221 protein-coding genes and 3 pseudogenes (1 of these 224 cut by a window edge) are annotated in these 223,591 nt (G+C 70.6%); 117 read left to right on the forward strand and 107 right to left on the reverse strand.

What is annotated here, in order from left to right; translation table 11 throughout:
* Window positions 1-536 (forward strand): annotated as a pseudogene (locus ACIG5F_RS24790) (transposase); the annotation flags it as partial.
* Between the two features lie 241 nt (window positions 537-777).
* On the opposite strand, the gene ACIG5F_RS24795 reads toward ACIG5F_RS24790, so the two are convergent.
* Entirely contained in the window at window positions 778-1,923 is a 1,146-nt protein-coding gene (locus tag ACIG5F_RS24795; protein ID WP_396521229.1) for a DUF222 domain-containing protein, read from the reverse strand.
* An 805-nt stretch (window positions 1,924-2,728) separates the two neighbouring features.
* Here ACIG5F_RS24795 and ACIG5F_RS24800 point away from each other — a divergent pair.
* Window positions 2,729-3,766, forward strand: a complete 1,038-nt coding sequence (locus tag ACIG5F_RS24800) for a HesA/MoeB/ThiF family protein (RefSeq protein WP_396521672.1) — start codon at window positions 2,729-2,731, stop codon at window positions 3,764-3,766.
* Window positions 3,763-4,911, forward strand: coding sequence for a hypothetical protein (locus ACIG5F_RS24805; protein ID WP_396521231.1), 1,149 nt, complete (start codon window positions 3,763-3,765; stop codon window positions 4,909-4,911). Before ACIG5F_RS24800 ends, ACIG5F_RS24805 begins: the two co-directional genes overlap by 4 nt.
* A 61-nt stretch (window positions 4,912-4,972) precedes the next feature.
* Here the strand turns inward: ACIG5F_RS24805 and ACIG5F_RS24810 are convergent, their stop codons facing one another.
* Window positions 4,973-6,562, reverse strand: coding sequence for a PucR family transcriptional regulator (locus ACIG5F_RS24810; protein WP_396521674.1), 1,590 nt, complete (start codon window positions 6,560-6,562; stop codon window positions 4,973-4,975).
* Between the two features lie 122 nt (window positions 6,563-6,684).
* On the opposite strand from ACIG5F_RS24810, the gene ACIG5F_RS24815 reads away from it, so the two are divergent.
* The 5 genes from ACIG5F_RS24815 to ACIG5F_RS24835 all read left to right on the forward strand — a co-directional run bounded on the left by ACIG5F_RS24815 (window position 6,685) and on the right by ACIG5F_RS24835 (window position 12,518).
* The gene (locus ACIG5F_RS24815) at window positions 6,685-7,992 is read left to right on the forward strand and encodes an aspartate aminotransferase family protein (RefSeq protein WP_396521233.1); all 1,308 of its coding nucleotides are present in this window, start codon (window positions 6,685-6,687) and stop codon (window positions 7,990-7,992) included.
* The gene (locus ACIG5F_RS24820) at window positions 7,989-9,476 is read left to right on the forward strand and encodes a CoA-acylating methylmalonate-semialdehyde dehydrogenase (RefSeq protein ID WP_396521235.1); all 1,488 of its coding nucleotides are present in this window, start codon (window positions 7,989-7,991) and stop codon (window positions 9,474-9,476) included. The genes ACIG5F_RS24815 and ACIG5F_RS24820 overlap by 4 nt, the downstream gene beginning before the upstream one ends.
* A 125-nt stretch (window positions 9,477-9,601) precedes the next feature.
* Complete coding sequence (locus ACIG5F_RS24825; RefSeq protein WP_396521237.1) at window positions 9,602-9,916, forward strand: ArsR/SmtB family transcription factor; 315 nt, start codon at window positions 9,602-9,604, stop codon at window positions 9,914-9,916.
* Window positions 9,913-10,371: an SRPBCC family protein gene (locus ACIG5F_RS24830; RefSeq protein ID WP_396521238.1), complete on the forward strand. Its 459-nt coding sequence runs from the start codon at window positions 9,913-9,915 to the stop codon at window positions 10,369-10,371. Before ACIG5F_RS24825 ends, ACIG5F_RS24830 begins: the two co-directional genes overlap by 4 nt.
* Window positions 10,372-10,445: 74 nt before the next feature.
* On the forward strand, window positions 10,446-12,518 hold the full coding sequence (locus ACIG5F_RS24835; RefSeq protein WP_396521240.1) for a prolyl oligopeptidase family serine peptidase: 2,073 nt from the start codon (window positions 10,446-10,448) through the stop codon (window positions 12,516-12,518).
* A 136-nt stretch (window positions 12,519-12,654) separates the two neighbouring features.
* On the opposite strand, the gene ACIG5F_RS24840 is transcribed toward ACIG5F_RS24835, so the two are convergent.
* Complete coding sequence (locus ACIG5F_RS24840) at window positions 12,655-13,470, reverse strand: SDR family oxidoreductase (protein WP_396521242.1); 816 nt, start codon at window positions 13,468-13,470, stop codon at window positions 12,655-12,657.
* Between the two features lie 84 nt (window positions 13,471-13,554).
* Between ACIG5F_RS24840 and ACIG5F_RS24845 the strand changes: the two genes are divergently transcribed.
* The 4 genes from ACIG5F_RS24845 to ACIG5F_RS24860 all read left to right on the forward strand — a co-directional run bounded on the left by ACIG5F_RS24845 (window position 13,555) and on the right by ACIG5F_RS24860 (window position 16,668).
* Window positions 13,555-14,319, forward strand: coding sequence for an SDR family oxidoreductase (locus ACIG5F_RS24845; protein WP_396521244.1), 765 nt, complete (start codon window positions 13,555-13,557; stop codon window positions 14,317-14,319).
* Window positions 14,320-14,398: 79 nt separating this feature from the next.
* The gene (locus tag ACIG5F_RS24850; RefSeq protein ID WP_396521246.1) at window positions 14,399-15,349 is read left to right on the forward strand and encodes an LLM class F420-dependent oxidoreductase; all 951 of its coding nucleotides are present in this window, start codon (window positions 14,399-14,401) and stop codon (window positions 15,347-15,349) included.
* Window positions 15,350-15,368: 19 nt separating this feature from the next.
* Window positions 15,369-15,968 carry a TetR/AcrR family transcriptional regulator gene (locus ACIG5F_RS24855; protein ID WP_396521248.1) on the forward strand — a complete coding sequence of 200 codons (600 nt, stop codon included), beginning with the start codon at window positions 15,369-15,371 and terminating at the stop codon, window positions 15,966-15,968.
* A 64-nt stretch (window positions 15,969-16,032) separates the two neighbouring features.
* Window positions 16,033-16,668, forward strand: a complete 636-nt coding sequence (locus ACIG5F_RS24860; protein ID WP_396521250.1) for a LuxR C-terminal-related transcriptional regulator — start codon at window positions 16,033-16,035, stop codon at window positions 16,666-16,668.
* 178 nt (window positions 16,669-16,846) lie between these two features.
* Here the strand turns inward: ACIG5F_RS24860 and ACIG5F_RS24865 are convergent, their stop codons facing one another.
* The gene (locus tag ACIG5F_RS24865; RefSeq protein WP_396521252.1) at window positions 16,847-19,297 is read right to left on the reverse strand and encodes an FAD-dependent oxidoreductase; all 2,451 of its coding nucleotides are present in this window, start codon (window positions 19,295-19,297) and stop codon (window positions 16,847-16,849) included.
* A 51-nt stretch (window positions 19,298-19,348) separates the two neighbouring features.
* Between ACIG5F_RS24865 and ACIG5F_RS24870 the strand changes: the two genes are divergently transcribed.
* From ACIG5F_RS24870 to ACIG5F_RS24880, 3 genes are all read left to right on the forward strand, one after another.
* Window positions 19,349-20,290: a phosphotransferase gene (locus tag ACIG5F_RS24870; RefSeq protein WP_396521254.1), complete on the forward strand. Its 942-nt coding sequence runs from the start codon at window positions 19,349-19,351 to the stop codon at window positions 20,288-20,290.
* Window positions 20,287-21,804, forward strand: coding sequence for an amino acid permease (locus tag ACIG5F_RS24875; RefSeq protein ID WP_396521256.1), 1,518 nt, complete (start codon window positions 20,287-20,289; stop codon window positions 21,802-21,804). The genes ACIG5F_RS24870 and ACIG5F_RS24875 overlap by 4 nt, the downstream gene beginning before the upstream one ends.
* A 194-nt stretch (window positions 21,805-21,998) precedes the next feature.
* Window positions 21,999-22,415, forward strand: coding sequence for an RDD family protein (locus ACIG5F_RS24880; RefSeq protein WP_396521258.1), 417 nt, complete (start codon window positions 21,999-22,001; stop codon window positions 22,413-22,415).
* Here the strand turns inward: ACIG5F_RS24880 and ACIG5F_RS24885 are convergent.
* Both ACIG5F_RS24885 and ACIG5F_RS24890 read right to left on the reverse strand, forming a co-directional pair.
* Window positions 22,405-22,911: an OsmC family protein gene (locus tag ACIG5F_RS24885; RefSeq protein WP_396521260.1), complete on the reverse strand. Its 507-nt coding sequence runs from the start codon at window positions 22,909-22,911 to the stop codon at window positions 22,405-22,407. The two genes, ACIG5F_RS24880 and ACIG5F_RS24885, sit on opposite strands and share 11 nt — an antisense overlap.
* Window positions 22,912-23,002: 91 nt before the next feature.
* Window positions 23,003-23,587 (reverse strand): TetR/AcrR family transcriptional regulator, encoded by a 585-nt coding sequence (locus tag ACIG5F_RS24890; RefSeq protein WP_396521262.1) that lies wholly within the window; start codon window positions 23,585-23,587, stop codon window positions 23,003-23,005.
* Window positions 23,588-23,646: 59 nt separating this feature from the next.
* Between ACIG5F_RS24890 and ACIG5F_RS24895 the strand changes: the two genes are divergently transcribed.
* Window positions 23,647-24,657, forward strand: coding sequence for a hypothetical protein (locus ACIG5F_RS24895; RefSeq protein WP_396521264.1), 1,011 nt, complete (start codon window positions 23,647-23,649; stop codon window positions 24,655-24,657).
* 3 nt (window positions 24,658-24,660) lie between these two features.
* Here ACIG5F_RS24895 and ACIG5F_RS24900 read toward each other — a convergent pair whose 3' ends face one another.
* Window positions 24,661-24,879 carry a cold-shock protein gene (locus ACIG5F_RS24900; protein ID WP_396521266.1) on the reverse strand — a complete coding sequence of 73 codons (219 nt, stop codon included), beginning with the start codon at window positions 24,877-24,879 and terminating at the stop codon, window positions 24,661-24,663.
* A gap of 179 nt (window positions 24,880-25,058) precedes the next feature.
* Between ACIG5F_RS24900 and ACIG5F_RS24905 the strand changes: the two genes are divergently transcribed.
* Window positions 25,059-26,384: a glycoside hydrolase family 27 protein gene (locus ACIG5F_RS24905; RefSeq protein ID WP_396521268.1), complete on the forward strand. Its 1,326-nt coding sequence runs from the start codon at window positions 25,059-25,061 to the stop codon at window positions 26,382-26,384.
* Window positions 26,385-26,518: 134 nt separating this feature from the next.
* Here the strand turns inward: ACIG5F_RS24905 and ACIG5F_RS24910 are convergent, their stop codons facing one another.
* Together ACIG5F_RS24910 and ACIG5F_RS24915 are read right to left on the reverse strand one after the other, a co-directional pair.
* Window positions 26,519-27,865, reverse strand: a complete 1,347-nt coding sequence (locus ACIG5F_RS24910) for a ricin-type beta-trefoil lectin domain protein (protein ID WP_396521270.1) — start codon at window positions 27,863-27,865, stop codon at window positions 26,519-26,521.
* Between the two features lie 277 nt (window positions 27,866-28,142).
* Window positions 28,143-29,972: an RICIN domain-containing protein gene (locus ACIG5F_RS24915; RefSeq protein WP_396521676.1), complete on the reverse strand. Its 1,830-nt coding sequence runs from the start codon at window positions 29,970-29,972 to the stop codon at window positions 28,143-28,145.
* A gap of 361 nt (window positions 29,973-30,333) precedes the next feature.
* Here ACIG5F_RS24915 and ACIG5F_RS24920 point away from each other — a divergent pair, with 361 nt between their 5' ends.
* Window positions 30,334-30,537, forward strand: coding sequence for a cold-shock protein (locus ACIG5F_RS24920; protein WP_396521272.1), 204 nt, complete (start codon window positions 30,334-30,336; stop codon window positions 30,535-30,537).
* Window positions 30,538-30,756: 219 nt separating this feature from the next.
* Here ACIG5F_RS24920 and ACIG5F_RS24925 read toward each other — a convergent pair whose 3' ends face one another.
* The 8 genes and pseudogenes from ACIG5F_RS24925 to ACIG5F_RS24960 form a co-directional block, all read right to left on the reverse strand.
* Window positions 30,757-31,587 (reverse strand): IclR family transcriptional regulator C-terminal domain-containing protein, encoded by an 831-nt coding sequence (locus tag ACIG5F_RS24925; RefSeq protein WP_396521274.1) that lies wholly within the window; start codon window positions 31,585-31,587, stop codon window positions 30,757-30,759.
* A complete protein-coding gene (gene pcaC, locus ACIG5F_RS24930) occupies window positions 31,584-31,964 on the reverse strand; it encodes a 4-carboxymuconolactone decarboxylase (protein ID WP_396521678.1) in 381 nt (126 codons plus the stop codon). Before pcaC ends, ACIG5F_RS24925 begins: the two co-directional genes overlap by 4 nt.
* Window positions 31,950-32,666, reverse strand: a pseudogene (pcaD, locus tag ACIG5F_RS24935) (3-oxoadipate enol-lactonase); the annotation flags it as partial. The pseudogene pcaD and the gene pcaC, both read right to left, overlap by 15 nt.
* Window positions 32,667-32,673: 7 nt before the next feature.
* A complete protein-coding gene (pcaG, locus tag ACIG5F_RS24940; protein ID WP_396521276.1) occupies window positions 32,674-33,228 on the reverse strand; it encodes a protocatechuate 3,4-dioxygenase subunit alpha in 555 nt (184 codons plus the stop codon).
* The gene (pcaH, locus tag ACIG5F_RS24945; protein ID WP_396521278.1) at window positions 33,225-33,938 is read right to left on the reverse strand and encodes a protocatechuate 3,4-dioxygenase subunit beta; all 714 of its coding nucleotides are present in this window, start codon (window positions 33,936-33,938) and stop codon (window positions 33,225-33,227) included. Before pcaH ends, pcaG begins: the two co-directional genes overlap by 4 nt.
* Window positions 33,939-33,948: 10 nt before the next feature.
* The gene (locus ACIG5F_RS24950) at window positions 33,949-35,130 is read right to left on the reverse strand and encodes a thiolase family protein (protein ID WP_396521280.1); all 1,182 of its coding nucleotides are present in this window, start codon (window positions 35,128-35,130) and stop codon (window positions 33,949-33,951) included.
* The gene (locus tag ACIG5F_RS24955) at window positions 35,127-35,855 is read right to left on the reverse strand and encodes a CoA-transferase subunit beta (RefSeq protein WP_396521680.1); all 729 of its coding nucleotides are present in this window, start codon (window positions 35,853-35,855) and stop codon (window positions 35,127-35,129) included. The genes ACIG5F_RS24950 and ACIG5F_RS24955 overlap by 4 nt, the downstream gene beginning before the upstream one ends.
* 77 nt (window positions 35,856-35,932) lie before the next feature.
* A complete protein-coding gene (locus tag ACIG5F_RS24960) occupies window positions 35,933-36,730 on the reverse strand; it encodes a CoA transferase subunit A (protein WP_396521282.1) in 798 nt (265 codons plus the stop codon).
* A 132-nt stretch (window positions 36,731-36,862) separates the two neighbouring features.
* Between ACIG5F_RS24960 and ACIG5F_RS24965 the strand changes: the two genes are divergently transcribed.
* The 3 genes from ACIG5F_RS24965 to ACIG5F_RS24975 all read left to right on the forward strand — a co-directional run bounded on the left by ACIG5F_RS24965 (window position 36,863) and on the right by ACIG5F_RS24975 (window position 40,666).
* A complete protein-coding gene (locus ACIG5F_RS24965) occupies window positions 36,863-37,648 on the forward strand; it encodes an ESX secretion-associated protein EspG (RefSeq protein ID WP_396521284.1) in 786 nt (261 codons plus the stop codon).
* A gap of 17 nt (window positions 37,649-37,665) precedes the next feature.
* Window positions 37,666-38,106 carry a GNAT family N-acetyltransferase gene (locus ACIG5F_RS24970; protein WP_396521286.1) on the forward strand — a complete coding sequence of 147 codons (441 nt, stop codon included), beginning with the start codon at window positions 37,666-37,668 and terminating at the stop codon, window positions 38,104-38,106.
* Between the two features lie 310 nt (window positions 38,107-38,416).
* Window positions 38,417-40,666, forward strand: a complete 2,250-nt coding sequence (locus ACIG5F_RS24975; RefSeq protein WP_396521288.1) for a hypothetical protein — start codon at window positions 38,417-38,419, stop codon at window positions 40,664-40,666.
* A 160-nt stretch (window positions 40,667-40,826) separates the two neighbouring features.
* Here ACIG5F_RS24975 and ACIG5F_RS24980 read toward each other — a convergent pair whose 3' ends face one another.
* From ACIG5F_RS24980 to ACIG5F_RS25010, 7 genes are all read right to left on the reverse strand, one after another.
* Entirely contained in the window at window positions 40,827-41,345 is a 519-nt protein-coding gene (locus ACIG5F_RS24980; protein WP_396521290.1) for a PadR family transcriptional regulator, read from the reverse strand.
* A 412-nt stretch (window positions 41,346-41,757) separates the two neighbouring features.
* Window positions 41,758-42,555, reverse strand: a complete 798-nt coding sequence (locus ACIG5F_RS24985) for an enoyl-CoA hydratase (protein ID WP_396521292.1) — start codon at window positions 42,553-42,555, stop codon at window positions 41,758-41,760.
* 81 nt (window positions 42,556-42,636) lie between these two features.
* The gene (locus ACIG5F_RS24990; RefSeq protein WP_396521294.1) at window positions 42,637-43,089 is read right to left on the reverse strand and encodes a MaoC family dehydratase; all 453 of its coding nucleotides are present in this window, start codon (window positions 43,087-43,089) and stop codon (window positions 42,637-42,639) included.
* A gap of 13 nt (window positions 43,090-43,102) precedes the next feature.
* Window positions 43,103-44,194 (reverse strand): acyl-CoA dehydrogenase family protein, encoded by a 1,092-nt coding sequence (locus ACIG5F_RS24995; protein WP_396521296.1) that lies wholly within the window; start codon window positions 44,192-44,194, stop codon window positions 43,103-43,105.
* On the reverse strand, window positions 44,191-45,363 hold the full coding sequence (locus tag ACIG5F_RS25000; protein WP_396521298.1) for an acyl-CoA dehydrogenase family protein: 1,173 nt from the start codon (window positions 45,361-45,363) through the stop codon (window positions 44,191-44,193). Before ACIG5F_RS25000 ends, ACIG5F_RS24995 begins: the two co-directional genes overlap by 4 nt.
* Entirely contained in the window at window positions 45,356-46,117 is a 762-nt protein-coding gene (gene fabG / locus ACIG5F_RS25005) for a 3-oxoacyl-ACP reductase FabG (RefSeq protein WP_396521300.1), read from the reverse strand. Before fabG ends, ACIG5F_RS25000 begins: the two co-directional genes overlap by 8 nt.
* A 75-nt stretch (window positions 46,118-46,192) precedes the next feature.
* Window positions 46,193-46,405, reverse strand: coding sequence for a hypothetical protein (locus tag ACIG5F_RS25010; RefSeq protein WP_396521302.1), 213 nt, complete (start codon window positions 46,403-46,405; stop codon window positions 46,193-46,195).
* 81 nt (window positions 46,406-46,486) lie between these two features.
* Between ACIG5F_RS25010 and ACIG5F_RS25015 the strand changes: the two genes are divergently transcribed.
* Window positions 46,487-47,092: a TetR/AcrR family transcriptional regulator gene (locus tag ACIG5F_RS25015; protein WP_396521304.1), complete on the forward strand. Its 606-nt coding sequence runs from the start codon at window positions 46,487-46,489 to the stop codon at window positions 47,090-47,092.
* Window positions 47,093-47,149: 57 nt separating this feature from the next.
* Here the strand turns inward: ACIG5F_RS25015 and ACIG5F_RS25020 are convergent, their stop codons facing one another.
* Window positions 47,150-48,946: an FAD/NAD(P)-binding protein gene (locus ACIG5F_RS25020; protein WP_396521306.1), complete on the reverse strand. Its 1,797-nt coding sequence runs from the start codon at window positions 48,944-48,946 to the stop codon at window positions 47,150-47,152.
* A gap of 121 nt (window positions 48,947-49,067) precedes the next feature.
* On the opposite strand from ACIG5F_RS25020, the gene ACIG5F_RS25025 reads away from it, so the two are divergent.
* Together ACIG5F_RS25025 and ACIG5F_RS25030 are read left to right on the forward strand one after the other, a co-directional pair.
* Entirely contained in the window at window positions 49,068-50,162 is a 1,095-nt protein-coding gene (locus tag ACIG5F_RS25025) for an LLM class flavin-dependent oxidoreductase (RefSeq protein ID WP_396521308.1), read from the forward strand.
* Complete coding sequence (locus ACIG5F_RS25030; protein WP_396521310.1) at window positions 50,159-50,635, forward strand: GNAT family N-acetyltransferase; 477 nt, start codon at window positions 50,159-50,161, stop codon at window positions 50,633-50,635. Before ACIG5F_RS25025 ends, ACIG5F_RS25030 begins: the two co-directional genes overlap by 4 nt.
* Here the strand turns inward: ACIG5F_RS25030 and ACIG5F_RS25035 are convergent.
* Genes ACIG5F_RS25035 through ACIG5F_RS25045 form a run of 3 tightly spaced genes read right to left on the reverse strand, consistent with a single transcriptional unit; the run spans window position 50,623 to window position 52,742 of the window.
* On the reverse strand, window positions 50,623-50,976 hold the full coding sequence (locus ACIG5F_RS25035; protein ID WP_396521312.1) for a hypothetical protein: 354 nt from the start codon (window positions 50,974-50,976) through the stop codon (window positions 50,623-50,625). The genes ACIG5F_RS25030 and ACIG5F_RS25035 overlap by 13 nt on opposite strands.
* A 23-nt stretch (window positions 50,977-50,999) precedes the next feature.
* Entirely contained in the window at window positions 51,000-51,788 is a 789-nt protein-coding gene (locus ACIG5F_RS25040; RefSeq protein ID WP_396521313.1) for a slipin family protein, read from the reverse strand.
* A gap of 30 nt (window positions 51,789-51,818) precedes the next feature.
* On the reverse strand, window positions 51,819-52,742 hold the full coding sequence (locus tag ACIG5F_RS25045) for an alpha/beta fold hydrolase (protein WP_396521315.1): 924 nt from the start codon (window positions 52,740-52,742) through the stop codon (window positions 51,819-51,821).
* 104 nt (window positions 52,743-52,846) lie between these two features.
* Between ACIG5F_RS25045 and ACIG5F_RS25050 the strand changes: the two genes are divergently transcribed.
* Window positions 52,847-53,617 (forward strand): crotonase/enoyl-CoA hydratase family protein, encoded by a 771-nt coding sequence (locus ACIG5F_RS25050; protein ID WP_396521317.1) that lies wholly within the window; start codon window positions 52,847-52,849, stop codon window positions 53,615-53,617.
* A gap of 3 nt (window positions 53,618-53,620) precedes the next feature.
* Here the strand turns inward: ACIG5F_RS25050 and ACIG5F_RS25055 are convergent, their stop codons facing one another.
* Both ACIG5F_RS25055 and ACIG5F_RS25060 read right to left on the reverse strand, forming a co-directional pair.
* Window positions 53,621-54,142: a hypothetical protein gene (locus ACIG5F_RS25055; RefSeq protein ID WP_396521319.1), complete on the reverse strand. Its 522-nt coding sequence runs from the start codon at window positions 54,140-54,142 to the stop codon at window positions 53,621-53,623.
* Window positions 54,143-54,358: 216 nt separating this feature from the next.
* Window positions 54,359-55,834, reverse strand: coding sequence for a glycoside hydrolase family 3 protein (locus ACIG5F_RS25060; RefSeq protein WP_396521321.1), 1,476 nt, complete (start codon window positions 55,832-55,834; stop codon window positions 54,359-54,361).
* 112 nt (window positions 55,835-55,946) lie between these two features.
* Here ACIG5F_RS25060 and ACIG5F_RS25065 point away from each other — a divergent pair, with 112 nt between their 5' ends.
* Together ACIG5F_RS25065 and ACIG5F_RS25070 are read left to right on the forward strand one after the other, a co-directional pair.
* Window positions 55,947-56,888 (forward strand): tat pathway signal sequence, encoded by a 942-nt coding sequence (locus tag ACIG5F_RS25065; protein WP_396521322.1) that lies wholly within the window; start codon window positions 55,947-55,949, stop codon window positions 56,886-56,888.
* Window positions 56,889-56,982: 94 nt separating this feature from the next.
* Window positions 56,983-58,590: a GMC oxidoreductase gene (locus tag ACIG5F_RS25070; protein WP_396521324.1), complete on the forward strand. Its 1,608-nt coding sequence runs from the start codon at window positions 56,983-56,985 to the stop codon at window positions 58,588-58,590.
* A 201-nt stretch (window positions 58,591-58,791) separates the two neighbouring features.
* Here the strand turns inward: ACIG5F_RS25070 and ACIG5F_RS25075 are convergent, their stop codons facing one another.
* Genes ACIG5F_RS25075 through ACIG5F_RS25085 form a run of 3 tightly spaced genes read right to left on the reverse strand, consistent with a single transcriptional unit; the run spans window position 58,792 to window position 61,875 of the window.
* The gene (locus tag ACIG5F_RS25075; RefSeq protein ID WP_396521326.1) at window positions 58,792-59,745 is read right to left on the reverse strand and encodes a LysR family transcriptional regulator; all 954 of its coding nucleotides are present in this window, start codon (window positions 59,743-59,745) and stop codon (window positions 58,792-58,794) included.
* Between the two features lie 13 nt (window positions 59,746-59,758).
* Window positions 59,759-61,276: an MFS transporter gene (locus ACIG5F_RS25080; RefSeq protein WP_396521328.1), complete on the reverse strand. Its 1,518-nt coding sequence runs from the start codon at window positions 61,274-61,276 to the stop codon at window positions 59,759-59,761.
* Entirely contained in the window at window positions 61,273-61,875 is a 603-nt protein-coding gene (locus tag ACIG5F_RS25085) for a flavodoxin family protein (protein ID WP_396521330.1), read from the reverse strand. The genes ACIG5F_RS25080 and ACIG5F_RS25085 overlap by 4 nt, the downstream gene beginning before the upstream one ends.
* A 323-nt stretch (window positions 61,876-62,198) precedes the next feature.
* Between ACIG5F_RS25085 and ACIG5F_RS25090 the strand changes: the two genes are divergently transcribed.
* Genes ACIG5F_RS25090 through ACIG5F_RS25145 form a run of 12 tightly spaced genes read left to right on the forward strand, consistent with a single transcriptional unit; the run spans window position 62,199 to window position 73,899 of the window.
* Window positions 62,199-63,002, forward strand: coding sequence for a 2-amino-3,7-dideoxy-D-threo-hept-6-ulosonate synthase (locus ACIG5F_RS25090; RefSeq protein WP_396521332.1), 804 nt, complete (start codon window positions 62,199-62,201; stop codon window positions 63,000-63,002).
* Window positions 62,999-64,081 carry a 3-dehydroquinate synthase II family protein gene (locus ACIG5F_RS25095; protein WP_396521334.1) on the forward strand — a complete coding sequence of 361 codons (1,083 nt, stop codon included), beginning with the start codon at window positions 62,999-63,001 and terminating at the stop codon, window positions 64,079-64,081. Before ACIG5F_RS25090 ends, ACIG5F_RS25095 begins: the two co-directional genes overlap by 4 nt.
* Before the next feature lies 1 nt (window position 64,082).
* A complete protein-coding gene (locus ACIG5F_RS25100) occupies window positions 64,083-65,447 on the forward strand; it encodes a class I adenylate-forming enzyme family protein (protein ID WP_396521336.1) in 1,365 nt (454 codons plus the stop codon).
* Between the two features lie 29 nt (window positions 65,448-65,476).
* On the forward strand, window positions 65,477-65,752 hold the full coding sequence (locus ACIG5F_RS25105; protein WP_396521338.1) for an acyl carrier protein: 276 nt from the start codon (window positions 65,477-65,479) through the stop codon (window positions 65,750-65,752).
* Complete coding sequence (locus tag ACIG5F_RS25110; protein WP_396521339.1) at window positions 65,749-65,979, forward strand: hypothetical protein; 231 nt, start codon at window positions 65,749-65,751, stop codon at window positions 65,977-65,979. The genes ACIG5F_RS25105 and ACIG5F_RS25110 overlap by 4 nt, the downstream gene beginning before the upstream one ends.
* Window positions 65,976-67,094, forward strand: coding sequence for a beta-ketoacyl-[acyl-carrier-protein] synthase family protein (locus ACIG5F_RS25115; RefSeq protein WP_396521341.1), 1,119 nt, complete (start codon window positions 65,976-65,978; stop codon window positions 67,092-67,094). The genes ACIG5F_RS25110 and ACIG5F_RS25115 overlap by 4 nt, the downstream gene beginning before the upstream one ends.
* Complete coding sequence (locus ACIG5F_RS25120; RefSeq protein WP_396521343.1) at window positions 67,091-67,591, forward strand: hypothetical protein; 501 nt, start codon at window positions 67,091-67,093, stop codon at window positions 67,589-67,591. Before ACIG5F_RS25115 ends, ACIG5F_RS25120 begins: the two co-directional genes overlap by 4 nt.
* Before the next feature lie 13 nt (window positions 67,592-67,604).
* Window positions 67,605-69,272 carry a class I adenylate-forming enzyme family protein gene (locus tag ACIG5F_RS25125; RefSeq protein ID WP_396521345.1) on the forward strand — a complete coding sequence of 556 codons (1,668 nt, stop codon included), beginning with the start codon at window positions 67,605-67,607 and terminating at the stop codon, window positions 69,270-69,272.
* Between the two features lies 1 nt (window position 69,273).
* Window positions 69,274-69,771: a hypothetical protein gene (locus ACIG5F_RS25130; RefSeq protein WP_396521347.1), complete on the forward strand. Its 498-nt coding sequence runs from the start codon at window positions 69,274-69,276 to the stop codon at window positions 69,769-69,771.
* Between the two features lie 2 nt (window positions 69,772-69,773).
* A complete protein-coding gene (locus ACIG5F_RS25135) occupies window positions 69,774-70,694 on the forward strand; it encodes an NAD-dependent epimerase/dehydratase family protein (RefSeq protein ID WP_396521349.1) in 921 nt (306 codons plus the stop codon).
* Complete coding sequence (locus ACIG5F_RS25140) at window positions 70,691-72,565, forward strand: FAD/NAD(P)-binding protein (protein WP_396521351.1); 1,875 nt, start codon at window positions 70,691-70,693, stop codon at window positions 72,563-72,565. The genes ACIG5F_RS25135 and ACIG5F_RS25140 overlap by 4 nt, the downstream gene beginning before the upstream one ends.
* A complete protein-coding gene (locus tag ACIG5F_RS25145) occupies window positions 72,562-73,899 on the forward strand; it encodes an adenylosuccinate lyase family protein (protein ID WP_396521353.1) in 1,338 nt (445 codons plus the stop codon). The genes ACIG5F_RS25140 and ACIG5F_RS25145 overlap by 4 nt, the downstream gene beginning before the upstream one ends.
* A gap of 85 nt (window positions 73,900-73,984) precedes the next feature.
* Here ACIG5F_RS25145 and ACIG5F_RS25150 read toward each other — a convergent pair whose 3' ends face one another.
* Window positions 73,985-74,782: a lysozyme gene (locus tag ACIG5F_RS25150; protein ID WP_396521355.1), complete on the reverse strand. Its 798-nt coding sequence runs from the start codon at window positions 74,780-74,782 to the stop codon at window positions 73,985-73,987.
* 170 nt (window positions 74,783-74,952) lie between these two features.
* Here ACIG5F_RS25150 and ACIG5F_RS25155 point away from each other — a divergent pair, with 170 nt between their 5' ends.
* The gene (locus ACIG5F_RS25155; RefSeq protein ID WP_396521357.1) at window positions 74,953-75,165 is read left to right on the forward strand and encodes a hypothetical protein; all 213 of its coding nucleotides are present in this window, start codon (window positions 74,953-74,955) and stop codon (window positions 75,163-75,165) included.
* A gap of 13 nt (window positions 75,166-75,178) precedes the next feature.
* On the opposite strand, the gene tpx is transcribed toward ACIG5F_RS25155, so the two are convergent.
* The 3 genes from tpx to ACIG5F_RS25170 all read right to left on the reverse strand — a co-directional run bounded on the left by tpx (window position 75,179) and on the right by ACIG5F_RS25170 (window position 80,196).
* Window positions 75,179-75,694: a thiol peroxidase gene (tpx, locus tag ACIG5F_RS25160; RefSeq protein WP_396521359.1), complete on the reverse strand. Its 516-nt coding sequence runs from the start codon at window positions 75,692-75,694 to the stop codon at window positions 75,179-75,181.
* A gap of 75 nt (window positions 75,695-75,769) precedes the next feature.
* On the reverse strand, window positions 75,770-76,090 hold the full coding sequence (locus tag ACIG5F_RS25165; protein WP_396521361.1) for a hypothetical protein: 321 nt from the start codon (window positions 76,088-76,090) through the stop codon (window positions 75,770-75,772).
* 101 nt (window positions 76,091-76,191) lie between these two features.
* On the reverse strand, window positions 76,192-80,196 hold the full coding sequence (locus tag ACIG5F_RS25170) for a discoidin domain-containing protein (protein ID WP_396521363.1): 4,005 nt from the start codon (window positions 80,194-80,196) through the stop codon (window positions 76,192-76,194).
* A gap of 188 nt (window positions 80,197-80,384) precedes the next feature.
* Between ACIG5F_RS25170 and ACIG5F_RS25175 the strand changes: the two genes are divergently transcribed.
* Window positions 80,385-81,257 carry a patatin-like phospholipase family protein gene (locus tag ACIG5F_RS25175; protein ID WP_396521365.1) on the forward strand — a complete coding sequence of 291 codons (873 nt, stop codon included), beginning with the start codon at window positions 80,385-80,387 and terminating at the stop codon, window positions 81,255-81,257.
* A 35-nt stretch (window positions 81,258-81,292) separates the two neighbouring features.
* Window positions 81,293-82,072 carry an alpha/beta fold hydrolase gene (locus ACIG5F_RS25180; RefSeq protein ID WP_396521367.1) on the forward strand — a complete coding sequence of 260 codons (780 nt, stop codon included), beginning with the start codon at window positions 81,293-81,295 and terminating at the stop codon, window positions 82,070-82,072.
* 3 nt (window positions 82,073-82,075) lie between these two features.
* Here the strand turns inward: ACIG5F_RS25180 and ACIG5F_RS25185 are convergent, their stop codons facing one another.
* Genes ACIG5F_RS25185 through ACIG5F_RS25195 form a run of 3 tightly spaced genes read right to left on the reverse strand, consistent with a single transcriptional unit; the run spans window position 82,076 to window position 86,088 of the window.
* Window positions 82,076-82,678, reverse strand: coding sequence for a DUF6000 family protein (locus tag ACIG5F_RS25185; protein WP_396521368.1), 603 nt, complete (start codon window positions 82,676-82,678; stop codon window positions 82,076-82,078).
* Window positions 82,679-82,688: 10 nt separating this feature from the next.
* Entirely contained in the window at window positions 82,689-83,291 is a 603-nt protein-coding gene (locus ACIG5F_RS25190) for an AAA family ATPase (RefSeq protein ID WP_396521370.1), read from the reverse strand.
* Window positions 83,281-86,088 carry a BTAD domain-containing putative transcriptional regulator gene (locus ACIG5F_RS25195; protein WP_396521372.1) on the reverse strand — a complete coding sequence of 936 codons (2,808 nt, stop codon included), beginning with the start codon at window positions 86,086-86,088 and terminating at the stop codon, window positions 83,281-83,283. The genes ACIG5F_RS25190 and ACIG5F_RS25195 overlap by 11 nt, the downstream gene beginning before the upstream one ends.
* Before the next feature lie 155 nt (window positions 86,089-86,243).
* Between ACIG5F_RS25195 and ACIG5F_RS25200 the strand changes: the two genes are divergently transcribed.
* Entirely contained in the window at window positions 86,244-86,816 is a 573-nt protein-coding gene (locus ACIG5F_RS25200; RefSeq protein WP_396521374.1) for a hypothetical protein, read from the forward strand.
* A gap of 47 nt (window positions 86,817-86,863) precedes the next feature.
* On the opposite strand, the gene ACIG5F_RS25205 is transcribed toward ACIG5F_RS25200, so the two are convergent.
* The 4 genes from ACIG5F_RS25205 to ACIG5F_RS25220 all read right to left on the reverse strand — a co-directional run bounded on the left by ACIG5F_RS25205 (window position 86,864) and on the right by ACIG5F_RS25220 (window position 91,880).
* The gene (locus ACIG5F_RS25205) at window positions 86,864-87,703 is read right to left on the reverse strand and encodes an alkaline phosphatase family protein (protein WP_396521376.1); all 840 of its coding nucleotides are present in this window, start codon (window positions 87,701-87,703) and stop codon (window positions 86,864-86,866) included.
* Between the two features lie 121 nt (window positions 87,704-87,824).
* Complete coding sequence (locus ACIG5F_RS25210) at window positions 87,825-89,678, reverse strand: ArnT family glycosyltransferase (protein WP_396521378.1); 1,854 nt, start codon at window positions 89,676-89,678, stop codon at window positions 87,825-87,827.
* A 41-nt stretch (window positions 89,679-89,719) separates the two neighbouring features.
* Window positions 89,720-91,186, reverse strand: a complete 1,467-nt coding sequence (locus ACIG5F_RS25215) for a sensor histidine kinase (protein WP_396521379.1) — start codon at window positions 91,184-91,186, stop codon at window positions 89,720-89,722.
* Entirely contained in the window at window positions 91,164-91,880 is a 717-nt protein-coding gene (locus tag ACIG5F_RS25220) for a response regulator transcription factor (RefSeq protein ID WP_396521381.1), read from the reverse strand. The genes ACIG5F_RS25215 and ACIG5F_RS25220 overlap by 23 nt, the downstream gene beginning before the upstream one ends.
* Window positions 91,881-92,035: 155 nt before the next feature.
* Between ACIG5F_RS25220 and ACIG5F_RS25225 the strand changes: the two genes are divergently transcribed.
* Window positions 92,036-92,653, forward strand: a complete 618-nt coding sequence (locus ACIG5F_RS25225) for a hypothetical protein (protein WP_396521382.1) — start codon at window positions 92,036-92,038, stop codon at window positions 92,651-92,653.
* 181 nt (window positions 92,654-92,834) lie between these two features.
* Here ACIG5F_RS25225 and ACIG5F_RS25230 read toward each other — a convergent pair whose 3' ends face one another.
* Window positions 92,835-94,325, reverse strand: a complete 1,491-nt coding sequence (locus ACIG5F_RS25230; protein ID WP_396521384.1) for a hypothetical protein — start codon at window positions 94,323-94,325, stop codon at window positions 92,835-92,837.
* Window positions 94,326-94,592: 267 nt separating this feature from the next.
* On the opposite strand from ACIG5F_RS25230, the gene ACIG5F_RS25235 reads away from it, so the two are divergent.
* The 8 genes from ACIG5F_RS25235 (at window position 94,593) to ACIG5F_RS25270 (ending at window position 104,851) form a co-directional block, all read left to right on the forward strand.
* Window positions 94,593-95,177, forward strand: a complete 585-nt coding sequence (locus tag ACIG5F_RS25235) for a hypothetical protein (protein ID WP_396521386.1) — start codon at window positions 94,593-94,595, stop codon at window positions 95,175-95,177.
* Between the two features lie 96 nt (window positions 95,178-95,273).
* Entirely contained in the window at window positions 95,274-96,485 is a 1,212-nt protein-coding gene (locus ACIG5F_RS25240) for an FGGY family carbohydrate kinase (protein WP_396521388.1), read from the forward strand.
* 53 nt (window positions 96,486-96,538) lie between these two features.
* On the forward strand, window positions 96,539-97,021 hold the full coding sequence (locus tag ACIG5F_RS25245) for a GtrA family protein (protein ID WP_396521390.1): 483 nt from the start codon (window positions 96,539-96,541) through the stop codon (window positions 97,019-97,021).
* Window positions 97,022-97,099: 78 nt separating this feature from the next.
* Window positions 97,100-98,284 (forward strand): alginate lyase family protein, encoded by a 1,185-nt coding sequence (locus ACIG5F_RS25250; protein ID WP_396521392.1) that lies wholly within the window; start codon window positions 97,100-97,102, stop codon window positions 98,282-98,284.
* A 147-nt stretch (window positions 98,285-98,431) separates the two neighbouring features.
* On the forward strand, window positions 98,432-102,217 hold the full coding sequence (locus tag ACIG5F_RS25255; RefSeq protein ID WP_396521394.1) for a carboxypeptidase regulatory-like domain-containing protein: 3,786 nt from the start codon (window positions 98,432-98,434) through the stop codon (window positions 102,215-102,217).
* A 235-nt stretch (window positions 102,218-102,452) separates the two neighbouring features.
* Entirely contained in the window at window positions 102,453-103,202 is a 750-nt protein-coding gene (locus tag ACIG5F_RS25260; protein WP_396521395.1) for a class I SAM-dependent methyltransferase, read from the forward strand.
* Window positions 103,199-104,104: a DUF4037 domain-containing protein gene (locus tag ACIG5F_RS25265; RefSeq protein WP_396521397.1), complete on the forward strand. Its 906-nt coding sequence runs from the start codon at window positions 103,199-103,201 to the stop codon at window positions 104,102-104,104. The genes ACIG5F_RS25260 and ACIG5F_RS25265 overlap by 4 nt, the downstream gene beginning before the upstream one ends.
* A gap of 3 nt (window positions 104,105-104,107) precedes the next feature.
* A complete protein-coding gene (locus ACIG5F_RS25270) occupies window positions 104,108-104,851 on the forward strand; it encodes an SDR family NAD(P)-dependent oxidoreductase (RefSeq protein WP_396521399.1) in 744 nt (247 codons plus the stop codon).
* Window positions 104,852-104,854: 3 nt separating this feature from the next.
* Here ACIG5F_RS25270 and ACIG5F_RS25275 read toward each other — a convergent pair whose 3' ends face one another.
* The 5 genes from ACIG5F_RS25275 to ACIG5F_RS25295 form a co-directional block, all read right to left on the reverse strand.
* On the reverse strand, window positions 104,855-105,739 hold the full coding sequence (locus tag ACIG5F_RS25275; protein ID WP_396521400.1) for a hypothetical protein: 885 nt from the start codon (window positions 105,737-105,739) through the stop codon (window positions 104,855-104,857).
* Window positions 105,736-106,638, reverse strand: coding sequence for an anti-sigma factor RsbA family regulatory protein (locus ACIG5F_RS25280; RefSeq protein ID WP_396521402.1), 903 nt, complete (start codon window positions 106,636-106,638; stop codon window positions 105,736-105,738). Before ACIG5F_RS25280 ends, ACIG5F_RS25275 begins: the two co-directional genes overlap by 4 nt.
* Window positions 106,639-106,653: 15 nt before the next feature.
* Window positions 106,654-107,115, reverse strand: a complete 462-nt coding sequence (locus ACIG5F_RS25285; protein ID WP_396521404.1) for a DUF6328 family protein — start codon at window positions 107,113-107,115, stop codon at window positions 106,654-106,656.
* Window positions 107,116-107,133: 18 nt separating this feature from the next.
* Window positions 107,134-107,535 carry a DUF6292 family protein gene (locus ACIG5F_RS25290; RefSeq protein ID WP_396521406.1) on the reverse strand — a complete coding sequence of 134 codons (402 nt, stop codon included), beginning with the start codon at window positions 107,533-107,535 and terminating at the stop codon, window positions 107,134-107,136.
* Window positions 107,536-107,613: 78 nt separating this feature from the next.
* Entirely contained in the window at window positions 107,614-108,018 is a 405-nt protein-coding gene (locus ACIG5F_RS25295; RefSeq protein WP_396521408.1) for an ATP-binding protein, read from the reverse strand.
* A 135-nt stretch (window positions 108,019-108,153) separates the two neighbouring features.
* Here ACIG5F_RS25295 and ACIG5F_RS25300 point away from each other — a divergent pair, with 135 nt between their 5' ends.
* Entirely contained in the window at window positions 108,154-108,420 is a 267-nt protein-coding gene (locus tag ACIG5F_RS25300) for a DUF3040 domain-containing protein (RefSeq protein ID WP_396521410.1), read from the forward strand.
* Between the two features lie 112 nt (window positions 108,421-108,532).
* On the opposite strand, the gene ACIG5F_RS25305 is transcribed toward ACIG5F_RS25300, so the two are convergent.
* Entirely contained in the window at window positions 108,533-108,976 is a 444-nt protein-coding gene (locus ACIG5F_RS25305) for a YdeI/OmpD-associated family protein (protein WP_396521412.1), read from the reverse strand.
* 18 nt (window positions 108,977-108,994) lie between these two features.
* On the opposite strand from ACIG5F_RS25305, the gene ACIG5F_RS25310 reads away from it, so the two are divergent.
* The gene (locus ACIG5F_RS25310) at window positions 108,995-109,735 is read left to right on the forward strand and encodes a nucleotidyltransferase domain-containing protein (RefSeq protein WP_396521414.1); all 741 of its coding nucleotides are present in this window, start codon (window positions 108,995-108,997) and stop codon (window positions 109,733-109,735) included.
* Window positions 109,736-109,759: 24 nt separating this feature from the next.
* On the opposite strand, the gene ACIG5F_RS25315 is transcribed toward ACIG5F_RS25310, so the two are convergent.
* Window positions 109,760-110,716, reverse strand: coding sequence for a helix-turn-helix domain-containing protein (locus tag ACIG5F_RS25315; protein WP_396521416.1), 957 nt, complete (start codon window positions 110,714-110,716; stop codon window positions 109,760-109,762).
* Window positions 110,717-110,870: 154 nt separating this feature from the next.
* On the opposite strand from ACIG5F_RS25315, the gene ACIG5F_RS25320 reads away from it, so the two are divergent.
* From ACIG5F_RS25320 to ACIG5F_RS25370, 11 genes are all read left to right on the forward strand, one after another.
* Window positions 110,871-111,959 (forward strand): mandelate racemase/muconate lactonizing enzyme family protein, encoded by a 1,089-nt coding sequence (locus tag ACIG5F_RS25320; protein WP_396521418.1) that lies wholly within the window; start codon window positions 110,871-110,873, stop codon window positions 111,957-111,959.
* Window positions 111,960-112,014: 55 nt separating this feature from the next.
* Entirely contained in the window at window positions 112,015-114,075 is a 2,061-nt protein-coding gene (locus ACIG5F_RS25325) for a fibronectin type III domain-containing protein (RefSeq protein WP_396521420.1), read from the forward strand.
* A 21-nt stretch (window positions 114,076-114,096) separates the two neighbouring features.
* Window positions 114,097-115,038: a carbohydrate ABC transporter permease gene (locus ACIG5F_RS25330; protein ID WP_396521422.1), complete on the forward strand. Its 942-nt coding sequence runs from the start codon at window positions 114,097-114,099 to the stop codon at window positions 115,036-115,038.
* A gap of 14 nt (window positions 115,039-115,052) precedes the next feature.
* Window positions 115,053-115,949, forward strand: coding sequence for a carbohydrate ABC transporter permease (locus ACIG5F_RS25335; protein WP_396521424.1), 897 nt, complete (start codon window positions 115,053-115,055; stop codon window positions 115,947-115,949).
* Window positions 115,949-118,309, forward strand: a complete 2,361-nt coding sequence (locus tag ACIG5F_RS25340) for a glycosyl hydrolase family 95 catalytic domain-containing protein (RefSeq protein ID WP_396521426.1) — start codon at window positions 115,949-115,951, stop codon at window positions 118,307-118,309. Before ACIG5F_RS25335 ends, ACIG5F_RS25340 begins: the two co-directional genes overlap by 1 nt.
* Window positions 118,303-119,274 (forward strand): acetylxylan esterase, encoded by a 972-nt coding sequence (locus tag ACIG5F_RS25345; RefSeq protein WP_396521428.1) that lies wholly within the window; start codon window positions 118,303-118,305, stop codon window positions 119,272-119,274. The genes ACIG5F_RS25340 and ACIG5F_RS25345 overlap by 7 nt, the downstream gene beginning before the upstream one ends.
* Before the next feature lie 3 nt (window positions 119,275-119,277).
* Window positions 119,278-120,639 carry an ABC transporter substrate-binding protein gene (locus ACIG5F_RS25350; protein ID WP_396521430.1) on the forward strand — a complete coding sequence of 454 codons (1,362 nt, stop codon included), beginning with the start codon at window positions 119,278-119,280 and terminating at the stop codon, window positions 120,637-120,639.
* 236 nt (window positions 120,640-120,875) lie between these two features.
* Window positions 120,876-122,999, forward strand: a complete 2,124-nt coding sequence (locus tag ACIG5F_RS25355; protein ID WP_396521432.1) for an alpha-galactosidase — start codon at window positions 120,876-120,878, stop codon at window positions 122,997-122,999.
* A gap of 37 nt (window positions 123,000-123,036) precedes the next feature.
* Window positions 123,037-123,720, forward strand: coding sequence for a GntR family transcriptional regulator (locus tag ACIG5F_RS25360; protein ID WP_396521434.1), 684 nt, complete (start codon window positions 123,037-123,039; stop codon window positions 123,718-123,720).
* A gap of 40 nt (window positions 123,721-123,760) precedes the next feature.
* On the forward strand, window positions 123,761-123,922 hold the full coding sequence (locus ACIG5F_RS25365; protein WP_396521436.1) for a hypothetical protein: 162 nt from the start codon (window positions 123,761-123,763) through the stop codon (window positions 123,920-123,922).
* Between the two features lie 157 nt (window positions 123,923-124,079).
* Entirely contained in the window at window positions 124,080-125,141 is a 1,062-nt protein-coding gene (locus ACIG5F_RS25370; protein ID WP_396521438.1) for an MFS transporter, read from the forward strand.
* Here ACIG5F_RS25370 and trpC read toward each other — a convergent pair.
* Window positions 125,119-125,898: an indole-3-glycerol phosphate synthase TrpC gene (gene trpC, locus ACIG5F_RS25375; RefSeq protein WP_396521440.1), complete on the reverse strand. Its 780-nt coding sequence runs from the start codon at window positions 125,896-125,898 to the stop codon at window positions 125,119-125,121. The two genes, ACIG5F_RS25370 and trpC, sit on opposite strands and share 23 nt — an antisense overlap.
* Before the next feature lie 75 nt (window positions 125,899-125,973).
* Here trpC and ACIG5F_RS25380 point away from each other — a divergent pair, with 75 nt between their 5' ends.
* From ACIG5F_RS25380 to ACIG5F_RS25390, 3 genes are read left to right on the forward strand one after another with little or no spacing between them, the layout of a single operon-like run.
* Complete coding sequence (locus ACIG5F_RS25380; protein ID WP_396521441.1) at window positions 125,974-126,807, forward strand: oxidoreductase; 834 nt, start codon at window positions 125,974-125,976, stop codon at window positions 126,805-126,807.
* Entirely contained in the window at window positions 126,804-127,631 is an 828-nt protein-coding gene (locus tag ACIG5F_RS25385) for an aldo/keto reductase (protein ID WP_396521443.1), read from the forward strand. The genes ACIG5F_RS25380 and ACIG5F_RS25385 overlap by 4 nt, the downstream gene beginning before the upstream one ends.
* Window positions 127,628-128,197 (forward strand): TetR/AcrR family transcriptional regulator, encoded by a 570-nt coding sequence (locus ACIG5F_RS25390; RefSeq protein ID WP_396521444.1) that lies wholly within the window; start codon window positions 127,628-127,630, stop codon window positions 128,195-128,197. Before ACIG5F_RS25385 ends, ACIG5F_RS25390 begins: the two co-directional genes overlap by 4 nt.
* Before the next feature lie 43 nt (window positions 128,198-128,240).
* Here the strand turns inward: ACIG5F_RS25390 and ACIG5F_RS25395 are convergent, their stop codons facing one another.
* The 3 genes from ACIG5F_RS25395 to ACIG5F_RS25405 all read right to left on the reverse strand — a co-directional run bounded on the left by ACIG5F_RS25395 (window position 128,241) and on the right by ACIG5F_RS25405 (window position 130,934).
* Window positions 128,241-128,714 (reverse strand): hypothetical protein, encoded by a 474-nt coding sequence (locus tag ACIG5F_RS25395; protein WP_396521446.1) that lies wholly within the window; start codon window positions 128,712-128,714, stop codon window positions 128,241-128,243.
* A 94-nt stretch (window positions 128,715-128,808) separates the two neighbouring features.
* On the reverse strand, window positions 128,809-129,912 hold the full coding sequence (locus ACIG5F_RS25400; protein ID WP_396521448.1) for a M20/M25/M40 family metallo-hydrolase: 1,104 nt from the start codon (window positions 129,910-129,912) through the stop codon (window positions 128,809-128,811).
* Window positions 129,909-130,934, reverse strand: a complete 1,026-nt coding sequence (locus tag ACIG5F_RS25405; RefSeq protein WP_396521450.1) for a pyridoxal-phosphate dependent enzyme — start codon at window positions 130,932-130,934, stop codon at window positions 129,909-129,911. Before ACIG5F_RS25405 ends, ACIG5F_RS25400 begins: the two co-directional genes overlap by 4 nt.
* An 84-nt stretch (window positions 130,935-131,018) precedes the next feature.
* Here ACIG5F_RS25405 and ACIG5F_RS25410 point away from each other — a divergent pair, with 84 nt between their 5' ends.
* Window positions 131,019-131,906 carry a LysR family transcriptional regulator gene (locus ACIG5F_RS25410; protein ID WP_396521452.1) on the forward strand — a complete coding sequence of 296 codons (888 nt, stop codon included), beginning with the start codon at window positions 131,019-131,021 and terminating at the stop codon, window positions 131,904-131,906.
* Here ACIG5F_RS25410 and ACIG5F_RS25415 read toward each other — a convergent pair.
* Genes ACIG5F_RS25415 through ACIG5F_RS25425 form a run of 3 tightly spaced genes read right to left on the reverse strand, consistent with a single transcriptional unit; the run spans window position 131,873 to window position 134,214 of the window.
* Window positions 131,873-132,493, reverse strand: coding sequence for an L-threonylcarbamoyladenylate synthase (locus ACIG5F_RS25415; protein ID WP_396521454.1), 621 nt, complete (start codon window positions 132,491-132,493; stop codon window positions 131,873-131,875). The two genes, ACIG5F_RS25410 and ACIG5F_RS25415, sit on opposite strands and share 34 nt — an antisense overlap.
* 10 nt (window positions 132,494-132,503) lie before the next feature.
* On the reverse strand, window positions 132,504-133,553 hold the full coding sequence (locus tag ACIG5F_RS25420) for a cytochrome P450 (RefSeq protein ID WP_396521456.1): 1,050 nt from the start codon (window positions 133,551-133,553) through the stop codon (window positions 132,504-132,506).
* Window positions 133,554-133,572: 19 nt separating this feature from the next.
* The gene (locus ACIG5F_RS25425) at window positions 133,573-134,214 is read right to left on the reverse strand and encodes a helix-turn-helix transcriptional regulator (RefSeq protein WP_396521458.1); all 642 of its coding nucleotides are present in this window, start codon (window positions 134,212-134,214) and stop codon (window positions 133,573-133,575) included.
* A gap of 114 nt (window positions 134,215-134,328) precedes the next feature.
* On the opposite strand from ACIG5F_RS25425, the gene ACIG5F_RS25430 reads away from it, so the two are divergent.
* The 12 genes from ACIG5F_RS25430 (at window position 134,329) to kstD (ending at window position 146,081) form a co-directional block, all read left to right on the forward strand.
* Window positions 134,329-135,306, forward strand: coding sequence for a DUF5937 family protein (locus tag ACIG5F_RS25430; RefSeq protein WP_396521460.1), 978 nt, complete (start codon window positions 134,329-134,331; stop codon window positions 135,304-135,306).
* Between the two features lie 90 nt (window positions 135,307-135,396).
* Window positions 135,397-135,906: a hypothetical protein gene (locus ACIG5F_RS25435; protein WP_396521462.1), complete on the forward strand. Its 510-nt coding sequence runs from the start codon at window positions 135,397-135,399 to the stop codon at window positions 135,904-135,906.
* A 52-nt stretch (window positions 135,907-135,958) separates the two neighbouring features.
* Window positions 135,959-136,468 carry a winged helix-turn-helix transcriptional regulator gene (locus ACIG5F_RS25440; protein WP_396521464.1) on the forward strand — a complete coding sequence of 170 codons (510 nt, stop codon included), beginning with the start codon at window positions 135,959-135,961 and terminating at the stop codon, window positions 136,466-136,468.
* 32 nt (window positions 136,469-136,500) lie between these two features.
* The gene (locus ACIG5F_RS25445) at window positions 136,501-137,010 is read left to right on the forward strand and encodes an SRPBCC family protein (protein ID WP_396521466.1); all 510 of its coding nucleotides are present in this window, start codon (window positions 136,501-136,503) and stop codon (window positions 137,008-137,010) included.
* A complete protein-coding gene (locus ACIG5F_RS25450) occupies window positions 137,010-138,050 on the forward strand; it encodes an LLM class flavin-dependent oxidoreductase (RefSeq protein WP_396521467.1) in 1,041 nt (346 codons plus the stop codon). The genes ACIG5F_RS25445 and ACIG5F_RS25450 overlap by 1 nt, the downstream gene beginning before the upstream one ends.
* A gap of 159 nt (window positions 138,051-138,209) precedes the next feature.
* Window positions 138,210-139,313, forward strand: coding sequence for an ROK family protein (locus ACIG5F_RS25455; protein WP_396521469.1), 1,104 nt, complete (start codon window positions 138,210-138,212; stop codon window positions 139,311-139,313).
* Between the two features lie 58 nt (window positions 139,314-139,371).
* Window positions 139,372-140,688 (forward strand): LLM class flavin-dependent oxidoreductase, encoded by a 1,317-nt coding sequence (locus ACIG5F_RS25460; protein WP_396521471.1) that lies wholly within the window; start codon window positions 139,372-139,374, stop codon window positions 140,686-140,688.
* Window positions 140,685-141,662, forward strand: a complete 978-nt coding sequence (locus ACIG5F_RS25465; RefSeq protein ID WP_396521473.1) for an ABC transporter substrate-binding protein — start codon at window positions 140,685-140,687, stop codon at window positions 141,660-141,662. Before ACIG5F_RS25460 ends, ACIG5F_RS25465 begins: the two co-directional genes overlap by 4 nt.
* On the forward strand, window positions 141,659-142,432 hold the full coding sequence (locus tag ACIG5F_RS25470) for an ABC transporter ATP-binding protein (RefSeq protein WP_396521475.1): 774 nt from the start codon (window positions 141,659-141,661) through the stop codon (window positions 142,430-142,432). Before ACIG5F_RS25465 ends, ACIG5F_RS25470 begins: the two co-directional genes overlap by 4 nt.
* Entirely contained in the window at window positions 142,429-143,271 is an 843-nt protein-coding gene (locus tag ACIG5F_RS25475) for an ABC transporter permease (RefSeq protein WP_396521477.1), read from the forward strand. Before ACIG5F_RS25470 ends, ACIG5F_RS25475 begins: the two co-directional genes overlap by 4 nt.
* Window positions 143,268-144,164 (forward strand): TauD/TfdA dioxygenase family protein, encoded by an 897-nt coding sequence (locus ACIG5F_RS25480; RefSeq protein ID WP_396521479.1) that lies wholly within the window; start codon window positions 143,268-143,270, stop codon window positions 144,162-144,164. Before ACIG5F_RS25475 ends, ACIG5F_RS25480 begins: the two co-directional genes overlap by 4 nt.
* Window positions 144,165-144,332: 168 nt before the next feature.
* Window positions 144,333-146,081, forward strand: coding sequence for a 3-oxosteroid 1-dehydrogenase (kstD, locus tag ACIG5F_RS25485; protein WP_396521480.1), 1,749 nt, complete (start codon window positions 144,333-144,335; stop codon window positions 146,079-146,081).
* A gap of 222 nt (window positions 146,082-146,303) precedes the next feature.
* Here the strand turns inward: kstD and ACIG5F_RS25490 are convergent, their stop codons facing one another.
* A complete protein-coding gene (locus tag ACIG5F_RS25490) occupies window positions 146,304-146,690 on the reverse strand; it encodes a hypothetical protein (RefSeq protein WP_396521482.1) in 387 nt (128 codons plus the stop codon).
* A gap of 35 nt (window positions 146,691-146,725) precedes the next feature.
* Here ACIG5F_RS25490 and ACIG5F_RS25495 point away from each other — a divergent pair, with 35 nt between their 5' ends.
* The 3 genes from ACIG5F_RS25495 to ACIG5F_RS25505 all read left to right on the forward strand — a co-directional run bounded on the left by ACIG5F_RS25495 (window position 146,726) and on the right by ACIG5F_RS25505 (window position 150,298).
* A complete protein-coding gene (locus ACIG5F_RS25495) occupies window positions 146,726-148,084 on the forward strand; it encodes a phenylacetate--CoA ligase family protein (protein WP_396521484.1) in 1,359 nt (452 codons plus the stop codon).
* A gap of 88 nt (window positions 148,085-148,172) precedes the next feature.
* On the forward strand, window positions 148,173-149,081 hold the full coding sequence (locus ACIG5F_RS25500; RefSeq protein WP_396521486.1) for a prolyl oligopeptidase family serine peptidase: 909 nt from the start codon (window positions 148,173-148,175) through the stop codon (window positions 149,079-149,081).
* A complete protein-coding gene (locus tag ACIG5F_RS25505) occupies window positions 149,078-150,298 on the forward strand; it encodes a Bcr/CflA family efflux MFS transporter (RefSeq protein ID WP_396521488.1) in 1,221 nt (406 codons plus the stop codon). Before ACIG5F_RS25500 ends, ACIG5F_RS25505 begins: the two co-directional genes overlap by 4 nt.
* On the opposite strand, the gene ACIG5F_RS25510 is transcribed toward ACIG5F_RS25505, so the two are convergent.
* The 7 genes from ACIG5F_RS25510 to ACIG5F_RS25540 form a co-directional block, all read right to left on the reverse strand.
* The gene (locus tag ACIG5F_RS25510; RefSeq protein WP_396521489.1) at window positions 150,254-151,507 is read right to left on the reverse strand and encodes a TetR family transcriptional regulator; all 1,254 of its coding nucleotides are present in this window, start codon (window positions 151,505-151,507) and stop codon (window positions 150,254-150,256) included. The two genes, ACIG5F_RS25505 and ACIG5F_RS25510, sit on opposite strands and share 45 nt — an antisense overlap.
* 24 nt (window positions 151,508-151,531) lie before the next feature.
* Complete coding sequence (locus ACIG5F_RS25515; protein WP_396521491.1) at window positions 151,532-151,891, reverse strand: catalase; 360 nt, start codon at window positions 151,889-151,891, stop codon at window positions 151,532-151,534.
* On the reverse strand, window positions 151,879-152,025 hold the full coding sequence (locus ACIG5F_RS25520; RefSeq protein ID WP_396521493.1) for a hypothetical protein: 147 nt from the start codon (window positions 152,023-152,025) through the stop codon (window positions 151,879-151,881). Before ACIG5F_RS25520 ends, ACIG5F_RS25515 begins: the two co-directional genes overlap by 13 nt.
* Window positions 152,026-152,063: 38 nt before the next feature.
* Entirely contained in the window at window positions 152,064-152,855 is a 792-nt protein-coding gene (locus ACIG5F_RS25525; RefSeq protein WP_396521495.1) for an alpha/beta fold hydrolase, read from the reverse strand.
* Between the two features lie 24 nt (window positions 152,856-152,879).
* Complete coding sequence (locus tag ACIG5F_RS25530) at window positions 152,880-153,545, reverse strand: DUF899 domain-containing protein (RefSeq protein WP_396521497.1); 666 nt, start codon at window positions 153,543-153,545, stop codon at window positions 152,880-152,882.
* A gap of 292 nt (window positions 153,546-153,837) precedes the next feature.
* Window positions 153,838-154,692: a transglutaminase-like domain-containing protein gene (locus ACIG5F_RS25535; protein ID WP_396521499.1), complete on the reverse strand. Its 855-nt coding sequence runs from the start codon at window positions 154,690-154,692 to the stop codon at window positions 153,838-153,840.
* Window positions 154,693-154,811: 119 nt separating this feature from the next.
* Complete coding sequence (locus ACIG5F_RS25540; protein ID WP_396521501.1) at window positions 154,812-155,795, reverse strand: aldo/keto reductase; 984 nt, start codon at window positions 155,793-155,795, stop codon at window positions 154,812-154,814.
* Between the two features lie 335 nt (window positions 155,796-156,130).
* On the opposite strand from ACIG5F_RS25540, the gene ACIG5F_RS25545 reads away from it, so the two are divergent.
* A complete protein-coding gene (locus ACIG5F_RS25545) occupies window positions 156,131-157,942 on the forward strand; it encodes a GTP-binding protein (protein ID WP_396521503.1) in 1,812 nt (603 codons plus the stop codon).
* A 79-nt stretch (window positions 157,943-158,021) separates the two neighbouring features.
* Here the strand turns inward: ACIG5F_RS25545 and ACIG5F_RS25550 are convergent, their stop codons facing one another.
* Entirely contained in the window at window positions 158,022-158,882 is an 861-nt protein-coding gene (locus tag ACIG5F_RS25550; protein WP_396521505.1) for a GNAT family N-acetyltransferase, read from the reverse strand.
* A 176-nt stretch (window positions 158,883-159,058) separates the two neighbouring features.
* Between ACIG5F_RS25550 and ACIG5F_RS25555 the strand changes: the two genes are divergently transcribed.
* From ACIG5F_RS25555 to ACIG5F_RS25570, 4 genes are read left to right on the forward strand one after another with little or no spacing between them, the layout of a single operon-like run.
* Entirely contained in the window at window positions 159,059-160,609 is a 1,551-nt protein-coding gene (locus ACIG5F_RS25555) for an NAD(P)-binding domain-containing protein (protein ID WP_396521507.1), read from the forward strand.
* Window positions 160,606-161,634, forward strand: a complete 1,029-nt coding sequence (locus ACIG5F_RS25560) for an alpha-hydroxy acid oxidase (RefSeq protein ID WP_396521509.1) — start codon at window positions 160,606-160,608, stop codon at window positions 161,632-161,634. Before ACIG5F_RS25555 ends, ACIG5F_RS25560 begins: the two co-directional genes overlap by 4 nt.
* Window positions 161,631-162,908, forward strand: a complete 1,278-nt coding sequence (locus tag ACIG5F_RS25565) for a cytochrome P450 (protein ID WP_396521511.1) — start codon at window positions 161,631-161,633, stop codon at window positions 162,906-162,908. The genes ACIG5F_RS25560 and ACIG5F_RS25565 overlap by 4 nt, the downstream gene beginning before the upstream one ends.
* Window positions 162,905-164,164 carry a cation:proton antiporter gene (locus ACIG5F_RS25570; protein ID WP_396521513.1) on the forward strand — a complete coding sequence of 420 codons (1,260 nt, stop codon included), beginning with the start codon at window positions 162,905-162,907 and terminating at the stop codon, window positions 164,162-164,164. The genes ACIG5F_RS25565 and ACIG5F_RS25570 overlap by 4 nt, the downstream gene beginning before the upstream one ends.
* A gap of 7 nt (window positions 164,165-164,171) precedes the next feature.
* Here the strand turns inward: ACIG5F_RS25570 and ACIG5F_RS25575 are convergent, their stop codons facing one another.
* Entirely contained in the window at window positions 164,172-165,320 is a 1,149-nt protein-coding gene (locus ACIG5F_RS25575; RefSeq protein WP_396521515.1) for a serine hydrolase domain-containing protein, read from the reverse strand.
* A gap of 157 nt (window positions 165,321-165,477) precedes the next feature.
* Between ACIG5F_RS25575 and ACIG5F_RS25580 the strand changes: the two genes are divergently transcribed.
* A complete protein-coding gene (locus ACIG5F_RS25580; protein WP_396521517.1) occupies window positions 165,478-166,584 on the forward strand; it encodes a sensor histidine kinase in 1,107 nt (368 codons plus the stop codon).
* Window positions 166,581-167,249, forward strand: coding sequence for a response regulator (locus ACIG5F_RS25585; RefSeq protein WP_396521519.1), 669 nt, complete (start codon window positions 166,581-166,583; stop codon window positions 167,247-167,249). The genes ACIG5F_RS25580 and ACIG5F_RS25585 overlap by 4 nt, the downstream gene beginning before the upstream one ends.
* 201 nt (window positions 167,250-167,450) lie before the next feature.
* Here the strand turns inward: ACIG5F_RS25585 and ACIG5F_RS25590 are convergent, their stop codons facing one another.
* From ACIG5F_RS25590 to ACIG5F_RS25630, 9 genes are all read right to left on the reverse strand, one after another.
* Entirely contained in the window at window positions 167,451-167,807 is a 357-nt protein-coding gene (locus ACIG5F_RS25590; protein ID WP_396521521.1) for a hypothetical protein, read from the reverse strand.
* A 91-nt stretch (window positions 167,808-167,898) separates the two neighbouring features.
* Window positions 167,899-168,390, reverse strand: coding sequence for an SRPBCC family protein (locus tag ACIG5F_RS25595; RefSeq protein ID WP_396521523.1), 492 nt, complete (start codon window positions 168,388-168,390; stop codon window positions 167,899-167,901).
* Window positions 168,387-168,740, reverse strand: coding sequence for an ArsR/SmtB family transcription factor (locus ACIG5F_RS25600; protein WP_396521525.1), 354 nt, complete (start codon window positions 168,738-168,740; stop codon window positions 168,387-168,389). The genes ACIG5F_RS25595 and ACIG5F_RS25600 overlap by 4 nt, the downstream gene beginning before the upstream one ends.
* Before the next feature lie 21 nt (window positions 168,741-168,761).
* A complete protein-coding gene (locus ACIG5F_RS25605) occupies window positions 168,762-169,343 on the reverse strand; it encodes a DinB family protein (protein WP_396521527.1) in 582 nt (193 codons plus the stop codon).
* A complete protein-coding gene (locus ACIG5F_RS25610) occupies window positions 169,340-169,525 on the reverse strand; it encodes a hypothetical protein (RefSeq protein WP_396521529.1) in 186 nt (61 codons plus the stop codon). The genes ACIG5F_RS25605 and ACIG5F_RS25610 overlap by 4 nt, the downstream gene beginning before the upstream one ends.
* A complete protein-coding gene (locus ACIG5F_RS25615) occupies window positions 169,509-170,132 on the reverse strand; it encodes a transcriptional regulator (RefSeq protein ID WP_396521682.1) in 624 nt (207 codons plus the stop codon). The genes ACIG5F_RS25610 and ACIG5F_RS25615 overlap by 17 nt, the downstream gene beginning before the upstream one ends.
* A gap of 67 nt (window positions 170,133-170,199) precedes the next feature.
* Window positions 170,200-170,634, reverse strand: coding sequence for an Hsp20/alpha crystallin family protein (locus ACIG5F_RS25620; protein ID WP_396521531.1), 435 nt, complete (start codon window positions 170,632-170,634; stop codon window positions 170,200-170,202).
* A gap of 191 nt (window positions 170,635-170,825) precedes the next feature.
* Window positions 170,826-171,341 (reverse strand): pyridoxamine 5'-phosphate oxidase family protein, encoded by a 516-nt coding sequence (locus ACIG5F_RS25625; RefSeq protein ID WP_396521532.1) that lies wholly within the window; start codon window positions 171,339-171,341, stop codon window positions 170,826-170,828.
* Between the two features lie 54 nt (window positions 171,342-171,395).
* Window positions 171,396-172,691, reverse strand: coding sequence for an amidohydrolase family protein (locus ACIG5F_RS25630; RefSeq protein ID WP_396521534.1), 1,296 nt, complete (start codon window positions 172,689-172,691; stop codon window positions 171,396-171,398).
* A 94-nt stretch (window positions 172,692-172,785) separates the two neighbouring features.
* Here ACIG5F_RS25630 and ACIG5F_RS25635 point away from each other — a divergent pair, with 94 nt between their 5' ends.
* The 3 genes from ACIG5F_RS25635 to ACIG5F_RS25645 are packed head-to-tail and all read left to right on the forward strand — an operon-like array spanning window position 172,786 to window position 175,410.
* On the forward strand, window positions 172,786-173,457 hold the full coding sequence (locus ACIG5F_RS25635; RefSeq protein WP_396521536.1) for a VC0807 family protein: 672 nt from the start codon (window positions 172,786-172,788) through the stop codon (window positions 173,455-173,457).
* Entirely contained in the window at window positions 173,457-174,206 is a 750-nt protein-coding gene (locus ACIG5F_RS25640; protein WP_396521538.1) for an SDR family NAD(P)-dependent oxidoreductase, read from the forward strand. Before ACIG5F_RS25635 ends, ACIG5F_RS25640 begins: the two co-directional genes overlap by 1 nt.
* Before the next feature lie 10 nt (window positions 174,207-174,216).
* Window positions 174,217-175,410 carry an MFS transporter gene (locus tag ACIG5F_RS25645; protein WP_396521540.1) on the forward strand — a complete coding sequence of 398 codons (1,194 nt, stop codon included), beginning with the start codon at window positions 174,217-174,219 and terminating at the stop codon, window positions 175,408-175,410.
* On the opposite strand, the gene ACIG5F_RS25650 is transcribed toward ACIG5F_RS25645, so the two are convergent.
* Window positions 175,386-176,171, reverse strand: coding sequence for an SDR family NAD(P)-dependent oxidoreductase (locus ACIG5F_RS25650; RefSeq protein WP_396521542.1), 786 nt, complete (start codon window positions 176,169-176,171; stop codon window positions 175,386-175,388). The genes ACIG5F_RS25645 and ACIG5F_RS25650 overlap by 25 nt on opposite strands.
* A 64-nt stretch (window positions 176,172-176,235) precedes the next feature.
* Window positions 176,236-176,658 (reverse strand): heme-binding protein, encoded by a 423-nt coding sequence (locus ACIG5F_RS25655; RefSeq protein ID WP_396521544.1) that lies wholly within the window; start codon window positions 176,656-176,658, stop codon window positions 176,236-176,238.
* Between the two features lie 117 nt (window positions 176,659-176,775).
* Between ACIG5F_RS25655 and ACIG5F_RS25660 the strand changes: the two genes are divergently transcribed.
* The gene (locus ACIG5F_RS25660; protein ID WP_396521546.1) at window positions 176,776-177,456 is read left to right on the forward strand and encodes a DUF6193 family natural product biosynthesis protein; all 681 of its coding nucleotides are present in this window, start codon (window positions 176,776-176,778) and stop codon (window positions 177,454-177,456) included.
* On the opposite strand, the gene ACIG5F_RS25665 is transcribed toward ACIG5F_RS25660, so the two are convergent.
* The 3 genes from ACIG5F_RS25665 to ACIG5F_RS25675 form a co-directional block, all read right to left on the reverse strand.
* A complete protein-coding gene (locus tag ACIG5F_RS25665; RefSeq protein ID WP_396521548.1) occupies window positions 177,453-179,048 on the reverse strand; it encodes an ABC-F family ATP-binding cassette domain-containing protein in 1,596 nt (531 codons plus the stop codon). The two genes, ACIG5F_RS25660 and ACIG5F_RS25665, sit on opposite strands and share 4 nt — an antisense overlap.
* A gap of 178 nt (window positions 179,049-179,226) precedes the next feature.
* Window positions 179,227-180,222 (reverse strand): LLM class flavin-dependent oxidoreductase, encoded by a 996-nt coding sequence (locus ACIG5F_RS25670; protein WP_396521550.1) that lies wholly within the window; start codon window positions 180,220-180,222, stop codon window positions 179,227-179,229.
* 50 nt (window positions 180,223-180,272) lie between these two features.
* Window positions 180,273-180,848 (reverse strand): GNAT family N-acetyltransferase, encoded by a 576-nt coding sequence (locus ACIG5F_RS25675; protein ID WP_396521552.1) that lies wholly within the window; start codon window positions 180,846-180,848, stop codon window positions 180,273-180,275.
* A gap of 64 nt (window positions 180,849-180,912) precedes the next feature.
* On the opposite strand from ACIG5F_RS25675, the gene ACIG5F_RS25680 reads away from it, so the two are divergent.
* Window positions 180,913-181,731: an ATP-grasp domain-containing protein gene (locus ACIG5F_RS25680; protein ID WP_396521554.1), complete on the forward strand. Its 819-nt coding sequence runs from the start codon at window positions 180,913-180,915 to the stop codon at window positions 181,729-181,731.
* Here the strand turns inward: ACIG5F_RS25680 and ACIG5F_RS25685 are convergent.
* Both ACIG5F_RS25685 and ACIG5F_RS25690 read right to left on the reverse strand, forming a co-directional pair.
* Entirely contained in the window at window positions 181,720-182,298 is a 579-nt protein-coding gene (locus tag ACIG5F_RS25685) for a hypothetical protein (protein WP_396521556.1), read from the reverse strand. The genes ACIG5F_RS25680 and ACIG5F_RS25685 overlap by 12 nt on opposite strands.
* Before the next feature lie 40 nt (window positions 182,299-182,338).
* Entirely contained in the window at window positions 182,339-183,133 is a 795-nt protein-coding gene (locus ACIG5F_RS25690) for a hypothetical protein (protein WP_396521558.1), read from the reverse strand.
* Between the two features lie 97 nt (window positions 183,134-183,230).
* Between ACIG5F_RS25690 and ACIG5F_RS25695 the strand changes: the two genes are divergently transcribed.
* Window positions 183,231-184,046, forward strand: a complete 816-nt coding sequence (locus ACIG5F_RS25695; RefSeq protein ID WP_396521560.1) for a MerR family transcriptional regulator — start codon at window positions 183,231-183,233, stop codon at window positions 184,044-184,046.
* A 47-nt stretch (window positions 184,047-184,093) separates the two neighbouring features.
* Here ACIG5F_RS25695 and ACIG5F_RS25700 read toward each other — a convergent pair whose 3' ends face one another.
* Entirely contained in the window at window positions 184,094-185,239 is a 1,146-nt protein-coding gene (locus tag ACIG5F_RS25700) for a trans-sulfuration enzyme family protein (protein WP_396521562.1), read from the reverse strand.
* 83 nt (window positions 185,240-185,322) lie between these two features.
* On the opposite strand from ACIG5F_RS25700, the gene ACIG5F_RS25705 reads away from it, so the two are divergent.
* Together ACIG5F_RS25705 and ACIG5F_RS25710 are read left to right on the forward strand one after the other, a co-directional pair.
* Window positions 185,323-185,787 (forward strand): Lrp/AsnC family transcriptional regulator, encoded by a 465-nt coding sequence (locus ACIG5F_RS25705; protein WP_396521564.1) that lies wholly within the window; start codon window positions 185,323-185,325, stop codon window positions 185,785-185,787.
* Window positions 185,788-185,830: 43 nt separating this feature from the next.
* Window positions 185,831-186,631, forward strand: a complete 801-nt coding sequence (locus ACIG5F_RS25710; protein WP_396521566.1) for an alpha/beta hydrolase — start codon at window positions 185,831-185,833, stop codon at window positions 186,629-186,631.
* Window positions 186,632-186,635: 4 nt separating this feature from the next.
* On the opposite strand, the gene argG is transcribed toward ACIG5F_RS25710, so the two are convergent.
* The gene (gene argG / locus ACIG5F_RS25715) at window positions 186,636-188,102 is read right to left on the reverse strand and encodes an argininosuccinate synthase (RefSeq protein WP_396521568.1); all 1,467 of its coding nucleotides are present in this window, start codon (window positions 188,100-188,102) and stop codon (window positions 186,636-186,638) included.
* A gap of 71 nt (window positions 188,103-188,173) precedes the next feature.
* On the opposite strand from argG, the gene ACIG5F_RS25720 reads away from it, so the two are divergent.
* Both ACIG5F_RS25720 and ACIG5F_RS25725 read left to right on the forward strand, forming a co-directional pair.
* Complete coding sequence (locus tag ACIG5F_RS25720; RefSeq protein WP_396521570.1) at window positions 188,174-190,180, forward strand: ATP-binding protein; 2,007 nt, start codon at window positions 188,174-188,176, stop codon at window positions 190,178-190,180.
* Window positions 190,177-191,073 (forward strand): hypothetical protein, encoded by an 897-nt coding sequence (locus tag ACIG5F_RS25725; protein ID WP_396521572.1) that lies wholly within the window; start codon window positions 190,177-190,179, stop codon window positions 191,071-191,073. Before ACIG5F_RS25720 ends, ACIG5F_RS25725 begins: the two co-directional genes overlap by 4 nt.
* Here the strand turns inward: ACIG5F_RS25725 and ACIG5F_RS25730 are convergent.
* On the reverse strand, window positions 191,048-191,575 hold the full coding sequence (locus tag ACIG5F_RS25730) for a GNAT family N-acetyltransferase (protein WP_396521574.1): 528 nt from the start codon (window positions 191,573-191,575) through the stop codon (window positions 191,048-191,050). The genes ACIG5F_RS25725 and ACIG5F_RS25730 overlap by 26 nt on opposite strands.
* Window positions 191,576-191,670: 95 nt before the next feature.
* Here ACIG5F_RS25730 and ACIG5F_RS25735 point away from each other — a divergent pair, with 95 nt between their 5' ends.
* Window positions 191,671-192,219: a TetR/AcrR family transcriptional regulator gene (locus ACIG5F_RS25735; protein WP_396521576.1), complete on the forward strand. Its 549-nt coding sequence runs from the start codon at window positions 191,671-191,673 to the stop codon at window positions 192,217-192,219.
* Here ACIG5F_RS25735 and ACIG5F_RS25740 read toward each other — a convergent pair.
* The 5 genes and pseudogenes from ACIG5F_RS25740 to ACIG5F_RS25760 all read right to left on the reverse strand — a co-directional run bounded on the left by ACIG5F_RS25740 (window position 192,216) and on the right by ACIG5F_RS25760 (window position 196,265).
* Complete coding sequence (locus ACIG5F_RS25740) at window positions 192,216-193,229, reverse strand: NAD-dependent epimerase/dehydratase family protein (RefSeq protein ID WP_396521578.1); 1,014 nt, start codon at window positions 193,227-193,229, stop codon at window positions 192,216-192,218. The genes ACIG5F_RS25735 and ACIG5F_RS25740 overlap by 4 nt on opposite strands.
* A gap of 281 nt (window positions 193,230-193,510) precedes the next feature.
* Window positions 193,511-193,768: pseudogene (locus ACIG5F_RS25745) on the reverse strand (hypothetical protein); the annotation flags it as partial.
* Between the two features lie 75 nt (window positions 193,769-193,843).
* Window positions 193,844-194,050, reverse strand: coding sequence for a hypothetical protein (locus ACIG5F_RS25750; protein ID WP_396521580.1), 207 nt, complete (start codon window positions 194,048-194,050; stop codon window positions 193,844-193,846).
* A 355-nt stretch (window positions 194,051-194,405) separates the two neighbouring features.
* Window positions 194,406-195,176: a hypothetical protein gene (locus ACIG5F_RS25755; RefSeq protein ID WP_396521589.1), complete on the reverse strand. Its 771-nt coding sequence runs from the start codon at window positions 195,174-195,176 to the stop codon at window positions 194,406-194,408.
* Between the two features lie 99 nt (window positions 195,177-195,275).
* Window positions 195,276-196,265 (reverse strand): LacI family DNA-binding transcriptional regulator, encoded by a 990-nt coding sequence (locus ACIG5F_RS25760; protein WP_396521591.1) that lies wholly within the window; start codon window positions 196,263-196,265, stop codon window positions 195,276-195,278.
* Between the two features lie 203 nt (window positions 196,266-196,468).
* Between ACIG5F_RS25760 and ACIG5F_RS25765 the strand changes: the two genes are divergently transcribed.
* Window positions 196,469-198,727, forward strand: a complete 2,259-nt coding sequence (locus tag ACIG5F_RS25765; protein WP_396521593.1) for a glycoside hydrolase family 3 C-terminal domain-containing protein — start codon at window positions 196,469-196,471, stop codon at window positions 198,725-198,727.
* 115 nt (window positions 198,728-198,842) lie between these two features.
* Here the strand turns inward: ACIG5F_RS25765 and ACIG5F_RS25770 are convergent, their stop codons facing one another.
* The 3 genes from ACIG5F_RS25770 to ACIG5F_RS25780 form a co-directional block, all read right to left on the reverse strand.
* Window positions 198,843-199,151 carry a hypothetical protein gene (locus ACIG5F_RS25770; protein ID WP_396521595.1) on the reverse strand — a complete coding sequence of 103 codons (309 nt, stop codon included), beginning with the start codon at window positions 199,149-199,151 and terminating at the stop codon, window positions 198,843-198,845.
* A 118-nt stretch (window positions 199,152-199,269) separates the two neighbouring features.
* Window positions 199,270-200,496 (reverse strand): alpha/beta hydrolase fold domain-containing protein, encoded by a 1,227-nt coding sequence (locus ACIG5F_RS25775; RefSeq protein WP_396521597.1) that lies wholly within the window; start codon window positions 200,494-200,496, stop codon window positions 199,270-199,272.
* Window positions 200,497-200,554: 58 nt separating this feature from the next.
* Window positions 200,555-201,373: a LuxR C-terminal-related transcriptional regulator gene (locus ACIG5F_RS25780; RefSeq protein ID WP_396521599.1), complete on the reverse strand. Its 819-nt coding sequence runs from the start codon at window positions 201,371-201,373 to the stop codon at window positions 200,555-200,557.
* 56 nt (window positions 201,374-201,429) lie between these two features.
* On the opposite strand from ACIG5F_RS25780, the gene ACIG5F_RS25785 reads away from it, so the two are divergent.
* Window positions 201,430-202,311, forward strand: a complete 882-nt coding sequence (locus tag ACIG5F_RS25785) for a hypothetical protein (RefSeq protein ID WP_396521601.1) — start codon at window positions 201,430-201,432, stop codon at window positions 202,309-202,311.
* 46 nt (window positions 202,312-202,357) lie between these two features.
* Window positions 202,358-202,813 (forward strand): nuclear transport factor 2 family protein, encoded by a 456-nt coding sequence (locus ACIG5F_RS25790; protein WP_396521603.1) that lies wholly within the window; start codon window positions 202,358-202,360, stop codon window positions 202,811-202,813.
* On the opposite strand, the gene ACIG5F_RS25795 is transcribed toward ACIG5F_RS25790, so the two are convergent.
* On the reverse strand, window positions 202,808-204,451 hold the full coding sequence (locus ACIG5F_RS25795) for an MOSC domain-containing protein (RefSeq protein WP_396521605.1): 1,644 nt from the start codon (window positions 204,449-204,451) through the stop codon (window positions 202,808-202,810). The two genes, ACIG5F_RS25790 and ACIG5F_RS25795, sit on opposite strands and share 6 nt — an antisense overlap.
* A 14-nt stretch (window positions 204,452-204,465) precedes the next feature.
* Window positions 204,466-204,951: a CGNR zinc finger domain-containing protein gene (locus ACIG5F_RS25800; protein ID WP_396521607.1), complete on the reverse strand. Its 486-nt coding sequence runs from the start codon at window positions 204,949-204,951 to the stop codon at window positions 204,466-204,468.
* A 94-nt stretch (window positions 204,952-205,045) separates the two neighbouring features.
* Between ACIG5F_RS25800 and ACIG5F_RS25805 the strand changes: the two genes are divergently transcribed.
* The 3 genes from ACIG5F_RS25805 to ACIG5F_RS25815 are packed head-to-tail and all read left to right on the forward strand — an operon-like array spanning window position 205,046 to window position 207,082.
* Window positions 205,046-205,900 carry a DUF427 domain-containing protein gene (locus tag ACIG5F_RS25805; RefSeq protein WP_396521609.1) on the forward strand — a complete coding sequence of 285 codons (855 nt, stop codon included), beginning with the start codon at window positions 205,046-205,048 and terminating at the stop codon, window positions 205,898-205,900.
* 1 nt (window position 205,901) lies between these two features.
* On the forward strand, window positions 205,902-206,612 hold the full coding sequence (locus tag ACIG5F_RS25810; protein WP_396521611.1) for an SDR family oxidoreductase: 711 nt from the start codon (window positions 205,902-205,904) through the stop codon (window positions 206,610-206,612).
* A 53-nt stretch (window positions 206,613-206,665) separates the two neighbouring features.
* The gene (locus ACIG5F_RS25815; protein WP_396521613.1) at window positions 206,666-207,082 is read left to right on the forward strand and encodes a VOC family protein; all 417 of its coding nucleotides are present in this window, start codon (window positions 206,666-206,668) and stop codon (window positions 207,080-207,082) included.
* A gap of 125 nt (window positions 207,083-207,207) precedes the next feature.
* Here ACIG5F_RS25815 and ACIG5F_RS25820 read toward each other — a convergent pair whose 3' ends face one another.
* Together ACIG5F_RS25820 and ACIG5F_RS25825 are read right to left on the reverse strand one after the other, a co-directional pair.
* Complete coding sequence (locus ACIG5F_RS25820) at window positions 207,208-207,696, reverse strand: SRPBCC family protein (RefSeq protein ID WP_396521615.1); 489 nt, start codon at window positions 207,694-207,696, stop codon at window positions 207,208-207,210.
* Between the two features lie 59 nt (window positions 207,697-207,755).
* Window positions 207,756-209,762 carry an RICIN domain-containing protein gene (locus ACIG5F_RS25825; protein WP_396521617.1) on the reverse strand — a complete coding sequence of 669 codons (2,007 nt, stop codon included), beginning with the start codon at window positions 209,760-209,762 and terminating at the stop codon, window positions 207,756-207,758.
* A 368-nt stretch (window positions 209,763-210,130) separates the two neighbouring features.
* Between ACIG5F_RS25825 and ACIG5F_RS25830 the strand changes: the two genes are divergently transcribed.
* From ACIG5F_RS25830 to ACIG5F_RS25850, 5 genes are all read left to right on the forward strand, one after another.
* Window positions 210,131-211,063, forward strand: a complete 933-nt coding sequence (locus ACIG5F_RS25830; RefSeq protein ID WP_396521619.1) for a hypothetical protein — start codon at window positions 210,131-210,133, stop codon at window positions 211,061-211,063.
* Window positions 211,064-211,067: 4 nt separating this feature from the next.
* On the forward strand, window positions 211,068-215,255 hold the full coding sequence (locus ACIG5F_RS25835; RefSeq protein WP_396521620.1) for a hypothetical protein: 4,188 nt from the start codon (window positions 211,068-211,070) through the stop codon (window positions 215,253-215,255).
* Window positions 215,256-215,333: 78 nt separating this feature from the next.
* Window positions 215,334-215,843: a hypothetical protein gene (locus ACIG5F_RS25840; RefSeq protein WP_396521622.1), complete on the forward strand. Its 510-nt coding sequence runs from the start codon at window positions 215,334-215,336 to the stop codon at window positions 215,841-215,843.
* 87 nt (window positions 215,844-215,930) lie between these two features.
* Window positions 215,931-216,401 (forward strand): hypothetical protein, encoded by a 471-nt coding sequence (locus tag ACIG5F_RS25845; RefSeq protein WP_396521624.1) that lies wholly within the window; start codon window positions 215,931-215,933, stop codon window positions 216,399-216,401.
* 147 nt (window positions 216,402-216,548) lie between these two features.
* A complete protein-coding gene (locus ACIG5F_RS25850) occupies window positions 216,549-217,943 on the forward strand; it encodes a transposase family protein (RefSeq protein WP_396521626.1) in 1,395 nt (464 codons plus the stop codon).
* 153 nt (window positions 217,944-218,096) lie between these two features.
* On the opposite strand, the gene ACIG5F_RS25855 is transcribed toward ACIG5F_RS25850, so the two are convergent.
* The 3 genes from ACIG5F_RS25855 to ACIG5F_RS25865 form a co-directional block, all read right to left on the reverse strand.
* Complete coding sequence (locus ACIG5F_RS25855; protein WP_396521628.1) at window positions 218,097-218,366, reverse strand: Atu4866 domain-containing protein; 270 nt, start codon at window positions 218,364-218,366, stop codon at window positions 218,097-218,099.
* Window positions 218,367-218,545: 179 nt separating this feature from the next.
* Window positions 218,546-219,160, reverse strand: a complete 615-nt coding sequence (locus ACIG5F_RS25860; RefSeq protein WP_396521630.1) for a TetR/AcrR family transcriptional regulator — start codon at window positions 219,158-219,160, stop codon at window positions 218,546-218,548.
* Window positions 219,160-220,008: an oxidoreductase gene (locus tag ACIG5F_RS25865; protein ID WP_396521632.1), complete on the reverse strand. Its 849-nt coding sequence runs from the start codon at window positions 220,006-220,008 to the stop codon at window positions 219,160-219,162. The genes ACIG5F_RS25860 and ACIG5F_RS25865 overlap by 1 nt, the downstream gene beginning before the upstream one ends.
* 244 nt (window positions 220,009-220,252) lie before the next feature.
* On the opposite strand from ACIG5F_RS25865, the gene ACIG5F_RS25870 reads away from it, so the two are divergent.
* Entirely contained in the window at window positions 220,253-220,744 is a 492-nt protein-coding gene (locus ACIG5F_RS25870) for a recombinase family protein (protein WP_396521634.1), read from the forward strand.
* Window positions 220,745-220,819: 75 nt separating this feature from the next.
* A complete protein-coding gene (locus tag ACIG5F_RS25875) occupies window positions 220,820-221,020 on the forward strand; it encodes an antitoxin (RefSeq protein ID WP_396521636.1) in 201 nt (66 codons plus the stop codon).
* A 166-nt stretch (window positions 221,021-221,186) separates the two neighbouring features.
* Here the strand turns inward: ACIG5F_RS25875 and ACIG5F_RS25880 are convergent, their stop codons facing one another.
* The 3 genes from ACIG5F_RS25880 to ACIG5F_RS25890 are packed head-to-tail and all read right to left on the reverse strand — an operon-like array spanning window position 221,187 to window position 222,724.
* The gene (locus ACIG5F_RS25880; protein ID WP_396521638.1) at window positions 221,187-222,164 is read right to left on the reverse strand and encodes a proline iminopeptidase-family hydrolase; all 978 of its coding nucleotides are present in this window, start codon (window positions 222,162-222,164) and stop codon (window positions 221,187-221,189) included.
* A complete protein-coding gene (locus ACIG5F_RS25885; protein ID WP_396521640.1) occupies window positions 222,164-222,538 on the reverse strand; it encodes a limonene-1,2-epoxide hydrolase family protein in 375 nt (124 codons plus the stop codon). Before ACIG5F_RS25885 ends, ACIG5F_RS25880 begins: the two co-directional genes overlap by 1 nt.
* 54 nt (window positions 222,539-222,592) lie before the next feature.
* Window positions 222,593-222,724, reverse strand: a complete 132-nt coding sequence (locus ACIG5F_RS25890; RefSeq protein WP_396521642.1) for a hypothetical protein — start codon at window positions 222,722-222,724, stop codon at window positions 222,593-222,595.
* A 35-nt stretch (window positions 222,725-222,759) separates the two neighbouring features.
* On the opposite strand from ACIG5F_RS25890, the gene ACIG5F_RS25895 reads away from it, so the two are divergent.
* On the forward strand, window positions 222,760-222,906 hold the full coding sequence (locus ACIG5F_RS25895; protein WP_396521644.1) for a helix-turn-helix domain-containing protein: 147 nt from the start codon (window positions 222,760-222,762) through the stop codon (window positions 222,904-222,906).
* Here the strand turns inward: ACIG5F_RS25895 and ACIG5F_RS25900 are convergent.
* The gene (locus ACIG5F_RS25900) at window positions 222,888-223,499 is read right to left on the reverse strand and encodes a TetR/AcrR family transcriptional regulator (RefSeq protein ID WP_396521646.1); all 612 of its coding nucleotides are present in this window, start codon (window positions 223,497-223,499) and stop codon (window positions 222,888-222,890) included. The two genes, ACIG5F_RS25895 and ACIG5F_RS25900, sit on opposite strands and share 19 nt — an antisense overlap.
* Before the next feature lie 76 nt (window positions 223,500-223,575).
* Between ACIG5F_RS25900 and ACIG5F_RS25905 the strand changes: the two genes are divergently transcribed.
* Window positions 223,576-223,591: the 5' end (the start) of a patatin family protein gene (locus tag ACIG5F_RS25905; protein WP_396521648.1), read on the forward strand. 917 nt of this gene lie beyond the right edge of the window; 16 of the gene's 933 nt are visible here — the first part of the coding sequence; the start codon lies at window positions 223,576-223,578; its stop codon lies off the right edge, out of view.

Genomic DNA, 223,591 nt, shown 5'->3' on the forward strand with positions numbered 1-223,591 from the left:
CGGTGGTGGAGGGCACGGTGATCCGGGTGCGGGTGGACCGGCTGCCCGGGCGGACCGGGCCACAACCGATGTGGCTGTGGTGCTCGGACCCCGAGCTCGACGCGGCCACGATGGACCGGGCCTGGCAGCTGTTTTTGCGTCGGTTCGACCTGGAGCACACTTTCCGGTTCCTTAAGCAGACCCTGGGGTGGACCCGGCCGCGGCTGCGTGATCCGGCGGCGGCGGACCGGTGGACCTGGCTGGTGCTGGCCGCCTACGCCCAGCTCCGGTTGGCCCGGCCGGTGGTGGCCGATCAACGGCGGCCTTGGGAGACCACAGCGCCGGCCGATCCGGCGCGGTTGAGTCCGGTCCGGGTCCGGCGGGGGTTTCGGTGCGTCCGGTCGACGATCACGGTTCCAGCGGGCGCGCCGAAACCCTCCCGGCCAGGCCCGGGACGACCGGCGGGGACGCCGAACACGCGTCGGGCCAGGCGTTACACCCCGGGGAAGAGGACCACCGCAGCCTCCAGGAAGGGCAAGAAACGAAAGAAGGGTTAAAACACAAGCTCTGGGCGATGGCGTATCGAGGCGCTATCGGGCAGGCTCCGCCTGCCTCGATACGCAAGAAGCTTATGCCATCGCCCCCCTCCACACAAAATCCACCCTCCGATTGTCGAAGCGGAAAGTCTGTGTTGCCAGTTGCTTTCGCAGGTTGCCGGCTTTGTGTTGTTGGAGGGGTGTTTCGGTTCGCTGTGGAATTGTCAAAGAACAGGTGCGGTGGGGCGGGGATGCGTGGTGGTCAGTACTGGTGGGGCTGGGTGGTGTAGTGGCGGCCCTGGGGAGTGACCCAGTGGAGGGTGCCGTCGTCGTCGAGGGTGACGGTGTGGTTGCCGTGCTTGATGTGGTGGTGGTGTTGGCAGTAGCCCTTGAGCTGGTCCGGGTTCGTCTTGCCTTTCGGCCAGGGGATGGTGTGGTCGATTTCCTGGATGGGGTTGATGCAGCCGGGGGCGCAGCAGGTGCCGCCGTCACGGAGTTTGGTGAACTCCCGGCAGCGGGCTGGGGGCTTGTAGAGGTGGGTGGCCATCGCGGCGGCCCGCTGATACTCGTCCAGCAAGACACCGCGCCACGGGCCGAGCATGGCGAGTTCGCGGGCGGAGTCGGCGCTGATGGGGCCGTAGCCGTCGAGCAGGCCCGGGTCCTCGGTCAACCCCATGAGGGTCTCCATCGACAGGGTGACGTGGACCTGGACCTTGCGGTCGATGCCGTAGCCCAGGAACCGGTCCAGGAAGGCGTCCACCCGCTTCTGGTCGGTGGTGCGGCAGTCCTTGCACAACGCCCGGGCATCAGCGGTGGCGATGTCGTAGCACTGCCGGGCGTCGATCGCCGACATCCGGATCCGCAGCTCGGCCATGCCGTTGGGCAGCGGGTAGAACTCGATCCGCCGCTCCTTGTCACGGGCCTTCTGCCGGCGCTGCTCGTAGCCCAGCGGGTCGGCCTCGGCGACCAGCTTGGTGGTCCGGCGCGCGAGTTGGGTGCGGGTCAGCTCGGCGGCGACCTCGACCAGCTGGTCTTCGATCTGGGGGATCGTGGCGGGGTCGAGGTGGACCACCCGCTCGTCCACGGTCTCCAACCGGCGTAGGTCGATCTCCCCACGTCGCAGCTGCTCACACAGCCGAGGCAGCCGGTCCAGCACTTCGGCGCGCTCTTGCTGCCGGAACAGGGACTGCTCCGACTCGTGGGTGGCCATGGACATCTCGGCCAGGTCGTCGAAATTCCGGAGAATGCACAACCGAGCATGGTCGGCAACCGCCGTGATCTTGCGGGCCGCGATGAACGCGGTGACCTGTTGCTCAGGTGTGAGAGTGGAAAGATCAGCACTCAGGAGCAGGTCCAGCATCGCTCCCGAAGGCTCAGCGGACTCCAGCTCTCGGGTGATTTCTTCCATACCCCAAGAATACTCCCTATCAAGATCCAAATCGAACCACTAACGGGTGAAATCCCGTTTCATGCATAATCGAGACGACCCCACTCAAAGCACCATGGCGACAATCATCTTCACCTCCAGGCTCCGGAGGGTGGATTTTGCGCGGAGGGGGGCGATGGCATAAGCTTCTTGCGTATCGAGGCAGGCGGAGCCTGCCCGATAGCGCCTTGATACGCCATCGCCCAGAGGTCTCCGCGCAAAATCCACCCGGAGTCAGCTGGATAACGGCCCCTCACCCCTCAATCAGACTCCACCCCGCCGCCACCAACCCCAAACGATCCACCCCACCCCTCAAACAGACAACAACCCCCACTTCTCACCGCAATCCCCACCCCCCGGCAACCGCGCGGCGCGGGCACCCGAAGCACACCCGCACCCACACCCGCATCCACCCTCCACACCCACACCCAACCTCCACGCAGGACGCGCCCCTGGCCGCGTTCCTCCAACGGCCGCCCGGCTGCCAGGGAAACGGGACGAAGCCGACAACTGACGCCCTCGGCGGCGGGCGCCCGGGAGAGGTTCCCGGATACCCGGGAATCCGCTCCCTGTCCGCCGGGAACGGCCGCATCGCAGGATCGTGCCCTCAACAGAGGGGGTGACACACATGAAGATCAAGGTGAAGAAGGTGGAGCGCATCGAGGCGACGCAGATCCACCAGACGGAGGGTGAGGCGGCCTGAGCCGTCCGTGCAGAGGCCGTCCCCGGGCAGACCGGGGGCGGCCGCCCGGAATCGGGGGACATCATGGTGCCACGCTTGAAATCCGTGCTGGTGATGGCCGACGCGGGCAGCGTCGTGATCCACCGGCGCGCGCTGGAACGCATTCACCTCGACGACGAGGACGGCAGCGTGGCGCTGCTGCTGCGGCTGCTGCGCGAGGGCCGCCGCACCGGTTCGGAGCTGGCGGATGCCTTGGCGGCCAAGGGGTTCGCGGCGTCCGAAGAGGATATCGATGCGGCGCTGGCCCAGTTCGACGACTGGCGCCTGCTGGAGCGGGCCGGCGACGACGACACGCTGCGGCCGGAGGTCCGGCGGCGGCACGAGAGCAACCTGCGTTTCTACGATGTCACATCGAGCCTCGAGGTGAGCAGCGCCGACCAGCATCGGCGGGTGGCGGCGGCCCGGGTGCTGCTGCTGGGCGCGGGCGGTGTGGGTTCGGGCGTGTTGCAGTCGATGGTGGGCCTGGGCGTCGGGCACGTGACGCTGGTCGACTTCGACGTGGTGGAGACGAAGAACCTCGCCCGGCAGTTCGCCTACGGGCTGGCGACGATCGGCGAGCGCAAGGTGGACGCGGCCAAGGCCTGGGCCGACTCCTACTCCGGCGGCACGGCGGTGGAACCGGTGCACGGCCGGGTGGCCAGCGCGGCCGACGTCCGGGAACTGGCCGAGGGGCACGACCTGGTGGTGTGCGCGATCGACAGCCCGGACGACATCCAGCTCATGGTCAACGAGGCCTGTTTCGAGCTGGGAATTCCTTACGTGGTGGGAGGTCTGGCCTACTCGACGCTGTGCTACTGGTCGGTGGAGCCGGGCGTGTCCCCCTGCCGGCGCTGCCTGCAGTTGCACCGCAACGACGAGGGCCCGTTGCCGGACACGCTGTTCGAGCGGGCCACGGTCAACCGGGCCACCGGCCCGATCGTGCAGCTGCTGGCCGGTTTCGTGTCGATGGAGGCGATGCGCTACCTCCGCCGCACCGAGCCGCCGGTCGCCGCCGCCTGCTACCACGTGGTCGAGCTGGCCGATGGCATGGCCACGGAACGCCATGCCTGGCAACGGCATCCGGAGTGCGAGCTGTGCGAATGATCAAGGCGGTCACGGTCGTCCCGGACGGCGACGGATACCTGCTCGGCCGCCGCGGCAGCCCCGATTTCGTCGAGGTGCCGGAGATCGGCGGCCGGATCGTGCTGTGGTTGCAGGACGGCCTGTCGGTCGAGGAGTGCGAGGCCAGGGCGAGCGACGCCGTCGGCGAGGCGGTGGACGTCCGCGACTTCCTCAACGACCTGGCCGAGGCCGGGATCCTGGTCGACGAGGAGCCGACGGTCGGCGACGGCCCGCCGTTCGGCCACCGGGTGGGCCGGATCTTGTTCGGCCCGGTCGGCCTGGCCGTGCAGGTGGCGCTGGTCCTCACCGGACTGGTGCTGTTGGTCGTCGATCCCGCGCTGCGGCCCGACTATCGCGACGGCGTCCCGTTCCCGATCCCGTTGGCCAGCCTGCTGACGATCACCGTGGTGTCCGGGGTGCGCACCGTCATCCACGAGATGGCGCACAAGCTGGCGGCCGCGCAGTTCGGCGTGTACGGGCGGATCTCCTTCGGCCGCAGGCTGTTCTTCATCGTGGCCCAGACGGACGTGACCGGCCTGTGGACGCTGCCGCGCTGGAAGCGGGCGGTCCCGTTGGCCGCCGGCATCCTCATCGACGCCGCGATCGCCGCGATCCTGGTGACACTCCAGCTTTTTGTCGGTCATGACCCGCTGCTGCGGGTGGCGGTGTTCCTCAACGTCGGCGGCATCGTCGCGCAGACCGCGGTGTACATGCGCACCGACCTGTACGCACTGTTCCTGGCGTTGACCAACAGCAAGAACCTGTGGGAGCTCAAGGGCGCGGTGTTCCGCACGCTGATCCGCCGGGCCAATCCGCACGACCGCGAGCTCATCGCCGAGGCGACGCCCCGGGAGTTGTTCTGGGCCCGCGCCTATCTGGTGCTGTACATCCCCGGCGTGACCATCGCGTTCTCCTACTATTTCGGTTTCACGCTGCGGGCCACGCTCCGGGTGATCGAGCTGGCCCTGTCGGCGATCCCCACCGGCGGCCTGGCGGCGATCGGCGGTGTGCTCGCGTTGCTGGTGATCCTCGTGCCGATGGGCTTCGGCCTGACCGGCGCGGCCCGCTCGGCGATCACCGCTCTGCGCCGGACCCTCCGACCCGTGCCGCAAGCCCGGACGGCCTGACCGCAGACCAGCGACACCGCGGACGTCACGGCGACAATTCCGAGTAACGCACCTCGTACGCTCAACCGGAAAGATCCATCGCCAGCAGGGCCACGTAAAGCGACAACATCGACTCCGGATCCTCAAGGGAGACACCGAGAACGCTCTCGATCCGAGCCAGCTGCTGGTAGTAGGCCGTCCGCGACATGTGCGCGGCGGCCGCGGCGGCCGACTTGTTGCCACCGTTCTCGCAGAACACCCGCAGCAGTTCGATCAGCCGGCTGCTCTGGGCCGCGTCTCGGGCCAGCAAGGGACCGAGCTCGCGTTCGGCGAAAGCCGACAGCCGCTCATCCTCGCGCAGCAGGTGCAGCAGGCCACGCAGCCGCACGTCGTCGAGCCGGTGATAGCCGCGCGAGCCGGGGGAGCGCAGCGCCGCGTTGGCCACGTGCGCGGCCTCGATCATGCTGCGCCGGCCGTCGGTGATCGAGCGCACGGTGGTGCCGACGCCGAGCACCACCGGGATCGCCGTCGGTGAACTCCTTATCTGCGCGGCCAATCGGCGCAACGCGGCGTCCACATTGGACTGTGACGGCAGCGAGAGCAGGGCCCGCACCGAGATGTCGTCGACACCGCCGACCAGCGCCGGGATCTTGGTCCGCCGGGCCGCCGACGCGGTCGCCTCGGCCAGGTCCCGCAGCGCCTCCTGGGTCGCGGCCGGCGCGGTCTCCGGCCGGATCGCCACGCCGACGAGTTGTCGCCCCTCCAACGGAACCCCGAGCGCACCGGCCCGGGTGGCCAGGTCCACCGGGGGCGCGCCGGTGGCCAGTAGTTCGGTCAGCAGCGTGCGATGGGTGTGCCGCTCCAGGCTTTCCCGGTCGCGGGCCAGCAGCCGGTTCACCGCCAGCGCCGAGGCCGCCCGCTCGGCCACCACTACCAGCCGGTGCGCCGGCACGTCCGGGCTGACCAGCACCAGCCGCCCCCAGTCGTTGCCCCGCGCGCCGACGATCGTCACCAGCCAGCCGGCGCCCGGGTGGTAGGCGGTGCGTTCGGCGACGCTGACCGCGCGCGACCGTTCGGCCCAGTTCGCCAGCAGCTCCGCGACCTCGCCGCCGGCCGTGTTGTAGGCCAGCACGTCGTGCCCCAGCGTCTCCAGCACCACCGGCGCGCCGGTCACGCGGGCGACCTCGCGCAGCACCTCCGACGGCTCCGCCCCGGAGACGGTCAGCGCCGTGAACGTCTCGTGCACCTGCTCGGCCGCCCGCAGCTCGGCCAGCTGGGCGTCCACGATCATCGCCACCACCGCCTCGGTGATGGCCACGAACCGCACCTCTTCGGCCAGCGTGATCACGGGCAGCGAGTGCCGCTCGGCAGCCGCCAGCAACGCGGCCGGCAGCGCGTCGGTCCAGCGCCGGACCAGCTCGAACACCACGCCGCTGGCCCCGGCCTCGGCCAGGCCGTCGATGTACGCGGTCAGCTCGGCCGGATCGTCGTCCAGGGCGATGCCGGTGGTCAGCACCAGCTCGCCGCCCCGCAGCAGCGGCCCGATGTCGACCACCTCGGCCACGTGCACCCATCGCACCTTGCGGTCCAGGCCGGCCGAGCCGGCGGCCAGCCGCGGCCGGCCCCGCCGGATCAGCGGCATGGTCAGCACGTCCGACACGGACGGGAACACCGAGCTCTTGGCCAGCTTGGACACAGTGTCAGGGTAGCCGGCCAAACCGGCTACAGGTTGTCCATGGTGGCGGCGGCCCGGCCGGCCCCACACTCGCTTGCGGGTCTCATCGAGGAGGAACGATGTCTTCGCACGCCGATCTGCTGGCCAGGCACCGGGCCGTGTTGCCGGGGTGGCTCGCGCTGTACTACGACGAGCCGATCGAGATCGTGCGCGGCGATGGCCGCCGGGTCACCGACGCCGAGGGCCGCGAGTACCTGGACTTCTTCGCCGGCATCCTGACCAACGCCATCGGCTACGACATCGCCGAGATCTCCGACGCCGTGCGCAGCCAGCTGTCCAGCGGCATCGTGCACACCTCCACGCTGTACCTGATCCGCCAGCAGGTCGAGCTGGCCGAGAAGATCGCGCGGCTGTCCGGCATCCCCGACGCCAAGGTGTTCTTCACCAACTCCGGCACCGAGGCCAACGAGACCGCGATGATGCTGGCCACCCAGCACCGCCGCAGCAACCAGGTGCTGGCCCTGCGCAACTCCTACCACGGGCGCGGTTTCGGCACGATCGCCGTGACCGGCAACCGCGGCTGGTCGGCCTCGTCGCTCAGCCCGGTCAACGTCAGCTACGTGCACGGCGGCAACCGCAATCGCGGGCCGTTCAAGGACTTCAGCGACGCCGACTACATCAAGGCCTGCGTGGCCGACCTGCGCGAGGTGCTGGCCACCGCCACCGCCGGCGATGTGGCCTGCCTGATCGGCGAGCCGATCCAGGGCGTCGGCGGCTTCACCACCCCGCCCGACGGCCTGTTCGCGGCGTTCAAGGAAGTCCTGGACGAGACCGGCATCCTGCTCATCTCCGACGAGGTGCAGACCGGCTGGGGCCGCACCGGCGAGCACTTCTGGGGCATCCAGGCCCACGGCGTGGTGCCGGACATGATGACCTTCGCCAAGGGGCTGGGCAACGGCATGGCCATCGGCGGCCTGGTCGCCCGCGGCGACGTGATGGACAGCCTGACCGCCAACTCCATCTCCACCTTCGGCGGCAACCCGATCTCCACCGCGGCCGCCAACGCCACCCTGGACTTCCTGCTGGAGCACGACCTTCAGGCCAACGCGCTCAAGCTGGGCAACAAGCTGATGAACGGGCTGCGGCACATCGCCGACGAGAACCCGGTGATCGGCGACGTGCGCGGCAAGGGCCTGATGATCGGCGTCGAGCTGGTCCAGCCCGGCAGCGACACGCCGAGCGCGCCGGCGGCGGTGAAGATGATGGAGGAGACCCGCAAGCGTGGCCTGCTGATCGGCAAGGGCGGCCTCAACGGCAACACGCTGCGGCTGGCCCCGCCGATGACGCTGACCGAGCCGGAGGCCGACGAGGCGTTGCAGATCCTGGCCGAGTCCATCGCCGTCACCAACGAGGAGCTGTCCCGATGACCACGCACTGGATCGACGGTCGCTTGTGGACGGGCACGGCCGAGCGCCAGGGCGATGTCTACGATCCGGCAACGGGTTCGGTGGCGTCCACTGTGGACTTCGCGTCGGCCGACGTGGTCGACGAGGCCGTGGCGACGGCATCGCGGGCGTGGCGGACCTGGCGGGAGGCCTCGCTGGCCGCTCGCTCGACCGTGCTGTTCAAGTTCCGGGAACTGTTGGTGGCCAACAAGAACGAGTTGGCCGCGCTGATCACCGCCGAGCATGGCAAGGTGCTGTCCGACGCGGCCGGCGAGGTGCAGCGGGCCATCGAGAACGTCGAGTACGCGTGCGGCATCCCGCAGCTGCTCAAGGGCGGCTTCAGCGAGAACGCCTCCACCCGGGTCGACGTCTACTCCATCCAGCAGTCCCTCGGTGTGGTCGGCGTGATCTCGCCGTTCAACTTCCCGGCCATGGTGCCGCTGTGGTTCGTGCCCAACGCGATCGCCTGCGGCAACACGGTTGTGCTCAAGCCCAGCGAGAAGGACCCGTCGGCGTCGATGTTCATCGCCGAGCTGTGGGCCCAGGCCGGGCTGCCGGCCGGCGTGCTCAACGTCGTGCACGGCGACAAGGTCGCGGTCGACCGGCTGCTGGAACACCGCGACGTCAAGGCGATCTCGTTCGTCGGCTCCACCCCGATCGCCCGCCACGTCTACGAGACCGGCACCGCCGCCGGCAAGCGGGTGCAGGCGCTGGGCGGGGCCAAGAACCACATGGTCGTGCTGCCCGACGCCGACCTGGACCTGGCCGCCGACGCCGCCGTGAACGCCGGCTTCGGCTCGGCCGGCGAGCGCTGCATGGCCGTTTCCGTTGTCGTCGCGGTGGATCCGATCGGCGACGAGCTGGTCGCCAAGATCGCCGAGCGGCTGCCGGGGCTGTCGGTCGGCGACGGGCGCAAGCCGGACAGCGAGATGGGGCCGCTGGTCACCGCCGCGCACCGGGACAAGGTCACGTCCTATGTGGACGCCGGCGTCAGCGAGGGCGCCCGGCTCGTGGTCGACGGCCGGCAGCACGCCGTGGACGGCGACGCCGCCGGTTTCTGGCTCGGGCCAACCCTGTTCGACGGCGTCGAGCCGGGTATGTCGATCTACCAGGACGAGATCTTCGGCCCGGTGCTGTCGGTGGTGCGGCGGCCGTCGTACGACGAGGCCGTGGACGTGGTCAACGCCAACCCGTACGGCAACGGCGTGGCCGTCTTCACCAACGACGGCGGGGCCGCCCGGCGGTTCCAGCACGAGGTCGAGGTGGGCATGGTCGGCGTGAACGTGCCCATCCCGGTGCCGGTGGCCTACTACTCGTTCGGCGGCTGGAAGCAGTCCCTGTTCGGCGACTCGCACGCCTACGGCCCCGAGGGCGTGCACTTCTACACCCGCAGCAAGGTCGTCACCAGCCGCTGGCTCGACCCCTCCCACGGCGGCATCAACCTAGGCTTCCCCCAAAACACCTAACCACCCGTCCCCCCTCCCGCTTTGGCGCTTGGAAGGGGGCTTTCCTTCACTTGGAGTGGAGGAAAGCCCCCTTCCAAGCATTGAGGGGGTTGACTGGGGTAGTGGTAAGTTTTAGCTTACGGTTCGTGGCGACTTACCGAACCGAGGGGCTCGGGGCGCTTGGGGACCCGATGAGGCGGGCGATCTTCGAGCTGGTGGCCACCGGGCCGAGGGCGGTGGGCGAGCTGGCGAGACAGCTGCCGATCAGCCGGCCGGCCGTGTCCCAACACCTGAAGGTGCTCAAGGAGGCCGGGCTGGTGGTCGACGAGGCGGTCGGCGCCAGGCGGGTCTACCGGGTCGACCCGGCCGGGGTGGCCGGCCTGCGGGCCTACCTGGACATGGTGTGGGACCGAGCACTGGCCGCCTTCGCGGCCGCCGCCGAGAGCGAGGAGTCGTCATGAACGTGACCAAGAGCGTGACGGTGAAGGCGTCCCAGCAGCATGCGTTCAAGGTGTTCACGGCCGGGTTCGGCACCTGGTGGCCGTCGTCGCACCACATCGGCAAGGCCGACATGGCCGAGGCGATCCTGGAGCAGCGCGAGGGCGGCCGCTGGTACGAGCGCGGCGTGGACGGCAGCGAGTGCGACTGGGGCAGTGTGCTGGTCTACGACCCGCCCAACCGGGTGGTGGTCAGCTGGCACCTCAACGGCGAGTGGGCCTACGACCCGGACCCGGCCAAGGCCAGCGAGATCGAGATCCGGTTCGTGGCCGAGGGACCGGACGTGACCAGGGTGGAGCTGGAGCACCGGCACTTCGAGCGGCACGGCGAGAACTGGGAGGCGGTGGCCAGCGGCGTGGGCTCCGACGGCGGCTGGGCCGGCATCCTCCGGGGCTACGCGGAGATCGCGGCGGCCTGACCGGGCGGAGCGCGACCAGGGGGCGTGACTAGGCGGCGGCGTGACCGGGCCCCGGCCGGATAGGGTCAGGGGCTGTGACTGCTGAACTGTCCTTTCCGCGCCAGCAAGCCCGTACCCAGCGTTTCTCGTTGGGCGTGCCCAGGGCGTTCACCGTCGCACCGGACGGATCCCGGGTGCTGTTCCTCCGCTCCGCGTCGGGCACCGACCGTCGCACCGGCCTGTGGAGCCTGGACGTCGAGTCGGGGCAGGAGTCCCCGCTGTTCGACCCCTTCGCCGACAACGAGGAGCTCTCGCCCGAGGAGCGGGCCCGCCGCGAGCGCAGCCGGGAGTCGGCCGCCGGCGTGGTCGGCTACGCCACCGACCGGGCGCTGACCGTGGCGGCGTTCGCGCTGTCCGGCAAGGTGCACGTGACCGACCTGGCCGCCGGCACGACGGCCGAGCTGGCCACGCCCGGCCCGGTGATCGACCCCCGGCCCGACCCCACCGGCCGGCACGTGGCCTACGCCGTCGCGGCCGGCGAGCTGCGGGTCGTCGCCGTGGACGGCACCGGCGACCGCGGCCTGGCCGTCCCCGACGGCGACGAGGTGACCTGGGGCGTCGCCGAGTTCATCGCCGCCGAGGAGATGGACCGGTTCCGCGGCTACTGGTGGGCGCCGGACGGGGACCGGCTGCTGGCCGCCCGCGTCGACAACACGCCGGTGCAGCGCTGGCACATCGCCGACCCGGCCAACCCCGGCACAGTGCCGGCCGAGATCGCCTACCCGGCCGCCGGCACGGCCAACGCCGACGTGCGGCTGGCCGTGCTGGGCCTGGACGGCTCGCGGGTCGACGTGGACTGGGACCGGGAGGCCTTCCCGTACGTCGCGACCGCGCACTGGTCGGCCGGCGGGGCGCCGCTGGTGCTGGTGCAGGCCCGGGACCAGCGCTCGCAGCGGATTCTGGCCGTCGACCCGGACACCGGCGCGACGACCGTGCTGCACGAGGACTCCGACCCGCACTGGGTCGACATCATGCCCGGCGTGCCGGCGTGGACCCGGGACGGCAGGCTGGTCCGCATCGCCGCCCAGGACGGCGCGTGGCGGCTGGTGGTGGACGGCGAGACGCTCACCGGACCCGAGCTGCAAGTGCGCTCCGTGACTTCAGTGACGACCGATGACATTCTGATCCGGGCGTCCGAGGGAGATCCGACCCAGGCTCACGTCTACCGGGTCGCCAAGGACGGCGTGGAGCGGCTGTCGGTCGGCGACGGCATGCACGCCATCGCCCGCGGCGGCGACGTGACCGTGCGGGTCGGCACCGGCCTCGGCTTCTTCGGCAGCGTGGCCGAGGTGTTCCGCGGTGACACCAAGGTCGGCGAGATCAAGTCGCTGGCCGAGACGCCGTCGATCACGCCCAACGTGCAGCTGCTGGAGCTGGGGGAGCGGGGCCTGCGCGGCGCGCTGCTGCTGCCCACCGGCTACACGTCCGGGAGCCTGCCCGTGCTGCTCGACCCGTACGGCGGCCCGCACGCGCAGCGCGTCGTGCAGACCCGCAACGCCTTCACCGCCTCGCAGTGGTTGGCGGATCAGGGTTTCGCGGTGCTCGTCGTGGACGGTCGCGGCACGCCCGGCCGGGGTCCGGCGTGGGAGCGGGACATCCACCTCGACTTCGCCGGCACCACCCTCGACGACCAGGTCGACGCCCTCCAGGCCGCCGCCGCGCAGTTCCCGTTCCTGGACCTGTCCCGGGTCGCCATCCGGGGTTGGTCCTACGGCGGTTACCTGTCGGCGCTGGCCGTGCTGCGTCGTCCCGACGTCTTCCGGGCCGGCATCGCCGGCGCGCCCGTCACCGACTGGCGGCTGTACGACACCCACTACACGGAGCGCTACCTCGGCCACCCCGCCGAGCGTCCCGAGGTGTACGACGCCAACTCGCTCATCGAGGACGCCCCCAAGCTCTCCCGCGACCTGATGATCATCCATGGTCTGGCCGACGACAACGTGGTCGCCGCCCACACCCTGCGCCTCAGCTCGGCGCTGCTGGCCGCCGGCCGCCCGCACACCGTGCTGCCGCTGTCGGGCGTCACCCACATGACCCCGCAAGAGCAGGTCGCCGAGAACCTCCTGCTCCTCCAGGTCGACTTCCTGAAGCGGTCACTCGGCAGCTGACCGATCTGAGCCTGTGCGCCGGCGTCGCTCGGCCGCGCCGGTGCCTGGACCGTCGCCGGATTTCACCCGCCGCCACTCAACGCAACCACCCACCAAGCCGATGCGGCGGGTTAAATCCGGCTAGGGAAGGCACCGGTCACGAGCGGCCGAGCCGTGACGCCGAAGGCGGCACCGAAGACACAGCGCGGCGCATGCCGGAGAGCCAGCGGTCGATGTCGTCGGCCTTGCGCTTGACGAACTTCGCCACCTCGGGGTGGGGCAGGATGTGGAAGCGCTCCGCCGCCAGGCCGTCGACGACGATGCCGGCGACGGCGTCGGGCTCGAGGATGTCGCCGAAGGCGGCGACGGCCAGGGCGGAGACCTCGCCCTGCTCGATGCCGGGCATGAGCATGTCGGTCCGCACGCCCATCGGGCACAGCACGCTGACCTTGATGCCCCGGTCCCCGTAGGTGGCGGAGAGCCACTCGGCGAAGGCGACGGCGGCGTGCTTGGACACGGTGTACGGGGCGTCGCCCGGCGCCATCAGCAGGCCGGCGGCGGAGGCGGTGTTGAGCAGGTAGCCCCGGCCCCGGTCCAGCATGGACGGCAGCACGGCGTTGGCGGCGTGCACGTGGGCCATGGTGTTGACGTTGAGGTTGAGCGCCCAGTCGGCGGGTGAGGCGTCCAGGCCGCGGCCGAAGGCGACGCCGGCGTTGGAGCAGAACAGGTCGACCGGCCCGAAGTTGGCCTCGGCGGCCGAGACGAGTGCGGCGACCTGGTCGGCATCGGTGACGTCGGCGGGCACGGCGACGGCCTGCGCGCCGATGGACGCGGCGACCGCGGCGGCGTTGTCGGCGTCCAGGTCCGACACGACGATGCCGGCGGCGCCCTCGGCGGCGAACCGGCGGGCCAGAGCGGCCCCGATTCCCCGGCCGGCCCCGGTCACCACGACCACACTGTCGCGCACCTGCATCCCGACGACCTCCCAGCTAGTGCCTGCGTACCGACTGGTCGGTATTGTACCGTGGGGTCACCCGAGACCACAGGAGCGACGAAGATGTCAGGTCTGACCGGCAAGACCGCGCTGATCACCGGCGCGTCCCGCGGCATCGGCAAGGCGATCGCCTTCGCGCTGGCCGCGCAGGGCGTGCACGTGGTGCTGTCCTCGCGCAAGCAGGACTCCCTGGACGAGGTCGCGGCCGAGCTGCGGGCGGCGCAGCCGGACGCCAAGGTGCTGGCCAAGGCGGCCCACGTGGGCGACCCGGAGCAGGCCCAGGCGTGCGTGGAGGCGGCGGTCGCCGAGTTCGGCGGCATCGACGTCCTGGTCAACAACGCCGGCACCAACCCGTACTTCGGCCCGATGGTGGACCTGGACATCCCGCGCGCGGAGAAGACGGTTCAGGTCAACCAGATGTCCATCGTGCTGTGGACCGGCCTGGCCTGGAAGGCCTCGATGTCGGCCACCGGCGGCTCGATCATCAACATCGCCTCGATCGGCGGCCTGGCCCCGGAGATCGGCATCGGCTACTACAACGCCACCAAGGCGGCGGTGATCCACCTGACCCGCCAGTTCGCCATGGAGCTGGCCCCGACCACCCGGGTGAACGCGATCGCCCCCGGCGTGGTGCGCACCCACCTGGCCAAGGGGCTGTGGGAGAACAACGAGGAGCGCCTGAACAAGGCGCTGCCGCTGGGCCGCATCGGCGAGCCGGAGGACATCGCCAAGGCGGCGGTCTTCCTGGCCGGCGACGACTCGTCCTGGATGACCGGCCAGACGCTGGTCATCGACGGCGGCGCCACGATTCGCCCGATGGTGGTCTGATCATGAGCGAGCTTGCGAGCGAATCATTCGGCACAGGTCGTGCGCGAACGCGCACGCCGAGCGCTAGCGAGGTGTGGAAGTGAGTCGTTGGGGCATCACCTTGCCGTTGGCCGGCATCCCGCTGCCCAAGCAGCGGGACCTGGTCAAGTCCCTGCCCGACCTGGGCTACACCGACGTGTGGTCGGCCGAGACGGCCGGCACGGACGCCTTCACCCCGCTGGCCCTGGCCGCGGAGTGGGCGCCGACGCTGCGCCTGGGCACGGCCATCGCCCCGGTCTACACCCGCGGCCCCGGCCTGCTGGCCATGCAGGCGGCGACCATCGCCGAGCTGGCCCCGGGCCGGTTCGCGCTGGGCATCGGCTCCAGCTCGCCGGTGATCGTGCAGGGCTGGAACGCCCGCGAGTTCACCGAGCCGTTCGCGCACGTCCGTGACACGCTGCGGTTCCTGCGGCCGGCGCTGGCCGGCGAGAAGGTGGACGGCGACTTCGGCTCGTTCACGGTGCGCCGGTTCAAGCTGGAGCGGGCGCCCGAGCAGGCCCCGCAGATCATGCTGGCGGCGCTGCGGCCGGGCATGCTGCGGTTGGCGGCCAAGGAGGCCGACGGCGCGATCACCAACTGGCTGGCCCCGACCGACGTGCCCCAGGTGCGGGCGGAGCTGGGCGCGGGCAAGGAGCTGGTGGCCCGGGTGTTCGTCTGCCCGACCGAAGATGTCGCGGCGGCAAGGGCTTTCGGGCGGATGCTGATCAGCAGCTACCTGACCGTGCCGGCGTACGCGGCGTTCCACGACTGGCTGGGGCGCGGCGAGGAGCTGGCCGAGATGCACCGGCTGTGGGCGGCCGGCGACCGCAAGGGCGCGAACGCCGCGATTCCGGACCGTGTGGTCGACGACCTGATCGTGCATGGCAGCCTTGACCGCTGCCGCGAGCGCGTCCAGGAGTACGTCGACCAGGGTCTGGACACTCCGGCGATCATGGTGTTGCCGACCGGCGCCGACCAGTTCGACGTGGTCAGGGCCCTGGGCAAGAGGTAACGGGAGGGTGGGGAAGAGCGTGACCAAGGCATCCCAGGGGCGCGGCGAGCTGACCCCGATGGAGAGCCGCATCCTGCGCGCGGCGGTGAAACTCTTCGCGGAGAAGGGTTTCGACGCCACCACGGTGCAGGAGGTGGTGGCCGCCGCCGAGGTGACCAAGGGCGCGCTCTACCACTACTTCGACTCCAAGGACGACCTGCTCTACGAGATCTACCACTCGCTGATCGGCGTGCAGACCGCCGACCTGGACGCGATCATCGCCCAGGACCTGGGCGCGAAGGAGACGGTCCGGGCCATCCTGATGAACCTGGTCGTCTCGACCGCGGCCCGGATCGACGAGACGGCGGTGTTCGTGCGGGAGATGCACAAGCTGAACTCGGAGCGGATGGCCGCCTTCCGGGCCGACCGCCGCCGGTACCAGAACACGTTCCGGGACGTGATCGCCAAGGCCCAGGCGGCCGGCGAGTTCTCGGCGCTGGTGCCGGCCGACACCTCGGTGCTGATCGCGCTGGGCGTGGTGAACCAATTGCCGAACTGGTACCGGCCGGACGGACCCAAGTCGCCAGAGCAACTGGGGGCCGAGATCGCCGATTTCGTGCTGGCGGCGCTGGCGACCTGACCGAGCGGGCGGAATCGACGCCAAAGTCTGGGTGTGATCCGGGTAGGCATACCATCATCTGCCCATGACGGTTTTGGACACCCCGATCGTCCGTGTCGTGGTCGCCGAGGACCGCGCCCCGGTCAGATCCGGCCTGGACGCCGCCCTCGGGCACTTACCCGGCGTCGCCGTGGTCGGCACGGCGACGCACCACGCCCAGGTACCCCCGCTACTGGATCGACACCGACCCGAGGTGCTGCTGCTGGGCCTGGCCCTGCCCGGCGGCGACCCGGTCGAGCTGACCCGCGCGGTGCGGGCCGAGCACCCAGCGACGGCGGTCATCGTGATCGCCGTGCTGCCCGCGACCAACGAGCAGGTGCTGCCGGCGCTCCAGGCCGGCGCGGCCGGCTGGCTGCCGCCGACGGCCGACCGGGACACGGTGATCCGGGCCCTGCGCTCGGTGGTCGCCGGGGCCGCCGCGACGCCCCGACGCCCGTCCGGCCGTGATCACCGGGGCGAGCTGACCGCCCGCGAGGCCGACGTGCTGGGCCTGGTCGCCGCCGGCCTGACCAACGCCGAGATCGCCCGCAGGCTCAGCGTCAGCGAGGCCACCGTGAAGACCCACCTCAACCACGCCTATACGAAGGTGGGGTTGCAGAACCGGGCCGAGGCCGTGGAGTATGCGAAACGCCAGGGACTCGGACCGGGCGACCAGGTGTGACTGGGTGAGTTTACCCATGCCGAGTGGGCATTACCGGTTCTGTCGGCGACCGGCCGCCGGCCGCGATACTTCTTCCCAGGGGGCCGTGCTGGGGAGGGTGAAGGCTGTGGAGGGTCCGGAGTTCGGCAGAGTCGCGTGACGCGAAGGGGCTCCCGGGAACGGGAGCCCCTCGCGGCGTCTAGGCCTTGATCCGAGCACCGCTCGGATCGAACAGCGGTTCCCGGGCGACCACACCGTCGACCCAGTCGCCGAACAGCTCCACCGACAGCTCGGTGCCGATGGCCGTGTCGGCCGGCAGATAGGCGTAGGCGATGGGCTTGTCCACGGTGTAGCCGAAGCCGCCGGTGGTGACCCGGCCGATCACCTTGCCGTCCACGCGCACCGGTTCCCCGCCCAGCGGCACCGCGTGCGGCTCGTTCAACGTCAGGCAGCGCAGCCGGCGGGTGATGCCCCGTTGCCTGGCGGCGAGCAGCGCTTCCCGGCCCAGGAACGGCTTGTCCTTCTTGACGCAGAAGCCCAGGCCGGCCTCGTACGGGTTGTGGTCGGGGGTGAGGTCGGATCCCCAGAGCCGGTAACCCTTCTCCAGCCGCAGGCTGTCGATCGCCTTGTAGCCGGCGGCGATCAGCCCGTGGTCCTGCCCGTACTCCCACAGCGTCGACCACAGCGCGGCCCCGTACTCGGCCGAGGCGTAGAGCTCCCAGCCCAGCTCGCCGACGAAGGTCACCCGCTGCGCGGTCAGCGGCACGTCGCCGACGGTGATCTGCCGCGCGCTCATGTACGGGAACGCCTCGTTGTCCAGCGCGGCCGGCGTCAGCTGGGCCAGGATCTGGCGGGAGTTGGGGCCCCACAAGGCAAAACAGGTGTACTGGCCGGTGACGTCGGTGATCCGCACCGAGCCGTCGTCGGGGGCGTGCCGGCGCAGCCAGGTCAGGTCCCGCGACCCGTAGGCGGTGCCGGTGACGATCCGGAACACCTGTTCCTCAAGCCTGGCCACCGTGAAGTCGCACTCGATGCCGCCGCGGGTGTTGAGCGCCTGGGTGTAGGTCACGGTGCCGACCTCACGGTCGACATCGTTGGCGCACAACCAACTTAGCAGCTCGGCGGCGCCCGGCCCGGCCACCTCGATCTTGGCGAACGAGGACTCGTCGAACAGGCCGGCGCCGGCCCGGGTGCCGCGGTGCTCGGCCACGATCGCCGGCGACCAGCCCATGCCGGCCCAGCCGCGCGGCTGCATGAAGTCGTCGCCGCCGTACATGTTGTTCTGGTAGTAGTCCACCCGCTCCCAGCCCGACTTCTCGCTGAAGTGGGCCTGCTGCTGGGCATGCCAGCTGTAGACCGGCGAGACCCGCAGCGGCCGGCCGGCCGAGCGCTGCCGGTGCGGGAACGGGATGTCGTAGTACGTCTCGTAGTTCTCGGTGACCCGGGCCAAGGTGTAGGACGGCGACCGGTACTGCTGGCCGAAGCGGCGAATGTCCATGTGGGACACATCCAGCTGGGCCTCGCCGGCCACGATCCACTCGGCCACCACCTTGCCGATGCCGCCGGCCCCGGCGATGCCGTGCGCGCAGAAGCCGGCGGCCACGAAGAAGCCGCCGATCTCGGTCTCGCCCAGGCAGAACTCGTTGTCCGGGGTGAAGGCCTCCGGCCCGTTGATCAGCTTGCGGATGCCCAGCCCGTCCATCACCGGCACCCGCATGGCCGCGTTCTCGCCGATCTCGGCGAACCGCTCCCAGTCGGCGGCCAGCAGCTTTCCGTTGAAGTCGGGGGGAATGCGGTCCAGGCCGGCGGCGTCCAGCGACCAGGCCCGCGAGTCGCGCTCGTAGCCGCCCATCAGCAGCCCGTCCACCTCCTCGCGCCAGTACACGAGGTTGTCGGGGTCGCGCAGCGTCGGCAGGTGGGCACCGTCCCGCTCCCGCACCGGCTCGGTGACCACGTACTGGTGGGACATCGGGATGATCGGGATGCGCACGCCGGCCAGCCGGCCGATCTCCGCGGCGTACATGCCGCCGCAGTTGACCACGATCTCCGCCTCGATGCGGCCCTGGTCGGTCCGCACGCCGGTGACCCGGCCGCGGTGCACGTCGATGCCGGTGACCCGGGTGTGCTGGTGGATCCGCACGCCGCCGGCGCGGGCCCCGGCGGCCAGCGAGTAGGCCAGCTGCGAGGGGTCCACATAGCCGTCGGTCGGCAGGTACGAGGCGCCGAGCACCCCCTTGGTGCTCATCAGCGGGAACAGCTCGCGGGCCTGCTCGGCGCTGATCTCCTCCAGCGGCACGTCGAAGGCCCGCGCCCAGCCGATCTGCCGGCGCAGCTCGGCCATCCGGTCCGGTGTGCAGGCCAGCCGGATGCCGCCGCACGGCACCCAGCTCGGCGGGTGCTCGCCCCGCTGGAGCTCGGCGTAGAGCTGCGCGGAGTACTGGTTCATCTTGGTCAGGGTCGGATCGGAGCGCAGCTGCCCGACCAGCCCGGCCGAGTGGAAGGTCGAGCCGCTGGTCAGCTCGTCGCGGTCGAGCACGACCACGTCGCGCTCGCCCAGCCCGGCGAGGTGGTAGGCGACGCTGGCGCCGCCCACCCCGCCGCCGATGATCACGATCTTGGCCCGGTCGGGGAGTGCCCTGTCAGCTGCCACGACGCCCTTGTTACCGCATTGGGTTGACGGTGGCCAGCCACGGACCGACACTTGCTGATCACGTCCCCGCGGATGGGAGGCCGGTTGCTGGACGAGATCGTCGCCAAGGTGCCGGAGTTCGCCGGACCGGTGGAGCTGACCGTGATCAAGGGCGGGCTCAGCCATCGGGTGGTGCGGGTCGACGCCGGCGGCGACCGGTTCGTGCTGCGGGTGCTGGACCCGGCCGTCACCGCGGCCGGCCTGGGCGTGCCGATGGAGCAGGAGATCGCCAACACCGTGCTGGCCGCCGAGACCGGGGCCGGGCCGCGGGTGCTGCGGGTGTTGCCCGAGCAGCACGCCCTGGTGCTGGAGTTCGTGGACGGCGTGACGTTGTCGGCGGCCGACGTGCCGTCGAGGCTGGACGGCATCGCCGCCGCCTGCCGCCGGCTGCACTCGGGGCGGCCCTTCGGCAACACCTTCGACATCTTCGAGAAACTGACCGAGTTCCTGGTCCTGTGCGAACGGCACGACCTCGGCCTGCCCGAGGGCTACGCCGACCAGCTGCCGCTGGTGGCCCGCATCCGCGAGGCCCTGGCCGCCCGGCCGCTGCCGCGGGTGCCGTGCCACAACGACCTGCTGGCCGAGAACTTCATCGCCGAGGGCGACCGGGTGCGCATCGTCGACTACCAGCTGTCCGGCCAGAACGACCCGTGCTTCGAGCTGGGCGACATCGCCGCCGAGGCGCTGCTGGACGCCGACGGCGTGGACCGCCTGACCGGCGCGTACTTCGGCCGGGACCGCTCCCCGGCGCTGCTTGCTAGGGTCCGGCTGTACCTGACGATGTCCAACGTGACGTGGACGCTGTGGTTCCGGGTCCACAGTGGACTGCTGGACGGCCGGGAGGTCGATTTCGACTACGCGGCCGAGTCGGCCGCGAAGTGGGGGCGGGCGCTGAGCGATCTCGGCGATCCCGGGTTGGGAGCACTGCTGGACACCGTGCGGAGGCAGCCGTGAGCGAGCAGGTCGACGGTCATATCGACGATGACGCCAGTACGCTGGCCCGACTGGGCTATCGGCAGGAGCTGAGCCGGACCTGGAGCGGCTTCTCCAACTTCGCCATCTCCTTCTCCATCATCTCCATCCTGTCCGGCTGCTTCACCACCTTCGGGCAGGCCTGGAACAACGGCGGCCCGGTGGCGATCTCCTGGGGCTGGCCGATCATCTCGGCGTTCATCCTGATCATCGGGTTGTGCATGTCGGAGCTGGTGTCGGCGTTCCCCACCGCCGGCGGGATCTACTGGTGGGCCTCGAAACTGGGCAAGCCGGTGCACGGCTGGTTCACCGGCTGGCTCAACCTGGTCGGGCTGGTCGCGGTCACCGCGTCGGTGGACTACGGCTGCGCTACCTTCATCTCCCTGTTCCTGTCCCTTGTGGACTCCGGCTGGGAGGGCACGCTCAACCAGATCTTCGTCATCTTCGTGATCGTGCTGGTGCTGCACGCCCTGATCAACATCTTCGGCAGCCACCTGGTGGCGTTGCTCAACAACGTGTCCGTGTACTGGCACGTGCTCGGCGTGGTGGCCGTGGTGGTCATCCTGGCCGTGGCCCCGGCCGACCACCAGAGCTTCTCGTTCGTGTTCACCGAGCGCATCAACAACTCCGGCTTCTCCGACGGCACGTACTGGTTCTACGTGCTGCCACTGGGTTTCCTGCTCACCCAGTACACGATCACCGGCTTCGACGCGTGCGCGCACATCTCCGAGGAGACCAAGGGCGCGGCCCGCACCGCCGCCCGCGGCATCTGGCAGTCCATTCTGTACTCGGCCATCGGCGGCTGGATCCTGTTGCTGGCGTTCCTGTTCGCCGCGACCAACGTGGACGAGATCAACAAGCAGGCCGGCTTCATCGGCTCGATCATCACCACCGCGCTGAACTCCAACCTGGCCATCGTGGTCGTCGGCATCTCGGCCATCGGCCAGTTCTTCTGCGGCATGAGCTGCGTGACCAGCACCTCGCGCATGGGCTACGCCTTCAGCCGTGACGGCGCGGTTCCCGGGCACCGGCTGTGGTCCCGGCTGAACTCCCGGCGGGTCCCCGTCAACGCCGTCATCGCCGCCTGCGTCGCCGGTCTGATCCTCACGCTTCCCGCTCTGTACAAGAGTTCCGCCGGCGTGCCCACCGCTTTCTACGCCGTCGTCTCGGTCGCGGTGATCGGCCTGTACCTGGCTTTCCTGATCCCCATCGCGCTGCGCCTGCGGGCCGGCGACTCGTTCGTGCCCGGCCCGTGGACCCTGGGCCGCAACTACAAGTGGATGTGCTGGGTCGCCATCATCGAGATCATCGTCATCTCGGTCTACTTCATCCTGCCGACCGTGCCGGCCGGTGTGCCCGGCGACAGCTCCTTCAGCTGGACCGCCGTCAACTACGCCCCGCTGGCCGTCGGCGGCCTGGTGCTGCTGATCGCGATCTGGTGGTACGCCTCGGCCCGGAAGTGGTTCACCGGCCCCAAGCACACCATCGAGATCTGACCCGGTCTGGAAGGTCGTCCGGTCCGCCATGGCGTCGAGCACCGTGCCCAGGCCCTCTGCTCGACCCGTGGCGGAATCTCCGGTACTGGCCGACGGCGTATTCGTCCACCGGGTTGTCCATCGCGCGCTTCACCGGGCCCGCTGTTGAGCCGGTTCCGCCTCCCTCGCGGCGCCGGTTTTGGCATCATGGGGAGATGGGGGCCGAAACCACCGAATCTTCCATTTTCGACGAGCTTGTCCTGGTCAGCGGGCGAGACGTCCATGAGCGGCGGCCCCGTCATCCGGTCCGCCGCACCGTGGCCTTCCTCGTCGACGCGGTCCTGCACCTGGCCTTCGCCTTGTTCTGGATGGTCCTGTTCCTCGCCGCCGTGCCTGGCGCCGGCGTCTGGGCCGTCCTCGGCGTCACCCTCGGCGCCTATGTGCTGTGCTCCTTCACCCATCGCGTGTTCTTCCAGAACGTCTGCCGCGCCACCGTCGGCAAGCTGCTCGTCGGCCTCCGCCTGCTCCGCGTCGACACCCGGGACCGGCCCTCGGTCGGCGAGCTGAGCCGGCACTGGGGCGCCTGCACCGTCATGGTCGTCCTGTTCGCGCCGTTGCACCTCATCCCGTGAGCTGGGCCAGGGTGGTGCTGGTCGGGGTCGGGTTGCGGAACAGGTCCAGCACCGGGCAGTGCTCGTCCACCTGCTGCTTCAGCTTCTCGTAGTCGGCCGCGTCGGCCGGGCCGGCCAGTTCCACCGTGATCCGCACGTCGGTGAATCCCGGCCTGGTGTCGGCGAAGCCGAAGAAGCCGTGCAGGTCGAGGTCTCCGTCCACGGTGACCTTGACCTGCTCCAGCGGGATGCCCAGCTTCGCCGCCCAGAACTGGTACGTGATCACCTGGCACGAACCCAGGGCCGCCAGCGCGTACTCCACCGGGTTGGCCGCCGTGTCGGTGCCGCCCAGCGGCGCCGGCTCGTCGACCGCGAACCGGTGGTCACGGACCCGGACCTCCACCGCCGTCGCCGTGCCGGGCACCAGTGTGTTGGCCACGCTGAACGACACCTGGGCGTTGGCGGGATCGGCGGCCGTGGCCTGCCGGGTCCCCTCGATGACATCGGTCAAGGACATGGTGGGCTCCCGTGCTCGATTGATGGGACGGCCCTAGCGTGGACCAGCCACATCCCGGGGGCGAGACCGTCCACCTGCTGAGAAGCCCTTGCTACCGGCCGGCGCCGCGGATCAGCGGGAGGTAGACGAGGTCGACGATCTCCAGGATGACCTCGTCCTCGACCGGGGTCATGCCTCGGGTCATGAACTCGTTGCGTAGCAAGGTGAGGGCGACGGTGGCGACGCGGGGGTGGAGGCATTCGGGCGGGGCCTCGCCGCGGTCGACGGCGTGGTGGAGGATGGTGAGCCACAAGGCGCTGGCCCCGTCGGCGACCGTGTTCCGGAGCTCGGCCAACAGGTCAGGGTCCTCGGCGGCGCCGGCCATCAGGCCGGCGGCGACGTTGGCCTTGGGGGTGGCCAGGTCGGCGTTCATCCGGCGCAGCACGGCCAGCACATCGGTCCGCAGCTCGCCGGTGTCGGGCGGCCCCAGAGCCGTCTGCACCAACAGTTTGTACGCGGCGACGCCGAGCGCGGCGCGGTTGGGCCAGCGGCGGTAGATCGCGTTCTTGTTGGTGCCGGCCCGCTGGGCGACGCGGTCCATGGTCAGGCCGGCGTAACCGGATTCGGTGAGCTCGTCGGCCGCCGCGCGCAGGATCGCCTCCTCCAGCACGGCCCCGCGCCGCCTCACCTGCGCCATGGTACTGAAAGTACCTTATTCGATTGATAGGGTACCGTCTGTACCCTATGGTTCGGCTCATGCGAGCCAACGGCATCAGCTACGACACCGGGTTCCTCGCCGGCGGGACCAGCACCCACGAGCCCTTCGATCCCGACACCGTCCGGCGGGAGCTGCGGGTGATCCGCGACGACCTGCACTGCGACGCCGTCCGGATCACCGGCGGCGACGTCACCCGACTCGACCTCGCCGCCGGCGCGGCCGCCGACCTCGGCCTGGAGGTGTGGCTCTCCCCGTTCACCTGCGACCTCACCCGGGACGAGCTGTTGGCGGTGTTGGCCGACTGCGCCGACGTGGCCGAGCGGTTACGCCGCGGGGGAGCGTCCGTGATTGTGCTGACCGGGGCCGAGTTGAGCATCTTCACCGTCGGCTTCCTGCCCGGCGACACCCTCGACGACCGCCTGTCGCTTATGGCCGATCCGGCTCGGCTGGGGCCGGCGATCGCCAAGGTTCCCTTGCTGCTCAACGAGTTCCTCGCCCGGGCGGTCGCGGTCGTGCGGGAGCGCTTCGCCGGGCCGGTCAGCTACGCCGCCATCACGTCCTTCGAGGGCGTGGACTGGACCCCGTTCGACTACGTGTCCGTGGACCTCTATCGCTCCACCCAGGTCGCCGCCGGCTTCGCCGACGCTGTCCGATCCCTTGTCGCCCAAGGCAAACCCGTTGCCATCACCGAGTTCGGCTCCGCCACCTTCCGCGGCGCCCCGGATCTCGGAGCCCATGCCGCTGGCATCGTCGTCCGGGACGGCGTCGTCGCTGTCGGCCTCGACGGCGACTACGAACGCGACGAGGCTGGTCAGGCCGCCCATCTGGTGGAGCTGCTCGACCTCTTCGACGCAGCCGGCGTGGACACCGCGTTCGCCTACACCTTCGCCAACTACCACCTGCCGCACCGCGACGGTCCCCGACGGGACCTCGACCTCGCCAGCTACGGCGTGGTCACGGTGTTCGAGGATCGCTTCGGCGTCACGTATCCGGACATGCGCTGGGAACCCAAGGCCGCTTTCACTGCCTTGGCCGAGCGTTATCGCTAGGGTTCAGACCTTGCGGGCCCTGGTGGCCACGAAGCGGAAGCTGTCCTGCTGTGCCGGCACGTAGTCGAACTCGACCTGGTCGCCGGCGTCGAAGGCACGAAACCCTTCGATCTCGATGGCGCTGAAGTGGACGAAGACGTCCTGGCCGGGCGGCAGCTCAGCGCAGGAGATCGCGCCCCACCCCTTCTCGACCTTGAAGAACTTCACGGTGCCATGCGCCATGTCCGGCAGCATGGCGCGCGGAGTCGGGAGGCACAACGGGATTACGGGTGCGGGGTCTTGGCCCGGCGTCGAAGCAGGGCGGCTGTCAGCTGTCGACAGAGATAGTTGACGGCGGAAATAAAGGGGGGCTACCGTGAATTTTCCCTGCTCAGCGTGGATCAGGAGAAAAGAGACTGCCCATGCCCAGTCGTCTCACGGTGTTCGCGGCGGTGGCCGCGAGCCTTGCCGTCCTGCTACCGGGCGCGAGCCCGGCGTACGCCAAGACCAGTTTCGGGGTTCCGGCCATGGGCTGGAGCAGCTGGAGCGTCGAGTCGTCCACCCGCGCCACCTACGGCACGAGCTGGCTGACCGAGTCCCACGTGGAGGGCGCGGCCGACGCGGTGGCCTCGAAGCTCAAGTCGGCCGGATACCGGTACATCGACATCGATTCCGGGTGGAACGCCGATCTGTCCTTCAACGGACACACCGACGCCAACGGGATCCCGGACCCCGACCCGACGCGGTTCCCGGACGGGATCTCGGGCGTGGCCAACTACGTGCACAACGAGGGCCTGCTGCTGGGCCTCTACACCACGGTCGGCCTGGACAAGGGCGTGTACGACAAGAACGCGCCGATCGCCGGAACCAGTTGCCACACCCAGGACATCGCCCAGCAGCCGCTGACATCGACCAACGGCTGGGGCAGCTCCTGGAAGATCAATTACGGCAACTCCTGCGCCCAGGCCTACATCAACTCCGTGGTGAACAAGTTCGCGTCCTGGGGCGTGGACCTGATCAAGATCGACGGCACGACCACCGACAGCGTGCCCGACGTGCAGGCCTTCTCCCGGGCGATCGACCAGTCCGGCCGCAGCGTCTGGCTGACCACCAGCGCCTGGCCGGTGCCGCAGTCCATCGAGTCCCAGCTGGCCCCGTACACCAACGACGTCCGCGTCGACACCGACGTCGAATGCTACTGCGGCACGCTGTCCACCTGGAGCAGCTCGGTCAGCGCCCGCTGGAACGACCTGCCCAACTGGCTGTCCGGTCTGCAGTCGGGCTACTTCCCCGACCTGGACTCGATGCCCATCTCCAACAACTCCGGCAGCGCCATCCAGGACGGCATCACCAGCACCGAGCGGCAGAGCGTGATGACCTTCTGGTCCATGGCCTCGGCCCCGCTCTACGTCGGCGGTGACGTCTACTTCCTCGACAACGAAGCCGTTTCCATCCTCACCAACCCGGAAGTCGTCGCCGTGGACCAATCCGCGCGCTTCCCGACCCGGGTCACCAGCGGCACCCTGCAGAAGTGGCGCAAGCAGCTGCCCGACGGCAGCTGGGCGGTCGCGGTCTACAACCTCGGCTCCTCGGCCGCCAACATCACCGTGAACTGGAGCGACCTCGGCATCACCGGCAGCCACCCGGTGCGAGACCTCGTCTCCCGCACGGATCTGGGCTCCGCCAACGGAAGCTGGACCGCCACCGCCGTCCCCGCCCACGGCTCCCGCCTCATCAAGGTCACCTGATGCGGTGACAGCAACGCTTGGAAGGGGGCTTTCCTCCACTCGGAGTGGAGGAAAGCCCCCTTCCAAACGGGTAAGGCTTGACCGGCGGGGTTCGCCTGGGGTGTCAGGCGGTCGGCGGTTGGGGACAGCTCAGATCAGTTGAGGGTCCAGAGTTGGTTGGCGGTGGCGGCGCAGGTCCAGATCTGCAGCGGCGTGCCGTCGGCGGAGCTCTGGTTGGTGGCGTCCAGGCACTTGCCGGAGCCGGTGTTCACGAGCTCCTTCTGCGTGTTGACGGTCCACTGCTGGGCGGCGGTGCCGTTGCAGTCGTAGAGCTGGACCTTGGTGCCGTTGGCGGTGCCGGCCGACGCGACGTCGAGGCACTTGCCCAGGGACTGGAAGGTGTTGCCGGTGTGGGTCCAGTTCTGGGCGGTGGTGCCGTTGCAGGTGTAGAGCTGGATCTGCGTGCCGTTGGCGCTGTTGGCGCCGGCGACGTCCACGCATTTGCCGCCGATGCCGGTGATGGTGTGGCCGGCCGGCGGGGGCGGGGTGGTGCCGCCGCCGGTGATCTGGTTGAAGATCCGCGAGTACGCGTAGCCGGTGCCCTTGTCGTAGGCGTCGACCTCCCAGAAGGCCAGCTCGGCCACGCCGTTCTGGGCCGCGAAGGTCTCCAGGGTCTGGGCGTCGGTCTGGCTGAACTGGGCGCCGTCGTCGTTGCGGCCGGCGATGGGGGTCAGGCCCATCTTGGCGTACGCGGCCGCGGTGGAGATGCCGTACAGGCTGGCGAGCTGGCTGGCGGTGGCGCGGGCGGCCGACAGCGCGTCGTTGATGACCGGCTGCCCGTCGTAGAAGTCCATCACCATGATGTTGACGACGCTGACGTTGACGCCCTTGTTCTTGGCGTCCACCAACAGGTTGTACTCCCCGCTGGGCAGGCCGCCGGGGCCGACGCCGAGCGTGAAGTCGACCTGCACGGCCGGGTTCTGCTGTTGCAGGGCGGCCAGCGCCTGGTCGCGCCGGGCGGTGGAGGCGGTGTCGTTGAGCACGCCGCCCTCGATGTCGAAGTCCAGGCGGTTGGTGCCGTAGGTGTTGACCACGTTGGCGTAGGCCGCGGTCAGGCTGGACACGTTGGTGCAGGTCTGGGCCAGCTCGCCGCCCTCGGCTCCGCCGAAGGAGGGGATGACGTTGCCGCCGGCCGCCTGCAACGAGCTGATCTGCGACGCGAACGAGCCGACGCCGGTGCCGTTGGCCTCCCAGATCGGCGTGCAGCCGGACTGGGGCGTGAAGAAGGCCAGCGTGTAGAACTTCGTGCCGGTGGCGCTCATGTCGGAGGCCATGTCGCCGGCGGTGGAGTTGCTGATCTGCAGGTACGGGGCGGAGTAGTGGGCAGGGAAGGCCGCGCCCGCGGCCGGGGCCGCCGTCGCGGTCGGTTGGAGCACCAGCATGGCCGCGGTCGCCACCGGCAACGCGGCGGCCAGCGCCGCTCTCGTTCTGGTGATGCGCATGGTCGATCTCCTACGGGTATCGCACGGCCGGAATCGTGCAGGCAGGGGTGGAAATCCGGCATTTCTCGGAAAAGGCCCGTGAACGGCGACGGCGGGGAAGAACGCGAGCGAATTCCGTGCGGTATTTATACCGACCGATCGGCCGCCGATCAATAGCGCGTTCGGGGCAAAACCGCAGGTCAGGTCGGATGTTTCGGGAACGTTGGAACCGTCCCGACCCGTCGCGGGCGGAACGCGCGACGGGTCGGGACGGAGCCTTTACTGTGCGGTCAGTACGTCAGTTGAGCGTCCACAGCTGGTTGGCCGTGCCACCGCACGTCCAGATCTGCAATGGCGTGCCGTCGGCGGAGCTCTGGTTGGTGGCGTCCAGGCATTTTCCGGAGCCGGTGTTGACCAGTTCCTTCTGCGCGTTCAGGGTCCACTGCTGGGCGGCGGTGCCGTTGCAGTCGTAGAGCTGGACCTTGGTGCCGTTCGCCGTCCCGGCCGAGGCCACGTCCAGGCACTTGCCCAGCGCCTGAAGCGCGCTGCCGGACTGGGTCCAGGACTGCGCGGTGCTGCCGTTGCAGGTGTAGATCTGGACCTGGGTGCCGTTGGCGCTGCTGCCTCCGGCCACGTCCACGCACTTGCCGCCGATGCCGGTGATGGTGTGGCCGCCCGGCGGCGGGGTGGTGGTGCCGCCCTGCGTGCCGGTCCAGGTGAAGGTGGCGCTGGTGGCCGCCGGGATCGAGTACGTGAAGGACTCGTTGCCCCAGTTCACCCGCACGCTCTGCGCGCTGCCGGAACCGTTGTAGGCCACCAAGGCCTTGGAGCCGTCCGGGTTGATCCACGCGACGTTGCGCACCGTGCCGTCGTTGGAGGCGATGCGGGTGGCGCCGGGCTTGACGAACTTGGTCAGCTGGCCCATGTCGTAGTACTCGATGTTGTAGTCGACCTGGCCGCGCCGGCTGTCGTTCTGGTGCACGGTGATCAGGCCGGTGCAGGTGTTGCAGCCGCCGTTGTTGGGGCCCATGGACTCGTTGACCGCGAGGCTCCACTTCACCACGCTACGGTCCCAGTTGCGGGTGTAGTCGATGATGTTGTTCATGTCCTCGTTCTGCTGGTTGCCGATCCAGGTGCCGCCCGAGTGCTCGGTCTCGTACATGTTCATCGACGGGTACTGGTTGTGCACCGTCGTCTGCTCGGAGACGTTGCCCTCGTAGCCGTGCCAGGCCACCCCGCCGAAGTTGGCGTCGCCGCGGATCGAGGCGTCGGTGACCGTCGGCGCGCCGAAGCTGTCGTAGCTGTCCCAGTTCCAGTCCAGGGCCAGGACCTTGGTCGACAGCCCGGCCGAGTGCAGCGCCGGCAGCAGGTTGTTCTTGGCGAAGAAGGCCAGCCCCGCGCCGTTCCAGTTCATGCCCGGGTAGTTGCCGCCCACGGTCGGCTCGTTCTGCTCGGACACGTAGTCGATCGGGATGCCCTGGGCCGCGTAGCCCTGGATGTACTTGACGAAGTAGTTGGCGTACGCCTGGTAGTACTGCGACTGAAGCCAGCCCTGGATGTAGGAGTTGTTGTCCTTCATCCACGGCGGCGCGGTCCACGGCGAGCCCATGACCTTCAACGACGGGTTGAGCTGCTTGGCCTGCTTGGTCAGCGGGATGACGTCGACCAGGTCGTGCGACAGCGTGAAGTTGTTCAGGTTCGGGTCGGCCGCGCCGTCGTCGTAGGTGTAGCTGTTGCGGGCCAGGTCCGATGCGCCCATGGGGTTGCGCAGGAAGTCCAGGCCGATGCCGTTGACCGGGTCGAACAGCTTGGTCATGGTGGCGTTGCGGGTGGCGGCGGACAGGGCGCCGCTGGAGTTCATCAGGTACGCCGCGGTGTCGGTGAACGACGCGCCGGCCCCCTCGAACTGCTGGTACCGGGTGTTCTCGTCGACGGTGATGGTCTGCTGACCGGTCCCGGTGCCGGCGGCGAAACTGATCGGGGTCTGCTGCTGTAGGCCGCGGGTGACGGTGCGGCCGCCGGAGTCATTGGTGGTGGTCAGCCAGATGTTCACGGATTCGTTGGCGGCGTTGGCAGTCGGGGCGGCCATCACTCCCGCCACGAGTAACAGGGGCACGACGAGCATCATTGGTCGCACGGCAGCACCTCGTTCGACAGGTTCACAGGGTCCGTCGGTGTGTGAGGCTCGATGGCGGTGCGCGCGTCACACCTTATTTCGAGTCATGATTTAAGAGGCGAACCCTTGGTGAGTCAAGGGGGCTGGGTGCCCCCGGTCACACCTGTACGAGTGGCGGACTTCCACCCTGCGTGTCCGATGTGGTTGACTGTGTGCGGTCGCATTCTGTGTTCGTGTCGTATCCACGCTCGCGGAAGAAGTCGCGGGCGGTGGTCCTCCTCGCAGGGAACCGGGTGAAGATCCCCGTCCGCGATCAGACCCGTAGCGTCGTGGTTGCGGCGAGACGTAGTACCTGTTTGAGGAGATAGATCAAGTGGCTCAGGGCACCGTCAAGTGGTTCAACTCGGAGAAGGGCTTCGGCTTCATCGCCCCGACCGGTGGTGGCGCTGACGTTTTCGTGCACTACTCGGAGATCCAGGGCAACGGCTTCCGTACCCTGGAGGAGAACCAGCTGGTTGAGTTCGAGATCGGCCAGGGCCAGAAGGGCCCGCAGGCGATGGGCGTCCGCGCCCTCTGAGATCGGCTGACCGATATCGGCTGGCTGTGTACTACTGAGCAGCTCGGCTGAGCGAGGCCCGTCACCATGGGTGGCGGGCCTTTCGTTTGTTCCGGTTGTTTCAGCCGGCATTTCGGACGACCCATTTCCGCCGAACGGTCGACATCGTGCGCGTTCGGCGGAACGGGTGGTTCGAGATGTGTGTCGGTGAACGCCGACAAGGCCCGGCCTTTGCCGCGCTCAGCGGTGGTTGCCGCGCAGGTCGTGTTCGATGGCCAGGGCGGCGGTCCGCAGCGGGGGCAGCAGTTCCACCCTGATGTCGTCGGAACTGCCGCGGCTGGCGTGGGCGGAGACGTTCACGGCGGCGGCGACGGAGCCGTCGGGATTGTGCACGGGCACGGCGATGGAACGCAGGCCCTCCTCCAGCTCCTGGTCGACCAGCGACCAGCCCTGCTCTCGGACGTGCTCGATGATGGCCCGCAGCAGGTGCTTCTCCACGGTGGTGTACCGGGTCAGGGGCCGCAGGTCGGCCTCCTTGAGGTAGCGGTCGAGCCACTCGTCGGTCTGCGAGGCGAGCAGCACCCGGCCCATCGAGGTGGCGTAGGCCGGGAAGCGGGTGCCGACGGCGATGCTCACGGTCATGATCCGCTTGGTGGGGACGCGGGCCACGTACACCACGTCCAGGCCGTCCAGCACGGACACCGAACTCGACTCGTGCACCTGGGACACCAGGGTTTCCAGGTGCGGCTGCGCCACCTCGGGTAGCCCCATGCTGGACAGGTAGGCGTAGCCCAGCTCCAGGATGCGCGGCCGCAGCGCGAACAGCCGGCCGTCGGTGCGCATGTAGCCCAGCTCCACCAGGGTGTGCAGGAATCGCCGGGCGGCGGCCCGGGTGAGGCCGGTGGCCCGGGCGACGTCGCTCAGCGTCAGCTCGGCGTGCTCGGCGTCGAAGGCGCGGATCACGGCCAGTCCCCGCTCCAGGGACTGGACGAACGCGGTGCCCCGCGTCGCCTCGGAGACTTCGACGGGCACGGGCGGCACCTGGACATCGGGCGCGGGTGTCTCGTTCATGGTGTGTCCAGGGTAGACAGCACCTGGTCGGCGATCCGGAACGCCCGGTTGGCGGTCGGCACCCCGGCGTACACCGCGACCTGGAGCAGCACCTCCTTGATCTCCTCGACGGTCATGCCGTTGCGCAGCGCGGCCCGCACGTGCATGGCCAGCTCGTCCTCGTGCTGCAACGTGGCCAGCATGGCCAGCGTGATCGCGCTGCGGGTGCGCCGGTCCAGGCCGGGCCGGGTCCAGATGTCGCCCCAGGCGTAGCGGGCGATGAAGTCCTGGAAGTCGGCGGTGAACGGCGTGGTCGCGGCCTGGGCCCGGTCCACGTGGGCGTCGCCCAGCACCTGCCGGCGCACCGAGGTGAAGTGCTCCACCAGTAGCGGAGTCACCGTTTCGGGTGATTCCACCGGGGCCAGGTGCGCCCCCGGCACGATCCGCAGCCGCGCGCCCGGCACCGCGTCGGCGATGGCCTGCCCGTGCTCGACCGGCGTGGCCCGGTCCGCGTCGCCGGCCACCACCAGGGTCGGGGCGGTGATGGAGGGCAGCGCCGCCCGCAGGTCCAGCGTGGCCAGCGCCTCGCAGCACGCCGCGTAGCCCTCGCTGTCGGCCGCGGACATCATCTCCACCAGCCATGTCCGGTCGCCGTAGTCGGCGGTCACCCAGCGGTCCACCACCGCGTCGGCGATGGCGGCCGTGCCGTTGGCCCGCACCGCCGCCGCCCGCTCCCGCCACGAGTCGGGGGTGCCGAAGTAGGCGGTCGTGCAGCACACCGCCAGCCGGTCGATGCGCTCGGGGGCGTTGGCCGCCAGCCACAGGCCGACCATGCCACCCAGTGACAGCCCCAGGTAGTGGGCCCGCTCCACGCCGGCCTCGTCGAGCAGGCGCAGGGCTCGCCGGCCGAGCTCGTCGAGGGAGTCGATCCCCTTCTCCGCCTCGGCATCGCCGTGGCCGGGGTGGTCGATCAGCAACAGCCGCAGCCGCTCGCCCAGGGCGGGCAGCTGTTCACGCCACATCCGGGCGTCGGCCCCGAGCGAGTTGCCCACGACCAGCACCGGCCCCTCGGCCGCGCCGGCCCAGCGGAAGTCGGTCACGCGTCCCTCACAGGTCGAAGAAGACGGTTTCCCCGTCGCCCTGGAGACGGACGTCGAACCGGAGCTCGTCGCCGTCCTGGTGGGCGATCAGGGTGGGCCGCAGCTCGGCCGGCACCGCCGACAGCACCGGGTCGGCGGCGTTGGCCTGCTCCTCGTCGGGCCAGTAGATCCGGGTGACCAGCCGTTGCAGCAGGCCCCGGGCCAGCACGGTGACGTCGATGTGCGGGGCCTCGGCGCCGCCGTCGGGCGTGGGCAGCGGACCGGGTTTGACCGTGCGGATCCAGAACCGGCCCTCGGCGTCGGTGGCCGAGCGGCCGAAGCCGCGGAAGCCCTCGTCCACCGCGCCGCGCGGGTCGTCGGGGTGGTCGAAGCGGCCGGTGGGGCTGGCCTGCCAGGTCTCGATCATGGCGTCAGGCACGGGCTGGCCGGCTCCGTCGTAGACGACGCCGCGGATCACCACCGCGCCGGGCGTGCCCTCGGCCACCACGCCGGGGCCGTCGGGCCAGGGCAGGCCGTCCGGCAGCGCGAAGAACGGGCCGACGGTCTGGGAAGGCGTCGTCATTCGTCGTCCTCCTCGTCCTCGAACACGCTGGCGTCGCTGCCGCGCAGCACGATGTCGAACTTGTACGACAGGGCCCACTCGGGCTGGGTGCTGTCCAGGTCGAAGCGGGAGATCAAACGCTGCCGGGCCTGCTCGTCGCGCACCGAGTTGTAGATCGGGTCGAACGGGAACAGCGGGTCGCCCGGGAAGTACATCTGGGTGATCAGCCGCTGGGTGAAGGCCCGGCCGAACAGGGAGAAGTGGATGTGCGCGGGCCGCCAGGCGTTGTGGTGGTTGCGCCACGGGTAGGCGCCGGGCTTGATGGTGACGAACCGGTAGTGACCCTGCGCGTCGGTGACGGTTCGGCCGACGCCGCTGAAGTTGGGGTCGAGCGGGGCGTCGTGCCGGTCGTTGTCGTGGGCGTAGCGGCCGGCCGAGTTGGCCTGCCACACCTCCACCAGCGTGTTCGGCACCGGCCGGCTGTTGGCGTCCAGCACCCGGCCGCTGACGATGATGCGCTCGCCCAGCGGCTCGCCGATGTGCTGGCGGGTCAGGTCGTGGTCGAGCTCGCCGATCCGGTCCGGGCCGAGCAGCGGGCCGGTGATCTCGGTGAGGTGCTGGGGGATCAGCTGTAACGGCCGGTGCGGCGCGCGCAGCACGCTGGACCGGTAGGGATCGCTGGAGTTCGGCGGATGCGACTCGATGTCGGACGCGTAGTGCGGCAGTTTCACGGCTTCTCCTTCACGCTTCGAGGACCACGGCCAGGCCCTGGCCCACGCCGATGCAGATGGCGGCCAGGCCCCAGCCGCCGCCGCGGCGGTGCAGCTCCCAGGCCAGCGAGCCCAGGATGCGGGCCCCGGAGCAGCCGAGCGGGTGTCCGATGGCGATGGCCCCGCCGTTGGGGTTGACGATGGTGGGGTCCAGCTCCGGCCACAGTTGCAGGCAGGCCAGGGACTGGGCGGCGAAGGCCTCGTTGAGCTCGACCACGCTCAGGTCGGACCAGCCGATGCCGGCCCGGGCCAGGGCCCGGTTGGCCGCCTCGACCGGGCCGATGCCGAAGAACTGGGGCTCCACGCCGTGCGCGGCCCGGGCGGCGATGCGGGCCAGCGGCCGGCCGCCGAACGAGTCGATGCCGGCCTGGTCGGCGATCAGCAGCGCGGCCGCGCCGTCGTTGAGCGGGGAGGCGTTGCCGCCGGTGATGGTGCCGTCGGGGCGGAACGCCGGCTTGAGCCGGGCCAGCTTCTCCACCGAGGTGTCGGGGCGGATGGTCTCGTCCCGTTCCAGCTCGGCCCCGGGCGCCGGCACGATCTCGTCCGCGAACACGCCCTTCTCCCAGGCGGCCGCGGCCTTGTGGTGGCTGCCCGCGGCGAACGCGTCCTGGGCCTCGCGGCCGATGCCGTGCTTGTCGGCCAGGATCTCGGTGGCCTCGCCCAGGCTGACCGTCCACTGCTCGGGCATGAGCGGGTTGACCATGCGCCAGCCCAGGGTGGTGGAGTGCAGCGTCTCGTGGGCGCGGTCGAAGGCGTGGTCGGGCTTGGGCAGCACCCACGGAGCCCTGGTCATCGACTCCACGCCGCCGGCCACGCAGATGGAGGCGTCGCCGACCGCGACCGCGCGGGACGCGCCGATCACCGCCTCCATGCCGGAGCCGCACAGCCGGTTGACCGTGCTGCCCGGCACCGACACCGGCAGCCCGGCCAGCAGCGTGGCCATCCGGGCCACGTCCCGGTTGTCCTCGCCGGCCCCGTTGGCGTCGCCCAGCACCACGTCGTCGACGCGGGCCGGGTCGAGCCCGGGGTTGCGGGCCAGCAAGGACTTCAGCGTGCCGGCGGCCAGGTCGTCGGGGCGGACCTTGGCCAGGCCGCCCGCGTACTTGCCGATGGGGGTGCGGACCGCGTCCGCGATGAAGACGTCGGTGGTCATGACGCCGCCTTCAGGGCCCGCAGCACGGACAGCTCCTGCTCGGTGGGCGCCTCCGACCGGCTGAGGTCGGGGGAGACGCCCAGGTCCCATCCGGTGGCGGCCTTCACGTCGGCCGGCTCCACCCCGGGGTGCAGGTGGGTGAGCACGAACTCGCAGGTGGTCGGATCCGGTTGCAGCACACCGAGATCGGTGATGATCCGGCGCGGGCCGCCGCCGCGCAGGCCGAGCTCCTCGCGCTGGCCGGGGCCGCGGCCGAAGCCGAACGAGGTGACGAAGTCGACCCGGTCCACGAAGGCGCGCTGGCTCTGCCGCACCACCACGATGACCTCCTTGCAGGAGGCCGCGATCTCGGGCGCGCCGCCGGCCCCGGGCAGCCGCACCTTGGGGTTGCGGTAGTCGCCGCCGATCAGGGTGGTGTTGATGTTGCCGAACTTGTCGATCTGCGCGGCCCCCAGGAAGCCGACGTCGATCCGGCCCGGCTGGAGCCAGTAGTTGAACACCTCGGGCACGCCGATCACCGCGTCCGCGGTCTCGGCCAGGATGCCGTCGCCGATGGACAGGGGCAGCCGGTCCGGCTTCGCGCCCAGCGTGCCCGACTCGTACACCAGCACCAGGTTGGGGGCGTGGGTGCGGCGGGCCAGGTTGGCGGCGGTGCTGGGCAGGCCGATGCCCACGAAGCAGACCACGCCGTCGCCCAGCGCCCGCGCCGCGGCGACGGTCATCATCTCGTCGGCGGTGTAGCTCACGCTGCCTCCTTGGTCGGCAGCGCGAGAAGCGTCGCGGTGCTCGATGGTTCGCTCGCTCACTTGAGGTCCTCCAGCCAGCGCGTGAACTCCTCGCGGTCCCTGCTGATCGCGTCCCATTCCTGGTAGAAGTCGTTGTCCCGGACCGAATAGCCGGCCGCGTAGGAAGGATGCGCGCCGCCGGGCACCGCCGCCACGTGGCCGACCGCCCAGGACGGCAGCACGATCGCGCCCGGCACCGGCGTCAGCTCGTCGACGATCTCCTCCACGGTGACCAGCGAGCGGGTGGCGGCCAGCACCGCCTCCTTCTGCACGCCGGTGATGCCCCACAGCTGCACGTTGCCCTCGCGGTCGGCGCGCTGCGCGTGGATGACCGCCGAGTCGAGCTTGAGGGCCGGCACCGCGGTCAGCACCTCGCCGGTGAACGGGCAGGTGATCGGCTTGATGTTGTCGGTCTGGGCCGGCAGGTCGGTGCCGCGGTAGCCGCGCAGCACCGCGAACGGCAGGCCCGAGGCCCCGGCCACGTACCGGTTGGCCATGCCGGCGTGGCTGTGCTCCTCCAGCTCCAGCGGGGCCGGCCAGTCGTGCTGGACGGCGTCGCGGAACCGGTGCAGCGAGCCCACGCCCGGGTTGCCGCCCCAGGAGAACACCAGCTTGCTGGCGCAGCCGGCGCCGATCAGCTGGTCGTAGATGACGTCCGGGGTCATTCTCACCAGAGTGAGGCCGCGGATCCGCTGCCGGATGACCTCGTGCCCGGCGGCGAACGGGATGAGGTGCGTGAAGCCCTCGAACGCCACCGTGTCGCCGTCGTGGACGACCGCCGACACCCCCTCGGCGAGGGTCCCGATCCGAGCCATCTGCGCTCTCCTCGGTGTTCGTAATGCGCACATCGGTTCTCTCTCCGAACATACTGCCGGGTGCGGGCGACGTCAATGTGGGGCCGCCGTTCCACCCGTAAGGACCTGCGATCTGCGGTAGCTTGGGTCGCGATGTCACCGATCGTCACTGTCTCGCTGGCCGCGTTCGACATGCTCTGGGAGGAGCTGCGGCTGGGCGCCCCGCCGTATCCGTTCCAGGTCCCCAGCTACGGGGAGACCTATGAGGAACGGTCGCGTATCCGCGCCGCCGTGCACGCCGACCTTGAGGAGCGGGGGGTGACCGAGCGGGGCCGGGTGGCCGGGCCGGTCGCCGCCGCGATGGCCCTGGTGGCCCGGCCGCACATCCAGCTCGACACCATCTCCACCGTGGACGTGCGCGAGCCGGCGGCCATGCTGCGGGCCTGCGCGGCGGCGCGGGGCCGGGACGCCGTGCTGGCCGTCCAGGAGGGGCAGACCGTCCGGCTGGAGTGGACCCGGGACACCGCGCTGGCGGCCAGCGTCGTCGGCCTGCTGCCGCCGACCAAGGCCGGCCCCGGGCGGGAGGTCTCGCTGCCGGCCGCCCTGGTCGGCGGGGCCGCGGACGGCCGGCCCTCGCTGCCGCCGCCGATGGCCGTCACCCGGCGCACCGCCGAGTCGGCGTCCAAGGACCAGCAGAAGGCCCTGGCCACCATGCTCGAGCCCGAGGTGCTGCGGCTGGGCCAGATCGGCGTCGGCCTGTTCGACGAGCGCGGACGGGTGCGCCGGCTGCCCGGCATGAGCTGGTTCGACAACGCCGGCGGCCGCTACTTCAGCGTCGTCTCCCGTGGCCGTGACGGCCAGAACTGGGCCACCGTCACCCCCGGCGACGGCTCCCGCATGGTCTACCGCCTCGGCGAGATGATCCGCACCGCCCGCTGATCGGCATACTCGTCGGCATGGCGATCACGATCAGGACGGCTGCCGTCGAGGACGTCCCGCGCATCACGGTGTTGTTGGGGCAATTGGGATATCCGACCGACGAGACGCGGGTGCGGACCCGGGTCGACACGTGGCTGGCCGACCCCCGCAGCGCGCTGCTGGTCGCGGAGGTGGACGGCCGGGTGATGGGCGTGGCCGCGATGCACGCGATGCAGCTGCTGGAGTACGACGGCTCCCAGGGCCGGCTGGCCGCGCTGGTGGTCGACGACTCCTGCCGTGGCCAGGGGGTGGGCCGCGAGCTGGTGGCCGAGGCCGAGCAGCAGGCGCGCGGGCTGGGCTGTTGGCGGATGGAGGTCACCAGCTCGCTGAAGCGGGACGGCTCGCACCACTTCTACCGCGCCATCGGCTACGAGGGGGCCAACGACAAGTCGGCGCGCTACCTCAAGCCGCTGGGCTGACCCGTCTGGTGGGGCCACTCGGCGTGGTGGAGGGGGTGCGGCCCAGGAGAATGTGAGGCATCGGCTACCCGGGGGCCGAGCCCCGCGCGGCACCTGACGCGCCCCACCACTCAGGCCGATGCGGCGGGCGAAATCCGGCAAGGGCGAGGCACCGGCTACCCGGGGGCCGAGCCCCGCGCGGCACGCGCGGCGAAACACGGTCTTGACACCTGTCACCCGTTTTGGTGAGCTCTGCCGAGTCGTGTTCGATTCCGTTCGGTTCTGGGCGGAGTCGTGCCGCTTTCACACCGGGGTGGAAGGAAACCGACACATGAGGAAACGTGTCCTGACCGCGGCGCTCGCCGGCCTGCTGACGATCACCGGCCTCGCCGTGACGGCTCCGACAGCTGCCGCCGGCGGCTCGCCGACGGTCACGCCGCCGCAGGGGTGGAGCAGCTGGAGCTTCGTCCGCAAGAACCCGACCGCCGCCGTCATCGAGGCGCAGGCCAAGGCCATGAAGGACAGCGGCCTGACCAAGGCGGGCTACCAGTACGTCAACATCGACGACTTCTGGTACCAGTGCCCGGGCGCGCAGGGACCCAACGTGGACCAGTACGGCCGCTGGGTGATCGACTCGACCAAGTTCCCGGCCAAGGGCGCGGAGAACGGCATCCAGGCCACCGCCGACTACGTGCACTCGCTGGGCCTGAAGTTCGGCCTGTACGCGACCCCCGGCATCTCCAAGCAGGCCGTCGCCCAGAACACGGCGATCGAGGGCACGCCCTACCACGCCGCCGACATCGCGACCTCGTTCAGCGAGGGCAACTACAACTGCGGCGGCATGGTCGGCATCGACTTCAGCAAGCCCGGCGCGCAGGCGTTCATGGACTCCTGGGCCAAGCAGTTCGCCTCGTGGGGCATCGACTACCTCAAGCTCGACGGCGTCGGCAGCCAGGACCCGCAGGACGTGCAGGCCTGGTCGACGGCGTTGCAGAACACCGGCCGCAAGATCCACCTGGAGCTGTCCAACAGCCTGGACATCAACAACGCCAAGCTCTGGCAGGACACCGCCGACGGCTGGCGCACCGGCGGCGACGTGGAGTGCTACTGCGGCGCCAACGAGTCCAGCTACCCGCTGACCACGTGGGCCTCGGTGGCCAGCCGCTTCGACCAGGTCGCGGCGTGGGCCCCGTACGGCGGGGCGAAGGGCTTCAACGACTACGACTCGATCGAGGTCGGCAACGGCGCGAACAACGGCCTGACCGTGGACGAGCGCAAGACCCAGTTGAGCCTGTGGTCGCTGGCCGCCTCGCCGCTGTTCCTCGGCACCGACCTGACCCACCTGGACCCGACCGACCTCGGCCTGCTGCGCAACGCCGACGTGGTCGCCGTCGACCAGGACGCCATCGACGCCAAGCGGATCTCCAGCGACGCCAACACCCAGGTGTTCGCCAAGACCGAGCCCAACGGCGACGCGATCGTCGGCCTGTTCAACACCGCAAACGCGCCGCGGGCCGTGTCGACCACGGCCGCCGCGCTGGGGCTGCCCAAGGCCGCCGACTACTCGTTGCAGGACCTGTGGAGCCACTCGACGACCGAGTCGACCGGCGTGATCTCCACCGACGTGCCGGCGCACGGCGTCGCCCTGTACCGGGTGCGGGCGCTGCGGCACGCCGACCTCGGGGCCAAGCCCAACACCTCGGTGTCGCTGACCTGGGACCCGGCCCCGTCCGACAGTCTCAAGCGGACCGGCGTGCTGGAGTTCGCCGACAACGGCTCGACCCCGGTTCGGGACGTTTCCCTTGCGCTGCAAGCGGCTCCGGGGGCCACCGTGACGCCGGCCCAGGCGCCGTCGCGCTCGGTGGTGTGGCCCGGCGGCAAGGTCCGGGTGCCGTTCACCGTGACGATCTCCCCGTCCGACAAGCTGTTCAGCACCGCGTCGATCAGCGCCAGCGCCGATTTCCGTTACCTGCTGGGCGGTTCGGCCACGCTGGCCGCCGGCGACTCGACCACCGTCAACCACGCGGTGACCGGGCCGTACAAGACGTTCGCCTCCACCGTGGCCCAGTTCAGCCAGCTCGGGGACAAGTTCGGGATCCAGGCCCAGGGCGCGGACCTGTGGAACACCACCAACGAGTACGGCGCGATGTACCTGCCGGGCAAGGAGCATGACGGCTCGGAGACGGTGGTGCGGATCGACTCCCAGGACTACAGCAACGTCTGGGCCAAGGCCGGCATCATGGTGCGCAACGACATCGGCGACGCCAACGGCGGCAAGGGCTTCGTGATCCTGGCCGAGACGCCCGGCAACGGCTTCCTGCTCGACTGGGACAGCGACGGCGACGGGCTGCTCGACCAGCAGGCCTCGGTGGCGACCGCGGTGTACCCGGCGTGGCTGAAGCTGGTGCGCAGCGGGACCACGTTCTCCGGCTACTACTCCACGGACGGCGTGGCGTGGACCCTGGTCGGCACCGGCGACGTGCCGTCGGCCGCGGCCACCCAGGACGTCGGCATCTACGCCATCTCCCACGCCTCCGGCACCACCGCCGAGGTCGACTTCTCCGGCTTCTCCACCAACTAACCGGATCCTTCCTCACGTGAGTGGCTCATTTGGCTTCTACGGCCACCTGAGCCACTCACGTGCGTCTGGGGCGGTGTAGGGAACGGCAAATGAGCCACTCAGGTGGGGCTGGGGGGCTACATGAGCCACTCACGTGGGTTGGGGGTCTGGGGGTGGTGGGTTAGTCGGGGATGCGGGTGGCGGCCCATTCGGACCAGTCGCGGGTCATCTCGACCATGCGGCGGCCCCACTCCATCACGATGACGCCGTAGCGGGTCGGGTCGTCGTCGCGCTCCCAGTCGATGCTGTTGGCGAGCGCGTCCAGCCGGGCGAGGTCGGCCAGGGTGCGCTCCCGGACGGCCAGCATGAACTCCTTGGCCTGCGCGCGGTCCACGGCGCCGAGCAGGAAGACCCGCAGCAGGGTCTCGCTGCGCTGGACCTGGTCGGGGACGGTCTCCAGCAGCCAGTGCCGCAGCTCGGCCAGGCCGGCCTCGGTCGGGGCGTACTCCCGGCGGCCGCGCGGGCCCTCGGCGGTGACCTCGATCAGCCCGGCCTCGTCGAGCTTGGCCAGTTCGGCGTACACCTGGCTCTTGGTCGCCGGCCACACCTGGCGCAGCGACTTGTCGAAGACGTTCATCAGGTCGTACCCGCTGGCCGGCCGCTCGCGCAGTAGCCCGATCAGGGCATGCCGAAGGCTCATCGCCGCAGCATATTCCACTGCTGACCGGTGCAGGGAGCAGTGTCGTGCGCCGACCGTCCCAACCTGGACCGTTCGACGGTCTCGGCCGCCCCGAACGCGAGCTGGTGTGGCAGGATCGAGGGCGTTAGTGCAAGCCGTGAAATATGTCGCCCGCCAAATGGTCTAAACCTATCGGTGAGAGCGCTTCCATCTGGGGCATTGCCGGGCTGTGCCGATCCGGACACACTCTGTTCAGTGGCTGGTCGTGGTCACGTGGCGGCGGGCCACGACCAGCCACCCCTTCAGTCCCGCATCACCGGGAGTGACTCAGCCCCGCTGGCCGACGCCCAGCGGGCAGTGCAGGGACACCTCCCGGGCGTACCGCCCGCTCCGGTAGCCGGCCTCGGCCAACCAGACCGTCAGGTGTAGGGGCTCACACCGTGTCAGGGTCAAGCGGCGGGAAGTTCGGGGGCCGCTTCTCCAGGTGGCTGCGCACGCCCTCGCGGAAGTCGTCCTGGGTGAACGAGGCGAGCATCAGGGCGACGGACTCGCGGCGGGCCGAGTCCAGGTCGGCTTCCAGGGCGGCGTAGACCTGACGCTTGATGACGGCCATCGACCGCGGGGAGCATGTCGCGGCCAGGTCGCGGGCATAGGCCAGGGCGGCCGGCAGGACCTCGTCCACGGGCAGCACATGGTCCACGAGGCCGATGCGGCCGGCCTCGTCGCCGAGCAGGATCCGGCTGGACAGCAGGAGATCCATGGCCCGGCTGACGCCGACCACGCGGGGCAGCACCCAGGCGATGCCGTGCTCGGCGATCAGCCCCCGCTGGGAGAACGACGTGGTGAACTTGGCGTTCTCGGCGGCGAACCGGACGTCGCAGTAGAGGGCCAGCACCAGGCCGATGCCGGCGGCGGCGCCGTTGATGGCGGCGATCACCGGCTTGCGCAGGGAAAGCGCGAAGCTGACGGGCTTGCCGCTGGGGTGGATGTCGGCCTCGGTGATGGCCGACGGGTCCACCGCGCCCAGCGCGGTCAGGTCGGCCCCGGCGCAGAAGCCCCGGCCGGCCCCGGTCAGCACGATCACCCGCACCGAGGGGTCCTCGTCGGCGGCTTCCAGCGCGGCGAAGAGCTGTTCCTCCATCGCCGGCGTCCACGCGTTCAACCGGTCCGGCCGGTTCAGGGTGAGCAGCAGCACCCCGTCGGTGTTCTCCGCCAGCACGACATCAGCCATCAGCTTCAACCCCTGCGAGTCCCGTCAGCGTCCTACCGAATGGAGGTCTGGGGCGCACCCGATCGGGTGCGCCCCAGACGGTCAAGGCACCAGCAGGGCCAGCGACTCGGCCACGCAGCCGGGCTTGGCCTCGCCCTCGATCTCCACCGTGATCAGGACCGTCACCTGGAGGCCCATCTTGTTCTCGGCGACGTCGGCCAGCTGCCCGTGGGCCCGGATCCGCTTGCCCACCCGCACCGGCTGCGGGAAGCGGACCTTGTTCAGCCCGTAGTTCACGGCCATCGACAGGCCGTCGACGTGCCACAGCTGCCCGGAGAACTTGGCCAGCATGCTCAGCGTCAGGTAGCCGTGGGCCACCGGGCCGCCGAACGGGCCCTGCGCCGCCTTCTCCAGGTCCACGTGGATCCACTGGTGATCCTCGGTGGCGTCGGCGAACAGGTTGACCTGCTCCTGCGTCACCAGGTGCCAGTCGCTGGACCCGAGGTCCTCGCCCTTGGCCGCCCGGACCTCGTCCAGGTTGGCGAACACGCGCATCGGGAACTCCTCGTCAGGCCGGCAGGTCGGCGAACACGGCCAGCGCGTCGCGGTGCTTCTCCGGCGTGCCCAGGGCCAGCTCGGAGCTCTTGGCGCGGCCCAGGTACAGGTGCACCGGGTGCTCCCACGTCATGCCGATGCCGCCGTGCAGCTGGAGCGCCTCCTCGGCCGCGTGCACGGCCAGCTCCGAGCAGAACGACCCGGCCACCGCGACGGCGATGTCCACGTCGGACCCGGTGGCCAGCGCGTCGGCGGCGGCCCGCGAGACGGCGACGGCGGAGGACACCGACGCCCACAGGTCGGCCAGCCGGTGGCGCAGCGCCTGGAAGGAGCCGATGGGCCGGCCGAACTGGTGCCGGGTGCTGACGTACTCCGCGGTGGTGTCCAGGCACCACTGGGCGACGCCGAGCTGCTCGGCGGCCAGCAGGCCGGCGCCGGTGGTGAGCGCGGACTTCAACGCCGCCGCGGCGTCGCCGGAGAGCTTGCGCGACTCCACGCCGTCGAGCTCCAGCGTCGCGATGCGACGGGTCAGGTCCAGCGGCGTGATCGGCGTGATGGTCACGCCGGCCGACGCCGTCTGCACCACGTGCAGCTCGGGTCCGTCGGCGCCGATTGCCGGCACCACAACGACATCCGCGACCTCGAGGTCCACGACGCTGCCGACCCGGCCGGTCAGCTTGCCGTCCTCGACCCGCACCGACGACGGAAAGGCCGCCTGGGGCGCGGTGGTCAGCGACACCGCCAGCGTGCCGATCCGTTGCCCCGCGGCCAGTTCCGCCACGGTCTCGGTCTCGCCGATGGCCAGCAGCGCGCTGGTGGCCAGCACGGCGCTGCCCAGGAACGGGGTCGGCGTCACCGCGCGGCCCAGCTCCTCCAGCACCACCGCGACCTCACGGGCCGACGCGCCGGCGCCGCCGAGGTCCTCCGGCACGAGCAGGCCGGCCAGGCCCATCTCGGTCGCCAGGGTCCGCCACAGGTCCAGGTCGTAGGGCTTGTCGGTCTCCACGCGGGTCAGCACCGACGTCCACGGCGACCGGTCGGTCAGCAGGTCCCGGACCGTCGCCCGAAGGTCGTTCTCGACCTCGCCGTACAGCAGGTCACTCATCGGGGCAGGTCCTTCCACGGGATGTCGACGTCGCCACGCGGTTCCTTGGGCAGTCGCAGGATCCGGTCGGCGATGATGTTGCGCAGGATCTCCGAGGTGCCGCCCTCGATCGAGTTGCCCTTCATCCGCAGGTAGCGGAAGCCGGCGTCGCGGCTGGACCAGTCGGCGTCCTTGGGCCGGCGCATCGTCCAGTCCGTGTACGCCAGGCCCTCCTCGCCGTGCAGCTCCACGTCCAGGCCGGTGATGGCCTGGTTGAGCGTGGCGAAGGTGAGCTTGGCGGCCGAGCCCTCCGGGCCGGGCTGCCCGGCGGCCAGGCCCTGGCGCAGCCGCTCGGCGGTCAGCCGCAGCGCCTCGGCGTCCACCCACAGCCGCAGCAGCCGGTCGTGCAGGCCGGGGGTGCGCAGCTCGGGGCGGTCCCGCCAGGTCTTGGCGGCCGCGCCGATCAGGCCGTCCTCGCGCTCGGCGGCGTGCGCGCCGATGGTGACGCGCTCGTTCATCAGCGTGGTGGTGGCGACCTTCCAGCCCTCGCCGACCGCGCCCAGCCGGTTGGCGTCGGGCACCCGCACGCCGGACAGGAACACCTCGTTGAACTCGGCCTCGCCGGTGATCTGGCGCAGCGGCCGGACGTCCACGCCCGGGTCGGTCATGTCGCACAGGAAGTAGGTCAGGCCCTGGTGCTTGGGCAGCGACGGGTCGGTGCGGGCGACCAGGATGCCCCAGCGGGCCACGTGGCCCATGGTGGTCCACACCTTCTGGCCGTCCACCACCCACTCGTCGCCGTCACGGACGGCGCGGGTGGCCAGGGTCGCGAGATCGGAGCCGGCGCCGGGCTCGCTGAACAGCTGGCACCACACCTCCTCGCCGGTGTAGAGCGGGCGCAGGAAGCGCTGCTTCTGCTCGTCGGTGCCGAACTTGAGGATGGTCGGCGCGGCCATGCCGTAGCCGATCACCGGCGCGGCCGGGTTGGGCTGCGGCGCGTTCGCGGCCAGGAACGCCTCGTCCACCGCCAGCTGGGCGGTGCGGGACGCGCCAAGGCCGCCCAGGCCGACCGGGAAGTGCACCCAGGCCAGGCCGGCGTCGAAGCGCGCGCCCAGCCACTGCACCGGGTCCGCGCCCGCGGTCGGGTGCTCGGCCAGGAACTGCTCGACCTTGGCCTTGAGGTCAGTCACGCGGGCCTCCAGCGACGTAGATGACCTGGCCCGACACGAAGCCCGCGCCGTCGCTGACCAGGAACGAGACGGTGTGCGCGATGTCCTCGGGCACCCCGACCCGGTTGACCGGGATCTGCTGCGCGGCCATCGTCTTGAAGTCCTCGAAGCCCACGCCCAGGCGCTGCGCGGTGGCCGCCGTCATGTCGGTGGCGATGAAGCCCGGGGCGATGGCGTTGGCCGTGACGTTGAACTTGCCCAGCTCGATGGCCAGGGTCTTGGTGAAGCCCTGCAGGCCGGCCTTGGCCGCCGAGTAGTTGACCTGGCCGCGGTTGCCCAGCGCCGAGGTGCTGGACAGGTTCACGATGCGGCCCCACTTGGCCTCGGTCATGTGCTTCTGCACGGCCCGGGTCATCAGGAACGACCCGCGCAGGTGCACGTTGATCACGGTGTCCCAGTCGCCCTCGGACATCTTGAAGATCAGGTTGTCCTTGGTGACGCCCGCGTTGTTCACCAACACGGTCGGCGCGCCCAGCTCGGCGGCCACCCGGTCCACCGCGGCCTGCACCTGCTCGGCGTCGCTGACGTCCGCGCCCACGCCGATCGCGCGGCCGCCGGCCTCCACGATCGCGTCCACGGTCTGCTTGGTCGCGGCCTCGTCCAGGTCGAGCACGGCGACGGCGAAGCCGTCGGCGGCCAGCCGCACCGCGGTGGCGGCCCCGATTCCCCGGGCTGCTCCGGTCACGATGGCGACCCGTTGGCTCGTCTCCGGCACGTGCTCCTCCTTGAGCTGGTCGGCGGTTTCCTGCGAGCATACCGACCAGGCGGTATGTCGACCAGTGGAGGCACGTCACGCCCGGACCCGCCACACGATCATCGCCCAGATCAGCAGCGCCGCCCCGACCCCGCCGACGGTCAGCTCGGTCCACTCCGGCGCGCCGGCCGCCCGCAGCAGGCCGGCCACGCCGAAGCTGCTGTGCCAGACGGCGTCGGTGATCGCCGAGCCGATGCCCTGCACGAACAGGATCAGGCCGACGGTGATCCGGACGCCCTGTGCGGTCATGATCATTCCCCCTAGGTTTCGATGCGCTTGCATCGGAACCCTAGCACCGTTCCGATGCAAGCGCATCGGTACACTGCCGGCATGCCCAGACACGTGGACCACGACGGCCGGCGGCGCGAGATCGCCGACGCGGTGTGCGCGCTGATCAGCTGGCGGGGTCTGGAAGGGGTGACGCTGCGCGAGGTGGCCGGGCACGCCGGCGTGTCGATGGGGGCCGTGCAGCGCTGCTTCCGCACCAAGGCGGAGATGCTGCTGTTCGCGCAGGAACACGTGAACCGCACGGCGACCGAGCGGGCCCGAGCACGGATCGAGGCGGCCGCGGAACCGGGCTCGGTGGCCACGATGCTGGCCGAGACGCTGGCCGCGCTGGTCGCCGTGGACGACCCGGACCTGACCGGCGCCCGGGTGTGGATCGCCTTCACCGCGCAGGCGGTGGTCGAACCGGCGCTGGCCGCCGCCCAGCAGTGGCACCACGCCGGACTGGTCGACCTGCTCACCGTCCTGCTGCGGACGGGACAGGACCGGGGGGAGATCCGGCCCGACATCGAGGTCGACCGCGAGGTGGACACCATGATCACCCTCGCCGACGGGTTGACCGTGCAGGTGCTGCTCGGCCGGCACACGCGGGAGTCGGCGATCGCGGCCATCCGCGCCCACGCCGGGCACCTCCGGCTCGGCCGGCCCTGACCGCTTGGAAGGGGGCTTTCCTCCACTCCGAGTGTAGGAAAGCCCCCTTCCAAGCGGTTAATCCAAGCGGAGGGTGGCTAGGAGGGCGCGGGCGGTGGCGTCGTTCTGGCGGAAGGCGGGGGCGTTGGTGCGGGGCCGGGCGAAGGCGGGGACGGCGCGTTCGGAGGAGTAGTAGCCGACGCCGAAGCGGCGGGGGTGGGGTTGGCCGGTCGCGGTGATGACGCGGCCGTCGGGGGCGATGCGGAGCAGGCCGGTTGGCACGGAGAAGTCGCCGTCGACCAGGACTTCCTCGACGCCGCCGAGGCCCCGCAGCAGGTCGGAGGCGCTGTCGGCGACCGACGGCTTGGGCTGGTAGGCCTCGACGAGCGCGGTGGCGGTGACGGTCTCGGAGCCGGAGCCGCCGGCACGGAAGACGCCGTCCTCGGCCCGCACCCACATGTCGGGACCGAGGAAGCGGACGATGCCGGCGTCGTGCAGGGCGAGCAGCTGCCGGAGGCGGTCGTCGGGCGGCCCGCTGGCCATGAAGCTGAAGAACCCGTGCCACCAGCCGTCGAGGTCGCGCACCTGGGACACGGGCCGCAGCGACTTGAGCGTGCCGAGCTGCCCGTAGCTGGACAGCAGTCCGAAGAACGCCCCGAGGTCGGCGCTGAACCGGTCGTCGGTCCGCCGCGCGATGTCGGCGGCGATGTAGTCGCGCAGCAGGGCGGGGCTGAACTCCAGGCCCTTCAGCGGGCGGTCCAAGCGTTCGAAGTCGATACGGTCGTCGGCCGACGGCACGGCCCGGCGGATCAGGGAGTCGAGGATGGGGCTGCCCCACGGCAGCGGCGCGAACCAGCGATCGAAGTCGACCCAGTCCATCCGCACCCGGTCGGGGTGCCCGTTGAACAGCTCGTGGTAGTACGCCCAGGCGACTTCCTTGGCCACCAAGGGCCACACGTCGGCGAAGAAGTCGGAGCCCGGCGGCAGGGCGGCGACGACGTCGGGGGTGAAGAACCGGGGCAGCGGCGGGCGGTCGGCGAGCAGGCGGTAGGTGGTCTTGGAGTGGTACGGCACGCCACGCCGCGAACCGACGTGCAGCACCGGCTCCCGGCCCGAGGGGAGGTACCGGTCGTCGACGAAGCGGCCGCCGCGGCCCTCGGTCAGCAGCACCATCAGGTCGATGAACGACAGCCCGAACCCGCGCATCACCACGTCCTCGCCGGGCCGGATCGCCGAGAGGTCGGCGTCGGCGGCGTAGTGCGGCGGCACGTAACGAAGATCGTGCTCGGCCGCGTACCGGGCCAGCTTCTGCTCGGCCTCGGTCAGCGCCGAGTCCAGGTGCCCCAGGGCCAGCACGACGATGTCGGCGACCAGGGTCTCGCCGTCGGCCAGCGGAATCACCTGCCGGCCGTCGGGGCCGTCCTCCACGCGCAACGCCGTCGTCCGGTGCACGGTGACCGAGACGGTGTCCGGCAGCTGCTTGACCACGGTGTCGAAAACCCATTCCAGGTAACGACTCTGGAGCTGTCGGCTGGGGAAACTGGTCCCGGCTATGGCGCGCGCCTGCGCGGTCAGCTCCGGGTCGTCGAGGCCGGCGGCCCGCGACTGCTCGGCCCACTCGAACAGCGACGGCCCGGGGCGGATCGGGCCCTCGCACACGACGCTGTCGTCGGTGAACATGGTGACGTCCTCGGCCATGGAGTTCATCCGCAGCAGCGGGGACTGCTCGTGCCGCCACACCCGGCCGGCGCCCGGCGGGTGCGGGTCGACGAAGTGGATGTCCAGCGCCTGCGGGAACTCCGGCAGGTTGGCGGAGATCCGCTCCAACAGGCCGGTGGCCCGCGGCCCGGCGCCGACAAACACCAGCGTGCTCACGAATCCAGCGTAGCCAGCGCCGCCGGTCCGTCCCAGCAACTGGGAAGTCCGACGCCGATCGTGGAAATGGGTTGGACTGGCAGGGACTTCGATCTCCGGCGAATCAGGGGGACTTCCCGCCATGCCTGTTGAGTTCCTGGGAATCGGCGGCACCAACGACGGCTCCGAGACCGCCGCCCGCAGCGGCGCGGCCTTCGACAAGGACTACACCCTGCGACTGGCCCGGGCCCACGAGGAGCACGGCTGGGACCGGGTGCTGTTCGCGTACGGCTCGGGTTCGCCGGATCCGGCCCAGGTGGCCGCGTTCGTGGCCGGCCGGCTGGACAAGCTGCAGATCCTGTTGGCCCACCGGCCGAACGTGTCGTACCCGACCTATGCCGCGAAAACCTTCGCCACCCTGGACCAGATCTCCGACGGCCGGCTGACCGTGCATTTCATCACCGGCGGCACCGACCACGAGCAGCAGCGCGAGGGCGACTATCTGGCCAAGGACGACCGGTATTCCCGGACCCGGGAATACATCCAGATCGTCAAGCAGGCCTGGACGTCTCGCACGCCGTTCGACCACGACGGCCAGCACTACCGGTTCGCCGACTTCGTCAGCGACGTCTTCCCGGCCCAGCAGCCGCGGCCCAAGGTCTCCTTCGGCGGCTCATCGCCCGCCGCCTACGCGGCCGGCGGCGCGGAGGCCGACATCTACGCGCTGTGGGGCGAGCCGCTGGCCGAGACGGCCGGGCAGATCGAGTCCGTGCACGCCGCGGCCCGGGCCGCCGGCCGGACCGACCTGCCGCGCATCCAGGTCGCCTTTCGTCCGATCATCGCGCCGACCGAGGAACTGGCCTGGGAGAAGGCGTATCGCACGGTCGACCGGATCACCGCCCGCACCGCCAACGGCCCGCTGACCCGGCGGCACTCGCTGACCAACCCGGAGAACGCGGGCTCGCAGCGGCTGCTGGCGGTGGCCGAGCGGGGCGAGCGGCACGACCGTGCACTGTGGACGCCCACGGCCGCGGCGACCGGCGGGGCCGGCAATTCCACCGCCCTGGTCGGCACGCCGGAGACGGTGGCCCAGGCGCTGCTGGACTACTACGACCTCGGTGTGACGATCCTGTCGGCCCGCGGTTACGACATGGTGAACGACACCATCGACTTCGGCCGGCACGTGATCCCGATCGTGCGTGAGGAAGTGGCCAAGCGGGACCGGGAAGCGGCGTGAAGTTCGTCTACACCAAGCCGTCCGACCCGGCGGCGCGACCGCTGTTCCGCGAGCTGGAGCACGAGTACAGCACCCGCTACGGGCGCGTCACCGTGCTGTCCAGCTATCCCAACCACGAGTTCGAGGAAGCCCACGGCGGCGCGTTCCTGCTGCTCTACGACGGCGACGAACCGGTGGCCGGCGGCGCTTTCCGGCGCTACGACGAGCACACCGCCGAGCTGAAGCGGATCTGGACCAGTTCCGGGCACCGCCGGCGCGGCCTGGGACTGCTCGTGGTCGAGGAGCTGGAACAGGAAGCGGCCCGCCGCGGCTACACCCGGATCTACCTCACCACCGGCCCGCGCCAGCCCGAGGCCCGCGGGCTCTACCTGCGGGCCGGCTACCGGCCGCTGTTCGACGTCGACGCCGATCCGGCCACCCTGACCGAACCGCTGCCGTTCGAGAAACCGTTGGCGGACAGTCAGGTGCTGTGAGCCACCACGGCCGCTTCCGCCGGCACGGGGTCGCGCCGCGCGGGGATCAGCAGCGCGCGGCGGGCCGCCGTGGCCCGCAGCACGTGCTGGCCGGCGACCAGCAGCATGCGCGCCTCGGCGAACTCCTCGTGGTCGGCGTGGTCGACGGCGGCGCGCAGCAGGCTCGGCGCGTCGCCGATGTCGTCCACCTCGGCGAATACGCAGGCCGACAGGGCCGCGGACAGGCCGGGGCAGACCCGGGCCGGCTCCGGCCGGGCCGAGAGCAGTTCGGTCAGGGCGGCGTCCACCGCGCTACGCAGGCCCGCGACCGTATCGAGGGGTCGAGCTGGGAATGCCGTCACGCCAACCAATGTTAGTCCGCCTTTCAAGTGGCGTCGCCGTGATCGACGACGCGCTCGCCCGTGGCCCGGTCGAGGAAGCGCAGCAGCTCCACCGGGAAGGGCAGCACCAGAGTCGAGTTCTTCTCAGCTGCCACCTCGACCACCGTCTCCAGCAGCCGCAGTTGCAGCGCGGCCGGCGTGTCCGACATGGTCGCGGCCGCCTCGGCCAGCTTGTGCGAGGCCTGCAGCTCGCCGTCCGCGGAGATGACGCGGGCCCGCCGTTCCCGCTCCGCCTCGGCCTGCCGGGACATCGAGCGCTTCATCGTCTCCGGCAGCGCGACGTCCTTGATCTCCACGCGGTCGATGTGCACGCCCCAGCCGAGGGCCGGGCTGTCGATCATCAGCTCCAGGCCCTCGTTGAGCCGTTCCCGGTTGGACAGCAGGTCGTCCAGCTCGCTCTTGCCGATGATGGAGCGCAGTGAGGTCTGCGCCACCTGGGACACCGCGAACTGGTAGTCCTGCACCGCCACGATCGCCTTGACCGGGTCCACCACGGCGAAGTAGACGACGGCGTCGACGCGGACGGTGACGTTGTCCCGGGTGATGCCGTCCTGGGCCGGCACCGGCATGCACACGATCTGCTGGCTCACCTTGGTCATCCGGTCCACCGCCGGCACCAGCATGGTCAGCCCGGGGCCGCGCGGGGCCTCGCGCACCCGGCCCAGGCGGAACACCACGCCCCGCTCGTACTGCTTGACCACCCGCGCGCTGCTGGCCAGCCCGACAACGCCGATGCCGAGCAGGCTGACCAGCAGATCGAGGAAGAGGCCCATCAAAAACCGAGGCTACGCCCGGACATCGATTCAGAGCCCCTTGAGGAACTCCACCAGCGCCGCGTTGACCTCATCCGGCCGCTCCTGCTGCGTCCAGTGGCCGCAGCCCTCCAGGTCCACCACGCCACGCAGGTTCGGCGCGAGCTCGGGCAGCTTCTCGATGAAGTCCGGCGCCCCGAAGGTGCGGACCAGGTCCCGGGTGCCGGTGAAGTACAGCGACGGCGGCGTGATCCGCGCGCCTTCCCACGCGGCGGTCAGCTCCCAGTTCCGGTTGATGTTGCGGTACCAGTTGAGGCCGCCGGTGAAGCCGTTGCGCGCGTACTGCTCGGCGAACGCGTCGATGTCGGCCTCGGTCAGCCAGGACGGCAGCTTCTCCGGGCGGGGCATGGCGCTGAGGAAGCCGCCGCCCTCCACCCGGGCCTTGGCCGGCTCGGCGTCGCCGGAGGCGGCGACCAGGAAGCGGCGGAAGGTGTCCTTGAGGTCGGCGGCCAGCTCGGCGTCGGCGACGCCGGGCTCCTGGAAGTAGATCTGGTAGAAGTCCTTGCCGAAGCGCTTCTCCAGCAGGTCCAGCGGGCGGGCCGGGGCCCGGCGAGTGGGCGGCACGCTCAGGCCGGCGACGCCGCGGATGATGTCGGGCCGCAGCAGCGCGGTGTTCCAGGCGACGGGGGCGCCCCAGTCGTGGCCGACGACCACGGCCTCCCGCTCGCCGAGGGCGTGGATCAGGCCGATCACGTCGCCGACCAGGTGCAGGATCGTGTACTGGTCGATGGCCTCGGGCTGGTCGGTGCCGGCGTAGCCGCGCTGGTCCGGGGCGACGACGTGGAAGCCGGCGTCGGCCAGCGGCTGGAATTGGTGCCGCCAGGAGTACCAGCTCTCGGGGAAGCCGTGCAGCAGCAGGACCAGCGGTCCCGTGCCCTGTTCGGCGATGTGCATGGTGAGACCGTTGACGCTCACTTCGCGATGATTGACCACCCGGCCAGTATGCCGGCCCTTGCGGAACTCGACCGTCTCGGGTTGAGTAGTGAGTCTCAAAGTGAAACTCAGCTGGGAGGGTTCCGATGTCGGTCACCGTGCAACGCCGCGAGCACCTGCTGCTGATCGGGCTGGACCGGGTGGACAAGCGCAACTCGTTCACCACGGACATGCTGGCCGAGCTGGCCGCCGCCTACGGCGAGCTGGAGCGGGACCCCGACGCTCGGGTCGGCGTGCTGTTCGCGCACGGCGACCACTTCACCGCCGGCCTCGACCTCGCCCAGGTCGCGCCCACCCTCACCGGCTCCGGCCTCACCTACCCCGAGGGCTCCATCGACCCGTGGGGCATCCGCGGTCCCGCGCGCACCAAGCCCGTGGTCGCCGCCGCCCAGGGCTGGTGCCTGACCCTGGGCATCGAGCTGCTGCTCGCCTCCGACATCCGCATCGCCGCCGAGGGCACCCGCTTCGCGCAGATCGAGATCCAGCGCGGCATCTACCCGTTCGGTGGGGCCACCGTCCGACTGCCGCAGGTCGCCGGCTGGGGCAACGCCATGCGCTGGCTGCTCACCGGCGACGAGTTCGACGCCGCCGAGGCCTACCGCATCGGTCTCGTCCAGGAGGTCGTGCCCGCCGGGCAGCAGCTCGACCGTGCCATCGAGCTCGCCGGCCGCGTCGCCGCCCAGGCCCCGCTCGGCGTCCGCGCGACCCTCGCCTCCTCGCGGGCGTCCCTCGACGACCCCTCCGCCGCCCTCTCCCGCCTCGCCCCCGACCTCCAGCCGCTGCTGTCCAGCGCCGATGCCGCCGAGGGCGTGCAGTCGTTCATCGAACGCCGCAAAGCCGTCTTCACCGGCAAGTAGCCGCTAGCTGGCCGGGAACCAGGTCATCTCGGGCAGCTGCTGGTCGCAGCTCTCGGGATCGGTCCGCTGGTAGTCGCCCCAGCCGCGAATGCACAGCTGGTTGTACTCGGACTTCCACTTGTAGCCGGCGGTCGCGTCCCCGGTGACCGACCAGACCAGCCGCGGGTTGGTGGTCGAGCAGTCGAGCATCGCGATGTCGTCGAGCAGATTGATCGCCGCGCACCCGTTCACGCCCTGGCTGAGCAGGAAACGGTTGTCGCCGATCTGGGTCGTGGTCCACGACTGGTAGTTGTCCCAGGCCGCCCCGCAGGTGTTCGTCACCACCGGCTCGATCGTGCCGATGGCGGGTGACATCGGGACGGCGAAGCCGGGGTCGTAGCGGTGGCTCAGGCACGTGGTCGGGTACTTCCCGTTGTGCCACTTCGTGGTGGAGCCCCACGGCGTCGCCGCGTGTGCGGTGGCCGGGACGGTCGCCGCCAGTGCCAGGGCGGCCACCGCGACGCCGATGCTCTTGAGGATTCGCATCTCCCCACGGTGGCCGCGCGGAGATCAAGGCGGCAACGGCGGTCGGCCGTCGCCGCCTCAAGAGGCAGCCACCCGGGAATGTCCCCGGCGATCCACACCGGCCATTCCGGGCCAGGATTCGCGCATGCAAATGCCACATGTGGCGCACATTCGACTCCCAGCGCCACATGTGGCGAAAAACGGGGGAGGGGGGAGGGGGAGATGGCCGGGCGAGGGTCAGCCGGCCAGGACTTCGGCGGCCGCTTGGCCGGTGACGAGGGTGGCGCCGTGGGTGGCGAGGTGGAAGGCGCCGCGGGTGGGGCCGTCGGGCAGGCCCATCTCGACGACGCCGGCGTCGGGGCGGGCGGCGAGGACCTGGTCGAGGGCGGTGCTCATCCACGGGTGCCGGTGGGCGTCCCGGACGACGAGCACGAGGGGACGGCCGGCGGCGGGGGCGAGGTCGACGGCGGCGTCGGCTGGGGTGAAGACGGCGACGGTGGTGCCGGGCATGAGCTCGGCGAGGGGAGCGCCCAGGCCCCAAGGCGTGGAGCTGTCGACGGCCTGGTTCATCTGGGGCCGGAACTCGACGACGTGCGGGGCGGCGGCCAGCGGCAGGGACCGTTCGCCGGGGGCGACGGTGACGCGGATGGCCCGGCGGGCGGCCTCGAGGCCGATGCCGGGGTCGGTGGCGGAGTCGTCGGTGACGGTGCCGACCCACGACGCCAGGGCGGCGACCCGGCCGGCGGCCTCGCGCAGCCGCTCCTCGGGCAGCTCACCGGAGACGACGGCGTCGACGAGGGCATCCCGAAGGGCGGTGGCGGTGTCCTCGTCGCACAGCCCGCCGCCGACGCACAGCGCGTCGGCCCCGGCGGCGATCGCCAGCACGGCGGCCCCGGTCAGGCCCCAGCGGTCGGAGACGGCCTTCATCTCCAGGGCGTCGGTGACCAGCAAGCCGTCGAAGCCGAGTTCGGTGCGCAGCAGGTCGACGAGGATGCGCCGGGACAGCGTGGCCGGCAGCTCGGTGTCGTAGGCGGGGACCATCAGGTGCCCGCACATCACGGCCTTGACGCCGGCGTCGAAGGCGGCGCGGAACGGTGGCAGCGCGACGCGGGCCATCTCCTCGGCGGAGGCGGCGATCTCGGGCAGGGCGAGGTGGGAGTCGACGCCGGTGTCGCCGTGCCCGGGGAAGTGCTTGACGCACGCGGCGACGCCGGCCGACTGCAGGCCACGGATCCAGGCGGCGGTCTGCCGGGCCACCAGCTCGGGGTCGGAGCCGAAGGAGCGCACGCCGATGACCGGGTTGTCGGGGTTGGAGTTGACGTCCCCGCTCGGCGCGTAGTTGAGGTTGACGCCGGCGGCGGCCAGGTCCAGACCGAGACCGCGGGCGAGTTCGGTGGTCAGCGCGGCGTCGTCGACCACGCCGAGGGCGAGGTTGCCGGGCCGGGTGCTGCCGGTGGCGAACTCGAGCCGGGTGACGTCGCCGGCCTCCTCGTCGATGGCCACGAGCACGTCGGGCCGGTGCTGGCGCAGCTGGGCGGTCAGCTCGGCGACCTGTTCGGGGGAGGCGATGTTGCGGGAGAACAACACCGCGCCGCCCAGCCCCTCGTCCAGCCGGCGGCGCAGCCAGTCCGGCGCGGTGACGCCGGCGAAACCGGGCTGGAGCACGGCATCGGCCAGGCGGAGCAGCTCCGGGCTGCGTTGTGCGACGGTCACCGGTCCTCGCCTCCAGGTTGACACTTATTGGACTAGACCAATATTGGGCAGGCTGCCACAGTGTGCCCGGCCCGTCAACAGCCGTCGGCGCCGGGCCCATTAGCCTGCATACGTGATCCGAACGGCCGCGCGCGCCGGCGCGCTCCTGGTTGCTGCCCTTGTCCTCGGCGGGTGCGGCGACGCGGGCGTGCCCGAGTCCGCGCTGCCGCCGATGACCGCGAGCATGCAGGATCTGTCCACCGCGCAGCAGCCGGCCACCACCACCGCCAGCACCACCACGACGACGAGCGCCGCGCCGACCTGTTCCGCGCCGGGCACGGACTTCGACTGCGACCTGCGCCACCGCATCCAGGCCGTGCAGGACTACATCGCCAAGCGGCCCGGCACCGTCGGCATCGTGCTGCGGGACCGGCAGACCGGGCAGGTGTGGCGCAACGACAAGGCCGACACCCTGGTCTGGACCGCCTCCACGATCAAGCTGGCCATGACGGTCAACCTCTTCCTGCGGGACAAGGCCGGCCAGATCACGTTGTCCGCCGGGGACCGCGACCTGATCCACCGCATGCTCAACAGCTCCGACGACAAGGCCGCGGACACGCTCTGGTTCTCCTACGCCGGGCCCGACCACATGACGTTCAACAACGCCTTCACCACCTACGGCATGACCTCGTTGCAGCCGCAGAAGGGTTTCAGCAACTTCTATCCCTACTGGGGATTCCAGAAGTGCACGCCGGACGACCTGGACGCGCTGATCAACTACGTGCTGGTGAAGATGCCGGCCGACCTGCGCGACTACATCGTCGGGCAGTTGCGGGCGGTCGCGCCGGACCAGCAGTGGGGCGTGTGGGCGGCCGGCCCGGCGGCCCAGCCCGGCAACAAGGACGGCTGGTCGCTGGAGCAGGGCGGCTGGGTGATGAACACCGTCGGCTTCGTCGGGCCGGACGCCCGCTACACGTTGTCGGTGATGAACAGCCTCAACGGCCAGGGCGGCTACAACGAGGGCCAGGAAACGGACAACCAGGTCGCGAAGATCCTTTTCGGTGGCCGGTTCTGAAACACGTTCTTGATCAATAAACGACCGTAAACGGCAGTATTTTCATACATTCGGCCGCGTTGGTGAAACGTGTTCTAGGTTCATCATGTGACGCATGCGCACGACAATGATGTCTCGCAGGCGGATGCTCGGGCTGACCATGCTCGGCGCCGCCACCGCTGTCGGCGCGACCGTGGTCGCGCCCCGGGCCGCACGCGCGGCGACCAGCACTTATGTTCCGGCCGTTGTGGTCGGGAGCGGCTACGGCGCCTCGGTGACGGCCCTGCGGCTCGGCGTCGCCGGCGTGACGACCCTGATGGTGGAAATGGGCCAGCTCTGGAACACGCCCGGCGCGGACGGAAACGTGTTCTGCACCATGGTCAATCCCGATCAGCGGTCCATGTGGTTCAAGACGATGACCGAGGCCCCGCTGGACACCCTGCTCTGGCTGCCGGTGATCAACAAGCCGATCAGCTCCTACGCCGGCGTGCTGGACCGGGTCGACTTCCCCAACATGAAGGTCTACTGCGGCCGCGGCGTCGGCGGCGGCTCCCTGGTCAACGGGGGCATGGCCGTCACCCCGACCCGCGACTCCTTCGCCGACATCCTGCCCGGGGTGGACGCCGACGAGATGTACGGCACGTACTACCCGCTGGCCAACCAGATGCTCGGCGTGAACAGCGTGGACCAGAACTGGTGGAACACCACCGACTGCTACCAGTTCGCCCGGGTCGGCCGGGACGACGCGGCCAAGGCCGGCTTCGCCACCTCCTTCGTGCCCAACGTGTACGACTTCAACTACATGGAGCAGGAGGCGCTGGGCCAGGTGCCCAAGTCGGCACTGAACTGCGAGGTCATCTACGGCAACAACCACGGCAAACGCAGCCTGGACAAGAGCTACGTGCCGGCCGCGCTGGGCACCGGCCACGTCACCCTCAAGACCCTGACCAAGGTCACCGCCATCGGCCGCAACGCCGATGGCACCTACGCGGTGAACATGTCCACAGTGGACACCCTTGGCAACACCACGTCCTCCCAGACGGTGAACTGCAAGTACCTGTTCCTGGCCGCCGGCTGCCTCGGCACCATGCAACTGTTGTTACAGGCCAGGGACACCGGCGCGCTGCCGGCGATCGGCGCGCAGTTCGGCCGGAACTGGGGCCCCAACGGCAACATCATGACCGCCCGGGCCAACTGGAAGGCCACCGGCTCGGTCCAGGCCGGCATGCCCACGCTGGGCATCGACGCCCGCAACCAGGCGGTGCCGGTGTTCGCCGAGATCGCCCCGATGCCGGCCAACTTCGAGCTCTACATCAGCCTCTACCTGGCCATCACCAAGAGCCCCGAGCGCGGCTCCTTCAGCTACGACCCGACCAGCGGGCAGGCCAGGCTGGCCTGGGGCCCCACCCAGAAGGACTTCGCCGAGAACGCCGCCCGCACCCTGTTCGACAAGGTCAACGCGGCCAACGGCACCATCTACCGGTACGACCTGTTCAGCGGCAACCGGGCCTTCGGCGACGACTTCACCTACCACCCGCTGGGCGGCGCGGTCCTGGGCTCCGCCACGGACATGTACGGCCGCGTCCCCGGCTATCCCGGCCTGTACGTCAACGACGCCTCGCTGATCCCGGGCTGGACCGGGGTCAACCCGTTCGTCACCATCACGGCCCTGGCCGAGCGCAACATGGCCCGCCTCATCCCCGCCGACTCGATCACCAACTGATCCCACCCACCCCCCCACCGCCCCCACCCCGCCCCAAGATCAAGGGACCGATCCTCTCGTTGAACGTCATGAAGGGCCCCTTCACAACGTTCAACGTCAGGAAGGGCCCCTTCATGACGTTGAACGTCAGTATGGGGCCCTTCATGACACCCCCCAACGCCAGGAACGGGCCTTTCCTGGCGTCGAGGGGTGGGGGTGGGGTCAGGAGTTGGGGTGGGACTCCCACCACGCGGCGTACACGGGGTGGTCGTGCACCAGGGTCTGGTAGCGCTTGACCACCTTGGCGTGCACCAGGTCGGCCAGGCCGGCCACGGCCGAGCTGGGTCGCCAGACCAGCTGCATGGTGCGCTGCAACGGGTTTCCCACCAGCGGGCGTAACACCATGCCGGGAACCGTGACGGCGCTGGGGTAGAACGCGGCGATGGCGTGTCCACATCGGACCATCATCGCCGCGGTCGCCATGTCCGCGCCGCGGTGCCGGCAGCGCGGCGTGAAGCCGGCCTCCTCGCAGGCCAGCCGCAGCGCGGTGGTCAGCCCGGACAGCTTCTCGTTGGGCAGCACCCAGTCCTCGTCGGCCAGGTCGGCCAGCCGCAGGGCCATCCGGTCGGCCAGCCGGTGCGAGGCCGACAGTCCGATGTAGGCGGTCTCGTTGACCAGGTTGCGGGTGCGCAGCCCGGTCGGCACGGTGATCGGCACCGACGGCTGCTGCCCGCACACGGCGACGTCGAACTCGGACGCCTCCAGGATCTCGTTGATGGTCTCGGGAGTGTGGGCGATCTGGGTGACCTGCTCGCGGTCGGGCAGCAGCTCGCGCACGGCGCCGGCCAGCATCGGGGTGATCGGGCCGAGCGGGCCGATCACCCGGATCGCCGCCGCCGGCTCGTCCCGCACGGCCAGCACCTTGGCGCTCTCCACCAGGTCGTCGAACTGGGCCAGCACGTCCCGGGCCCGCGCCACGACGTGCTCACCCAGCTCGGTGAGCGCGACGCCGCTGGTGGTGCGGCGGAACAGCGCGCCGCCGAGTTCCTGCTCGATCCGCTGCACCTGCGCGGTCAGGCCGGACTGGGCGATCCGCAGCTGGGTGGCCGCCCGGCTGATGCTGCCGGCGTCCGCCACCGACCGGATCACCTGGAGATGCCGCAACTCGACCTGCATGGTTTTGTTCCCCTTAGTCGGTTCTGCCACCCAGACACACGGCGATGAGGACCAGCCCGCTCAGCCCCAGGACGGCGCTGGCGCCGGCGGTGATCCGCATCGCATGGACAAACGCGGAGGTGGCGGCCTCCGCGAGGTCGGGCCGGCCGGCCGCGCGGGCGACGGCCAGCGCCGCTTGTGTGGAGCCGAGGGCCTGTCGGGCCTGGTCGTCGGACAGGCCGGACAACGCCGGCCGCAGCCCGGACCGGTACCAGGCGCTGAGAATCGTGCTGCCGACGGCGGTGCCGAGCGTGCCGCCGAACTGCCGCAGCCCGGACGTGACCGCGGAGCCGGCGCCGCTGCGGTCGGCCGGCAGGTCGTCCATCGCGGCGCTGGTCGCCGGCACCACCACGGTGCCCATGGCGAATCCCTGCACCAGCATCATCAGTCCAAAAAGGACAACGGGGGTACGGGCGTCGAACACCAGATAGCACGTCAACGTGCCGATGGCGACGATCATCCCGGCCGATGCCACCGCCCGCACGGAGAACCGCCGCACCAGCGCCGGGGCCAGGAGGTTGCCGGCGAGAATGCCGACCGCCGTCGGGGCGATGGCCAGCCCCGCGCCGAACGGGCTCAGCCCCAGCACGTCCTGGAGATAGAAGGACGCGTAGAAGAGCTGCCCGGTGATGCCGAAGAACGCCACCGTCAGCACCAGCCCGCCGCCGGCGAACCGCCGTCGCAGGAACAACCGGACGTCAAAACTCGGGGCGCGGGACCGGCTCTGCTGCACGGCGAACGCCGCGAGCAGGACAACGCCGGCGACCAGCGGGACCAGCGCCGACGGCGAGTCCCAGCCGACGTCGCCGCCGATCTGGATCACGCCGTAGACCAGTCCGAGCAGGCCGCCGAACGACAGCGCCAGACCCGGCCAGTCCAGCGGCCGCTGCTGGTCGACGTGCAGCCGCGGCACCCACAAAGCCAGTCCCACCAGGCAGATCGCCGTCACGGGCACGTTGAGCAGGAACACCGAGCCCCACCACAGCCGGCTCAGCAGCAGCCCTCCGACGATCGGACCGATCGCGATGCCGACCGCCGAGGCCGATGCCCAGATCGCCACCGCCTTCGGCCGCCGCGCCGGCTCCGAGGCCCGCAGCGCCACCGACAGCGTTGCCGGTGTGATCAGCGCCGCACCCACGCCCATGCCGCCGCGGCACAGCACGAGTTCCAGCGGTGTCACGGAAAACGCCGCCAGCGCGGACGTGACCATGAACACCGCCAGACCGGCGCCCAGCGCCCAGCGGGGCCCGAACCGGTCGGCCAGCGCGCCGCCGGCGAACATCGCCGCCGCGTACACCACGGTGTAGGCGCTGATCGCCCAGGCGAGCTCGCCGACCCCGGCGCCGAGCCCGGCCACCGGGTCGGCCAGCGTCTTCACGGCCAGGTTGAGCACCGAGCTGTCCATCGCCGCCACCGTCTGCGCGAGCACGGCGACGCCCAGCACGGCCGCCCAGATGCGCGGCCGCACAACGGGATCGGCGCTGACGGTCACCGCACCGGGGCCAGCGCCGCGCGGCCGGCCACGAAGATCGTCGCCTGCTCGGCCACGCGTCGGCCCAGGTGTTCGGCGGTCTCCAGATCGGACCGGTGGGCGTCGTCGGGCCGGGCGCCCAGTAGCGACTGCGCCGCCGCGCCGTCGTGGAAGCCAAGCCGGTTGATGTCGTGTTCGCTGCCCCGCAAGGAGTTCCAGCCCGACTTCAGGCCCAGGTTGACCCAGGTCATGCCGTGCTGGGCGGCCAGCGTCTGGAGGTAGCGCAGGGTCGAGGACTTGTCCCCGTGCTTGTCGCCGGAGTTGGTGAAGCCGGCGGCCAGCTTGTCCAGCCAGGTCTGGCGCAGGAAGCGCTTGGACGTGCTCTCGGCGAACTGGTGGAAGGCGGCCGAGGCGGTGCCCATGTAGGTGGGCGCGCCGAACACGATGGCGTGCGCGCCGTCCAGGGCGGCCCAGCCGGCCTCGTCGATCGTGTCCACGCTGACCAGCGTCGATTCGCAGCCGCTCACCGATGACGCGCCCGCGTGCACGGCGCCCGCAAATCTGGCGGTGTGCCCACTGCCTCCGTGGAAGGCCACCGCCAGCTTGACGGAAATTGCCACGATCGACTCCGATCATGTGAAGAATACGTGGACCGGCGAACCGTGCCGGCTCGCGCCCAGTCATGTTAGCGAGGCCCGGCAAGGTCAACCATAGGCCGTCTGCCTGGGCGTACATCCCACGTGTTGACACTTGACCAACTGCGCCGACCGCTCATAGCAGAGCATCTTCAAAGTCTCATCAGAGTTCTCCCGCGCGGTCATCGGAACAATCTCTGGCGGTGGACATAACTGCGAAGTTATCGCGAGGTGTTAGTTGTCCGGCCGTTCTTTCGGCGTCAATCATTCAATCGATCCCCGATCCGTATGAACAGGAGGTGCGCACCGTGGCCGATCCCGGGAAGGCGTTCCGCACCCGGCGCCTGTCGCGCGCCGGGGACGGCCGGCACCTGTTCGTCCCGCTGGACCACAGCGTGTCCGACGGACCCGTGGTGCCCAACGAGGACTGGGACGAGCTGATCCGGGCCGTCGTGCTCGGCGGGGCCGACGCCATCATCGTCCACAAAGGACGGATGCGGGCCATCGACCCGAGCCTGCTCGAGGACTGCGCGCTGGTCGTGCACCTGTCCGCCGGCACGTCGCACGCGGCCGACCAGCACGCCAAGGTGCTCGTCGGCGACGTCGAGGACGCGCTGCGGCTGGGCGCGGACGCGGTCAGCGTGCACGTCAACATCGGCTCCGACACCGAGGCCAAGCAGCTGGCCGACCTGGGCACGGTGGCCGGACAGTGCCACGCCTGGAACGTGCCGCTGATCGCCATGGCCTATGCCCGCGGGCCCCGCATGGCCAGCTCCTTCGACCCGACCGTGCTGTCCCACGTGGTGAACATCGCCGCCGATCTCGGGGCCGACCTGGTCAAGACGTCGATGGCGCTGCCGGCCGAGCGGATGGCCGAGGTGACCGCCAGCTGCCCGATCCCGGTCCTGGTGGCCGGCGGCCCCGCCGCCGAGGCCGACCCGGACGGCGACGGCCTGGTCGACTACGCCCGCGCCGCGCTCGACGCCGGTTGCGCCGGCCTGGCCGTGGGCCGCCGGATCTTCACCTCCCCGACTCCCCGTTCCCTGATGAACAAGCTCGCCGCCGTGCTGCACCCCGCCCAGGCCGCCGCCCGACTTCTGGAGACAGCGTGAAATTCGCTTGGATCGACCTGCGCACCGTCCCGCCGCAGCAGCTGGAGGCCGTGGTCGCGGCCGCGGTGCACGCCCGGATCGCCGGCGTGGTCTCGGACGATCCGGCCCAGCTGGCCACGCTGCCGCCGACCGTGCGGAAGGTGTTGCTCGGCAACGAAACCGGTGACGCCGACTTGGTCACCGTGAATGTGGACGACGCCGACCAGTTGGACCGGCTGATCGCCACCGGGCACACCGGCTCGGTGTTCGTGGAGGTGCGCGACGACCGCACGCTGCGGCTGGCCTGCACCGCGGCGGCCAGGCTGCCGTGGACGATCGTCAGCTTCACCGACCCGACCAAGATCCCGCTGGAGATCGTGATCGCCGCGGCCGACGCCGCCGACGGCAAGCTGATCTGCGTGGTCGGCGACATCGAGGAAGCCACCATCGTGCTGGACGTCCTGGAGCACGGCTCGGACGGCCTGCTGCTCGCGCCCCGCGACGCCAACGAGGTGTTCCAGCTGTCGCGGCTGCTGGAGGCCGGCACCCAGGACCTCAACCTGAGCACGCTGACCGTGGACCGCATCGAGCACGTCGGCCTGGGCGACCGGGTCTGCGTGGACACCTGCTCGCACTTCGAGCAGGACGAGGGCATCCTGGTCGGCTCCTACTCCTCGGGCTACATCCTGTGCGTCAGCGAGACGCATCCGTTGCCGTACATGCCGACCCGGCCGTTCCGGGTCAACGCCGGCGCGCTGCACTCGTATGTGCTCGGCCCGGACAACCGCACCAACTACCTGTCGGAACTGCACTCCGGCAGCACGGTGCTGGCGGTCAACACCGAGGGCCGGACCCGGCGGGTCGTGGTCGGCCGCGCGAAGCTGGAATCCCGGCCGCTGTTGCAGATCACCGCGCACTCGCAGGACGGCGTCGAGGTGAGCCTGACCGTGCAGGACGACTGGCACGTGCGGGTGCTCGGCCCCGGCCCCAAGGTGCGCAACGTGACCGAGCTGGAGCGGGGCGACGAGCTGCTCGGCTACATCGCCACCGACAAGCGGCACGTCGGCCTGCCGATCGGCGAGTTCTGCAAGGAGAGCTGACATGCGGCTCGTGTCCGACCTGATGGCCACCCATCCCGACGACCTGCCGTACCTCATCGCCGATCACGTTGTCACGCACGGAGAACTGCGCGAGGCGGTGGCGCAGGAGGCGGCGCTGTTCGCCTCCGCGGGCGTGCGCGAGGGCAGCACCGTGGCGTTGCAGGTGCCGCCCAGCTTCACCCAGATCGAGGTCCTGCTGGCCCTGTGGCGCCTGGGCGCGCAGGTGATGTTGGTGGACCACCGGCTCAAGCCGGCCGAGGTCGAGCAGCTGCGGGCGCTGTGCCGGCCGCAGCTGGTGGTCCGCGCCGGCGCGGGCGGCTGGTCCCGGCTGAACTTCCGGTCGCGGCACGAGCTGGTGACGGAGAAGCGGGCCGACGGCCGGCCGGCGAGCACCGCGCACCGGCTGATCCAGTTCAGCTCCGGCTCCACCGGGCGGCCCAAGGTGGTCGGCCGCACCGAGGAGTCGATCACCGCCGAGATCCGCCGGTTCAACCAGCTGGCCGGCATGCCGGCGCTGGGGGAGCGGGTGCTGCTGCTCAGCTCCACCGCGCACAGCTTCGGCCTGATCGCCGGCCTGCTGCACTCGCTGTACGCCGGCGTGGGCGTGGTGTTCTCGCCGCGGGTGGCCGCCGGCGACATCCTGCGGGCGGCCGCCGAGCACGAGGTCAGCGCGATCTTCGGGGTGCCGTTCCACTACGAACTCCTTGCCACCGCTGAGGATCCGCCGCTGCTGGCCTCGCTGCGGTGCGCGGTGTCGGGCGGCGAGCTGATGCCGCCGGCCGTGGCCGAGCGGTTCCACGAGGTGTACGGGGTGCGGGTCGGCGAGTCCTACGGCACCACCGAGACCGGCGTGATCGCCATGGACGTCAGCGGCCGGCTGCGGCCGACCGTCGGCCCGGCCACGCCCGGCATCTCGCTGCGTATCCAGCACGGCGAGGTGGAGGTGCGGCTGCCGGCGTCGCCGTACCTGACCGAGGACGGCCAGGACCGGTACGTGGACGGCTGGCTGCGCACCCGGGACCGGGCCGAGCTGACCGTGGACGGCACGGTCCGGCTGCTCGGCCGGGGCGACTCGCTGGTGGTCATCGGCGGCCTCAAGGTCGACCTGACCGAGATCGAGGACGTGCTGACCCGGCACGGCTCGGTGGCCGAGGCGGTGCTGGTGCACGGCGAGGTCATCGAGGCGTACGTGTCCACTGTGGACGAGAAGCTGGCCGCCGAGGACCTGGTCCGGTGGTGCGCCGAGCACCTGGCCGACTACAAGCTGCCGAAGCTGGTGCGGGTGCTGCCCCGGCTGCCGCGCACCCCCAACGGAAAGCTCATCCGCGACCGCGGCGCGCTGCGGGCCGCGGCCCTGGTCGCCTGAACCGGATTCCCTGAGAGGACAAGACAGACATGACCGCGACGCTGACCGACGCCGACGTGCGCGACTGGGTGCTGGACACCCTCATCGGCGAGATGAACGTGCCGATCGAACGGGACAAGGTCACCGACGACAGCCCGATCGGCACCAGCGGCATCGACCTGGAGTCGCTCAGCCTGGTCGAGCTCACGCTGCGCCTGGAGCGCGAGTACGGGGTGAAGATCCCCGACACCGACATCGAGGCCATCGGCGCGATGACCCTGGGCCAGCTGGCCGCGGACATCGTGCGGCGCAAGGGTGTCCAGTGACTGAGCAGGATGTCCGGGAGCTGCTCGCCGATCCCCGGATCTTTCCGGACCTGCCGGCCGATCTGGCCTCCGACGCCGAGCTGGTGATCGACTCGATGGCCCTGGTGTGGTTGCTGCACCAGGTGAAGGCCCGCTTCGGGGTCGACGCCGACCCCGAGGACGAGGACCTGGACGAGTTCACGTCCGTCGAGCGGATCACCAACTACTTGAATCGGGTCAAGGCGTGACCGGCGGGGTCGTCGTCACCGGGTACGGCGTGTTCACGGCGTTCGGCTGGGGCGAGAAGGCGTTGCGGGACGGGGTGTTCACCGGCATCCAGGTGTTCGCGCCGGCGCGCCGGTTCGATCCCACGCCGTTCCGGACGCCGATGACCGCCGCCGCGGCCGGCGACCCCGAGCTGGACGCGGTGCTCGGCGGCTGCGCCGACGACGCCGTGGACATGGCCGGCCTGTCCCCGGACACGGCCGCCGCGGTGCTGCTGGGCTCGGCCGGCGACTGGAAGTCGGTGACGCGGTTCTCCCGGGGCCAGGAGTACACGCCGGGGCCGGACGTTCCCGGCGTGCTGGCCTCGATGTTGGCCGACCGCATCGGGTTTCGCGGGCCACGGCTGGCGTTCACCAACGCCTGCGTGGCCTCGGCGACGGCGCTGATCCATGGCTGGCGGTTGATCACCGCCGGCCGGCAGGAGGTGGCCCTGTGCGCCGGCGCGTACCTGGTGGAGGAGGAGAACATGGCCAAGTTCGACTCCGGCCGGGCCTTCGCCAAGGACGGCGTGATCCGCCCGTTCTCCAAGGACAGAACCGGATTGCTGCTGGGTGACGGCGTCGCCGCGATCGTGCTGGAGTCCGAGGAGCACGCGGCGCGGCGCGGCGCCACGGTGTTGGCCCGGATGACCGGCTTCGGCGTCGCCTCGGACGCCTACCACATCGCCAAGCCGCATCCCGAGGGCCGGGGCATCACTTCGGCCGTGCGCCAGGCCTTGCGCCGGGCGAGAGTGTCCGATGTGGACTATGTCAACGCGCACGGCACGGGAACCCCGTTGAACGACGGCGCGGAGACCAACGGCCTGCGGACGGCGCTGGGCTCGGACACCCCGATCAGCTCGACCAAGAGCACCACCGGGCACATGCTGGAGGCCTCCGGCGCGGTGGAGTTCGTGGTGTCCCTGCTGGCTTTGCTCGACGGCGTGCTGCCGCCCACGGCCGGGTACACCACCCCGGACCCGGCCTGCGACCTCGACTACGTGACCGAAGGTCCGCGGCGCGCGCCGGTGAATCGGGTGTTGTCGCTCAACGCCGCGTTCGGCGGCATGAACACCGCGATCCTGTTGGAGCGGCCGTGATCACCGTTGCTCGGGCCGAGGCGGCCGGCGAGCTGGAGCCGGTGCCCGGCTTCATCGAGTCCGCCTTCAACCCGCTCGTGTACCACGCCGCGGTGGCATGCCTGCGGGGCCGGGAGTTCGACGGCTCCCGGCTGGCCGTGGTCGTGTCCAGCCTGATCGGCGACGCCACCACCACCGGCCTGGCCAGCCGGCTGCTGGTCGGCGGGCAGGCGCACAACGCCATCCTGTTCATGCAGGCCACCGCCAACGCCGTGCTGGGCTTCCTCAGCCGTGAGCTCGACCTGACCGGGCCGCTGCTCAGCATGTCCACAGTGGACGAGGATCCGCTGGACACCGCCGAGCTGCTGCTCGCCGACCCCGAACTGGACGCCGTGCTGCTGCTCAGCGTGGAGCTGGCCGCCGACGACCGCACCGAAGCCGTCTACCGGCTGCTCGGCCGCACCCCACCGACCACCGACGGCGCGTCAGCGCTCCTGCTGGAAAGGGAACCCCAATGAGGAAAGTGACCTCGTGATCACCAAACAAGAGCGCGCCCGAATCGCCGCCGACACCGAACTCGGCGCCGGCAACGTGCTGCACCGCATCAAGGAGTACGGGCGGCCGCTGGACGAGCCGGTGCTGTGGACCGACGGCACCTGGGCGGCCCCGGACGGCAGCCGGCCCGAGGTGCTGACCCTGGGCCAGCTGTACGAGATCGTCGAGACCTACGCCGGTTTCTACGCCAGCAAGGGCATCAAGCCGCGCGACGTGGTCGGCGTGCTCACCGCCTCCAGCACCGAGTTCGCCATCAACTTCATGGCGGTCAACTCGCTGGGCGCGATTCCCTCCTTCGCCAACGCCAAGCTGCGCCCCGAGATCGCCCGCGAGTACATCCGCCGGCAGGGCGCCTCCGGCGCGGTCACCGACGCCGAACGACACGAAACCCTGGCCTCCGGGGACGACCTGGGCTTCGTGATCACCTCGGCCGATGTCAAGCCCTCGCACCGTGATCACCTGCCGGCCACCGGCTGGCCCTACCGGCACGACAAGACCGACCCGATCATCATCTCGCACTCCTCGGGCACCACCGGCATGCCCAAGGCCGTGCCGCACACCCACGAGACCCTGCTCTACGCCCAGCTGCACCGGCTCAAGCTGTCGGTCGGCGGCTCGATGGGCCGGCTGCTGGTCGCGTTGCCGGGCAACCACAACGCCGCCATGTCGGTGATGATGTTCGGGCTGCTGCTGGGCTCGCCGGTGATGCTGCTGTCCAGCCAGAACGGCCACGACGTGCTCGACGCCGTGCAGAAGTTCAAGCCCACCACGGTGTTCGGCTTCTCCGGCACGTACGCCCAGATGGCCACGGCCGACCTGTCCCGATGGGACACCTCCAGCATCGAGGCCTACTACAACACCGGCGACGCCGCCCACGAGGCCCACATCCGCGTGCTGGTCGGGCTGGGCAGCCACGAGGAGATCGGCCGCGACCTCAAGCCGCACCGGGTGCCCGGCTCGGTGTTCACCGACGGCCTCGGCTCCTCGGAGACCGGCTACTCCATCTTCCACAATGGACACAAGCCGGGCAGCGCCTCGTTCGGCCGCTGCATCGGCAAGCCGATGAGCTTCGCCCAGGCCGCCGTGCTGTCCGAGGACGGCCGGCCGCTGCCGGCCGGGGAGGTCGGGCGGCTGGGCGTCAAGTCCCCGACGCTGACTCCCGGATACTGGAACGACTCCATCACCTGGCACCGGCTGCGACTGGGCGGCTACTGGCTCACCGGCGATCTGGCCACTCAGGACGCCGAGGGTAATTTTTATCACCTGGACCGGGCCCCTGACGCCATTCGGACCCGTCACGGCATCGTTTTCAGCACCCGCACAGAGGAATTGCTGCTGGCCAACCGGCCCGAGCTGGTGGACTGCACCGTCACCGCGATCGTCGAGGACGGGGTGCGGGCCGACTGGGACGGCGACGGGCTCGGCGACGCCTACGTGCTGCTTCAGTTCGCCGGCGCGCAGGACCCGGCCGATGATCTGACCGCGTGGGTCAACGACGTGTTGGCACAGCACGGATTCCCGCCCGTGACAAGGGCCCTGCGCATGGACTACGGCGATGTCACCGTGGGGGTCACCGGTAAGGTGCTCAAGCGCGTGATGCGGGAACGCGCCAAGGAGCTGGTCGCCCGCGCCGAGGGGAAGTGACGTGGGGGCTCCGATGGAGGTGTACCGGCTGTGGTGGCTGCACGACGCCCGCTGGTACCAGGGCGTCGCCAGCCGCTTCGGCCAGGAGGTGGCCAACGAGGTCAACGCCGAGGCGATGCGGTTCGTCGCCGCCCGGGTGGGCAAGCAGGTGGCCCGGGCCCACGGCGAACCGGTGGCGCAGGCCGATTCGGCCACCCTGGCCAAACTGTACGAGCGGTGCGCCGACATCATGTTCCCCAACGAGTTGCGGGACGGCGGCGTGACCGCCCTTGACGACGAGCTGCTGGAACTGACCATGCGGCAGAACTTCGCCGTGGTGATGGTCCGGATGGCCGGCTCGCTCGACGGATACCAGTGTCCCTGCACGGAAATCCACGCCGGCTGGTCCGATGGCCTCGGCGTGGCGCTGACCGAGAACAGGGCGACCGGCTGCCTGCGGTTCGGGGATCCCGAGTGCCGCCTGCTGATGCGGGTCGCCCCCGCCGGAGAGAGGAACTGACCATGCGGGTGCTGCTGGCCGGCGCGACCGGGGTGATCGGCCGCGAGCTGCTTCCCCTGCTGCGCAAGGCTGATCACCACGTCACCGCCCTGGTCCGCGGGCCCGCGCCGGACCTGGAGGCCGACGCGGTGGTGGCCGCCGACCTGCTGGACGCGCCGGCGGTGGCCGCCGCCGTCGCCGCCGCGCGGCCGGAAGTCATTGTGCACCAGGTGACCGCGCTGCGGCCGGTCAGCGGCGACACCCGCTGGGAGGTGTTCGAGCGGACCGCCGAGGTGCGCCGGGTCGGCACCGCCAACCTGGTGCGGGCGGCCCAGGCGGCCGGGGTGCGGCGATTCGTGGCCCAGAGCATCGCCTTCGCCGCCGCGCCGGTCGGGGATCCGGTGCTGGGCGAGGACGCGCCGCTGTATCTGGACGCCCCCGACGCGACGTGGGCCACCACCGTGCAGGCCGTCGCCGACCTGGAGCGGACCGTGCTCCAGGCCGGCGAGCTGGCCCCGATCGTGTTGCGGTACGGCAGTTTGTACGGGCAGCACACTGTGTACGACGCCAACGGGACGATCGGGCAGGCCGTGCACCTCGGCCGGCTGCCGCTGGTCGGCGACGGCGCGGGGCTGACGTCGTTCGTACACGTACGAGACGCGGCGCTGGCCGCCGTGCTGGCGGTCGAGCACGCCGCCACCGGCGTGTTCAACATCGTCGACAACGAGCCGTCGCCGGCGCACGCCTGGCTGCCGGGTTACGCCAACCTGCTCAATGCCCCCGAGCCCAAGCGGATTCCCCTCGAACTGGGGGAGCGGCTGCTGGGCTGGTACGGGGCGTTCCAGCAGACCCGGCAGCGCGGCGCGGACAACGCCAAGGCCCGCGACCAGCTGGGCTGGCAGCCGACCGTGCCGAGCTGGCAGGCGGGAGTGTGCCTGCCGTGAAGATCTGTGTCATCGGGGCTGGGCCGCGCGGAACCTCCGTGCTGGAGCGGATAATCGCCAACGCCGACGGCGCACCGGTCGACGTGCACCTGGTCGACCCGTTCCCGCCCGGCGCGGGCAACGTGTGGCGGATCAACCAGTCCGACATGCTGCTGATGAACACCGTGGCCTCGCAGGTCAGCCTCTACACCGACGAGAGCGTGGCCCTGGAGGGCCCGGTCGTGCCGGGGCCGAGCCTGTACGAGTGGGCCAAGGCCATCGCCGGCGACCAGTACCCGGACCAGGTCCTCACCGAGGCCTCCCGGCTGGGGCCCGACTCGTACCCCACTCGCGCGATCTACGGCTATTACCTGGAATGGGTGTTCACGCAGCTGGTCGCCAACGCCGGCGACGTCTCCGTGACCGTGCACCGGGGCACCGCCGTCGCGGTGGACGACCAGCCCGACGGCCGACAGAGCGTGCGACTCAAGAGCGGGTCCACTGTGGACTCGGTCGACGCCGTCATCCTGGCGCTGGGCCACGGCCCGGTGGCGCTGACCGCCGAGGAGATGTCCTTGCGGGACTTCGCCTCCGAGCGGGCCCTGACCTACATCCCGCCCAGCAACCCGGCCGACCTGGACCTGTCCCGCATCGAGCCGGGGGAGAAGGTCGCGCTGCGCGGCCTGGGGCTGAACTTCTTCGACTACCTGGCCCTGTTCACCGAGGGCCGGGGCGGGTGGTACGAGCGCACCGAGGACGGGCTGGTCTACCACCCGTCCGGCCTGGAACCCGCGCTGTACGCCGGATCCCGGCGCGGCGTCCCGCACCACGCGCGCGGCGAGAACCAGAAGGGCCCGGTGGGGCGGCACATTCCGCTGTTCCTCACGCCGCCGGTGATCGAGCGGCTGCGCCACTCCGGCCGGGTCCGGTTCATGCACGACGTGTGGCCGCTGATCGACAAGGAGGCCCGCGCCGTCTACTACTCGACCCTGCTGGCCGGCCGGCTGCTGCCGGCCCAGGTCGAGGAGTTCTCCCGGTTGTACGTCGAGGTCCTGCGTGATGATCTCGACGACGCCGAGCTGCTGGCCCGGTTCGGGGTGCGCGCGGACGAGCTGTGGAACTGGGAGCGCATCGCCAAGCCGTACGGCGAGAAGGCCTTCAGCGATCAGGCCGACTACCAGCGCTGGCTGCTCGGCTACCTGCGCTCCGACGCCCGGGAAGCCAGGCGCGGCAACGTTTCCAGCCCGCTCAAGGCCGCCCTCGACACGCTTCGCGACCTGCGCAACGAGATCCGCATGGTCGTCGACCACGGTGGCATCACCGGCAGCTCCTACCGGGACGAGCTGGCCCGCTGGTACACCCCGTTCAACGCCTTCCTGTCCATCGGCCCGCCGCTGCGCCGCATCGAGGAGATGACCGCGCTGCTGGAGGCCGGTGTGCTCCGGGTGCTCGGCCCCGGCGTGCGGGTCGCGCTGGACGACGTGTTCCTGGTGGACGCCTCCTCCGTGCCGGCCCCGCCGATCGCCGTCACCACGCTCATCGAGGCCCGGATCCCCGATGTGGACCTGCACCGCAGCGCCAACCCGCTGCTGCGCTACCTCAAGGCCACCGGGCAGTGCCGGTCGTTCCACATTCCCGACGAGGGCAGCGAGTCGTTCGAGAGCGGCGGCATGGCCGTCACCGCGCGGCCGTACCGCGTGATCGACGCCACCAACCGACCCCATCCCGCACGGTTCGCCTACGGCGTGCCCACCGAGTACGTTCACTGGGTGACCGCCGCCGGCATCCGCCCCGGCGTCGGCTCCGTGACGCTGGAGGACTCCGACGCCATCGCCCGCGCGGCCCTGGCCGTTCGGTCCGCGCCGATGGCGGAGGTTGGGAGACTCGCGTGAGCACCGATTCCGGCCTGCTGGCCCCCACCTGGGCCGGCACGCCCGTGGCTGCGATCACCGGCGACGAGGCGTGGGTGCAGGCCATGGTCGACGTCGAGGCCGCCCTGGCCCGGGCCCAGGCCCGGCTCGGGGTCGTGCCCGACAACGCCGCCAAGGCCATCTCCGCGGTGTCGGCCGACCAGTTGGACGTGGCCGCGCTGGCCGTGGCTTCGCGGGGCGCGGCCAACCCGGTCGTGCCCTTCGTGCCGGCGCTGATGAAGCTGCTGCCGGCCGAGGTCGCCGAGTATGTGCACCGGGGTTCCACCAGCCAGGACATTCTGGACAGCGCCACCATGGTGGTCGTCGACCGGGTCCGGGCCCTGCTGCTGGCCGACCTGCGGCGCTGCGCCGACGCCCTGGCCCGGTTGTGCGTGGACCACCGGGAGACCCTGATCGCCGGGCGGACCCTGACCCAGCACGCCGTGCCCACCACCTTCGGGCTCAAGGCCGCCGGCTGGCTCTCGCTCGTGCTCGACTCCGTCGACCGCCTCGAATCCCTTGTCCTGCCGGCAGAACTGGCCGGCGCCGCCGGCACCCTGGCCGCGTATGTCGAATATGGACGGTTGGCCGGGGTCGAGGCCGGCGTCGCCCTGATCGCCCCGTTCGCCGAGGAGCTCGGCCTCGCCGAGCCCGTCGCCCCCTGGCACACCGTGCGCACACCGATCATGGACGTCGGCCATGCCCTCCAGTTCGTCGCCGGGGCGCTGGGCAAGATCGGCCTCGACATCCAGGTGTTGTCCCGCACCGAGATCGGCGAGGTCGCCGAGCCCGCCGCCGACGGCCGTGGCGCGTCGTCGGCCATGCCCCAGAAGCGAAACCCCGTGCTGGCAACGCTTCTCGTCACCGCCGCCCGTCAGGTCCCGGCCCAGGTTTGCGTGCTGGCGCAGAGCATGGTCGCCGAGGACGAACGCCCCGGCGGCGCCTGGCACGCCGAGTGGCAGACGCTGCGCGAGGCCCTCCGCCTCGTCGGCGGCTCCGCCTTCACCGCCGCCGAACTCCTTGAGGGGCTTGAGGTCTTCCCCGATCGCATGGCCGCCAACCTGGCCCTGTCCGACGGCGCCATCGTCAGCGAACGCCTCAACGTCGCCCTGGCCCCCGTGCTCGGCAAGGCCGTGGCCAAGAAGCTCCTCGGCGACGCCTCCCGCGAAGCCGCCGCCACCGGCCGTTCGCTGCGCGAGGTCCTGGCCTCGATGATCGAGGTCGACCTCCCCCTCGACGACCTCCTCGACCCCGCCCACTACCTCGGCGACGCCCCGGCCCTAATCGACCGCGTCCTACATCGTCTCCATCGTTGATCCCCCGTCCCCCCAAGTGTAGGAAGGGGGCTTTCCTCCACTCCGAGTGGAGGAAAGCCCCCTTCCTACACTCTCGACGAGGGGGTTAGGGGGTGTTGTTGGCGAGGGCTAGTAGGCGGGTGGCGGAGCCGTTGAACTGGTCCTGGTCGCCGGGGAAGGCGCCGGAGTCGGCGAACTGCCAGAAGGTCCACGTCGCCCAGCCGGCGGGCAGGGTGCCGGGGCTGGAGCTGTAGCGGGCGATGAACAGCGGGTTGGTCTGGCTCAGGCCGCTCCAGTTGCCGGTGCACTTGGTCCACCAGTCGGTGGTGGTGTACACGGTGGCCCAGCGGGTGGTCTTGGCGTGCACCTCGTTGCTGAAGGCCTGGATCCAGGTGCGCATCGCGGCCTGGCTCATGCCGTAGCACTGGTCGCCGCTGGGCGCGTACTCGATGTCCAGCATCGGCGGCAGGGTCTTGCCGTCCTTGGACCAGCCGCCGCCGTGGGCGACGAAGTAGTCGGCCTGGGCCGCGCCGGTGGACAGGTTGGGGCGGGCGAAGTGGTAGGCGCCGCGGATCAGGCCGGCGTTGTACGAGCCGTTGTACTGGTGAGCAAAGGTCGGGTCCACATAGGTGGTGCCTTCGGTGGCCTTGACGTAGGCGAACTTCGCGCCCTTGGCCGCTACCGAGGCCCAGTCCACGTTGCCCTGGTAGTGGCTCACGTCCAGGCCCGGCAGCCCGGCCAGCGGTGCGAAGCCGGCGCCGCCGGCGCCCTCGTGCTTGGCCACCTCCGAGCCGGCCCAGTGCAGGGCCGGGTCGTCAGGGTCGGTGGCCGCGGCGGCGGTGGTCGTGGCGGTGGTGACGAGTAGCAGGCCGGCCAGCACGCCGGCGATTCGACTGGTGCGCATATGCGACTCCCCAGGTCCGGCGCGGCCGGCAGGGGTGTGCGGCCGCGTTGATCGCATCGTGGCCGATCTCCAACCGCCATACCAGGGTTTCGGTGAATGAGTCACCATTCGAAGAAGGTGATATCTACATGCTAGATTCGGAGTATCACTCGTCAGTCCGAGGGGGCGTCGTGGCCGAGCGCAAGGGCGTGCTGCTGAGGTTGGACCCGGCGGTCCACGACGCCCTGGCCCGCTGGGCCGCCGACGAACTGCGCAGCACCAACGCCCAGATCGAGTTCCTGCTCCGCAAGGCCCTGGTCGACGTCGGCCGCATGCCGTCGGGCGTCGGCGGCATCCCGCGCCGCGGCCGTCCGCCCAAGGACACCCCGGACGGGTCCGGCTGAGGTTGCCTGTGGGTCAGCCGATGGCCGCCAGGGCCGCCTCGTAGTCCGGCTCGCGCATCTGGTCGGCGACGTATTCGGCGTGGGCGATGCGGTCCTGCGCGTCGATGACGAAAACCGCCCGCTGCAACAGCCGCCACTCGGCGATCCCGACCCCGTAGTCGAGGCCGAACTGTTCGCTGCGGTGGCTGGACAGCAGCTGGTGCTCAACGCCCTGCGCCACCCGCCAGCGCTCGAGCGCGAACGGCAGGTCCATGCTGATCGTGTAGATCCGGACCGACGGGCCGGCGGCCGCCAGGCGCTGCTGCCAGGCCAGGGTCTCGACGTGGCACACCGGCGTGTCGATCGAGTTGATCACGTTGAGCAGCCGCACCGACCCCGCCGAGTCGGCCAGCCGCACCTGTCCGATCGCGCCCTTGTCGTCCAGCCAATCCAGTTCGAACTCCGGCGCCGCCGCCCCGACCGGCAGCTTCCGCCCCGTCACGGTCAGCTGCTCGTCCAACTCGAAGGCCTCGCCCGTGCGCTCGTGCATGGAGTCGCTCCCTCATGGCCGTGTCCAGCGGCAACCGCACGAGAATACGGCCCGCGAGCCGCCGGCGCGGGCCTTTCAGCTCGGCCGGACCAGTGCCGCTGCCGGCACCCGGACCTCGGTCAGGCCCTCCTCGGTCTCGCACCAGACGAGTCGGACCAGCGCGATGCCGTCCGTCACATCGAGCACCTCGCACGGGACTGTGACCGGCGCGGGATACTCGGTGGTGAGGCCGATGTCGCCGCCGAAGGCGACATCCTTGTCGATGATGTCGTGCTGCCGTCCGCCGGCGTCGGTGAGTCGCACCAGGACGATCAAGGGGTAGTTGCTTTCGTCCACGCACTTGACGGCCGTGGCTGGGATCTCCAGGCGATCACCTGGGTCGGGAATTTCGTTCACGTCGGTCAGTGTGGCCATGTGGGGCGGCGCCGTCGTTCGAATATCCCCGGACGGGGGTCGGCCCCCGGCGCCGGGGGCGTCGGGGGCCGACCGATCGGCGGTCAGTTCCTGGTTATGGTGAAGGTGCTGGTCGTGTTTCTGATGTCGATGAAGTTGTTGGACAGCTTCAGGTTGGTGAAGGTCGCGGAGCCGACGGCCGGGCCCTGGCCCGCCTCCGGCAGCTCGTTGGCCCAGATCCCGAAGCCGGACTTGGCGTTGTAGGTGTCACCGCTCTGCTGGGCCCCGCTGATGGACACGTTGGTCAGCACGGTGTCGGTGATCGGTTGCAGCGGCGCCCCGCCGACGTAGTCGGTCTGGAACATGATGCCGCTGTAGGTCGGGTCGACGATGTCCACGTCGCTGACCCTGATCCCCTGGAACTTCTGGTTGGCGGAGAACATCCATATGCCCGGGAAGGTCTGCGCGCCCCAGAAGTGGCCGCCGGCTCTGACGATCGACACGTTCTGGATCGTCGTGGGATCCGGCCCGAAGTCCCGCATGGGGTAGCCGAAGTTGAGCGAGCTGACGGTGATGCCGGCGTAGGTCAGCATGTCGGCCACGTACAGGTTGCGGAAGGTGTTGTCCTCGCCGCCGTACACGGCGAAGCCGGCGGCCCGCCAGGTGAGCACGGCGGTCAGGTTCTCGAACACGTTGCCGGTCTCGTTGCCGCCGCCGGCGTCGGTGGCGGCGAACATGGCGAAGCTGTCGTCGCCGGTGGACCGGGCCTCGTCGTTGACGATGTGGTTGTTGGAGCTGCCGTTGGTCATGTTGACGCCGTCGGCGAAGGTGTCGCGGATCCGGGAGTTGCTGATGGTGATGCCCTGCACGTTGGTGCCCCAGAACAGGCACATCTGGTGCTCGATCCAGATGTTGTCCAGCGTGATGTTGGAGACGCCGGTCAGGTTGAACACCTTGCCCGGGCCGTCCTGCCGGCTGTTCCAGTTGCCGAAGAAGGCGAAGCCAGACAGCTTGGACCCGTTGGCGCTGCTCTGGATGTCGATGCCGACGTCGGTGTTGGTCTGGCCGCTCGGCGAGTTGAACCGGGTGTACCAGGGGCCGGCGCCGACGACGGTGATCGCCTTGCCGTAGATGGTCATCTTGCCGGTGACCGAGTAGTCGCCGGCCGGCAGGTAGACGCCGGTCAGAGTGGTGCTCTGGCGCACGGTGTCGAACGCGTTCTGCACGTCCTGCTGGGTGAAGCCGGTCGGCACGGCGTAGTGCGTCGGGTCCGGGTTCGCCTGCGCGGTGGCCAGTTCCAGGTTGATGAAGTCGATCCAGAAGTTGCCGCTGTTGGCCGAGTCCTTCTGCAGCCTGATCTTGTGGCCGGCCGGCACGGTGGTGCCGAGCAGCATGTTGGCCTCGTCGTAGATGTGCCGCGGCGAGCCGGCGCCGGCGTCGTTGCTGGGCGAGGCCTCGGCCCCGTACAGCCAGGCGTACTGCGAGGTCAGGCTGATCGGCTTGAGCAGGGCGCCGTCCACGTACACGTCCAAAGTGGACGTCGTGCCGTCCGGGATGGCGAACCGGGTGACCAGGGTGTTGGTCGCGGCCCTGGTGGTGAACTCCACCGAGGCCCCGGTCTGGGTCAGCGCGACGGCCTGCCGGCCGGACGCCTCGCCCGCGTAGTCGCCGATCGTCCTGTTGGGACCGAGGACCGTGGCCCCGCCGGCCAGCACACCGCTCTCCGCTTCGTAGGAGTCGTACGGCATGTTGGCGCCGCGGCCCACGAACAGGTTGGAGGTGCTGGTGTTGTTGCCCTGCTTGACCGGCAACTCGTTGGCGTCGTTGGCCACCGTGGTGGTGATGGTGTAGTTGCCGTTGGCCGCGGTCCAGCTGCCGACGTTGACCGGGCTGGCCGTGGCGCCGGCGTTGATCACGCCGCTGTACGAGCCGCTCAGCGTGGCCACCGTGGAGCCGCTGGACGCGTCCTTGACCGTCACGGTGATGCCGTGCGCGCCGCTGGCCGACGCGACCGTGCCCTGGTTCTTCAGCGTCACCGAGAACGCGACCGGGTTGCCGGCCGACGGGTTGCCCGGCGTCCAGTTGGTGGTGGCCACCAGGTCGCTGCTCTGCACCGGCGTCACCACCAGCGCCGTCGGGTTGGTGTAGGCGTTGTTGGCCTCGTTCTGCTCGATGACCTTGTTGGACTCGTCCACCTTGGCCGTCAGCTGGTACGAGCCGGCGGTCTGGGTGCCGATCGAGGCCGACACGGTGCTGGACGCGCCCGCGGCCAGCGCGCCGACCTGCGCGGTGCCGACCTTGGTGGTGCCCAGGTAGAAGTTGACGTCAGTGGCGCCCGCGGCCAGCGTGCCGGCGTTGCGCACCGTGGCGCTGGCGGTGATCGAGTCGGTCTCCACCGGGGAGGCCGGCGTCCACGAGGACCCGGTGATCGTCAGGTCCGGGTTGGGCGCGGGCACGCCGATCACCTGGAACTCGGCCGCCTGGCCGCCGCCCGCGCCGGAGTTCGCGGTGAACTTCAGCTGCACGTCGGCGACCCGCGCGGTCACCGGGATGGTGACGGTGTTGCCGCTGGCCGGGTCGAAGGAGTACGTCGTCGGCGCGACCAGGCTGGTGAAGCCGGTGGCGCTCTGCTCGCGGCCCAGCACCTCGATGGTCTGCGTGCGCGGACCCCAGATGCTGGCCGGGTTCAGCTTCACCACCACGGAACTGGTGTCGGCGTTGGACCCCAGCTGTGTGGTCAGGGTCTGCGGGTAGGTGCCGCCCGCGCCCTCCCAGTAGGTGGTGGTGTCGTTGTCGTTGGCGTTGGTGGCGACGAAGTTCAGCGTCGTCGAGGACGCCGTGATCGGCTTGCCCACGGCCAGGTTGGTGCCGGGGTTGCCGCCGCCGGTGCCGGTGCGGGTGACGCTGTTGCTGTTGCCGGACTGGTTGCCGGCGGCGTCGTGCGCCCGCACGAAGTAGGTGACGGTCGCGGTGTCCGGCTGGCTGTCGGTGTAGTTCAGCGTGGTGCCGGAAACGCTGGTGCGTAACGCGTTGTTGGCGTAGATGTCGTAGCCGGTGACGCCCACGTTGTCGGTGGACGCGGTCCAGGTCAGCGCGATCTGGCCGGAGGCGGGCTGGGTGTAGGCCAGACTGCCGGGCGCGGTCGGGGCCTGGGTGTCGCCGGTGGCCGGGCCGTACACCTCGAACTCCGAGATCTGGCCGGCCGGCCAGCCGGTGTTGCCGGTGATGTTCAGCCGCAGGTACCGGGTGGTCAGCGGGGTGTAGTTGATCGTCACGGTGTTGTTCGACGCCGGGTCGAAGGTGTAGCCGGCGGACGCGACGAGCTGGGAGAAGGTGCTGCCGTCGGTGCTGCCCTGCACGGTCAGCGTCTCGGTGCGGGCACCCCAGTTGGCGGTCGGCAGCTTGAGCACGATCTGGGTGCTGCTCACCGCCGCGCCGAGGTCGACCTGCAGCCACTGCGGGAAGGCGTTGTTGGTGCTCTCCCAGTAGCTGCTCTGGTTGCCGTCGTTGGCGTTGCTGGCCGGGAAACCGCCCTGCGTGCCGCTGGCCGCCATGGTCTTGCCGGCGGCCAGGTTGGTGGCCGCGACCGCGGCCGGCACCACCTGGAGGTCGGACAGCTGGGCCTGGGAGCCGGCCGAGTTGCCGGTGATCTCCACGCGCACGTAGCGCGAGAGCACCGCGCCGAAGCCGACCCGGACCGTGTTGTCGGACCTGGGATCGAAGTCGTAGGCCTTGGACTCGACGATGGTGTTGAAGGTCTTGCCGTCGTTGCTGCCCTGCACGGCCAGCGTCTCGGTGCGGCCGGTCCATGTGGCCGGCACCTTCAGCACCACGCCGCCGAAGCGGGTGACCTTGCCCAGGTCGACCTGCGCCCACTGCGGGAACGCCGGGCCGGAGCTCTGCCAGTACGAGTCGGGATCCGAATCGATGATCTTGCTGGCGGCCTGCGCGCCGGTGGCGCTGGAGGCCGACGCCGCGACCGTCGGGGTCGTCGTCGCGGCGGGTCTGGCGGTCGGCGCGCCGGCGGCGATGGCCGGCCCGCCCATCGCTAACAGGCCGAGACCGAGCAGCGCCGCTGCCAGTCTCCGCAGGGGTCGGGGTGCGCTCATCGAGTGGTCTACCTCTCGTCTGGCGGCAGGGGAGTGGCGAGAATCTTCCGGGCTCATGCCAGGAATTAACGGCAGCCTGTTGAGTTTTTGCGTGACAGGACTCACAGCGTTACAGACCGGCTACGCCCCCGTCAACGGGTAGTTAGGGCTTTTCGGCGGTTGTCGAGCTGAGCTGGCACGATGCGGCCGTGGATCGGATCTGTCTGCCCGCGCCGGTCGGGTTCGTGCTCGGGGGCGGCGGCAGCCTGGGGGCCATCCAGGTCGGCATGCTGCGGGCGCTCGCGGAGCGGGGCGTCACCCCCGACCTGGTCACCGGCACGTCCGTCGGCTCCGTCAACGGATCGCTGCTGGCCCTGGACCCCGCGCACGCCGCCGACCGGCTGGCCACCCTCTGGGCCGGCATGACCCGGACCCGGGTGTTCCCCGGCGGGCCCATCGCCCAGCTGCGCACCCTGCGCCGGGAGCGGACCTACCTGTTCCCCAACACCGGCCTCGTCGACGTGCTCGTCGAGGGCCTCGGCGGCGCCTGCGACTTCGCCGAGCTACAACTGCCCTTCGGCGCCGTCGCCGTCGACGCCGTCACCGGGCTGCCCGTGCTCATGACCTCCGGCGAGCTCGTGCCCGCCATCCTCGCCTCCGCCGCCATTCCCGGCGTCTATCCGCCCGTGCGGCGGGAGGACAAGGTCCTCTACGACGGCGGCGTGCTGGCCAACGTCCCCATCCGCCAGGCCCTCGCCATGGGCGCGAAGTCCTTGGTGGTGCTCGACTGCACCTTCCCCGGGCACCTGCCCGAGGTTCCCGGCTCGCTCGCCGAGACCCTCCTGTTCTGGGCCACCCTCGGCATGCGCAACCAGGCCGTCCTCGAAGCCGACCTCGCCGCCGAGGCCGTCCCCGTCCTCTACCTCCCCGGCGCCCCCGTCCAGGCCGTCACCCCCCTCGACTTCGGCCACACCGCCGAGCTCATCGCCTCCTCGTACGCCGCTTCGACGGGCTTCCTCGCCACCGTGGAGATCACCGGCCCCGGCCTCTACGGCGGCCCCGCCGGCCCCGTGCCCGCGTGATGCGCCGGTGACGCCGGTCGGCTAGAAGTCGTCCGGTGAAGACGATCTCCGTGCTGGCGTCCACCGTCGACTACACCGTCGTCGGGGACGGCCCCGGCCTGGTCCTGGCGCACGGCACGAGCATGACCGGACAGGCCAACTTCGGGCATGTCGTCGACCGGCTGGCCGATCGGTGGCGGGTGGTCGTGCCCGACTACGCCGGCAGCGGCGCGACCGTCCTGCCCGACGGGGAGCTCACCCTGGACCTCGCCGTCGCGCAGCTCGCCGCCGTGATCCGCGACGCCGGCGCCGGGCCGGTCGACCTGGTCGGCGATTCCCTCGGGGCCATGGTCGCCACCGCCACCGCCGCCCGTCATCCCGACCTGGTGCGCCGCCTCGTGCTGATCGCCCCGTGGTCCGACAGCTCCGACCCTCGACACCAGCTGGCCTTCGGTCTCTGGGCCCGCCTGTTGACGGACGATCCGACGCTCAGCAACCGCTTCGGCCTGCTCATGGCGTTGAGTCCAGGCTTCGCCGCCACGCTGACCGCCGACATGCTGGCCGGGTTCGCCGCGCAGGATCCCCCCAAGGACACCGCGCGGCGCATCCACCTCGACCAGCACCTCGACATTCGCGCGGACGCCTCGGTGATCACCGCGCCCACGCTGATCATCGCGGGCCGCAACGACTATCTGGTGCCCGAGTACCAGAGCCGTGGCCTGCACGACCTCATCCCCGGCAGCCGCTACGAGTCCGTGACCAGCGGCCACGCCGCCCTGCTGGAGCAGCCGGACGCCGTCATCGCCCTGATCCGAGCCTTCCTCCTCGACAGCTGACGGTCACGTTTGCTGTGCGAGGAAGCGCAGTGCGTCAATTCGCTGGCGATGAAAGAAGGTGTCGGTGGGGTTCGACGTGGCCCACTGCTGCCAGAGTCCCCCCGGCTGCACGAATTCGGCGGCGTGATCGGTCGCCAGGTCGGCATCGATGCGCTCAAGCGCCACCAGCGCCCAGGTCTGGTCGTAGTAGAGGTCCGGCCGACGGAGATAGCGGTCCAGATAGGCCGTGAGGATTTCGGCGTCCTCACTCGTGCCGAGCCGGGCCAGCGCTGCGCAGTACCCCTGCCCGGCGTAGATGAGTCCGCTTTCCAGCAGCAGCGCGCCTATGCGCTCGCGGAACTGGTCATGCCGGCCCGCCGCGATCAACCAGGCCGCGGTGATCCGGGAGCGCCATTCGCTCTCGAGCAGGACCCCGAGTTCGTGGTCGGTGATCTGGTTGGCCGCCTCGGCCAGGGACCGGAGGAACTCTGCTCGCTCTCTCTCCTCCAGTCGCGCGAAATTCCCATGGAGGAGCTGGAGATACCGCTGGGCGGATCCCGCTTCCGGGATCACGTAGCGGTGGATGACGTCCAGCAGTTCGGGGTCGTCGGCGCGGGGAAATCGCATGAGCCGATTCTCATCGGGGCATGGCCGCCGGTCCACTGCGTTCTGGCTGGTCGACTTCGTGTCCAGGCGGTCGCCGCAGCAGGGCGATGGCGGCGGCTTCGATGGGGTCGATGTCCGGGGCCGTGGAGTCTGAGGTGTCGACGGTGATGGTGGCGTCGACGCCGCTGGGCGGGGTGAAGATGGACGGGGCCAGGTCGCCGCGGTGGAACTGGGCGGCGAGTTGCTGGGCGATGGGGCCGGTGCGGGCGCGGAGGCGTTGGCCGACAACGGGTTCTGCGGCGGTGACGTGGACGGCGAGTACGCGGGTGTCGGGCAGGGCGGCCAGGAGGGTGGGGGAGAGCACGGAGGACTCCACGACGAAGCTCACCCGGGAAGCCGCGAGCAGCCGGGAGGTTTCGACCAGCACGGCCTCGGCCTGACGACTCACGGGACCGCCGGCGATGTGGAAGTCGGCGGAGGCGGACGAGAGGCCGATGCCGGTCTTGAGCTCGTCCCGGGACAGCAGGGGCAGGCCGAGGCGAAGGGCGGTGGCCCGGGCGACTGTGGTCTTGCCGGCCCCGGGGGAGCCGCACACGGCCACGACGAGCGGTCGATCCTCGATCTCACGGATCACGGGGATCGACGCTACCGGGCCGGCCCTGGCCGCAGGCTGCCAGCTCGGCCGAGGGCGCGGTGGCCAGGGCGACGGCCTGGTCGAGGGTCATGGCCCGGCCTTCGCGGTACAGGGCGTCGAAGGCGGCCCGGCCGATCTCGGCGCTCACGCGGCTGGTGGCGCGCCGGCTGGGGAGCCGGGCGATGTCCTCGGCCATCGACGGCCCGAAGCGGTCCACAAGCAGGGCGGCGGCGCCGGCCAGCCGAGCGGACCGTTCGGGGCGGCCGGTGTGCGCGGCGGTGACGGACAGGTGGTGCAGCGCCCACAGCATGACGAAGCCGGAAGCGAGGCCGAGCCGGCTCACGATCTCGACCGCCTCGCGCAGGAGCCGCTCGGCGTGGTCCCAGGCGTCGAGCCGGATCAGCACGGTGCCGCGGTAGACGAGGGTCATGGCCAGAGCCCAGCCGCCGCCGGCCCGGCGGCCCTCGGCCTCCAGCTCGGCCAGCGCCCGGTCAGCCTCGCCGGCCCGGCCCTGCATCACGGCCATGTGGGCCTTCGCGGCCCGGGCCACAGCCAGATAGCCCGAGCCGCCGGCCGCCCGGAACGCCGCATCGGCCTCGTCGAACAGCGCCGCGGCGAAGGCGTCGTCCCTCGACCACACCGCCACGTTGCCGCGTAACAGCAGCGCCAGCGCCAGGGTCCTGGGGTCGCCGGCCAGCCGGGCGAGTTCCATGGCCTCGTCGGTGACGCGGATGGCCTGCTCGCTGCGACTTCCGTGCGACACGTAGCCGTGGATCGCGAGCACACCGGCCCGGGCGGCGAGGCTGAGCGAGTCGCCGGCCAGGACCTCGTGCGCCCAGCGCCGGTACTCCGCGATGTGGCCACCGATGATCCAGTGCGTCGGAAACACCAGAATGGCCGCACATCGGTCCAGTTCGCCCCGGTCGAGCAGCCAGCGCAGCGCGGCCCGGATGTTGTCCTGCTGCCACCGCAGCCGGGTGAACCACTTGTGCTGGTCCGGCCCCTCCACTCCCCACCGCGCGGCCGCGACGAAGGACTCGACGTGGACGGCGTGCCGCTCCCGGAGCTCGGGCAGGACGCCGGTCGCCTCGGCTTGCGCCATCGCGAAGACCCGGACGGTTTCCAGCAGTGCGAACGAGTTCACGTCGCCGCACGGCCGCCGGAAGATGAGGCCGGCGTCGAGGAGCCCGCCGAGCAGCCGCCACGCGGTCGTCGGATCGACATTGGCGGCGGCGGCCGCCGTCGCTGCGTTCCAGCCGCCCGCGAACACCGACACGGCACACAGCAGCGCCTGTTCCTCCGTGCTCAACAGGTCGTAGCTCCAGGCGATTGCCGCCCGCAGCGCCTGGTGGCGCGGCGGTGCGTCGCGGGCGCCGTCGGTCAGCAGGTCGTGCGACCGCTCCAACTGGTCGAGCAGTGCGGCCGGAGACAGCAGGCGGGTGCGGGCGGCGGCGAGTTCGATGCCCAGCGGCAGCCGGTCGACCCGGCCGCAGATCGCGTCGACCACGGCCGGATCGTCGCCGTCGGCATATCCGGCCTGCCTGGCCCGCTCGACGAACAACTCGGCCGCGGACCGGGCGTCCAGCGGCTTCACCGGCCACACGTGTTCGCCACCGAGCCGCAGCGGCGTGCGGCTGGTGGCCAGCACCGTGAGCCTGGGTGAGACGTCCAGCAGCCAGGCGATGTCCGGCGCCGCGTCCAGCAGATGCTCGACGTTGTCCAGCAGCAGCAACAGGTTCAGGTCCCGCAGATGCGCACGCAGGGCCGCGCGGAGCGGAACCCCGGCCATCTCCCGGAGCTCCAGGCCGCTGGCCACGGTCGGCAACACCAGGCCCGGATCCCGGACCGACGCGAGCGACACGACGGCCACGCGGTCGCCTGTCCGCCGGGCGACCTCCGTGGCCAGGCGGGTCTTGCCGACCCCACCGGGTCCGGTCAGCGTCAGCAGCCGGGCCTCGCCCGTGGCCAGCCGGTCGACGAGGTCGGCGACGGCACGGTCGCGCCCGATGAGCCGGGTGCGGTGCGCCGGCAGCGGCGTGGCCGGCTCCGTGACCGGGTCGAGGTCGCGGTCGTCGCGCAGAATGGCCAGCTCCAGCCGACGGAGTTCGGCCCCGGGGTCGATGCCCAGCTCCTCGGCCAGGCGGGATCGGGCGCGCTGCGCGACCTCCAGCGCCCGGCTGGTCTGACCACTGCGGTGCAGCGCGAGCATCAGCTGGCCAACCAGCCGTTCCCGGGTCGGATGGGCCTCGGCCGCCGCGGTTATCTCGCCGAGGACCTCCTGGTGCCCGCCCAGCCGGAGGATCCCGTCGAACCGGTCCTCCACGGCGGTCAGGCGGGTTTCCTCCAGCCCGCCGCACAGCCGCTCCCGGATCTCGGGCGACGCGGTGTCGGCCAGCGCCGGCCCGGTCCACAGCCGCAGGGCCTCGTCCAGCAGGGTCACCCGGGTCCGGTCGCCGGCCGAGGCCCGGGCGCGGGCGACGGCGTCGGTGAACCGGTGCACGTCGATACGTCGTGGATCGGCGTGCAGCACGTATCCCGTGCCCTCGGTGGAGATCGTCATGCCGGCGCCGGCCTCGGCCAGGATCGAGCGCAGGTTGGACACCAGCACGTGGAGCGCGTGCGTGGCGCTGCGCGGCGGATCCGCGGGCCACAGCCACTCGAACAGCCGCTCGGTCGGCACCACCCGGTTCACCTCCCAGGCCAGCACCGCCAGCACGAGCCGCTGCTGGCGCGGTCCGAGCTCCACCACCGTGTCCGCCACCCGGGCCCGCACCGGTCCCAGCAGCCGTAATTCCACGTGCATCCCCCCAGATGAGCCGGGCCGCCGACCCCGAGCATGCCGACCGCGGCCGATCACCTCAATGGCCGCTCCGAGCGGGAGCCGACTCCGCTCCGAGGTCCCGGCGGCACGGTGACCAGGCAAGATCGCGACGATCGCATGGGGAGTGGGACGTGAACGTCAGGACTGTGTTCGCCCGAACGGGCCGCACGTTCGGGATCATCGCCGCGCTGCTGGCCGTGGCGGCCGGCGTCGCGGCGCCGGCGCAGGCGGCCCCGGCCGCCACCGTGCAGGCCACCGACGGCTTCGAGGGCAACCCCTGGAGCCACTGGCAGGGGATCACCGACGGGGACGGTGTCGCCGGGGCCGACATCAACCAGGGCCTCGCGCGGTCCGGCGCCAACGACGGCTGGCTCTACACCGGCACCGGCTACGCGGCCGAGCGGCTGGCGGTGCCGGTCTCGGGCTGGGCCAACCGGCGGTACTGCACCGCGCAGATCTTCGCCCAGACGGTCAGCTACGCCGCCCAGGTCGGGTTGGAGATCTGGAGCCCCGCCAACGGCTGGGTCAAGCTCACCGGCGCCACCGGGTGGATCACCCCCGGCGGCTACCAGCCGATCACCACGTTGCCGATCGACCTGAGCGGCCAGAGCACCGTGTACGTCCAGGCGATTTACGGCAACAACGGCGCCGTCCCGCAGTTCGTGCGGCTGGACGACGCCAGCCTCACCTGCGTGTCCTCCTGAGCCACCGAAGGTCGGGGGCGGGCGACTCGCCCGCCCCCGGCTTGGTTTCAGCCCCAGATGTCGGTGATGGGGGTGGCGGTGGCGGCGGAGCCGGCGTGGGGGAGGCCGTAGGCGTCCTCGATGGTGCGCAGGACGCTGTAGTGGTTGATGTTCTCCCCGTACGTCCCGGTCTTGACGCCGGCGCCGGTGATGACGGTGGGGATGAGGTTGGCGGTGGTGTTGTCGTCCTCGTCGAAGGTGAGCACGAAGACGCTGTTGTGGGTCTTGGCCCACTGGATGTAGCCGTCGAGGTGCTGCTTGAGCCAGGTGTCGCCCTGCTGGATGGTGCCGTCGTGCATGTCGTCCTGGAGGTTGGGCACCACGAAGGACACGGCGGGCAGCGTGGTGTAGTCGGTGGGGAAGTCGGTGAACCGCAGGTTGGCCGACGCCGGCACGTCGGCGAAGTCGACCCACGGGTTGTGCTTGCGGGCGTAGGTGCCGGAGGTGCAGGCGGTGGAGCCGACGGCGGGCAGGCTCTCGGAGTAGCCGGCGAAGCCGATGCCGGCGGCCAGGGCCTGGCCGCCGAGGTCGGGCGTGGTGAAGGCCTTCTTGGGGCAGGTGTCGTTGGTGACGCCCTGCGTGCTGCCGGAGAACAGGGCCAGGTAGTTGGGCTGGCTGGGATGGGTCTCGGCGTGCGAGTTGGTGAAGTTGGCCCCGGCCTTGGACAAACCGGTGATGTACGGGGCGTTGGCACTGCCGACGATCTCACCCTGGGCGTGGTTCTCCTCGATGACGACGAGGATGTGGTCGGGGCGGGGCACGCCGGCGGCGGACGCGGTGGCCGGCAGGGCCAGTCCCGCGGCGACCACGGCGGCGGCGATCGGGACAAGCGCGGAGAATCGGGACATCGAGTGCTCCTCGGGTCGGCTCCCGGGGAACGGTAGGCAGGTCACGCCCGGGCTGGGAACCGTCTGCTTTTCACAGACGGCTCCCAGCCTGTGAACCCGAACAGTCCACTGTGGACCTAGTTCAGGAACTGGCCCTCAGGTCGTAAACCGTGGTTCCGCCAACGGTCTGCGCCGTGTAATGCGCGGCGACCCAAGTGGCGATGTCGCTGGTGCCGCCGCCGCCGAAGCCGCGGCCGCCGCTGAGGTAATAGCTGATCTTGCCCTCGGCCACGTACTGCTGGAACTGGGCCAGGGTCGGGGCCGGGTCGGAGCCGGTGAAGCCGCCGATGGCCATCACCGACTTGCCGCTGGCCAGGGCGATCGGCGCGGAGGCGTTGGCGCCGTCGATGGCCGCGGCCCACTCGGTGGTGGTGGCCTGGAGCAGGCTGACCAGGGCGGCGCTGGTGGCGCCGTCCTCCCCGCCGCCGGGGCCGCCGCCGTTGCCGAAGCCGCCGCTGCTGGACGGCCCGGAGATGGGGATGGCTCCGGTGTGCGGGACGGACGCGGTGGCCACGCCGAACGAGGCGGTGCCAATCATGCCGGCGATCGCGGCGACGATGATCAGACGGCGGAACTGGTTGCCCTGCAAGAGAACCAGGGCGCCGACGGCGATGCCGGCGACCAGCACGAGCCAGCGCAGCCACGGCAGCCAGCTGGAGTCCTCGGACAGCAGCACGAAGTCCCACACGCCGGTGCCGGCGATCATGGCGGCCAGCCAGGCCCGCACCGAGAACAGCGCGCGGCCGCGCCAGAGCTGCTGGCCGCCAATGGCCACGAGGGCGGCGATGGCCGGGGCCAGCGCGACGGAGTAGTACGGGTGGATGGTGCCGCCCATGTAGCTGAACACCAGCCCGGTGACCAGCAGCCAGCCGCCCCACAGGATCAGCGCGGCCCGCGTCTGGTCGGTGCGCGGGGCCCGGCGGGTGAACCAGAGCCCGGCGACCAGCGCGATCAGCGCGGCCGGCAGCAGCCACGAGATCTCCGTGCCGAAGGACTGGCCGAACATCCGGGTGATGCCGGGGGTGCCGCCGAACGACAGGTTGCCGCCGCCGCCCGCGGCCGCGCCGGTGAAGCCGCCGCCGCCACCGCCGCCCCGGTTGCCGTCGCCGCCGAAGATGCGGCCGAGGCCGTTGTAGCCCAGGGCCAGTTCCAGCAGGCTGTTGCTGGTCGACCCGCCGATGTACGGCCGCGAGGACGCCGGCCACAGGTCGACAAGGGCGATGAACCAGCCGGCCGACACGATCAACGACAGCAGCGCGCCGCCCAGGTGCAGGATCCGCTTCCACAGCGTGGTCGGCGCGGCGACCAGGTACACCAGCCCGAACGCCGGCAGCACCAGGAAGCCCTGCAGCATCTTGGTCAGGAACGCGAACCCGATGGCCGCCCCGGCCAGCGCCAGCCAGCGCCAGCTGGCCTTCTCGGTGGCCCGCACCACGCAGTACGCGCCGGCGGTCATCAGCAGCACGAGCAGCGCGTCCGGGTTGTCGAACCGGAACATCAGCACCGCCACCGGCGTCAGCGCGAGCGCGGCCCCGGCGGCCAGGCCGGCCCCGTTGCCGAACCGGCGGCGCACGGCGGCGTAGAGCAGCCAGACCGCCAGCACGCCCTCGATCGCCTGCGGGGCAAGCAGACTCCACGAGTTGAAGCCGAAGATCCGCGCGGACAGACCCATGATCCACAGCGCCGCCGGCGGCTTGTCGACGGTGATGATGTTGCCGGGATCCAACGACCCGAACAGCAACGCCTCCCAGTTCTGGCTGCCGGCCTGCACGGCCTGCGCGTAGAAGTCGTTGCCGTAGCTGGAAGCCCCCAGGTTCCACAGGTACAGCACGGCGGTGCCCAGCAGCAGGGCCACCAGCGCCGGCCGGTGCCAGCCGCGTTTGCCAGGCGCGTCGGCCGCCGGGGCAGCCGCGGGCCGGGTCATCGTCGTTGTCATGGCACCAGCCTCGGGGTGGGCGCTGTGCCGGTTGTGTGCGCTCACTGTGCGCCGGCTGTGAGCCGCACGGTGAACACGGTGCGGCCCGGCCGGCTCTCCAGCGCGACCTCGCCGCCGTGCGCGTCGACGATGGCGGCGACGATCGACAGCCCGAGCCCGGTGCCGCCGGAGGCCCGCGACCGGGAGCCGTCGCCGCGGGCGAAGCGCTCGAACACTTCCGGTTGCAGCTGCGGGGGAATCCCCGGCCCGTCGTCGAAGACCTGGAGCACGACCTCGGCCGGCCGTCCATTGTGGATTCCGGTGACCACGGTCGTGCCGGGCGGCGTGTGGGCCCGGGCGTTGCCCAGCAGGTTGAGCAGGACCTGGTGCAGCGCCTGGCTGTCGCCGAGCACGAACACCGGCTCGGCTGGGATCGCCAGCTGCCACCGGTGATCCCGGCTCGTCACGTGCGCGTCGCTGACCGCGTCCACCACCAGCCGGGACAGGTCGACGGGCTCGCGCGCCAGCGGCCGCCCCGCGTCCAACCTGGCCAGCAGCAACAGTTCCTCGACCAGCGAGGTCATGCGGGTGGACTCGGACTGGATGCGCCGCATCGCGTGCGAGACGTCCGGCGGCACCCGGCCGTCGTAGCGGCGGGCCAGTTCGGCGTAGCCGCGGATGGAGGCCAGCGGGGTGCGCAGCTCGTGGCTGGCGTCGGCGACGAACTGCCGGACCCGGGTTTCGCTCTCCTGACGGACATTGAGCGCCGTGGCCACGTGGCCGAGCATCCGGTTCAGCGCCGCGCCGACCTTGCCGACCTCGGTGCGCGGATCGGTGTCGGCGTCGGGAACCCTTACGGACAAAGCGACTTCGCCCCGGTCGAGGGGAAGGTCGACCACGCGGGTCGCGGTGGCCGCCACCCGGTCCAGCGGCCGCAGCGCGGTGCTGATGATCACCGCGCCCGCCGTGCCGGCCACGACCAGCCCGATCGCCGCGATCACCAGCAGCGCGATGTTGATGCTGTCCAGGGTGTCGTTGATCTGGGTCAACGGCAGCCCGACGATCGCGCTGCCGTTGTTGGTGGAGATCACCCGGTAGTCGCCGAGGCCCGGCACGGCCACGGTGGTCGGCCGCCCGTCGGAGCGCACCGCCAGCAGCGCGGTCAGCTGGTTGGGGAGCAGGTTCTGCGGGCACACGTTCTGGTCGAGCACGAACGCCGCCTGCCCGTTCACGGCCAGCGCCCCCGGCCCCTGACTCGGCGGCGGCGCCTGCGACTGGTTGTTGGCGCACCAGGTCTGTTCCGGCCGGGGTCCGTGGTCGCCGCTGCCCGAGCCCTGGGGGCGGACCCGGTTGCCGGCCTGTTGGAGCTGGCTGTCGACCTGGGCGACCATGGTGGTGCGGATGAACACCTCGCCGATCAGGCCGATCGCCAGCGACACCACCGTGAGCAGCAGGACCACGGCGACGACGAGCTTGCGCCGCAGCGTCCACCGGCGCCGCGGGCGGTCAGCCCGTCGGACGGAGGACATAGCCGGCGCCGCGCATGGTGTGGATCATCGGCTCCCGGCCGTGGTCGATCTTCTTGCGCAGGTACGAGATGTAGAGCTCGACGATGTTGGCCTGGCCGCCGAAGTCGTACTCCCACACCCGGTCCAGGATCTGGGCCTTGCTCAGCACCCGGCGCGGGTTGCGCATCAGGTAGCGCAGCAGCTCGAACTCGGTGGCGGTCAGGTGGATCTCCTGGCCGTCCCGGCGCACCTCGCGGCTGTCCTCGTCCAGGGTCAGCCCGCCGACCACCAGCTGCGAGCTGGCCACCGAGGCCACCGAGCTGGAGCGGCGCAGCAGCGAGCGCACCCGCAGCACCAGCTCCTCCACGCTGAACGGCTTGGTCACGTAGTCGTCGCCGCCCACGGTCAGGCCGGCGATGCGGTCCTCGATCGCGTCCTTGGCCGTCAGGAACAGCACCGGCACCTCGGGCTGGTCCATCCGGATGCGGCGCAGCACCTCCAGGCCGTCCAGGTCGGGCAGCATGATGTCGAGCACGACGGCGTCCGGGCGGAACTGCTTGGCCTCCCGCACCGCGGACCCGCCGTCGGCGGCGCAGCGCACGGCCCAGTGCTCGAAGCGCAGAGCCATGCTCACCAGCTCCGCGAGCGCGGTCTCGTCGTCCACCACGAGCACCCGCAGCTGGCTGCCGTCCGCGCGCCTGAGTTCGCCGTTCATCGCTCCATCCTGTTGGCCTCGACTTTGCACTCACTGTGTGAATCCTGTGTATCACCTGTGCGCCGTGCTCACAGGATGTGCCCACAGTGCGCACAGCTCGCGCACAGGCCGGCTCGCCAGGGTGGCTGTCACAAGCCCGAACCAGGAGGAAACCGATGGACACCCAGCAGCCCGCCGAAGGTTCCGAGCCGGTCTGGGGTGCAGCGCCGCAGCCGCAGCCACAGCCGGCCGCCACGCCCGACGGCGCACCGCAGCCGCCGAAGCGCTGGTCGGCGGGCAAGACCGCCGCCGTGGTCGCCGTCGCCGCCGTGGTCGCCGCGGGTGGTGGCTACGGCATCTCCAAGCTGGTCGAGACCGGCACCGCCAGCGCCGCCACCCAGGGGCCGGGCGCCGGCGGCTTCGGGGCCGGCGGGGCCGGCGGCCGCGGTGGCTTCGGCGGCGGGGCCGGCGGCATCGGCGCCCTGATGACCGCCCTGCACGGCGACTTCACCGTCTCCGAGAACGGCAGCTACGTCACCGAACGGCTCCAGACCGGCGAGATCACCGCGATCAGCGCCACCTCCGTCACCGCCAAGAGCACCGACGGCTACACCCAGACGTACGTGATCGACTCGTCCACCCTGGTCGACAACGGCGACGAGCAGGTCAGCGCGCTCAAGACCGGCACCACGGTGACGATCGTGGCCAAGCTGTCCGGCGACACCGGCACCGCCACGTCCATCAGCGACCAGCAGCTCCCCGGCCGCGGCGCCGCCCCCGGCACCGGCATCTGACCGCCCCCCCGGTGCTTGGAAGGGGGCTTTCCTCCACTCGGAGTGGAGGAAAGCCCCCTTCCTACACTTGCTGGGGGGTGGGGGCACTTGCTGGGGGTGGGGCAGGGCGGGTGATGCCACATGCGCTTCCTATGTGGCTTCCAATGCCACATAGGAAGCGCATGTGGCATCAGCGGGGGTGTCAGACGAGTTCGGCTAGGGGGAAGGCGCGGTGGCGGCGGGGCGGGATGAGGTAGTTCTGCCGCCGGGTCGCGGTGATGAACCGTTCCAGCCCGTGGTCCTCCTCGTCCAGGTTGTACTTCTCCAGCAGGTCGACCGCGGACTGGTTGGCCCGCATGGTGGCGAAGAAGTCGGCGCTGGGGAAGAAGCCGGAGAACTGGAGTTTCGGCGTGTTGCGGCCGGTGGTGGTGTCCATGGCGTCGAAGCCGGGGCCGTCGATGCGGATGTGGATCGGCCGGCCGTCGGGGGTGCGGGCGGAGCGTTGCAGCGTGGACAGGTGGCCCATGCGCTCGAACTGCTGGGCGCTCTGCTCGGCGTAGCCGGCCCCGTGGAACTGGTTGCGCACGATCGCGCCGCGCATGGTCAGGTTCATCGGGCCGCCGCCGTTGTAGAACGGGTCGGCGGGGTTCTGCTCGACCGGCGCGGGGGAGTGGAACATGTACTGGATCCGCTCGTCGAACGGCTCCCGGGTGTCCGGGCCCTCGTCCGGGTCGCGCCCGTTGAGATAGAACTGCTCCAGGTCCAGCAGCACGTGCGAGAGGTGCTGGATCGCCCCGTTGTCGAAGTACGAGCCGGCCGTGGCCGTGCTCAGGTGGATGCCGCCACCGCCGACGAAGGTCACGTTCTGGGCCGGCGCGGCCGCGTCGACCTGCTGGTCGGCGAAGCCCATCCACATCGGCGAGTCGGAGTTGACGAAGGACTGCCAGGCGAAGCCGGCGTTGGCCGCGACGTAGCGGGGCAGGCCGATCTGCACGAACATCGCGCGCGACGAGGTGATCCGCATGCCGGCGTCGAACTGCGGCGAGGCGACGGCCCGGCCGATCAGCTTGTTGCTGCCCGACAGCCACGACACCACGTCGGCCACGTACGACGAGTCGTCGCCGCGCACCGTGAACAGCAGGTCGTTGCTCTCCATCCGCACCGGCACGTTGAACGCCGGCCGGCGCAGTGCCAGCACGTGCGAGCCGGGGGCCACGTCGGTGGGTGAGGGCACCGCGCGCCGCAGCACCGGCTGGTTGTCGGACAGGGTCCGCGGCATGTTCGCGCTCACGACCGACGCCGGGAACCGGGCGAAGTAGTTGTCGCTGTAGGAGACGTGCGTGAAAATTCCCCCCGGCGCGTACGGATAGTTCGCCTCGATGGTGCGCAGCGCCGATTCCATTCGCGACACGTCGGCCCGGCTGGGCCGGGCGGTGAGGGTGGCGGTGAGGAAAACCGTGTGCACCGGCGGCATGCCGATCGGAATGCCGTCGTAGGTGACGGCGGGCGGCATGAACGGGCCGAGATCGAACTGGATGTCCGGGAACGCAGCCGCCGTGTCGGCCATCGCCAGCCGCTGCGGCACGATCGCGCCGTCCTGCAACAGGGCCAGGGTGCCGAGCGCGCCGGTGAACGCGCCCGCGGTGCGCAGCAGGGTGCGCCGCGAGACGGGCTTGCCAAGGATCGGCGCCATCGGGGTGGCCTGCGCCGCGGATCTCGGGTGGGCCACGGGACAGCGGCCGGGGACTATTTTTTCGGACACGGAAACCTCCGCGACGGAAAGGTTGTACAATTCTTCCCGGGGGTAGTCAGGGCGGGGAAATTGCACCGCCGAGTCTACGTCTGCCGCCGTTAGGGACAAACCCCCGAAAGGCCCGTAGAATGCGTCCGTTCAGGCTGGTCACAATTACTTAGGAACCGGTGTCGTGAATACCTAGTATTCCTAGGTAGGGTGGCCGGCATGCCCGTCACCGCAGCCGATCTGCACGCCGCCACCGAAGCCCTCGAAGCCGCCCTGGGGCCCGTCGTGGACCGCGACTGGACCGCCACGAGCGGAACCGGCGACCTGAACGCCTACCGCACCGCCGAGCACGTCGGCGACTGCGTGCTGTCCTACGCCGCCCAGCTCGTGACCCGCCGCGACGACCGCTATGTCGCCTACGAGGCCGCGCTCATGAAGGACGCCACCGTCGCCGACGCCCTGGAGTTCGCCATCACCGGCGGGCGGCTGCTGGCCGCCACGGTCGCCGTGACCGGCCCCGAGGTCCGGGCCTACCACCCGACCGGCATGGCCGATCCCGAGGGTTTCGCCGGCATGGGCGTGGTGGAGATCCTTGTGCACGGTGAGGACATCGCCCGCGGGCTCGGTGTCGCGCTGGACCCGCCGGCCGACGTCTGCGCCCGGGTCCTGGCCCGGATGTTTCCGGAGGTCACCGTGGACGCCGATCCGTGGACGGCGCTGCTGTGGGCCACGGATCGCGTCGAGTTGCCGGATCTGCCGAACCGGGCAGGCTGGCGGTGGCGGGGGGCGCCGATCCTGGACTGAGTTCGGACAGTTCGCCCACAGCTGTCAACTCGTCCACTACGCAGCGTAGAAGACCGCCATGATGAGACGAAGGGCGCGTGCGACGGAGGTGCGTTGATGACGGCGGCAGGTGCGGTCTTCGGGGTCGAGGTCGGGGCCGACTCGGTCCGGGTGGCCGTGCTCGGCGATCACCTGGCCGTGCTGGACCACGTCCAGCTGCGCTACCCGCGCGGCACCCTCGACCCGTACGCCGCGCTGGACGTGGTGTTCGCGGCCATCGACCGCTGCGTCCAGCTGTGCGCGACCAGACAGCTGCCGGTGCGCGGCATGGCCCTGGCCGGATCCGGCGACACCTTGCTGGGCCTGGACGAGCTGGACCGGCCGATGACCCCGGTGTTCCACGGTCCGGATCCGCAGACCCGCGCCCTGGCCCAGCGGATCGGCCCGGAGGTGCGGCACGCCACCGGCGCCACCGCGCACGGCGGATCGCCGCTGGTCCGGCTGGCCTGGTTCGCCGAGCACGGCCCCGACCTGCTCACCCGCGTCGCCCGATGGTGTGAACTCAAGGACTTCGTGCTGTCCCGGCTGACCGCCCGGGTGCTGGCCGACACCTCGTGCGCCTCGGCCGGCGGCCTGCTGGCCGTGGCCGAACCCCAGTGGTCGGCCAAGGCGCTGGAGCTGGCCGGCATCGGCACCGCCCAGCTGCCGCCGCTGGTCGACCCCACCGACCAGGTGCCGCTGGTGACCGAGGCGGCCCAGCTGCTGGCGTTGCCGGCGCTGCTGCCGCTGGTGGTCGGCGCGGCCGGGCTGCCGCTGGCGGCGCTGGGCATGGGCGTGACCGACACCGGCACCGCCGCGCTCTGGCTCGGCTCCCGGCTCGTGCTGGCCGTGCTGAGTCCTCGTCCCGTCGCCGACGACGTGCTGTTCACGCAGCGACTGGCTGACGGCGTCTGGGCCGTCGGCGTGGACCTGTCCGACGGCCACGCCCCGCCGGCCGTGCGGATCGACGGCCTCGGTCGGCTGCTGGTCGCCGCCGGGGAAGCGCTCTCCGCCGCCGGCACGCCGATCAGGCGGGTCCGGGTCGACCCGGCTGTGCTCAAGGTGCCGATGGTCGCCGAGGTCGTCGCCGCCGCGCTGGGCGTGCCGGTGGAGATCGCCCCCGACGAGCCGCCGGCCGCCGTCGGGGCCGCCCTGCTCGCGGCCCGCACGCTGGGCTTCGCCCCCGGCATCGAGGCCGCCGCCCGCACCCGGCCCGCGGTCCGCACGGTGGCCCCGGATCCCCAGCTCAGCGCGGCCGACGTGGAGCGGCTGAGCGGGACCAGTCGCTGAACGTTTGGCGAACCGGGAGCATCCCTAGGCGAAGTCTTGGCAGGATGGAAGGCGTGCCGACTCAGACCCTCCCGTCCCGGACTCGCCTGGAGCGCCTCGGCGACGTGCTCACCTCGTGGGCGACCAAGCTGCCGAGCCGACTGCGCTTCATCACGCCCGAGCTGGTCGGGTTCGTCATCCTGGGCACCTTCACCTTCGCCATCGACATGGCCATCCTGGCCGCGATGAACATCTGGTTCCCGGCCGTGCCGCTGCCGGTCGACGTGGCCCTGGGCTACCTGTGCGCGTTCGGCCTGAACTACGTGCTGAACCGGACCATGAACTTCAAGTCGCACGCCCCGGTGGGCAGCCAGCTGCTGAAGTTCGTGGTGATCACGCTGGCCGATCTGGGCTTCACCACGCTGGCCACCACCTGGCTGGCCGACATCGGCGTTCCCTTCGCCGTCGCCCGGGTGATGGCCGCCTGCTGCGTCGGTTTGTTCACATATGTGGCCGCGCGGTTCTGGGTTTTCCGAAAAGAGACCGTGCAAGATTGACGAAAGTGGTCTGGACCTCTAAGACTGACATTCCCCTGCAAGTTCTCGGTCAGGCACCGCCGCCATCCGAGGAGTGTCATGTCGAAACGTGTGACCACCACCCTGCTCGCGATCGTGTCGCTGCTCGTCAGCCTGCTGGCCGTCGGATCGGTTAGCCAGCCGGCCTGGGCCGCGCCCGCCGCGTTCACGCATCCCGGCGTGCTGGTCAGCCGGGCGCAGCTGGACTACATCCGGGCCCAGGTCAACGCCGGCGCGCAGCCGCAGACCCAGGCGTACCAGGCGATGATGTCCGACGCCCTGTTGTCGCAGAGCAGGCAGCCCACCCCGCGCTCGGTCGTCGAGTGCGGTCCGTACTCCAACCCGAACCTCGGCTGCACCAACGAGCGCCAGGACGCGCTCGCGGCCTACGGCAACGCGCTGGCCTGGTACATCACCCAGAACGCGACGTACGCCCAGAAGGCCATCGCCTACATGGACGCCTGGTCCGGGACGATCACCAGCCACACCAACAGCAACGCCCCGCTGCAGACCGGCTGGGCCGGCTCGGTGTGGCCGCGCGCCGCGGAGATCATCCGCTACACCTACACCGGCGGCTGGGCCAACCTCAGCCGGTTCCAGACCATGCTGCGCAACGTCTACCTGCCCGTCGTCATCAAGGGCAGCTTCAGCAACGGCAACTGGGAACTGACCATGATGGAGGCGGCCGTCGGCATCTCCGTCTTCCTCGACGACAAGACCAGCTACGACACCGCCATGGCCAAGTACATGCTGCGCGTGCCCGCGTACGTGTACCTGTCCACCGACGGCGCGCTGCCCAAGACCGTGCCCGGCGGCCCCACCGGCAGCTCCGCGCTGATCAGCTACTGGCAGGGCCAGAGCACCTTCGTCAACGGCCTGACCCAGGAGACCTGCCGCGACTTCACGCACACCGGCTACGGCATCGCGTCCATCTCGGACGTCGCCGAGACCTCCCGGATCCAGGGCACCGACCTGTACGGCGGCGACATCGGCACCCGCCTGCGCTACGCCCTCGGCTTCCAGGCCCAGTACGAGCTCGGCGCGGCCGTGCCGTCCTGGCTGTGCGGCGGCGCCGTGAACAAGGGCCTCGGCCCGGTGACCGAGGTCGGCTACAACGCCCTGGCCTACCGGGGGACCAACGTCATGACCAACACCAAGACGCTGGTCACCAACAACCGGCCGGCCGGCGACAACATCCTGTTCGTGGCCTGGGAGACCCTGACCCACGGCAACCAGCCCAACTGACACCCCCTGTCGCACGTGAGCGGCCCGCTCCGGGCCGCTCACGTGCTTGTGCTGTTTACGTCAATTCCGTGTCGTGTGCTTCCCGTTCCCCATGGTGTAGACCAAAAAGGGACGCTCTGGCCGCCCGCCCAGACGTAGGGGAGTCACATGTTCCGTGCCTTGTCGGGGGTTCTGCTCGCCGCCGCGGTGGCCGTTCTCGGCGCACCGGCGCCGGCCAACGCATCGACCCCCGCTTCCTACCAGTCCGTCTGCGACGCGCCGAGCCCCGGCACGTTCTCCTGCTTCGCCTTGCGCCGCACGGGAATCCAGCCGCATGTGCAGGCGTCCCCTGCCGGCTTCGGCCCGTCCGACCTGCAAAGCGCGTACTCGCTGCCGGCCAGCGGCGGGACCGGTCAGACCGTGGCCATCGTCGACGCCTACGACGACCCCACCGCCGAGGCCGACCTGGCCGTGTACCGCCAGCAGTACGGCCTGCCGCCGTGCACCACCGCCAACGGCTGCTTCCGCAAGGTCGACCAGCGCGGCGGCGCCCAGTACCCGGCGCCCAACGCCGGCTGGGCCGGGGAGATCTCCCTCGACCTCGACATGGTCTCGGCCGTCGCCCCCAACGCCCACATCCTGCTCGTGGAGGCCGACGACTCCGCCGACACCAACCTCGGCGCGTCGGTGGACGAGGCTGTGGCCCTGGGGGCCAAGTTCGTCTCGAACTCCTACGGCACCGAGTATTCCGCCACGCCCGGCTCCGGCGAAGACCCCTCCGAGACCACCACTCTCGACGCCTCCTACAACCATCCCGGGGTCGCGATCGTCGCCTCGTCCGGCGACTCCGGCTACGGCGTGTCCTACCCGGCGGCCTCCCAGCACGTCACCTCCGTCGGCGGCACGAGCCTGACCCGCACCGCCGTCGGTTGGTCGGAAACCGCTTGGGGCGGCGCGGGTTCCGGCTGCTCGCTCTACGAGCCCAAGCCGGCCTTCCAGCACGACACCGGCTGCGCCAACCGCACGGTCGCCGACGTCTCCGCCGTCGCCGACCCCGCCACCGGCGTCGCCGTCTACCAGGACGGCATCGGCTGGAGCGTGTACGGCGGCACCAGCGTCTCCTCCCCGGTCATCGCCGGTGTGTACGCCGACGCCGGCACTCCGGCAGAGGGGACCTACCCCAACTCCTACCCGTATACCGCCGGCGCCGGCCTGCACGACGTCACCAGCGGCATCAACGGCGCCTGCACGGTCGGCGCCCTGTGCAACGCCATGACCGGCTATGACGGCCCGACCGGCCTCGGCACCCCTGCTGGCCTTCAGGCTTTCCGCGCCGGCCCGCACGGCACGCTGACCGGCACCGTCACCGACCGCGCCGGGAAACCGCTTACCGAGGCGGCCGTCAGCGACGGAACCGACGTCGCCCGCACCGACGGCCAGGGCCGCTACACGCTCATCCTTCCCACCGGGACAAGGGATCTCACCGTCACCGCGTACGGGCACGCGACTGGGAAAGCCACGCTGACCGTCCGCGAGAACGCCACCATCACGAAGAACTTCGCGCTGGCCCAGGTGCCGAGCGAAACCGTCTCGGGCAAGGTCACCGACGGCTCCGGCCAAGGGTGGCCGCTGTACGCGAAGGTCACCGTCGACGGCGATCCCAATGCCGTGTGGACCGATCCGCTGACCGGCCGCTACCAGCTGACCCTGCCGGAGAACACCGACTACACCCTGGCCTTCGCGCCCGCAGCGCCCGGCTACAACCAGGTCACCAGGACCGTGCACGTCGCCCGGTCCCCGCTGTCCGTGGACGCCACGCCGACCGCGGATCCGTGGAAGGCCGACGCCCCCGGCTACCGGCTCGCCCTGGCCGGTCCGACGGTTCCCTTCGACTCCACCACCTCCGCGCCGGCCGGCTGGAGCGTGGTCAACGCCCCCGACACCACCGCCGGCTGGCAGTTCGACGACCCGGACGGCCGGGGCAACGCGACCGGCGGCGACGGCGCGTTCGCCATCGCCGACAGCAACCACTGGGGATTCTCCAGCAACTTCGACACGTCCCTGATCACCCCGGTGTACGACCTCAGCGGCGACACGCAGCCGGAGGTCGCGTTCGACAGCATGTGGACCATCAACCCGACCTACGAGTCGTTCGAGGTGCAGGCCACCGCCGACAACGGGGCGACCTGGACCACCGTGTGGGCGCCCGATCTCAGCGGCAACGACTACTTCCTCAACCGGACCCGTTTCGACGTTCCCCTCACCGCCTACGCCGGCAAGTCCGCCGTGCAGCTGCGTTTCCACTACAAGGCGCACGGCGGCTGGTACTGGGGGATCGACAACGTCTTCGTCGGACAGCGCAACTTCACGCCCGTCGCCGGCGGCCTGGTCGTCGGCGCCGCGCGGGACGCGAACACCGGCCGGGGCGCGGTCGACGCGACGATCACCGACCAGGGCGACTCGTCCGTTCGGGCCAAGACCGTCGCGACCCCGGAGAGCGGGGGCTACTACTCGCTGTTCGTTCCCGGGCCGGGAAAGCACGTGCTCACCGCGGCCAAGGTCGGCTACTCCAGCACATCGCGAACGGTAGACGTCCGCGCCCACAACACCGTCGCGGCCGACTACCGGCTCGAAGCCGGGCAGCTGCGCGTGGACCCGGGGTCGATCACCGCGTCCGTCGGCAAGAACGGGCACACCACCCAAACCCTGACCGTCACCAACACCGGCGACGCGCCGGCCACCCTCGACATCGGTCGCCAGGCCGACGCACCCTTGGTGGCCGCCACTTCCGCGCCGCTGCAACGGATTCCGGGCGTCTATCCGACCGGTCATATCACCGGGCAGCCGCAGGCCTCTCGACCCGCGGCCACGGTTCCTGCCGACGCCGCCTGGCACAACGTCCAGAGCCTGCCCGGAATTCTGATGGACGACGTCGCCGAGGCCTACCACGGCAAGATCTACGCCGGGCTGGGCGACACCGGGCTGACCATCGGCGATCCCGGCCCCGGCAACCTTTTTGTGCTCGATCCGGCCGCCGGCGTCTGGACCCAGCTCGCCTCCACCGCCGACACCCACCAGGCGCCCGGACACGGCATCGTCGGCGACAAGCTCTACGTCGCCGGCGGCTGGGGCGTCGACGGGGCCATGGATCCGAAGCTGGAGATCTACGACTTCGCCAGCGACACCTGGTCCACCGGCGCCGACGACCCCGCTCCCTATGCGGCCGCCGGCAGCTCCGTCCTCGACGGTCAGCTCTACCTCGTCGGCGGCTGCGGGCCCGCTTTCTGCGGCACCGTCGATGTTTCCGTCTACAACCCGACCACCAACGCCTGGCACAAGGCCGCTTCGTATCCCGAGCCCATCTCCTGGGCCTCCTGCGGCGGGATCGAAGGCAAGCTCTACTGCGCCGGCGGCGCCACCGACAGCGCCGGGGCGATCCGGCACGCCTACGTCTACGACCCCGCCACCGACGCCTGGTCCGCGCTGCCCGACCTGCCCATCCCCCTGTGGGGCTCGGCCTACTCCGCCGCCAACGGCCTGCTGGTCGTCTCCAGCGGCGTCACCGCCGGCAGCACCCTGACCAACCAGGGCTTCACCTACAACCCTCGAACCGGCTCGTGGAATGCCCTGCCCAACGCCAACACCGCCACCTACCGCGGCGCCGGCGTCCTCGGCTTCTACAAGGTCGGCGGCTCCCCGTACAGCGTCTTTCCCACCGCTGCCGTGGAATACCTGCCCGGCTACGCCGTCGACCCCAGCGCCGGCGTGCCCTGGCTGGCCGCCAGCGCCACGCACCTGACCTTGCGACCCCACCAGCGGGTGACCTTCACCGTCACCCTCGACAGCTCCCCGATCAGCCAACCCGGCAAGTACACCGCTGCCCTCGTGTTCGGCAGCAGCACCCCCTACCCGATCCCCGCAGTACCGGTCACCCTCACTGTCAACCCCCGCTGACCCTCTTTGTCGCACGTGAGTGGCTCATTTCGCCTATACGCCCACCTGAGCCACTCACGTGCCTCCCTTTGTCGCACGTGAGTGGCTCATTTCGCCTGTACGCCCGCCTCAGCCACTCACGTGCCTCCCAAAGACGCACGTGAGTGGCTCAGGTGGCTCTGGAGCGCAAATGAGCCACTCACGTGCGGGCGCGTCCGGTGGAAATGGGCTTGCCGGGCGTGTGAGGCTGGAGGGCATGGACACCTTCGAGGAGCTGATCGCCGAGGGCGCGGCGGTGCCGGTCGAGGGCTGGGACTTCTCCTGGTTCGAGGGCCGGGCGACGGAAGCCCGCCCGTCCTGGGGCTATGCCCGCATGATCGGCGAGCGGATGGCCACGGTGGAGTCCGTTTTGGACGTTCAGACCGGCGGCGGCGAGGTGCTGAACACCGTCGAGAAGCTGCCGGCCCGGACGGCGGCCACCGACGGTTGGCCGCCGAGTGTGGCGGTGGCCCGGCGGCTGCTGGAGCCGCGCGGGGTGGAGGTGGTGCAGGCCGGCAACCTCGATCCGCTGCCGTTCCCGGACGCCTCGTTCGAGCTGGTGGTCAGCCGGCATCCCACCGAGGTCGGCTGGTCGGAGATCGCGCGGGTGCTGCGACCCGGCGGCACCTATCTGTCGCAGCAGGTGGGATCCGGTTCCATGCACGAGGTCAGCGAGGCGTTCCTGGGCCCGCTGGAGATCGACAACTCCCGTGATCCCGAGCTCGCGGCGGCCGACGCGGAGCAGGTCGGACTGGAGGTGGTGGACCTGCGGCACGAGTCGCTGCTGGCCACCTTCGACGACATCGCGGCGGTGGTGCACTTCCTGCGCAAGGTGATCTGGATCGTCCCTGGGTTCACCGTGGACGGTTATCGCCCGCAGCTGCGGGCGGTGCACGACCAGATCCGGCGCGGCGGCCCGTTCGTCGCGCACACCAAGCGTTTCCTCATCGAGGCCCGCAAGCCGTGAAGGGCCTCGATGAGTCCCGGGAGCACTACGAGGCGGAGCTGGCGCCCAAGCTGCAAGGCATTCCGCACGCCGCCGCCCGCATCGGCCACGGCTCGGAAGTGCTGGGCTTCGACACGGAGCGCTCCCGGGACCACGACTGGGGCCCGTTCGTCCAGATCTTCGCGCCGGACCCGGAATCGTTGCCGGTCAAGGCTTTTCGAGTGGGGGACTGGCTGCGGGGGCACCTGGGCTTCGACCCGCTGGCCGGGGTGACGACCTTCGACTGGCTCGCCACCTCGTCCCAGGGCTTCGCCGAGGTCACGGCGGGCGCGGTGTTCCACGACGACCTTGGCGACCTCACCCGGGCCCGGGCGTCGCTGGCCTGGTATCCCGACGACATCTGGCGATACCTGTTGGCCTGTCAGTGGAAACGCCTCAGCCAGGAGGAGGCGTTCGTCGGCCGGACGGCCGAGGTGGGCGACGACCTGGGCTCCGCGGTGATCGCCGCCCGGCTGGCCCGGGACGTGATGCGGCTGTGCTTCCTGATGTCCCGCCGCTACGCCCCGTACGGCAAGTGGTTCGGCAGCGCCTTCGCCCAACTGCCTTGCGCGGCAACACTTTCACCCATGCTTCGAGGCGCGTTCGGACCCGACCGCGAGGAGCACCTGGCCGCCGCCTACCGGCACGTCGCCGGCTGGCACAACGAACTCGGCCTCACCGAGCCGCTGGACCCGGCCATCCGCCCGTACCACACCCGGCCCTACCAGGTCCTGCACGCCGAGCGCTTCGCCGAGGCCCTGCTGGACACCGTCGCCGATCCCGAGATCCGCGGACTTCCCTGGCACGGCAACGTCGACCAGGCCTTCGACAGCACCGATGCCCTGCGTAATCGCGACCTGTGCCGGGCCCTGTTCAGGAGGTAGACCGTGACGAGGTTGGACGGCCGGCGCGCGCTGATCACGGGCGGCACCGGCGGCATCGGACGGGCGATCGCCGCCCGGCTGGCCGATGCCGGGGCGGCGGTGGTGATCACCGGGCGGGACGCCCGGCGCGGTGAGGAGGTGGCCGCCCGCCTGCGCGACAGCGGCGCCAAGGCGGACTTCGTGCCAGCCGACCTGTCCGGCGGCGGCGCGGCGGTGCGCGAGCTGGTCGACCGGGCCGGCGAGATCGACATCCTGGTCAACAACGCCGCGGCCGTGGTCACCGGCAACCACTCCATGCTGGACGCCACCGAACAGCAGCTCGACACCGTGCTCGGCATGAACGTCAAGGTCCCGTTCCTGCTGGCCACCGCGCTGGTCCCCGGCATGATCGCCCGCGGCGGCGGCGTGGTGGTCAACATCGGCTCCATCGCCGGCAGCACCGCGCCCCTGGTCACGCCCGTCTACGGCGCCAGCAAGGCCGCCTTGCACCTGCTGACCAAGTCGTGGGCCGTCGAACTGGCCGCCAAGGGCGTTCGGGTCAACGCCGTCGCCCCCGGCCCCGTCCGCACCGAACTCGACGACGACGCCCGCCTCGCCCGAGTCGCCGAAGTCGGCGCCGGCTTCCCCTCCGGCCGCCCCAGCACCGCCGACGAGGTCGCCGCCGCCGTCCTGTTCCTGGCCGGCGACGAGGCCGCCAACATCCACGGCGTGATCATCCCGGTGGACGGCGGCGGCTCAGTGATCTGAGGGCTAGGCGCGGTGGACGCGCAGGCCGATTCCGCCGGCGGCCAACAGGACCGCGCCGGCGATCAGGACCAGGAGGGCCCCGTTGATGGCGCCGTGGGTCCAGTCCCACACGGCTTCCGGCACGGCGATGGTCACGCCGATCACGCCGCCGATGAGCAGGATCGGCATCCGGTCGGCCAGGTAGCAGCCGAAGCACACCAGGGCCACCACGAACGTCGTCGAGTAGACGATGAAGGCGTGCTCGGGGAACTGCGCGCCGATCAGGGCCAGGGCGGCGGCGACGCCGGCCCCGGTCGCACGGTGCCGAACGACCTCTGAACCGACCAGTACAGCCCAGACCACGGCGAGCACCAGCAGACCGGCGCCGATCCACGAGGGCGACCAGCCGCCCAGGTCCACCAGCCCGACCACCGTCGAAGCACCGGCCAGGCCGGCCACCGGCAGCGCGAACACCGCCGGCCAGGCGGCATAGCCGGCGACCGCGAGCAGCAGCCCGGCGACCCCGCCGGCCAGCGCCGGATGGGTGTCGAAGGCGACCGAGCCGGCCAGGCCGCCGGTCAGCGCGCCCAAGGCCAGCAGCACACCGGTGACCTGGTTGCGCAGTGCGACAGCGGCCCCGATCAGCAGCACGGTGACGCCGACCAGCAACCACACCCGGCCGGCATGGGAGAAGGACTCCCACGAGTTGCCGACCACGAGCGCGGCCCCGGCCAGCAGCAGCGCGCCGCCGACGTAGCCGACGACCTCGGCGATCCGCCGGCGCATCGGGGTCGCCGGCTCCGCGTCGGTCAGCGCCTCACGCACCGCGTCGGCCTCCTGCCGGGACAACGTGCCGGCCGAGACCAAATCACCCAGTGCCCGTTCCTGACCATGCGCGAGCCTCGTCATGCTTGCCGGGTACCCGTTTCCCCGATCCGCAACCGCACCACCGTGCCGAAATCCGGCGAGGACCGCACCTGTGCCAGGTCGCACAGTTGGTTGACCATCCACATGCCCCGACCGCGCGGCTGGGCCAGCGTCGGCCGGCGGCGGCCGACCAGCGGATCGCTGATCACGCCCTCGTCGCGCACCTCGCACACCAGGTCGCCGTCCTCGGCCCACAGCCGCAGCATGCCGCCGCCACCGCCGTGGTCGACGCTGTTCACCATCACCTCGTGCACCGCCAGCGCGAGCCGCTCGACGGCGTCGGCGTCGAGGCCGTGCCGACGCGCCTTGCCGGCGACGTACTCCCGCACGCCGGTCACGCTGTCCAGGTCGAACCGCAGCAAGGCGGTGGGGCCGAACGGCTCCGGCAGCGGCTGGGCCAGCGTGCAGCCGCGGTGCCGCGCGTCGAAGGCGGGATTCGATGCGCCGTCCCACCACGGGTGGCTGGCCCGGGACGGGGCCGGCTCGGGCCGCGCGTACGCGCACAGCAGCCGCCAGTCGGTGTCGGCGAAGGCGACGTTCAGCAGCACCTCGTGCTGGTGGCACTCGACCAGCGCCGCGGTCCCCCGACCCTCGTGCACCGGCTCGCCGACCCCCCGGCACGGCCGACCCGCGTTGCGGTTCAGGAAGTCCTGCCACAGCGGGATGATCCGCGCCGGATTGTGGCCGACGTCGAGCATGTCCAGGAATTCGACGCCGTCGGCGTCCGCGCCGAGCGCCTTGCGCGCCGGGCCCAGGCGCTGGGCCGGCGCCACCACCAGCACGGCGGCGTCCTCGGCCAGCCCGCCCCGCACGAACTCGGTCACCCGGGCGACAAAGCCCTCCTCGCCGTCGTAGCCGAAGGCCTCGTGCCGGAACCCCACCGCGTCACCGTATGCCTAGCGGGGCGAGATCCGCATCCAGAGCGGCAGGATGAACCACAGCATGAGGAAAAGCAGCCCGAAGCCGGCGGCGAGCAGGGCGCCGAGCAGAGCGCCGAACACCACGTAGCCGACCATCAGGATGGTGCCGGTCATGGCCGCCGCCAGCAGGATCAGCCCGACCAGCGCCGACACCGACGCGGTGCGGATGATCTGCTCGCGATGGCCGTGCCGGAACAGGATCCGGTGCCACGCGGCCGGCGCGATCAGGAACGCCGCCGAGCCCGCGGCCAGCGAGGTCGTCACCACGTGGGTCACGTGCACCAGGTGGCCGGCGTTCGCGTAGCGGTCGGTGAAGGCCAGCGTGAGCAGGAAGCCGAACAGCACCTGCACGCCGTTCTGCGCGACGCGCAACTCCTGGAGCAGCTCGGCGAGATTGCGGGCCAGCCGTTCCGGTTCGGTCTCCTCGGGCGCGATCACGCCCCGCAGTACACCACGCTAGGCGGCGACGAACTTGGCCAGCCGGTCGGCCAGCCGCTCCCGGGACCGGCAGCGCGGCGGGTTGGGCTGGCCCGGGCAGTTGCCCACCACCACCTCGTCCACGAAGTGCCGGATCCGGCCGGGCGTGGGCAGCGGGTCGGGGCCGAGGTAGCTGAGCACCACCGGGCCGTCCAGGGTGTCGATCTCCAGGCCGATCGACCAGCCGTGCCGCTCGTCCCAGACCAGCATCAGGTCGAACTCGGCGAACAGCGGATGCCGGCTGGGCAGCGCGATGTAGGCCGAGGCCAGGTCGCCGACCTCGTGGTACATGGCGTCCGGCGGCACGCCCAGTAAGCGGGCGACCGTGGTGATGTACCTGCCGAGGCCGAGAGCCGCCTCGCTGTTCGGTGCGACGTTCATGCCTCGCCCCCCGCGATCGGTGGTAAGTCAATCGTGGATACCCGGGACGGCGCTAACTCAAACGTGTTGTGACCCAGCTCACATAAGTGGCATGGTGAAGGACACCTCGGTGCCGTCCGACCTGCGGTTCAGGCTCATCCGCGCGGCCAGCGCCTTGATCAACATCAGCCCCCGGCCCCGGTCGCCCGGATCGTCCGGCTGCTGTCGCCACGTTCCGTAGTCGCGCACCCGGCCGTGCACCGCCCCCGCGTCGTCCACGGCCAGCCACACGTCCACCGACCCCGGCTCGCCCGCGCGGTACCCGTGCTCGATCGCGTTGGCCGCGGCCTCGCCCACCACCAGTTGCAGGTCCTCCAGCAGCTCCCCGGACAGGCCCGCCGAGGCCGCCCAGTCCTTGACCACCTTGCGCATGCCGGCCAGCTCCCCGGGTAGGCCGCTGAACCGCAGGGCCAGCGGGACGGCGTGCGTCCGCGCCCTGTCCACGTCCTCGCGTCTAGACCCGTTCACCTGACCTCCGGCGATCAGGCTATCCAGCACCGGGTCGGGCTGCCAGTGAACCGGGGGCGGGTCGCGCCGGTATATGGGGGCGCAGTCGCCGCCTGGACGAGTGGAGCCGGAATGCTCAGTCAGCACGAACGCCGCCAGCTGGAGGAGATCGAGCGCGGTCTGACCGCCCAGTATCCGGCGCTCGCCACCCGCCTAAGCGGCAGTGTGCTCGACCGGTACCGGTGGGTGCTGGAGGTCATGTGGGTGTTCGGGCTGGGCTGCTTCGTGCTCGGCATCGTGGTCAACAGCGGCCAGCTGGGCATGTCCGGCCTCGGCTTCCTGATCGCCGGCCTGCTGCTGCGGCACCGCAAGTACCTGTTCACCCTGTTCAGCGGCTGACCAACCCCCGCGCCCACCGAGAGCAGGTTTCGGGCCGGTCATCGAGCCCGGGACGGCCGGAACCCCGCAATTGCCAGGTTCGTCTGCTTCGATGGATTCGGGGGCTGCTCAGTCAGCTTCCGCCCTTGAGCCGTTCGACCGTCTTGCCCAGGCGGTTCTGGCGGGTCTCGGGCTTCTTGGCCTCCTCGATCCAGCGCACGTACTCCTTGCGGTGGGAGAACGGCAGGCCGTCGAACAGCTTCTGGGCCTCGGGGTCGGCGGCGAGGACGGCGGCGAGGTCGGCCGGGACGGCCACCTCGCGAGGAGTGGTGTCGAGGGTGATCTCCACGTCGACCTCGTCCCCGGCGGCGACGCCGGCGGCGGTGCGGTTCTCGGCGCTGAGGGGGATGAGGAACTGGCCGCCCCGGACCGCGACGGAGCTCCGGTAGGTGTGACCGCCGATGGTGACCCGCACCTTGGGCTGTCGGCCGGCGTCGAGGGCCTCGACCACCTCGACCGGCACGGGCAGCCCGGTGGCGGTCTTGCCGCCCAGCTGGACTGTGGTCCGGAATCTCATGCCGGCAGTATGAGCCCCATGACCGTCTTCACGCCCGAGGATCGCGACCGCCTGCTGACCGTGCTGATCGACCGGGCCCGCGGGGACGGCCGGGTCGGCGGGGCGGCGCTGACGGGGTCGGGGGCGCTGGGCGGGGCGGACCGGTGGTCGGACATCGACTTCGCGCTGGGCATCACCGGCGACCGCGACGAGGTGCTGGCCGACTGGACGGCGTTCCTGTACGAGGAGCACGGCGTCGTCCACCACATGGATGTGCCGTTCCGCTCGGCGATCTACCGGGTGTTCCTGCGGCCGGACAGCCTCCAGGTGGACATCGCCTTCGTGCCGGCGGCCGAGTTCGGGGCCACCGCCCCGACCTTCCGGCTGCTGTTCGGCGCCGCCGCCGAGCAGCAGCCGACCACGCCGCCGAGCGCCCGGGCGGAGATCGACATGGCCTGGCTGTACGCCCTGCACGTGCGTTCCAGCATCGAGCGCGGCCGGGAATGGCAGGCCGAGCACATGCTGGGCGGCCTCCGCAACGCCGTGCTGACGCTCATGTGCCTGCGCCACGGCGTCCCTGCCAGCCAGGGCCGCGGCCTGCACCTGCTCCCGCCCGACGAAACCAAGGCCGCCTTGGCAACACTCGTCGGCACGCTGGACGAGCCCGAGCTGCGCCGGGCCTTCCGCGCGGCGGTGGAGCTGCTACTGAACGAGACGGTTCAGGTCGACCCGGCCCTGGCCCGGACCCTGACCGTCCCCCTGCAAGCAATGCTCGCCTGACCAGGCCCCCCGAAAGCGGGGGTGTCAGCGGGTGAGGTTCAGGCGCTGGTCGCGGGTGTCGGTGGGGGTGCAGCCGAAGCGGGCCCGGTACTGGCGGGAAAAGTGAGCGATGTCCGTGATGCCCCATTTGGCGCAGATGGCGCCGATCATCAGGTCGGGGCGGGCCAGCAGGTCGGCGTGGCAGCCGTCGAGGCGGCGGTTCTTGATGTGCGTGGACACGGTCTCGCCGCGCTGTTGGAAGAGGCGGTGCAGGGTGCGCACGGAGATGTGGTGGGCGGCGGCGATGCGCTCCACCGAGAGCTCGGGGTCGCCGAGCCAGCTGTCGATGTAGGCGCTGATCTGGGCCTCCAGCGCCGGGGAGAGAGGCTGGGCGCGCCGGGACAGGGTGCCCACCAGCAGATCCGAGACGGCCTCGGAGGCGGCGGCCAGGCCCGCACTGTCCAGGCCGGACGCGACCTTCATGGTGGCGAGCACGTGCTGCACCAGCAGTTCCCCGACGCCCTCGACGGCCAGCGCGGTGCCCAGCAGCCGGTTGACGCCGGGGATCTGGCTGTCCAGGCGGGCCGAGTCGAGATAGATGGTGAGCAGCCGGTTGTGCGTGGAGTGCCGGGCCTCCAACGGGTTGACGGTCGAGCAGAGGGCGGCCCGCCCGGGCTTGAGCAGCAGGTCGGCGCCGCGGTGGCGGATGCGGGTGGTGCCTTCCACGCAGATGCACAGATAGGTCAAACCGTTGGGAGACAGTCGGATCAGCGATTCGGTCCGTTCGGTGTGGGCCCCGGTGCCCTGATAGGTCCAGTCGAACGTGGTCACGCCGCCGATCAGCAGGCGGGTCACGGTCCGGAATCCGGTGCCGGGTCGGCCCAGCGTGCCCGAGTACTGCAGGCTCTGGCCACCGACCGGCAGCGCGAATGTCTGACGGCCACTGGCCTTCTCGACGACGCCCTCGTCTACGCGATGGTGAAAGGCGGCTGCCGGCGGCATGGCGCGAGTGTACGCGCGGGCGGATCTTGGGCCCTCGACACGGCCCGGTAACGGCTGAAACACGACCCATTGACACCCGGCAAAGCCACGTTAACAATCACGTACCACCGATCGTATAGGATCCATGAAGACCGAACCCAATGGAGGGCGAGGCGTGGCGACAGTCCGCAAGGCCGAGGCGTTCCTGGTGGACCTCGAGGTCGAGCAGGTGCGCACGGACGCCGTGCAGGCCTTCCTGTCCCAGGAGACGGTCTTCGTCGAGCTGACCACCGATGACGACGCCGTCGGCCTCGGCTACACCTACACCATCGGCACCGGCGGCACGGCCGTGCTGGCCCTGCTGCGGGACCACCTGCTGCCCCGCCTGGTCGGCGCGGACGCCACCCGGATCGAAGCGGTCTGGCACGACCTGTTCGCCTCGACCAGGGCCACCACCGTCGGCGCGATCACCTCGCTGGCCCTGGCCGCCGTCGACACCGCGCTGTGGGACCTGCGCTGCCTGCGCGCTGGCCAGCCGCTGTGGCGGGTGGCCGGCGGCTTCCGGTCCCGGGTTCCCTTGTACGACACCGAGACCGGCTGGCTGCACCTGAACACCGACGAGTTGGTGGCCGGCGCGCTGAAGGCGCGGGACGCGGGCTGGCAGGGCATCAAGGTCAAGGTGGGCAAGCCCAGCGGGGCCGAGGACGCGGCGCGGCTGGCCGCGGTGCGCGAGGCGGTCGGCCCGCACTTCCCGGTCATGGTCGACGCCAACCAGTCGATGACGCTGGCCGAGGCGCTGCGCCGGGCCGAGCTGTTCGCGCCGCTGGGCCTGACCTGGCTGGAGGAGCCGATGTCGGCCGACGACGTGGCCGCGCACGAACGGCTGGCCCACGCCACCAACATTCCGATCGCCGTCGGCGAGTCGCTGTACTCGGTCGCGCAGTTCCGCGAGTACCTGCACCGGGGCGCGGCCTCGGTGGTGCAGGTGGACGTGGCGCGCATCGGCGGCATCACGCCGTGGCTGAAGGTCGCGCACACCGCTGAGACGTTCAACGCGGAGGTCTGTCCGCACTTCTTGATGGAGCTGCACGTGAGCCTGGCGGCCGCCGTGCCCAACGGCCGGTTCGTCGAGCACATCCCGCAGCTGCGGGCCATCACCACTGGGGAGATGTCCGTTGTGGACGGTCACGCCGTCGCTCCGGACACGCCGGGGCTGGGCATCGCCTGGAACCGGGACGCCATGGACGACCTCCGGGTCGCCTGACCAGCAGTGTCCCTTTTGGACAGTCAGCAATGATGCGACTGAGATGGAGTTTTCGATGAGTGGGAGAACGACGCGGCTGCTGGCGGCGGCAGCCGCGGCCCTGCTGGCGATCGCGGTGGCGCAGGCCCCGTCGGCCGCCGCCGCCCCGGACGCCAAGCCGGCCAAGGCCGACAGCGCTGACAAGCCCTACATGGGCTTCAGCACCTGGAGCCTGGAGTCGACCAACTATCCCGGGGTCAATCCGACCGGCCCGGCCAGTTGGCTCAACGAGGCCAATGTCATCAAGCAGACCGACGTCGTGGCCAGCACGCTCAAGTCGCATGGCTACCAGTACGTCAACGTGGACGCCGGCTGGATGGGCGGCTACGACAGCTACGCGCGGCCGCTGTCCAACGCCACCACCTTCCCGCACGGCATGAAGTACCTCGGCGACTACATCCACGGCAAGGGCCTGAAGTTCGGCGCCTACCTGGCCGTGGGCTTGGACATCCGCGCCTACAACAACGGCAACACGCCGATCTACGGCGCCAAGAACTGCTACACCCGCAACCTGGTCTACCCCGACCTGCGCACCACCAACGGGTGGAACAGCTCGTACAAGATCGACTTCAGCAATCCCTGCGCCCAGGCCTACATCAACTCCGTGGCCAACGAGCTGGCCGGCTGGGGCGTCGACTTCCTGAAGCTGGACGGCGTCGGCCCTGGCTCCTTCCAGGGCGGCGCCAACTACGACAACACCAGCGACGTGCAGGCCTGGAACACCGCGCTGGCCAAGACCGGCCGCAAGATCCAGTTCGTCATCTCCTGGAGCCTGAGCCACCGCCAGGCCGACGTGTGGAAGGCCAACAGCAACGGCTGGCGGGTCGACACCGACGTCGAGTGCTACTGCGACACCATCGTCACCTGGAACAACTCGGTCAAGGCCCGCTTCACCGACGTGGTGCAGTGGATCCCCGACGCCGGGCCGGGGCACTGGAACAACCTCGACTCGCTGGACGTCGGCAACGGCAAGATGGACGGCATCACCGACGCCGAGCGCCAGACCTACATGACGCTGTGGGCGATCGAGGCGGCCCCGCTCTACGCCGGCGACGACCTGACCAAGCTGGACTCCTACGGTCTTTCCCTGCTGACCAACGACGAGGTCATCGCGGTCGACCAGGCCGGCATCGCGGCCAAGCCGCTGAGCCAGTCCAGCCAGCAGCAGACCTGGTACGCCCGCAACGCCGACGGCAGCTACACCGTCGCCCTGTTCAACCTGGGCGACGCCACCGCCACCGTCTCGGCCAACCTGGCCCAGCTGGGCATCACCGGTTCGGTCAAGGTCCGGGACCTGTGGAGCCACAAGGATCTCGCCAACGCATCCGGCACGATCTCCGCGCAGCTGCCCACCCACGGCTCGCAGCTGCTGAAGATCACCCCGACCGGCAAGGACAACGTGCCCAACCCGCCCGGCGGCCTGCACGCCACCGCCGCGTCCGGCACCACCGCTGCCGGCAACAGCGTGACCCTGGCCTGGGACCCGGCCTACAACGGCACCACCCCGGCCACCAGCTACGAGATCTACAACGGCACCACCCGCCTGCTGACGACCAGTGGCACCTCGGCCACCGTGGCCAGCCTGGCCCCGTCGGGCACGTTCGACTTCACCGTCGTCGCAATTGACCGCAACGGCAAGAAGTCCCAGCCCAGCACCACCTTCACGGTGTCAACGGCGGACAAGAACGGGTCGATCAACTACGAGGCCGAGGCCTCGGTCAACACCGTGGCCGGCGGCGCGTCGGTCAACGACTGCGGCCCGTGCTCGGGCGGCAAGAAGGTCGGCAACCTCGGCGGCACCGGCAGCCTGACCTTCCCGAACGTGTGGGCGCCCAAGGACGGCACCTACCTGATGACCGTGTCCTATGTGGACGGCGACTCCAGCCGCACCGCCCAGGTGACGGTGAACGGCGTGCCGTTCCGCCTGCCCCTGGCCGGCAGCAACGACAACGACTGGAACACGCCGCAGACCGCGGTGGTGCCGATCACGCTCAAGGCCGGCGGCAGCAACGTGGTGGTGTTCAACGGCCCCACGCCGCAGGACTACGTGTCGGACATCGACAAGATCACCATCTGAGTTGAGAGGGGACATGCCGTGGTGACCGCGACACAGAACACGACGACACTGCCGGTGGCGCCGGTCGCCACGGCACGTCGCCGCCGCAAGGGCAGCAAGCGGGGGCACCTGCCCATCGCCCTGATCATGATCACCCCCGCCGTCGTCGGGTTCCTGGTCTTCTTCGCCTACCCGACGATCCAGGGCATCTACTACAGCTTCACCGACTTCCACGTGCTGTCCGCGCCCAACTGGGTCGGGCTGGACAACTTCCGCGAGCTGCTCGGCGACGACGTGTTCTGGCACTCGCTGCTGGTGACCGTCTACTTCGTGGTGCTGTCGGTGGTGTTCGGCATCCTGATCTCGCTGGTCACCGCGGTGATCATGCACCGGCTGACCAAGTCAACGCTCATCCGCGGCCTGATCCTGTTGCCCTTCCTCATCTCCGGCGTGATCGCGGCGATGACCTGGTCCTGGATGATGGACCCGGGCCTGGGCATCATCAACTCGCTGCTGGTCAAGCTGACCGGCCACCCGCTGCTGTTCTTCGGCGACAGCGCGCTGGCGGTGCCATCGCTGGCCGCCATCAGCGTGTGGAAGTCCATGGGCTACAACGCGATCCTCATCTTCGCCGGCCTGCAGACCATTCCGGCCAGCATCTACGAGGCCGGCCGGGTGGACGGCGCCACCGAGATGCAGATGTTCCGCCGGCTGACCGTGCCGCTGCTGCGCAACATCCTGGTGATGGTGGTCATCCTGACCGTCATCGGCTCCTTCCAGGTGTTCGACATCGTCCAGGTGACCACCAAGGGCGGCCCGGAGAACGCCTCCCTGGTGTTGCAGATGTACATCTTCAACAAGGCCTTCACCCAGTTCGACTTCGGTTACGCGGCGACGATGTCGCTGGCCCTGTTCGCCATGCTCATCGGCATCACCTTCACCCAGCTCAAGATGACCCGCGCCAGCGAGTCCGACCTCAACTGAGAGGAGTAGCGGTCGTGGCTAACCGTTCCGTCACCAACCGGCCCTCGGTCGGTCGGGCCCTGGCCTGGGTCTACCTGGCCGTGATCATCCTGGTCACGCTGTTCCCGTTCTACTGGATCCTGCGCACCGCGCTGTCCAACAACTACGCCCTGCACACCGACCCGTCCTCGCTGCTGCCGGTGGACTTCACCCTCGGCGCGTTCAAGCGGGCGCTGGGGCTGGCCTCGGTGGCCGAGGCCCAGGCCGAGGGCGGCTCCGGCGCGGCCCTGGACACCGCGCTGTACCTGCGCAACTCCCTGGTCTACGCCGGCGTGCAGACGGCGCTGGTGGTGTTCTGCTCGGCCACCGCCGCCTACGCCTTCTCCCGGCTGCGCTGGAAGGGCCGCGAGGTCGTGTTCTCGGTGCTGCTGTGCGCCCTGATGGTGCCGGCGATCTTCACCCTGATCCCCAACTTCGTGCTGGTGAAGAACCTGGGCCTGACCAACACCTTCGCCGGCATGATCCTGCCCGGCGCGTTCTTCTCCGCGTTCAACATCTTCTTCCTGCGCCAGTTCATGCTCGGCCTGAGCAGCGAGGTGGAGGAGGCCGCGACCATCGACGGGGCCGGGCCGCTGCGGGTGTTCTTCCGCATCGTGCTGCCGATGTGCGCCGCGCCGCTGGCCACGCTGTGCCTGCTGACGTTCATCAACACCTGGAACGACTACTTCTGGCCGCTGATGGTCACCACCGACGACACCGTGCGGCCGCTGACCCTGGCCCTGGCCGTGTTCAAGCAGTCATCGCCCAACACCGCGGTGGACTGGGCCGGCCTGATGGCGGCCACCCTGATCGCCGCGCTGCCCATGCTGCTGCTGTTCGTGCTGTTCGGCCGGCGCATCGTCAACTCCATCGGCTTCACCGGGATCAAATGATGAGACACGACGACTTGGTGCTGTCCTGGCCGACGCCGGCGGCCGAGTGGATCGAGGCCGCGCCGGTCGGCAACGGCCGGCTGGGGGCCATGGTCTTCGGCGGCCCGGGCCGGACCCGCTTGCAGGTCAACGACTCCACGGTCTGGTCGGGCACCCCGCACGGGCCGGCCGACAGCCTGGCCGACCTGCTGGCCGACGGCGCGGGCCCGGCGCGGCTGGCCGAGGCGCGCGACGCGATCCGGGCCGGCGACCACCAGACCGCCGAGCGGCTGCTGATGTCCTTCGAGGGCCCGTACAGCCAGGAGTTCCTGCCGTTCGTGGATCTCTGGCTGACGCTGGGGGAGGGCACGCTGGAGAGCCGGACCCTCAACCTGGACAACGGTGTGGCGCACGAGTTCCTCAGCCTGGACGGCCACGAGGTGCAGCGCTCGGTGTGGGCCAGCCACCCGGCCGGCGTGCTCTGCGTGCACATCAGCGGGCAGACGAATCTCACGCTGGAGCTGGATTCCCCGCTCAAGGTCGTGCACCGGATGCTCAACGACCAGGGCTTCTTTCTGGGCGTGGAGATTCCGGTCGACGGCGCGCCGCAGCACGAGCCGCAGGTGATCGAGCCGCTGCACTACGCCGGCGGCCCGGTCGACGACTACGACCCGTTCGGCGCGGTGGTGGTCCGCGTCCACACCGACGGCGAAGTGTCCATTTCGGACCACCAGCTGACGGTCGCCGGATCCACCGAGGCCCTGATCGTGCTGGCCAGTTCCACCGCCGCCCGGGACTTCTGGGACGGCACGCCGGCCCGCACCCGCACCGAGCACTTCGCCGCCGCCGAGACCCGGGTCGCGCAGGCCCTGGCGCAGGGCGCCGAGCAGTTGTTGCGGGAGCACGATTCCGACCTGCGGTCGCTGCTCGGCGGCACCTCGCTGCGTATCGGGCGTCAGGTCAACGGCCCGATCGACGTGGCCGCGGATGTCCTGTCGGGACGGGACGAGCGGCTCACCGCGACCGTGATGTTCCAGTACGGCCGGTACTTGCTGGCCTCGTCGTCGCGGCCGGGCAGCGGCCCGCCGGCCAACCTCCAGGGCGTGTGGAACGCCGACCTGCGACCGGCCTGGTCCTCCAACTACACGGTCAACATCAACACCGAGATGAACTACTGGCCGGCCGAGGTGACCGGGCTCGGCCAGTGCCACCTGCCGCTGATCGACCTGCTGGACAAGATGGCGGCCAACGGCGCCGCCGTCGCCCGCGAGCTGTACGGGGCGCGCGGCTGGGTCACCCACCACAACACCGACATGTGGGGCTGGGCGCTGCCGGTCGGCATGGGCCACGGCGCGCCGTCCTGGGCGATCTGGCAGATGGGCGGGGCCTGGCTGGTCCAACACGCGTGGGACCACTACGAATTCACCGGCGACACCGAGTTCCTCAGGGCCAGGGCCTGGCCATTGCTGCGCGGCTGCGCCGAGTTCTGCCTCGACTGGCTGGTCGATGGCGACGGCTGGCTGGACACGATTCCGTCCACCTCGCCCGAGAACTGGTTCCTGGTCAAGGGGAACGAGGAGTCGCTGTCCTGGTCGTGCACCATGGACATGTCCTTGATCCGGGCCGTGTTCACCCGCTGCCTGGACACGGCCCGGATCGCCGATATCGACGACCCGGTGCTGGCGGAGATCGAGAAGGCCCTGCCCCGCCTGCGCCCGCCGGCGATCACCGCCGGCGGCTGGCTCCAGGAGTGGGTCGAGGACTTCCCCGAGCAGGACCCCAAGCACCGGCACATGTCCCAGCTGGTGACCGTTTTTCCGTTGGGGCAGATCGATCCCGAGTCGACGCCGGAGCTGGCCGACGCGGCGGTGAACCTGATGGACCGCCGGGGCAACGGCGCGATGGGTTGGTCGTGGGCGTGGAAGATCGCGCTGCGGGCCCGGCTGGGCGACGGCGAGACGGCCCGGTCGCTGCTGCTGGAGGCCACCCGCCCGCTCGGCTTCGACTGGGATGTCAGCGCCCCGGTCGACGGCTCCCAGTGGGGCGGCCTGCTGCCCAACCTGTTCAGCTCGCACCCGCCGTTCCAGATCGACGGCAACTACGGCTTCCCGGCCGGCATCGCGGAAATGCTGGTGCAGAGCCACAATGACGTGATCCGGGTGCTGCCGGCCCTGCCGGCCAGCTGGCCGAGCGGGGCCCTGACCGGGGTGCGCCTGCGGGGCGGCCTGTCGGCCGACATCACCTGGCGCGACGCAACCTTGGCCGCCCTGAGCATTCGCCGGCTGAGCGGCGATCCACTCAGGACGGTCACCGTCGCCTACGCCGGCCGCCGCGAGGAGCTGTTCCTCGCGGTCGGCGAGGAGAGGCGGCTGGCGTGCTGAACGTCTGGGACTACCGCAGCTCCTACAAGGAGCCCGAGGACTTCGACGAGTTCTGGACGTCCACGATCGCCGAGGCCCGCGCGCACGAGCTGGCGCCGACGATCACGCCGGTCGAGACGCGGCTGGTCACGGTCGAGGTGTTCGACGTGACCTTCCCGGGTTTCGGCGGCCACCCGATCAGGGCCTGGCTGCGGCTTCCCAAGCACCGCACGGGAAAGCTGCCGGCAGTGGTGCAGTTCCACGGCTACTCCAGCGGTCGCGGGGCGCCGATCGAGGACCTGCTGTGGTCCTCGGCCGGCTACGCCCACCTGTTCATGGACGTGCGCGGCCAGGGCGGCGACTGGGCCGGCGGCGACACGCCCGACCCGGTCGGCAGCGGGCCGGCCTACCCGGGGTTTCTCACCCGGGGCATCGAGAACCGGGACGACTACTTCTACCGCCGGGTCTACACCGACGCGGTGCGGGCCGTGGACACCGTGCGCAGCCTGGACTTCGTCGACCCGGAGCGGGTGGCGGTGATCGGCAACAGCCAGGGGGCCGGCATCGCGCTGGCCGCCGCCGGCCTGGTGCCCGACCTCGCGGCCGCGCACATCCAGGCCCCGTTCCTGTCCGACATCCAACAGGCGACGCGGCTGGTGCGCGCCTTTCCGTACGAGGAAATCACCAAGTACCTGGCCATTCACCGCAGCAGTGCGGACCAGGTGTGGTCGACGCTGGCCTACTTCGACGGCATCGCCTTCGCCCGCAGGGCCGAGGCGCCGGCGTGGTTCTCGGCCGGCCAGTTGGACGACGTCGTGCCGGCCCAGGCGGTGTTCGGCGCCTATCACGAGTACTGGGGACCCAAACAGATCCGGCTGTGGGAGCACAACGGGCACGAGGCAGGCGGCGCCGAGGACTCGGCGATCGCGCTGGCCGCGTTCGCGCAGACCCTCCACTCCGGACAGTCCCATCGAAACGAGGAATAGCCGATGTTGAAGAAGCTGCTCGCGGCCGCGCTGGCGACCGCGTCCGTCGTCGGACTGTCGGCCTGCGGCGGCTCCGGCTCCGGGTCGTCCACCGGCACGATCAACTGGTGGACCTGGGACGACAAGCAGGCCGCGGCCTACCAGTCGTGCGCGACCGCGTTCGAGAAGGCCAATCCCGGCGTCACCGTGAAGATCTCGCAGTACGCGGTGGACTCCTACTTCACCAAGCTGACCGCCGGCTTCGTCGCCGGCACCGCGCCGGACGCGTTCCAGAACTCGGTGCAGTTCTTCCAGGCCTACGCCTCCCAGCACCAGCTGCTGCCGCTGGACGACTACATCAGCAAGACCAACTTCGACCTGAAGAAGTTCTCGGTCGGCGTGGACGCCTGGAAGTACACCGACGGCAAGCAGTACGCGCTGCCGCTGGACTGGGCGGCCGCGGCGATCTTCTACAACGTCGACGCGCTGACCAAGGCCGGCTACACCGCGGCCGACGTGGACAACCTGAACTGGAACCCGGACAACGGCGGCACCTTCGACAAGATGGTGGCCCACCTGACCGTCGACGCGAACGGCAAGCGCGGCGACGAGGCCGGCTTCGACAAGAACCACATCGCCACCTACGGCACGGGTCAGCTGGCGGCCAAGGACTTCATCGGCCAGACCACGTGGAACTCGTTCGTGTCGACCACCGGCTGGCGGCAGGGCGACAAGCCGCAGTGGCCGACCAAGTTCAACTACGACGACCCCAACTTCACCAAGACCATGAAGTACATCAAGTCGCTGACCGACCGCGGCTTCGCGCCGAAGATCAACACGTTCAGCGCCGGCGAGGGCACCGCCACCATCAGCGACGTGGACCTGCTGGGCACCGGCAAGATCGCGCTGGAGAACGCCGGCTCGTGGGAGGCGGCCACGTTCGCCAAGCTGCCGGGCGTCAAGGTGGGCATCGCGCCGACCGTGCTCGGCCCCGACGGCAAGACCCGCTCGGACATGTCCAACTCCAACGGCAACAACATCTGGGCCGGCACCAAGAACCCCGACCTGACCTGGAAGTGGGTCTCGTACATGGGGTCGCAGGAGTGCCAGTCGACGGCCGGCGCCTCCGGCACGTTCTTCCCGTCCATCCCGGCGGCGATGGACTCGGCCGCGGCGGCCGTGGCCAAGCAGGGCGTGGACCTGTCGGTGTTCACCAAGGCGCTCAAGGACGGCTCGCTGTACGGCGCGCCCGCCTACGCCAACGGCGCCGACCTCCAGCAGACGCTGGAGCCGCTGTTCGAGGCGTACTTCAGCGGCAGCCGCGGCGACGACGTGTTCGCCGAGATGACGCAGAAGGCCAAGGACATCCTCAACAAGAAGAACTGACCTGAGCAGCCTCCCCCAAGAATTCAACGCTGCGATCCAAGCAGATCAACCTGGCAGTCCAAGGGGCTCGCAGTCCCAGGGGCCAGGGTCGCGGGGGCCTGGCAGTCGCCAGGGCTGACAGGCCCAGGGCCGCCCGGTCCGGCGTCTGGCTGGTTCGGGGCGTGACGGTCGGCCGGAAATCGACATTCGGTCTGTCGGAGAGCGGGACTCGCGGGGGTTCGGGAGAGGGAGTGGGCGTGGTGGGGCGGTTCGCGCAGTTGCGGGCGGCGGGGGTCGGGTTCGTGGTGGACCTGGCCGCGTCGCCGGCGCCGGTGGTCGTGCACTGGGGGCGCGACCTCGGCGAGCTGGACGAGTCGGGGCTGGCGGCGCTGGCTCTGGTCGGCGAGCCGGCGGTGCTGAACAACTCGGTGGATGTGCCGCGCCGGTGTTCGGTGTGGCCGTCGGAGTTCGAGGGCTGGGCCGGCACGCCGGCCCTGTCCGGGCACCGCGACGGCGTGGCCACCACGCCCCGGCCACGTCTGGTCGAGCACTCGCTGGCCGACAACCGGCTGGAGCTCGTGCTGGACGACGCGATCACGGGCCTGCGCATCACGCTGAACTACGAGATGGACGACAGCGGTGTGCTGTCGGCACGAGCCGCGCTGGCAGCCTCGAAGCCGTATGAGGTTGCCGGCGTTTCCACCCTGCTGCCGTTGCCGAGCCGGGCCGTGGAGGTCCTGGACTTCACCGGGAAGTGGTGCCGCGAGCGGTCGCCGCAGCGGACCCGGCTCGGCCACGGCGCGCACGTCCGCGAGTCCCGGCGCGGCAAGCCGGGCCAGGACTCGGCCTTCCTGATGACCGTCGGCGTGCCCGGATACGGGTTCGGCGGCGGCGAGGTGTGGGCCGTGCACGTGGCGTGGAGCGGCGATCAGCGTTATGTGGCCGAGCAGTTGCCGGAGACGCCGCCGGTGTTGGGCGGCGGGGAACTCCTGCGGGCGGGCGAGGTCCGCCTCGGTCCCGGTGAGCGCTACGACACGCCGATCCTGCTGTTCGCCTGGTCCGATGAGGGCCTGGACGGGTTGGCCGCCCGCTGGCACGCCTTGCAGCGCAAGAAGGTCCGCCCGCCACGGCCGCTGGTGCTGAACACCTGGGAGGCCGTCTACTTCAACCACGACTTGGACCGACTGCTGGCGTTGGCCGACGCGGCGGCCAAGGTCGGCGTGGAGCGGGTCGTGCTCGACGACGGCTGGTTCCGCGGCCGTCGCGACGACACCGCCGGGCTGGGGGACTGGCAGGTCGATCTCACGGTGTGGCCGCACGGGCTCACTCCGTTCGTGGACCACGTCAAGGGCCTGGGCATGCAGTTCGGCCTGTGGTTCGAGCCGGAGATGGTGAATCTGGACTCGGACCTGGCCCGCGAGCACCCGGACTGGATCCTCGGCGTGCCCGGCGAACCGGGTCCACCCTCGCGCAACCAGTACGTCGTCGATCTGTCGAATCCCGACGCCTGGGCCTATCTGCTGACCTCGATCGACGACCTTGTCTCAGAGTATGGGATCGACTACATCAAGTGGGACCACAACCGGGACCTGCACGAGGCGGTCACCCATGCGGGCCGGCCGTCCGTGCACAACCAGACCCTGGCCCTGTACCGCCTGATCGACGAGCTCAAGCGCCGGCATCCGGACCTGGAGATCGAGTCGTGCGCCAGCGGCGGCGGCCGGGTTGATCTCGGGATTCTGGCCCGCACCGACCGGGTCTGGGCCTCGGACTGCAACGACCCCGTTGAGCGGCAGTCGATCCAGCGCTGGACCGCGCAGCTGCTGCCGCCCGAGCTGATCGGCTCGCATGTGGGCCCGGAACGCAGCCACACGACCGGTCGGCGCACCGACGTCTCGTTCCGCCTGGCCACGGCCCTGTTCGGCCACGCCGGCATCGAGCAGGACCTGACGGCGTGCTCGCCGGAGGAGATCGACCGCCTCACCGCGTGGGCGGCCCTGCACAAGGAGTTCCGGCCCTTGCTGCATTCGGGTCGCGTGGTGCGGGCCGACCTTCCTGACGACGCCGGACTTTTTTTCCACGGTGTCATTTCTAATGAGCAAGGATTGTTCTGCCTGGCCCGGATTTCCACATCGCCTGCGGGACAATCGTGGCGGGTCCGGCTGCCCGGCCTGTCGCGGGGGCGTGACTACCGGCTGCGGATCCGAGGCGACCTCGGACTCCCGTCGATGCGCCAGGTCAGGGCCCCGGAATGGGTCACGGCGGCGCTGGACGGCTGGGTGCGCGTGCCGGGCGCGGCGCTGGTCGACGCGGGCGTGGCGATGCCTACGCTCGATCCCGGTCAGGCGTTACTCTTGGAGGTAATCGTAGATCGTGCATGATCCACCAGATCCGGTATTGTATTCCGGGGAGGTTGTGGTGCGGGTGAATGAGACTGGTGGTCCCCGGCTGTCGGCGCTCAAGGGTCGGCAGGTGCTCGCGGACGGTGTGTACGAGCAGATCCGGACGCTGATCATGAACGACGGCATCGCCCCGGGCGATCGAGTGAACATCGACGAGGTGGCGCGCGAGCTCGACGTGTCCGGCACGCCGGTGCGGGAAGCGTTGGCGCGCCTGGAGTCCGAGGGCCTCGTGGTGCGGCTTCCGTTGCGCGGCTACCGCGTCGCGGACCTGCTCACCCGGTCCGAGGTGGAGGACATCTACGGGCTGCGGCTGCTGCTGGAGCCGCCGAGCGCGGCCCGGGCGGCGTCGGTGATGACCGAACAGTGGGCCGCCGCGCTGGAAGCGGAGATGGCCACCTGCCCGGTCGCCCCCGGCGACGACAACTACGAGGACTACAAGGCGCTGTCGGCCCACGACGCCCGGCTGCACGAGCTCATCCTGCACATCGCCGGCAACTCCGCGGTGGAGCAGGCCTTCGAGCGCACGCACTGCCATCTGCACTTCTTTCGGTTGGCCTACAACCAGACCTCGGGCGTGGCCGCGCTGGCCGAGCACCGGGAGCTGGTGGACGCGCTGGTGTCGGGCAAGCCCTCGTTGGCCCGCAAGGCCATGACCAACCACCTGGAGACCGCCCGCGACCGCCTCACCGTTCGCATGTGAACAGCTCGGGCAACGCCAGGAAGGGCCCGATACTGGCGCAGTGAACGGGCCTTTCCTGGCGTTGGGCGACCCGCAGGAGACCCTCATCGGCGGTGTGCGGGACAGCGGCTGGGGCCGGACCGGCCCGTGCAGCCTGGCCGACTTCACCGACCTGATCTGGATCAACGTGCAGAGCGGCCAGCGCCACCGCCCGATCTCCTGAGCCTCATGCCGGGAAGGACCCCGAGTGGGCGCCTCGGCGAGAATCACGTAGATCGCTCACCTCCGTGCCGTGTAGCCTCATCCCCGTGACTTCCCCGGAGGCGGACAGACGGTAGCGACCCTGTCGCTGCTGTCCCGTCACGCCTCTGGAGTGGGTGTTGCTTCCCGTAGTTGTGTTTGTGCTGGCCGCTGCCGTTTTCGCGCAGGGCACGTCCGAGTTCATGCTGTCCGGCCTGCTGCCGTCGATCGCCGCGGACTGCGGCGTTTCCGTCGGCACGGCTGGCCTTCTCACCTCGTTGTTCGCCGTCGGCATGGTGTTGGGCGCGCCGGCGATGACCGCCATCCCGATATCCCGCCGCCCGGCGCTGATCGGGTTCCTGCTGTTGTTCAGCGCCAGCCACGTGGTCGGCGCGCTGACCGTGGATTTCGGTGTGCTGCTGGGGACCCGGGCGGTCGCCGCGGTGGCCAACGCCGGATTTCTGGCCGTGGCTTTGGCAAGTCTGCCGTCGTTGGCGCCGCCGGCGCTGGTCGGCCGGGCCACCTCGGTGATCCTCGCCGGCGTGACCGTGGCCTGCATCGTCGGCGTGCCGGCGGGCACGGTTCTCGGCCAGTATCTGGGCTGGCACGCCACGTTCTGGGCCGTCGCCGCGATCACGGCCGCGTGCGCGCTGTTTCCGTTGCGGGTCAAGGATTCCCCGCGTGACTCCGTGGTCGATGAGTGGCGGAGCGTGCGCTGCTTCCGGCTGATCCTGGTCGGGGTGCTGGTGAACGCGGCGACCTTCGCCGGGTTCACCTACCTCGGTGTCTTCGCCGCCGGCTTCGGCGGCGTCTGGGTTCCCGTTGCCCTGGCGCTGTTCGGACTCGGCTCGTTCGCCGGCGTGACGGCGGCCGGCCGGGGACTGGTTCGCTTCGGGCCGGCGGTGCTGGTCGTGGTGTGGCTGGCCGCGCTGCTCGCGTCGGCCAGCCTGCCCGGCCTGCTCATTGCCGCTTTCGCTTGCGGCGCCTGCTCTTTCGGCGTCGGGGCGACGCTGATCGGGGCCATCGTGCGGACCGCGTCGGCCGCCGCGCCGAACATCGCCGGGGCGCTGGCCACCACGGCGTTCAACGTGGGCGCGGTGGCGGGCCCGGCGCTGGCCGGCCTGGCCGTGAGCCAGGCCTTCCTGGTCAGCGCCGGATTCGCGCTGGTGGCGGCGGTGGTCAGACCGCGCGGAACTTGGTGATGGCCTCGCGCGGGTCGCCGGACTTCACCAGCGCCTCGCCGACCAGCACCACGTCGGCGCCCTGCCGGTGATACTCGGCGACGTCGTCGGGTCCGGCCACGCCGGACTCGGCGACCCGCACCGCGCCGGCCGGGATCGCCGGGGCCAGCCGGCCGAACACCGACCGGTCGACCTCCAGCGTGGTCAGGTCGCGGGCGTTGATGCCGATGACCTGCGCGCCGATCTCGGCGGCGCGGCCGACCTCGTCCTCGGTGTGCGCCTCCACCAATGGCGTCAGGCCGAGCTCGCGGGCCAGCCCGTACAGCTCGCCGAGCAGGCCGCCGTCCAGGGACACGACCATCAGCAGCGCCAGGTCGGCCCCGTGCGCGCGGGCCTCCCACAGCTGGTACGGCGTGACGATGAAGTCCTTGCGCAGCACCGGAACCGACACCTCGGCGCGGACCGCGTCGAGGTCGGCCAGCGAGCCGCCGAAGCGGCGCTGCTCGGTGAGCACGCTGATCGCCGCCGCCCCGCCGGCCGCGTACTCGGCGGCCAGCTTGGCCGGGTCGGGGATGTCGGCCAGGGCCCCCTTGCTGGGGCTGCGGCGCTTCACCTCGGCGATGATCGACACGCCGTCGGCGCGGAAGCCCGGCAGCGGGTCGCGCGCGGGCGGCGCGTCGGCCACCCGTGACCGCAGCTCGGCCAGGGAGGTCTCGCTCTGGCGCTGGGCCAGGTCCGCCCGCACGCCGTCCAGGATTCCGTCGAGCACCGTCGTCATGCCCCGAGCCTATCGGTTGACGCCGTCGCCGGCCGCTATCTAAACTGAACGTACAGTTCACCAAAGGAGGCGGGGATGAGGACCTGGTTCATCACCGGGGCGTCCCGCGGGTTCGGGTTCGAGATCGCCCGACAGGCCCTGGACCTGGGCGACAACGTGGTGGCGACGGCCCGCACGCCCGGGGCGATCGCCGCGGAGCTGACCTCGGAGCGGCTGCTCGCGCTGCCGCTGGACGTGTCCGATCCGGACGCGGCCCAGCGGGCGGTGGACGCCGCGGTCGACCGGTTCGGCGGCATCGACGTGCTGGTCAACAACGCCGGCCGGGGATTGCTCGGCGCCGTGGAGGAGGCGGCCGACGCCGAGATCCGGGCCGTGTACGAGACCAACGTGTTCGGGCTGCTGGCCGTGACCCGGGCCGTGCTGCCGGTGCTGCGCCGGCAGCGCTCCGGCCACGTGCTCACCATCAGCTCGGTCGGCGGCTTCAGCGGCACCGCGGGCTGGGGCATCTACAACTCGACCAAGTTCGCCGTCGAGGGCCTGAGCGAGGCGCTGCGGGTCGAGCTGGCGCCGCTCGGCATCCACGTGACCATCGTGGAGCCGGGCATGTTCCGCACCGACTTCCTCGACGACAGCTCGCTGCACGCGGCGGCCGTCACCATCGAGGACTACCACGAGACCGCCGGGCAGACCCGGCAGCGCCCGTCCACCTTCAACCACCAGCAGCAGGGCGATCCGGCCAAGGCCGCGGCGGCGATCATCACCGTCGCGTCGGCCGAGAAGCCGCCGCTGCGCGTGCAGCTCGGGGCCGACTGCGTGGCCCGGGTCGAGGCCAAGCTCGCACAGGTCGCCGACGAGCTGGCGTCATGGCGGGAACTGGCCCTTTCCACGGCATTCGAGGAGCAGAGATGACGTACCTGATCGGCGGCGACCTTCCCGTGAACCGGCTCGGTTACGGGGCGATGCAGCTCACCGGGCCCGGGGTCTGGGGCGACCCCTCGGATCCCGGCGAGGCCGTGCGGGTGTTGCGGCGAGCCGTCGAGCTCGGCGTGACTCTGATCGACACGGCCGATTCGTACGGGCCCTTCGTGGCCGATCGGTTCATCCGCGAGGCCCTGCACCCGTATCCGGCGGACCTGGTGATCGCCACCAAGGTCGGCTTCACCCGGGGCGGGCCCGGCGTGTGGACCCCGCTCGGCCGGCCCGAGTACCTGCGGCAGCAGACCGAGCTGAACCTGCGGCACCTCGGCCTGGAGCGGATCGACCTGTTGCAGCTGCACCGGATCGACCCGTCGGTGCCGCTGGCCGACCAGCTCGGCGAGCTGGTCGCCTTGCGGCAGGAGGGAAAGGTCCGGCACATCGGGCTGTCCGAGGTGAGCGTGGCCCAGCTGGCCGAGGCACGGGAGATCGCGCCCATCGCCACCGTGCAGAACTACTACAACCTCGTGCACCGCGAGCACGAGGACGTGCTGGACTACGCCGAGGCCAACGGAATCGGCTTCATTCCGTTCTTTCCCTTGGCCACCGGCAATCTGGCCCGGCCCGGCAGCCCGCTCGACCAGGCGGCCAAGGCCCACGAGGCCACGCCCTCGCAGCTGGCGCTGGCCTGGCTGCTGCGGCGGTCCCCGGCCATGCTGCCCATTCCCGGCACCTCCAAGGTCGCGCACCTGGAGGAGAACCTCGCCGGTGGGCGGATCTCCTTGTCCGACGAGGAGTTCGCGGCGGTCAGCGCGTGACTCGCGCCAATCCTCGTAGTGTCCGCGCGCACAACGACGTGCTCGCGGCCACTATGGCACTGCTCGACGAGGGTGGCCTGCCGTGCGCCACCGTCGACGCCATCAGCGCCCGGTCCGGGGTGTCCAAGGCCACCATCTACAAGCACTGGCCCAACCGCACCGCCGTCGCCGCCGAGGCCTTCGGCCTGCGCATGGCCGACGCCATTCCCTTGCCCGACAACGGAAACGCCCGCGACGACCTGACCGAGCAGGTCCGCCGCGTCAGCGCCTTCTACGCCGGGCACTCGGGCCGCGTCTTCGCCCAGCTGCTCGCCGCCACCGTCGCCGACCCCGAGGCCGCGCCGTACTTCCGCCAGTTCTTCCTCGACGGCCGCCGCAAGGCGATCGGCGTGTTGTGGGACCGCGCCCTGGCCCGCGACGAGGTCCGTGCCGAGGTCTCCGTGGAGACCGCCATCGACCTGCTCTTCGGCCCGCTGATCTTCAGGCTGCTGAGCGGGCACGCCCCGTTGACGGTCGCCGAGGCGGACGCGATTTCCGGTGCGGCACTGGGTGGTCTGCTGGCCTGACGCGCCCGGCCGGCCGGGTCTCCCCGGCCGGCCGAGCCGGGGCTCACCAGCCCCGGTGCCAGTCGGACCAGGAGCTGTCCGGGTAGGCGATGGCGTAGTACCAGTCGTCGTCCGTGCCGCGCACATGGACCACGTTGCCGTTGGTCAGGAACAGGCCGATGTCACCAGGGGAGTCGACGCCGTTGGTCTCGGCGTAGCCGTTGCCGACGTGATGCCATCCGCTGCCGCCATCGGCGTAGATGGGGCGGTCGCTGCCGAGGACCCCGATCACGACGTTCTCGATGTTGCCGCCGCCGAAGTTGATCTCCAGGGAGTGCGACCAGCAGAGCATCGTCCCATGATTTCCGAAGTTGTCCGTGATCGGCTCCTTGTCGCCGTTGCACGGCGCCGTCGCCCACACGCTCTGCGGGGACAGCGACTGCGATGCGACCGCATTGGCCGCGCCACCGGTCAGCAGGCTCATACCCAGTGCCGCTACCACGGCGGCGGCCGGCAGCAGTCTTCGCTTGGTGTTCATCGCTCTCCCTCGGTGGTTGTGGCTCGTGCAGCCAACGGTGACCCAGCCGAGGTCGTGGTGCCAGGTGTTTCGGCGCAGGCCGAAATCCTTGCTGTCAGTGGCAGAAGCGCAGGGCGGTGGCGGTGAGGGTCTCGGCGCAGCGGGCGGTGTCGGCGAGGCTGACCCATTCGACGTCGGCGTGCGCGCCGTCCCCCGAAGGTCCGAACAGGACGGTGGGGATGCCGGCGGCGGAGATGAAGGCCGAGTCGGCCCAGTAGCTGACGCCGGTGATCTCCGCCCCGCTGACGTCGGCCAGCAGCGTCACGATCTCGCTGTCGGCGATGGTCTCGAACGGCTCGCGCGCGAGGGTGGTGCGGTGGGAGGCGACAAGAGCGGGGTCGTCGGCCTGGCAGGAGGCCAGGAGATCCTGGATGTCCCGCTCGACGTCGGCCACGGACTCCCCGGGCAGGGTGCGGCGTTCGATGGTGAGGACGCAGCGGTCGGGCACCGTGGACTCCTCCCGGCCGCCATTGATCAGCGAGGCGTGCAGGGCGCCGGGCCCGAGGCGAGGGTGTTCGTGCTGGCGGAGGGCGATCCCCAGCCGGTCGAGGGCGACGAGAACGGGGCCGGTGCGCATGATGGCGTCGACGCCGAGCTCGGGGCGGGAGCCGTGCGCGGCCCGGCCGACGACCTCGATCTCGGTCCAGACGAAACCCTTGTGCGCCACGGCAACCGTGGACTCGGTGGGCTCGCAGACGATGGCGGCGTCGGCGGTGAGCACCGACAGGACCTCCTGCACGCCGAGGCTGGCGTGCTCCTCGTCGGCGACGCAGGCGACGACAACCTCGCCGGCCAGCGAGTCCACATTGGCGTCACGGCAGGCGATCAGCGCGGCGGCGAGGCCGGCCTTCATGTCATACGAGCCGCGCCCGTACAAGCGGTCACCGTCCACTTGGGACTTGGCGATCGACTGTCCGAGACCGACGGTGTCCAGGTGCCCGCACAGCATGAGCCGACGACCGGGACCGCCCCGCGTGGTCCGGACGATCACGTTGGGGCGACTGGGAGTCGCCTCCAGCACCTCGACGGCCAGCCCGGCCTGAATGGCCCACGAGGCGACGAAATCGGCGATCTCGCGTTCGCCGGCCGCTCCCGGCGCCAACGACGGATTGACGGAGTCGATGTCCACCAACTGCTTCAGCAGCTCCTCGACCGTCACCGGTGACGACCTTCCGTGCACACCAACACAATGACGCCGTCGACCGGAACGTCCAGGACGTGCCGGGCGGCCCGGACGCCGGCCAGGGTGGCGGCCCCGGACGGACCGGCGTTCACACCGAGCTCGCCGAGATCGGCGACCGCCTGCCGGGTTTCCTCGTCGGAGACGGCCACGGCGGTGTCGAGACCAGCCAGCAGGTCAGGGAAAGCCGTGCTGGACGGGGTGCCGCAGTTCAGGCCGGCCATCACGGTGTCCGTGGTGTCGACGGTGACCAGCCGGCCGGCGTCCAAACTGGACAGCACACACGGTGCGGCCGAAGGCTCCACGCCCAGCAGGGAAACCTCGCCGGGAGTGCTGCGGTAGTGCCGAACCGCCGCCTGGGCAAAGGATCCGACGCCCATCGGCACCGCGACCAGCGACGGCTGCTCGGTGATCTCCCGGAACAGCGTCGAATAACCGTCGACGATCGCCGCCGGGATGGCTTCGTAGCCGTCCCAAGCCGTGTCCTGCACCAGAACTCCGTCCGCGGCGGCGGCTTCGCGACAGGCCTCGTCGTACGTGCCGTCGACACGAACGACCTCGGCCCCCTCGGCGCGAATGGCGTCCACGGCATGCGGGGCGACGTGCGTCGGCACGAACACGGTGGCCGACACCCTGAGCAGCCGGGCGAAGTGGGCGATGGCCCGGCCGTGGTTGCCGTCGGTGGCGGTGACCAGCCGGATCCCGCGCCCGGCGACCAGCGACCGCAGGCCGTCGAGCGTGACGGGGCCGTCCGGGTCGAAGCCGACCAGCGCCTGCCGGACGCCCCACGACGCGCCGAGCACCTTGAACGCCGGCAGCCCGAGCCGCGTCGACTCGTCCTTGACCAGCACTCGGCCCACCCCGAACTCGGCCGCGAGCTTCGGCACGTCGATCAGCGGCGTCGGGGCGTAGCCGGGGAGCAGGCGGTGGAAGTCCCACGGCTGGTCCGGGGCCGGGGAGCAGCGCCAGCGCCGGGCCTCGGGGCGACGGTAGACGGTCATGGGACCAGTGTGCCGGGCCGTGACCATGAAGGGAAAGCGCGCGTTTCTGGCGTATATCGTTCAGTTTACCTTATCATTGCCTCCGTGTTCGACCTGCACCGGCTGCGCCTGCTCAAGGAGCTGCACACCCGCGGCACCCTCGCCGCCGTCGCCACCGCGCTCGGCTACAGCAGCTCGGCCGTGTCGCAACAGCTGGCGCTGCTGGAGAAAGAGGCCGGCGCGCCGCTGCTCGAACGGGTCGGCCGTGGCGTGCGGCTGACTCCGCAGGCGCTGATCCTCGTCGGCCACGCCGAGGCCGTGCTCGATCGCCTGGAGCAGGCCGAGGCCGAGATCGAGGCCTCGCTGACCACGGCCGGCGGCGTCGTCCGGGTCGCCGCGTTCCAGACCGCGATGCTCACGCTGATGCCGCCACTGCTGGACTTGCTGGCGCAACACGCGCCCGGGCTACGCCTCGACGCCGTCCAGTTGGAGCCCGATGTGGCGCTGTCCGTGCTCACCGCCGGCGGCTGCGATCTCGTGCTGGCCGAGGAGTATCCGGGCCATCCGCTGCCAAGGCCGGCCGGCACGGACCGGGTCGACCTCGGCGTCGACGCCATGCGGCTGGCTGTACCGCGCGGTTCACCCGGCCGCAGCCTGGCCCGGCTGGCCGACCGGCGCTGGATCCTCGAACCGGCCGACACCGAGAGCGGCCGCTGGGCTCGGGCCCTGTGCCGGGAGCAGGGATTCGAGCCGGACGTGGCCTTCCACTCCACCGACATCGTGGCGCACATCCGCATGGTCGAGACCGGCCACGCCGTGGCCATCCTGCCCGACCTGGTCTGGGCCGACCGCCCGCCGTCCGGCCTCGAACTCGGCCATCGCCGGATCTACACGTGCGCCCGTGAAGGCACGCAACGAAGGCCGGGCGTGGTGGCGGTCCGGGACGGGCTTCGCGAGGTCTACTCGAAGCGGGTGGGGTCGCCGGCGCCGTAGCGGACGATCTCGGGCGCGCCGTCGGAGAAGTCGATCACGGTGGTCGGCTCGGTGCCGCACTCGCCGGAGTCGATGACCGCGTCGACCACGTGGTCGAGGCGCTCCTTGATCTCCCAGCCCTGGGTCATGGGCTCCTCCTGGTCGGGCAGCAGGAGGGTGCTGGACACCAGCGGCTCGCCCAGCTCGGCCAGCAGGGCCTGGGCCACCACGTGGTCGGGGATGCGCACGCCGACGGTCTTCTTCTTGGGGTGCATGAGGCGCCGCGGCACCTCCTTGGTCGCCGGCAGGATGAACGTGTAGCTGCCGGGGGTGCTGGCCTTGATCGCCCGGAACACCGCGTTGTCCACGATCACCAACTGCCCGAGCTGGGCGAAGTCCCGGCACACCAGGGTGAAGTGGTGCCGGTCGTCGAGGTGCCGGATGGAGCGGATCCGGTCGAGGCCGTCCCGGTTGCCGAGCTGGCAGCCCAGCGCGAAGCAGGAGTCCGTGGGATAGGCGATCAGCCCGTCCTCGCGCAGGATGTCGATCACCTGCCCGATGGAGCGCCGCTGCGGGTTCGCCGGATGCACATCGAAGTACCGGGCCATGGGCTTGATCCTAGGTGGGCCGTGGTGACTCCCGCTCAGCGGACCACACCAGGCGCAGCGCCAGCACGTCCGTCCCGACCGGACTGTCCCGGGTGACCAGGCCGCCGACCGACCAGGGACCGGGCAGCCGGGCCAGCATGGCCCGCAACGCGACGGCGGCCTGGCGGCGGGCCAGGTGCGCGCCGAGGCAGAAGTGGATGCCGTGCCCGAACGACAGGTGCGGGTTGGGCGAGCGCCGCACGTCGAACGTGTCCGGGTCGGGAAAGACGGCGGGATCGCGGTTGGCGGCGGCGATGGAGACGATGATCCGCTGCCCGGCGCCGAAGGGCCGGCCGCCGAGGGCGCCGGCCCGTGTGCTGAACCGGTCAGTGCCGCCGGCCGGCGGGCGCAACCGCAGCACCTCCTCGATCGCCGACGGCACCAGCTCGGGTTCGGCCCGCAGCGCGGCCAGCTGTGACGGGTGCTCCGCCAGGCACAGCACGGCGTTGACCAGCAGCGTCTTCGTCGTCTCGTGGCCGTTGATCAGCAGCAGCGAGGCCAGGTTCACGATCTCGTCGGCGGTCAGCCCGCTCTCCCGCAGGGCGGCGACGATGCCCTCGGAGGCCGGGACCTCGGCCAGGTAGGCGCGGAGTTCGGCCACGGCCCCGGTGAAGGCCGGCCGGGCATCGGGCTGGCCGAAGAACGAGGTGATGGCGTCGGTCCAGCGAATGAAGGCGGCCTTGCTCGCACTCGACACGCCCAGCAGCGCGGCCAGGGTCTCGATCGGCAGCGGATAGGCGAACTCGGCGATGAAGTCGGAGGACGGCGTCAGGCGGTCGAGCAGCCGGTCCGTGCAGGCCTCGATGGCCGCGGTCAGGGTCTCCACGGTCCGCGGCGTGAAGGCGCGGCTGACCATGCGCCGCAGCTCGTGATGCCGAGGCGGATCCATCGCGGACATGCTGTGCAGCACGGGATTGTCGCGGTGTGGGACCTCGCCCGCGCTGTGGCGGATCTCGTCCGACGAGAACACCTCGTGCGTGGTGAGCACCTCGTCGGCCAGGGCATGGCTTCTCACGAACATGGCGGCGATCCTGCCCGGGTCAGCCGGCCCGGGATTGGAGAAAACGGCCGTGTAGCGCGGCCGGGGCCAGGCCGGTCGCGGCCCGGAACTCGGCGATCATGTGCGGCTGGTCGTAGAAGCCGCACTCGTGGGCGATGTCCGCCCATGACGCCGATCCGGCCATCCGCAACGCCGCGTGCAGCCGTATCACCCGCCCGTAAGCCTTGGGGCGCAAGCCAACCGCCAGGGAGAACCGCCGACGTAGCTGCCGTTGCGACAACCCGACCGCCGCCGCCAGGTCACCGACCCGGGTGGCGGGCTCGTCGTGCAGCGTCCGAATGGCCCGATGCACGGCGAAGTCGTTGTCACGCAAGGAGAACCGGCCCAGCATCGCCAACGCCGATGACAGCCGCTCGCGCGGGGAACCCGGCTCCACCTGGCCGAAAGGCATACCCGCCAACGGAACCTCGTCCGCCGCCACGCCGAGCGACAGGCACGCCCCGGGCCGCAGCCGCAGGCCGACCAGCCCGCCGGGCGGCAGCGGCCCCGACCGGACCGTCACCTCCGGCCCGGCCAGCCACACCCTGCCGTCGGCGAACACCAGCAGATCGACGGCCGGATACGGCAACGGCAGGGCCGCGGAATCGATCCACCACCCCTCAACCAGCTCCTCTCCCACCACGCCCCCACCCTAAGCCCTGACTTCTCGCGAGTCCCGCTCTCCGCCACACCGAATGTATGAAACTGATTCATGCATTCGGGGTGACGCTGGGCGGGACTCGCGGGGGTGGTGGGCGTGATCGAAGTGGGGTTGACGGGGCGGGATCTGGCGCGGGTGCGGTTCGCGCGGTCGCCGCTGGAAGAGGTCACGTTCAGCCTGGCGGTGCTGGCCGGGCGCAAGGGCGCCGCACTGCACGGGCCGTGGCTGGCGGCGGTGAAGCCCCGCCTGGCCCGCCTCGACCTGAGCCTGCTCGACGCGCTCACCGCCCGCGGCAACTACTACCCGGGATTCCTGGTGCCGCCGCCGAAGGGCGCCGACGCGACCTTCGCCGACGAGGTGGCGCGGATGCGCGCCACCGACCCGGCCGAGGTGCGGCGGGAACTGGATCTGTGCTGGCCCGACGGCAACCTGGCGGCGCGGCTGCGGCCCCTGTACGACGACCCGACCCGGCATCTGGGCGAGCTCGCCGACGTCTACACCCGGTACTGGGAGGCGGCGATCGAGCCGTTCTGGCCCCGGATCCGCGCCCTGCACGACGCCGACCTCGCGCACCGGTCGGCCGCGCTGACCGCCGGCGGCCTGGACCGGCTGTTCGCCGAACTCCACCCGCAGATCGAGTACGCCGACGACCGGCTGCGGCTGCACATGTCCGCCCACGCCGCGAGTTTCGCCGCCGCCGGGGCCGGCGTGCTGCTCATCCCCAGCGTGTTCATCTGGCCCAAGATCGCCGTCTTCGACACCGACGACTACCAGCCGGCCATCGCCTATCCGGCCCGCGGGGTCGGCGCCGTCTGGGGCACGGAGCCACCGCCGGCCAAGATCACGCCGCTTGCCGGCCTGGTCGGCCACAGCCGGGCCGCGCTGCTGGTGCTGCTCGAACTTCCCCGCTCCACCAAGCAGTTGGCCGAGACGCTCGGCGTCACCGCGCCGACGGTCAGCGAGCACCTGGCCGTGCTCAAGCGCAGCAACCTGGTCCGCGCCCGCCGCGCCGGCCGGACCGTGCTGTACGAGCGCACGGCACTGGGCAGCCGGCTGCTGATCGAGCACAGCTGAGGATTAGGCCATCGCCTAATCGTGGCGCGTGGAGGCCAACCGCGATCAGGATGTGTTCTCCAGCAAGGGAAACAGGGGAGGACCATCCACATGCGCAAGCTGACCATGTGCTGCGCCGCCGCGGCGGCCGGCGTCCTGTTGGCCGCGTCCGCGTCCGCGGCGAGCGCCTCGGACGGCGGAGGCTGGCGGCCGACGCACACGGATCCGTTCGAGTTCCCGGCGGGCGCGCTCTGCCCGTTCGGGCTCAAGGGCGACATCCTGTACGACCGCGAGTACACCAGGGTGACCGCGTCCTATCCGGACGGTTCGCCGAGGATCGAGGAGTTCACCGGCCCGCTCGGCATCCGATTCCACAACGAGGCCAACGGAAAGGCCATCGACCGGGACGTCACCGGCTTCACCCGGCTGCTGCACCAGGAGGACGGCAGCCGGGTGTTCTCCCTGTGGGGCAACAGCGTCGCCCCCATCTACCCCGGCACCGGCGTGGCCGGCGACTACGTCACGCACGGCTACTTCGTGCTCGTCGTGCACGCCGACAAGTCACGGGAGTACACGGTCCGGCAGGGCGAGAGCGAGGACATCTGCCGGACCCTGGCCTAGCGACCGGCTCTCAGCTGCTGGGTCTCATTGCTGGACCGACTAGCATGGGGCCATGAGAAGGACCTCGTTCGCGCACTGGCCGTGCTCGGTGGCCCGCACCATGGACCTGCTCGGCGACTGGTGGACGCCGCTGGTGCTGCGCGAGTCGTTCTACGGCATCCGCCGCTTCGACGAGTTCCAGCAGGCGCTGGGCATCGCCCGCAACACCCTCGTCGACCGGCTGCGCCGGCTGGTCGACGAGGGTCTGCTGACCAAGGTGCCGTACCAGAGCGATCCGGTGCGCCACGACTACGTGCTGACCGAGAAGGGGCGCGATTTCTGGCCGGTGCTGGCCGCCATGATGACGTGGGGCGACCGCTGGCTGGCCGACGAGGCCGGGCCGCCGATCACGCTGCATCACGAGGCCTGCGGGCACGACACCCGGGCCGAGGTCGTCTGCGCGCACTGCCGGGAGCCCCTGTCCGTCGACGAGGTGCGGCACCGGATGGGCCCCGGCTACCCGCCGAAGCTGGCCACGCGGCCCGACGTCGTGGCCCGTTTCGAGGGTCAAGAGGCCCATTGACATGCTGAGTCTATCTAAGAGACCATGCCGGCATGGAGTGGACCGGGGCCAGGTACGCGGACAAGCCGACGGTGCAGGCGCAGACCTGGATCGACGGGCCACCCGAGCGCGTGTGGGCGGTGGTCTCCGACGTGGCGCTGATGCCGGAGATGAGCAGCGAGCTCCAGTCGGTCACGTGGTGTGACGGCGCGACCGGCCCGGCGCTGGGCGCGCGCTTCGTCGGCGCGAGCAAGCACGAGGCGCTGGGGGAGTGGTCGACCCAGTCGCAGATCGTCGAGTTCGAGCCGCTGCGCGTGTTCGGTTGGGCGGTGCAGGACCCGGAGAACCCGACGGCGCGGTGGCGGTTCACGCTGCGGGCGCGCGACGGCGGCACCGAACTGACCCAGTGGATGCAGATGGGGCCGGCGCGGTCCGGGCTGTCCCACGCCATCGACCGCATGCCGGACAAGGAACAGAAGATCGTCTTCGTCCGGCTGCGCGAGTTCGAGAACGCCATCAAGGGCACCCTCGCGCAGATCAAGCAGCGGGTGGAGCAGCCGTGATGCGCACCGCGACGACGATCGAGGCCTCGGCCGACTGGTCCACCACGCTGGATCTGGTGCTGGAGGCGGAAAAGCTCGGCATGGACACCTGCTGGGTGGCCGAGGCCTGGGGCTCGGACGCGCCGTCCGTGCTGGGCTACCTGGCCGCCCGCACCGAGCGGATCCGGCTGGGCTCCGGCATCATCCAGCTCGGCACCCGCACCCCGGTCGCCATCGCGCAGGCCGCGCTGACCCTGGCCCAGCTGTCCGACGGCCGGTTCGCGCTCGGCCTCGGCGCGTCCGGGCCGCAGGTGATCGAGGGCCTGCACGGCGTGCCGTTCGACCGGCCGCTCAGCCGCATGCGGGAGACCGTGCAGATCATCCGGTCCGCCTTCGCCGGCGAGAAGATCTCCTTCAGCGGTAAGCACTTCACCGTGCCGACGGCCGGCGAGGGCATCCGTCCGATGCGCCTGTCCCTGCCGCCCAACCCGGACATCCCGATCTACCTGGCCACGCTGTCGCCGAAGATGCTGGAGCTGACCGGCGAGATCGCCGACGGCTGGCTCGGCACCAGTTTCGTGCCCGAGGGCTCGTCCGCCTACTTCACCCACCTGGACGCCGGCCTGGCCCGCTCCGGCCGCACCCGGGCCGATCTGGACGTCTGCCAGGGGGCCGAGGTCTCGTTCGCCGAGGACGAGGACGCCCTGCGGGCGATGGTCGCCGGGCGTAAGAAGGAGCTGGCGTTCAGCCTCGGCGGCATGGGCTCGGCCAGCACCAACTTCTACAACAACGCCTACAGCCGGCAGGGCTGGGCCGAGGTCGCCGCCGAGGTGCGGGAACGCTGGCAGGCCGGCGACCGCGACGGCGCCGCCGCCCTCGTCACCGACGACATGGTGCTGGCCACCACCCTGATCGGCACCGAGCCCATGGTGCGGGAGCGCCTGCGGGTGTGGCGTGACGCCGGCGTCGACCTCGTCCGCATGTACCCCGCCGGCGACACCCTCGACGCCAAACTCACCAACCTCTCCCGCGCCATGGACATCGTGCGCCACCTGACCTGACCCCCAAGATCAACGCTCCGATCCTCTCGCCCAACGCCAGGAAAGGGCCTTTCACTGCGCCCAGCGCCAGTATCGGGCCTTTCCTGGCATGGGGCGGGGGCGATCCCATGGCGTGGTACGGGGTTGGCAGGGGGAGGCGGGGGTGTGAGCATCGGGGGCATGTCCGGTGCCCCCGCCACGGTGCTGCGCACCGTGCTCCGGCACGGTCCGGTGGCGCGCAGCACGATCGCCCGGCTGACCGGCCTGAGCCCGGCCGGCGTGTCGCGGCACTGCGCCGGCCTGGCCGACCGCGGCCTGGTGGTGGAGACCGACGGGCCGGTGTCCCGCAACGGAATGGGCCGTCCGCACGTGCCGGTGGACATCGACACGGCCCGGCACACGGTCTGCGGGGTGCACATCGCGCACGCCCAGTGCACGCTGTCGCTCCTCGATCTGCGCGGCAATATCCTTGCCCGGCAAGAGATCCCGCACGAGGACCTGACGCCGGCCACGGTCCTGCGGACGGTGGTCGACGCGGTGCCGGCCTTCCTGGGCGGCCGGCGGCCGCTGGTGATCGGGGTGGCCGCCGGCGGCTGGGTCGACACCGACAACGGGGTGATCGTCGAGCACGCGTCGCTGGGCTGGCGCAACGTGCCGGTGCGGGAAATCCTGGCCAGGGCAACGGGTCTGCCCGTGCACGCGGACAGCCACGCCCGCGCGCTGGTGCGGGCCGAGCAGCTGTTCGGGGAGGTCCGGGCCAGCGAGTCGGTGCTGCATCTGTTCGTGGGCAACGTGGTCGACGCGGCGATCGTCACCGGCGGGGAGACGCACCGCGGCCCCCGTTCGGCGGCGGGCGACGTGGCCCATCTGCCGGTGGGCGACCCCGGTATCCGGTGCGGGCGCGGACATGTCGGCTGCTTCGAGGCGACGGTGTCCGACGAGGCATGGGCCCGCCGCACCGCCGGCGTGTCGATGCGGGAACTCCTTGCCGGGCAAGCGGATCCGTTCCTGGAGCGGGCGCGGACGGTCGGCCGGGCGGCGGCGCTGCTCTACGACGTGGTCAATCCCGAGGTCCTGGTCGTCACCGAGGCGAGCGTGATCCACTACCCGGAGTGCCTGCGGGCGCTGCGGGAGGAGATCGCCGAGCGCTCGCACCTGTGCGCGGCCCCGGAGCACACGGTGCTGCCCAGCAGCTTCGACGGCGACTCGGTGCTGGCGGTGGCCGGTGGCGCGGTCGCCCTCGGCGTGCTCTACGCCGACCCGCTGTCCCACGCAGTGGGCTGACTTATTTTCAGCCGACGCAATGTAGACCGGCTCCAGCCGGGGTCCGCATCATCATTCCATGCTGCACCTCAACGCATTTCTGATGGGCGTCGGCCACCACGAAGCGGCCTGGCGACACCCGAGAACCGATCCCGAACTCGTCAACGACGTCCGACATTTCCAGAACCTGGCCAGAATCGCCGAGAACGGCGCGTTCGACTCGGTGTTCCTGGCCGACGGCGTGCAGATCTGGGGCGACGTCAAGCACACCGCGGCCGGCAAGTTCGAGCCGGTCACGCTGCTGACCGCGATGGCCGCGGCGACCAGCCATGTCGGCCTGATCGCCACGGCGTCGACCAGCTACACCGAGCCGTACAACCTGGCCCGGCTGTTCTCCTCGCTCGACCACATCAGCGGCGGCCGCGCCGGCTGGAACATCGTCACCTCGGCCGGCGACCGGGCCGCCCAGAACTTCAACCGGGACGGCGTCGCCGAGCACGCCGAACGCTACGAGCGGGCCGACGAGTTCCTCGACGTGGTCACCGCGCTGTGGGACAGCTGGGAGGACGACGCGCTGGTCGTGGACGTCGACAGCGGCGTGTTCGCCGACCCCGACAAGGTGCACGAGATCAACCACCGCGGCCGGTTCTACCAGGTCAGAGGCCCGCTGAACGCCGTGCGCAGCCCCCAGGGGCGGCCGCTGCTGGTGCAGGCCGGCTCGTCCGAGGACGGCAAGGCCTTCGCCGCCCGGCACGCCGAGGCGGTGTTCACCGCGCAGCAGACCTTCGCCGACGGCCAGGCCTTCTACCGGGACCTCAAGTCCCGGCTGGGGCAGCACGGCCGACTGCCCGACGAGCTCAAGGTGCTGCCCGGCATCGTGCCGGTGCTCGGCTCCACCGAGGCCGAGGCGCGGCGGCTGTCCGACGAGCTGGACGCGCTGATCGTGCCGGTCCGCGCGGTGCGGCAGCTGTCCGAGCTGATCGGCGTCGAGCTCGACGGCCATCCGCTGGACCAGCCGCTGCCGCCGTTCCCCCCGGTCACCCGGATCAACGGCGCCAAGAGCCGGTTCGAGCTGGTCCGCGACCTGGTCGAGCGGGAAAACCTGACGCTGCGCCAGCTCATCGCCCGGCTCGGTGGCGGTCGCGGCCACCAGGTGATCGCCGGCACGCCGGTCCAGATCGCCGATCACATTCAGCACTGGTACGAACACGGGGCCGCCGACGGATTCAACGTGATGCCGCCGCTGCTGCCGTCGGGGCTGGAGGAATTCGTCGACCACGTCATTCCGGAACTGCGTCGGCGCGGTTTGTTCCGCACGGGTTACAGTGCGGACACATTGCGCGGCCACTACGGACTCGGCCGGCCGGCGAGCCGTTTCGAACGGATTCCGTCATGAAGCGGAGAGCATTTCTCGCGTTGGCCGGGGCGGCCGCCGTCAGCACGGCCTGCGGCACGGCCAGCGGCAGCTCGACCAAGACGCTGCGCTACCAGGGCAGCGCCGGCGCGGTGACGTTGCCGGAGCTCGCCGCCGACCTGGGCTTCCTCGGCGATGTCCGGCTGGACTGGGTCGGCAACACCATCAGCGGCCCGCAGGACATCCAGTCCGCGGCCACCGGACAGACCGACTTCGGCGGCGCGTTCAACGGCGCGGTGGTCAAGCTGGCCGCCGCCGGCGCGCCGATCAAGGCCGTGATCGGCTACTACGGCTCGGACCAGTACGCCTACAACGGCTTCTACGTGCTCGAGGACAGCCCGATCCGGTCGGCCGCCGACCTGGCCGGCAAGAAGATCGGCATGAACACGCTCGGCGCGCACAGCGAGGCCATGCTCGACATCTACCTCCAGCGCAACGGGGTCGACCCGAAGAAGGCCGAACCGCTGGTGATCCCACCGATCAACACCGAACAGTCGTTGCGGCAGAAGCAGATCGACGTCGCCGTGCTCGGCGGCATCCTGCGGGACAAGGCGTTGGCGGCCGGCGGTATCCGCAAGCTGTTCACCGACTACGAGCTGCTCGGGCCGTTCACCGCCGGCACCTACGTGTTCACCGACAAGTTCATCAAGCAGAACCCCGACACCGTGCGCGCCTTCGTCACCGGTGTCGGCAAGGCCATCGAGTGGAGCCGCACCACGCCGTCCGCTCAGGTCGTGGACCGCATGACCCAGATCGTGGCGAAGCGCAAGCGCAACGAGGACTCCAGCGCGCTGAAGTACTGGAAGTCCTGGGGCGTGGCCGACAAGGGCGGCCGGGTGTCCGAGCACGAGCTGTCGATGTGGCTGGACTGGTTGGCCGGACGGGGAGAGCTGGCCAACCGCAAGATCGACGTCTCGTCGTTGTACACCAACGAGTTCAACGAGGTGGGGCCGTGATCACCCTGCGCGGCGTGACCAAGGACTTCGGGGACTTCACCGCGCTGGCCGGGATCGACCTGGACGTCGCCGCCGGGGAGTTCGTGGTGCTGGTCGGACCCAGCGGCTGCGGCAAGTCCACGCTGCTGGACCTGCTCGCCGGCCTGGCCACGCCGACCAGCGGCCGACTTCTGTTGCACGGCAAGCCGATCGAGGGCCCCGGCCTAGACCGCGGCATCGTGTTCCAGCAGTACGCCCTGCTGCCGTGGCGCACCGCGCTCGGCAACGTCGAGTTCGGCCTGGAGGCGACCGGGGTGCCTCGGCGCCGGCGGACCGAACGGGCCCGGGAGTTCCTGGACCTGGTCGGGCTCACCGGTTTCGAGCAGCGGCATCCGCACGAGCTGTCCGGCGGCATGCGGCAGCGGGTCGCCATCGCCCGCAGCCTCGCCTACGACCCCGAGGTGCTGCTGATGGACGAGCCGTTCGCCGCCCTCGACGCCCAGACCCGGGAGTCCTTGCAGGACGAGCTGCTGCGCATCTGGGAACGCACCGGCAAGACGATCGTGTTCATCACCCACAGCATTGACGAGGCCGTCTACCTGGGACAGCAGGTCGCCGTGCTCACCTCGCGCCCCGGCCGGGTCAAGCGCTGCGTCCGCATCGACCTCGGCAACCGGCGGGAGGTCCGGGACCTCCGCTCCAGCCCCGAGTTCGCCCGCTACCGCCACGAGATCTGGGAACTCCTGCACGACGAGGTGGCCCGGGCCCAACGTCTGGAGGTGGCCAGATGACCGGTCTCGAAGTCGCGGAGCGGTTGGCGCGCAAGGACAGTGTCGCGGACCGGCGGCCGTTGCCGGTGGCGCGGTGGGTGGCGGGCCTGCGGCGGGTGGTGTTTCGATCGGCCGCGATCCTGGGCCTGCTGGTGATCTGGGAGGCGGCTCCCCGCCTCGGCCTGGTCGATTCCACTTTCCTGCCACCGTTCTCCGAGGTCGCGGTCGCCTGGTGGCAGCTGGCAGCCGACGGCCAGCTGCTGGACAACACCCTGGCCAGCCTCGGGCGGTCGTTGACCGGGTTCGGGCTGGCGGTGGCGGTGGCCGTGCCGCTGGGACTGCTGATCGGGTGGTACAAGCCGGTCGCCGACCTGCTGGGCCCGCTGCTGGAGGTGTTCCGCAACACCGCGGCCCTGGCGCTGCTGCCGGTTTTCGTGCTGCTGCTGGGGATCGGCGAGACCTCCAAGATCTCGATCGTGCTCTACGCCTGCGTGTGGCCGATCCTGCTGAACACGATCAGCGCCGTCCGCACCGTGGACCCGACCCTGCTGAAACTGGCCCGATCCCTCGACCTGCCGCCGATCCGCCTGTTCCAGAAGGTGATCCTGCCGGCGGCCGCGCCGACCGTGTTCACCGGCATCCGGCTGGCCGGCGCGGTGTCCATCCTGGTGCTGGTGGCGGCCGAGATGGTCGGGGCCAAGGCCGGCCTTGGCTACCTGGTCAACTCGGCCCAGTTCAACTTCGCGATCCCGCAGATGTACGCGGGCATCGTGACCATCTCGGCCATCGGGGTGGGATTCAACCAGATTCTTGTTGCCCTGGAACGCAAGTTCACGTCCTGGCGAAGGGAACAACCATGACCGCGACAACCGGATTCGAGGTGCGCCGGGTCGGCGGCCGGATCGGGGCCGAGATCGTCGGCGTCGACATCGCCGCCGGCATCGAGCCGGCGATCGTCACCGAGATCAACGCCGCCCTGGTCGAGCACAAGGTGCTGTTCTTCCGTGAGCAGAACCTCGACGACGCCGGCCAGACCCGGTTCGCCTCGCTGTTCGGCGAGCTCACCAGCGCGCACCCGACCGTGCCGTCGGTCGAAGGGCAGCCGAATGTGCTTGCGGTGAATGGGGAAGAGGGCACCCGGGCCAACCGCTGGCACACCGACGTGACCTTCGTGCGCACGCCGCCCAAGGCAAGCACGCTGCGGGCCCTGGTCGTGCCCCCGTACGGCGGGAACACGTTGGTGGCCAACGCGGTCGCCGCGTACAACGACCTGCCGACGCCGCTGCGGGAGTTCGCCGACAAGCTGTGGGCGGTGCACACCAACGACTACGACTACGCCGACCCGCCGGCCAACGAGCACGCCGCCGAGCGCCGCAAGGTGTTCACCTCCCGCAAGTACCGCACCGCGCACCCGGTGGTGCGGGTGCATCCGGAGTCGGGGGAGCGCGGTCTGTTCATCGGCGGCTTCGCTCAGCGCATCGTCGGCCTGAACGCCACGGAGTCGCACGACATCCTCCGTCTGCTCCAGTCCTACGTGACCCGGCCGGAGAACGTGGCCCGCTGGCGCTGGTCGCCCGGTGACCTGATCTTCTTCGACAACCGCAGCACCCAGCACTACGCCCCCGACGACTACGGCGACCTGCCCCGGCTGCTGCACCGCGTCACCCTGGCCGGCGACGTGCCTGTCGGCATCGACGGCACGACCAGCCACGTGCTCGAAGGCGACGAGGCCGCGCACTACACCCGCTCCTGAAACCGTTGTCCGCAAGGGACAATCGCCGCCGAACGGCGCTGCTGAGCATGCGTCGTTCGGCGGCTTCGGCGCAGGCCGGGATGCTCCAAGCGGGTTGAGTTGGTCGACGGTCCCGGGAAATTCGGGATCATGTCCAGGTCCCATCACCGTCGATGGAGGCCTGTTCCCATGCCCGAATCCCTCTCGCGCCGCACCGTCCTGCGCGGCACGGGTCTCGCCGTCGCCACCACCCTGCTGAGCCGTTTTCCAGCCGGCGCAAGCGCTTTGCCCGTGCTCGGGGAGTACGACGTGGTCGTCGTCGGCGCCGGCGCGGCCGGCATGACCGCCGCCCTCACCGCCGCCAGGCGGGGCCTGAGCTGTGTGGTCGTGGAGAAGGCGCCGACCTTCGGCGGCTCCGCCGCCCGGTCCGGCGCCGGCATCTGGATCCCCAACAACCCGGTGGTGCTGGCCGCCGGCGTGCCCGACACCTACGCCAAGGGCGCGCAGTACCTGGCCGCGGTGGTCGGCGACGGCTCGTCCCCGGTGCGGCAGAAGGCCTTTCTGGACAACGGTCCGCAGATGATCGCGTTCGTGATGGCCAACAGCCCGCTGCGGTTCCGCTGGATGGAGGGCTACAGCGACTACTACCCCGAGCTGCCCGGCGGCCTGCCCGACGGCCGCTCGATCGAGCCGGACATGTTCGACGGCAACCTGTTGGGCGCGGAACTGGCCAACCTCAACCCGCCCTATCTTCCCGTGCCGGCCGGACTCGTCGTGTTCAGCGCCGAGTACAAGTGGCTGAACCTGGCCACTGTCAACGGAAAGGGCTTCGCCGTCTCGGCCGGCTGCGTCGGCCGCTACCTGTCGGCCACCGCCGCCGGGCAGAAGCCGTTGACCATGGGCCAGGCCCTGGCCGCCGGTCTTCGGGCCGGGCTGATGGGCGCGAACGTGCCCGTGTGGCTCAACACCGCGCTCACCGACCTCAACGTGGAGGGCGACCGCGTCACCGGCGTTGTCGTGTCCAGCAACGGAGTTCCCGGCTTGGTGCGGGCCCGGCGCGGCGTGATCGTCGGCTCCGGCGGGTTCGAGCACAACGCCGCCATGCGTCACCAGTACCAGCAGCAGCCCATCGGCACCGCGTGGACCGTCGGGGCCAAGGAGAACACCGGCGACGGCATCCAGGCCGGGATCCGCGTCGGGGCCGCACTGGGGCTGATGGAGGATTCCTGGTGGGGCCCGGCGATTCCGCTGCCCGACGAGCCGTACTTCTGCCTGTCCGAGCGGACCCTGCCCGGCAGCCTCATCGTCAACCAGGCCGGCTCCCGCTTCGTCAACGAGGCCGCTCCGTACAGCGATGTCGTGCACGTCATGTACAACAGAAACCCCGCCGCGCCCGACATTCCCGCCTGGCTCATCACCGACCAGAACTACCGCAACCGCTACCTTTTCCGCGATGTCCTGCCCGCGTTGCCCTTCCCCGACGCCTGGTACCAGTCCGGCGCCGTGCTCAACGCCTGGACCATCGAGGACCTCGCCGCCAAGGCCGGCCTCCCGCCGGCGGCCCTGCGCGCGACCGTCGACCGCTTCAACGGCTTCGCCTTCAGCGGCGCCGACTCCGACTTCTCGCGCGGCCGCAGCGCCTATGACCACTACTTCACCGATCCAGGCGTGTTCCCCAACTCCTGCCTGGCGCCCCTGTGGGAGGCCCCCTTCTACGCCTTCAAGATCGTTCCCGGCGACCTCGGCACCAAGGGCGGCATGCTCACCGACGAGCGCGCCCGCGTGCTGAGGGCCGACGGCTCCGTGATCAAGGGCCTGTGGGCGGCCGGCAACGCCAGCGCCGCCGTCATGGGCCACAGCTACGCCGGCGCCGGCTCCACCATCGGCCCGGCGATGACCTTCGGCTACGTCGCCGCCAACGACATCGCCACCAGCTGACGGCGCTGAGCAGCCCCCGAATCAAGCCTAGCGACCGAACCTGGCAGCACGTCTCGACTAGCGACAACCGCCCCTGCCAGCTTCACCGAGTAGCGTTGAAACGGGGGCTGCTCGCCACAGTCGATCAAGAAACCCCGCGAGTTCCGCCCCCCGGGCCACTTCCAGCGTGGGCGGGTGGCCCGAGGACGGAACTCGCCAGCCCGAGAACGTGACTCGCGTGTGTCAGGGGATCTGGAGGCCGGCGCGGCGGAGGGACTCCTCGACGCGGAGGCGTTCGATGTCCTTGTCGATGCCTTCGGGGACCTCGTCGAGGCGGTGCTCGATGGACAGGGCGCGGCAGGCCTGGCGGAGGAGGTCGTCGTAGGCCTGGCGGGCGGCGAGGCGGCGCAGGGCGGGGGTGCCGGGCTGGAAGTCGAGCAGGGTGCGGTGCACGCGGCGGAGGTTGCGGGCGAGGTCCTGGATGGCGGGCCCGGAGGGGGTGGGGCCGCGGCGGCGTCGGCGGAGCCAGTCGTGGAGGTCGGGGCCGTGCAGCATCAGCCAGCAGGCGGCCGCCGGCACCATCGCCAAAACGAGGTACAGCAGCAGGTTGGTGATCACCACGCCGGCCACAGCTCATCCTAGGACCGGGCGGTAGGGTCGGCGGGGTGGACAACGGGCCGATGGGGCTGTTCCGGGACGTGGCGGCGACGGTGCCGGCGTATCGACGGTTTCTCGCGGAGCGGGGAATCGATCCGGCGGCGGTGACCGATTTCGCCGAGCTTCCGATGTTGGACAAGGAGTCCTATCACCGGCGGTACCCGCTGCCGGAGCTGTGCCGGCAGGGGCGGCTGGACGGGTGCGACATGATCGCCGTGTCCTCGGGGTCGAGCGGGGAGCCGACGGTCTGGCCACGGTCGGTGACCGACGAGCGGCACATCGCCCGCAGGTTCGAGCAGATCTTCCGGGACGGGTTCGACGCCGCCGGCAGGAGCACGCTGGCGGTGGTCTGCTTCCCGCTGGGCACCTGGGTGGGCGGCCTGTTCACGCTGGCCTGCGTGCGGCATCTGGCCGAGAGCGGCTACCGGATCACCTCGGTGGCCCCGGGCAACAACAAGGCCGAGATCCTGCGGGTGATCCCGGAGCTGGCCCCGCACTTCGACCAGACGGTGCTGCTGGGCTACCCGCCGTTCGTCAAGGACGTGATCGACTCGGGCGAGCACTGGGAGCGCCACAACGTCAAACTGGTGCTGGCGGGGGAGGTGTTCAGCGAGCAGTGGCGGGACCTGGTGTCCAAGCGGGCGAGCATCGAGGACCCGGTCCGGCACGTGGCCTCGCTGTACGGCACGGCCGACGCGGGGGTGCTGGGCAACGAGACGGCGCAGTCGGTGAGCATCCGTCGCTTTCTGGCCGGCCGCCCGGATCTGGCCCGCGAGCTGTTCGGCGACTCGCGGCTGCCGACGCTGGTTCAGTACGACCCGGGCAGCCGCTACTTCGAAACCCATGAGGGCACGCTGTTGTTCAGCGGGGACAACGGGATTCCGCTGATCCGCTACCACATCGCCGACGAGGGCGGCCTGATCGGGCCCGAGGAGATGCTGGAGTTCTGTCGCCGCAACGGGTTCGAGCCGGAGCCGGGCGAGCGGCTGCCGTTCGTCTTCGTGTTCGGACGGTCGCTGTTCACGGTGTCGTTCTTCGGCGCCAACGTCTATCCGGAGAACGTGACGGTGGGCCTGGAGCAGCCGGGCATCAGCGACTTCGTCACCGGCAAGTTCGTGCTGGAGGCGGTGGAGGACGACAACCGGGACCGCCGGCTGAAGGTCACGGTCGAGCTGGCCCCGGGCCGGACCGGCGACGCGACGGCGGTGGCGGCCTCGATCCGGGACCAGCTGCTCCGCCTGAACAGCGAGTTCGCCCACTACGTGCCGGCCGAGCGGCAGCTGCCCGAGGTGGCGCTGCGGCCGGCCGGCGACCCGGAGTACTTCCCGGTGGGTGTCAAGCACCGGTACACGAGGGTGGGACGCTGACCACACCTTCCGCGCGCGCGAGCCGGCGCGATGCTACGCTCGACGATATGCGGAATAACTATTCCGCATATCGGAAGAAGGAGCAGACGTGACCCGACCGCAGATCCGCGAGGCGACCAGCATCGCCCCCTCCGACACCAGCACCAGCACGGTGCTCAAGCCCGACGTGCAGCGCCAGATCCAGCTCCGCGACACCCCGCTGACCACCTACACCGACGTCCCCTACGCCGAGCCCGGCCTGAAGTACGACCTGTTCGTGCCCGAGGGCGCCGGCCCGTGGCCGCTGGTCGTCTACGCCACCGGCGGCGGCTTCATCATGGCCGACAAGTCCAACGGCCTGCGGCTGCGCAACTACCTGGCCGAGAACGGCTTCGCGGTGGCCACCATCGAGTACCAGACGGTGCTCCAGGGCGGGGCCTACACCGACGGCATCGCCCAGGTGCGGGCCGCGGTCGAGCACCTGCGGGCCAACGCCGACAAGTACGGCATCGACCCGGCGAAGGTGGCGCTGTGGGGCGAGTCCGCCGGCGGCTACCTGGTCACCCGGGCCGGGCTGGAGCCCGACCTGAACATCAAGGCCGTGGTCACCAAGTTCGGCGCGATCGACTTCGCCGGTGTCGCCGACGACTTCGACGACGAGTCCAAGGCCGGCATCGGCATTCCCGGCCACCCGCTCGCGCAGTACCTGCACGGCCCCGGCACCACCAAGACCGTGCACGACGCGGTGCCGGACGCCAACCCGCTCAACCACATCACCGCCGACGCCCCGGCCTTCCAGCTCTGGCACGGCAGCGCCGACGCCATCATCTCCCCGTCGCAGACCCTCAAGCTGCACAACGCCCTGCGCGCGGCCGGTGTGGACAGCACGCGCTACGTCATCGAGGGCACCGGTCACGGCGATCTCGCCATCCTGTTGGGCCGGCCCGAGGACGCGCTGCCGTGGTCCACCGAAGAGGTGGTCGGCCTGAGCGTCGACTTCCTCCGGGAGCACCTATGACCGTTCGAACCGAAGGACCGAAGACGAAGCGGTCCCTCGGGTTCGTGGTCACGCTGGGCGCGCTGTGCGCGGTCAGCCCGCTCGGCATCGACATGTACGTGCCGGGCCTGCCGGATCTGGCCCGCTCGCTGGGCGCGACCACCTCGGCCGCCCAGCTCTCGGTGACCGGCTTCCTGCTCGGCCTGGTTGTGGGGCAGTTGCTGTTCGGCCCGCTGGGCGACCGGTTCGGCCGCCGCCCGCTGCTGATCGGCGGCGCGCTGCTGGCCGCGGCGTGTTCGGCGGTCTGCGTGTTCGCACCGACCATCGAAGTCTTCGACGCCGCACGGTTCCTGGCTGGCTTCTTCGGCGCGACCGGGCCGGTGCTGGCCCGCAGCGTGGTGTCCGACCGGTTCCAAGGCGCGCAACGGGGTCGCTACTACGCGGTGCTCGGCGTGGTCGTGGGCGTGGCCCCGGTGGTCGCCCCGGCGCTGGGCGGCGCGGTGGTGGCGTGGGGTTCCTGGCGCTACGTTTTTGTGCTGTTGGCCGTGGTCAGCCTGGCGCTGGCCCTGTCGGTGGCGCGCTGGGTGCCGGAATCCCTGCCGCCGGAAAGGCGTACCGGCGGCGGCGTTCGCGCCTCCTTCGCCGCCATGGCGGACCTGCTGCACAACCGGGCGTTCGCCGGCTACATCCTGATGATGGCGCTGACCTCGGCCGCGATGTTCACCTACGTCAGCGATTCCAGCTTCGTGTTCGAGCAGTACTTCGGCACCGGCGTCGAGCTGTACACGGTGCTCTTCGCCGGCAACGCGGTGGCGATGCTGATCGCCAGCAGCGTGTTCGGCGCGTTGTCGGGCAAGGTCTCGCCGCGCGCCCTGCTCGGCGTCGGCCTGGCCGTCACCGCCGTGGCCACGATCGCGCACCTGGTGGTCACGGTGGCCACCGGCGGCGTTTTCCTGGCCAGCTGGCTGTGTCTGATGGGCGCGGTCGCCGGCATCGGCCTGATCTTCCCCGCCATCACCACGATCGCCCAGGAGCTGGGCAGCGCCAGCGCGGGCGCGTCCTCGGCGCTGCTCGGGGCCGCGCAGTTCGCGCTGGGCGCCCTGATTTCCCCGCTGGCCGGCCTGTTCCAGAACGGCGTGCTGCCGATGGCGGCGATGATGGCCGTCGGCGCCGTGCTGTCCGGGGCGGTCATTTTAGGCGTGCGCCGCGGTCAACGGGACCGGGCACTGGGTGGCTGAGGTCAGGATCAGGTCCAGCCCGAACCGGAACCGGCTCTCGTAGTCGGCGTCCACCAGATGCGGCACCACCCGGGCCAGGGACGGGAACTGGCTGGTCCGGGTCACCTGGTCGGCCAGCTCGCCGGGGGAACCCTGCTCCTCCTGCACCAGGCCGAGGGTGAAGTAGATGATCGTCCAGCACGTCCATGCGGCCGCCGGGGCCGGCAGCTCGCCGTCCAGCAGCGCCGCGACAAGGGTTTCCGCCGCCGCCAGCGTCGCCGGCTCGGCCCCGAACGTGCCGGCCACCAGCCGCCCGCCGTCCCGGTGCGACAGCAGCGCCCGCCGGTAGCGGTGGGCCAGCGCGCTGACCCGCTCCCGCCAGCCGTCGGGCAGGCCGTCCAGGTCGATCTCGGCCAGCACCGCGTCGGCCATCAGGTCGTGCAGCCGGGCCTTGGTCTTCACGTGCCAGGACACGGTGTTCAGCCGCACCCCGATCCGCGAGGCCACCGCGCGCAGCGTCACCGCCTCGAAACCGGACTCGTCCAGCAGCTCCAGCGCGGTCCGCACGATCACGTCCAGCTGCGACGGGGATTGCCGGCCCCGCAACGGCGGCCGCGAGCCGGCCCGGCGCATCCGGTCCAGCGTCACCGAATCCCGGTCCCGCTGGGTCGGCGCGGGCAGCGCGCTGGGCCGGTCCCGCGCGACCCGCAGGCCGTCCAACAGAAAACCGACGGCCCGCTGGTGCGCCTCGCCGGCGGCCTGCGCCGACAGCGCCAGCGGCATCAGGTCCGAGGGCTCGAAGTCGGCCCGCAGCTGCCCGCTCTCCTTGGCCCGGCCCACCAGCGCGGCCACGTGCTGGTCGATGCGGCGCTGGGCCGCATCGACCAGATCCACCAGCCCCGTCCGCGCGCAGCCCAGGATCTCCGTGTACGCGCCCGTGAGCAGTTCGTGCCAGCCCTTGTCGGCGGCGATGTCCACCGCCGTGCGCTCCAGGAACGCCGCGACCCCGGTCCACGGGTCGGCGGCCGCCGCCGCGACCCGGGCCAGCTCCTCGGCCTCGGCCAGCCGGGCCGAGTACACGCCGTGCACCAGGTCGTCCTTGCTGGCGAACCACCGGTACACGGTGGCCACGCCGACGTCCGCGTGCTTGGCGACGTCGGCGAGGGTGGCCGACAGGCCCTGCGTCGCGAACACCTCGGCGGCCGCGTCCAGGATGCGGGTCTCGCGCATGGGGACCAGCGTACCGCAGAGCCGTCACTCCAAAGTGGACAACTCCGGACCGGCCGTGCGACGGCGGTGTCCCTCCGCGTATGCCCGCTTCCGGTACGCCAGCACGGGATCGTCGGACAGCTCGAGACCATCGGCCAACCGGGTGGGGTCGAACACCGCGCGGTCCCAGAACTCCTGGTCCGCCACCGGTTCGCGCACCTCCAGCCGGCCGGCGTCGAGCTCCGGCCGGTCGGCCGGCCAGGCCTGGGTGGGATCGGCGGTCGGGTCCTCGGGCCCGGCGAACTGCGCCTTGAGGGTGAACGAGTCCGGCAACCGGCCGACCAGCTCGTCGAGCAGGTGGCCCGGCCCCCAATCGGCGGATTCCTCGGCGGTCAGGTGCTGCACGCCGGCGTCGGGTTCCCAGCGGTACCGGACGAATCGGCGCGTGCCGTCGGGGCCGGCGTGGAGGCCATGAACACCGGCACGTTGAGCGCGACCAGATCGGTCTCGGCCCCGGTCGACAGGAACTTGACAGACATGCCCCGCTCCATCGCGTCGACAACGGTCACGGGGTCGGTCAACGTAGCGCTCCGAGGATCAGGTCGGCGACCAGTCCGGGCTTCTCGTTGGGCAGGAACCAACTCGTGCCCGGCACGGTGACGACCGTGGTGGTGGGACAGGCGGTCAGCACGCGGCGCTCGGCCGCGGTGAGCCCGCCGTCGCCCTGCTCGGCGTGCACGACCCAGGCCGGCACGCCCGTCTCGCACAGCCGGGAGGCGACGGACCCCTGCCGCCGAAGGTAGTCCAGGTAGGCGTGCACGAGGCGGCGCAGCTGGCGCGGACTGTTCTTCCGCACCTCTTTTCCGAGCACGTTTCGACGTTCGGTCGACAGCTGGGCGACAGTGAGCGCCACATCGGCCATCGACACCGCCGCCCGGTACGGCAACGAGCCCAGCACCGCCGCCACACGGTCGAGCACCCTCAGCGCCAGCATCTCGTCTGGCAGCGAGAAACTGGGCGCCAGCAGGATGATCGGGCCGGTGAAACCCTCGCCGGCGGCCATCTCCAGCGCCACGTTGGCCCCGATGCTGTGCCCGACAACCACATCGCAGCCGTGTGCGGCGGCCAGCTTGGCGGCGTCGTGCGCGCAGGCGGTCAGGCTCGGGTCCGCGGGCGGCGTGGAACCCCCGTGGCCGGGCAGGGTGGCCGCGATCAGCCGGATCTCGCCCAGGCTCGGCTCGGCCGCGACCTCGGCGTAGAACTCGGCCGTGGAGAACCCGCCCGACAGCAGCAGCACCGTGTGCGCCGCGTCGAGCGGGCCGTGCACGCGAACGTCCCAGTCCATGGCGAACCCCCGTATGTCCGCCATGGTAGATCGTCCATCTGGGACGGGTCAGTACCTGTCGTGGTGACGCAGCCAACCCATGTCGGCGTAGTGCCCGCCCAACGGGGTCAGATCCAGGTAGTTGTCGAGGGTGTGCACGAGGCCGAGGCCTTCGCCGTAGGCCGAATAGGCATGGAAGACGACCTGTTCCTCCCGCAGGAACACGCTGGCCCCGCCCTGTTCGCCCGAGGCGAATACCTGCCGGTAGTTGTACTCGACCGGAGTGACCGATTCGTCCAGCGTCACGTGGAAGTCGTAGTTGAACTCGCTGCCGTGCGAGGAGTACCAGGGCAGCGACCAGCCCATCCGCTCCCGGAACGGCAGGATCTTGTCGATCGGGGCCCGCGACACCAGGGCCAGCGTGGTGTCGCGGGCGTGCAGATGGGACAGGTGGCCGATGTTGTCGACCAGGTAGGAGCACCATTTGCAGCCCTGGTCCCAGCTCGGGTCGAACATGAAGTGGTAGACGATGAGCTGGCGGCGGCCCTCGAACAGGTCCAGCAGGGTCGCCTTGCCGTGCTCGCCCTCGTAGACGTAGTCCTTGTCCACCCGCACCATCGGCAGCTCACGGCGGGCGGCGCGGACGGCCTCGTAGGCCGCCGCCAGCTGCTCCTCGCGGGCCAGCAACGCCTTGCGCTCGGCCAGCCACTGCTCGGGTTCGACGATCTCGGTCACGGTTGCTCCTCTCGGGTCTGCTCACCCCGTGGTCGGAGCCGATTCGCCGTTCTCGACACGGTCCGGCCGGCGTAGTGGTGGCCGCGGCGAAGGCGATCTCCGGATGCATGGCAAGCGTTTGCGCACGGCGTCGAGGAGGTCCGGCCGGACCGTGAGCCGGCACCGACGAGCTGATCGGCGCCCGCGGCTGGTCCTGCGCGGTCTCCCTCTTCGGCGCCGTCGGCAACAACTACGGCCGGCAGGCCCGCCGTTGACGCCAGGAAGGGCCCGATACTGGCGCTGGACGCTGGCGTTACAGGGGGACGTTGGCCAGGACGCCGGTGGTGGGGCTGATGGAGCGGATCACCGGGGGCACGCGGAGGTCGTCGGCGGCGAAGGCCCGGGCCATGGCGGCGGTGTCGTCGGGGTCGAGGGCGGCGAGCTCGTCGGCCCGGGCGGCGTCGGCCGCGCTGACGGTGGTCTCCAGGCTCATGCTGCCCCAGATGTCCCACAGCACCATCTCGTGCTTGTTGAGGGCGGCGATGTCCAGCGCGATGTGGTCCCGGACGAAGGCCAGCCCGCGCAGGTGGGGAGCGTCCAGGTCGGGGGAGACGACGAAGGTGTCGGGGTCCAGCCCGCCGGAACGGACGGCTCGCCAGGCGTCGCGGCCGACCAGGAAGCGATCACGAGGCACGTCAAGGGGATCGACGATCTCGTCGGCGAAGGACTGGGTCTCCACCAGCCGCCAGCGTGCGCCGTCCCAGACCTCGGCGACGACGTGGTCCATGCGCCAGCCGGGGATCATGTAGTCGCCGAAGCCGACCCGGGCGCGGGCGGGAATGCCGTGGTGGCGCAGCATTGTGACGTACAGCAGGGTGAAGTCCCGGCAGCAGCCCAGCACCTTCTCGGTGGGCGGCCGGGGCGCCTCCAGCACGGGGTTGAGCTCACGCAGCCGGCCCAGGATGGCCTCGGCGTAGCGGAGGTCGATCTCCGGCAGCCGGGCGGCCTCGAAGCCGTGGTCGGCGGGATTTCCGTTGCCCCAGAAGTGAAAAACGAGCCCGTCGACGATCGGCCGCAGGGCGGCGAAGTCGGCCGGCGTGCCGTCCAGCCAGTCGGCGTGCCGGCCCGGGTCGGAGAATTGGCTCTGTGTGGCGTAATCGATGGTCATCGGTCTGCGTCCTCCCCAACGGTCTCGACGGCCCGGAGCTTCCCGTGCCGTCGAGACTAGGGGAATTTCGCCCGAAATCACCAGCGCCGAGTCACCAGCGCCGAGTCACCAGCGCCGAGTCACCAGCGGTCGTGCACCAGCGGCCGGATGCGACGGTCGTAGAGCTCGGCGATCGCCTTGAGGGTGTCGGCGTCCAGCTCCGGCACGGCGGCGGCCGCGGCGTTGGCCCGGGCCTGCTCCACGTTGCGAGCGCCGGGAATCACGGTGGTGACGCCGGGCTGCTGGATGATCCAGCGCAGCGCGGCCTGGGCCGGCGTCACCCCGGCCGGGACGAGGGCGGCGAACTCCCGCGCGGCCTCGACGCCGGTCTCGTAGTCGACGCCGGAGAAGGTCTCGCCCACGTCGAAGGCCTCGCCCCGGCGGTTGTAGTTGCGGTGGTCGTCGGCGGCGAACACGGAATCCCGGGTGTAGCGCCCGGACAGCAGCCCCGAGGCCAGCGGCACCCGGGCGATGATGCCGACGCCGGCCTCGGCCGCGGCCGGCAGGACCCGCTCCAACGGCTTGAGGCGGAAGGCGTTGAGAATGATCTGCACGCTGGCCACGTGCTCCCGGGCGATGGCGGCGAGCGCCTCGTCCACGGTCTCCACGCTGACGCCGTAGGCGGCGATCCGGCCCTCCTCGACCAGCGTGTCCAGCGCGTCGAACACCGCGTCGGTGGCGTAGGCGGCGGTCGGCGGGCAGTGCAGCTGCACCAGGTCCAGGGTGTCCACGCCCAGATTGGCCCGGGACCGGTCGTTCCACGTGCGGAAGTTGTCCAGGTTGTACCGCTGCACCTCCTGCGGCTCCCGGCGGCCCATCTTGGTCGCCACGAACACGCCGGCGTCCGGCCGCTCCCGCAGGAAGCGGCCGATCAGCTGCTCGCTGCGCCCGTCGCCGTACACGTCGGCGGTGTCGAAGAACGTCACGCCGGCCTCGACCGACGCCTCCAGCACCGCCAGCGCGTCGCGTTCGTCCACCGAACCCCAGTCCGCGCCGAGCTGCCACGTGCCCAGCCCGACCACGGACGCCTCGCGGTTGGCGCGACCGAATACCCGTTGCTCCATACGCCTGAGCTTAGGTCACGCCAGCAGCCCCGGCCGCCGCCACGGGAAGCCGCGCACGTGGTGGTCGAGGAAGGCCAGCACGGTCTCGTGCCAGACGCGGGCGTTATGCGGCTTGGCCACGAAGGCGCAGGCCGGTCAGCCGCGGCAGCCCGATGAAGGAGTCGAGATCGGTGAGCACGACTCCTTCCTACCTGCACCCCCTGACAAAAATCGGCTGCGCCGGTTCGGGTGGCCCTGCTAGCGTGCGGCCATCCGCGATCCGGGAGGTTTCATGCGCCGAGTGTCCGACAGGCCCCATCCGCTGTCGTTCGCTCGCACCCAAGGAACCCACCCGCATGCGGATGCTCAATCTCGGCATCGTCGCGCACGTCGACGCCGGTAAGACCAGCCTGACCGAACGCCTGTTGTTCGACGCCGGCGCCATCGGCCGCCTCGGCTCCGTCGACACCGGCGACACCACCACCGACGGCATGGAGTTGGAACGCCGCCGGGGGATCACGATCCGTTCCGCGGTCGCGGCCTTCACCATGGCCGACCACCGCGTGCACCTCATCGACACGCCCGGGCACACCGACTTCGTGGCCGAGGTGGAGCGGGCGCTGGGCGTGCTGGACGGCGCGATCCTGGTGCTCTCGGCGGTGGAAGGAGTGCAGGCGCACACCCGCGTGCTGATGCGGACCCTGCGCGCGGCCGACGTGCCGACCCTTCTGTTCGTCAACAAGATCGACCGGCGCGGCGCCCGGCACACCGATCTGCTCAAGGACATTCGCCGCCTGCTCGGCCCGGACACGGTTGCCCTGAACCGGCCGGTACAGGTCAGCACTCGGGACGCCCATGTCGTCGACCTGCCGCCCGACCTGGACCTGGCCGAGGTGCTGGCCGAACACAGCGACGCGGCCTTGCGGTCCTATGTAGACGGTATCGATCCCTTGCTGCTGACCGAAGAACTCCGCCGCCAGGCCCGGCAAGGGCTCGTCCACCCGGTGCTGTTCGGCTCGGCCGTCACCGGGGCGGGCATGGCGTCCCTGCGCCGGGCGATCGTCGACCTGCTGCCGTCGGTCGATTCCGACACGGACGGGGACCTCGACGGCGTGGTGTTCGCGGTGGAGTACGACGGCGTCCGGTCGGCGGTCGCCCGCCTGTTCTCCGGTTCGCTGGCCGTGCGGGACCGGATCACCTACGCCCGGCGGGACCGCTCCGGCGCGGTGGTAGTCGAATCCGGTGTCGCCACTGGGGTTCTGGACGCCACGCGCACCCGCGCCCGGGTGCCGGCCGGCGGGATCGCCCGCATCACCGGCCTGTCCGGCCTGCGTGTCGGTGACCGCCTCGGCGTGACCGCGGCCGAGTCGAAGATCCGATTCCGGTTGCCGACACTGGAAACCATGGTGACGGCGGCCGAGCCGGACCGGCTGTTCGCCGCGCTGACCCGGCTCGCCGACCAGGATCCGCTGATCGACGTGCGGCGCGGGCAAGTCGCCGGCAGCCTCGTCGTCTCCCTCTACGGCGAGGTCCAGCGCGAGGTCATCGCCGCTCGGCTCCACGACGAATTCGGTGTGGCGGCGGAGTTTTCCACGCCCCAGGTGGTCTGCGTGGAACGGCTGGCCGGCGTCGGACACGCCGTGACCATGATGGGCGAGACCCTGCACGTCGCCACCATAGGGCTCCGCGTCGAGCCCTCGGACGACCCCGGCGTCACCTTCGCCCTGGAGGCCGAACGCGGCTCGCTGCCGGCCGCTTTCCTCACCGCCATTGAGGAAACCGTGCGCGCCACCCTGCGGGAGGGTCTGCACGGCTGGCAGATTCCCGACTGTGTCGTCACTTTGACCCACACCGGCTACTGCAGCCCGGTCAGCGTCGCCGCCGACTTCCGCAACCTCACCCCGATCGTCCTCACCGAAGCCTTGCGGCGCGCGGGAACCGTCGTCTGCGAGCCGTGGGAGGCGGTGGAACTGGAGGTCCCCGAGGAGTCGCTGAGCGCCGTGCTCACCACCCTGGTCCGCCACGGCGGCCTACCCGAGAATCCCACCGTCCCCAACCGAGTCGACGCCGTCCTGCCCACCGCCCGGCTCCGGGAGTTCCAACGCCTGCTCCCCGGCCTCACCGCCGGCGAAGGCATCCTCACCACCCGCCCCGCCGGCTACCTCTGACGCTTGGAAGGGGGCTTTCCTCCACTCCGAGTGTAGGAAAGCCCCCTTCCGCCCCCGCCCTGATGCGGGGGGCCGGGCGTTAGGTTAGGGGCTTGCGGAACCAGTGGTGGGCGTGGGGTTCGGCGTTGAACGGGGGCACTTCCTCGAAGCCGGAGGAGCGGTAGAGGGCGATGGCCTCGGTCAGGGAGCGGTTGGTCTCCAACCGGATCGAGGTCGCGCCCCGCTGCCGGGCCAGGGTTTCCAGCTCCACCAGCAGCCGCCGGCCGAGACCGAGGCCACGGGCCGATTCGCGCACCCACATCCGTTTCATCTCGCAGATGCCGGGTTCGGGCTCGTACATGGCGACGCAGCCGATCGGCTCGCCGTCGAGCCGGGCCAGCAGCACCAGCTCCACCTCGGGCTGGAGCACGACGTCGCCGTCGAAGCCGTCCTCGAACAGCACGGCCAGGTCGTCGAAGTAGGCCTGCACGCACTTCTGGGCGTCGGGATGGGCGGGGGAGACGACCTCGATCTCGACCATGCCGGCCCGCAGCAGGCGTTCCACGTCGGCCATGGCGGCGACCAGCCGCTGCCGCTGGCGGTCGGTCAGCGAGGAGAGCATGGCCTCGGCGACGCCGTCGCTGCCCCGGTCCAACGCCAGGCGCTCACGCCGGCCGGCGGCGGTCAGCCGGGCCACCCTGGCCCGGCGGTCGTCGGCGTCGGCCTCCACGGTCACGAGGCCGGCGGTCTCCAGGGAGCGCAGCAGCCGGCTCAGATAGCCGGAGTCCAGGCCCAGCGCGGAACGCAGGGACCGCAGGTCCCGGCCGTCGTTGATCTCCCACAGCAGCCGCGCCTCGCCCAGCGGCCGGTCGCCGCCGAGGTAGTGATCGTTCAGCGCCCCGACCCGCTGGGTGACGGTGCGGTTGAACCGCCGCACCTGGGCCACCAGATCCGCGTCCATATCTCTGACTATAGTCAGACAATATCGGACATGTCCACGGGGTGAGACGGAGTCAACGGTGAAACCGGGGCGACCACGCCGATTTCCAGGAGGGGCTGGGCTTTCTCTGATCTTCCTTTGAAGATCGGGGGCCAGGCTTCGCGCGTTGCGAAGGTCCTTACGGGGGAGGCGATGACGTGCCCGACGACATCCTCGACTATCTGGTCATCGGCGCCGGGCCGGCCGGCCTCCAGCTGGGCCGGCACCTGGCCGAGGCGGGCCGGTCGTACCTGATCGCCGAGGCCGGGCCGGCGGCCGGCTCCTCGTTCACCGTCTTTCCCCGCCACCGCACGCTGATCTCCAGCAACAAGCCGCACACCGGCTCCGACGACCCGGAGTTCAACCTGCGGATGGACTGGAACTCGCTGCTGTCCGGCGATCCGGACCTGCTGTTCACCAAGTACACCGACGAGTACTTCCCGCCGGCGCGCGAGTACGTGCGCTACCTGGAGGACTTCGCCAAGGCCTCGCAACTGCGCATCGCCTACGACACCCGGATCACCCGGGTCGAGCGGGACGGCGACTTCGTGGCCACCGACCAGAACGGCACCACCTATCGGGCCCGCCGGGTGGTGTCGGCGACCGGCGTGGTGCAGAAGTCCAACGTGCCGCCGGTCGAGGGCATCGAGCTGGCCGAGCAGTACGCCACGGTGTCGGTGGACCGGCGGGACTTCGTCAACCAGCGGGTGCTGATCATCGGGGCCGGCAACTCGGCCTTCGAGACCGCGGAGAACCTGATCCCGTCGGCCGCGGTGATCCATGTGGCCGCCCGCAACGGCCTCAAGCTGGCCTGGAAGACCCACTACGTCGGCCACCTGCGGGCGGTCAACAACAACTTCCTCGACACCTACCAGCTGAAGTCGCAGAACGCCGTCCTCGACGGCCGGGTGCTCAAGATCGCCCGTGACGACCAGGGCTACCTGGTCACCTTCAGCTTCGTGCGGGCCGACGAGATCGTGAAGGAAATCCGCTACGACCGGGTCATCTGCGCCACCGGCTTCCGCTTCGACCACGAGCCGTTCGTGGGCGCGGCCAAGCCGAAACTGGTCATCGACGACCGGTTCCCCGAGCAGACCTGCGAGTACGAGTCGGCGTCGGTGCCGGACCTGTACTTCGCCGGCACCATCACCCAGCAGCGCGACTTCAAGCACGGCACCAGCGGCTTCATCCACGGCTTCCGCTACGGAGTCCGTGCCCTGCACCGGATCCTGGAGCGCAAGTACCACGGGGTCCAGTGGCCCGGCGTCGACCATGCGGCCACGCCGGCGGCCATCGCCGACGCGATCCTGGCCCGGGTGAACCGCTCTTCCGCGCTGTGGCAGCAGTTCGCGGTGATCGGCGACGTCGTGGTGGTGGACGGCGACACCGCCCGCTACAGCGAGGAGCTGCCGGTCGGCTACGTGCACGACACGAACTTCGGGCAGGGCAGGGACACCTTCGTCATCACCCTGGAGTACGGGCCCGACCACGACAAGGTGGACCCGTTCGACATCACGGTCAAGCGCACCAAGCAGAACGATCCGACCGCCGCCTACGACGCCGCCTACCTGCACCCGGTGATCCGGCACTGGCGCGGCGGGCAGCAGGTGGGCGAGCACCACGTGGCCGAGAACCTCGAGAACGAGTGGGACAAGCCGGCGGCGCACGTCGAGCCGCTGGTGAACTTCCTGGCGGCGCAGCTCCGGTGAGCGCGGCCGACTTCGAAGCCCTGGCCCGGCAACGGCTTCCGGACGCGCACTACGACTTCTTCGCCGGCGGCGCGGGGGAGGAGTCCACGCTGCGGGCCAATACGGCGGCGTACTCGCGGATCGAGCTGCTGCCCCGGGTGCTGCGGGCGGTCGGCGAGCCGGATCCGGCCGCGGTGCTGTTGGGGATGCGGAGTCGGCTGCCGATCCTGTTGTCGCCCACGGCCTTTCATCGTCTGGCCCATGTGGACGGTGAGCTGGCCACCGCTCGGGCGGCCGCGTCGGCCGGCGTGGTGATGATCGTCTCCATGGCTTCGACCACGGCCGTGGAGCGCATCGCCCGCGTCGGCGCGACCCTCTGGTTCCAGCTCTACATGCAATCGGACCTGGCCTTCACCGAGCACGTGGTCAAGCGGGCCGAGTCGGCGGGCTGTCGGGCGCTGGTGGTCACCGCCGACTCGCCGGCCTTCGGCATCCGGGATCGGGACCGCCGCAACGGCTTCCACGACCTGCCCGACGGGTTGCGCTGCGAGAACATGGTCGATGACAGCGGTCACGCCAGGCCGATCGAGATGTTCGCCGGCATGTCCTGGGAGCACCTCGCGTGGCTGCGCCAGATCACGTCGCTTCCGTTGGTGCTCAAGGGAATTCTGCATCCGGCCGACGCGGCGCTGGCCGTGGAGCACCGGGTCGATGCGATCATGGTGTCCAACCACGGCGGCCGCCAGCTGGACACCGTGCCGGCGACGATCGACGTGCTGCCGGAGATCGCCGCCGCGGTGCGCGGCCGGGTGCCGCTGATCGTGGACGGCGGCGTGCGGCGCGGCACCGACGTGGTGAAAGCGCTTGCCCTCGGGGCCGACGCCATCGGCATCGGCCGGCCGGCGGTGTGGGGACTCGCCGCCGGTGGCGCGGACGGGGTGCGGGCGGTGCTGGACGAGCTGCGGGACGAGATGACCACGGCCATGGCCCTGCTCGGCGCGCGGAACCTGGCCGAGATCGACGCGAAACTGGTGCGGCGCCCATGATCGCGGCACGGGTGGTGGCGCTGCGGGAGCGGATCTTCGCCTGGGTCAACGGCGACGAGGGAATCCCGGTGCCCGGCGACCGGTTCGACGCGGCCGCGTTCCGAGAGCTCTACGCCAGCCCGGCGGCGCACGGCCGCAGCGAAGGCGCCGGCCTGTCCGACCTGTTCTGGTACTGGCTGGCCCCGGGGCCGCAGGTGCACCAGGAGCACCTGGAGAACGGCCCGCGCTACGAGCAGGCGGCGCGGACCTCCCGCCAGGTGCTGGCCGTGCCGAAGCCGAAGATCGAGGAGCTGGCCCGGCGCTGCGCCGCCGGCGTGCTGGACGAGTTGCCGCACCAGGAGATCACCGAGGTCCGGCTGCGTGACCTGATGATGCCGATCTGGGCCGAGGTGTACTACGAGCTGGTGTTCCACGAGCCGTGCCCGCGGCCGGCGCGGGACCTGATCGTGGCCAACGCCGACGACGTGGTGACCGCGCTGAAGGGCAGCGGCCTGCGGCACATGCGCCGCCGCAACCGGCTCACCGCGTACCTCAAGGGCCGCCTCGGCGACGTGAAGGCGCAGCTGCCGGAGCTGTTCAGCCCGGACGAGCAGGCCTGGTATCTCCAGGGCGCGTTCTTCAACACGGCCGTGGTGCAGATGTCCGAGGCGATGACCCACCTGCTGCTGGCCGTGGCCCAGCACGAGAAGGTGCAGGACCGGCTGGTCCGCGAGCCCGGCGACGACGACTACCTGGACCGGGTGATCAACGAGGCGCTGCGGGCGTTCCCGCTGTTCGGCATCGCCCACCGGATCACCACCGCGGACATCGAGGTGAGCGGCTCCACCGTCCACAGTGGATCGGTGCTGCTGTTCAACTACGCGGCCTACCAGAACAGCGGCTTCGAACGCCCCGAGGAGTTCGATCCGGACCGCTGGGAACACCTGTCGCCCAAGGATGCCACGTTCATCCCGTTCGGCGTCACGGCCAACCGCGCGTGCCCGGCTCGCGGCGTCGCCCCGGTCAGCATGCGGGCGGTGGCCCGGGAAGTGTTGCGGCGCTTCACCTTGGCCTCCTCGGTCAGCCACACCCGGTCGATCCCGCACCGCGGCCCGTGCCTGCTGGTCGACCGAGCCCGCGAGCTGCCGCTGGGGGCGCCGCTGCGGCGGATGCGGCGGCGGGACCGGCGCGAGGACGTCACCCGCAGCCTCGCGCAGCTGGTGCTCGGCAGCTACATGGTGTGGGACGCTCGGCGCAAGGCATTGTGCCGCAACTATTTTGGGGAGCAGGCATGAGTGCGTCGGAGTTCGCGTCGACGTTTTTCCTCGCCGTGGTGGCGATCCTGCTGTTCTGCCGGCTCGTGTCGTACGTGCTGGGCAAGGTCGGGCAGCCGGCGGTGGTCGGCGAGATGATCGCCGGCGTGCTGCTCGGGCCGTCGCTGCTCGGGCTGCTGCTGCCCGGCGTGGAGGGCTTGCTGTTCCCGGACGCGCTGCGGCCGGTGCTCAACGTGGCCGGCCAGATCGGCCTGGTCGGCCTGATGTTCCAGGCCGGCCACGAGTTCGTGGCCAACCGGCCGCCCAAGGCCGGCCGCACCGCCGGCTTCGTGTCGGCCGCCGGCATCGTCACCCCGATGGTGCTGGGCATCGGGATCACCCTGGGCGCCAACGGAAGCGTGAACATCTTCAAACCAGGCGTGTCGCCGACGGTGGCGGCGCTGTTCGTCGGCGTCGCGCTGGCCATCACCGCGTTCCCGATGCTGGCCCGGATCATCAGCGAACGCGGCCTGTCCGGCACCCGCTTCGGCTCCATCGCCCTGGCCTGCGGCGCGATCGACGACGTGGTCGCCTGGATCCTGCTGGCGGGCGTGCTGGCCATGGCCTCCGGGCACACCGCCCCGCTGCTGGTCGCGGTGATCGGCGTGGTGGTCTTCGGCGTGCTGATGGCGACCGTGGTCCGGCGGCTGTTGGCATGGACCATGGGCAATCCCAAGCTGACCGCGGAGATCCGGCTGCTGGTCACCGTGGCGGTGCTGTTCGCCGGCGCCGCCTTCACCGGCGAGATCGGCTTGTACTCGGTGTTCGGCGCGTTCTGCGTGGGCATGGCGATGCCGCGCACGCCGGCGTCGGAGAAGGTGGTGGACACCATCGGCCCGGTGATCCGGATCGTGTTCGTGCCGCTGTTCTTCACCTATTCCGGCCTCAACACCAAGTTCGGCCTGTTCGCCGATCCGGCGCTGCTGATCTTCGCCGCGATCTGTGTGACCGTGGCGATCATCGGCAAGTTCGGCGGCTGCTGGGCCGCGGCCCGGGCCCTGGGCGAGCCGGGGCCGGTGGCCAGCCGCATCGCCGCGCTGATGAACGCCCGCGGCCTGATGCAGCTGATCGCGCTCAACGTCGGCCTGTCGGCCGGCATCGTCAACTCCGAGCTGTTCACCGTGCTGGTGCTGGTCGCGCTGATCACCACCACCATGACCACGCCGGTGCTCAGCTGGCTCGACCGCATCGACGCCCGGCGGGGGACAGCGCTGCCCGAACCGGTGGGCGTCGGTTAGCGGCCGGTCAGGACGTGCCGCAGAACGCGTGCTCCAGCAGGTCGACGCTCACATCGTGGTTGACCGGCGGGATCCCCGCCTTCGGGACCAGGGCGTCGTTGTTGATGGTGATGACCACACTGCGACGACCGTCGGCGCTGATGCCGTCCCGGGTCTTGAAGCCGGGGATGTCCCCGCCGTGCGCCCAGTAGCCGCCGCACGAGGTGGGAATCCATATGATCCCGAGTCCGTACCGCGCGTTCGGCCATGACCGGTCGAACTCGTGCGCCGGCACCGTGGTTCGCATCTGCCGCAGCTGCGCCGGCTTCAGCAGCCGACCGCTCAACAGCGCGCGTAGGAACGTGTTCAGATCGTCGGTGTCGCTGATGATCGCGCCGGCCGCGCCGGCCCACGACGGGTTCATCACGGTGGCGTCGATCACCGGTCCGTCCACTGTGAACCGTTGGTAGCCGACGGCATGCGGTGACGGCAGGTACGGGTCGTTGCCGGGCAGGTAGGTGTCACGCAGGCCGAGCGGCGCGATGATCCGCCGCCGCACCTCGTGCTGCCAGTCGTGCCTGGTGATCTTCTCGATGATCATCCCGGCCAGCGCGTAGTTGGTGTTGGAGTACGACCAGCCCGTGCCCGGCGCGAATTTCGGTGGGTGTCGCATCGCCAGGGCGACCATGTCCGGCGCCGGGAACGTGCGCAACCGGTCCGCCTCGAAGCCTTCCGGCGTGCGGAGGAAGTCCAGGTATTCCGCGTAGTCCGGCAGCCCGCTGGTGTGCTGCAACAGGTTCCGGACGGTGATCTTCGTGCCGTCGTTGCCGTTGCCCGTCACCACGCCGGGCAGCCAGCGGTCCACCGTGTCGTCCAGGGACAGCTTGCCCTCGCCGACCAGTTGCAGCAGCACTGTGGCGACGAATGTCTTGCTGGCGCTGCCGATCCGGAAGTGCGTCTGCCACGACACCGGCGTTCGAGCGGCTGTGTCTCCATATCCGCTGCGCACCTTCGTCTTGCCGTACGGAGTGTCCATTTCCACCAGGACACCCGGTGCGCCCAGGTCCAGCAGGGCGTCGGCGTCCCGTTGCAGCACGTTTCGGGTGTCCGCCACGGCCACGCCGGTCGACGCCAGCACCCCCACCAGCGCAACCATCGTGATCACTGTCCTGCGCATGTTTTTCCCCTCGATTCGACTGCCGGGTCAGCCAACCAGCCCGGGCCGGGCGGCCGACATCGTCCTGCGAGGGATCTTCGGCTACCCCGCTGGTACTAGCCGGAGATCAGCCCATGGGGTGGCGACCGCCGGCCACGGCGGCGGCTACCGTGGGCCGGTGCGTGGCATTCTGCGGTCGGTCCAGTTGGACATCGCGCTCGCCGTGGCGCTGACCGCGTTCGAGATCGCGTCCGTGGCCGTGGCGACCGACGGTCGGGCGAACTGGCTCACCTACCTGTTCGCCGGGCTCTCGTTCGCGCCGATCGCGCTGCGACAGCGGGCGCCGCTGACGAGCACGCTCGTGATGGGCGGCGCGGTGCTCGGCAGTCTGCTGTTCGGCTATCCCGGCCTGTCCGACAGCGGCCTGGGCGTGGTGATCGGCTTGTTCTCGGTGGCCCTGCTCCGACCGCTGCCGGTCGCGCTGGTCGCCCTGGGTGTGGCGTTGGCCGTGCTGGGTGTCCATTTCACGGTGCTCGTCGGTGACGTCGACAAGCTGGCGCTGGTCGGCAGTCCCGCCGTGCAGTACCTGGTCGCGTTCGGCCTCGGCGTCAGCACCGGCCGTTGGTCCCGTCGGATGGAGCGGACGGCCGAGCAGGCCACGCGGGCCGTCGCCGAGGAGCGCATCCGCATCGCCCACGAGCTGCACGACGTGGTGGCCCACCACATGTCGGTGATCTCCGTGCAGTCCGGGCTGGCCGAGTACGTTCTGGACAGTGACCCCGAGGTGGCCCGCGAGGCCCTGGCCACCGTCGGCGACACCAGCCGGGCGGCGCTCGCGGACATGCGCAAGCTGCTGGCCGTGCTGCGGGTCGACGACCCCGGCACCCAGCCGCAGCCCGGACTGTCCGAACTGGACGGACTGCTCGATCGGTTGCGCGCCACCGGGTTGCCGGTCGAACTGGCCGTCACCGGGACTCGGCGGGAGTTGCCGCCCGGGGCCGACCTGTGCGCCTACCGGGTTGCCCAGGAGTCGCTGACCAACGTGCTCAAACACGCCGGGCCCGCCACCGCCCGGCTCGATCTGGACTACGGGGAGCGCACCCTGACCGTGAAGATCACCGACGACGGCCGGGGCGCCCGGGCCCGCGACACCGGCGCGCCCGCGCGCGGCATCATCGGCATGACCGAGCGGGCCGAGCTCTACGGCGGCGTGCTCACCGCCGGCCCCCGCCCCGACGGCGGATTCGCCGTGGTGCTTCGACTTCCGTGTCCGGAGGCGGTGTGACCACCCGGGTGCTCATCGCCGACGACCAGGCCCTCATCCGCGCCGGGCTCGCCGCCCTGCTGCGGGCCGCCCCCGGCCTCGACGTCGTCGGCGAGGCCGAGAACGGCGCTCAGGCCGTGGACCTCGCCGTGTCCCTGCGGCCGGATGTCGTCGTCATGGACATCCGTATGCCCGTGCTCGACGGTCTCGACGCCACCGAACAGATCCTCGCCGCCGTCCAGCCGCCGCCCCGGATCCTCGTGCTCACCACCTTCGACCTCGACGAGTACGTCTACCGCGCCCTTGGCGCCGGCGCCGCCGGCTTCCTGCTCAAGGAGACCCCTCCCGCCGCCATCGTCTCCGCCGTCCGCGCCGTGACTGCCGGCGACGTGCTCATCAGCCCCGCCGTCACCCAGCGCCTCGTCGAGACCCACTCCCTCCACCACCGCCGCGCCACCCTGCGCTCCCTCGACCTCGCCCCCCTCACCGCCCGCGAGACCGAAGTCCTCCGCCTCGTGGCCCACGGCCTGAGCAACCCTCAGATTGCCCAACGCCTCGTCCTCAGCGAGTCCACCGTCAAGACCCACGTCAAGAACCTCATGGCCAAACTGGGTTTGACCAGCCGCGCCCAGGTGGTGGTCGCCGCGTACGAGGCGGGCCTGGTGGTTCCGGGCCGCTCGGACTGACAGAAGCACCCACCCGCCCTCCCCGCTCGCTGCCCAACAACGCCAGGTTAGGCCCGTTACTGGCGTCATGAAGGGCCCCATACTGACGTTCAACGTCATGAAGGGGCCCTTCCTGACGTTGAACGTTGTGAAGGGGCCCTTCCTGACGTTCAACGAGAGGATCGGTCCCTTGATCTTGGGGTGGTGGGGCGGGGGCGGGGGCTAGGGGAGCCAGCGGAGGGCGGCGTCGGCGGTGTCGTCGGGGGTGCTGTTGAAGGCGATGGCGGCGTTGGGGGCGTGCCGGTGGACCAGGTTCACGGTGTTCTCGAACAGGCCCAGCAGCGGCTCGTGCTTGCGGATGCCGCCGCCGACCACGACGCAGGCGTACTCGGCGCGGGTCAGGGCGGCGGCGATGGCTCCCTCGGGGTCGTCGTCCGGCGCGACCAGGCACATGTCGGCCTCGATGCCCAGCTCCACGAACCGGGCCTCGCCCCGGGCAAGCGCGGCCAGCACCGGCTCGGGATCCCAGCCGTCCAGCCGAGTGGGATCGAGCCCGATCACCAACACCCGCCCGGTCACCGCGTGTTCTCCCGGTGCGACGTGATCGCCGCTGCCTGCCCGGTCACCATGTGTTCTCCCGGCTTGGCGTCGTCCTCATCTCCTGGCCTCCTCAGGCTTTGCCGACCAGGGCGGCGTAGTAGGCCTCCATGGCCGGGAAGTAGTCCTTGAAGAAGTCGGGCTGGGGCGTGCCCTCCCGGGCGGCGGTGAGCATGTCGAGGTAGTACTCCCAGCCGGAGCCGATGCCGCCGAGGTTGTCCAGGGAGTCGAGGTGGTGCACGAAGGTCAGCTCGGTGGTGTCGCCGGTCTGCGCCAGCAGGAGCTCCAGCTTCCACCCGCCGTGCTCGTCGGAGGCGGACACGGCGAGGCGGCGCGGCGGTTCGCAGGCGTCGATGCGCAGTTCGGTCCACGGGGCGTTCTCCTCGAACGCCATCTGGACCTTGATGGTCCGGCCGGTCCCGCCCTCGCCCTCCCAGCGGCCGAACCAGCGGGCGGTGCGCTCGGGCTCGGTGACGCTGGCCCACACGTCGTCGATGGGCGCACGGTAGGTGCGGGTCAGCGTCAGGTCCCTGTCGAAAAGGCGGCCGGTGGGTCTTGGGCTCATGCGGTGCGCTCCTCGGTTGCGGGCCGGGCGCGGCGCTCCCGGCGGGTGCGGTGGACCTCGGTGTCCAGTGCGTCGAGCCGGTGCTGCCAGCCGGAGGGCCGGGCGAACTGGGCGAGCCAGTCGGCCAGCTCGGTGAGCCGGTCGGGGGCGAGCTCGTACAGCCGTTGCCGGCCGACGGGCGTGTCCACGACCAGCCCGCTGGCCCGCAGCACCCGCAGGTGCCGGGACACGGCCGGCCGGCTGACCTCGAACCGCTCGGCGATCTCGCCGGCCGACAGCGGCCCCTGGCGCAGCATCACCAGGATGTCCCGGCGCACGGGGTCGGCGATCGCGCCGGCTACCTCGTCCACGGCGGAAGCGTAACCACCTGGTTACGGGTTCGCAAGGCGGTGCCGGTCGGCGGCGGCCTGGATGCCGGCCACGTACGGCTCCCAGTACTCGGCGCCGCCCAGCTCGTCGTGGTCCTCGCCGCCACGGCCGTCGATCAGCTCACGCACGATGTCGGCGTGCCCGGCATGGCAGGCGGTCTCGGCGATCATGCGCACCACCAGGGAACCGAGCGTGGTCCGCCGACGCTGTTCGGGCCACCAGGCCACCGAGGCGGGCGCGTCGACGCCCAGCTGCTCGATGGACTCGTCGCTGTGCCGCCAGGCCAGTCGGTACAGGTCGAGCAGCTCCGCCCGCGACTGGTCGGCGGTGGCCCACATGTCCGCGCCGTCCCACACGGAGTTGTCCTCGTACCAGGTGAGCGTCACCGGGGCCGGCCGGCCGACGGAGTCGCCGAGGTAGCCGAACTCGTTGCCGGCCAGGTGCTTGACCAGCCCGAGCAGGTTGGTGCCGGTCGGGGTGAGCGGCCGCCGGATGTCGTACTCGCTCAGGCCGTCCAGTGCGGACACGATCCGGTCCCGCGATTCCTGGAGGTAGCGGCGCAGATCGCCGGTGATTTCGGTCATGTGTTCGAACCTAGCCGAGTAGCTGCCACACCGCCCCGGCAACGGAGGCATCGGTCGTCGGCCATGGCCAGCAGGTCGGCCGGCGACACCGTCTGGGCGTCCGACGCCGTCAGGTGGTGCCGGGCAGTGTACTCCCAGGTGGAGAAGTAGGTCTCCAGCCGGAAGTCAGGCAGGGGCGGCATCGCCGGGCTCCTCGCGGGTCAGCGCGAGCAGTTGGTAGACAGCCGAGCGCGACACGCCGATGGCCCGGGCCACGGTCGGCACGGCCCGCCGCTGGTCGAAGACGCCGGCCTCGGCCAGTCGGGCCACCAGCTCCTGGCGGTCCGATTTGGACAGTCCGGCCAGCGTGGTTCCCCGGTCCCGCACGAAGTTCGCGACCGTCTCGTTGAGCTGCTCGGTCCAGTCCCGGGCGAACAGCGCCGCCGGCTGCTCGGTGGCCGGCGCGGCGAAGGCCGCCAGGACGCGGGCCGCGGCGTCGAACGCGGACCGGTCCACGTTCACGCACAGCACCGCCTCCGGGCGGCCTTCGTCGTCGCGGATCACCGCGCTGACACTGGAAAGTCGCCGCCCGTCGGGCAGCGACTTGGGGTACGGGCCGTAGACGCCCGCGCCGACCGGGGTGAGCTCGTCGAGCTCGCCCAGCAGCGACGGGTCGCCCACGGTCCGCCTGGACAGCGGGTTCCAGACGGCCAGCACCGAGTCCGTGGCCGGGTCATGCAGCACCACCTCGGCGTGCGGTGAGAGCAGGCGGGCGATCGCCTCGCACACCGGGGCCAGCCGGTCGGTCATCGGGGACACGCTGTGGACGGTACATCCACCGTGGACATTTCGTCTACGGTGGATGCACCGGGCTTGGTCAGGCCTCGACCTGGGCCGGGGCGCCCGCGGTCACCGCGATCCGGCGGGACTGGGCCTTCTCCACCACCGGCACCCGCAGGGTGAGCACACCCGCGTCGTAGCTGGCCTGGATGCCGTCACGGTCGAGGGTCTCGCCGAGGAACACCCGCCGGGTGAACGTCCCGGTCGGCCGCTCGGCCACCTGCCAGCGGACCTGTTCGTCCTTGGCCGCCGGCCGCTCGGCCTTGACCGTCAGCACGTTGCGCTCGACGTTGACGTCGATCGACTCCGGGCTGACCCCGGGCAGGTCGAACGTGACGACGAACTCGTCGCCCTTGCGGAACGCGTCCATCGGGATGGCCGCCGGGCGAACGCTCGCCTGGCGCACCCGGCCGGCGCCCGCGCCGAACATCAACCGCTCCAGCTCGCGGAACGGATCCGTGCGCACCATCATCGCGCACCGCCCCTCTCTCGGGTCTCTTGGCGGCCCCTTGCCGCCGACACCCTTGACAACGGTCGACTCAAGCTTTTGATTCCCAGATGGCTCAGAAAATTTTGGCGGCATGGTGTGGAGAGTGCTGACCTGGGTAAACGCACCGCGGTCGCGGGCGACCGAAGGGCCGGGCACTTGGGGCAGGGGCCGGCTCAGAAGTCCCAGCGGGTCGCGCCGTACGGCTCGGCGCAGGCGACGCCGAAGGCGGTGCGCAGGGTGAGGCGGTACAGATGCCAAGGGGCGGGGCCGGCGCTCGGGGCCATGAAGGCGGCGGTGTAGCCGCCGTTCTCCACGACGGCGGGCCAGCCGCCGCTGCGGTAGACAGCGGCGATCCGCTCCAGGGTGTCGGCGTTGTCCACGCGACGGGCTTCACCCTCCAGCACGAGGTCGAGGCCGCGAAGCCGCACGGAAACACTGCACGAGGGGTTGGCGGCCAGGTTGCGCGACCGGCGGGTGCCGGGCCCGCCGACGAACCACAGGGCGTCGTCCACCCAGATCGCCCCCACGCCGGCCGAGTGCGGCCGCCCGTCGGGCCGCACGGTGGCGACGAAGAACGTCAGGTCCTCGCCGGGGGTCTGGGTGGCCAGCAGGTCGCGGGGACGGCTCCACGGCAGCTCGTCGTGGCCGTCACGGTCGAGGTTGCGGGTCGAGATCGGCTCGTTCGTCATACCTGGGTGTCGAACGAGCCGACCCCGATTCGACATCGATCCGAAAAAAGTCGGTCACGGCTGGAAGTGACCGCCGCCCACGATCACGGCCCGGATCGCCCGGGTGTGGGCGATGTCGTCGAGGGGATTGGCCGCCAACAGCAGCAGGTCGGCGGCCTGGCCGGGGGCGACGGCCCCGAAGCGGTCGGTGGCGCCGAGGAAGCGGGCGGGGTCGGAGGTGGCGGCGCGCAGGGCGTCCAGGGGCGAGAGGCCGGCCCGGACGAGCAGCGCGAGCTCGTCGTGCAGGCTGTGCCCGGGTACGAAGGTGTCGGTGCCGGCGAGCAGCGCGACGCCGGCCCGGTGGAGTTCTCGCACGAGGTGCAGGCTGTGCTGGAAAACCGCCTGTTCACGGTCCCTGGTCGCGGCGTCCGGGGACCACGAGCCGACCTGGGCCCATGCGGGGCGCAGCGCGGGCTCGATGTCGGGCAGGTATGGCGTGAGCGGGAAGTCCGGGGTGCCGACCGTGGCCTTGGCCTCCAACACGGCCAGCGTCGGCACGTGCCAGGTGCCGTGCCGGAGGAAGGTCCGGCACAGCGCGGCCAGCCGCGCGGGGTCGTGGGTCACGGCGGCCAGGTGGTTGAGCTGGGACAGCCGGGTGAACATCCCAACCGGATCGCTGACGTCCAATGTGGACAAGCCGGCGCGGATCTCCTTCTCGGACAACGATGTGCCCAGTGCCAGCCCGTCCAGGTGCTCGATGCTGCGCTGGCCGGACGCCGCCGCCGTGGCGATCGGCACCGTCCACGGGACGTGCCCGGCGAACGGCACCCCGGTGGCGGCGATGGCGGCGTAGGCCTCGGCCGGCAGCTGCGAGTACACCTTGAGGAACTCGGCCCCGTCGTCGACGCAGCGAGCCACTGCCGCCGTCGCCTCGTCGGCGCTGGTCAGGGCGATCGACCCCGGCCGGCTCGGCCGCGGACCGTCGAGAATGGGGCCGGCGAACACCATGCGCGGGGCCAGCCAGTCGCCACCCCGCAGCCGGGCCCGCCATTTCCCGTGCACCGGCGCGCCGCCCATGTGCCGGATGCCGGTGACGCCGCGGGCCAGGAACTTCGGCAGTGTCGACTCGTCGAAGGTGTGCACGTGCATGTCCCACAACCCCGGCAGGGCCACCAAACCGGTGCCGACCAGCACCTCCGCCTCGGCGTCCAGCGAAGCGCCGGCCGCGGCGATCCGACCGTGCCGCAACAGAAGGTCCTGGTGGGTGCGCACGGAGCCGGCCGCCGGATCGAGCACGGTCACGTCGGTGACCAGCAGCGGCGTGGCAGACCGGAATCCGGCCAGTTCGGGAATCGCATGAGAACCTGTCATGCCCCACCAGAATAACATGGGGTGCAGCTACCTCCACCCCGAACGGGCAGCCAGGTGCATACCGCGGCCGGATCCCGGGAAATAGCGTTGCCGCATGGCAATCGCAGCTCAGACCGGACGAACGGCCGACCCGCGCAAGGCGGTCGTGATCAACCTGGGCGTCAATCTCGTCGCCCCGCTCGCCCTCTTCTACGGCCTGCGCGCCGCCGGCGTGGACCAGTGGCTGGCCCTGATGCTCGGCGGCGTGCCGCCGACAGTGCACGCGCTCCACACGGCGTTCGCCCGGCGGCGGCTGGACGGGCTGGCCCTGTTCACGCTGTCGATCCTGATCGGGAGCGTGGCCACCTCGTTCGTGGTCGGCAGCCCGAGGTTCCTGCTGGCCAAGGACGGCTGGATGACCGCGGTGGCCGGGGCCTGGATCCTGGTCACGTTGCGGAAAACGCCGTTCCTGCAACAGTTCATGCAGTCGCTGACCTCCGGCGAGGTCCGCCAGCGGTTCACGGCCTGCTGGTCCGACTCGCCCTCCTACCGGCACGCGATGCGGGTCGCGACGGCGGTGTGGGGCGTCGGGCTGGTGCTCGACGCGGGAATCCGGGTCCTGCTGGCGTACTCGCTGCCGGTGGACCAGGTGCCGCTGGTCAACACCCTCCAGTACATCGCGGTGTACACGCTGCTGCAAATCTTCACCCAGCGCTACCTGCGGTCGAAGTCTTTGCGGGACAAGGTGTTGGCCGAGTCGGGCCAGCTGATGGGCGGGAAGAGGTGATGGCGGAGGTCGTGCTGGTGACCGGCGGCGCGAGCGGCATCGGCGCGGCGGTGGCCCGTCGGTTCGCGGGCCGGGGCGCTCAGGTGGTGATCGCCGACGTGAACCCGGCCGGCGAGCAGGTCGCGGCGGAGATCGGCGGCCTGTTCGTACGGACCGATGTCGCGAGGCTGGCGGACAACGAGGCCGCAGTCGCGGCGGCCCGGAAAGCGTTCGGGCGCCTGGACATCGTGCACCTCAACGCCGGAATTGGCGGCGGTGGCACGGAGTTGGACCTCGACCTGTACCGGCGGATCATGGCCGTGAACCTGGACGGCACGATCTTCGGCATCAGGGCGGCCGTGGCCAGCGGGGCCAGGGCGATCGTGGTGACGGCCAGCCTGGCCGGCGTCTCGCCGAGCCAGTTCGACCCGGTCTACTCGGCCAGCAAGCACGCGATCGTCGGCCTGGTGCGCTCGTTGGAGATTCCCGGCGTCACGCTCAACACCGTCTGCCCCGGCTTCATCGACACGCCGATCATCGCCGAGGCCCGGGACTTCCTGCTGGAGCACGGCATGGCGCTGGCCGACCCGGACGAGGTGGCCGCGGCGGTCGAGCAGGTCGTCCGGGGCGGGGAGACCAACCAGGTCTGGGAGGTCCAGGCGGGACGGCCGCCGACCCTCGTGCAGTTCCCGACTATCGACCTCAGCCGCGCCGAGCCTTCACGGAATCTCCACACAACCTCCGCCACCGCTGGGGAAGGCCTGCGCTAGCTTGACCGTCATGGGGGGACGACTCGCGTTGCTCATCGCGCTGGGGATCGACAACTTCGGCTCCGGGCTTTTCCTTCCGCTGTCGGTGTTGTACGGGATCCAGGTGGTCGGACTGCCGGTCGCGGCGGCCGGTTCGGTGATCACGGTCGGCAAGCTGGTGGGCATCGCCGCGCCGCCGTTGGCCGGGCGGCTGGTGGACCGGTTCGGCCCACGGCAGATGGTGATCGCCGCGCAGGTGGTGCAGGCGGCCGGAACCGTGGTCTACCTGGTCGCCGACAACGCGGCCCTGGTGTTCGTGGCCTCGGCGCTGCTGGCGGCGGGCCAGCAGGCGTTCTACAGCTCGGTGTTCGCGTTGATCGCCGACACGAGTCGGCACGGCGCCAAGGACACCACGTTTGCCCTGGTCGGAGCGGTGCGAGGGGTCTGCTTCGGCCTGGGCGGCCTGGTGGTCGCCGGCCTGACCGCCATCGGGCCGGCCGGCTACCGGATCGCGGTGGCCCTGGACGGGGTCACCTTCCTGGCCGCGGCGGTGGTGCTGGCGCTGTTCCTGCACGTGCCGCATGTCCGGCACGAGGCCGATTCGCCGCCGGTGAGCGTGGTGCGCAACCGTCCGTACCTGGTGCTGATCGTGGTGGTGGCGTGCGGCGCCCTGGCGCTGGATCTCTTCCTCGACGGCATGGCGGTGTACGTCAGCGAGGTGCTGCACGGTCCGGCGTGGGTGGCCGGTGCCATGATCACCGTGCTGACCGTCAGCAGTGTCCTGCTCAGCACGATCGTCGTGCGATGGACCCGGATCTGGTGGCGCACCAAGGCGATGCGGATCGGTTACCTCATCACCGTGGTCTGGGCGCTGGCCAGCATGGCCGCCGTGTTGGTGCCGGTGTCGTGGCTGCCGGCGTATCTGTTGGGCACCATGGTGTTGCTGTCGGCTGGCACGCTGATCGGCAATCGTGCCAACGCTTTGGCCGAGGCGGCCGCGCCGCGGGCGACCCGAGGCCGTTATCTGGCGGCGTTTCAGTACGCGTTCACCGCGGCGGGGATCGCCGCGCCGGGCGTGGTGGCGCTGTTCGTGTTCGGGCCGTGGCTGCCGTGGCTGGTCGCGGCCACGGCAGCCATCATCGCCTTCGCGGCGATTCCCTACCTGCAAAGGACTCTGCCCCGTGACGCGGTGCGCGGCGACTACGGCAGGATCGCGTCCACGTAGCCGCCGTCCACCCGCAGCGCGCCGCCGGTGGTCGCCGAGGACAGCGGGGAAGCCAGGTACACCACCATGTTGGCGATCTCCTCCGGTTCGATCAGGCGCTGGATCAACGACTGCGGCCGGTGCTTCAGCATGAACTCGCGCTGCGCCTCGTCCCACGGCAGCGACTTGTCCACGAGTTCGTAGACGAAGTTCTCGACGCCGCCGGTGTGGGTGGGGCCGGCGATCACCGAGTTGACCGTGACGCCGGTGCCGGCGGCGTGCTTGGCGAATCCCCGCGACACCGCCAGCAGCGAGGTCTTGGACATGCCGTAGTGGATCATCTCGGCCGGCGTGACGACGGCCGAGTCGCTGGCGATGTACTGGATCCGGCCCCAGCCCCGCTCGGTCATGCCCGGCAGGTAGGCGCGGGTCAGCCGGACCGCGGACAGCACGTTGACCTCGAAGTAGCGCCGCCACTCGTCGTCGGTGATCTCCAGCGGCGACTGCGAGCCGAAGATGCCGAGGTTGTTCACCAGCACGTCGACACCGGGCACGGCGGCCAGCACCGCGGCGGTTCCGTCCTCTGTGGACACATCGCCGGGCGCGGCGACGAACTCGCCATCACCCTTGAGGTCCTCGATGGCGGCGGCCACGCCGTCGGCCTTGCGCCCGTTGACGGCGACGGTGGCGCCCGCCCGGGCCAGCCCGGCGGCGATGGCCTTGCCGATGCCTTGGGTGGAGCCGGTGACGAGGGCGACCTTGCCAGTCAGGTCGAGTCGCATGGGGGTGGATCTCCTGTTCTCGGGGTTCCAGCTTGGCCTGGGGGCGGCGGGGCCGCGACTCGACTCAGGCCAGCGACAGCTTGTTCGCGGCGGCGGTGGCCACCGCGTGGTCCTGCTCCGGGGCGCCGCCGCCGACGCCGATCGCGCCGACCAGCACGCCGTCGCGGTGCAGCGGGACGCCGCCGGCGATGAACAGCAGCGGGCGGTCCAGGGCCGTGGGCAGGCTGTGGAACGGGCCGTCCGGCTTCACCGCGTCGGCCACGTCAGCGGTCGCCGCGTCCAGCTGGACCGAGGTGTAGGCCTTGCGGGTGCTGGTCTCGCCGGAGATCAGCAGCGCCTCCTGGTCGCGGGTGAAGCCCAGCAGGTGGCCGCCGCGGTCGAGCACCGTGACGCTGACCTTGATGCCGGCGCGCTCCGCCTCGGCGGCCGCGGTGTCCAGCAGGTCGCGCAGCTCGGTGTTGCTGAGGTCGGCGGGGTGGTGGGCCATGACTCTCCTTAGTCGTTGCTCGCTACGACAGTCAGCGTACACAATAGTTGCACACGCCGTCTAACGGCGTGGGTGAGGAACTTGCGGTGAGCCCGCTCACGGTTATCTTGGGATGGCGTGACGCCGCATCGAGAGTTGATCGACGCCGGCGGCCTGCGGGCCGCGATCGAGAATGCCTGCCCCGACAGCGATATCGAGTTTCTCGAGGCGCGGGGCGCCTTCGACGGCCAGCTGGCCTGGCTACGCCGGGGCGAGCGGTCAGTGGGGATCATGCCGTTTCGGAACGAGACGAAGTTCCGGGTCACCTACCTCCTGCGGACCATGCACCTCCGCCGAGTCTTCACACCGGACCTGGCCGTGGTTCTGGGTTCCGCGGCGACCTGGCTCGGTGGCGCCACCGCGCGGGAGTTCGCCACCGCCTGGCCCTTCGCCGACTTCGTCGCCATCGCCGACGCGTTCGAGAGCGGCGACCGGATCGAGTGCGCCTGGCAGTCGCGCCTGGTGCACGATCCCGGCCGCCACGGCGAGTTCATCCCGGCGGCGATGAACGAGCCCCGACTGCGCCGCATGTACCCGTTCACGCAGATGGGCTGGCTGTCGTTCCGGCCGACCGCCGACGAGTTCCACGTGCCCGGTCCGTGGGTGGAGCGCGTCGGCGACAACCGGTTCAAGGTCTGCTCGATCAGCGCGGACCGCTGGCACGGCGAGCCCATCGCCGAGTGCGACGCCGAGACGGCCGTCCGCGTCTGCGTCGCGGAGATGAACCGTCTCGGCGTGCCGGGGCCGGACGAGATCTAGACCTCGGTGAGCTGCCGGTCGGCCAGCCGGAGGCGGCGGGTGACGCCGATGTCGGCCAGGAAGCGTTCGTCGTGGCTGACCACGACGAACGCGCCCTGGTAGGCGTTCAGGGCGCTGGTCAGCTGCTCGACGCTGGCCAGGTCGAGGTTGTTGGTGGGCTCGTCGAGCAGCAGCAGGTGCGGCGCGGGCTCGGCGCACAGCACGCACAGCAGGGTGGCCCGCAGGCGTTCGCCGCCGGACAGGACACGCACCGGCAGCTGGGACCGTTCGGCGCGGAACAGGAAGCGCGCCAACAGGTTCATCATGTCCGAGGTGGGCAGGGACGGCGCGAACGCCCGCAGGTTGTCGGCGGTGGAGAGATCGAGATCCAGCAGGTCCAGCCGTTGCGACAGGTAGGCCACGCGGCCGTCGGCCCGGCTGAGCACGCCGTGCTCGGGCTCCTCCAGGCCGGCGGTGACGCGCAGCAGCGTCGACTTGCCGACGCCGTTGGCGCCGAGCAGCGCGATCCGCTCCGGGCCACGGACGGCCAGCGTCACGCCGTCGTCGCCGAACAGCTCACGGACCCGCAACTGGTTGCCGTGGAACAGCATTCGGCCGGCCGGCACGGTGGTGTCGGGCAGCGACAGCGAGATCGTCCTGTCGTCGCGCAGCGCCCGCTCGGCCTCGTCCAGCCGGGCCTTGGCGCTGTCCACCCGCTGGCCGTGCATGTCGTGGGCCTTGCCGGCGGCCGACTGCGCCTTCTGCTTGATCAGGCCCAGCGCGATCCGGGGAATGTCGCTGCCCGACCGCGCCCCGGCGCTGGCCCGCCGCGCGGCCCGCTCCCGGGCCTGCTGCATCTCCCGCTTCTCCCGCTTGAGGTCCTGCTCGGCGTTGCGGATGTTCTTCTCCGCCACCTCTTTCTGCGCCCGCACGGCGGCCTCGTAGTCGTCGAAGCCGCCGCCGTACAGGGTGACCTCGCCGTGGTCCAGCTCGGCCACCCGGTCGGCCAGCGCCAGCAGCTCGCGGTCGTGGCTGACCAGCAGCAGCGTGCCCTTCCAGTCCCGGAGCACGGCGTGCAGCCGCAGCCGCGCGTCCCGGTCCAGGTTGTTGGTCGGCTCGTCGAGCAGCAGCACGTCCGGCCGCTTGAGCAGCTGCGCGGCCAGCCCGATGGAGATCACCTGGCCGCCGCTGAGCGTGCCGATCCGGCGGTCCAGCTCGACGTCGCCGAGGCCGAGCCGGTCCAGCTCGGCGCGGGCACGTTCCTCGACATCCCAGTCGTTTCCGACGACGGTGAAGTTGTCCTCGGCGGCGTCCCCGGCCTCGATCGCCCGGAGCGCGGCGACGACCGGGGCGATCTCCAGCACCTCGGCGACGGTCGGCTCGCCGGCCAGCGGCAGCGCCTGCGGCAGGTAGCCGAGCACGCCGTCGACCGTGACCGAACCCGACCGCGGCGTGAGCTCGCCGGCGATCAGCTTGAGCAGCGTGCTCTTGCCGGCCCCGTTGGGCGCGACCAGGGCGGTCCGGCCGGCGCCCACGGTCAACGACAGGGTGTCGAACACCGGGGTGCCGTCCGGCCAGGAGAAGGACAGGGCGGAACAGACAAGCTTCGGCATGGGGACATCTCCACCGCGAAACGGGCACACGTCAGGCCCGTGAGAGGAACAGGTGTGAGGGCACGACCGGACGCGGCGTCACCCGGACGCCGTTGTCGTGGGGCCGGTATCAGCCCTCGATGTCGTCCTCGGCCACCATGCGGTGATTACCCCCTGTTACTCGGTTCTCGCCAGCGTATCAGCTCGGCTGCCAGCCAAGGGCCGGTCCCAGCGCGGTCGCCATGTCGGTCAGGATCTGCACGTAGTCCTCGTGCCGGAAGGTGAACGGCAGCGCGAACGCCACCTCCTCCACCTCGCGGAACGCCGGGTTGGCGTGCAGCTGCTCGGCGATCTGCGCCGACGTGCCGACGATGTCCCGGGCGAACAGCAGGCCGCGCGGGCCGAACGGCTTGCCGAAGCGGGTCGCCCGCCTGGCCGCGTACTCCTCGTAGCGGGCGCGCTGGTCGGCGGTGGCGCTGTCGGTCGGGATGACCACGAAGCCGTGCGAGACGCGGCCCTGCGGGCGGTGCTCGCGGTAGGTCCGGATCAGGCCCAGCTGGATCTCGTCGAAGTCGGTGCTGGTCTCGGTGGCCGCGACCACGTTGCTGGTCAGGAAGTTCATCCCGTTCTCGCCGGCCCAGCGGGCCGACCGGGCGCTGCCGCCGCCGTACCACATGCGGTTGATCAGGTCCGGCGAGTGCGGCTGGACCCGGGCCGAGAACTCCTCGATGCCCTCCGCGCCGCTGAACGTCGACACCTTCTCGCCGCGGACCGCGTCCAGCAGGCGCTGGACCCGTCCGTAGCTGAAGTCCTCGACGTCCTGGGTGTCCGGGTAGAGCGCGTCCTTGACGTCGTCGTAGTGCATCGGCGGGCCGACGCTGACGCCCGGGTTGAGCCGGCCGCCGGACAGCACGTCCACCGTGGCCAGGTCCTCGGCCAGGCGCAGCGGGTTCTCCCAGCCCAGCGGGATCACCGCCGTGCCCAGCTGGATGCGGCTGGTGCGCTGGGTGGCCGCGGCCAGCAGCGCCACCGGCGAGGAGATGCCGAACTGGAGGTGGCGGTGGCGCACCCAGGCGCTGCTGAAGCCGAGCCGCTCGCCCAGCTGGATGATCTCCAGCGTGGACTCGTGGCCCGGCCGCGGGTCGGCCTCGTCGAACAGGCCGATGGTCAGGAATCCGAGCTTGCGCAGCGGCACGGTGGTCCTCCTTCGCTTCCTGACCCCATTCTGCCCGAAAAGTTGAACGTTCAGCGATCTCCCACGATGCGGGCGTGCAGGTGCATGTCGTGCCACCCGTCCGCGTGCTTCGCCTCGCTCCGCTTCGTGCCCTCCAGCCGGTAGCCCGCCGCCGTCGCCACCCGACAGGACGGCTCGTTCGCCGTGGAGTGCAGCACCTCGATCCGGTGCAGGCCCAGCTCGCCGAACGCCCACCCCGTCAGCGCCGTCAGCGCCCGGGCCGCCGTCCTGCGCCCTCGGGCGCCCGGCAGCACCCAGTACGAGATCTCCGCCCGGCCGTCCTGGAGGTCGATCACCCGGAGGCTGATCTGGCCCGCCACCTTGCCGCCGTCGATCACGGCCCACCCCGCTCCGGTCTCCGCCTCCCAGCGCCGCCGCCAGTTGGCGATCCACTCCGTGGCCTCGTCGTCGGCCGTCATCGACCGGGCATGCCACCGCTGGATCGCCGGATCCGCGTAGGCCGTCATCACCGCCTCGTGGTCCGTCGGCCGCCAGGGCCGCAGCCTCAGCTCGTTCGCCTGGATCTCCGGCTGCTCCCGCCCGGCCAGGGGCCCCGGCCGCAACGCCGGCGTGGCAAGTGATGGCACGCCCCCGACGCTACCCGCGCAATCCGCTGGAGCAGAACGCATTTGTGAGCCACCATCGGGCCCCATGACGTTGATCGTGCCCGCCGACCCATTACGCCCACGCCGCCCCGACGAGCACTTCGCCCCCGAGGCCGCCGCCGCTCGCGCCGCCGGCGTCCCGGTCGTGCTGGTCGACCACGACCGGCTGGCCCGAGGCGACGCCGCCGAACTGGCCGACGTCGAGGACGGGGTCTACCGCGGCTGGATGCTGCGGGCCGAGCACTACCCGTCGCTGCCCGGCCTGCGCACCAGCGCCGCCCAGTACCGACAGGCCCACGAACTGCCCGGCTGGTACGACGTTCTTGCCTCGGTCACGCCGGAATCCGTGTGGACCAAGGGCTTTTCCCGTGACGACTTCGACCACGCGCGCTTGGAGCTGGGCCCCGGCCCAGCGGTCCTGCGGGACTACACCAAGTCGATGAAGCACTACTGGCACGAGGCCGCCTACATCCCCGACCTCGCCGACGCCGACGCCGCCTGGGCCGTCGCCGCCCGCTTCGTCCAGCTTCGTGACGACGACCTGACCGGCGGCTTCGTGCTGCGCCGATTCGAGGACTTCGTCGCCCCCGAGCTGCGGACCTGGTGGGTCGACGGCACGTGCCGCGCCATCGGCCCGCACCCCGACCTGCCCGCCGACACCGTTGTCCCGCAGCCCGATCCCACCGACATCGCCCCGCTCGTCGGCAAGCTCGGCCTGCCCTTCGTCACCGTCGACGTCGTCCGCCGCGCCGACGGCGTGTGGCGGGTCGTCGAGCTCGGCGACGGCCAGGTCAGCGACCGCCCCGCCGCCGTCTCCCCGGAGCGGATGATCGAGATGCTGTTCCCGCGGTCGTCAGGATCGTAGGAACGCCGGGTCGTCGTAGCCCATGGCCCGCATCTCGTCCCGGGAGAAGACGACCATGATCTCGTCGCCCGGGATGAACGTGTGCGGCAGGGGGATGGCGGCGACGAACCACACGGCCCCGGCCGGGAAGTCGAGGCGCAGGGCGGTGGGCACGTCCACCGAACGGGCAGAGTCGACGACGGTGCCGTCGGCCCGTGTGCTCGGGCCCAGCTCCAGCCGATCCCAGTGGAAGGCGGTCCCGACGATGGGCGTGCCCAGGTAGGGGCTCCATGGAGTGTCGCCCGCCGGCCCGATCCGCTCGGGACCGTCCTCGCCCAGCAGGAGGTGCTGGGCGATCGGATCGTGGAAGACCTCGACGCCGTACGGAAAGAAGGTGTTGGTCCAGGTCACCGTCACGGGGCCGGCGTCGCTGGTCAGCTCGACGCCCATGACGGCGTGATGCCAGTCGCCGTGGTCCCACTGCTGGGGCACGGACCCGTAGTTGTGGACGTCCCAGTAGTCCACGGCGGTCAGTCGCCGACCGCGCAGGTCGGTCAGCTTCGCCTCGAAAAGCGTGCGTGGGTCCACGCGGCCATGGTTCCCGGTCGGACGAGCGGGTGCACGCACGTTAGACCCGCCGCACCTTCCCGACGTCGCCGGCCAGCAGGTCGTCGTGGGTGATGGCGAAGTCGCCGTTGGGGAGCAGGCCCTGGAAGTGGTCGCCGATGACGGCGTCGGGCAGGAACTGGCGGAGTTTGTGGCGCATGGTGGGGGAGTGGGCGACGGGGCGGCCCCAGTCGGGGGGAGCGGCGTCGGTGGCGAAGGCGACGCGGTGGTCGACGGGGACGAGGGAGCCGGGGGTGGGCTGGGCGCCTGTGTGGCAGTCGAGGGCGGGGGCGACAAGCAGGTCGGGGTCGGTGGGCGGGTACCAGAGCAGCAGGGGCTTGGCCCGCTGGGCCTCGGCGTTGTCGAAGCAGCACAAGAGGATGGTGTGCGCGGGGTAGTGGTCGACGTAGAAGGCCAGCAGATCTTCGTTGAGACGAGGGCGTTTGCGCGGCTCGACGCGGTCCAAGGTGGACAGCAGGCGAGTGGCGTCGGGAGCCAGCACCATGGTGTAGATGTCGTGCTCGAAGACCTGGACGGGGGCGGCGGCGCTCATGAAGGCGATCTCGCCGCGGGTGACGGGCTGGCAGGCGCGGGCGATGCGGTCGAGGAAGTCGATGTCCCGGCCGACGGGCACGAGGTTGCCGGAGGTCAGGCCCACGCCGGGCAGGTGCAGCAGCATGGCGTTGGGCCCGGCGGCGAGGTTCACGGCGGTGTTCTGGTACCCGAGCACATGCACGAGACCATGCTCGGGATGGGTCCGGCGGCCCACGTACAAGGTGGTGCCGGTGAAGTCGGCGAGGTCGGCGGAGACGCACACGACACCACGGTATCGGCGGGCGCTTGACCTTCACCCTGGGGACGGCCGCAGAGTCGAGGCAGCCGGGCGACGACGGCCCGGCACGAGGGAGACGACCATGGAACTGCTCACCATCGGCGCGTTCGCGCGGCTGTCCCGCCTCTCGCCCAAGGCCCTGCGGCTGTACGACGACCTGGGCCTGTTGCCGCCGGAGCACGTGGATGGGGACACGGGGTACCGCTGGTACTCGCCGGCGCAGCTGGCGAGGGCACGGCAGGTGTCGTGGCTGCGGCAGCTGGACATGCCGCTGGCCCGGATCAGGAAGGTGCTGGACCTGCCGCCGCCGGCCCGGGCGGACGAGCTGGAGGCGTACTGGCATGAGCGGGAGCAGGGGCGCCGGGCCCAGCGGGAGTTGGTCGGATTCCTCGTGAACCAGTTGAGGGGAAAGGGAAACACCATGTACGAGGTGTCCGTGCGCGACATGCCGGCCCGCAGTCTGCTCACCGTGGGCGAGCAGCTCAGGGCCGACCAGATCGGGGAGTTCGCGTCGCCGCTGTTCACGTTGTTCGGCGGCCCGGGGATCCCGCGTCCGGAGGGGATCGCGGGAGTGCCGTTCCTGCGCTATCACGGGGAGATGAGCAACGACAGCGACGCCCTGGTGGAGTTCTGCTGCCCGGTCGACGACGCCGCCGTCGAGGAGGTGGCCGGGCGCCACCCGGACATGACGGTGACCGTCGACCGGGCGGGCCGGGAGGCCTTCGTCAGCGTGCCCAAGGCGGACATGATGACGGTGCTGGGCTTCGAGTCGCTGAACCAGTGGGTGCTCGACCACGACGAGCGGGCCGACTGGAAGCCCCGGCAGACCTTCCTGCTCGACCCGACCGGGGCCGAGGACACGGATGTCGTCTACCAGTTGGCGATCCGGCTGAGCTGACCGGACCCGTGTCGCCTGCCCGAGAGGGGAGGGCAGGCGACACGGTGTCAGGCGGTAGCGGCCAGGGCCTGCTCGATGTCGGCGACGAGGGCCTCGGGGTCCTCGATGCCGCACGACAGGCGGATCATGCCGTCGTCGATGCGGGCGGCGGCGCGTTCGGCCGGGCTGAGGGAGAAGTGCGAGGAGTTGAACGGGGTGCTGACCAAGGTCTCGACGCCGCCGAGGCTGGTGGCCTCGGACGCCACGGTCAGCCGCCGCATGACGGCGAGGGCCCGGGGGTCGCCGCCGCGTGCAGTGAAGGCGACCATGGCTCCACGCCGGCCGAGGCGCATGACACGGTCGGCGATCTCGCCATCGGGATAGCGGACGGAGACGACCTCGGGATGGCCGGCGAGCCGGGCGGCCAGTCGGGCAGCGGTGCGGCAGGAGCGTTCCAGCCGCAGGTCGAAGGTCTGGATTCCGCGCCACACCAGGAAAGCGGCGTGCGGGTCGAGGCAGCCGCCGAAGGTGATCACCCGCTTCTGCACCTCGGTGACGGTCTCGGCGTCGCCGAGCACGACGCCGGCGATCACGTCGGAGTGGCCGCTGAGGAACTTGGTGGCGGAGTGCACGACGACGTCGGCCCCGTGCCGCAACGGGTTCACGGTGTAGGGGGTGGCGAAGGTGTTGTCCACCACCAGCTTCGCTCCGGCGGCGTGCGCGAGGCGGGCCAGGGCCGGCAGATCGGTGAGGTCCAGCTGCGGGTTGGACAGCGTCTCGGCGTAGACGACGGCGGTGGGCGCGGCGGCGATGGCCTCGGCCCAGGCATCGAGATCGGTGGCGTCGACCATGGTGACGTCGACGCCCAGCGCCGGCAGGTCCCGCACGAGCAGGTCCCGGGTGTCGCCGTACACCTGACGGGCGGCCACGATGCGGCCCGGCAGCAACGTCATCAGCGTGGTGGCGATGGCCGCCATGCCCGACGACGTCATCAACGCCGCCTCGGCCCCCTCCAGGGCGGCGATCTCGGCCGCCGCGGCGTCCACGGTCGGGTTGGCGAACCGGCTGTACCAGTGCTCCCGCAGCCCGCCCTCCTGAATGTCCTTGTACACCAGGTCGTCCAGGTAGAACGTGGCGGACTGGTAGATCGGCGGCACCACCGGGCGGGTGCGGGCGAGGTAGCCGGCGGCCTTCTCGGGCCTGGAGTCGGTCATGCCGCCGAGATTACGGGCCACGAAGGCGGACTTGGTGGCGTTGTCAGCGCCGAAAACCGGGCCGGACCGGGGATAATCCGGCCATGGACGCCATCGACCGCACTATCCTCGGCGAGCTCATCCGGGACGGCCGCCTGAGCTTCCGCGACCTCGCGGCCCGGGTCAGCCTCAGCCCCACCGCCACGGCCGAGCGGGTGCGCCGCCTCATCGAGGCCGGCGTGATCGAGGGCTTCCACGCCGAGATCAACCTGGCCGCCCTTGGCCGGCCTCTTCAGGCCTTCATCGACGTCCGCCTGAGCCCGGGCGCCGACCACGGCGAGCTCGAGGCCGGCCTGCTCGCCCTGCCGGCGGTGCTGTCCGGCACCCACGTCACCGGCCGCTGGGACTACACCCTCGCCGTCGCCTGCCGTGACGTGGCCGAACTCGACGAACTGGTCATGGCCCTGCCGCGCGGCCACGGCGTCGTCGACAGCGACACCCGCGTGCGGCTACGTGAACTCACCGGTTCAGGTGTCGAAGCTCTCGCCGCATTGGCCGCGTCGAAATGATTTGGTAAGACATGCGCCGGACACCCGGGGCTACATTCGCGTCATGGATCGACGCCAATTCACCAAGCTCCTGGCCACCGGAACCGCCGCCGCGACCGTCGGCACAATAGCCGCCGGAACCGCATCGGCCGCCCCGCGAACGACCGGAAACGTGGTCCTCGTGCACGGCGCCTACGCCGACGGTTCCTGCTGGGGACAGGTGATTCCGATCCTCCAGGCCGCCGGGGTCGCGGTGACGTCCGTGCAGAATCCGCTCACGTCCCTCGCCGACGACGTCGCCTTCACGACAAGGGCACTCGACCGGCAGACCGGCCCGACGGTGCTGGTCGCCCACTCCTACGGCGGCGCGGTCATCACCCAGGCCGGCGACCATCCGCTGGTCAGCTCCCTGGTCTACCTGTCGGCCCGCGCGCCGATGGAGGGCGAGGACTACGCCGCGCTCGCCGGCACATTCCCGACGCCGCCGGCCAATGCCGGCATCGTCTATCAGAACGGCTTCGGCGGGCTGACCGAAGAGGCATTCCTGAACGATTTCGCGAACGGGGTCCCGCGCGTTCGAGCCCGTGCCCTGTATGCGGCGCAAGGACGAATCGCCCAGACGCTGTTCGCCGGCCGCACCACGGTCGCCGCGTGGCGGACAAAGCCGAGCCGCTATCTCGTCACGACCGCCGACCGCACGACTTCGCCGGAATTGCAGCGCTATGTCGCGAAGCGGATGAATGCCGTGGTCAGCGAACTGCCGACCGGTCACCTGTCGTTCGCGGTCCGGCCCCGGGCGGTGGCAAGGCTGATCCTGGCGGCCGTGGCCGGCGGGAAGGCCGAGGTCAGCCTTCCCGCCGGGTGACGACTCAGTCGGTGCCGGACTCCATGGCGGCGAGGTCGAGCAGCTCGTCCTCCTCGGCCACGGTCAGCGCGGAGGCCTCGCCGCGGGCGGCGATGGCCTCGGCCCCGCCCTCCGGCATCGCGCCGATCAGGCCGGTCGCCGCCGCCTGGGCCGCGCCCAGCAGCTGCACCGGGTGCGAGCTGCCGACCATGCCCAGCCCGGCGTACTGCTCCAGCTTGGCCCGGGAGTCGGCGATGTCCAGGTTGCGCATGGTGAGCTGGCCGATCCGGTCCACCGGGCCGAAGGCCGCGTCCTCGGTGCGCTCCATGGACAGCTTGTCCGGGTGGTAGCTGAAGGCCGGGCCGGTGGTGTCGAGGATCGAGTAGTCCTCGCCGCGCCGCAGCCGCAGCGTCACCTCGCCGGTGATGGCCATGCCGACCCAGCGCTGCAACGACTCGCGCAGCATCAGCGCCTGCGGGTCCAGCCAGCGGCCCTCGTACATCAGCCGGCCCAGCCGCCGGCCCTCGTTGTGGTAGCTGGCCAGCGTGTCCTCGTTGTGGATGGCGTTGACCAGCCGCTCGTAGGCCGCGTGCAGCAGGGCCATGCCGGGCGCCTCGTAGATGCCGCGGCTCTTGGCCTCGATGATCCGGTTCTCGATCTGGTCGGACATGCCCAGGCCGTGCCGGCCGCCGATGGCGTTGGCCTCCAGCACCAGGTCGACCGGGCTGCCGAACTCCTTGCCGTTGATCGTCACCGGCCGGCCCCGCTCGAAGCCGATGGTCACGTCCTCGGGCGCGATCGCCACCTCCGGGTCCCAGAACCGCACGCCCATGATCGGGTCGACGATCTCGATGCCGGTGGCCAGCTGCTCCAGCGACTTGGCCTCGTGGGTGGCGCCCCAGATGTTGGCGTCGGTGGAGTAGGCCTTCTCGGTGCTGTCCCGGTAGGGCAGGTCGTGCGCGACCAGCCACTCGGACATCTCCTTGCGGCCGCCCAGTTCGGTGACGAAGTCGGCGTCCAGCCAGGGCTTGTAGATGCGCAGCGACGGGTTGGCCAGCAGGCCGTAGCGGTAGAACCGCTCGATGTCGTTGCCCTTGAAGGTGGAGCCGTCGCCCCAGATCTGCACGTCGTCCTCGAGCATGGCGCGCACCAGCAGGGTGCCGGTGACGGCGCGGCCGAGCGGGGTGGTGTTGAAGTACGTGCGGCCGCCGGTGCGGATGTGGAACGCGCCGCAGGCCAGCGCGGCCAGCCCCTCCTCGACCAGGGCGGCCTTGCAGTCGACCAGGCGGGCGATCTCGGCCCCGTACTGGTGGGCGCGGCCGGGCACCGAGTCGATCTCCGGCTCGTCGTACTGGCCGATGTCAGCGGTGTAGGTGCACGGCACGGCACCCTTCTCGCGCATCCACGCGACCGCTACCGAGGTGTCGAGGCCGCCGGAGAAGGCGATCCCGACACGTTCGCCGACAGGGAGGGAAGTGAGCACCTTGGACACGTTCAGAAATATACACGGCAATGCATGATCATGCAACGCGGTAGGCTGGCGGCCGCCCGGAGGAGGGGGAGATGGCGAAGGTCGTGCGCACCGAGGTCACCGGCTCGCCGCTCGTGGCCGCCGGCGTGATCCACGGCGACGTGACGATCAACCAGCCGTCCCGGCCGCCGGCGCCCCGGCAGCTGCCGCCCGCCCCGCGCTGGTTCACCGCCCGCCTCGGCGAGCAGGCCGTGCTGACCACGGCGTTCGAGCGCGCGGACGGGCCGCTGGTCGCGGCGATCGTCGGGGTCGGCGGCATCGGCAAGACCTGGCTGGCGCTGCGGTGGGCCCACGACCACGTCGAGTCCTTTCCGGACGGTCAGGTCTTCGTCGACCTGCGGGGCATCGCGCCGGCCGGGCAGTTCCTGCCGCCGGCGGCGGTGTTGCGATGCGTGCTGGACGCCCTGGGCGTGCCGCCGCAGGCCGTGCCGATCGACTTCGAGGCGCAGGTGGGCCGGTATCGGAGCCTGGTCGCGGGCAAGCGGATGCTGTTCGTCTTCGACAACGTGCGGGACGCCGAGCACGTCCGGGCCGCGCTGCCTTCGGCCGCCGGCTGCGCGGCGCTGGTGACCAGCCGCAACAGGTTGGCCGGCCTCGACGCCTCGGTGCGGATCGCGTTGCCGCCGCTGACCGGGGACGAGAGCGTCGAGCTGTTCGAGCGGCGGCTGGGCCGGTCGCGGCTGGCCGCTGAGCCGGAGGCCGTGCGGTGCCTGGTCGAGGATTGCGCCGGGCTGCCGTTGGCGTTGGGGCTCGCGGCCGGCCGCGTCGCCGATCACGCGTCGTTCCCGATCGAGGTGTTCGCCCGTGAGCTGCGGGAGTCGCGGTTGCCGGCGCTGGACGGGTTGGCGACGGTGCTCTCGTGGTCGTACCAGGCCTTGGAACCGTTGCCGGCCAAGGTGTTCGCACTGTTGGGGCTGATCCCCGGGGCCGACGCCGGGACCCGCGCGATCGAATGCCTGACCGAGTTGCCCGACGCGCGGCCGGCTCTCCGGGCCCTGGAACGGGTTTCGCTCGTGCAGGAGCACGCGCCGGGCCGGTGGCAACTGCACGATCTGGTCCGGTTGTACGCGTTGGAGCAGTTGGACGACGTCGAGGCCGCCCTGGACCGCTTTGTCGGCTACTACGTGCGTAATGGCTATGCCGCCGACCGGGTGCTGGATCCACGCCGGACGCCCATCGATGTCGGCCCGGTGACCGAACGTTTCGCCGACCGGGCCGCCGCGTTGGCCTGGTTCGAGGCCGAGCGTGCGGGCCTGATGGCGACGCAGCGGTTCGTCGCCGACCGTGGACGTCACGTCGACGCCTGGCGGCTGGCCTGGGTGATGCACAGTTTCCATTGGCAGCAAGGACTTGTGCGTGACCAGGCCGGGGTCTGGCGGGTCGCCCTGTCCGACCGCCTGGACGACGCCTCGTCGGCGCTGGCCCGCCGGCTGTTGGGCTCGGCCCTGGTGCGGACCGGAGCCGTCGAGGACGCCCTGGCCCTGTTGGGGCAGGCTTTGCTGCTGGGCCAAGGTGATCGCTGGGGCGAGGGGCACACTCACCGGTCGCTGGCCCGGGCCTGGGAGCGTTCCGGGGACAACGCTCGGGCCCTGGAGCACGCCACGCTGGCCCTGGCGGCGTACGAGGCGGTTGAGTCCCCTTTGGACATTGCCGACGCGTTGGAGCTCCAGGGTCGGTACGAGGCCGAGCTGGGCCGTCTGGACGTGGCCATCGGGCACAACGCCGCCGCGCTGGAACTTTACCGCCGCAACGGAAACGTCGACGGCGAGGCCACGGCGCTTGACGGGCTCGGCCACATCGAGCAGCGCGCCGGCCGCCTCGATCTGGCCGTCGAGCACTACGAGCGGGCCCTTGCCCTGTTCGACGGCCGGCATGCCTACCACCTGGCCGACACCCTCGACCGGCTCGCCGACTGCCGGGCCCGACTCGGGCATACCGCCCAGGCCCGGCAGACCTGGCAGACCGCCCTCGGCCTGTACGAGAACCAGCAGCGCGGGGCCGATGCCGAGCGCGTACGCGACCGTTTGGGAGAAGTGTGATCACCGCCGCCAGCTTTCCCACCCCCGACCTGGCCGTCCGCTCCTGCGATCCCGTTGAGCTCCAACGTGTTCACGACTTCGCCCTCGAACAGGCCGCCGCGGCCGAGACCGCCCGCTCGGCTCTGGCCGGTGGCCTGACCGTTCCGCTCCTACGCTCGGTCCACGCCGACCTGATCACCTGGCGGCACGAACTCGCCCTGAAGGCCCCCGGCCGCATCGGCCTCGGTCTTCCCCTCGACGCGTCCCGCTTCACCACGTCCCTTGTGGACGGTGGCCGCAACTACGACCGCCTCGGCTACATCGGCCGGCTTCGCCATAACGCCACCTGGGATCCCGCTTCCCACACCTACCGCGGCGGCGCCGAAACCCCGGCCTTCCGCCTCATGCTCCGCTACGGCCAGGCCGTCCACGACCGCTTTTCCCTTGAAGGCAACACCGGCGACGTTCTCGTCAACTCCGTCACCCTTCCCGACGGCCGTGTCATTCCCGGCAACCGCCTCGTCCGCCGCGCTGCCGCCGCCGACATCAGCTCCGAGCTCGTGGCCCGCCTCGCCTCCCGTGGCCGCGACGTCTCCCAGGTCGAGACCGGCGGCGATCCCTGCTACGCCGTCTCCGCCGACGACTCCTCCCGTGCCGCCATGTTCTCCGCCGCGTTGGACCTACTGGCCTCTCAGCGCTCCCTCGCCTCCTGGCAGGCCGCCCGCTACCTCCTTTACCAGTCCCCGCAAACCAAAAAGGGCAGCGACGCCGTCACCCGCGTCTTCCTCGTCGCCGTCGGCACCGTCCTCTTAGGACGCCCGCCGATCCTCGACCAGGACGTCGACCTCCGCTGCGCGGTCCTGGGCCAGCACGCGGCGACCGTGCTGCCTAGTGATCCGGTGGGCCAGGCGTGAGCTCCAGCTGCTTCACGAGGAACCGAGCGGGATCGGCGACCTCGTGGCGAATTCCGTCGTCGTCGAAGTAGTGGTAGCGGTCGAGATAGCGTCGGCCCGTCTCCTGGTAACCGAGCCGTAGGTAGAGGGCGGCCGCACGAGGGTTGTGATCGTCGACGCCCAGGCCGATTCGATGGCAGGCTCGCTGCCGGGCGAGATCCTCGGCGGCGCTGATGATGGCGGTCCCGATGCCCTGAGAGCGGAGTTCGGCCGGCCAGACGTCCAGGCCGTTCAGCTCGGGGCAGTCGAGGTAGTGCTGGTTGATCTCGGGTGCGTCGCAACCGTTCCACAGTATCTCGCCGGCGCCGACCGGTAGATCGCCGGCCCAGGCGATCAGAAACGTGCTCCGGCCGCTTTGCTGGCGCTCGAACCGTTTGTCGTGCCGGTCGGGCTGGCCTGGCGTCGGGATGTAGGCCCGCAACAGGACCAGGTCCTGTTCCTGGCAGGGGCGGATCGTGACCATCTCCGGTCCTCCTCGACGGCTGATGGCGCGCGGGACCAGGTTAGGGCATGAGCGAAAGGCGGACGGCGCACGGGAATCTCCAGTAATATCGGGGTATGGCGTCGAGCAGGGCCGAACAGGCCGAGCGGACCAGGAGAGCAGTGTTGGACACGGCCCGCCGGCTGTTCGCGGAGCGGGGGTTCGACGGGACGTCGCTGCAGCTGATCGCCGACACCATGGGTGTGCAGAAGGCCAACGTCTACTACTACTTCCGCACGAAGATGGCGATCCTGGAGGCGTTGCTGGACGGCAGCGTCGCGGCGTACGAGCAGACGCTGGCGGACGCGGAGGGGTTGGAGGGGTTGGCGCGCAAGGAGTTTCTGGTTGACGGGTTTGTGGAGCAGGTGGTGGCCAGCCGGTCGATGTCCCCGCTGAGCCGCATCGCCCCGGGGGTGCGGCGGGAGGGCCGGATCGGCGAGGCGCTGCGGTCGCAGTCGGCCCGCGGCCTGCGGCTGCTGTTCGGCGACGAGCCGACGGTCGAACAGCGGGCGGCGTACTACATGGCCACCGATGTGGGGCCGGTGGTGCCCCGGATGAAACACCTGTCCGACGACGAGCTGCGGGAGCTGTTGCGGGGCCTGTGCTTGCGTATCCTCGACGTCTAGACGAGGTTGTGGGACAACAGGCTCCGGCCGCAGTCGACGACGACCTCGGCCGCCGGCCGGGACTTCCAGCCCAGGACCCGCTCGGCCTTGGCCGTGGTGTGCACGGCGCGGCGGCCCAGCGCCGGCATGATCTCCTTGAGGGTGCGGTCGAACAGCGACATCCCGCGCACCGCGATGTCCGGCAGGTTGCGGGTCGGCGCCTTGGCCCCGTCCGCGCCGAGGCCGTCGCGCAGGGCGCGGGCCATGTCCAGCATCCACATGAACTCGCCGGTGGCCAGGAAACGCTGCCCGGCGGCCTCCGGCGCGGTCATCGCGCGGATGTGCGCGTCGGCCAGGTCGCGGACGTCCACGATCTCGAAGCCGATGCGCGGCGTGCCCGGCATGCCCTTGAGCAGCCGGCCGATGATCCGCACCGAGCCCATCGTGCCCGTGCCCAGTACCGGGCCGAACACCGCGCCGGGCAGCACCGTGGCCAGCGTCATCGGGCCGTCGTAACCGGCCATGAAGTCCCACGCCGCCTTCTCCGCTGCGGTCTTCGAGCGCCGATACGGTTGCAGCGTCGGGTCGTTCACGTCGGTCCACACGGTCTCGTCGCTCACGCTCTCGTCCCGATAGGACGATGGGCTGGCGGTGTTCGCCGCCGACGTCATCACCACGCGCTTCACCCCGGCCTCGGTCGCCGCGCGCAGCACCCGCAGCGTGCCGTCGCGGGCCGGGACCACCAGTGACTGGGTGTCTGCGCCGTCCATGCCCATCGGCGAGGCCACGTGCAGGACGTGGCCCACGCCCTTCATCGCGTCCGCCCAGCCGTTGTCGGAGGTCAGGTCGGCGATCGCGAACCTCAGCCGGTCCTCCGGATCCACCTCCGACGACACCGCCGCGCGCACGTGCTCGCCCTTGGCCGCGCTGCGCACCGTCGCCCGCACCGTGTAGCCCCGCTTGAGCAGCTCCGCCACGCACCAGCCGGCCACGTAGCCCGTGCCCCCGGTGACCAGGACCGTCTCGCCCATCTCCGCTCCTCTGGTTCGTTAGCCATTTGGCTAATGAAACCAAGGTAGCACCGGGACGGGACGGCGGCGACACCGGAAGGGGTGAGAGCTGGGTTACGGGGGCGCCCTGGCGGCCGCTGCCGGCCAGACCAACGCCAGGCCCGTTACTGGCGCTGGGTGCAGTGAAAGGGCCTTTCCTGGCGCTGGACGCCAGTATCGGTCCCTTGATCATGACGGCGATGTCATGAAGGGCCCCTTACTGACGTTGAACGTGAGGAAGGGCCCCTTCATGACGTCTGGTGTCATGAAGGGGCCCTTCCTGGCGTTGGGCGAGAGGAACGGTCCCTTGATCTTGGGGGCGGGAGTGGTGTGGATCGGCCGGCAGGTGGGGGCCTGCCGGCCGATCGCCGGGTGCTGCCGGCCGATCGGGAGTGGACGAACTGCCAGGTGACCGGGATGTTGCCGAGGTCGGTGCTGCCGGCGAGCTGGATGAAGACCTGCTGGCCCAGGTCGATGTGGCTGGCGTCGCAGCCGGGGCACTGGTCCTTGACTGGGACGGTGACGCTCTGGCCGTTTTAGGTGACCTGGACGGACACGCCGGAGCAGAGCGGGTCGTTGTTGGGGTTGGCGGAGATTCAGTAGGACGGGGAGACGACGACCAGGTAGTCGGTGGCGGCGTTGATCTGGGTGCCGCACGCGCCGTGGCCGGCGTCGGTGTAGTAGGTGGCGTTGCCGTTGACCTGCTGGTTGAACGGGATGTCGGCGTAGGCGGTGCCGGCGACGGCGAGCGGAATCGTGCCGGCGACGGCCAGGGCGACGAGTGCCTTCTTGACGATGGCCATGGGTGGCGAACTCCTGTAATAGGGGATCGGCAGGTGAGGTTGCCGCCGGGGTCGGCGCCGAGAATGTCGGCGTATTGCTTGTACAGATTGACCCGGTCGTTCATCTGGTCGACGTTCTGACAATTGCACTAACCCGTGGGAGGAGTTGACAACCGTAAAGAGTGCACTGGGTCGGGAAGTGCGAAATCCTGCTGGACATGCGGTTTCGGGGGAAAGGTGAACCGGGTTCTCGTCTGAACATGAGGGAAAGTCACTACGAGAGAGTGTGACGGTTCTGTCATCACACTTCGGGGTGACACCCGCTCAGTGAGAACCCGGTTGACGTGTTCCGTATTTCGGAATGCGAATCAGGGGATCACGGGGTGAGCGTGCACGGGGCCAGCGCGTCGAGGCCGGTCGGCTTGGCCCCGGTGACCCGGCCGATGTCGATGGCGATGCGGTCCAGCACGGCGACCCGCTTGTCCTTCAACGGCCCGAGGATGGCGTTGGCGACGAAGTTGGGGCCGCCCTGGCCCTGCGAGGTGACGAGGCGGTTGTTGGCCTCGGCGATCTCCTTGGCCAGGTTGGCCAGCTCGGCGGTGACACCGGCCTGTGCGGCGGCGGGGACGGCGGGCAGCTTGTCCTGCACCGACGGGCAGTTGACGGTCGGCACGCCGGCAGCGGACGTGGTGGTGGCACTAGACGTGGTGCTCGATGGGGAGCCGCCGGTGCTGAGGGTGCACGGGGCGAGCGCGTCCAGGCCGGTGGGCTTGGCGGCGTGCCGCCCGATGGCGATGGCGATGCGGTCGATGGTGGAGACCCGTTTGTCCTTGAGCGGACCGAGGATCGCGTTGTTGGCGAAGTTGGGCCCGCCCTGCCCCTGGGTGCTGGCGAGCCGGTTGTTCGCCTCGGTGATCTGGGTGGCGAGCAGGGTCAGGTTCCGGGTCACCTCCGCCTGGGCGGCGGCGGGCACGGCGGGCAGTTTGTCCGACACGGAGGGGCACACGACGGTGGGCGCCGCGGCGGCGGCGTTGGCGGTGCCGTCATGGGCGGCCACGGCGACCACGCCCGTGCCCACGGCGGCGATCCCGAGTATCACGGCGGCGACGCGAAACTTTCGCGGAACCGCCGCGTAACTGATCCTCATCACGTGCTCCTGTCCGGTCGGCCACGCCCCGGTCTCGCATACGTCGACCGAGCGGAAAATGGTTCACGCGCAACCGGTATTCGACAGATTCGACAGGAGTCAGTCCGATGTGGATGGTGCGGAGGTGCTGTCGCGCACGGCGAGCCGGGGCGGCAGCAGGCGGACCTCGGGGGCGGGGGAGCGGTCCAACTGGCCGACGACCATTTCGACGGCGAGCCGGCCGAGCCGTTCGGCCGGCACCTCGACGGTGGTCAGGGTGCACGGGTCGCCGCCGTGCGGACCAACGGCGATCACGGAGATGTCTTGCGGCACAACGAGTCCCCGCGTGGCCAGCTCCGTAACCAACGGTGTCAGGGCGGTTTCGTTCTGCACCACCAGGGCCGTGACACCGTCGGCGAGCAGCCCATCCAGGCAGGACCGGACGGATTCGAGATCGTGACCGCAGGGGCGGACGCACGCGCCGATCCCGCGTCGGGTGGCGGCGTCCAGAAACCCCTGGCGGAAGCGAACAGCCTGACTGACGCCCCGCTGGTACGCGGCCGGCGCGGGCCCGGCCAGGCCGACCGACCGGTGCCCGAGATCGGCCAGATGGTCCACGCACAGCGCGGCCGCGGCCGTGAAGTCAAGGTCCAGACAGGTGATCGCGTTGGGATGATCCGGCACGCCGACGAGCACGGTCGGCCGGTCCAGCGCGGTCAGCATCGGCACCCGGCGGTCGGCGGCGGTGACCTCCAGCGCGATGAGGCCGTCGGCGAGCGACCCGACCACCGTCTGACCCAAGTCGCCGGGACCGGAATCTTTGGTCAGCAGCAACAGGTTCAGCCCGAACGCGCTGGCCGTGGCGGTGGCCGCCGCGGTGAACCGCATCACGGTCGGGGTGTCCGCCCCGGGCCGCTGCGGCGACAGCAGCGCGAGCAGGTTGCTGCGCGCCAGGACTCCGGTGCCGCGCGGCTGGTAGCCGAGCAGTCGGATCTGCTGCTGCACTCGTCTTCGGGTCGCGGGCGACACTGCCCGCTTGCCGCTGATCACGTAGGACACCGTGCTCGGCGCCACACCGGCGGCCCGCGCGACGTCGTGAATGGTCGCCACGCGCAGAAGTTAGTTGAGTACTCATGCAGATGCAAGGAGGCGTCCAGATCGAAAGTGTCGAAGGTCCGGTCCCCCTGCGGGACAACGGAATGTGGTTCAGACCAACCACGATGATCACGCTTGACCGGCTGGGCGGCGGCTGCCAAGGTGATGCCCCCGTGCGCGGGGAAACCGATGGTCGCTCGGCTGGCGTGAGGAAATCCATGGCTGACCGCGACGCGCTGACCGGGCTGGTCAGGCCGCCGATCGACACTCCCCGGCCCGACGTCGCGCCGCTGCTGCTGGGCGCGACCTGGAACCCGGACCTGGCCCGCCGGGTCGGCGCCGCGTTCGGCGACCGGCACGCCGGCGGGGTCGTCGGCGTGCGGCTGGACCAGGCCGTCCGGGATCCGCGGCTGGGCGGCAACGACCTCGGCCACGCCGAGGATCCGCTGCTGGCGGCCCGGCTGGCGGCGGCCTACCTGTTCGGTATGAACGGCGCGTGCGCGCCGGTGATCACCGACTTCGACCGGGATTCCTGTCGTCGCCGGAACTTCACCGCACGGGCCCTGCACGAGGAGGAGTTGCCGGTCTACCGGGCGGTCTTCGAAACCGGTGGTGCGCGGGGCCTGGCGCTGCCGTGGCAGCTGTTCGACGAGCAGCCGACCCTGATCCGGCGGCTGATCCAGGACGGGGTGCGGCCGTGGAGCGACGGCCGCGCCCCGGTGTTGCTGGCCGGCGACGGCGGTGACGCGGTGGCGGCGGTGAAGTCCGGTGTGGACGGCTTCCTCGCGACCGGCCGAGTCTTGGACGAACTCGTGGCCGCGGTCGCCGACGGCCGGATCGATGAGGCGGAGATCACCGCCGCGCGATCCCGTCTGGACGAGTTGTACGGGCACGTCGGCGCGCCGTCCGGGGTCGATCACGACGGCCTCGCTTCGGCTGTCGCCCGCGAAGCCGTGGTGCTGCTGCGAAACGACGGCCTGCTGCCGCTGCTGGTCGGCCCGGGGATGCGCGTCGCCGTCGTCCATCCGGGCCGGCCGGACGGCTTGCCGGATGCGGTGCGGGGCATGATCCCCGACGGCACGGTCACGGTGGCCGGCGGCAGCGACCGGGTGCTGCTCCGGGAAGCCGACAGCCGCCGCGCCCTGGTGGCCGTCGGCGACCAGCTCCGACTGGACGTGTCCGTCGGGGACAACGCCGTGTTCGAGGCGATCGAGTGGTCCCGGCACGTCTTCGAACTGAGCAACGGCTCCTGCCGCCAGATGGTCGAGGTCGTGCCGGCGTCCGACGGCACCGTGACCCTTCGCTATGTCCACAACGGACAATTGGCCGCAATCGACAACGTGGTGTGGGAGACGGTGTCCGACGGCGCCGCCCGGGCGGCCGGGGTGGCGGCCGCCGCCGATGTCGCGGTGGTGGTGATCGGGGACAACGGCCAGGCGCGGGATCGCGAGAACCTGCTGTTGCCGGACCAGCAGGAACGGACTCTACGGGCGGTGCGGGCGGCCAACCCGAACACTGTGCTGGTGGTGCTGAGCGGTCGTCCGTACGCGCTGGACTGGGCGGAGGCCAACGTCGGCGGCATCCTCTGGAGCGTCCCGGCCGAGCAGACCGCCACCGCGGTGGCCGAGGTGCTGTTCGGCGAGCGTTCCCCAGCCGGCCGGCTGCCGCAGACCTGGCACCGCGGCACGGACACGGACTACGAAACCTATCTGCACCAACGCGGGGAGCCGTTGTTCCCCTTCGGGCACGGCCTGAGCTACACCACCTTCCGCTACGACCCGCCGGTGCTGAGCGCCCCGACCCTGGAGCCCGGCGGCCGCGTCACGGTGTCGGTCCGCGTGCACAACACCGGCTACCGCGACGGCGAGGAAGTGGTGCAGCTCTACACCCGCCAGCTCACCTCGCGGGTGCGCCAACCGGTCCGCCAGCTGCGGCATTTCACCAGGATCGCCGTGCCGGCAAGGGGTTCGCACACGGTGACGTTCGCGCTCACCGCCGACGACGTGTCGTTCTTCGACGTCACCACACAGGACTGGGTGCTGGAGACGGCCGAGCACGAGGTGCTGGTCGGCGGCCACGCCGTGCGGTTCGCGACCGACGGCGTGGAGATCCCGATCCGGCAGCTGTCCGGAATGTCCTTGCTGTGCAGCAGATCCGACGAGACCGCGGGGCTGACGCTGGTCGACGGGCCGGCGATGGCGGCGACGGCCCAGCGGTCCTGGCTGGCGCTGCGGGGATGCGACCTGACCGGCTGCCGCACATGGGGCCTGGTCACGGACAATCCGACCCGGGTGCCGCTGTACGTCGGCCTCCACCTGGACGATCCCAAGGGGCCGTTGATCGGCGTGCTGGCCGTGCCGCCGGGGCCGGTGGGGGCGCACACCGCGACGATCACCGGCGAAGCCCTCGGCGTGCGCGACGTGTTCGTCGTGTTCACGCAACCGGGGCTGCGCGCCCGTCGGCTGACGTTCGGCTGATCGCCGCGGCTACACCGCTGTCGGCCATCAACGAGGATCACAACTCCAACGGCACCCACAAGCCGTGTTCCAGGTGGAGTGCTCGGGTGGTCCGCCGACCACCCGAGCACTCCGGTCACTTCGGGCAGGTGGTCGCGATCGGGCTGCCCTCGAACAGGTCGGTGATCCAGCTCGTCCAGGTCGCCGGCTGGGTGTTCGGCGCCTCGTGGCCGCCGGGGATCACGACGTCGTGCACCTGTGCGCCGAGTGAGCACAACGAGGAGGCGCGGTTTGCCATGGCGCGTTGGGACACCGGCGCTCCCGCCGGGCTCGCCTGCTGCCCGGTCGTCGCTGGGGACGAGCCGCACGCCGTCAGCACCAGGCTCGCGGCCAGCAGGCCGCCGAGCATCCGCATGACCCGCGTAATCGGGGCCCATGCCGTCATCGGTCGGTACTCCGTTCCTGGATCCTCTACAGAGGACGGAAGCCGCCCGACGCGGCCTCCGTCCCGGACCGGAGCGCGCGGGATGGATGGGGGGAGGCCACCCCGGCGCGCTCCGGAGTCAGCCGAGGTACTTCTGGTACCAGGGCAGCATCAGCGCGCGGGTGGCCTCGGTGCCGATGTTGAGGGTCAGCAGGTCGTAGCCGTGGTCCAGGTAGGGCAGTTCCACGTACCGGTTGGTGATGCCGGCGGCGGTCAGCTGGTCGGCGAAGGCCTTGGTGTGGCTGGCGAAGACCAGGTGGTCGGCCCCGCCCTGGATGAGCAGGGTCGGCGGGGCGGCCGGGGTGATCTGCCGGGCCGAGTCGACGGCGGCGTAGCGGTCGGGGTGCTCGGCCGGGGCGCCGCCGAGGTACCACTGGCCGGCCTGCACGCCGAACGGGGTCTCGCCGGTGGTGTCGGTCAGGTCGACCGCCGGGTAGGAGGCGATCACGGCCTTGAACTTGGGCATCATCGGGGCCAGGCCGCAGCTGGGCGTGAGCGTGCCGGCGTTGACCTTGTACGCGATGTTGACGGCCAGGTTGCCGCCGGCCGACCCGCCGTAGCTGGCGACCCGGGTCAGATCCCAGTGGTACTCCAGCGCGTGCAGCGTCGCCCAGGTCAGCGCGCAGCCGACGTCGGCGTCCTCGGTATTCCAGGTGTGGTCGGTCGCGGTGGCCAGGCGATAGTCCACATCGAACACGGCGAACCCGTTGTCGGCCAGCCAACTCTGGTACGGCAGCGGGCCGCGGGAGCCGGCGACGAACCCGCCGCCGTGCACGAACACGACCAGCGGAGCCGGCCCGGACGTCTTCGGCGTGTAGATGTCGGCCTTCATCTCCTGGCCGCCCAGCGTGGCGTAGGTGACGGTCTTGTCCGGCCCGCGGCCGGTGGCGTCGGTGGGCGTGGCCGGTGAGAACGCGTACCACTGGCCGGTCGCGTCGTGCACGGCGACGATCTGCACGGTGGTGGTGATCAGCACCAGCACCAGGCCGATCACGCTCAGCCCGGAGACCGCCAGCCGCCCGCGGCCGCGCAGCACGAACCACCCCACGACCAGGATCACAATCATGAACACGATGTTCCACGAGCCGAACGTGTCCCGGATGAAGGAAACGGGAACCTGGAACGGTTCGATGGCTGCCAGCCAGCCCACCGGCAGCAGCGTCGAGATCTGTCCATAGAGGATGAACACCGCGACGGCGAGGCACAGCACCAGCAGCACGCCGCGCACCACGCGGCCGAGGATCGTGCCGCGAGGCGCCGCTTCAGGCGCCTCTGTCGTCACGGATTGGTCCAGATCGTTGCTCACGGCATCAGGATGGGAACGGACCGTCAGCAGCGCAAATCGTGGCCCCCCGAACGGGGGGTCAGCCGCGGGCGAAGGCCACCAGGGCGGCGCGGTTGGGCACCCCCAGCTTGCGCATGCTGGAGGCCAGGCTGGACTTCACGGTCTCCGCCCCGATGCCCAGCTTGGCGGCGATCTCCCGGTTGGTCAGGCCCAGTGCGACCTCGGCGATGATCTCCCGCTCGCGGTTGGTGAGGTTCGCTCGGGTCCGCGGGCCGACCGCGTCCGCGGTCAGCCGCCGGACCAGGGCGTCGATCTGCCGACGCTGGGGACATTCCTCCATTGTGGACGCGATGTGGCCCAGCTCCGCGCAGATGTCGGCCAGTCGTCGGCGTTCCTCGGCGCACATCGCCGCCGCGCCGGCCTGCAGCCGTTCCAGGCGGCGGTTCAGGCTCAGGGCCTCGGCCAGGTTCCGCTCCAGGGCGCGCACCAGCGCCGCGACGTCGGTGATCACCCGGTCGCCGAAGACGTGCTCACGGCGCAGCGCACCGTAGATCAAACCCCTTGGACCGCCGGGAATGCTGACCGGGACGGCAAAAGCGGCACGGATTCCCTCCCGGCGCACGGCGGCGTCGTAGTCGTGGGTGATGCCGTCGGCGTGGCAGTAGTCCCGGACGTGCGCCGGCCGGGCTAGCAGCGTCGCCTTGCCGCCCAGGCCGGAGCCCACGGCCACGCGCAGGTTGAGCAGGCCGTCGGTGGTGGCGCCGACGAGCTTGTCGATGACGAAGTGGTCGGCGTCGGCGGCCGCGAGCGCGCCCAGGGTGACGTCCACTCCGGAGACCCGCCGCACGTCGTGCAGGAGCAAGGTAAACGCTGTCAACTGCGCTGCCGTCGGGTACATGTCAGTTCCTGCCTGCGTGTCTGAGCCGGTGGTCACATGTTCGCGTACATACGGCCGTGAGCCAACGACGACGCGACCCGACCGAGCCGGTGACGGTCATCGGTGTCGCCGTCGCCGCGCTCGTGGCGGTGGTCGTGGTGGTGCAGAGCCTGGGCGCGGCCGGCGTCGCCACCGCCGAGAAACCGGTTCCGGCGACGAGCACGACGCCGGGGCCCAGTTCGACCACGGCCACGGCGGTCAGCACCTCCCTGCCGGCCACGGTCCACCTCGCCACCGCCGTCTACGACCTGCGCGCCGGCGCGTTCGTCAGCCGGTCGAGTGACAACACGCCGTTCGCCGCCGAGTCCCTGACCAAGCTCCTGATCGCCACCGACCTCGCCGCCTCAGGCCGGTTGGCCGGGAGCAACCTGAGCCGGGTCAAGGCCATGCTGTCGACCAGCGACGACCAGGTCGCCAACCAGCTGTGGACCGCCGACGGCGGGCCGGCGATCGTCACCCGCGAGATCCGCGCCATGGGCCTGCGGGCCACGGTTCCGCCACGCGACCCCGGCCGGTGGGGCGACACCACCATGACCGCGGCCGATGTGGTGCGGATCTACCAGTACGTGATGACCAGGATGCCGGCCGCCCAGCGCGACACCCTGCTCGGCGACCTGTCGGCCACGGCCCAGGCCGCCGACGGCACCGACCAGGACTTCGGCATCACCCAGGCGGTGCCGGACGGGCAGTGGTGGGCCAAGCAGGCCTGGGCCTGCTGCCGGCCCGAGTGGGACGTGCACACCACCGGACTGGTCGGGGCCGACCGGCGCTACATCGTGGTGGCGCTGAGCCAGCAGCCCCTCTCCGGCGGCTTCGCCGGCGCCACCAAGGTCATCACCGGCGTGGCCAAGACCCTGGTGGCCGGGCTCGACCTGGCGGCGCGGGCCGGAGAAAACTAGAACACGTTCTTGCTCTGGCCGTGGTCCTTGGCCCAAGCTGGGGACCATGGACCTGGTTGCCCTGGAGGAGATCCGCCGGCTGAAGTACCGCTACCTGCGCTGCGTCGACCAGAAGCGGTGGGACGAGTTCTCGCAGACCTTCACCGTCGACGCCACCGCCGCCTATGGCACGCCGGTGGAGGGCGAGCCGGTGGTGCTGCGCGGCCGCGACGAGATCACCGCCTTCATGCGACGCCGTCTCGGGCCCGATGTCATCACCGCCCACGTGTGCACCCAACCCGAGATCGACATCGACGGCGACCAGGCCACCGGCACCTGGGCCTTCCAGGACACCGTGATCATCCCCAGGTACGACGTCGTGATCATCGGACACGCGTTCTACGAAGACCGCTACCGCCGCGAGGCCGACGGCTGGCGCATCAGCCACACCGGCTACGACCGCCGCACCTACGAGGCCCAGCTGTCGCTCAAGGACCTCCCGAGTGTCAAGCTCACCTCATAGGTCCAGCACCACGTCCTCGGTCGGGCGGGCGCAGCACACCAGGGCCGAGCCGGCGGCCGGGAGCTCCAGGGGATCGGGCTGATACCGGATCTCACCGGACAGCAGGGGCGTCACGCAGGTGTGGCAGACCCCGGTGCGGCAGGCCCAGCGGGTGGGCACGTCGCAGGCCTCGGCCAGCTCGAGGAGGTTGTCGAAGTCCGAGCGCCACGGGACGGTGAGCCCGCTGCGGGCGAAGGTGATCCGCGGCCCTGGGCCTACCGGGCCGAGCGGCTGGTGCGGGGTGGTCGGCGTTTCACCGACGATGCCGGGGTTGATCGCCGGCAGGGCCCCGAACAGTTCGGAGTGGACGTCGGTGATGCCGAGGCCGCGCAGGGCGGCGGTCATGTCGTCCATGAAGCCCGACGGCCCACACATGTAGGCGGAAGCGTTGGCTGGCAAGGAAAGCTGAGCCAAGGCCGCACCGTTGAGGCGATTGCCCTCGAACGTGTGGTAGATGTGTTCATGCGACTCCAGCCCGGCCAACAGATCGTGCGCCTCGTCGCGGAAGGCGTGTTCCGCGGCGGATCGGGTGGTGTGCAGCCACCAGACCTCGCGCTTGCTGCCGGCCAGGGCGCGCAGCATCGCCAGCACGGGCGTCACGCCGACGCCGGCGGAGAGCAGCACCACAGGGGAGTTGTTGTCCTGCAAGGTGAAATCCCCGCGCGGCGCGGCGGCGTCCAAGGTGTCGCCGACGTTCAGCCGCGTGTGCAGGAAGGTGCTGACGACGCCGTCACGCTTGACGCTGATCCGGTATTCGGCGGAGGACGCCGCGGACAGCGAGTAGCTCCGCACCTGGTCGGCGGCCTTGAGCGTCAGGAACTGCCCGGGCAACGGCGTCGGCAGGGTCGAACCGTCCGGTGTGGACAGATGGATGGAGGCGATGGTGCTGCTCTCCGACACGATTCGCGTCACCCGTAGCGGCCGGAACCCCGGCCAGCCCGCGGCCGCCGGCTCTTCCTTGGGGGACAACAGGTCCTGGAACGAGGCCCGCCAGCCCGGGCTCAACGCCGGGATGTCGACGGCCTTGCGCAGCCGTACGACGTCCCGCTCGGGCAGGTACAGCAGGGCGTCGATGTCGGCGACGTTCATCTCGTGCCGCCCGACGGCGACGCGCGTGATCTCGTCGCCGGCCCGCACCTCGCCCTCCTTGATCACCCGGAAGTAGAAGCCGGGCCGGCGCCGGGCCACCAGCAGCGCGGGCATCTCCGGCTCGTTGAGCCGCAGGGCGACCCGGAAGCACGTCACCCGCGGCTGGCTGACCTCGAACTCCGCGTCCCCGATGCGGTAGCGGTCGCCGATGTGCACCTCGTCGTCGAGCAGCCCGTCGACGGTGAAGTTCTCGCCGAAGTTGCCGTACTCCAGGTCGTCCCGGCCCAGCTCCTGCCGCCAGTAGTCGTAGGACTGCCGCTGGTAGACCATGACGGCCCGCTGCTCGCCGCCGTGGCCGCCGATGTCGCCCTGCCCGTCCCCGTCGACATTGAGCCGCCGGGCCATGCGCGCGCCCTCGACCGGGTGCTTGAAGATGCCGGTGTGCACGGTCCGGCCCTGCCAGGGCACGTCCTTGGGCATGCCCACGTTCAGTGACAGCAGTCGCGCCACGGTGATCACCTCCCTCAGCCCTGACGGCTGCGCTGGTAGTGCCGGCGGGCCTTCATTCGGTTGCCGCACAGGGCCATCGAGCACCACCGGGCGCTGTTCGGCTTGCTGCGGTCGATCAGGAACAGGCGGCACTCCGGGTTGGCGCACGGCCGCAGCCGGCCCGGGCTGCCGGTGCGCAGGGCGTCCCAGGCCAGCACCGCCCGCGCGGCGGTGGTCCGGCCGGCCGGCAGGTCGGGAGTCCAGACCAGGCCGTCACCGGCCAGGGACGCCCGGTAGCCGACACCGGTCACGAAGGGGGCCAGTTCGGCGGCGGTGGCGTGGCCGCGGACCACGTCCTGGAGCACGTCGCGAGCGTCCACGGCGGCCTGCCACTCGTCGTCGGAGGCGTCCTGACCGTGCGCGACCAGCCACTCGCGGTCCAGGGTGTCCCGCTGCGTGCCGTCGACCACGGGGGTGGTGTTGAGCAGGTCCAGCAGCAGCGTCTCGTCGGTCTCGCTCACTCTAACCTCCAAACCCATGCTTGACAGGTTACAGCACACCATGCTTCAGTCTAACCAGTCAATACATTTTAAACGGTTAGAGAGGGGCGAGGTCATGGGACTGGCATGGCAGCAAGGACCCCTGGCGGCCACGGCGGTCGGGCACTTCTTGACCGAACAGCCGATGCCGGAGCGCCTTCTGTTCGCCGAGCCGCTGCGCCGGCGGATGCGGGTGCGGCTGGGTGGCGAGTGGATCGCCGACAGCGAGGACGTGATCCTGCTGCACGAGCCCGGGCGTTATCCGGTCGCGTACTTCCCGCTGGCCGACGTGGCCGAGGGCGTTCTGGCGACGGAAACCCGTGCCACCAAACACAAGGATCTCGGGGCCACCGCGTGGTTCAGCGTGAACGGCGTGGCCCACGCCGCCTGGCAGTTCAGCGAGCTGCCGGCCCACGCCGCGGTCCTGCGCGACCGGGTCGCCTTCGCCTGGCGGGCCATGGACGCGTTCTACGAGGAGGACGAGCGCATCGTCGGCCACGCCGCCGACATGTACCACCGGGTCGACATCCGCAAGACCTCGCGGCACCTCGTCGTCAAGGACGGCGATCGCGTCGTCGCCGACACCCGGCGCCCGCTGGCCCTGTACGAGTCGGGCTTCGCTCCCCGCTGGTACGTGCCGCGTGAGGACATCGACCTCGACGCGCTGACTCCGGTCGAGGGGCAGACCTTCTGCCCGTACAAGGGATTGGCCAGCTATTACGACATCGGGTCGCACAAAAGGGCGGCATGGGGCTATCCCGAGGCGTGGCCGGAGGTCGAGGCCGTGTCCGGCTGGATATCGTTCGAGCCGGATCACGTCGACGTCTGGCTGGACGGCCGCAAGCTCGCCCTCGAACCGGGCCAAGCCGTTGTGCCGCACGGCATCGACCGTGGTCTCGACGCCGATGAGCTGGCCCTGAAGGGAAACTGACATGTCGTTGCGGAATCGCACCGTGCTGGTCATCGGCCGTGGCAGCGGCATCGCCCGCGCCGTCGCGCTGGCTGCCCGTGCCGCCGGGGCCGAAGTCGTTGTCGCCGGCCGAAACCGCGACACCCTGGCCGCCGCCTACCCGGATTCCGGTATCACCGCCGAGCACGTCGACCTGGCCGACGAGGCCAGCATCGCCGCCCTGGCCGAGCGCCTCGGCAGCGTCGACCACGTCGTCTCCACCGCCTCGGCCCGAGCCCGGGGCACCGCCCAGACCTTGACCCACGAGGCCGTGCTGGCGTCGTTCGCCGTCAAGGCGGTCGCCCCGATCTTCCTGGCCAAGCACTTCGCCCCGCGCATGCCCGCCGACGGCTCCTTCGTCTTCTTCTCCGGCGCTTCGGCCCGCAAGGTGCTGCCCAGCATGCTGGCCGTCGGCGGCACCAACGCCGCCGTCGACGCCGTCGTGCGGGGGCTGGCCGTCGAGCTCGCGCCGATCCGCGTCAACGCCGTCTCGCCCGGCACCATCGACTCCGGCGCCTACGACGCCCTCGGCGACGAGGCCAAGTCCGCCCTGTTCGCCAACCGCGAGGCCACCAGCCCCGCGCGCCGCGTCGGCACCGTCGACGACATCGCCGGCGTGGTCCTGTTCGCCCTCGACACCACCTTCCTGACCGGCGTCTCACTGGCCATCGACGGTGGCGAACCGCTCGTCTAGGAGGCTCCCGCCATGATCACCACCGTGCCCGTCGTCATCGAGCGAGGCAAGTGATGGAGTTCCGCATCGAGGTGCTCACCCTCCCCGTCACCGACGTCGACCGGGCGCTTCGCTTCTACACCGACCAGGTCGGCTTCGCCCTCGACGTCGACTACGGGCCCCACCCCCGCTTCCGCGTCGTCCAGCTCACCCCGCCCGGCTCCGCCGCCTCCGTCCAGTTCGGCGTCGGCCTCACCGACGCCGACCCCGGCTCCTCCCGTGACAACTACCTTGTCGTGTCGGACATCGAGGCCGCCCACCGCGAGCTCTCCGCCCGCGGCGTGCCCGTGACTCCCTTGCGCCACAAGGCCTCCTCCGACTGGCAGGGCGACTTCGCCCCCGGCCCCGACCCGCAACGCCGCTCCTACGCCACCTTCCTCGACTTCGCCGACCCCGACGGCAACACCTGGACCATCCAGGAGATTCGCTGAGCTCACAGTTCCGGCAGGTCCAGGCGCTGAACGTCATGAAGGGGCCCTTCCTGGCGTTGGGCGAGAGGATCGGTCCCTTGATCTTGGCACCGACGCTGTCGCTGGCACCGACGCCGGGGGCGGTGTCAGCCGCGGGGGTAGCCGCGGCGGACGGTGCGCTCCAGGATGCCGAGGGTGGCCCGCAGCGACTTCTCCTCGATCACCGGGAAGATGCCCAGCTTGCGCCAGTCGTCGCTGATGCCGGACCAGTCGTAGTAGGAGGTCACGACCGTGCCGTCGGCGGCCGGCTCCAGGCGGTAGCCGAAGACGTGGCCGATGGGCGGCTTGATCTGGCCCTCGATGGTCCAGGCGATCTCCCGGTCGGCCTGGAACTCGGTGATCACCACGGTCACGTCGTAGCGGCCCATCGGCAGGTCGCCGAGGCCCTCCCGGTCCATGTGCACCAGGAAGCGGTCGCCGACGGCGGTGACCGGCGAGCCCTCGGCGTCCATCAGCATGCCGGAGGCGTCGATGGCCACGTGCCCCTGGGGATCGGCCAGCACGGCGAAGACCGCGGCCGGCTCGGCCGGGATGGTTCTGGAGATTTCGATGCGTTCGTCCACGGTGACCAGCATGCCCGACACGAGAACTGCCCCCCCGGGTCGAGGGACCCGAGGGGCAGTTTCGGTGACGGTCAGGCCGTGGTCAGCTGCACCACGGTCCAGCGCTGGTTGTTCTGGCCGTTGCCCTGGAACAGCACCAAGCCGGTGGCGTTGGCCACGCCCTGGTTCCAGGCGTCCACGAACTTGCCGGTCAGCACGCTCTGCATGGCCAGCGAACCGTTGTCCCCCTTGGGGAACACGAACTGCTGGGTCGGGCCGCCGTGGCAGGTGTACTGGATCAGCGGGGTGCCGTTGGCGACGTCGCCGTAGCGCACGTCCAGGCACTTGCCGGACTGCTGGTTCTTGAACGAGTACTTGTGGTCGCCGAGCGGGATCACGGTCCAGACCTGCTTGACGCCCTGAAGGCAGTCCCACAGCTCCATGCCGGCGAGGTCCTTGTTGGCGTCGTCACCGGGATTCACCCACAGGCCGGCGACCTGGATGCAGCGACCGGACTGCACACCCTTGATCTCGATGGTGCCCGGGGTGAGGTCGGCTAGGCCCTCGACGTGGCTGGGGTCGATGACGCGCCAGCGCTGGTCGATCGAGTTCGTGTTGGTGTACTGGACGATCAGCGTCGCGTTGCCGGTGCCGCCGTCCTTGGTGGTGGCGTACATGCCGGTGCCGACGTTGCGCAGCTGGAAGGTGCCATCGGTGTTCTCGATGAACTGCCAGCGCTGGTTGGCGCTGTCGTTGCAGGAGTTCTGGATCACGACATCGCCCCGCACGTCCAGGCACTTCTTGGACTGAAGGTTGACGATCGCGTAGCTGTTGTCGGCCTTGGCCACCAGCGACCAGACCTGCTTCTCGCCGCGCAGGCAGTCCCACAGCTCCATGGCGGCGCCGTCCTTGTTGGCGTCGTCGCCCGGGTTGGCCCACAGGCCGGCGACCTGGAGGCAGCGGCCGGAGTGCACGCCCTGAAGTTCGATCACGCGGTTGTTGGCCGGCTTGATCAGGTCCTTCTTGGCGGCCTCGTGCTGGCCGGTGTTGAGGAACGCGTGCTGGTCGGCCACGGTGCCGGCCAGGGCGGCGCGGGCGGCGGCCGCCAGGTTCGGCAGGTAGCCGTCCTTCTGCGCGTTCTCCAGGATGGCCCGGACCTGCTTCTCGGTCTCGATCGCGTCCTGGCGGTTCTGCTCGTCGATGTCGGCCTGGTGCGCGGTGTGCACGCCGGTGAAGATGAAGTCGTGCCAGACGGCCGCGTCCTTGTTGTCGTACGCGGTCTGGGCGGCGGCCTTGACCTTGGCGCCGGTGGCGCGCTTGATGAGCTCCCAGATGAACTCGTGGTCGGGCAGGTTCTTCAGGTCGTCGGTCGCCGTCGACTGGGTGGCGGCGGCCCAGGCGCTGGCCTTGGCCTTGATGTTGGCCTCGCGCTCCAGGCGCTCCCGCTCCTCCTTGTCGTGCTGCTCGATCGCCCGCTGGCGGTCGGCGTTGGCGGCAAGAAAGATGTCGGTGACGATGAACTTGGTGCGGTCGTCGTCGGTCGAGGTCGACTTCAGGACGGCCTCGGCGCCCTTCTTGACGTCGCTGCCGTCGGCGGCGTGCTGCCACAGCGCGAACACGAAGTTCTGCAACGAGGCGTCCAACATGGACTGGGGCACGTCGGTCCAGAGGATCTCGGCCGCCGCGGCCAAACGCTGCTGGTCACGTACGGCCTTCTGGCCCAGCTCGATCGCGTCCAGGTTGGCCGCGCTGTGGATGCCGGTCTCGATGTAGCGCTTGCAGGCCAGTTCGTCGGTGGTGTCGGTGAAGGCCTTGAGGGCGTCGGCCTTGACGTGGGTGCCGTCCTTGGCCGCCTGCCACAGCGTGATCACGAAGTTCTTGTCGCTCAGGGCGAGCATGTCCGGGGTGACGGTGAAGCCCCGGATCTCCCGGCCGGCCGAGATCTTGGCTTCCTCGCTGGACTCCGGGGCCACGGTGGTGGCGGCCGACGCGGACAGCGACAGCACCGGGCTGGCGATCAGGCCGCCGGCGAGCGTGGCCGAGACGGCGAGCGCGGCGAATCCGCGCGCGCAGCGGCCGGCCAGACTGGATCTGGACAAGTGTGTCCCCCCACATGATTTTGTTGGCGTACGCGACAAAAAGGCGGGCCACCCCCGATGGCCGTTCGCCGAGGCACCCTCGCACGATACGGACAATAACCGCAAGGTGGCGTGAGTCACGTCACTCGGACATAGTTCGCGTAGCGCTCGGCAGCCATGCTAGGAAACCCCGACGGGCACCTCCGCCCGGCGAATTTGATGTTCTGCTTTGGGGGGAACACATGGGACGTCGCGCCCTCGTGCGCGCGGTGATGGTCGCCGCTCTGGTCACGGGAACCGTTGCCGCAACGGGAAGTGTGACCGCAATCGCGGAAACGGCCGTCAGCGTTACAGATCCGGCCGCACAGGCCGCGGCCAACCGGGAACGCGTGAAAAGACTGGCCAAGCACGATCCCAGACCGGACGTGCAGACCTCGGCCTGGAACGCGATCCTGAGCAGTCGCGGCGACGAAGCGATCACGGAATTCCTCACCACGGGCCTTTCCGCCGCCAAGGAGCGGGCGGCGGAAAGGGCTCGGCGGAATCGGGAATTCATTGAGCGGACGAACAAGTTCTCGCTGCCCGGCAGCGCGGTCCGCATCACCTCGGCCCGCGCGTTGTCCGGGTCGGACAACGAGCAGGACGAGTACGTCCGAAGTGGACTGGCCAAGGCCCAGCAGGCCGACAAGGACACCAACAACCAGTACCAGGAGAAGTTGGCGAAACTGGCCAAGGAGGACCGGGACTACGTCGCCGATCTGGCCGCCAACGACCCCGGCGTGCAGGTGCGGGCGGCCGCCAACCGCGCGTTGTCCCAGGGGGACGACGAGGCGATCGGCCTGTTCTTCAAGTACTACTGGGCCAGCGCCGCCCGGCTGGACGACGAGGCGTTCCGCCGCTACACCGCCGACCAGGACGCCATGTGGCACAGTGACGTCCAGCGGTTGATCGAAGTGGCCGAATACGCCGAGCAGCAGGAGAAGGCGGCCAGCGGCGAGGCCGCCCGCAAGGCGCGGGCCGACGCCATCGCCGCGTGGCGGGCGGTACAGGCCCAAGCGGGTCAGTCCAGTGTGGACTGGACGGCCGAAGGGGAGAAGGCCTCACGGCAGTCGGCCGCGTGGGCGGCGGTCGCCGACCACGCCCGCACCGCGACCGGCGAGCAGGACTGGGCCGACGTGCTGGCGCGGGGCGACGCCGGCCGGACGTCGTGGGCCGACGAGGCCGCGTGGGCGCTGGCGCAGGCCAACGCGTGGAAGGCGATGGCGGACCAGGCACGGGCCAGTGCCGACGCCGCCGCGGCGAGGGACCAGGGGGACCGGTAACAACATGAGCACCCAACGTGAACGCGCCAGATGGCGCGGATTTTCCGCTGCCGTCCTGCTGACGGTGATCGCGGCGCTGATGGGCGGCATCGCCGGCCCGGCCGCGGCCGCCGTCGCGCCGCCGGCGCCGGTCGCCAACACCGCGGCCGTGACGCCGCAGAGCGTGCCGGACGACGAGGACGAGTTCAACCGGCAGTTGGTCGAGGACATCGCCGCGCACGCCAGCGAGCCGGAGGTTCGGCAGGCCGCGCAGGAAGCGCTGGACTCGCACGACCCGGCCAAGATCCTCTACTTCCTGGATCACGGTGAGGCGGAGGCGAAGGCCAAGGCGGCCGAGCGCAAGCGGGCCGAGGCCGCGCACAACCGTGAGCTGGTGCAGGGCTGGGCGCAGACCGGCGGGCCCAAGGTCCGCGCCGGCGCGCAGGCGGCCCTGGATTCCGGTGACGACCAGAAGATCGCCGACTTCGTGCAGTACGGGCACGAGATCGCCGAGAAGCAGGACCAGCAGGACGAGGTCGACGCCCAAGCCGAGCGAGAGCGCGTCATCGGCCGGGTCAAGGACATGGTCGCCCACGGCGGCCCGCAGGTCCAGGTCGAGGGCGCGGCCGTGCTGTCGACCAACGACTACGACCGGATCCGGGCGTTCTACCTGACCGGCTACGCCGACGCGAACAAGCGGGACCACGACTTCCAGGCCGTGATCGAGAAGGCGTTGGCCGACCGGAACAAGGCCGTCAACGACTTGATCGACCTGGCCCGCCGGGCCGGCGCAGCCGCCCAGGCCCGCGCCGAGATCCTGCGCGCCAACATCGAAGCCGTGCAGGCGTTGGACAACGCCACGCTCGCGATGAAGCTGGGCGCCTCGTTCGCGCACCGCGCCGACGAGATCGTCCAGGAGGACAAGCCGGGCCGGGCCCACGGCCAGCTCGGCCGCACCGCGGAGATCGATTCGCTGCGGGCGCAGGCCACCCAGCAGGCCGAGGCCGCCGCTCGCGCGGCGCTGTCCGCTCGCGGCACCACCGCCGCGGTGCAGAACGCCGCCGTGGATCTGCTGCACACCGGCATGACCAACGGCCTGGACTGGGCCAAGGTCACCATCGCGATCGGCTCCGCCGTCGAGGCGGCGTCGAAGGCCACCGAGACCGCCCAGCACGCCGCCGAGGCCACCCTGGCCGACAGCCGTGCGCTGGACGCCGACAACAAGGCCGAGGAGCACGCCGCCAACGCCAAGAAGTGGCGTGAGGAAGCCGAAAGGCAGGCGCAGACCGCCGCTGACCTGGCCACCGCGGCCAAGCAGCAGCAGGACATCGCCATCGGCGCTCGGGACCGGGCCAAGGCGCAGCAGGCCGCCGCCGAAGCCGCGGCCGCGCAGGCCCGTCAGCACGCGGCCAAGGCCCGGGCCGCCCGGGTCAACGCCCAGGGGGCCGCGGGCAACGCCGTGGCCAAGAGCAACGCCGCCGTCTCCGCGAACAACGACGCGATCCGGGACAAGGTCCGTGAGGACACGGCGATCGAGGCGGCCGGCCGGACCGCCACGGAGCTCAAGACCGCGACCAGCATCAGCTCCGACCGGGCGACCTACGCCCAGGAGATCGAGGCCGCCCTCAAGGCCGCCCGCGACCAGGCGATCAAGGAGGGCAAGGACGCCGACGCGGCGACCAAGGACATCGCCGCCGACGCCGCTCGCGCGAGGTCGGCGGCCAACGAGTCCGCCGCGTGGGCGGCGCGGGCCCGGGCCGCCGCCGCGACCGCCAAGGCCGAGGCCGACGCGGCGTCCGCCGCTGCCCGTCGATCCCGGGCAGCAGCCGCAGCGGCCGACCAGGAAGCGGTGACCGCGCGTCGGGCCGCCGACGACGCCAACCAGCTGGCCATGCAGGCGGCCAGTGTCGCTGCCGGCGCCCAGAGCTCGGCCGACCAGACGCGGTTCGAGGCCGAGGGCGCGGTGACCGAGGCCAACCAGGCCGTGTTCCAGGCCCAGGTCGCCGACCGCGCCGCCAACGCGGCCAGCGCGTCCGCGTCGATGGTGATCGACCCGGCGCACAGTGCCGAGATCATCGCCAAGCCGTACGCCAACCTCAACGGCGACGCCCGGCAGGCCATGGCCGTCGCCGTCGACGCGTTGCAGCTCAGCCAGCAGCTGGCCAAGTCGGCCCAGGACCGGGCCACCGAGGCCAACCAGGCCGCCGACCGGGCCAAGAAGGCCGCCGACGCCGCCATCGCCGACGTCAAGCCGGCCTACGACGCCGCCGCCCGGGCCGCCCAGTCGGCTCAGCAGGCGGCGCAGTACGCCGTCGGGGCGGTCGACGCGGCCAATGCCGCCGCCGGCTACGCCCACAACGCCCACGTGGCCGCGACCAACGCCACCAATGCCGCCTCCGCTGCGCGCAGCGACGCCGCGGTCGCCGGTCGGGCCGCGAGCGTGGCCACCAACGCCGCCTACACCGCGGGCCGGGCGGCCGCCTCGGCCGAGGCCATCAAGCAGTGGGCCGAGAACGCCACCAACGCCATCAACAACTTCCGCACCGAGCTCGTCCAGGCGTTCGACAAGTTCCAGGACGAGAAGGCCAAGGCCATCGAGGCCGAGCGGCTGGCCAGGGAGCAGGCCGAGCAGAAGCGCCAGCAGCTCAACAAGGAGTTCCTCGGCGGCCTGTTCACCGGGGCCATGTGCCTGATGGCCTCGACCTCGCTGCCGTGCCAGGAGTTGCAGCGCCAGCTCACCGGCAAGGTCCTGGAGGGCATCGGCGCGGCCGCGGGCTACGTCAAGGACGACATCCAGTGCGTGGCCGGCGACCAGGCCGCGTGCCAGCGGTTCAACGAGGCCACCCAGAAGATCCGCGACTTCATGCAGAAGGCCCTCGACGGCTTCGTGGAGAGCGCCAAGGGCTTCTGGGAGGGTCTCAAGGGCATCGGCAACTGCATCGTCCAGGGCGTCTCCGCCGGCGGCGGGCCGGCCTGCGACCAGATCGGCGCGGGCATCAAGGACCTGATCGCCAACCCGTACAAGCTGATCCACCTCGACGTCTGGCACGACGACCCGGGCAAGGCCCTGGGCATGACCACCTTCGACGTGCTGACCGTGGTCGCCACCATCCCGCTCGGCGGCAGCGGCAGCGCGGTCGGCAAGCTCGTCGAGGCCCTGACCAGCGTCGTCGGCAAGGCCGCGACCACCCTGATCAACGGCCTCGGCAAGATCGCCGAGGTCGCGGCCAAGGTCATCGACCGCACCACCGGCAAGATCGCCGACTCGCTGGCCGACATCGTCGGCCTCACCGTCAAGATCGAGAACGGCATCGCCAAGGTCGAGGCCTGGAACGTCCTGTTCGACGGCAACGTCTTCAAGCTCAAGCCGTTCGAGGTCCAGGTCACCGGCGACCTGAGCAAGCTGGAAGGCGCCATCGCCCGTATCGAGGGCGGCACCATCACCTTCGAGGGCGACGTCGCCAAGCTGGAGGGCGCCACCTTCCGCTTCGACCCGGCCCCCGAGGGCACCAAGCCGCCGACCTTCCCCACCTCCAGCGAGTGGGACGGCAAGAACTGGATCGGCAAGGAGTACGGCCAGGAGTTCAAGCTCGACGCCGCCGGCTACGAGAAGTCCAAGGAGCTGCTCGCGCACGCCGAGAAGAGCGCCGAGACGATCAAGCCCAAGATCGAGCAGGTGGCCCGCGACGTCGACGGCAGCCGGCTGGAAGGCCTGCAGTACCAACTCAAGGGCGCGGACTCGTTGCGGCGCAAGCTGGCCACCGAGGTCGCCGCGGCCGGGGGCGACCTGGCCAAGGCGGCCGGCGAGATCAACGACGCCGTCCGCTACACCCTGGTCCTGCCCGAGTCCGGCTACACCGCCGGCGTGAAGGCGGCCGTCGAACGGCTCCAGGCCCAGGGCTTCCAGGTGACCAAGCTGAAGAACTTCTGGAGCCGCAACCAGAACAGCCTGGGCTACCGGGGCATCAACCTGACCGTGTACGACGACGCGACCAAGCAGGTGTTCGAGTTCCAGCTGCACACCGAGGACAGCCTGCTGGCCAAGGAAGCCGAGCACGACTGGTACAACTGGCGGCGCGTGCCGGACGTCCCGCAGATCGAGATCGACTACGCTCAGGCCCAGTCCGACGCGATCTTCGGCAGCGTCCGGTTCCCGGACCGCGCCGTCGACATCACGTTGAAGGACGGCAAGGTGGTGGTGGGGTCGGAGTGACGACCCGCCGTCGTTGACCGTGGCGGCCCGGCACTGTCCACAGTGTCGGGCCGCCGACGTCTTCCCGAAGGAGCAGCGGTGCTACGCAGGTACCGGTACTACGTGGTCGTCACCGACCGACTCACCCGGGACAACCCGTTCGCCGTTGTGCGCCAATGGGATTCCGGCGAGGAGTTCTTCACCCACCACCTTCGCTGGGAGCGCACTGACCTGCTCTCGCGCATCGCGGGCGGGCAACTGCCCGCCCGCGCCGAGCCGATCACCAAGCAGGAAGCCAAGCGGCACGTGGCGATGTACACCGAGCGCTTCCAGCACACCCCCGCCGCCGTCGAACCGCCGCCCGGCTGGCGCTACTACGTCATCGTCTCCGACACCCAGCCCCGCGACGACCCCTTCGCCCTCGTCCGGGCGCGCGGCCGGCACGAGGAGGAGTTCTTCTCTCCGCGCCTGGTGTGGGAGCGCAACGACATCCTCGAACGCATCAGCCGGGGCTCGATGGACCGGGACGAGGTGCCGATCACCGAGCAGGAGGCCGAGCACTACCAGGAACTGCTGACCCGGCGGTTCCGCCGGCAGCAAGCCGACTGACCCGGCGAAAACAATCCGCGGTCCGTGTCGAGACGGGCGAGGTGGCTCCGACCTGGGGGTGTTGGCACCGGAACCGAGGGAGCAGTCATGGCGGAGCGGGTTGTGAGCGTGGCGGCGGGGATGCAGGAGACCGAGCAGGTGGCGGCGGTGCGGGACGGGCGGCACGAGGCGCTGGCGGTGCTGATCGGGAACTGGATCAACGAGGGGATCACGGCAGGCGGGGCGAGGATCGTGACCAGTGACGTGTACGAGTGGGCGCCGGGCGGGTTTTTTGTGCTGCACAAGGCGTTCGGTCGGATCGGGGAGGCGGGCGTCGGCGGGGTGGAGATGATCGGGGTGGACGGGGACGGCTACGTCTCGACCTTCTACGACAGCTTCGGCAACGTGCACCGGTCCCGGCTGGAGATCGAGGGCGACGAGCTGCGGTGGCTGAGGGAGCGGACCCGCTGCACGGTGACGCTGGCCGACGGCGGCACGACCCAGATCGGTCGGCACGAGGCGAGCCCGGACGGGGTGACCTGGAGCCGGTCGATGGACGTCACCCTGCGCAAGGTTTGACGGCTCTTCGAACTTGATCGGGGACTGACGCCTGGAGTGGCTGTCCACAGTCCGGCCGAATGTCTGGCCCAGTGTGAGGGCCCGTGGCTCACTCGATGATCATTCTTGTTGTCGAAGCAAGATGATCACAACAGAAGAGCCACGGGCATGCTCAACGATACGACCCGGCTGCTGGGCCTGACCGGCCTGGCCGTCGTTCGGGTCGACGACGCACCACACGACGGCCCGGTGGTGCACTTGATCACCACGGACGAGCAGGCCCGCACCTGCCCGGGATGCGCGGCACGGGCCACCCGGATGAAGGAGTGGGTCACGACCAGCCCCCGGGATCTGCCTGCCGCCGGCCGGCGGGTCGATCTGCGATGGTGCAAGCGCCGGTGGCACTGTGACCAGCCCGGATGCGCCAGAAAGACCTTCACCGAAGCAGTGGATGAGGTCCCCGCGCGGGCACGGCTGACCGACCGGCTGCGGCAGGCGGCCGGGGCTGCGGTCGCCGACGGCGGGCGCACGATCGTGCAATCCGCGCGGGACCACGGCCTGTCCTGGCCGATCGTGTCGGCCGCGTTCACCGCACACGCCACCACGGTGCTGCCGGACCAACCCACACCGGTGACGGTGCTGGGCATCGACGAGATCCGCCGGGGACGTCCTCAGTGGACATGGAATGACCGGATGACCGTCCAGATCCGGGGTCGGCGTGGCCGCAAGGGCAACCGGGAGTGGGAGTTACGCAATCGGCTGACCTGCTCCGCCGCCCGGATGCACGCCCACCACCTGGACCCCATGGTCAATGACCTGCGGGCACTGCCAGCAGAAATCGGGCAACCCATCCTGGCCGCGTGGAACGCCAAGGAAGACCTGCTGGATCTGCTTGCCCTGGCCCGCACCCATCCCGACCGGGCCGCGATCTGGACCCGGTTGTCGCGGTTCTACAAGCGGTGCGGCGCGTCTGGCCTGCCGGAGCTGGAGCGGTTGGCCAGCACGGTCTCGGTATGGTGGCCCGAAATCCTCGCGTTCATCGACACCGGCATCACCAACGACAGGCGGGGGAGGGCCGATCTACGACGGCAGCTTGATTCGATCGATGATCTCGTAGTAGGCGTGCAGGTCGAGCCAGGCGGTTCCGGCGACGACTTTCTTGTTCCTCATCGTCAAGATATAGAGATACTCATTGGCGTAGGGCAAGCCATCGGCCGCGCGCGCGACCGAGGTGAGGTGGGCGAATACCTTGTCGCCGTCGGCCCACACGCCCTTCTTGGTCACCGCCGCCTTTCCGTCCCACCGGTCGAACAGGGCCTGCTCGGCATTGTCGATCAGATCCTTCATGCCGTGGAAGGTGCGGGCAACGAGCCCATAGCCGGTGATGGTCCACTCCACGGCGTCATCAAAGACGGCCTCGCCAAACTTACCGAAGTCTTCTACTGCTGCGTCCAGCGCATCGCTCACGGCCTCGAGGTTGGCTTTTTCGATTTCAGAGTAAGACATCGTATTCCCTTAATTTCTCGGTTAATTATTCCATATTTAAACAGTGCAAAAATGTGATACCGGGGCGAGGATTCTGGTTTCGAGCAAGTCGGTAGCTGTTGACCGGGTCGCTGATGTGAGGCTTTTTGACCCACATTGTGGGTTTGTGAGCAAAATAATCAATGTTGGCATTGGTGACGATTGCTTGGTTCTAGAGTGAGAAGCAAATAACTATTGCTCTCCATTTAATTTATCTTTGCGATATAGTAGCATGCCGACGTGGTGCAGCACTCCGTCTACAAAATTACCGTCGACAGAAAATCCGGAGTCATCCTGATATTCGATATGAGTGCCGTTAATCTGGTATGCGCCAGTATGTGCGGATTCTTTTTCTCTGCGGGCTTCGACATAGCGGCCGCCAGGTAGTAGTTGCTGGCGTACATGGCCGTCTTTTGTGGCCCACATGCCCAGAAATTTTGCGGAATCATCCGGTGAAGTCATGAGTATTCCTTTCTTCGCGCGCATGCGGAGGAGACGGGTCGGTGTCCAGTTAGCGCAAGGCGAGCAGCACGTTACGGTAATCAACCGGTAACGTTGCGCATCGCCGAGACGGTCAATAGAGGATATGGGCGTGACGCGGCCAGGCATCTACGGCTCCGCTTTATCGACTGCTCCTCTTCTCAGGTATTGAGACCGGCGCAGGTCAGCCAGATGTGTTCGCAGGTCGAAGATGCCTTGTGCAACTTCTCGCGGGATTCCTGCGAGGCGTGGTAGAAGGTCCGCTCGATCATCCAGCACAGGGCGCGTGCCATCGCTGACGCTTGCTCTGGTTCGGCGCCGGCTTGAACGCCGGCTCGTTCCAGGACAGCGGCGATGGCTGTAATGAACAAGTCAGCCGTGCGGCTCCACAGCTCGCCGATCTCCGGCACGGTCAACGACAGGTCTATCGCTGTGCGCATGACCAGGCCGTGCTCATTCCACAGTTCAACCGTGCGCCGCATGGCCGCTGTGATGGCTTGGCGCGGCTCGTCGGCCTCTGCGGTGGCCCGGGATCGCTCCCACAGATGCTCAACTGTCCGGGCCACGAGGGCCGTCACCACTTCTTGCTTGGAGCCGAAGTAGAAATACAGGGCGCCGCGCGTGATGCCGGCGCCTTGAGCTATGTCGCCGACAGTCATGGCGTCGTAGCCTTTTTCCGCCAGTAGAGCTGCGCAGGTGTCCAGAATGGCCCGCTCCCGGACATCGCCTTTGCGTTCGGTGGCGCGCCTGCTCCGCGCGGAGTGGTGGCTGGGCATCAGAGCTGAGCGCCCTCGGCGAAGTCGGTCGTGCGGGAGAGGGGCTCCCATGCGCGGATGTTTTCGTCCACAGCCGTGCGCGCGGCAGTGACCAGTCGCAGCGCATCCGAGCCAAGAACGAGGTGGGCCGGCGGCTGGTCGACCGACGCGATGTGCACGACGGCGTCGCCAGCCTTGGCCGGATTACCCAGCTGATTCCCGCTGGCCTTCTGCCGCGCTTCACGGATGGGGGCGAACAGCTTCGCGTAGTCATCGATGGACTGCGCGGCGCGCGTCATGGACCGTCCGGCCCAGTCGGTGCGGAAGGAGCCTGGCTCGATCGCCGTCACGTGGATTCCAAACTGCGCGACCTCCTTGCCCAGTGCTTCCAGGATGCCTTCCAGGGCGAACTTGCTGCCGCAGTAGGCGGACATGCCGGGCACGGCCATGAGCCCGCCCATGGAAGTGACGGCCATCAGGTGCCCGCGGCGGCGCCGGCGCATGTGGGGCAGTGCTGCCTGCAGGGTGGCCACTGCCCCGAACACGTTGACCTCGAACTGCCGTCGCACCTCGGCCAGCGGGGTTTCCTCGAAGGTGCCCTCCAGGCCGTAGCCGGCATTGGCGACGACGACATCCAGAGGACCGACGCTCTGCTCTACCTCCACGACCGCACCCGCCACGGCGTCGCTGTCAGTCACATCCAGGATGCGGCCGTGCGCGTGCCCGGGTTTCAGCCCTTCGAAGACCCGCTGGTCCTTCTCGGAACGGACCGTTCCCACGACGGTGTGCCCTGCGGCAAGGGCAGCCTGGGCGAAGGCACGGCCGAGGCCCGTGCTGACACCGGTGATGAGCCAGTTCTGCTTGTGCATTTGCTCCTCCAGAGGAAACCCCGCGAGGGGCTGGGTGCTCCCTCACGTTCAACTATACACAGTGTCGATTTTTATCATCGGTGCGTAGATTGTGGCGTCGCTCACGGCTCCGCCGACCGCTCCTTGGTGATCCACTCCGAGCGAGAGCAACCCGTGCCCGCGTTGTCTCGCCGAGTCGGGCTCGCTTTGCAGGTCCCGCTCGGGCGCGGTCGCCGGGACGTACCGCGCCGACCGGTTCACCAAGGTGCCGCGGCTGGCGAAGGAACTGCGCGTCCCGACTCCCGCTGACCGTGGGCCGGGCCAGGCGTGGTGGCCGGGCACTCCGCCGCCGGCGCCGATCCCCGCTGACGCCCCGAGCGCGGACATCCGGATGGGCTACGCCCGCTGCTCGCACGTGACCCAGGAACTCCAGTCCCAGCTCGACGCGCTGGCCGCGCACGGCATCCCGCGCGACAAGATCTTCTCCGAGAAGATCTCCACCCGGATCCGGGTCCGCCCGAAGTTCGAGGCCGCTCTTGAGGCGGCTCGGCAGATCAAGGCGCACGCCCCGCACTGCCGGGTCATCCTCGCCGTCTACGATATGAAACGCATCGGCCGCGACTCCGCCGAGCTCACCGCGCTGGCGGATCACCTCACCGGCCACGGCATCCTGCTGGAGATGCTCGCCGGGCCGATCGCCGGCATCTACGACCCTTCCGGCACCGGCAGGATGCTGTTCGGGTTCTTCGCCGCCTAACTTCGATGAGCCGGTTTGACTAGGCCGAACGGCGGCAACCCTACGCCGGTAGGACGGTCACAACCTGGAGGCGAGATGGCTCTCTCGGACAAGCTGAACGAGCTCAAGGACAAGGCCAGGGAGATGGTCGGCCAGCACGGCGACAAGGTCGACGACGCGGTGGACCGCGCCGGGCAGACCATCGACGAGAAGACGGGCAACAAGCACTCGGACCATATCCAGCAGGGTGTGGACAAGGCCAAGGAAGGCCTGCGGAACTGGGGCGAGCAGAAGTAGCCGGGCCCCGAAGACCCGCCCCCGTCGGTGACACGCGGTGGGGGCGGGTTGGTTGGCGCCAGGCCGCGGGGTCGGTCAGGTTCGGGACCAGCGGAGGCGGGTGGTGAACTCGACGTCGTTGGTGACCAGGTAGGAGACCAGCCGCCACGAGCCGACGAGGTCGAGGTCAGCCAACGAGCCGGTCCCATCTCGCCAGGAAGGTGGACAGGGTGCGGTTGTAGGCCGGGGTCTCCTCCAGCATGGCCATGTGGGCGCTGGCGGCGAACTCCACGCGTTCGGTGTGGGGGAGCAGCTTCTCCAGGGTGTCGGTGCACGGCTCGGCGAACTCGTCGTAGCGGCCCCGAGTGAGCAGCACCGGGTTCCTGATCCGGCCCACCTCGGCGCTGCGGTCCCAGTCGCGCAGGTTGCCGGTGACGGAGAACTCGTTGGGCCCGTTCATGACCGCGTACACCTGGTTGCCGTCGATGTTGGCGGCGCTGCGCAGCAGGGGATCGGGATACGGGTCGAGGCGGCAGAAGAAGTTGGCGTAGAAGACGTTGACGGCGTCGAGGTATTCGGGTGCGGTGAAGTCGCCCTTGGCCTCGTAGTAGTCGAGGGTCTTCTGCACGTCCTCGGGCAGCAGCGTGCGTAGATACCTTGTGCCGTCGACGAACTGCTGGGCGCTGGCGGAGGCGCTGGCCAGCACGACGGCGCCGATGCCGCGCGGCGCGCGGGTCAGCAGGTACTCGATGGACAGCCAGGTGCCCCACGAATGGCCGTACAGGTGCATGTGGTCGAGGTGGAGGGCACAGCGGACGGCGTCGACCTCGGCCGCGAACCGCGTGGCCGTCCACAGTGCGGGGTTGTCGGGCTTGTCGGACTTGCCGCAGCCGAGCTGGTCGTAGAACACGACGGGCCGGTCGACGCCGAGTTCGCCCAGCGGCTCCAGGTAGTCGTGCCCCGCGCCCGGCCCGCCGTGCAGCACCAGCAGCGGCGGTTTCGGCCCGCTGCCCACGACGTTCACCCACACCCGGCCGCCGGGCACGGTGACGTAGCGCTCGCCGGGCTGGAGCCGGCGCGGCGCGGCGGACGCCACCGCCGGCACGGCCACTGTGGCGGCGGCCCCCACGACCGCGGCCTTGAGCATGTCTCGTCGGTTGATCATCAGCCCATCGCCTTCGTGAACGTGGCCAGGTCGAAGTAGTCCCGCCAGGCCACGATCCGGTCGTCCACGATCTCGAAGACGCCGGCCACCGGCAGGTCCACCGCCACGCCGTCCTTGCGGCGCAGCGTGTCGGTGCGCTCGTTCATGACCACATTCCCGTAGCTCACCTGGTGGTGCACGGCGAAGTCGATGCCGTCGTACCCGGCGGTGAAGCCGGCGATGAACTCCTCGATCGCGGCCCGGCCGTGCACCGGCGACAGCGGAATGTTGTGGTAGACGGCGTCTTCGGCGAAGAACTCGGCCAGCTTCTCGGGGTCGGGGGAGGCCCACAGCGCGCAGAACTCGGCGACCAGCTCGTCGGGCGTGCGTGTCATGCGCCCAGCCTCCTGGACACCGGCGACCCGTGGCAAGCAAGGTTGCACTTGTGGTCATTCCGCGAGCCCGCGAGGCCGGTGGACCACGGCCAGCAGCGCTCTGGCGACGCCCAGCACCAGGCCGAAAACCCCTGACAGGGAAGCGGATTCCCGGCCGGCGGCCAGCAGGGCGATGGTCGTCAGCACCGGGCCGAGCAAACCTCTACCTGACCGGCCGCCGCGTGGAACTGGCGCGGCACTTGCTGTTGTCCGGCCTGCCGGCCGGCACGGTCGCCGTCGAGGTCGGCTTCTACGACCAGTCGCATCTGACCCGGCACTTCAAGCGGATGCTGGGCGTGAGCCCGTCCCGCTACGCGCGTCGCCGCTGAGCCGCCGCACTGAAGCCAGCGAGGAAGGCGTCCAGGCCCAGCCGCCAGCGGCGGTCCACCGACTGGCGTGAGCCGCCGAGGCGTTGGGCGCCCTCGGCGCCGGCCAGGCCTTCGACAAAAACGAAGAACAGCAGGGAAATGTCGGTGGGATCGCCGGCAAGCAGGCCGGCGTCGACGGCGGCGCGGACGTGCTGGACGAAGATCTTGCGCACCTTGACGCCGGCCCGGACCTCCTCGGTGGTGGGGTCGAAGTCGGCGAACGGCCGGGAGAACATGACCTGGGCCAGCACCGGATTGTCGAGCAGGAAACGGCGGAAGGCGTCGGCCAGGCGGCGCAGGTCGGCCAGGGGGTCGGCGGTCGGGGTGAGGGTGGCCAGCTCGTCGGCCAGCAGGCGGAAGCCCTCGATGAAGACCTCCCGGACCAGCCCGGCCTTGTCCCCGAACACCTCGTAGATCGCCGGCAGCGAGGCGTTGGCCCGCCGGGCCACGGTCCGCGTGGTCAGGCCGGCGACTCCCTCCTCGGCCAGCACGGCCATGGCGCTGGCCAGCCCGCGCTCGCGGAGGGCGTCGGTGCGCTGCTTCACCCGGGGCATCCCGCCACCCTACCACGAAGGGTGACAGTCGTTACGGAACAATGATACGGAACGTTGTTAGGTGTATAAAGACGGCATGGAGACCGTTCTTG

The sequence above is a fragment of the Kutzneria sp. NPDC052558 genome, from assembly GCF_044547355.1.
Classification (GTDB): Bacteria; Actinomycetota; Actinomycetes; order Mycobacteriales; family Pseudonocardiaceae; genus Kutzneria.

Bases quoted from the DNA above. Each gene is read 5' to 3' on its own strand.
- ACIG5F_RS24795 (WP_396521229.1), bottom strand. From the start codon at position 1,923: ATGGAAGAAATCACCCGAGAGCTGGAGTCCGCTGAGCCTTCGGGAGCG.
- ACIG5F_RS24805 (WP_396521231.1), top strand. From the start codon at position 3,763: ATGATCAAGGCGGTCACGGTCGTCCCGGACGGCGACGGATACCTGCTC.
- ACIG5F_RS24815 (WP_396521233.1), top strand. From the start codon at position 6,685: ATGTCTTCGCACGCCGATCTGCTGGCCAGGCACCGGGCCGTGTTGCCG.
- ACIG5F_RS24820 (WP_396521235.1), top strand. From the start codon at position 7,989: ATGACCACGCACTGGATCGACGGTCGCTTGTGGACGGGCACGGCCGAG.
- ACIG5F_RS24830 (WP_396521238.1), top strand. From the start codon at position 9,913: ATGAACGTGACCAAGAGCGTGACGGTGAAGGCGTCCCAGCAGCATGCG.
- ACIG5F_RS24840 (WP_396521242.1), bottom strand. From the start codon at position 13,470: ATGCAGGTGCGCGACAGTGTGGTCGTGGTGACCGGGGCCGGCCGGGGA.
- ACIG5F_RS24845 (WP_396521244.1), top strand. From the start codon at position 13,555: ATGTCAGGTCTGACCGGCAAGACCGCGCTGATCACCGGCGCGTCCCGC.
- ACIG5F_RS24860 (WP_396521250.1), top strand. From the start codon at position 16,033: ATGACGGTTTTGGACACCCCGATCGTCCGTGTCGTGGTCGCCGAGGAC.
- ACIG5F_RS24880 (WP_396521258.1), top strand. From the start codon at position 21,999: ATGGGGGCCGAAACCACCGAATCTTCCATTTTCGACGAGCTTGTCCTG.
- ACIG5F_RS24885 (WP_396521260.1), bottom strand. From the start codon at position 22,911: ATGTCCTTGACCGATGTCATCGAGGGGACCCGGCAGGCCACGGCCGCC.
- ACIG5F_RS24890 (WP_396521262.1), bottom strand. From the start codon at position 23,587: ATGGCGCAGGTGAGGCGGCGCGGGGCCGTGCTGGAGGAGGCGATCCTG.
- ACIG5F_RS24895 (WP_396521264.1), top strand. From the start codon at position 23,647: ATGCGAGCCAACGGCATCAGCTACGACACCGGGTTCCTCGCCGGCGGG.
- ACIG5F_RS24900 (WP_396521266.1), bottom strand. From the start codon at position 24,879: ATGGCGCATGGCACCGTGAAGTTCTTCAAGGTCGAGAAGGGGTGGGGC.
- ACIG5F_RS24905 (WP_396521268.1), top strand. From the start codon at position 25,059: ATGCCCAGTCGTCTCACGGTGTTCGCGGCGGTGGCCGCGAGCCTTGCC.
- ACIG5F_RS24910 (WP_396521270.1), bottom strand. From the start codon at position 27,865: ATGCGCATCACCAGAACGAGAGCGGCGCTGGCCGCCGCGTTGCCGGTG.
- ACIG5F_RS24915 (WP_396521676.1), bottom strand. From the start codon at position 29,972: ATGATGCTCGTCGTGCCCCTGTTACTCGTGGCGGGAGTGATGGCCGCC.
- ACIG5F_RS24925 (WP_396521274.1), bottom strand. From the start codon at position 31,587: ATGAACGAGACACCCGCGCCCGATGTCCAGGTGCCGCCCGTGCCCGTC.
- pcaG (WP_396521276.1), bottom strand. From the start codon at position 33,228: ATGACGACGCCTTCCCAGACCGTCGGCCCGTTCTTCGCGCTGCCGGAC.
- ACIG5F_RS24950 (WP_396521280.1), bottom strand. From the start codon at position 35,130: ATGACCACCGACGTCTTCATCGCGGACGCGGTCCGCACCCCCATCGGC.
- ACIG5F_RS24955 (WP_396521680.1), bottom strand. From the start codon at position 35,855: ATGATGACCGTCGCCGCGGCGCGGGCGCTGGGCGACGGCGTGGTCTGC.
- ACIG5F_RS24960 (WP_396521282.1), bottom strand. From the start codon at position 36,730: ATGGCTCGGATCGGGACCCTCGCCGAGGGGGTGTCGGCGGTCGTCCAC.
- ACIG5F_RS24965 (WP_396521284.1), top strand. From the start codon at position 36,863: ATGTCACCGATCGTCACTGTCTCGCTGGCCGCGTTCGACATGCTCTGG.
- ACIG5F_RS24970 (WP_396521286.1), top strand. From the start codon at position 37,666: ATGGCGATCACGATCAGGACGGCTGCCGTCGAGGACGTCCCGCGCATC.
- ACIG5F_RS24975 (WP_396521288.1), top strand. From the start codon at position 38,417: ATGAGGAAACGTGTCCTGACCGCGGCGCTCGCCGGCCTGCTGACGATC.
- ACIG5F_RS24980 (WP_396521290.1), bottom strand. From the start codon at position 41,345: ATGAGCCTTCGGCATGCCCTGATCGGGCTACTGCGCGAGCGGCCGGCC.
- ACIG5F_RS24985 (WP_396521292.1), bottom strand. From the start codon at position 42,555: ATGGCTGATGTCGTGCTGGCGGAGAACACCGACGGGGTGCTGCTGCTC.
- ACIG5F_RS24990 (WP_396521294.1), bottom strand. From the start codon at position 43,089: ATGCGCGTGTTCGCCAACCTGGACGAGGTCCGGGCGGCCAAGGGCGAG.
- ACIG5F_RS24995 (WP_396521296.1), bottom strand. From the start codon at position 44,194: ATGAGTGACCTGCTGTACGGCGAGGTCGAGAACGACCTTCGGGCGACG.
- ACIG5F_RS25010 (WP_396521302.1), bottom strand. From the start codon at position 46,405: ATGACCGCACAGGGCGTCCGGATCACCGTCGGCCTGATCCTGTTCGTG.
- ACIG5F_RS25015 (WP_396521304.1), top strand. From the start codon at position 46,487: ATGCCCAGACACGTGGACCACGACGGCCGGCGGCGCGAGATCGCCGAC.
- ACIG5F_RS25025 (WP_396521308.1), top strand. From the start codon at position 49,068: ATGCCTGTTGAGTTCCTGGGAATCGGCGGCACCAACGACGGCTCCGAG.
- ACIG5F_RS25040 (WP_396521313.1), bottom strand. From the start codon at position 51,788: ATGGGCCTCTTCCTCGATCTGCTGGTCAGCCTGCTCGGCATCGGCGTT.
- ACIG5F_RS25050 (WP_396521317.1), top strand. From the start codon at position 52,847: ATGTCGGTCACCGTGCAACGCCGCGAGCACCTGCTGCTGATCGGGCTG.
- ACIG5F_RS25055 (WP_396521319.1), bottom strand. From the start codon at position 54,142: ATGCGAATCCTCAAGAGCATCGGCGTCGCGGTGGCCGCCCTGGCACTG.
- ACIG5F_RS25070 (WP_396521324.1), top strand. From the start codon at position 56,983: ATGCGCACGACAATGATGTCTCGCAGGCGGATGCTCGGGCTGACCATG.
- ACIG5F_RS25075 (WP_396521326.1), bottom strand. From the start codon at position 59,745: ATGCAGGTCGAGTTGCGGCATCTCCAGGTGATCCGGTCGGTGGCGGAC.
- ACIG5F_RS25100 (WP_396521336.1), top strand. From the start codon at position 64,083: ATGCGGCTCGTGTCCGACCTGATGGCCACCCATCCCGACGACCTGCCG.
- ACIG5F_RS25105 (WP_396521338.1), top strand. From the start codon at position 65,477: ATGACCGCGACGCTGACCGACGCCGACGTGCGCGACTGGGTGCTGGAC.
- ACIG5F_RS25135 (WP_396521349.1), top strand. From the start codon at position 69,774: ATGCGGGTGCTGCTGGCCGGCGCGACCGGGGTGATCGGCCGCGAGCTG.
- ACIG5F_RS25150 (WP_396521355.1), bottom strand. From the start codon at position 74,782: ATGCGCACCAGTCGAATCGCCGGCGTGCTGGCCGGCCTGCTACTCGTC.
- tpx (WP_396521359.1), bottom strand. From the start codon at position 75,694: ATGCACGAGCGCACGGGCGAGGCCTTCGAGTTGGACGAGCAGCTGACC.
- ACIG5F_RS25170 (WP_396521363.1), bottom strand. From the start codon at position 80,196: ATGAGCGCACCCCGACCCCTGCGGAGACTGGCAGCGGCGCTGCTCGGT.
- ACIG5F_RS25185 (WP_396521368.1), bottom strand. From the start codon at position 82,678: ATGCGATTTCCCCGCGCCGACGACCCCGAACTGCTGGACGTCATCCAC.
- ACIG5F_RS25205 (WP_396521376.1), bottom strand. From the start codon at position 87,703: ATGTCCCGATTCTCCGCGCTTGTCCCGATCGCCGCCGCCGTGGTCGCC.
- ACIG5F_RS25210 (WP_396521378.1), bottom strand. From the start codon at position 89,678: ATGACAACGACGATGACCCGGCCCGCGGCTGCCCCGGCGGCCGACGCG.
- ACIG5F_RS25215 (WP_396521379.1), bottom strand. From the start codon at position 91,186: ATGTCCTCCGTCCGACGGGCTGACCGCCCGCGGCGCCGGTGGACGCTG.
- ACIG5F_RS25220 (WP_396521381.1), bottom strand. From the start codon at position 91,880: ATGAACGGCGAACTCAGGCGCGCGGACGGCAGCCAGCTGCGGGTGCTC.
- ACIG5F_RS25225 (WP_396521382.1), top strand. From the start codon at position 92,036: ATGGACACCCAGCAGCCCGCCGAAGGTTCCGAGCCGGTCTGGGGTGCA.
- ACIG5F_RS25230 (WP_396521384.1), bottom strand. From the start codon at position 94,325: ATGGCGCCGATCCTTGGCAAGCCCGTCTCGCGGCGCACCCTGCTGCGC.
- ACIG5F_RS25235 (WP_396521386.1), top strand. From the start codon at position 94,593: ATGCCCGTCACCGCAGCCGATCTGCACGCCGCCACCGAAGCCCTCGAA.
- ACIG5F_RS25240 (WP_396521388.1), top strand. From the start codon at position 95,274: ATGACGGCGGCAGGTGCGGTCTTCGGGGTCGAGGTCGGGGCCGACTCG.
- ACIG5F_RS25250 (WP_396521392.1), top strand. From the start codon at position 97,100: ATGTCGAAACGTGTGACCACCACCCTGCTCGCGATCGTGTCGCTGCTC.
- ACIG5F_RS25255 (WP_396521394.1), top strand. From the start codon at position 98,432: ATGTTCCGTGCCTTGTCGGGGGTTCTGCTCGCCGCCGCGGTGGCCGTT.
- ACIG5F_RS25260 (WP_396521395.1), top strand. From the start codon at position 102,453: ATGGACACCTTCGAGGAGCTGATCGCCGAGGGCGCGGCGGTGCCGGTC.
- ACIG5F_RS25275 (WP_396521400.1), bottom strand. From the start codon at position 105,739: ATGACGAGGCTCGCGCATGGTCAGGAACGGGCACTGGGTGATTTGGTC.
- ACIG5F_RS25290 (WP_396521406.1), bottom strand. From the start codon at position 107,535: ATGAACGTCGCACCGAACAGCGAGGCGGCTCTCGGCCTCGGCAGGTAC.
- ACIG5F_RS25300 (WP_396521410.1), top strand. From the start codon at position 108,154: ATGCTCAGTCAGCACGAACGCCGCCAGCTGGAGGAGATCGAGCGCGGT.
- ACIG5F_RS25305 (WP_396521412.1), bottom strand. From the start codon at position 108,976: ATGAGATTCCGGACCACAGTCCAGCTGGGCGGCAAGACCGCCACCGGG.
- ACIG5F_RS25310 (WP_396521414.1), top strand. From the start codon at position 108,995: ATGACCGTCTTCACGCCCGAGGATCGCGACCGCCTGCTGACCGTGCTG.
- ACIG5F_RS25315 (WP_396521416.1), bottom strand. From the start codon at position 110,716: ATGCCGCCGGCAGCCGCCTTTCACCATCGCGTAGACGAGGGCGTCGTC.
- ACIG5F_RS25325 (WP_396521420.1), top strand. From the start codon at position 112,015: ATGAGTGGGAGAACGACGCGGCTGCTGGCGGCGGCAGCCGCGGCCCTG.
- ACIG5F_RS25340 (WP_396521426.1), top strand. From the start codon at position 115,949: ATGAGACACGACGACTTGGTGCTGTCCTGGCCGACGCCGGCGGCCGAG.
- ACIG5F_RS25350 (WP_396521430.1), top strand. From the start codon at position 119,278: ATGTTGAAGAAGCTGCTCGCGGCCGCGCTGGCGACCGCGTCCGTCGTC.
- trpC (WP_396521440.1), bottom strand. From the start codon at position 125,898: ATGACGACGGTGCTCGACGGAATCCTGGACGGCGTGCGGGCGGACCTG.
- ACIG5F_RS25380 (WP_396521441.1), top strand. From the start codon at position 125,974: ATGAGGACCTGGTTCATCACCGGGGCGTCCCGCGGGTTCGGGTTCGAG.
- ACIG5F_RS25385 (WP_396521443.1), top strand. From the start codon at position 126,804: ATGACGTACCTGATCGGCGGCGACCTTCCCGTGAACCGGCTCGGTTAC.
- ACIG5F_RS25395 (WP_396521446.1), bottom strand. From the start codon at position 128,714: ATGAACACCAAGCGAAGACTGCTGCCGGCCGCCGCCGTGGTAGCGGCA.
- ACIG5F_RS25405 (WP_396521450.1), bottom strand. From the start codon at position 130,934: ATGACCGTCTACCGTCGCCCCGAGGCCCGGCGCTGGCGCTGCTCCCCG.
- ACIG5F_RS25415 (WP_396521454.1), bottom strand. From the start codon at position 132,493: ATGGCCCGGTACTTCGATGTGCATCCGGCGAACCCGCAGCGGCGCTCC.
- ACIG5F_RS25420 (WP_396521456.1), bottom strand. From the start codon at position 133,553: ATGTTCGTGAGAAGCCATGCCCTGGCCGACGAGGTGCTCACCACGCAC.
- ACIG5F_RS25435 (WP_396521462.1), top strand. From the start codon at position 135,397: ATGCGCAAGCTGACCATGTGCTGCGCCGCCGCGGCGGCCGGCGTCCTG.
- ACIG5F_RS25440 (WP_396521464.1), top strand. From the start codon at position 135,959: ATGAGAAGGACCTCGTTCGCGCACTGGCCGTGCTCGGTGGCCCGCACC.
- ACIG5F_RS25445 (WP_396521466.1), top strand. From the start codon at position 136,501: ATGGAGTGGACCGGGGCCAGGTACGCGGACAAGCCGACGGTGCAGGCG.
- ACIG5F_RS25450 (WP_396521467.1), top strand. From the start codon at position 137,010: ATGCGCACCGCGACGACGATCGAGGCCTCGGCCGACTGGTCCACCACG.
- ACIG5F_RS25455 (WP_396521469.1), top strand. From the start codon at position 138,210: ATGTCCGGTGCCCCCGCCACGGTGCTGCGCACCGTGCTCCGGCACGGT.
- ACIG5F_RS25460 (WP_396521471.1), top strand. From the start codon at position 139,372: ATGCTGCACCTCAACGCATTTCTGATGGGCGTCGGCCACCACGAAGCG.
- ACIG5F_RS25465 (WP_396521473.1), top strand. From the start codon at position 140,685: ATGAAGCGGAGAGCATTTCTCGCGTTGGCCGGGGCGGCCGCCGTCAGC.
- ACIG5F_RS25475 (WP_396521477.1), top strand. From the start codon at position 142,429: ATGACCGGTCTCGAAGTCGCGGAGCGGTTGGCGCGCAAGGACAGTGTC.
- ACIG5F_RS25480 (WP_396521479.1), top strand. From the start codon at position 143,268: ATGACCGCGACAACCGGATTCGAGGTGCGCCGGGTCGGCGGCCGGATC.
- kstD (WP_396521480.1), top strand. From the start codon at position 144,333: ATGCCCGAATCCCTCTCGCGCCGCACCGTCCTGCGCGGCACGGGTCTC.
- ACIG5F_RS25505 (WP_396521488.1), top strand. From the start codon at position 149,078: ATGACCGTTCGAACCGAAGGACCGAAGACGAAGCGGTCCCTCGGGTTC.
- ACIG5F_RS25510 (WP_396521489.1), bottom strand. From the start codon at position 151,507: ATGCGCGAGACCCGCATCCTGGACGCGGCCGCCGAGGTGTTCGCGACG.
- ACIG5F_RS25520 (WP_396521493.1), bottom strand. From the start codon at position 152,025: ATGTCTGTCAAGTTCCTGTCGACCGGGGCCGAGACCGATCTGGTCGCG.
- ACIG5F_RS25525 (WP_396521495.1), bottom strand. From the start codon at position 152,855: ATGGCGGACATACGGGGGTTCGCCATGGACTGGGACGTTCGCGTGCAC.
- ACIG5F_RS25535 (WP_396521499.1), bottom strand. From the start codon at position 154,692: ATGACCATCGATTACGCCACACAGAGCCAATTCTCCGACCCGGGCCGG.
- ACIG5F_RS25540 (WP_396521501.1), bottom strand. From the start codon at position 155,795: ATGGAGCAACGGGTATTCGGTCGCGCCAACCGCGAGGCGTCCGTGGTC.
- ACIG5F_RS25545 (WP_396521503.1), top strand. From the start codon at position 156,131: ATGCGGATGCTCAATCTCGGCATCGTCGCGCACGTCGACGCCGGTAAG.
- ACIG5F_RS25550 (WP_396521505.1), bottom strand. From the start codon at position 158,882: ATGGACGCGGATCTGGTGGCCCAGGTGCGGCGGTTCAACCGCACCGTC.
- ACIG5F_RS25565 (WP_396521511.1), top strand. From the start codon at position 161,631: ATGATCGCGGCACGGGTGGTGGCGCTGCGGGAGCGGATCTTCGCCTGG.
- ACIG5F_RS25570 (WP_396521513.1), top strand. From the start codon at position 162,905: ATGAGTGCGTCGGAGTTCGCGTCGACGTTTTTCCTCGCCGTGGTGGCG.
- ACIG5F_RS25575 (WP_396521515.1), bottom strand. From the start codon at position 165,320: ATGCGCAGGACAGTGATCACGATGGTTGCGCTGGTGGGGGTGCTGGCG.
- ACIG5F_RS25595 (WP_396521523.1), bottom strand. From the start codon at position 168,390: ATGAGCCCAAGACCCACCGGCCGCCTTTTCGACAGGGACCTGACGCTG.
- ACIG5F_RS25605 (WP_396521527.1), bottom strand. From the start codon at position 169,343: ATGACCGAAATCACCGGCGATCTGCGCCGCTACCTCCAGGAATCGCGG.
- ACIG5F_RS25610 (WP_396521529.1), bottom strand. From the start codon at position 169,525: ATGCCGCCCCTGCCTGACTTCCGGCTGGAGACCTACTTCTCCACCTGG.
- ACIG5F_RS25615 (WP_396521682.1), bottom strand. From the start codon at position 170,132: ATGACCGACCGGCTGGCCCCGGTGTGCGAGGCGATCGCCCGCCTGCTC.
- ACIG5F_RS25620 (WP_396521531.1), bottom strand. From the start codon at position 170,634: ATGATGGTGCGCACGGATCCGTTCCGCGAGCTGGAGCGGTTGATGTTC.
- ACIG5F_RS25625 (WP_396521532.1), bottom strand. From the start codon at position 171,341: ATGACGAACGAGCCGATCTCGACCCGCAACCTCGACCGTGACGGCCAC.
- ACIG5F_RS25630 (WP_396521534.1), bottom strand. From the start codon at position 172,691: ATGACAGGTTCTCATGCGATTCCCGAACTGGCCGGATTCCGGTCTGCC.
- ACIG5F_RS25635 (WP_396521536.1), top strand. From the start codon at position 172,786: ATGGCAATCGCAGCTCAGACCGGACGAACGGCCGACCCGCGCAAGGCG.
- ACIG5F_RS25640 (WP_396521538.1), top strand. From the start codon at position 173,457: ATGGCGGAGGTCGTGCTGGTGACCGGCGGCGCGAGCGGCATCGGCGCG.
- ACIG5F_RS25645 (WP_396521540.1), top strand. From the start codon at position 174,217: ATGGGGGGACGACTCGCGTTGCTCATCGCGCTGGGGATCGACAACTTC.
- ACIG5F_RS25650 (WP_396521542.1), bottom strand. From the start codon at position 176,171: ATGCGACTCGACCTGACTGGCAAGGTCGCCCTCGTCACCGGCTCCACC.
- ACIG5F_RS25655 (WP_396521544.1), bottom strand. From the start codon at position 176,658: ATGGCCCACCACCCCGCCGACCTCAGCAACACCGAGCTGCGCGACCTG.
- ACIG5F_RS25665 (WP_396521548.1), bottom strand. From the start codon at position 179,048: ATGCCGAAGCTTGTCTGTTCCGCCCTGTCCTTCTCCTGGCCGGACGGC.
- ACIG5F_RS25680 (WP_396521554.1), top strand. From the start codon at position 180,913: ATGACGTTGATCGTGCCCGCCGACCCATTACGCCCACGCCGCCCCGAC.
- ACIG5F_RS25695 (WP_396521560.1), top strand. From the start codon at position 183,231: ATGGAACTGCTCACCATCGGCGCGTTCGCGCGGCTGTCCCGCCTCTCG.
- ACIG5F_RS25700 (WP_396521562.1), bottom strand. From the start codon at position 185,239: ATGACCGACTCCAGGCCCGAGAAGGCCGCCGGCTACCTCGCCCGCACC.
- ACIG5F_RS25705 (WP_396521564.1), top strand. From the start codon at position 185,323: ATGGACGCCATCGACCGCACTATCCTCGGCGAGCTCATCCGGGACGGC.
- ACIG5F_RS25710 (WP_396521566.1), top strand. From the start codon at position 185,831: ATGGATCGACGCCAATTCACCAAGCTCCTGGCCACCGGAACCGCCGCC.
- ACIG5F_RS25720 (WP_396521570.1), top strand. From the start codon at position 188,174: ATGGCGAAGGTCGTGCGCACCGAGGTCACCGGCTCGCCGCTCGTGGCC.
- ACIG5F_RS25730 (WP_396521574.1), bottom strand. From the start codon at position 191,575: ATGGTCACGATCCGCCCCTGCCAGGAACAGGACCTGGTCCTGTTGCGG.
- ACIG5F_RS25735 (WP_396521576.1), top strand. From the start codon at position 191,671: ATGGCGTCGAGCAGGGCCGAACAGGCCGAGCGGACCAGGAGAGCAGTG.
- ACIG5F_RS25740 (WP_396521578.1), bottom strand. From the start codon at position 193,229: ATGGGCGAGACGGTCCTGGTCACCGGGGGCACGGGCTACGTGGCCGGC.
- ACIG5F_RS25750 (WP_396521580.1), bottom strand. From the start codon at position 194,050: ATGGCCATCGTCAAGAAGGCACTCGTCGCCCTGGCCGTCGCCGGCACG.
- ACIG5F_RS25755 (WP_396521589.1), bottom strand. From the start codon at position 195,176: ATGAGGATCAGTTACGCGGCGGTTCCGCGAAAGTTTCGCGTCGCCGCC.
- ACIG5F_RS25765 (WP_396521593.1), top strand. From the start codon at position 196,469: ATGGCTGACCGCGACGCGCTGACCGGGCTGGTCAGGCCGCCGATCGAC.
- ACIG5F_RS25770 (WP_396521595.1), bottom strand. From the start codon at position 199,151: ATGACGGCATGGGCCCCGATTACGCGGGTCATGCGGATGCTCGGCGGC.
- ACIG5F_RS25780 (WP_396521599.1), bottom strand. From the start codon at position 201,373: ATGTACCCGACGGCAGCGCAGTTGACAGCGTTTACCTTGCTCCTGCAC.
- ACIG5F_RS25790 (WP_396521603.1), top strand. From the start codon at position 202,358: ATGGACCTGGTTGCCCTGGAGGAGATCCGCCGGCTGAAGTACCGCTAC.
- ACIG5F_RS25805 (WP_396521609.1), top strand. From the start codon at position 205,046: ATGGGACTGGCATGGCAGCAAGGACCCCTGGCGGCCACGGCGGTCGGG.
- ACIG5F_RS25810 (WP_396521611.1), top strand. From the start codon at position 205,902: ATGTCGTTGCGGAATCGCACCGTGCTGGTCATCGGCCGTGGCAGCGGC.
- ACIG5F_RS25815 (WP_396521613.1), top strand. From the start codon at position 206,666: ATGGAGTTCCGCATCGAGGTGCTCACCCTCCCCGTCACCGACGTCGAC.
- ACIG5F_RS25820 (WP_396521615.1), bottom strand. From the start codon at position 207,696: ATGCTGGTCACCGTGGACGAACGCATCGAAATCTCCAGAACCATCCCG.
- ACIG5F_RS25835 (WP_396521620.1), top strand. From the start codon at position 211,068: ATGAGCACCCAACGTGAACGCGCCAGATGGCGCGGATTTTCCGCTGCC.
- ACIG5F_RS25845 (WP_396521624.1), top strand. From the start codon at position 215,931: ATGGCGGAGCGGGTTGTGAGCGTGGCGGCGGGGATGCAGGAGACCGAG.
- ACIG5F_RS25850 (WP_396521626.1), top strand. From the start codon at position 216,549: ATGCTCAACGATACGACCCGGCTGCTGGGCCTGACCGGCCTGGCCGTC.
- ACIG5F_RS25855 (WP_396521628.1), bottom strand. From the start codon at position 218,366: ATGACTTCACCGGATGATTCCGCAAAATTTCTGGGCATGTGGGCCACA.
- ACIG5F_RS25860 (WP_396521630.1), bottom strand. From the start codon at position 219,160: ATGCCCAGCCACCACTCCGCGCGGAGCAGGCGCGCCACCGAACGCAAA.
- ACIG5F_RS25865 (WP_396521632.1), bottom strand. From the start codon at position 220,008: ATGCACAAGCAGAACTGGCTCATCACCGGTGTCAGCACGGGCCTCGGC.
- ACIG5F_RS25875 (WP_396521636.1), top strand. From the start codon at position 220,820: ATGGCTCTCTCGGACAAGCTGAACGAGCTCAAGGACAAGGCCAGGGAG.
- ACIG5F_RS25880 (WP_396521638.1), bottom strand. From the start codon at position 222,164: ATGATCAACCGACGAGACATGCTCAAGGCCGCGGTCGTGGGGGCCGCC.
- ACIG5F_RS25885 (WP_396521640.1), bottom strand. From the start codon at position 222,538: ATGACACGCACGCCCGACGAGCTGGTCGCCGAGTTCTGCGCGCTGTGG.
- ACIG5F_RS25900 (WP_396521646.1), bottom strand. From the start codon at position 223,499: ATGCCCCGGGTGAAGCAGCGCACCGACGCCCTCCGCGAGCGCGGGCTG.